The sequence below is a fragment of the Dehalobacter sp. DCA genome, from assembly GCF_000305775.1.
Lineage (GTDB): Bacteria > Bacillota > Desulfitobacteriia > Desulfitobacteriales > Syntrophobotulaceae > Dehalobacter > Dehalobacter alkaniphilus.
In genome coordinates this window covers 690578-921263 of the sequence record NC_018866.1, presented here as the reverse complement: position 1 = coordinate 921263, position 230686 = coordinate 690578, and the positions used below count along the sequence as shown (strand labels likewise).

Genomic DNA, 230686 nt, shown 5'->3' with positions numbered 1-230686 from the left:
GTTGAACGTCTGGGTGCCGCGATTGAAGAAGCCCGCGAGTGCGGCCTGCTCGGAGCGAAACTGTTTGGTTCGGATTTTGAGTTTAACCTGGAAATCCGGATTGGTGCAGGCGCTTTTGTCTGCGGTGAAGAAACATCTTTGATGGCTTCGATCGAAGGCAAACGCGGAGAACCCAAACAAAAACCACCGTTCCCATTCGAACGCGGCTTGTTTGGCAAACCGACCATTATCAACAACGTAGAAACCTTAGCATGCATTCCTCCGATCATTCTGAAGGGTTCGCACTGGTATTCGCAGTTTGGCACTGAAAAGAGCAAAGGCACCAAGGTCTTCGCACTGGCCGGAGATATCGTCAATACCGGTATCGTCGAAGTCCCGATGGGCATGAGCCTTGGCAATATTTTGTTCAATATTGGCGGGGGCATTCCCGGAGGTAAAAACTTCAAGGCTGCCCAGGCCGGAGGCCCTTCCGGCGGCTGTATCACGAAGGAATATCTGAATACGCCGATGGATTATGAAAATATCAGCAAAATCGGTGCCATTATGGGATCCGGCGGACTGGTCGTCATGAATGAGGATACCTGTATGGTCGATACCGCCAGGTACTTCATGGATTTCATCCAGGATGAATCCTGCGGAAAATGCGTTCCTTGCCGTGTGGGAACCAAGAGAATGCTCGAGATCCTGGAACGCATTACCAAGGGAGAAGGCCAGGAAGGCGATATCGAACTTCTCGAAGAGCTCGGCGCTCAGATCAAAGAAACCGCAATGTGCGGTTTGGGTCAGACGGCTCCCAATCCGGTCTTAAGCACCATCCGGTATTTCCGTGACGAATACGAAGAGCATATCAAGAACAAATACTGCCGCGCCGGCGTATGTTCGGATTTATTCCTTTCGCCGTGTGAGAATGCCTGCCCGGCAAGCGTCAATGTACCCGGATATATGGGCTTGATCTCGGCAGGAAGATATATCGATGCTTACAACCTTATCAGACAGGAAAATCCGTTTCCGGCTATTTGCGGAAGAATTTGCACGCATCCGTGCGAAAGCAAATGCCGCAGGGCACAGCTGGACGAAGCGATCTCGATTTCCGATCTGAAACGGTTCGTGGCGGATTATGCGTTCAAGCATGAAGAAGAATCCACGAAAGACATTGTCTTTCCGAAAAACGGCAAGAGCGTCGGCATTATTGGCGCAGGTCCTTCAGGCTTGACTTGCGGCTATTACCTGGCAAGACTTGGCTATGAGGTCGATGTTTATGAAGCAGCGCCTGTGGCCGGAGGCCTACTTGCATTTGGTATTCCGGAATACAGGCTGCCCAAAGACGTGCTTAAGCATGAAATCAAACTGATTGAGCAAGTCGGTGTCAAGATCCATCTGAATACCGAAGTAGGCAATGACGTCAGCTTCGCCGGGCTGCGCAAAAAACATCATTCCATTTATATTGCAACAGGAACCCAGCTGTCCAACAAGATCAATATCCCGGGCGAAGACCTCGAGGGGGTCGTTCACGGCTTGAATTTCCTGCGCAATGTGAACCTCGGACAGGATGTGAAGATCGGTGAAACCGTGGCGATTATCGGTGGCGGCAATACTGCGATTGATGCAGCTAGAACGGCTTTAAGGTTAGGCGCTAAGAAAGTCAATGTTTTGTATAGAAGAACGATTCAAGATATGCCTGCTGATGCCAGAGAAATCTGCGATATGATTGAAGAAGGCATTGAGATTATTCCGCTGGTTGCCCCGACCCGTTTTATTGGCAAAGACAAAATCGAAGCAATTGAATGCGTCAGAATGAAGGTGAGCGGCTTTGATTCTGCCGGCAGAAGAAAACCAAAAATTGAAGAAGGATCCAATTTCACCCTGAAGGTCGATATGGTCATCCCGGCGGTCAGCCAGTCTTCGGATCTGCCGTTTGTCGGAATGGATGATGTTGAACTAACAGAGTGGGGAACTTTTATTACGGATAAAGACACCTTGATGACCACGATGGATGGCGTATTTGCCGGCGGTGACGTTGCCAGAGGTTCCGATGTGGCCATCACGGCAATTGCAGACGGTAAGAAAGCTGCATCTTCCATTGACCTCTACCTGGGTGGCAAAGGCGTGCTGAATAAAGGCGAAAAGATCGAAATTCCTGCGCCGGCAGATCAGGACGAACTCGTTGAGCATGCCAGATTCCCAATGGAAGTTCTTGACCCTGAGAAGAGAAAAGACTGCTTCTGCGAGGTGGCTCAAGGGTACCACAAGCTCAATGCAATTGCAGAATCTATGCGCTGTTTACGCTGTGACAGGAGGTAGGGTAAAGGCATGGTAAATTTAAGAATTAATAACAAAAGTGTTTCCGCTTTGGAGGGCGCGACTATCCTGGAAGCCGCGAAACAGAACAATATTCATATTCCTAACTTGTGCTATTTGGAAGGCGTTCATAAGTTTGGTTCCTGCAGACTGTGCGTTGTTGAAGTCGAAGGCGCCAAGAGCCTTCAGCCTTCCTGCATGGTTACGGTCAGAGAAGGAATGGTTGTCAAAACCAACACCGAAAAAGTCCGTAAGGCCCGGAAAGTCCTTTATGAACTGATTCTGTCCGACCATCCGAAAGACTGCCTAAACTGCGAACGCAATCAAAGCTGCGAGCTGCAGGAAATGGGCAATATGCTCGGCGTCAGTGAAGCCCGTTTCGAAGGAAAACGTTCAGCCGGCTGCATCGACAAATCCCCTTCCATTACCCGGGATATGTCCAAATGCATTCTTTGCCGCAGATGTATCACTGTCTGCAACGAAATTCAGCAGGTTGGTATTCTGAATGCACAAAACCGCGGATTTAAGACGGTTGTCGGTCCGGCTATGGATCTGCCGATTAATTCCGTAAACTGTGCTTACTGCGGACAGTGTACGGTGGTCTGTCCTGTAGGCGCGCTGAAGGAAACCGATGCGATCCAGGATGTCTGGCAGGCGATCAATGATCCCAATAAACGCGTTGTTGTTCAGGTTGCCCCTGCGATTAGGGCTGCAATCGGCGAAGAGTTCGGGCTGGAACCCGGGACACTCGTTACCGGCAAACTCGCTTCTGCTTTGAGAGAACTCGGCTTCGACGATGTGTTCGACACCAACTTTACGGCTGACCTGACCATTATGGAAGAAGGCACCGAATTCTTGACCAGGGTGAAAAATGCGCTGACCGGCGGCCAGGCTACCTTGCCGATGATTACAAGCTGCAGCCCGGGATGGATCAAATATGTTGAACATGCCTATCCGGAAGAACTTGACCATCTCTCGACCTGTAAATCCCCGCATACCATGCTTGGGGCGCTGGCGAAGTCCTATTATGCCGACAAGATTGAAGTGGATCCGAAGGACATGTATGTTGTATCGATCATGCCCTGTACGGCCAAGAAGTTCGAAGTTTCCAGACCGGAAATGCAGAACAATGGCGTACCGAATGTCGATGCCGTACTGACGACCAGAGAACTTGCCAAGATGATTAAGGAAGCCGGCATTGATTTTGTAAACCTCGAAGACAGCAAATTTGACAATCCGCTGGGTCTTTCCTCCGGTGCTGCCGATATCTTCGGCGTTACCGGCGGTGTTATGGAAGCTGCCCTGCGTACAGTTTACGAAGTGGTTACGGGACGGGAACTGCCGTTTGATAAGCTCCATGTTACTCCGATCGTTGGCCTGGAACAGATTAAGACGGCGGATGTGATCATCGAGAATCCTGTTGAAGCTTATAAGTTCCTCGACGGAGTTACGGTAAAAGTTGCTGTAACCAGTGGTCTGGCAGGAGCGAAGATCCTTCTGGACCAAATTGCCAAAGGTGAATCCCCCTATCACTTTATCGAAGTGATGGGATGCCCCGGCGGCTGCATCAGCGGCGGCGGCCAGCCCAGACCGACCACACCGGAGATTCGTCAGAAACGTCTCCAGGCTATTTATAAGGAAGATGAAGGCAAGCAGCTTAGGAAATCTCATGAGAATGAGGATGTCATGAAACTGTATGCCGAGTTTCTGAAAGAACCCAATGGCCATAAATCGCATGAACTGCTGCACACGTATTATACGCAGCGCGGAAAGTTTAACGAATATCTCTGCAAGTAGGGTACAATCAAGAAAGAGCCTAACAGTTAAAGTTGTAGGCTCTTTCTTTTTTTTCGGGAATGCTGTAATATTAATTTTCCAAGGAAACAATGCAGCTTTAATTTAGACTAAGGACAGGTACACCGTTTGATGCAAATTAATCAAGGAAAAACGAAAAAAGGGTTTGACGGGCAGCCGGATACACATAACCGGACAAAGCTCCTGAATATACTCAGAGGGGCGGTTTTCCCATTAGCTGTGATTGTAGTTTGGGAATTAGCGGCACGCAGCAGTCTGGTTAATACCTACATCTTGCCTCCGCCAAGTGAGATCTTGAAAACATTTCTGCATATGCTTGCAACCGGGATTTGGGAAGAACATCTGCTGGCAAGTTTGCGGAGATTGGTGTACGGGTTCTTTTTGACGGTTGTTTTTGCAGTTCCGATGGGTATTCTGGTAGGCAAAGCCAGAGGGTTCAGGCATTGGGTGAATCCTACACTGCATTTTTTGCAGCAGATTCCGCCAATCGCTTGGATCCCGATTTTTATGCTTTTGCTCGGGATTGATGAAGCCTCCAAAGTTGCAGTGATTGTGTATGCCTCATTTTTTCCGGTTTTCCTGAATACGGTGCAGGGCGTTACCAGTGTTGATCCGAAGCTGATCGAAGTTGGTCATGCCTATATGCTTTCTCCATGGGCAATGATTAAAAAGGTGTATATTCCTTCAGCAGCTATGACGATTTTTGTGGGTCTAAGGCTTGGGTTAAGCAATTGCTGGCGGGCGCTGGTCGGAGCGGAAATGCTGGGAGCATCTTCGGGAATAGGCTATCTGATCATTGAAGGCAGACAATTAGCCCAATACGATAAAATTTTTGTTGCGATAGTCACCATCGGAACTGCCGGGATGCTTATCGACCTTTTCCTCAGAAAAATTGAAAATAAGCTAATGCCGTGGAAAAAGATGTATCAAGCAGGTGAGCGCAAATGAATAAGGTTTTAGTCGAAGTCCGTGATGTCGGTAAGGTTTTCCATAGCGACTGGGGAAGTATTGAAGCCCTGAAAGAAGTCAATTTCCGGTGCAACCAATCAGAATTTGTCAGTATTGTCGGAGCCAGCGGGTGCGGCAAAACTACGTTACTCCGGATTATTGCCGGCTTGGAACCCCCGAGCAGCGGAGAAGTGCTGATTGATGGAGAAAACATTGACGGGCCCGGTTATGGGCGTGCCGTCGTATTTCAGGAACCGCGGCTCTTTCCGTGGCTGACCGTTGAAAAAAATACCGCGCTGGGTATCCAAGGAGTACAGAAACAAGACGAAGTTGAGAAAATTGTGGCCAGCTCGCTTCAGTTAGTAGGGTTAACACAGTTCAGCAAAGCGTATCCTTACGAACTGTCCGGAGGAATGGCCCAAAGGGTCTCTTTGGCGCGAGCGCTCACTTTTAAACCGAAAGTATTCTTGATGGATGAGCCGTTTTCGGCCCTTGATGCCCAGACCAGGGCCAGAATGCAGGAAGAAATCATTGATCTTTGGCAGAAAACCGAAAAAACCGTTATCCTTGTCACCCATGATATCGAAGAAGCACTTACCGTCAGTCAAAAAATCATGATTATGTCGCCGTCTCCCGGTACGATCAAAGAGGTACTGGAAGTACCGTTTGCTTATCCAAGAAATCCTGATGGGTTAGAATTTATCAACATGAGGAAAACTATACTTGAGGCCATTCGCTAAGCGAATCAAATGTTTTCGATAAGTATTACGAGGGGGTTTATTGATGAAGAATTACCTTAAAGTTTCTTTCACTGTATTATTGTCATTATTGCTGCTGATTTCGGTGACAGGCTGTCAGCCCAATATAGCCAAACAGCAGGAAAATCCGAAAGTTATTAACATATCGTATTCGACGAAGCCTTTGAACGCTCCGGCAATTGTAGCACTGGAGAAAAAGATGTTTGAAGACGAATTTGCGAAGGATAAAATTCAGGTGAAGTGGTACGAATTGGAAGGTCCGGCAACAACGGAAGCCCTTGCTGCCAAATCGATTGATTTTGCCACATCACTGAATTATGTTTCGGCCATTATCTCGAATGCGAACGGCAACGATATTAAGATTCTTTCGAGCTATTCCAAGTTTCCGAAGGGGATCGGCCTGGTTGCAGCCAAAGGTGGCGAAATTGCATCCGTAGCGGATCTGAAGGGAAAAAAGATCGCCCTGCAGAAGGGAACAATGCTGCATGAAATGCTGATCAAAGCGCTTGCCGAGGCAGGCATGTCTGCGAATGACGTAGAAATAATCAGCATGGCCTCAGCTGACGCGCTAAACGCGCTGCTGCAAAAACAAGTGGATGCTGCGGTCATCCCTGATCCACTGCTGACCAAAGGGATTGCTTCCCAAAAAATCACCCTGATCCGGAATGCTGAAGGCCTTATCCTTGGTCAGGCTGTAATCGCCGCGCGAACAGAGTTTATTCAGAAGTACCCTGAAACAACAAAGCATTTTCTGGAGATCCATCAGCAAATATTGGCCTGGATACAGGAAAATCAGGATGAAGCTTTGCGAATGACGGCTGACACCAATGGAATGGAGTTTAAAGCGGTAACTGCTTTATATCCGAAATTTGATTTTACAATGCCGATTGACAGTCAGGACATTGTAAAACTTAAAGAATCGGCTGAATTTCTGAAAGCGAATGGTTTTATCAAGTCCGATGTTGATCCTGACGAGCTGGTTAACCGTCTGGTCGATACCTCATATCTTCCAAAATAACCATTAGAGAAAAACCCGATGTAAGTTTAATCACATGAAAAAATAAGGATGATATTACAAACAGAAGAGTGGTAAAAACGTGACAAGAGCTGTAAGAATTCGGATCAACGGCATTGTTCAGGGAGTCGGCTTCAGGCCGTTTATTTTTAAACTTGCCCGGGAACTGGACATTAAAGGCTGGGTAAATAATTTCAGCGGCGGAGTCGAGATTCAGGCTGAAGGGGAACGGGTAGAGGATTTTATTCGCAGAATCAGAACAGACCGGCCAACTTTGGCTGTGATTGTATCGCTGGAGATAACCGAGATCCCGGTTCAGCATTACCGGGAGTTCACGATCACAGAAAGCAGGGAGTCCGAAGACAAGGATGTTTTGATCTCTCCGGATGTTGCAGTATGCAGGGACTGCTTGCAGGAAATGCTTCACAGTAAGGACCGGCGCTACCTCTATCCGTTTATCAATTGTACCAATTGCGGTCCGCGCTATACGATCATCAAGGATCAGCCTTATGACCGCAAGAAAACGACCATGGCGGGTTTTCAGATGTGCCCGGAATGTCATCAGGAATATTTGGATCCGCTGGACAGGCGGTTTCATGCCCAGCCGACTGCTTGTGCGGTTTGCGGGCCTGCACTTAAATTACTGGATCGTACAGGCAATGAAATTAGCGGCAACGGGATCGGCATTGACTTGCTGCAGGAAGGCGCGATCCTGGCCGTCAAAGGTCTTGGCGGCTTTCATCTCGTCTGTGATGCCTGCAATCATGAGGCGGTCAGCAGATTGCGCCGGGTCAAAGAGCGCGGAGCAAAACCATTTGCTGTCATGGCCAGGAATATCGAAACCGCCCTCAAAGAGGTGACGATAACGGAGCTCGAAAAATCGACGCTTGCCGGTCCCTCTGCACCGATTGTCCTGCTGCCGCGCAAGAAGAATGAAAATAGCCGGATTTCTCCGAAAACAGCACCCGGCCTTCAATCACTTGGCATCATGCTGCCGTATACACCGGTTCATCATCTGCTCTTTCAGGGGACCTATGATTATCTCGTGATGACCAGCGCAAACCTGAGTGGACAGCCTTTAATATATGACAATCAGGAAGCTTTGGCAGGTTTAAGCGGAATTGCTGATTATTTTCTTCTAAACAACAGAGATATTTATCATCCGTGTGATGACTCAGTCATGCAGATGATTGGGGATCAAATGACCTTTATCCGTAGGGCCAGGGGCTATGTACCGCTGCCGCTATTTTTAAAACAGGAGATCAAAACACCGATTGTCGGTCTGGGCGGAGAAATGAAAAATGCTTTCTGCCTTGCTTCCGGAAAGATGGCTTTCATGAGCCAGTATATTGGAGATATGCATGGATATGAAAATTTGGAACGTTTTGAACAGGAGTTATACTCCTTTCAGAAGGTAACAAACATTGCTCCGCAAAAAACTGCTTATGATATGCATCCGGAATATTCGACGACCCGGATTGCCCGGTCGATGGATCGCCCAAAAATTCGGATTCAGCACCATCATGCCCATCTCGTCAGCGTGATGGCAGAACATGGGATGGATGAGCCGATGCTCGGCCTGATTTGCGACGGAACAGGTTATGGCGAGGACGGCAGAATTTGGGGCTTTGAGTATCTTTTCGGAAATCAGGAAGGCTATGAGCGCAAAGCATACCTTGAATATCTGCCCTTGCCCGGCGGCGATGCCGGAGCTAAATATCCGCTCAGGATTGCCTATGCTTACTTGAAGAAACTTATGACACAAGAAGAATGGCAGCGGACGGAACCGCTTTGGACTAAATTATCTTCTCAGGAAAAGAATATCCTGGATGGCCAGCTTCGAAGCGGATTTCAGCTGTTTGAAACTTCCAGCGCAGGACGCCTCTTTGACGCGGTCAGCGGTATGCTCGGGGTCTGTACAGAAGTGACATACGAGGGACAGGCAGCGATTGAACTGGAGAGTGTGGCCGAGAAATGGCTGGAGGACGGAAACAAGGACATTCAAAAAAACCTGAACGAATTCCAAAAAATAAGACTGCAGGCATCAATGAGGGTCAAGGCGTCGGCTGCTCTCTTGGATCAACACGGAATATCTGGTCAGACAATTGCAGAAAAACGCCTAAAACTTATTGAGCAATATAACGAAATTGCCGGCAAGACAGATGGAAGTTTCTGTCCGGGCTTATATCCTGCTTTATATCCAGCCTGTCTGGAGATTTCAGGTGAACCGCAGCCCGGTGTTCTTCACGTAAAAGTGGGGAGCCTCTTGAAAGAGATCGCCAACGATGTGCTGCTTCAGAAAAATCCTGGGGAAGCTGCGCTTAGATTTCACTATTCTTTAGCGTGTCAGATGCTAGAAACGGCGATGCTTATTGGTCTTGAAAACAAAAAACTGCCGATTGCAGGCGGTGTTTTTCAAAATAAGCTGTTGACCGAGATTTTGATGTTCTTGGCGGAAGGGATCGGGGTAGAGATCCTTTACCCGCAGAAGCTCCCGTCCGGGGACGGCGGTCTTGCCTTCGGTCAGGTGCTGATTGCAAATGCCGTGAATCAAAAATGTTAATAGGTTTGAACAAGTATTCGCAAAAAAAGCCCAATTCTGTTAAGTAATTAACAATACTTGATTAATTTCCTATGTCAGTTTAATATTAATGACATTGCAGGTTAGAATATTCAGAAAATTTAAAAACTTGCAAAAAGTAAAAATTGTTGTTTAAAAAAAGTAAAGGAGGAGAAAAATGGATTTATCAAGACGTAATTTCCTGAAATTATCAGGAGCTTCCTTGGCTTCGCTGGCGCTTGGCCTTGGTTTTGATCCCGACCTCGCTCAGGCTCAGGGATATGCACTTAAGATTGAAGGCACAAAAAAAATTCCGAGCATTTGTCATTTTTGTTCCGGAGGGTGCGGCTTGCTTCTCTATATCAAAGATGAAAAGCTGGTGTATTTAGCCGGGGATCCCGATCATCCAACCAATAACGGGGCACTTTGTTCTAAGGCAGCCAGCTTAAGAGAAGTTGCCTATTCTGAGGCTCGGATCACGAAACCGATGTATCGTGCTCCGGGGGCAAATGAATGGCAGGAAATATCCTGGGACGAGGCTATCGACAGAGTAGCCAATAAAGTCAAAGATGTCAGGGAGAAAACCTGGAAAGCTGATGCCGATGTCATTAATGCAGCTACAGGGAAGACCGAGAAACTTGCTGTCAACAGGGCTGAGGGGATTGCTGTTTTAGGATCCGCTGAAATCGACAATGAAGAATCCTACTTAGTTAAAAAACTATCAATGCTTTTAGGCACGCCCTATAACGAACATCAGGCCCGGATATGACACGCGCCCACGGTGGCAAGTTTGTCACCTTCATTTGGCCGTGGTGCCATGACCAATTCCTGGCCGGATCTGATGAATGCTGAACTATTCTTAATTGCAGGCTCAAATTGTGCCGAAAACCATCCCGTTGCTATGCGGTGGATCAATAAGGCCAAGGAGCGCGGTGCAAAAGTAATTGTGGTTGATCCTCGTTTTACACGGACAGCCTCGCAGGCAGATATATTTGCTCAGATTCGCCCGGGTACAGATATTGCCTATCTGGGGGCAATCATCAATTATATATTGGAAAATGAGCTCTATGATCACGATTATGTCCTTAACTACACAAATGCTCTGTACAAAATAAGCAAGGATTTTCAATTCAAGGATGGACTATTTTCCGGATTTGACCCCGAAAAGAAAAAATACAAAACCGATAGTTGGGGTTATCAATTAGACGAATCTAACAAACCGGTTAAAGCTCTGATCCTTACTGATCCTGACAGCGTCTTCAGCAAATTAAAAGAGCATTATTCCCGTTATGATATGAAAACTGCTGAGAATATTACAGGGATACCTGCATCAAAAATTAAGGAAATTGCCGATGCTTTCTGTAGCGCCAAACCTGCGTCTATCCTTTATGCATTGGGGATGACCCATCACACAACGGCTGTACAAGGCATCCGGTGTTATGGCATTATCCAACTGTTGATGGGCAATATCGGCAAAGCGGGAGGCGGTATCAACGCTTTGCGCGGCGAGCCGAATGTCCAGGGTTCCACAGATATGGCCAATCTCTATAATAATCTGCCAGGTTATCTTCCGGCCCCCTCCCATTCCGACAAGACACTCAAAGATTATTTGGTACGAAACGGCTCCAACCGGGAAAAACATCTCGTATCGTTATTGAAGGCCTGGTTTGGAGAAAAAGCGACCAAGGAAAACGACTATTGTTTTAATTATCTGCCAAAGTACGATTCCAATGTCAATTCAAGTTTGGTTCGAATTTGGGATGCGGTGAATAAAGGCCAATTCCAGATGATGCTGAATATTGGCTCCAATTCACTGGTATCCGTACCGAACCTCGAAGTGGTCCGCCAAGCTTTGCCTAAACTAGAGATGTTGGTTGTCTCCGATTTATTTGAAATCGAGACTGCCCAGTTCTGGCGGGAGCCCGGTGTTGATCCGTCTAAAATTATGACGGAAGTAATCTTTTTTCCGGCTGCCTTTGTCTATGAAAAAGACGGGACGCTGACGAACTCAGGCCGCTGGGTTCAGTGGAAGGATGCAGCACTCAAGCCTCTGGGCGAATGCAAGCCGGATTTGGATATGCTCGATCTGTTGTATAAGCGGGTGAAAAGCTTATATGGAGGCAGTACTGATCCTAAAGACAGACCGATTCTTGATGCACGCTGGGATTACGGCCATGAGCCGAAAGCGCTTAAGGTGTTGCAGGAATTAAACGGCTATGATGAAACAAACGGCGAATTATTGCCAACGTTAGCCGATTATCTCAAAGCACCGGTCGGGTCAGTATCTACCGGATGCTGGATTTATGCCGGTGTTACCGGGAAAGGCAATTTGGCTGCACGCCGAGGAAATGCAGATCCTTCCGGACTCGGATTGTTCCGCGAATGGAGCTTTGCTTGGCCGGGAAATATCCGTATTTTATACAATCGTGCATCCTGTGATGCCCAGGGACAGCCTGTGGATCCCAAACGCAAATTAATTTGGTGGGATGCGGCCAAAAATGTTTGGGCCGGCAATGACGGTGCTGACGTAGTCGACAAGACGAAAGGGCCTGACACTCCGGAAGGAAAGCTGGCTTTCCGTATGAATCCGGAAGGAGTAGGACGTTTGTTTGCAGGCAAATATACAAGCGGGATACCAACAACGCCTTCAGCAGACGGCAAACCGGCCGGCGGTGTGAATGTAGGAGGGATCTGCAACGATGGTCCGCTACCGGAGTTTTACGAGCCGGTGGAAAGCCCTGCGGAAAATATCTTCCATCCAAATGTATCAAGCAATCCCATTGTGGCAATGCCCAAAACATTGCCCGATGTTCAGAAGGTTGGTAACCGTAAAGATTATCCTTATGTGTTGACGACATATGGCGTCAGCGAACACTTCTGTGCCGGCGGTATCACCCGCAACATTCCGATGCTGAACGAACTGATGCCGGAACCTTTTGCAGAAATCAGCAAAAACCTTGCAGCGAAAATTGGCGTACAAGATGGAGACCGCGTTGAAATATCCTCGGCACGCGGCAAGGTTGAGATCCGTTGTCTTGTCACAGACCGCATTCAGTCGTATGAGGTACATGGACAGCCGACCGAAACGATCGGTGTACCTTGGAGTTGGGGTTTTGCATCTTTAAATCCTGGATCGAGCATCAATGAAGTGACCATCGGCGTAATTGACCCGACAGCAGGAACACCCGAATATAAATGTTGTCTGGTCAATATAAGGAGGGTTTAGAGATGGCAAAAAAAATGATTTTAGTGGACGGATCCAAATGTACCGGCTGCAAAGCCTGTTCAGCAGCCTGCAAGGAATGGAATGATCTTCCGACTGAAAAAACCTCTCTCGTCAAAAGTTATCAGAGTATGGCCGATTTTACACCAAACACCTATACGTATGTAACATTTGAGGAAAAATATGAAAATAATAACATGCACTGGCTGATGCGCAAGGCGCAGTGTTTTCACTGTGATGATCCCTCCTGCCTGAAAGCGTGTTCCTCAAGTGCCATATCCAAAACAGATTCAGGGTTTGTGGTCATTGATCAAGATAAATGTATTGGATGCGGATACTGTGCCCAGTTTTGTCCGTTTCATGTGCCTAAGATTGATAAAACCACAGAGAAGGCTAACAAATGCACCGGTTGCGTAGGGAGAGTGGAAAACGGTCTTGAGCCTGCCTGCGTAAAAATCTGCCAGCCAGGAGCGCTGTCATTCGGTGATTACGATACCATGCTGGGGATTGCCCAAGCACGGTTGGCCGAGGTAAAAAAGAAATTCCCCAACGCTAATCTTTATGGTCAGAATGGGCAGTCAGGTACAACCTACCGCTATATTTTGCTCGATACGCCTGCTGCCTATGGTCTGCCTGAAAATCCATCGACTGATTTAACACTTTATCTATGGAAAGATATTATCCGGCCTATCGGCAAAATTGCAATAGGCGGTGCTGCTGCGGCAGTCGTTGTGGGAGTGGCGATTAATGCGCTAAAGGGAAACTACAAAAAAGATTCTGATCAAGATCAGCATCCGATAAAGAGAGAGGAGGAGATGTAATGAATGAAAAAAAATCAGGCTCGAATCAAGTTCCCGGCAAAATACTCCGTTTTACCAAAGGGGAAAGATTGAGCCATTGGGTTCATGCTGTAAGCTTTTTTGTTCTCCTCCTCACAGGGTGGGGCATACTATCCGAATTCAGCCGGCCGGTACTCATGATTTTTGGGGGAGTTGACGTTTCCCGCATCCTTCACAGGATTTTTGCCGTGATTTTTGTTGTGGTCGTTGTAGCGATGTTCTTTATCAAGGATCCAAAATATCACTGGGAATGGCTGCGTTCTGCTTTTCGATTTACGAAAGCGGATATCGCGCATATCATGGCTTTTCCCAAGGAATTTTTTGGAGGACACGGCAACTACCCGGCTCAGGGCAAGTTTAACGGCGGAGAAAAGATCAACTCTTTGATTACGATCCTGGGTTCCGTATTCATCACCTTGAGCGGATTTATCATGTGGTCCCCTCATGTTTTCCCAGATCAGTTGGTCCGGATAGCTTATCCCGTTCACGATATGTCGATGTTTATGATGGTTGCAGCGTTGATGGGACATCTCTATTTATCTTTGCTTCATCCTGAATCAAGGGCTGCTCTGCCGGGCATGTTAAAGGGATACGTCTCGGAAAAATTTGCGAAGGCGCATCACGCTGCCTGGTATAAAGAGGTCAAGGACCAAGAGAAATAGTCGAAAGCCAGAACCGGTACGGTGAAATCATTTTGACACTGTCTTAACCTTTGGGAGGGATGTACTTGTGTACTGAAAAGACCGATGGAGGACAAGCAACAAGTTTGTCTGCTGTCAAAGAGAACTATTCAAAAATGAGAGCAGAGATCACTGCCTGGCAAAGAGAAAACGACCTGAAGGATTTGAAATTACCGTCGAAATCCGGGCAGTATCCATTATTCACCATCAATGATCTGCCGGAAAACGCCATCATTGATTTATGGGACAGGTTGAACATTGTTGCGGAAGAAAAGATAGACCACTCCAAACTTGCCGTTCTCCAAGATGAGTTCAGCGCAGGTCGTATTCAAGGAAACGAACCTCTTTTCAGCCGTCTGAGCTTAGCAATAGCTGGGGTAGCTCAGGCGGTATACCGGCAACTGCCTATCTCAACAAGTATGGATGATCAGCCAATGTGCCCATGTCCGGTTTGTGGTGAAGATAATCTTATGACAACATTGGATGCGTTGAATGGAAAACGCTTTACACATTGTCTTGTCTGCGGCAGCGAGAGGCCAATAAAAATATCGGGCTGCATACACTGCGGCAGTGAAAATTCTTCTCAGCAAACGTATCTCAATTCTGCCGAGTTTCCTGGAGTGGAGGTTGTTGTCTGTTTAGATTGCGGCCAATATTTTAAAGAAATCGATTTGCGCGAACGGAGAGTTGAGGATTTAGATTGGGAGAATATACGTACACTGCCCCTTAATTACGCAGCCGAACAATGGATTTTAAAGAACAGACCGATAATGAGCTTAAACTGAATAATGAGACAGATAAGAGGAAGACAGGGTGTCAGGAAAGACACCCTGTCTTTCCTTTTATCCACCCAGTGCATTCTGAGCTAGGCATAGCTGCAAATGTAAAATAAAAACTTCTGACAGGTTACATAAAAATAGAAATATAAATGTATTTAAAAATGTATTATCTGATACGTAAAAAAAGTCAAAGCAGCTATTATAATCAACCTGGAGACGGCGAACCGTTTTTTTATGAATTTTTAAAGAATTATCAATTAGAAAGGATGAGTGAAACAATTACAATGTCGAGATCTAATGATGAGAGCAAATGGGCAGACCCTAGCGCAATAGGAAACTTGACGAACGGGTTGCTCATATTGGTACAAGCTTTTTTGATGCTAGGACTAGCGGTCCCTTTAACGACAATTTTCTTAATTCCCTGGATTTTTATGGGAACAGTCGTGTTGGTCATCGTTGTTGTCATTCAGTTGAAAATGGGGGATTTAGTGGGGGCAACAGCGAACAGTATATTGGGTATAATCGTTTTGGGACATTTTCTTGTAAGAGGAATGATTGACCTGATGTTTTTCCTTAATGGATCTGTATATTCCGCAGAAATGATCAGTGGAAGTAATCATATTGAAGGAATAGGTTTTATATGCACGGGTATTATACTTTTATTTGTAGGATACCTAGGTGGATTTAAGAGCAGATTAATGGCCTTCTTCATCTGGTTGGCTGCCGCAGGATTCATTCTGAGTTCGATATCCTGTTTTGCCTCTATGCCATATCTTGGGATAATAGGCTCTTGCTTATTATTGCTTGTTGCGTTGTGGCTAATCTATTCAGGCATAGCAATCTTGCTGAATGATATGATGCAGAAACAAGTGCTTCCTCTGGGGAAGCCGTTGTTCACTCCTAATGATTTTTAATTACATTTTCAGGGTTTCAGACTAAACGATTTTGATACAAAACCACTACCTACTATTTTTGCCTCTATTTCTACTTCTACGTCAGCTTGCTGGAAAATATCCCTCCAGTTCGGGGCAATCTCCTGCCAGTAAGAAGGGTTGTAACGGTGTATTTTCTGCATAAGGCCAAAATAATCCGCATCATATTTTTTGGCGCAGGCAATTGATTTTAACGGATATTCACGGATTTTGTCAGAAATGATTTTTTCTAGTGGTTTGATTTGATCTGGAGTGATGTCAAATCCGTCAGTTTCAGCAACTAATCCTACCGTTTGAATTTTGATCTTAAAATAAGGTTTGCCGTCTATTATTTTAAAGTTAATCTTATTTTTTGAGCCTGACAGATAATAGGCTAAAGATTGATTATCTATCGTAAATGGGATAGAAATATGAACATTCCTGAGTTTTTTGGAAATTAGCAGGTACCCCAAGGATTCTTCTTTATCTAGCCAACCCACAAGTTTGGCTTGACGAAAAACACCAAATCCCTGAACAATGACAGAATCAGGAACAGTCTCGCCTTCTACTGGAGAAATCGATTCTATCTCAGGAAGTAACGCGTCCCGATCAGGACTGAGCAGCCATTCTGAGAACTCATTCATTGTAATTCCACACGCTACGCCTTTATCGATTGCTATTTTCTCCGACTGGTTTTTAATTTGTTGGGTGAGGGTGGTAGTTCCTGAAGGTTGCAGCTGCATAATCTGTGAAGCTAATCCTTTGGTAACTAACGCAAAAACAGCCGGACGTGAATCCGGGTTACTCATCGTAGCTTCAATTTGAGGCAGGATTTTTTCCTGAGCACCACGTGCCCCAAAAACATAAATATAAGTATGTCCATAAAAAGGCGTCTTCGGCAACCGCACCATCAAGTTACTTATTATTTCTATCAGTGACGTACTTGAAGCGCTGATCAAGTAGTCGGAAGAAGCGCCCTCTTTTTTTTGGTTATCTTCCATACTGGAGGGGCGCATCATCCTGGCCCAAATTTGATATTGGTCAACTCCATTTATATTGACATAGTCTCCACCAAACATAGTAGCCACCGCAAGCTCCTCAACTTCCTTTTTACATCCCGACATAAGAATAGTCGTTAAGAGGAGGAGCAATAGGGCAACGTGCGTAAATTTACGTTTCATCTTAATTAACTTCCTCTTTTTTTTCTTATTACCGCAACAGTGAGAAGAAACAAAGGTAGTGCTATTTCAAAAAATAGTGCGAAAGGTGGCCAGTACTTTCTAAAAATGTCCTGTAACTGAATCGTGTTGCTACTCATAAAAGTTGCAGCTGTTACTTGTAACGGGGCTAAATAACAGATGACGGGGTAATAGGACTTCAAACCGAAAACTTGTGCGGTTATGAGACAGGTCAAATAGTATAACAAAGTTGTTTTAATCATGATTATGGTTAGCCAAAAAAAGAAAATAATACCTTCAATCCGTTGGACATAGTTCCCGTATTCTATTGATTTAACAAAATTCCAAAAAGGAATGAGCAAATGACCGGAAAGATTTGGACCGACTACCGTAATAATAATTAGGGTACATAGGGTTATAAAACCCATAGACGCCAGAATCGCCCAAAGACTTTTGCTCCAGATCTCCTGAGGTTTGTTGACAATTGGTAGCAGCATAATAAGTACGACGATCTCTCCGAAAAGGGAGGCAGCAACTGCCGAATCCGGTAAAAGGGGCTGGATTCCTTTTTCCAAAAGAGGCAGCACTCTTTCGTAGTCGACTTTGAACAGCGCCAGGCCAAATAAACATACGAAGCTGATAACAAAAAGAGGCAACACAAATTGGTTGGCCCGAACGATGACCTCAATTCCTTTATAGGCTCCAAACCCTGTTACTGCTACAATAACAATGATAAGGAGTAGTATCGAACTTCCGAATGATAGACTGTAACTCAGGAACTCTGAAAATTCCCTAATTGTAAGGGTATTGGTTGTAAAAAAAAACAGGACATAGGCAAGGCAGAAAACCTTACCCATTACTTTCCCAAGAACAATCTCGCTGTACTTAGATAAAATGGTACGTGGAAAACGCTGACTTAATTTTAAAATAATCAGCAGCGAGATTATGCCTGTCAAGCAAGAGAATGTGGTAACAAGCCAAGCCGATTGTCCTGTCCTCTGTACAATGATTCCTGGGACAAAGAGAATAGAGGTAGCAGTAATCAGCGTAAACAGCAGCATACCAGTTTGTGTACCGGATATTTTTTCTTTGTCTATGGGTCATGCACCTCCTTATCCGGTTTAGTAGGACCTTGCTTGGAGGCTTGACGTATGGGCTCTTCAGCACCGGTAAGGCGTGGTCTGGTAGACATAGCCCACCAGGGGGCACGGAAAAAGGTATCTTTTAAATCAGACACGCTTAGGGGAGCAATCGGCGATAAATAAGGCACGCCAAAGGAACGTAGACCACAGAGATGGTATAAAATAACCATCAGACCCGAGACTATTCCGAATATGCCCAGTATACTGGATAAAATGATTAGCACAAAGCGTAGAATTCTAATACTGGTGCCTATGGAATAATCCGGAAAAACAAAAGAAGCAATTGCTGTTATACTGACCACAATAACCGTAATAGGGCTGACAATGCCGGCGGTAACCGCGGCTTGGCCTATGACCAAGCCGCCTACGGTACTTATCGCCTGACCCACGGTCTTTGGTAATCGGACACCAGCCTCACGTAACAATTCAAAAGTGAGTTCCATCAAGATAATTTCAATTGAAATGGGAAAAGGCAAATCACTACGTGCTCCGGCTACTGTGGTGAGAAAGGTCAAGGGAATCAGCTCGGCATTATTGGAAAAGACAGCAATGGTAATGGCAGGAGCTAATAATGCAATATTGATCGCAATAAAACGGCCGATTCTGATTAAAGTGGCGAAAAGGTTGTTATTATAATAATCTTCAGATGCCTGCAAAAGAGAAACAATTGTACATGGAACGATTAATACCGATGGGGTATTATTCACAATAATAGCGATTCTTCCTTCGCACAAAGATGCTGCTGTTCGGTCTGGACGTTCAGTATTTTGGACAAGTGGAAAAAGCGTAAAGGATTCATCGGCGATTAACTCTTCTATATAACCGCTGTCTAAAATACTGTCAATGTCAATTCTGTTAAGGCGTACCTTTACTTCCTCCACGATTTTATCATTCGCAATTCCTTGAATATAACAGATTCCTACTTTGGTATGAGTAAGTTTCCCAAGGGTTATCGATTGATATTTCAGGCGGTTGGAAGAGATTCGTCTTCGCAATAAGCTAACATTTGTGGACAGGTTTTCAACAAAACTGTCTCTTGGACCCCTTATGCTCTGTTCTGTGGAGGGTTCATTGACGGCTCTTTGTTCGTACCCTTGAACTGCTGTAGCAATAGCTGTAGAATAACCGTCGATCACTAAAATAAGATGACCGCTAAGCAAAAAGTTGCTTAATTGTTGAATGTCTGATACGAGTTGTGTTTGGTGATTAGGCAACAGCCTCTGAAGAATGATTTCAGGCAGATTGGCTTTGGTTGTTGATATTTCGAGTGTCTGAAAAAAGTTTTTCTGCATTAATGATTTAAGTATTGATTCGTTAACCATAACCGGATCGCAGAGACTTTCGGCGTAAATGATAAAAGCTCTTGTTGGAGTCGGAAGATCAAGCAAAAATTCCTTGCTTACAATGTCTTCACAAAGATGGAAAAACGCTTGCAATATTTCTAGATTTATATCAATTTCAGAAGTTAATTTTTTGGTTTCTTCAGAATCATTTTGAGGTGTCTTAAATGTTATCTGGGGTGAATTGCTAAGTATCTTAGTTAACAGTTCCTTAATCATTTGTTATTGTATCCTAGCTCTGATTTTTTATTTAGTTTATCCTTGGCAGTGCAATTTATACTTAAAAGGTTTGTCTATGCCTTTGATACGGAGAAAGTGGTCAGTCAATCTTCCCAAGCGGTAGAGATAGCGAAAGAAGGTCAGGATACGGTTGAGAAATCAGTCAGCCAGATGAACAGTATAGATCAATCGGTCATGAGTTTTGCTGCGATTATCAGGCAACTCGGAGAAAGGTCAAAAGAAATTGAACACTTTGTGAATGATATTTCCGGGATTGCCGATCAAACGAATATGTTGGCCTTAAATGCAGCGATTGAAGCGGCACGTGCAGGAGCACAAGGGAAAGGGTTTGCGGTGGTTGCGGAAGAGGTGCGAATATTGGCGGACCAATCCCAAGAAGCTGCAAAACAAATTACATCTATTGTCAATGCGATACAAACAGATTCGCATATTGCTTCTTCGGCGATAGATGTTGTGAATGAAGAAGTAAAGCATGGCACTGAAACAGTCAATAACAGTGGTGAAGCGTTTACCAAAATTGAGGAAATGATTAATCGGGTTTTTATTCAGATTAATGAAGTATCTTCTATCTTGCAGCAGGCCCTCAGCGGCAATCAATTGATCTTTGATTCTGTTGCCAGGATTGAAAATGCAAGCCGGAACACGTCAGAGGAAATCCAAACGGTTTCCGCAGCGACTCAGGAACAGTTGGCATTTATGGAGAATTATCTTCATCGAGTAAAAAACTTTCCAAACTTGCCCAAGATTTGTTTGGATCAATGCAAGTGTAAGATTTATATTTCATTTGGCCACGTATTGTTCAATACATTGGATCCAAATGAAATTATGGCTGTTATAATGACGATTATTGATGAAGCGGCAAAATACAGTCACAGACTTCCCGAAAAACGTAATCTCCTGATGCCCCAGTAAAACGTCAGTGTGAAGCAATCTTCATCTATTTTACTGGGGCATTGCTGGATTTTAACGCAGAACGTATTGATAAGAAAATACATGCGTATTATTACAGTTAGGCAGTCCCTGCTTGATATATAGAACAAATAATCTGACAATAACAATCTTTTTTTGCCTGAGCATCCGCTACATGGTAAAATATATAGGCTATAATGTATCAGGGAGGAATCATTGTGTCAGGTCATTCCAAATGGGCAAATATTAAACATAAGAAAGCCAAAACCGATGCTATCAAAGGCCGGATTTTCACAAAATTAGCCAGAGAGATCATGGTGGCCGCACGTGCGGGCGGTGCAGACCCGAACGGGAACTTTAGGTTAAAAATTGCGATCGATAATGCCAAGGCAGCCAACCTGCCGAATGACAATATTCAGCGGGCGATCCAAAAAGGTGCCGGAGCGGGAGAAGGCGCCAATTATGAAGAACTGCGTTACGAAGGCTATGGTCCCGGCGGAGTTGCGATCATGGTGGAGCTGATGACGGACAACAGGAACCGGACAGCATCAGAGATGCGTCATCTTTTCTCGAAAAACGGCGGCAACCTTGGAGAAACCGGCAGTGTCAGCTGGATGTTCACGGAAAAAGGACAGCTTGATGTACCGAAAGAAGATTTAAAAATGGATGAAGATGAAATCATGCTTCTGGCGCTTGAGGCAGGGGCAGAGGATGTCGCGTCTGAAGATGAGAGCTACGAAATCTTCACCGAGCCGGATAGCATGCAGGAAGTCAGACAAGTGCTGCTGGATAGTAAGATACCGATTGAAAATGCGGCCATCAATCTGATTCCGGTCAACCGCGTCGAGATCGCCGATATCGAACAAGCGAAAAAGATCATTAAGTTGATTGATTCGTTGGAGAGCCATGATGATGTTCAGAAGGTCTATACAAACTTTGATCTTGCCGAGTCACTGGAAGATGCTGATCTCTAAAGCGTATCTTCCGCCTCGATAGATAAGATTTAGAATTGAACATGGTATAAGTTTAGGATGATAAGCTTGACAAGATACTGAAATAATGAAATGCGGATCACAGAAGGAGCAAGAAGATGTTAATTCTTGGCATTGACCCGGGAACCGCCATTATGGGGTACGGATTAATCGAAAAAAATGGCCAAAAGCTTTCCCCGGTCACTTATTCCTGCTGGCGGACTCCGTCTGACTTGCCGATGCCGGATAGGCTCAGAATGCTTTATGAATCTCTGGAGGATTTCTTGGGAGAATATTCACCTGATGTGATGGCTGTCGAAGAATTGTTTTTTAACCGCAACACTACGACGGCGATTACGGTCGGACAGGCCAGGGGAGTCATTCTGCTAAGCGCTGCCCGCCGAAATATTGAAGTATTCGAATATACACCCTTGCAGGTCAAGCAGGCTGTGGTCGGATACGGTAAAGCAGATAAAAAGCAGATACAGTATATGGTCAAGGCCATCCTGTCGCTGCAGGAAACGCCTAAGCCTGATGACACGGCTGATGCGCTGGCCATCGCCATATGCCATGCGCACAGCATGGGACGCCGGATAAATGGAGGAATGTTCAAATGATCGGAATGCTGCGGGGGACTGTGTGGACAGCCGAAGCGGACCGCCTGGTGCTTGATGTCGGCGGCGTAGGCTATTTGCTCCATGTTCCGGTAAGTTCAATGGTAAAGATCAGTCAGGGGGAAGAGACTACCCTGCATACCCATTTAATCATGCGGGAAGATGATGTGTCTTTGTACGGTTTTTTAACCCGGGATGAGAAAAATTTGTTTCTGCAGCTCCTTAGCGTAACCGGGATTGGTCCAAAGGCAGCACTGAGTATTTTGTCGGCTTTTTCTGTCAGTAAGATCAAGACGGCGATCGTCTGTGAGGACGTTTCTTTATTGACCGAAGTCCCCGGAATCGGCGGCAAAACTGCGAAGAGAATCATTCTGGAACTGAAAGAAAAGATCAAGGATGTCGATATTAAAGCCGGAACGGAAGAAGATATGAGGTCCTTCATTCCGGCAGACGATACACTGGAAACCCTGCTGGCTTTAGGCTTTTCCCGCTATGAGGCCCGCGACGCACTGGTCAGGGCGGAAAAGAAAGGCTTATCCTCCATGGAGGATAAGCTCAAAGAAGCCCTGCGTCTGCTCGCAGGACCGTCCGAGCATATGTGATATAAAAACGATTTTGGGCAGGTCTGGGGGCCACAATACCGCTTTTCGGCCGTTGTGCCATCCGTGGCACGTCGCTCCTTGCCATCCATGGCATCGCGACACTAGGCCATCCATGGCCGTTGAAAAGGCTGCGCTCCGCATCGTGCTCCGCTCACAGCGGAACTGTGGCCCCCAGACTAATCTTAGGTTTTCAAGCAGGTTGGCATGTTGGAAAGTCAGAATGAAGCTCATTCCTGTGTAAAATAACATTTGACTACTACAACGATTCAGAAGCATAAATTTTGAAATTAAGCTTTTACCGGCTCCAGACTAAGTCTCTGTAATGGATGGCCAGCGCCAAGCGGAGCATGGATTGCGCAGCGCGGCTGTTAGCGCCATGGAGGGCGCTATCTGCCGAAAGCGGTCATCCATTACAGAGACAAGCCCGAGCAAGTCGATAGTAACTTCATTCACTAAAGGAGGAACCAACTTGGAAAGAGTCATCACTTCCCTGGAGCGTCCTGAAGACCGGGAATTCGAAGCCTTAAGACCGGGCAGGCTGATGGAATATATCGGACAGGCAAGTATCAAAGAAAACTTAAGCGTCTTTATTCAGGCGGCCCAGAACAGGGGAGAGGCTCTCGATCATGTCCTTCTTTATGGTCCGCCCGGACTCGGAAAGACCACACTAGCCAATATTATTGCGGCCGAGATGGGAGTCAATATCCGGACGACTTCCGGACCGGCGATTGAAAGGCCGGGAGATTTGGCGGCACTTTTGACTTCACTCGAACCGCGCGATGTGCTGTTTATAGATGAGATCCACCGTCTGAGCAGGACAGCGGAAGAAGTCCTGTATTCCGCGATGGAAGATAACTGTCTGGATATCGTGATTGGTAAAGGACCGAGCGCTCGTTCCATCAGGCTGTCCCTATCTCCGTTTACGCTGATTGGTGCGACGACCAGAGCCGGGCAGCTGACGTCTCCTTTGAGGGACAGGTTCGGGGTCATCAGCCGGCTGGAATTTTATACGACGGAGGAACTGCTGCAGATCGTCGTCAGGGCTTCCCGGATCCTGAAAGTGGATTTGTCGCCGGACGGAGCGGAGGAGATCGCCAAGCGTTCCAGAGGGACACCGCGGGTCGCCAACAGGTTGCTCAAAAGGGTAAGGGACTATGCGCAGTTCTGGGGAAGCAGGATTGTTGATTCTCAGACGGCAGCTAAAGCAATGGATAAGCTTGAAGTTGATCCGATGGGCCTGGACAGTTTGGACCAGAAAATTCTGCTGGCCATTATCCGGAATTTTGACGGAGGACCGGTCGGTCTGGAAACGCTGGCTGCTACTGTAGGTGAAGAGTCCGAGACCCTGGAAGATGTTGTGGAACCATTTTTGCTGCAGAGAGGTTTTCTGCAGCGGACACCAAGAGGCAGAATGGTAACGAACCAGGTCTACAGCTATTTTGGACTGGATCTTCCGGCGAATGTACAGCCGGGACTGTTTTGTGAATCAGAAAGTAAATAGCTTTCTGATTCATTTAAGGGCAACTAAGGCTTTCACCAGTGCTAAAGGCTTGGCGTAAGCCAAGTTTTCTACAGGAAAATAATTGAATATACTGAACGATAGTTGGGCAATCTGTTGAACAGCCGGATAATGAAGGAGAGCTGATCCGAGGATGGTTTTTCATGGCCGCGGTGTTAATCAGAGCGCTTTTTTATTTAAAGTCTTTTGCCTATGTTTGGTTGCAGCACTGTTTTTGGTTACCCTGACACCGAATGCAGCGCTTGCAAGGGAGGTAACTGTGAAGCTTGTCTGGCAGTTCCCTGAAACCGGCTGGTTGGAAATCGAAGTCAGACAGGGCAGTTATACCCTTGACTATAATGATTTCAGCGTCAGTTTAACAGCCGGGGACCGCTGCCAGATCGGCCAGAGCAGTATGGCAGATTTCCTGGCTGTGGGTGACCGGTTCGTGACTCTGGAAAAAAATAAAGTTAAGCTTACTTCCGAGAATCAGGGCGTTTTTCGGGTCAGAGAACCCGAAAAGGATTGGATCAGCTACCGCGGAAATCTTTCTATTGTGAAAGAAAACGGTTGCTGGAAGCTGTATAATTCACTTGAGCAGGAAGACTACTTGAAAGGAGTCGTTCCGATAGAGATGAGCAATGCCTGGGCAGCAAAGGGTTTTGAAGCCTTGAAAGCGCAGGCAGTCGCCGCAAGGACATATTTGCTGAAAAATATAAACGGTGGTGTTATCACGGATTCACCCGATATCCATCAGGCTTACCTCGGCAGATCAGTGGAAGGGGAAGCCAGCCAGGCGGTGACAGCAACGACGGGAGAGGTCCTGACTGATCAGGATACCGGCAGACCCATTTCAATTTTCTACTCTTCGCATAACGGTGGTTATATGGAGGTCCCCCAGAATGTCTGGCAGAATCAGGACGCTCATTATACGTCCACTCCAGATCCGTTTTCCAACGGCATTGGAGGCTATACCGATCACTGGAGGTTTGTAATTGCCGCGGATGTTCTTGGAGAAGCTTTTGATCTCGCCCCGGTAAGACAGGTGAAGCTGGCGAAATATGTATCGGGCCGCGTATACCGTGTCGTGCTTCAAGACTGGTTAGGCAACGAAAAATTGGTATCTGGCGGGGACTTTGTCCGCAAGTTTTATCCTGAAGGACCTCTTTCAAATGATTCTTTCCTTGGAAGACTATTTCAGGTAGAATATATCATGCCTGTACTTCAGAAAAACACCCCGGAGACTCCGGAGATTTCTTTGACTGGGAATTCTTTGGCAGGGATGTCTGTGGAAGAAGGCACTGGTCCGCTGCTCTCCAGGATCAAGAGCTCCAATGACGGTATAGCAGAAAAACCTGGAGTATACGGTGTATTTGTTTTCAACGGCAGGGGCTGGGGACACGGCGTCGGGATGTCCCAATGGGGTGCCTATGATATGGCAATGCAAGGTTATTCTTATCAGGATATCCTAAACTATTACTACAAAAATATTGATTTGGTGAAAATGGAGTAGCAGAGAATGAGGTTGGAGGATTTTGATTACAACTTGCCGGAAAGGCTGATTGCCCAAACACCGGCAGAACCGCGGGATTCATCAAGGCTGATGCTGGTGGATAAAGCCAAAGGTGAAATATTTCATTACTTATTCCAGGATATTGTACAACTCTTCAATGCGGGAGACGTACTTGTCCTGAACAAGACCAGGGTGATTCCGGCCAGATTAATTGGGCAAAAAGAAGGTACCGGAGCAAAAATTGAGGTGCTCCTGCTGAAGAGAATAGACAGGGAACGCTGGGAAGTCCTGGTTAAGCCCGGCAAAAGGTTAAAACAGGGTCAAACCGTTGTTTTCGGTGGAGGACTTTTGCGCGGGGAACTGATCGGAATTCTTGACGACGGAAACAGGATCATTCATTTTACGTATTCCGGCTTGTTTGAGGAAGTCCTGGACAGTCTCGGCGAGATGCCTCTGCCTCCATATATCACAGCAAAATTAAACGATAAAGAGCGGTATCAGACTGTTTATGCCAAAGAAAACGGTTCGGCCGCGGCGCCTACTGCAGGCCTGCATTTTACGGAAGAGCTGCTGCAGAGGATTAGGGACAACGGAGTCGAGGTTCTTGAAGTCCTGCTGCATGTCGGGCTGGGAACGTTTCGGCCGGTGAAGACGGAAGAAATCACCGAACACCAAATGCACACGGAGTATTTCAGCATAGATTCTGAGACTGCCGCCAGAATCTCTCTGGCCAAAAAAGAAGGCCACAGGGTGATTGCGGTTGGGACAACCGTAGTCCGGACGCTGGAATCCGCAGCGGGACTTTGTCAGGACGCTTCCGGGAATGTGCTGTCCGAGACCGAAGGCTGGACGGATATTTTTATCTACCCCGGATATCAATTCAAAATTGTCGATGCCTTAATCACGAATTTCCATTTTCCGCGCTCGACACTGCTGATGCTGGTCAGTGCTTTTGCAGGCCGGGAATTGATTTTGGAAGCGTATCAGACCGCAGTCCGTGGGGAATATCGTTTCTTCAGTTTTGGGGACGCCATGTTTTTAGTTTAACATGGGAAAAATGCACGTATTCTAGTTCCTGTTAACACATGGGGAAGGCCATGTTTCCAGGTTAATTTCACAAAAAGAGAGGAAGAAATGTTTTGGCGGCCGTTAAACTGGAAATACTAAAGAAAGACACTCGTACCAAGGCCCGTCTGGGAAGACTTCATACGCCTCATGGCATGATAGAGACACCTGTGTTTATGCCGGTGGGAACTCAGGCTACCGTAAAATCTGTCAGCCCCGAAGAACTGAAGGCGCTCGGAGCCAACATGATCTTAAGCAATACCTATCATCTGTTTTTGCGTCCGGGTCATGAACTGATTAAACGCGCAGGCGGCCTGCACAAATTTATGAACTGGGATGGCGCGGTTTTGACCGACAGCGGGGGGTTCCAGGTTTTCAGTCTCGGGGATTTACGGAAAATCACCGAAGAGGGAGTGGAATTCCGATCCCATCTTGATGGCTCCAAACAATTCTTAAGTCCGGAAAAAGCGACGGAAATTCAAATCGCTCTCGGTTCGGATATTGTGATGGCTTTTGATGAGTGCACGCCTTACCCGGCAAACCGGGAGTACACGAAAAAATCCGCTGAACGGACCTTCCGCTGGCTGGAGCGCTGCAAAAATACGCTGACGACTACAGATAAGCAGGCACTTTTCGGCATTGTTCAGGGCGGAATGTATGAGGATCTCCGCAAACAAAGCGCTCAGGAGATTATCGAACTCGATCTGCCAGGGTACGCGCTGGGAGGCTTGAGCGTCGGCGAACCTAAAGAAATGATGTACGAAGTGCTGGATTATACCGTTCCGCTGCTGCCCGAAGCCAAACCAAGATATCTGATGGGTGTGGGTTCACCTGATGATTTAATCGAGGGTGTCATGTGCGGCATTGATATGTTTGATTGTGTGCTGCCGACGCGTATTGCCCGAAATGGGACAGCAATGACGAGGTTTGGCAAGGTTGTGGTCCGTAATGCCACATATGCCGATGATTTTACGCCGATTGATCCTACCTGCAGCTGTTATACCTGTCAGAATTATTCCCGGGCGTATATCCGGCACCTGATCAAAGCGGATGAAATTTTCGGACACCGGCTGATGACGATCCATAACTTGCACTTTCTAACCCATTTAATGAAAGAGGTCCGCCAGGCGATTGCCGAAGACCGGCTTCCGGAATACCGGAAACAATTCTTTGCGGACTATGGTTATGAAAAATAAGACAATAATATGAAATGTATGTATAGATAATAAAGTTCTGAAAACTAGCTTAGAAATTAAGTTAAAATAGAAAAATTTAATAGAAAAATAATCTAAATACATGCTGAATTTGCGGAATAAAGATGATATAATGAAATGAAGTATGCATATTTAGGTAATTTACAATTAAGGGGGATTCTTTACTTATGGATCAAAGCACTACAACGATGATGTATTTTGTACTATTTGTAGTTATGATTATCTTTATGTTTGTTTTGCCGAGCAGAAAGCAGAAAAAAGAGCGGCAGAAACTGATGGAGTCCATTAAGATGAAAGCTAAAGTCATAACGATCGGCGGAATATTGGGCACCATTACCAAAATAAAAGAAGATACGGTTGTCATCAAGATTGCCAATAACGTTGAAATTGAAATACTGAAGTCCGCGATCAAAAGTGCTGAAGGCGGCAAAGATACACCTGTCAAGAGTAATAAGAAGAATAAGCCTGAACCTGAAGAAGAGGTTGAAGAGACCGAAGTAATCGATGAAGACAACGATGCCGAGGTTAAATAATAAACTGCGTTAAACAACAGTTCTGATTACGGAAATTTGTTATTGGCGAAGTTTGAAATCTATTGCATATAATCCAAATATAAGCAAGTGCCGTAACACTTGCTTATTGCTTTGAAATTGACACCTCAAATGCAAAAGGGATATAATAATGCTTGTATGGGCGAGTCCCTTTATTCTATTAGGAGGAAAAAGGATGAAACGGGGAAATACTTTAAAACTTGCAATAGCCGTAATTCTAGTTGCTGTTGTAGTTTTCTTTTCGATTCAGCCGCTGACGAATTCTGAAACCGGGATTCCGTTAGGACTTGATTTACGCGGTGGTGTTCATCTGGTTTTACAGGCGGAAACGGGCAAAGATGGCGCAGCGATTACCAACGACGATATGGATAAAGCAAGGGCTGTCATTGAAGAACGTGTTAACGGGCTCGGAGTATCCGAACCCTATATTCAGACGAACTATGATAAAAAGAGAATTATTATCGAGCTGGCCGGAGTCAATGATCCCGATGAGGCTGTTAAAGTTCTGCAGACAACCGCTAAGCTGACTTTCCGGGATCCGGATGGAAATATCTTGATGGACGGCTCCCTGCTGAAGAATGCCCAGGCAGCGGTCGATACTTCCAGCGGCCGCACGGATTATGTCGTGCAAATATCGTTTACTTCTGAGGGTACCTCAAAGTTTGCGGATATCACAACGAAATATCTCGGTCAAAAGATTGGTATCTATATGGATGAGAGGAAGATCCAAGATCCGGAAGTTTCAGTGCCGATTGTGGACGGGCAAGGTCAGATCCAGGGATATTCATCGCTGGAAGAAGCAGCTCAGTATGCTGTTATGTTCCGTTCCGGTGCATTGCCGGTCAGCATGAGCATTGTTGAAAAAAACCAGGTGGGTGCGCTTCTAGGTGCGGATTCTTTGAATAAGAGTTTAAATGCGTGCGTCATTGCGCTTATTTTTATTTTCTTATTCATGCTGGTGCTCTATCGTTTACCGGGGCTGGTCGCCGACTTTTCGCTTGTCGTTTTTTCGGTGATTGTACTCTGGGTCTTATACGGAATCGGGACGGTTCTTACTTTGCCAGGCATCGCAGGGTTCGTCCTATCTATTGGAATGGCCGTCGATTTGAATATTATTGTCTACGAAAGAATCAAGGAAGAACTAAAGCTTGGCAAATCGCTGCGGGCTGCTGTGGATGCCGGATTCAGCCGGGCTTTTATTACGGTGTTTGACTCCAATATTACAACCATTTTTGCTGCTCTGGCTTTATTCCTGCTCGGGTCTGCTTCGATCCAGGGTTTTGCAATTACGCTGATCGTCGGTATTGTTGCGAGCCTGTTTACGGCCATCACGTTTACCCGCTGGGTTATGCGCTGGATTGTTGGCATTAACCCGCGTATGAGCAAATGGCTGTTTGGCATAAAGGAGGTAAAATAAGTGGCTGACAAATATAAAGATAAAAAAGCACTCAAAAATACGGCCCCAGTCGTTACCCCTGCCGCCAGTGAGGCCAGTTATGATGATGTCAAACATGAACATAGACTGTATTTTAATATTGTAAAAAAACGCTATATCTGGTTTGTCTTATCTTTGATTCTTCTGATTCCTGGTATTATTTCGCTTTTCACGCAGGGGCTGAATCTGAGCATCGACTATAAAGGCGGTTCGATGTTCGATATTCAGTTTAACGAGAAGGTAACACAGGAAGAGATCAACCAGGCGATGGAATCCGTCGGGCTTACTGGAACGGTACAACTGGCTGATGGAGACACATCGGCCATCGTCAGAACGGATGCCTTAGATCAAGCCAAAAGAGATGAGCTTCTAGATGCTATTCAGAAACAGGCTGGTTCGTTCGATATGAAAAATGTAGAAGAACAGCTTGTTCAGCCTGCTATCGGCAATGAACTGAAATCGGGAGCGATGAAGTCGCTGGCTGTTGCGTCTGTTTTGATCCTGATTTATGTATCGTTTCGTTTCCGCTTTGTGTATGCATTGTCCGGTGTTATTGCACTTCTACATGATATTGTTATTACGCTGGGCCTATTCTCGTTATTCCAGTGGGAAATTGATGCAGCGTTTATCGCGGCGATTCTCACCATTTTTGGTTATTCGATTAATGATACCGTTGTCATCTATGACCGTATCAGAGAGAATGAAAGACGCATGAAAAAGAAAGACAGCTTCGAGGATATGGTGGACAAATCTGTCTGGCAGACGATGGGTCGTTCCGTAAAGACTGTCTGCACCGTACTGATCGCACTGCTTGCGATATTCCTCCTGGGCGGAGAATCGACCAGATCATTCTCCCTGGCAATGATTATCGGTGTATTCTTCGGTGCCTATTCATCCATTTGCATTGCCAGCCAGCTTGTCGTTGAGATCAAAAAGAGAACAAGCGGAGACAATAAGAAAGATAATCCGGTCGAAAGCTAAATTTGTACTATTATCAAAGAACCCCGGATTTTTCGGGGTTCTTTTTGACATTCATGGAGAAATCAAAATCGCGTGGCCTGCTTATATTTAACATCTCATATGAAGGGACTACAGCTGGCAAAGGGCAGCGCTACTTACTGATATATATCATACATTGATAACTAACAATTAGTCTCCATAATGTATAGACAGCGTAAGCGGAGCATGGAGTGCGCAGCGCGGCTTTTTGCGCCACGGAGGGCGCAACTTGCCGAAAGCGGCTATACATTATGGAGACCAGCCCAAGTAAGATACCACATACGCTTAGAAAGGACGAGGAAAATGAGGCTAACAGTACTAGGCTGCTGGGGAGCATATCCCGAAGCAGGAGAGGCAACATCAGGGTATCTTTTGCAGACAGGCAGGCATACGGTCCTGTTGGATTGCGGCAGCGGGGTATTGGCAAATTTATGGAAGCATGTTTCCCACGAGCAGATCGACGCGGTTTTTATCTCCCATTTTCACCATGACCATACGGCAGACCTCGGATGCCTTCTGTATGCGAGCAAATTTGCGTTTGCGTTTAAGAAAAGAACGCAGCCGCTTCCTGTTTATGCAAGCAATCATCCGGGACATTTTGAGGAATTGACCTTCGGTGAATACAGCAGCGGTATAGAAATAAAGCCGGATGCGGTTCTCGATCTTGACGGCTTAAAAATATCCTTTGCTCCAACCGTCCATGATGCCTACAACCTGGCAATGAAGTTTGAATATGCCGGCAAAGTCCTGGTCTATACCGGTGATCTTGGGCCTGCATCTGATTTAAGCCGGTTTGAGGGCGGAGCAGATCTGTTGATTACTGAATCAAGCCTGTATGCCCATGAAACCGGCTTATTCCAGGGGCATCTGACCTCTACCGAAGCTGCGGCCCTGGCCAGACGTATCGACGCAAAAGCACTTCTTCTGACCCATTTCCCACATATTGGTGAAACAGCAAAGTTGGCAGATGAAGCTTCCCAGTATTATGCCGGCAAAATTTATCTGGCGAAAACCAATCTTACAGTAGAATTTTAATTGGAAACAGTGTGTGACTTTCAATTAAGTTAATAAATAACAAGAACAATGAATAGACTGAACTGATATAGTTCGTGCATTTATTTGCGTTCTGTACTATAATACATACAAGAGAGAGGAGAGATAGCAGAATGAAAATGACCGGAGCACAAGCAATCATTGAATGTCTTAAAAAGGAAGATGTACAAGTCGTTTTTGGCTATCCCGGCGGATCGGTCTTAACTTTGTATGATGCGCTGTATATGTCCGGATTTCCTCATGTTCTGCCAAGACATGAACAGGGCGCAATCCATGCTGCCGACGGCTATGCCAGGGCAACCGGCAAGGTCGGTGTGTGTATGGCGACTTCCGGCCCCGGGGCCACGAATCTTATCACTGGAATTGCGACAGCTTATATGGATTCTGTCCCGCTGGTGCTGATTACCGGTCAGGTTGCCGTACCTTTTTTAGGGCGGGATTCCTTTCAAGAAGCGGATATCCGCGGGATTACAACCCCGATTACCAAACATAATTATCTGGTTAGGGATGTCAGGGATTTGCCGAAGACCGTGAAAGAAGCTTTTTATATTGCACGTACGGGCCGTCCGGGTCCTGTTTTAATTGATATTCCGAAAAATATCTTTGCGGAAGAAATAGATTTTGAGTATCCCGCAGAGGTTAATCTAAGAGGCTATACCCCGATCTGCGAGGGAGACAGCCAGACGATGAATGCCGTATTTGACGAGCTTAAACTCGCCAAAAAGCCTTTATTTTTTGTCGGGGGCGGTCTGAATCTGTCGGACACTTCTGAAATCATGCAAAAAATAATAGCCTATACCGGGATGCCAACTGTCTCGAGCCTGATGGGGCTGGGCTGCATCTCGAGTGATGATCCTCATTTTTTTGGCATGATTGGGATGCACGGCACGTATGCCGGGAATATGTCCACCACCGAGACCGACCTGCTGATTGGAATTGGCGTGCGTTTTGATGACCGGGTCACAGGACGGCTGGATCAGTTTGCTTCTAACGCTAAAATCGTGCATTTTGATATTGATCCGGCTGAAATCAATAAAAATGTCCGGGCAAATATCCGGGTGATTGGCGATCTGCGTTGGACACTCGAGAAGTTCTATCAAAAACTGCAGGAGAAACCCGCCCAAGAATGGCAGGATCAGTTTAAACCGTGGCTGAAAAAGCTGTCTGGCTGGAAAAAGGAAAAGCCGCTCACGTATAAAAAAGATACGGATGAAATACTGCCGCAGCCTGTGATTGAAAAGATCTGTGAAATCACAGAAGGAAATGCAGTTATTGTTACGGATGTAGGACAAAATCAAATGTGGACCGCCCAGTTCTACGGTTTTAAACACCCAAGGTCGCTGCTGACTTCCGGAGGACTTGGAACGATGGGTTACGGCCTTCCGGCTTCCATGGGAGCCCAGGTCGGGGAACCAAATAAGAAGGTCATTTGCATATGCGGCGATGGAGGCTTTATGATGAATTGCCAGGAGCTGATGACGATTGCCGACTTAAATTTGCCTGTCAAAGTCATGATCTTGAATAACCAATCTTTGGGAATGGTTGCCCAATGGCAGCGGGAATTTTACAACAGCCATTATGCACATTCCTGTATGAGAACGAAAGCAGATTTCGTCGAGATCGCCAAAGCGATGGGCGTTCCTGCCGTCCGTCTTGATAAGAAAGAAGAAATTGAAGCTGTACTAAAAAAAGCAATCTTCTCGGAAGGCCCATTCCTGGTAGATATCCGCATTCCTGAAGAAGAGGATGTTTTGCCGATGGTTCCGACCGGGGCCGGTCTAAACCAAATGATATTGGGGGGCTGAAAATGAAACATACCTTAGTCGTATTGGTGGAAAATAAACCGGGTGTTTTGACCCATGTTTCCGGGTTGATCAGTCGGAGGAATTTTAATATTGAAAGCATTAACGCCGGCTATACCGAGGAAGCCGACATGTCCAGAATCACCATTGTGGTTGATGCCGATGATGAATATGAATTGGAACAGGTTGTCAATCAGCTCTCCAAGCTGATTAATGTGATCAAAATCATTGATCTTACAGGAAAGGACAGGGTACACAGAGACCTGGCCTTAATCAAGGTGAAGGCTTCGCCGGAAAACAGGGCGGAAATTGTAAACCTCGCCGAAATTTTCCGGGCCCATATTGTCGATGTCAATAAAGAGACCATGATCATTGAGCTGACCGGTGAAGATGTCAAAATTGATGCGATTTGCGAACTGCTTGATGACTACGGAATCATCGAAATTGTCAGGACCGGCAAGATAGCGATTTGCCGGGGACCCAAGGCTGCCAAAGATGTCTAACATAATATTTGAAGTGTAACTGCGGATTCCAGATGCTCCACAGTTGCGTATATTTGTAATAAACCAGGACCCAGCGATGAAGAAGGGATAATCGTATGTATGTCGAAAATTTGTTAAGACTAACTCAAAATTGATTTGTTACTTTGGAATAGAATTTTTCGCAAGGAGGTATACGGATGAATGCTTTTACCCGGTCGATTGTTCAGGTTTTTCGTGGGTCAGCGAAGGCCTTTCAAACCTTTCCAGCTGCAATCGCCTGTGCTTTCGGTTTTGCCGTCGTAACGTTGATCAGGATTCAGCTTGACTGGCCGCAACAAGAACCTTATAACTTTCTGTTTAACTGTCTGCATTGGGCCTTTGCAATGGGTGCGGTATTCAGTCTGACCGTAATTACGGCTGCTCAAAGCCGGATCAACCAGAAAAAAGCTTTTCTGGCTGCCAACCTGCTCGGTGTCATGGCCGCAGCTGTAACCTTCCTCGCACTTTACCAGTTTGGAGGAACGACCCCGGAGGGATCCCACTATGCTGTAGTTACAGTCCTGGCTGCTGCCCGGGTGAGTATGGCTATGCTGGTCAGTTTCCTGGTTTTTATCATCCTGGCCGGATATCCCAAAGACCAGTCTGATTTCTCCAGGTCCTTATTCATGACGCAAAAGACCTTCTTTATCGCTATCATTTACGGAGCAGTGATTATGGGCGGGGCTTCCGGCGTGGCAGGTGCTGTCCAGGCCCTATTGTATCACGGCATGAGCAGCAAGGTTTATATGGTTATCGGGACCCTGACCGGTTTTTTGGTCTTTACAATTTTTGTGGGTTATTTTCCGGATTTCCGCAAAGGAGAAGTTGACGAACACCGTGAAGTTGCCCAGAAACAGCCGCGGTTTATTGAAATTCTGTTTGGCAGCATCATGATTCCGATTATCCTGGCGTTGACCGCAGTTCTGCTTCTTTGGGCGGGCAAAACGACTATGAGCGGCATAGGCGCATCGTCTTTCGTCCAGCTTTCCGGCATTGCCTCAGCTTATACCATCGGCGGGATTTGGCTCCATATGATGGTCACGAATTACGAATCCGCACTGGCAAAATTCTATCGCCGCGTTTATCCGATCGCCGCCCTGGTGATTCTCGCCTTCGAAGCCTGGGCAGTCGTGATCCAGCTGGGCAAGTCAGGACTTAAAACGATTGAATATTCCTTCATACTGATCTGGATTGTGGCCTTAGCAGCGGCTGTCCTGCTGATGATACGAAAGGCCAGATCACATGCTGTAATTGCTGTCCTGACTTGTGTGCTTGCGGTATTCTCAGTATTGCCGATTGTCGGTTATCAGGATTTGCCGGTTACTGCTCAGGTGAACCGACTGGAAAAGATACTGGCTAGCCAGGGAATACTACAGGATAACCAGCTGATTCCTTCCGCTGTCCAGCCGGAACGCGCCGTACGCGAATCCATTACCGATGCAGTGGACTATCTGGCCAGTGCCAGTGAGGCAAAGCTGCCGTCCTGGTTTGATCGACGTCTTGCCCAGAGCGATGTCTTCAAAGACAAACTAGGTTTTGATAAAACCTGGCCAGAACCTGAGGATATGCCGGGAAAAGACAATTATATCGCAACATCCCTGATGTTACCGGCCGAACCCGTAGATATCAGCGGTTACCGCTGGGCTATTAATATGCAGATGGAATCTGTAAAGCAGATGGGAAATGTAAATGGGAAGGAATATATCACGATTGACGGCGACAAAGGCACCTATCGCATCTATTGGACGTACCCTGCCAATAACAATATCCCGTCTTTAAAGATTATGAAAGATGACCGTGTGATTCTCGAACAGGATATGAACAGTTATCTCGACCAGATTGCTGCGAAGTTCCCGCCGGGTAAGGCGGAGACCTATCAGGCAGCTTTGGATGATATGTGCCTGAAACTGGAGACACCGGAAATAAGCGTGCTGCTTGTTTTCAGCAATATTGATATCAGCTTGGACCCCCGTGAAGATCGGATCAATTATTGGCTTAACCTTGATGAGTTGTACCTGAAAGAGAAGTAAGACAGGGTATCCCTAAAATATTTTTTAATTTTATCGGGTAAGTCTGTGGGTCACAATACCGCTTTTCGGCTGTTGCGCCATCCTTGGCGAGTCGCTCCTTGCCCTCCATGGCATCGCGACATTAGGCCATCCGTGGCCGTCAAAAAGCCGCGCTCCGCATCGTGCTCCGCTCACAGCGGAACTGTGTCCCCCAGACTAATCACAGGGTTATTGAAGCAGGTCTGCATGTCGGAATGCAGCTCATTATCTAAAGTTTTAAATTGATTTCTAAATTAATGTAGTTCTTGCTCGAATAGTGGCAGGGACTATTTTTTCATCAAGGGTTATAAGATTTGGCCGGAGTGTATAATTATTCCAGTGCGAACGGGGCAATACTATACAGGAACAGTACCATATCAGCCCTAAGGCCTTTATATTCTGCTGAGATATATGATAGGGTTGTGAAGGTACTAGACATTGACAAAAAGCAGGGTGACGGATTGTTGTTTTGGAATCTGCTGGGTTTGGAATCAATCCTGATTTGTGCGGCGGGTATAACGCTTCTTGGTAATTACTCCGGTCTCGTGATTGCGGGCCTAATTGTATCTGCAGTCAATTTTGTGGTGAATGAACCAGGAAGTATTCTGTTCTGGGAAATCATCATTCTTGCCTATATGTGTTTTGGATTAATTACGGCGTATCTGTTGAATAGGAAAACACACAATTTTCGTGTCCTCAAGGTAGCTGGCGGAAGTGTTACTTCGCTGTTCCTGTTTGGTATGCTGCTGCCGTTTATACCGGCGATCCTGATTTGGACTGCTATTATAGGCATCCCGCTCGTTTTCAACTATCGGAGTATTTCCAGAGCGATTGTGCTTCAAGCAATTTTTAAGTTTATTTTTTGCACAGGTTGGCTTATTATAGGAAATATACTATATTAATGATACGAATTAATGATACAAAGGAGGGAAAAGTATGGTCATTTTGTTAGTTTCAATCATTATTGCGCTCATTGTGGTGATTTTTGCGGTTCAAAATGCAGCAGTTGTTCCAATCCATTTCTTATTCTGGACAGCAGATTTGCCGCTGGTTCTCGTTATTTTCTGTTCGGTCTTTGCCGGTGCCTTACTGATGTTCTGCCTTGCACTCCGCCGGGAATTGAAGTGCAGGAAAGAAACCAAAGTCAATAAACGATTTACCAGCAAAAGGGCTCCAGCTTCGGATGCTGATCCGATTGATATACCGCAGAGGGATAGTCAGAATAAAGACAGTCAAACTGTTGCCAAAGAAAATACTGATGGCGCTTCTGAATATCAGAAATAGGAATGATTTATGGAAAACAACTTGTGGGTTTTGTCACAAAAAACGTATTCGGGTGAAGCATTTTTAGAAAAGGCGGGACTCTCCCGCAGTACCTTGAGTATTCTTCATAACCGGGGTTATTCTTCGAGAGACAGTGTTTTGGAATTTCTGAAGCCGTCGCTGCTGGACTTGCACTCTCCGTTCTTGTTTAAAGATATGGAGGTCATCTTGCAAAGGCTTGCCAAGGCTAGGACAGATCAGGAAAAGATTTTGATCTACGGGGATTACGATGCCGATGGTGTAACTGGAACAGCCTTACTGTATAAGGGCCTGATCAGTCTTGGGTATCAGGTCGTTGTCCATATCCCGAGCCGGGAAGAAGGCTATGGCCTGCATTCGGAAGCAATCGAAAAAGCAAGCCAAAACAATGTCTCGCTGATTATCACTGTTGACTGCGGAATCTCAGCTGTCCAGGAAATAACCTTTGCTAAAACTTGCGGCATCGACATCATTGTCACGGACCACCATGAACCGCCGGACGAACTGCCTTGCGCAGTTGGAATATTAAATCCCAAAATAGCAGATTCAGGTTATCCGTTTCCGCATTTGGCCGGTGTCGGGGTAGCCTTTAAACTCCTGCAGGCCTTATACGCCCGTTTAGGTTATTCTGAGGCGGCATTTGGCTCGGAGAACGATTATCTTGATTTGGTCGCACTCGGAACGATTGCGGATATTGTCCCACTCGTCGGGGAAAACAGAATCCTTGTCAAAAACGGGCTGACCGTGATGGAAAATACTAGGCACTCCGGGATCAGGGCGATGCTGGAGGAATGCGGCCTTCTCGGCAAGAAGCTTAAGGCAGGTCAGATCTCGTTTATTGTCGCTCCGAGAATCAATGCCGCCGGGAGGATGGATACGGCGAGGCTGGCACTGAACTTACTGCTTGAAGAGACCTATGGTGATGCGTTGGAGATGGCCAGGGAACTTAGCAAGGAAAACAATCTGAGACAGCTTACCGAAAAGGAGCTCCTTTGTGATGCTGAACGCATACTGGCTGAAGGCCCAATACCCAATGTCATTGTCTTGTCCTCACCGAACTGGCATCACGGAGTGATTGGCATTGTCGCTTCGCGACTCGTGGAGCGCTACAAGCGGCCGGTCTTCCTAATTGCCGAGGAAGGAGATACGGGGAAAGGCTCAGCCAGAGGAATCTCGGACTATCATGTTCTCGACGAATTAAAAAAACAAGCGGACGCTTTAAGCAAATTTGGCGGTCATAAGCAGGCGGCCGGATTTACGGTTCCTGTTGACCAGATCCCGCAGCTCCGGGAAGGGCTTAACAACAGTTTTCTTGAACTTGGGATCATCTTTAAGGAACGTTTTCAGATCGATTCTATTATATCGTGGGATGAATTGAATGTTCAGTTATTGGAAGAGCTGGAACAGATGGCTCCGTTTGGGGCAGGAAATCCAGCACCTGTCTTAAGAACGGACGGCCTTGCCGTCCAAAACGTTTCTATTGTCGGTAAAGGCCGGGAACATTTAAAAATGACGCTCGCAGCCGCAAAGCTTAAACGGGAAGCTATGGCGTTTAAAAAGGGACAAGAATTTGATCTGGTCAAAAACATCGATATGATCGATATCATTTATAATCTTGAGCTGAACAGCTACGGTAATGTCGAAACTATCCAGGCCGTCGTCAAGGATTTCCGTCCTTCCGGTGTCGGAGCCAAGCAGGAAATCGCCTGTACGGCTGAGGGATATTCCGAACCGGAGCTGGCCATTAGCGGGAGCCTGCCGGATTTCGAGACTGCCGCCTTCGAAGAAAAGATTCTGGCACCGCGTCTTTCCAGAAAGATGCTGGCGGATTTCTATCGAAACCTTAAGAGCGTAATGGATGAACGCGGTTTTATTCGATGGGAACGGTCTGCGGAAAAACCTGAAATGCAGCTCAACATCATGAAAATATTTGAGGAACTTGGCATCATCAGCTGGTATGGCGGAACAGGCCCGTATTTATTTAAATTAAACAATATCGAGAAAACCTACTTGCAGACTTCTTTGCGTTTCAGAGTCTGGAGCGAATAGGAACCCAGAGGTGGCGTAATGAATTTTCAACAACTGAAGGAAACATTGATTTCCAATAACGCGCAATACAACCTTGAAAAAATTGAAGAGGCCTATGAATATGCGGAACTTGCCCATCGCGGCCAACTCCGCAATTCCGGAGAAAAGTATATCTATCATCCGCTGGAAGTCGCCTCGATTCTTGCCGAATTGGAGATGGACGATTCGACGATCATTGCTGCGTTGCTTCATGATGTCGCTGAAGATACGAACAGAACGCTTGGAGATATCCGTAAGAATTTTGGCGATGAAGTTGCGGGGCTCGTCGATGGGGTAACCAAACTCGGCAAAATTTCGTACAAGAGCAAGGTTGAAGTTCAGGTTGAAAACTTAAGGAAAATGTTTCTGGCGATGGCCAAGGATATTCGGGTTATTTTAATCAAGCTGGCTGACCGCCTGCACAATATGCGGACCCTGAAATATCAGTCTGAATCTAAACAAAAGGAAATTGCGCAGGAGACGATCGAGATCTATGCGCCCTTAGCCAATAGGCTCGGGATATTCCGGATCAAGTGGGAGCTGGAAGATCTCGCTTTTCGCTATTTGCATTCGCAGGAATACTACGATTTAGTTGAAGGTATTTCTTTGAAGAGAAAAGAAAGACAGGAACAGATCGATGAGGTGATCGAACAGCTTAAAATCAGGCTCGATGAAGTCGGAATTGAAGCCGATATTGCCGGCCGTCCGAAGCATTTCTTTAGTATCTATAAAAAGATGCTCGATCAGAACAAAGATCTGAGTGAAATATTTGATTTGACGGCAGTCCGGGTCATTGTCAAAACCGTCAATGACTGCTACGGAGCACTGGGGGTTATTCACACCCTATGGAAGCCTATTCCCGGAAGGTTTAAAGATTATATTGCGATGCCGAAACCGAATATGTACCAGTCCCTGCATACGACATTAATCGGAAACCACGGGGACCCGTTTGAAATCCAGATCCGGACCTGGGAAATGCACCGGACGGCTGAATACGGGATTGCTGCCCACTGGAAATACAAAGAAGGCAAAAAAATTGAGAGTAATTTCGAACAGAAACTATCCTGGATTCGCCAGCTCCTGGAGGTACAGCATGACTCTAAGGATGATGCCGGCGAATTTATGGAATCGCTGAAAATAGACTTGTTTGCGGATACTGTATTTGTATTTACACCCAAAGGCGATGTCGTTGAATTGCCTGCCGATTCCTGTCCGATTGATTTTGCGTACCGGGTTCATACGGATGTCGGACATAGCTGTATCGGTGCTAAAATCAACGGAAGAATCGTTCCACTTGACACCAAATTGAAAAACGGGGATATTGTTGAGATTCTGACAACCAAGACACCCACCGGACCGAGTAGAGACTGGGTTTGTCTTGTAAAGACCTCTCAGGCCAAAAACAGGATCCGCCAGTGGTTTAAGAAAGAAAAAAGAGAAGAGAATATTATCAGAGGACGTGAAGGCCTCGAGCGTGAAGCCAGGAAACTTGGTCTTGAACCGTCAACAGCCTTAAAATCAGAAAACATGATCAAATTAGCCAAGAGCTTCAGTTTTAACAACATTGATGATCTATATGCAGCAATGGGTGATGGTGCGATTACTTTTAAAAAGGCCCTGGGCCGTTTGAAGGAAGAAATCCTGAAAGAAGAGCTGAAAACACCGCTTCTCCCGATTCAGGCAGAACACAAGCACCTGGTGAAGCATTCCCAGGGAGTATCGGTCAAGGGGGTAAACAATATCCTGATCCGGTTTTCCCGGTGCTGCAATCCGCTTCCCGGAGATTCGATCATCGGCTATATAACGAGAGGCCGCGGCGTATCAATCCACAGGGCGGACTGCTCGGAGCTCGTTGGCCTTACGGCAGAAGAGCAGGAGCGGATCGTTGAGGTTGAATGGGAAGCCGCTGTCGAGTCAATCTATCCTGTAGACATCGAGATTATCGGTCTGGATCGCGTGGGTTTGGTCAGCGACATCATGAACGTGATCACCGAAACACGGACCCATATGCTCGGAATGAGTGCCCGGGTAGGCAAAGACCGCGTCTCCCATATCCGTCTGAGAATCGAAGTGAAAAACCTCGACCATTTAAACTTTGTTCTTAACAAGTTCCGCAAAGTCAAAGATGTTACCGTGGTCGAAAGGATTCAGGGCGGAGGAAATAATTAAAATATTATTTAGAGGTGGCGATATCGCGTGATTGAAAGAATAATTACACCTGTCTTGGGAGTAAACTGCTACGTACTGGCTTGTGACAAGACCAAAAAGGCTGCAATCATCGATCCCGGATCGGGCAGTGCGATGATCAAGGATTTGCTGAGGAGGCATAACCTCGAGGTTGAACGGATTATCTTGACGCACGGACATTATGACCATATCGGGGCAGCTGAAGAATTGAGAAAAACCCTGCATGCTGAAGTCGCTGTTCACAGGGAGGATGCAGGGATGCTGACGGATCCTCAGAAAAACCTTTCCAGAATGTTCAGCAGGGACTACGTGATGTCTCCGGCTGAAATACTGCTGGAAGACGGTCAGGAATTCTTTATTGGTGAAGTTCAAATGAAAGTTATCCACACACCGGGACATACACCGGGCGGCATCTGCCTGTTGACGGACGGTGTGCTGTTCAGCGGGGACACGCTCTTTGACTGTTCCATCGGCAGAGCGGATTTTCCAGGGGGGGATTTTCATAAACTACTCAGCAGCATCCATGATAAGCTGATGGTTTTGGACGACCAAATCCTGGTCTATCCCGGACATGAATCTTTTTCATCCATTGGCCGGGAAAGGGTCAGAAATCCATATATCAGTGGAGACCTGGCCTGATGGAGGAAAGCATTCTTCTTTGTAGTTCCACAATCGATCCGAAAATGCTGGCCAGCTGCTCACAAATTATAGCAGCTTTTTTTCCGGGTAAAAAATTTAGAACATGCAGAAATTTTATGGCAGGAGAGTTATCTTCCGACGTACTACCGGATGACATGCCATCAGCTGCCGTTCGATCCGATGCTGGAATAATGCGGTCTGCCGCTGATAATGAACGGTCTGATGCTGAAGGTTTTTGCATGAACATAGAGTCCGTGAATACTGCCTCGGAAAAGGTTTATGAAATCTGCCTAACCGACAGAACGACCGGAAAAAAATATGCGAAGACAGTGCAGACGGGATCAGCGGATGATTTCTACAGACTGAAGCTTCCTGGCAAAGAACCGCTGTCCCAGATCATTTTAAAAAGAGGATTATGTACATTTTTATCCGAATATACCGGAAAAAAACTTCCGTGGGGAAGTCTGACCGGGATACGGCCTGGTAAAATCATTGGCAAAATGACCGATCTCGGATATGACGAAGAACAAAAGAATAAAGTCCTGCGAGAACTTTACCTCGTTGACCAGGAAAAGGTGAGCCTGCTTCACCAGCTCGAGCAGGTTCAACAGCCTTTCCGCCAAACGATGAAAGAAGCCGAGCATTTTGCCGGCGTTTATCTTGCGATACCGTTCTGTCCGTCCCGCTGTTTCTACTGCTCGTTTCCTTCCAACACCCTGACCGGTAAACAAACCGGACAGCTTTGCCGCTATCTGGAAGCCCTGAAGAAGGAAGTAAAACTAACTGGGGAAATGATGCGGGGACTGGGTATGAAGGCCGACAGCCTTTATATCGGCGGTGGTACACCGACGGTGCTAAGCGCCGCCGACCTGCAGATGCTGCTGGAAACCATCCGTGATGAGATTCCACAGGCTGAGCGGTGTGAATATTCTGTTGAGGCCGGTAGACCGGATACGATTGATCATACAAGACTGACAGTGATGAAGAATTTTGGGGTGAACCGGATAAGCGTTAACCCTCAGACCATGCAGGAGGCAACCCTGCCCGTGATTGGACGTAGGCATACGGCCGCCGATATCCGGGAGTGTTTTCTTCTAGCCAGAGATGTTTCCGACTGGGTGATCAATATGGATTTGATCCTTGGACTGCCAGGTGAAGGATCTGAGGAAGTCCTGGACAGTGTGGAAAAAGTACTGGCTTTGCAACCGGATAACATTACCGTCCATGCCCTGGCGCTGAAACGAGGCTCTGCGGCCTGGGAGAACCATTCGGCTTCAAACCGTGAAGATGCTATAGACTGGCAGGATATTCAGCGCGAAGTCCACCGCAGGATTCAACAGCGCGGATATATTCCGTATTATCTGTACCGACAAAAGTATATTGCCGGTAACCTTGAGAATATCGGCTATGCCCTGCAGGGCAAAGAATGCCGCTATAATATTGCGGTGATCGAAGAACAGCAAAATATCATGGGGCTAGGCGCAGGCAGTGTCAGCAAAATACGGAAGAAGGATTCAGGCCACGAGAATATTTATCATCCGGTTGACCTACAGTGCTATGAGAACCAACTGATGCAGGTTCATCAAAAAATAAAGCAATCTTTAACAGATTTTTTGCCTGTTTTATGAAAAAATATAGGAACCCTGATGAGTCTGAAGGATAATTGTGTTATAATAGATAAGCTTATTTTTTAGATTGGACACGCCGGATGATCCGTTGATCTACCGTTGTGCAGGAGGAAGTATCATGTCGATTCAGCGGCCGAAAGGTACACAGGATATCATTCCGGGTACCGTAGAAAAGTGGCAATTTCTCGAAGAACAAATCCGGAAGATTTGTTCCGAGTATGGATATAAAGAAATCAGAACACCGGTCTTTGAAGCGACCGAACTTTTTCAGCGTGGCGTCGGAGAGACAACGGATATTGTCAATAAAGAGATGTATACCTTTATAGATAAAGGGCAGAGATCCATCACGCTGCGCCCTGAAGGGACGGCTTCCGTCTGCAGGGCGTATACAGAGAACAAGCTTTATGCGCTGCAGCAGCCGGTCAAAATGTATTACCTCGGCCCGATGTTCCGCTATGAGAAGTCCCAGGCCGGACGCTTTCGGCAATTCCACCAGTTCGGAGCAGAGGTGCTCGGTGGAGAAGATCCGCTTGTCGATGCCGAAATCATCTGTCTGATCTGGGATTTTTTTGGTAGAATCGGCCTTAAGGGACTCGTGGTTGAGATCAATTCCGTGGGCTGTCCGACGTGCCGGGCTGAGCATAGGATTAGGCTGCAGGAGTTTCTGCAGGAACGCAAGGATGATCTTTGTCCGGATTGCCAGAACCGCTTTACCAAAAATCCGATGCGGATTTTAGACTGTAAGAACAGTTCCTGTCAAAAGCTGACGGAAAATGCTCCGACGACCCTGGATACGCTCTGCGTAGACTGTGCGGAACATTTCGCGAAGACTCAGGAATATTTAAATATCGCTGGGATTGCCTACCGGATTAATCCCAGAATGGTTCGCGGGCTGGATTATTATCAAAAAACAGCCTTTGAAGTCACAGCTGAAGGTATCGGCGCCCAGAACGCGATTTGTGGTGGCGGGCGTTATGATGGTCTTGTCCAGGAAATTGGCGGGCCGGCCACACCGGGAATTGGTTTTGCCATGGGACTGGAACGTATCCTGAGTGTCATGGAAAAGCAGAGTGTTGAAATGATGCCTGAGGTTGAAGCGCCGGTCGTGATTGCAGCTCTGGGTGAGGCGGCCAGACAGGAAGGATTCAGACTTTTAGGTGATCTGCGGCAGGCCGGGCTGCCGGCAGTCATGGACCTTCTTGGAAAAGGGCTTAAAGGTCAGCTTAAATATGCAGACAGGGAACAAGCCCGCTATGTACTAATATTGGGTGACGATGAGCTTGCCCGGAAAATGGTGATCGTCCGCGATATGCGGTTGGGAGAACAGCAGGAAATCCCGCTGGATCAAATCAAAGCTTTTTTGTTGAATCATACGAAATGTGAAATGTAGGAGGATGTCCATGTTAGCAGAAAGAATCGGAGCGGGTACGCTGAACAGGAAAAACGCAGGCGAAAAAGTAAAGTTGTTGGGTTGGGTTCAGACCAGAAGAGACCATGGAGGCGTTATTTTCGTTGATTTGCGCGACAGGTCCGGCATTGTCCAGATTGTCTTCAATCCGGATATGCCTGCAAACGCTTTTAATCAGGCTGAAAAACTCCGCTCGGAGTATGTGATAAAGGCCGAAGGTCTCGTCCGGGTGAGACCTGAAGGTTCAGAAAATCCGAACATGGTTACCGGAGAAATTGAAGTTGTGATCGAAAACTTGGAAATACTCAATAAAGCGAAAACTCCGCCTTTCTATATCCAGGACAATGTGGATGTCGATGAAAGTGTCAGGCTGAAACACCGCTATCTCGACCTCCGCCGGACCGAAATGCAGAACATATTTAAGATCAGACACCGGGTCACGAAAATCATGCGTGATTTTCTGGACAGTGAGGGATTCCTGGAAATTGAAACGCCAATTCTGGCTAAGTCAACACCGGAAGGGGCCAGAGACTATCTCGTGCCCAGCCGCGTGAATCAGGGAACATTTTATGGATTGCCCCAATCACCGCAGATCTTTAAACAGTTGTTGATGGTCGCTGGCATGGAAAAATATTTTCAGATCGCCCGCTGTTTCCGTGATGAAGACTTGCGCGCGGACCGCCAGCCGGAATTTACCCAGCTCGATTTGGAGATGTCCTTTATTGAGATTGAAGACCTTCTGCCGATGATGGAGAACCTGATTGCCAAGATCTTCAGGGAAGTCAAAGGTATTGAAATTCCGCTTCCAATTCCGCGGCTGACCTATCAGGAGGCAATGGAACGCTATGGTTCGGACAAGCCGGATACCCGCTTTACCATGGAACTGATTGATGTGGCTCCGGTTGTCAAAGATTCCGGATTTAAAGTATTTGCCGACGTTGTCGCGAAGGGCGGCAGGGTTAAAGGAATCTGCGCCAAAGGCTGTGCCGGTATGCCACGGAGGGAAATTGACGCGCTAACCAAATTTGTTAGCATTTACGGTGCAAAAGGGCTTGCCTACATCGTGATGGATTCCGAAGGAATGAAATCACCGATTCTGAAGTTCTTCACCGAACTGGAGATTAACGCACTGTTGGCTGCGATGGGAGCAGAAACCGGAGACATCCTATTTTTCGTTGCCGATAAGGAATCCGTCGTTCATAATGCGCTTGGAAACTTAAGACTAGAGCTGGCTAAACGAATGGAGCTTATTCGGGAAGATATGATTAACTGTCTTTGGGTTACGGAATTCCCGCTCTTTGAATATGATGAAGAAGAAAAACGCTATGTGGCGATTCACCATATGTTTACCAGTCCGATGAATGAAGATATTGCCCTCCTGGATTCCGATCCACTGAAGGTAAGAGCAAAGGCTTATGACATGGTCCTGAACGGAATGGAACTCGGCGGAGGAAGCATCCGGATTCACCAAAGGGATGTTCAGGAAAAAATCTTTGACCTGATTGGTTTGAGCAGTGAAGAGGCCAAAGAAAAATTTGGCTATCTGCTTGAAGCGTTCGAATATGGCACACCACCCCATGGGGGAATTGCGTTTGGGCTGGATAGACTTACGATGATTCTTTCCGGACGGGATAATATCCGCGATGTCATCGCATTTCCGAAGACCCAGAGTGCTTCATGTCTGCTGACCCAGGCGCCTTCACCGGTCGTGGACAGCCAACTCAAAGAGCTTCATATTAAACTGGACCTGAAAGCAAAACAGCCTTCTAATTAATCATTCATCAACAATTCCCCATCAATTCAATTTAATTTAATTCATCTTATCTCATTAATAGAACTTTCGATAAGGGCTTTGCCGGTTTATTATTCATAAAAAACAGGCATAATATATTTCATATCCGGCAAATCCTCTTGACAGAATAACCAGACTGGCCATATAATAATCTTAGAACATACCCCTATGGGGTATATAGGCGAGGGGTAAGATGGAACCAAAGAAAAAAAGTGGGCCGGGAAACGATATCATGATCCGATTGAAACGGATTGAGGGACAGGTCAAAGGGTTGCAGCGTATGCTTGATGAAGAAAAATGCTGTTCTGATATTCTGGTTCAGGTTGCGGCAGTCAAGGCAGCAATCAATAAAGTTGGCATTATGATTTTTGAAGAGCACTCCAGAACCTGTTTGAAAGATGCGCTCGTAACGGAAAATGATAAAGCCCTGGATGATCTGATTGTTCTGTTGAACCGGTTTGTCCATTAATCTTGCGGACAAACAAAAGTCTTTTTCTATGGTGACGTTAAGAAACGGAGGGATTTAAGATGGCAGGTGTTAATGTCAAAACATTTACTGCTGAGAATTGGCAAAGTGACGTACTCAGTTCAAGCCAGCTGGTATTGGTCGATTTTTGGGCTGCCTGGTGCGGACCTTGCAGAATGATAGCTCCTGTAGTGGAAGAACTGGCAGATGAATATGCAGGTAAAGTAACCGTCGGCAAATTAAACGTCGATGAGCAGGGGGAAATCTCCCAGAAATACGGCGTAATGAGTATCCCGACACTGCTGCTGATTAAAAACGGTGAAATCGTTGATAAAATCGTCGGTTTCAGAGGAAAATCGGATCTTGTGAAAGCTATTGAAGCGAAAATGTAAGCAAATTAATCTTAAGATTGTATGATGTAAGACGTCTCAATTGAAGTGCACCCCAAATGTTGGACAAAAAAATCTAGCATTTGGAGGTGCACTTCATCATTATTAAAGCGTCTCATGGAGTTAAACTCAATTTTTAGTATAGCACTGAATGATTTCACCAACATAAACACGGTGATAATCATTCTGCTTATAATTGCTTTCTATCGCAGAATCAAGGAAATGACTTGGGTCTAAATCCTGATAATAGAGCTTTTTACATTCCATAACCAGTCTAGCTTCTTCAAAATACACGGATCCGGACATACTTTCAGCGGGTGTAATCCCGGTAGCGGCAGTTTTATCCACATCTCTGCCGGAATTCGATCCGCAGAAAGATAAAGCCTTTCGATAGTCTTCTTCAAAAAACGAAAGCGTGAAAGTATCATTTTCTTCCATAAACTGATAGGTATAACGCGAAGGCCGGACAAAACAGAAGCATACCTTTTTATTCCACAAGACTCCGAATCCACCCCAACTGGCCGTCATCGTATTATATTTTTCCATATTTCCCGCTGTAATCAGCATCCAGTCCTTTCCGACCAGTTTAAAGGAGTTATCCGTTAACTGCTCAGGTTCCACTAACTTAAATTCATTATTCATCACAATATCTCCTATTGATATTTATTTTTGTCTTATTATCCAAATAAGACGTTGGTAACCTACAATTAAGACATTCAATATTCTACTACATAAATGAACGGAATATTACATAACAAACGTGCTTTAAGCATGAGATCAGTCTGCGTGCCACAGTTCCGCTGCGAGCGAAGCACGGACTTTTTAAGGATTGTGCCATCCATGGCACGCGGGTATTGTGGCATGCAGACTTCCCCCGGACGGATTATTCAATATTTCTTAAAGTATCCAACCGTTTATTCCGGAAATAAAGCCCTGTATCAACTGCAATCAGGCAAAAATTCAGGATATATAGTATAATGACATAATCAAACGAATAAATCATCTTGTGCAGGATGCCGGATAAATAGCCGATAAGCAATACAACCAGAAAAAACAGGCTTTTTCCTTTCGCAGTTCCGGCTTTGTAGGACGAGTAGATCGAAAAAGGCCAGGCCGAACCAAAACATAACAGCATAATCGTTTCAAAAATACTCAACGCAATCATTCCTTTAATTCTATTATAAATAATTTTTGTTATCATTATTACGGCAGATTTTTCTGCGAGGGAGTCTCTAATGATCATAAACAATATCCAGAGTATTGGCAAGATTTCTCCTTTGATAGATTTTACACAATTGAAAACCGGACAGCTTCTTCCGGTGGAAATTATCAGCAGAAATGGGAATCAGGAGGGGATGATCTCCATTGCCGGGCAAAAAATTAAAGCCCAGCTGGAACCGCAGTTTCTGGAAGGTGAAAGATTTCTGGCGGTTGTCAAAGAGGTCAATACGGAAGGCGTTGTTTTGAGCCGGGTTAGCCAGAGCACCGGCCAGTTGAGCAGCTTGTCTGCGGAACAGCTGTCTTCAATGATAACCAAAGGATTTGGCCTTTCAGCCGAGGAAGCGGACTTTCTGGTCAATAGCATGGTCAATCAGAACACGGCAGCAGGCAGCAAGAGTGCTCCGCCTGAAATACTATACCAGGTCGCTGGTAAGCTGTGGACGATTTTGCGGGAAGGAAAGAACCAGGGTAATTTATTGAGCAAGACGGCTTTTGGGACAGCGCCGCAGGAGACAAATGCCGGCGCAGGGCGGGTATCCAGCCAGGCAGCCGGACAAGCTCTTCGGTTGACCTCGGAGCAGATCACAACGATCCTAAACAGGGGAATCAACCTGACTCCTGAGATCTCCGTCATCCTGGCAAAATATCTGAATCAGCAAAATAGCGGTGTTCTTAAAACGATGCTAGCGGATCAGAATGCTGCAAATCAGAACTTAACAAATCAAAGTTCAGCGAGTCAAAGTCCGGTAGACCAGAAATCTCCGCTCAATACGCTTGCAGACCTGCTCTGGAAGATCATCCCGAAGTGGGAGGATACCAGCGGCGAGCAGTTTGAAAACATCCTGCATTATTTCAAAAGCCTCGGTCTTGAGCACGAGAATCAGCTGCTGCTCAAATTAAAGAATAATGCCGGTCAGGAAGCAGAACAAACGGAAAATGTAAAAACAATGCTCTTAAACGCGCTGGCTGAAGATTCTGCCTCTCCGGAAAAAAGCGCGCTGAAGGGTTTTCTGGATGAGATTACCGGACAGCAGATCTGGATCCAGACCGGGAATAAAGAAAATGCCGCATATTTGCTTATGCATATCCCGCTGCAGAATAACAGTGAAATCTATGATTGTTCGCTTGCAGTGGAGAGTTCCCGCAAAGGCCATAAAGTGGATATTGAACACTGCCATCTGGCGCTGCAGGTCGAGACGGAACACCTTGACCAGCTCGGAGCCGACCTTACGCTTTACGACAACAAACTGCATATCTGCCTCTTAAACGATCATCCCGAGGAGTTGAATCCGCTCATTGAAGATCTCTATGATCAAATCAAGCAGAACTTCGCGGATATTGGCTTATCTTTAGAAAAACTATCGCTGAAGACCTACGATGAATTCCCCCAGTTTGCGCATTTCCTGGCCGGAAAAAACTTTTCAGGGGTGGATATCAAAGGATGAAAAGGGAAAGTCCAAATAGTAAAAAACAAAATATGAAAAAAGCTGCTGCCCTGGCCTATGATCATGTTGGTGCTCCAAGGATTGTCGCCAAAGGGGAAGGGCATATGGCCCAAAAAATAATCGAATTGGCCGAAGAGCAGGGCATTCCGGTCCAAAATGACGACACCCTTGTAGAAGCCTTGATGCAGGTAGAGATGTCCAAAGAAATACCGCCTGAGCTCTATCAGGCGGTTGCTGAAGTACTGGCTTTTATTTATCGCTTGGATAAAATGAAGGGGACGAAGAAGGATACGCCTTAAACTGATTTTGGTTTAGTCCTTTTATTCAAATGCCTCTGGGCAAATATTTCAGCCACGCGTTCATTGCTGCCCAGCACAAGTCCATGCAGACGCCATTCCCGGAAAGTATGCCAGAATTTTTCTTCGGAGATACTGACCGTATACTTTTCGGATTCCTCGTCATACGGCCAAAAAACATCGATCCAGAGCTTCCCCTTATTGGTCAAAAATAAAATAAAGTGATGCAGTTCCGTATTCGCTGAGGTGAGATCCCTGATTAGGATGTGAGAGCGGCCGTCGGGGAAATCCGTTCGCAAATAGATTGGCTTCATCCTTTTCCTCCTGAAATTCGTATGATTTGATCGATTTGGCACCAGTCAAGTTTTCTTTATGATCTTCTCTGTATTTAGTTTATTAGGAATGTTATGATTTATTGTTAAGTGCGTATATTTTTTTTGAAGGGAGCTTGGCTGATTGAATCAGGCTTGTGTAGTCCTATCTCTAATACATCCGGGTACTCCCTCAGAACGCGGGTACCTGGCAGCTCTGCGCTTGGGAAAAGGGGTATTCCCAAAATATCTGATATTTTCGTTTCAGGGCGAAGGTGAAGCCCCAAGCAGAATGGAGCAGCATAAAAAAAGCCTTGAAGATTTTACCCATGATGCCCTTATATTTGTTTATGAGCATAAGAAAATCCTGCCGGATTTGAAAAAATATTTTGAAATTAATCTGAACCAGAACGTGATTGAGGTTCAGGAACTTGCCGCAGTTTTTTTCCCAGCAGTCAGCCAGCAAAGCTTAGAGGAAATAACCGATAAACTTAAGATAAAGAAACATCACAGGTTTATATCAACGGCCCAGAAAAGGGTCCGGCTGACCTATGACCTGCTTCTGCAGTGCTGGGAAAAGGGGATGAAGGCTGATTTGGGTTTCTTGAGTAAGTTGGAAGAATATACAAAAGGTCTTTCCTGTCAGCCTGTACTAACCGAATTGAAAAAAGAAATCGTGCGAACGTATCCGGACAGGCCCATCCGTATTGCACCTTACCGGGGAGAGACGGCACAAAATCTTTTTAGCCCCGGTATGGATGATTTGGCTGAGATTCCTGATTCGCCGGCTTGGGCTGTGCAGTGTTTCGGCCAGGACGGCTTACTCGCCAGCAATATTCCAGGGTTTGAAAACAGAGAGATTCAAACCGTCATGGCCGCTGAGATTCTGAAAGGGTTTACCGAAGCGACAGATGTTGTGATTGAAGCCGGTACAGGAACAGGGAAAACGCTTGCCTATCTGATTCCGGCACTCTGGTGGTCCAAAAGGCATCAGCAGAAGGTGATTGTTGCGACCCACACCATCACTTTGCAGGAGCAGCTCTTCAGCAAAGACCTTCCGCTGCTGCAGAAGATCCTGCCTTTCCCATTTGAAACAGCATTGCTTAAGGGTAAGAGCAATTATTTATGTCTGAAATGCCTTTATCAGGAATCGCTGTTTACGGATTATACAACCCATGATGAACAACTCCGGCAGGCCGCATTCTTTTCCTGGGCTTCTGAAACGAAAACCGGGGATTTTGGAGAACTGCCGAATAATCAAAGCTTCGTTCCGACTTATCGAAAATTTGGCGCGGATAATCCGGCCTGTCAACCCGGAGAGTGTTCCTTTACTTCACGTTGTTACCTTTATAATGCCAGGAAGAGAGCCGAGGCTGCTGATGTTCTTGTGATTAATCACTCCTTGCTCCTTGCCGACATCAAAACGAATTATAAGATTCTGCCGGAATACAGCAATCTTATCATTGATGAAGCGCATAATATTTACCAGACTGCGCTCAAGCAACTTGGATTTGAAATTTGCCTCGAACAGATGCTGCGGCTGACGGACAGTATCTATGGTGGGAAAGGCAATCTATTCGCTTATCTGAAAAGAAATCATGCTGTTTGGGCAGAGGTCTTCCCTGCCTTTAACTGGACCTATTTTAAAAGCAATCTTGAAGAGATTCCGGATCGCTGCAGGGCGGCTGCGGATCAGGCCCAGGAACTTTTCAGCATGCTGCAAAGCGTGCTTGGCCGACAGTTCAGTCTTCGCTTAGACCCAGAAAAGGTTGGCGAAGATATCCTGCAGATGATCCTGCTGGCCTCGGAAAATCTGATCATCAGGTTTAAAGGCATTGTGGAGGTGCTGGATAGAATTAATACCTTTCTGGCTCTTGAAAGTGAGCAGTTGGAAGAAACCAGATATGAGATTAGCAGAATAAAAAGTGAACTTACCCAAATCGTTGACGGATTTGGCAAGATCGTTAGTAAAAGTGAGGAAGAACGTGTAACCTATCTCGAAAAAAGCAACACAGTCTATTTAAAAAACACGCTGATCAATGTTGCTCCGTTATTAAATAAAAAAATATTCAGTAAAAATAATTGTACGGTTTTAACTTCTGCCACCTTAAGTGTCGGTGAGGATTTTACGTATTTGACCAGGGATATCGGAGTAGAGGACTATATCAGCCTGAAGCTGGATTCACCGTTTGATTATGAAAAACAAATGGTTTTCTGTGTCGTCAATGATTTATCTGTAAATCTACCGGAGGATAGGCTCGCAGAAAAGACTGCTTCATTTATTGGGAGAATTGCCGAAGAGATGAATGGAGGTACACTGGTATTATTTACTTCCCACCGGTATTTGCAGCGGGTATACCACTTGTTGGGTAATGAAGAATGCTGCCAGTACCTGAATGTGCTGGCCCAGGGGATTGACGGCACCAGGGAAGACCTTCTACAGGAGTTTATGCAGAACAACAGCAGTGTCCTGCTTGGAACGAACAGCTTTTGGGAAGGCATCGATCTTCCCGGGGACATGCTGCGCTGTGTCATCATGGTCAGACTGCCGTTTTGGCCGCCGGATACGCCCATTCTGGAAGCGAAGGCCCGCCTGTTGGAAAGTCAGGGACTTGATCCGTTTTATGCGTTAAATTTGCCTGAAGCAATTATCCGCTTCAAGCAGGGTTTTGGACGTTTGATTCGAACGAGAGAGGATAAAGGCGTCGTGATTGTTCTGGATGACCGGATTATCAAAAAAAGGTATGGCCGATATTTTCTGCAGGCCCTGCCGATTACTTCTTTCTATCAGGGAAGTTCGGAGCGCGTCCTCCAAAAGGTTTCATCGGTTCAGGTACCCGTAATCGGCAATTCAAGAGCGTAAAGACGCAGAATATTCGGGAACTGATTTCACCCCTCATCTAACCTGTGCATATAGTAAGGCACAGGTTATTTTTTGAGGAGGAATGGAAATGGTTCAGCCGGTAGATTGGTCCAATGTTGGCGTCAGGATCGTCCAGGGATTTTATACCACCATTGATGCCGTACGGCAGCTCGATACGCAGGAAGCTGCACTTGTCATGAAACTGTTGGGAAAATCCTGTACGAAGATGATGAAAGACGGTGTCGGACATCAATTTGGAATTGCCATGATTGAAACAAGTGAAAAATTGGCGCTCACAGATAAACTGACCTTTGAAGATGTTTTGAAAATGCTGACGTCAATCGTAGGAAAACTTTATTTCACGGCAAAAACGGCGGAGGAAATCGAACTAGTCAAACAGCTTGAAGATGCTGTTAAAAATTACCACGTTGTATAAAATCAGGCTGCCGCATAAATTATTCTCAAGACAGCAGTGCTGGAAGGAGGAGAAATCCTATGAAAATGTACTATATCAAGCTGCCTCAGTCCGTACTTAATCTTCTGAAAAAAATCTTCAACAAATAATTGCCGGGTGTCATGAATTTCCAATTTCCCTCCTATATTATAGTAAAAGGGCTAGGAGGGAAATTATGTTATTGAACCGTCATTTTTTTATACTTGTCTGCAGTATTTTTTTTATTGGCGTCATTGTCTGGTGGCAGAATCCGAATACTGCAGTTTCAGCAATAGCCAATGGGCAAAGTTATGCAAATCCGAAGGCAGTGATTGAAGATTATTGGGAAAAGCTTGATTACAGGCAATTTGATCTTGCTTCGGCTCTGGCATCAGGACAGGCCGAAGCTACGAATAGCATACTGCAGCAGATGTTTCAGGATAATCCATTTTTAAGTGTTCAAAACGTGGAGATTCAAAACACTTCTGCGCAAAATAGTTATTTGGTTGAAATTACGACGGGATCATCCATTGATCAAAGAAAAGTACTTACATACCAGATTATAGTAGAACAACAAGACAATGGTCTGAAAATCGTAGAGATGAGTCCCGAATAGAAAATTTGCATATCTTTAGTCACCTTGGGAACAATACAATCGACGATTGACAAAAATAATTTGGGGTGAACATCATGATTGCCTATGTAGAAAAAGAAGCCTGTATCGGATGTGGAGCATGTCCTGCAATTTGCCCGGACATTTTTGAAATGGATGATGACGGATTGGCTGTAACGCGTCAGGAACAGGTTCCGGAGACTCTTGAAGAATCAGCGCAGGAAGCAGCCGACGGTTGTCCGACGGAAGCAATTATCATCAGCTGAAACATCATGCAGATACGGTAACTCGTCAGAACAAGACAAAACTTTAATATTTACACTGAAATTCTCTTGAAGTTCGGGATAATATGTAGGACGAAAAATAAATTGGCTTATTTTAACGAAAAAAAATAATTCTCAAATATCGTTTTTTGCAGATGGGACAGGCGTTTGCAATAAATGCCAAAATTAGAAAGTGTTCCTTATTTTTTAAGAATTCGACATCTCCGCTGATTTATAATGATACTACCGGAAAAACGAACCGGGAAAAATATGATAAAGCGGGGAAATGTAGAGATGTCAAAAAAGGTAAAGATTATTGTAGCCGAGGATAATCGAAATCTATGTCAGATCCTTCAGGATTATATTTCAAAGGATGATAGCTTTGAGCTTGCTGGCGTAGCCTACAATGGACTTGAAGCTTGGGATTTGATTCAAAAACATGACCCGGATCTCGTCATTATGGATCTTGTGATGCCGAATCTTGATGGTTTGGAAGTCCTGGAAAGAATCAATGCCAGAACATCAGTCAGGAAACCCAAAGTCATATTATTAACGGCTTTCGGGCATGAAACACTGACGCATCAGGCCATGGTCATGGGGGTTGATTATTTTATCCTGAAACCATTTGACCTGGAAATTCTGGGAAAACGCATCAGGACGCTGACGCAGGATCTGGAAATCACAAATCCACCGCTGCTGCAGACTTGTTCCTCTGTTACGTCGGTCGGAAGAGGGGTCAATATCAACGTAGAAGTAACGACAATGATGCACCAACTTGGTATTCCAGCTCATGTCAAAGGATATCAATACATCAGAGATGCAATACTCATGGTAATCGAAGATGTTTCGTTACTCGGGGCTGTAACCAAAGAGCTGTACCCGGCAATTGCTAAGAAATACAATACGGCTCCCAGCAGGGTGGAAAGAGGCATCAGACATGCCATTGAGCTGGCCTGGGAACGCGGACATATGGAAACGCTGAAGCGGATCTTCGGATATTCGATGAACATAGAACGTCAAAAACCTACCAATTCTGAATTCATTGCACTGCTCGCTGATAAGCTTCGGGTGATGAGTAAGGTTGGATAAATGAACGAACGAACGAACAGTCAGTGTATAAAGATGTCTCAGAGAGGAGGCATCTTTTTATTTGCGCTGAAATAGATTACAATGAATCCTGAAGGAGTTGAAGATCGTGCAGGTGAAAGGAAAGTTCATTGTGCTCGAAGGCATCGATGGATCAGGCAAAGGAACGCAGATTGAGCGTCTGAAGGTATATCTTGAAACAGTACGCGGAGTAAAAACCGTTCTAACCAGGGAACCAAGCCAGGGTCCGCTCGGGACAACGATCCGCCAGGTACTTTCAGGCCGGATCAACGGCGTGAATGACAACTGTCTGGCGTTGCTGTTTGCTGCCGACCGGCTTGATCACAACAACAATCTGGTCATTCCTGCTCTGGAGCAGGGAAACTATGTGATCTGTGACAGATATCTATGGTCTTCGTTTGCGTATCAGGGAATGAAAAATGATGAATCCTGGATTGGAGAAATCAATCAATATGCGGTAAAACCGGACCTTACACTTTTCATAAAGGTAAGCCCGGAAACATCGCTCAAGAGAATAGCAGCAGGCAGATTCCAGACTGAAATATTTGAAAACAGCGAGATGCTGCGGCACGTTGCTGATAATTACCAAAAGCTGTACAAACAGTGGCAAAAAAATGGGGAACCGGTTGTTGAAATCAATGGGGAAAAGGAGCCGGAGCTGGTTCAGCAAGACATCGTTGCGGCTTTCCGATTGTATTTTCCGGAGTAAGTGTTATTAAATTCTGAAAAGGACACAAAATATAAGGAATGCCAGTCTCTTTGAGGCTGGCATATTAAATGTATATGGAATACTAAAAAATGAATTTTACGTTGTTGTTAATGAACGATTTTTGCAATTTTGGGAAGCCAGTTTCTTTGGAGCATCAGCTGCTCCAGCCGGTAAGCCCAATCAAATCCCATGTTCAGCTCCTTGCGGAGACGATTCCCAATTTCCAGGTGATAGCTTTGATTAATGGCTGTCAATAAGGCCATTTGGCTGGAACTGTTCATTTCCAGCAGCAGCAACGCAATTTCCATATCACTGAAGTGCAAATGGTCTGGTATATCCTGGTATTTTTCCAGGGACCGTTCGGGAAACTGTATGGTTGGCAGCTTGACGTCCTCGGATTGTAAAAAATCTTCACTCATTTCGACAGTTCTTTCTACCAGTGCCTCGCGTGCATCTTTAAGCAGTACTCTGAGCTCCGGATCTTCGGCATGATTATACAGGGTGGTAATAATTGAGGCTTGAAAACGACCCATCAAGACAATCTGATACTGCAAACCCGCCTCAATATAATTAGCAGGTTCGTGATCAATTATATTTTGAACAATAGAATTGCTCTTGGCGGTCGCTTTTTCTAGAATATTCATCGTTAAATCCTCCTTTTTATATAGTAGGTTTAACGATTTATCTGTTTTTATGCTTAAAACAATAAAATGCCGTGAAAAATATAGGATACTAAAAAAACACTGCAAGCACTTGCAATGTCTATTTTTTCTAATGGTGCGCCCGGTTGGATTCGAACCAACGACCTGCGGCCTCGGAAACCGTCACTCTATCCCCTGAGCTACGAGCGCAATAAAACTGCTACATTACTTTACTAAATAGAATTCTTTTTGTCAAGAATAATGTTGAAGAGTTGTTGAAGAGAGCTTAGAGCAAATTGTCGGAGAAAGCTTGGATGACCAGATTAATTTGAGGTAGAACATGAACCTAAAAAAAATACCATGGCATTTTCTCAAAAGATTTTTTGGAATCATTATAGGCGCAGTGATTGTAGCTGTCAGCATTAATACATTGATCCTGCCCAACCAGATTGCTGACGGCGGAGTCACAGGAATCGCGATTCTGCTGCATTATCTGTTTCAATGGAATATAAGCATTCTGGTGGCCCTTCTAAATATTCCGTTATTCATTCTCGGCTACAAGTCAGTCGGCAGACAGCTGTTCTATTGGAGTATCCTGGGCGTAGGGACATTATCTGCTGCTCTGAAGTTTACAGATGCTTTGGCTCCGATAACAACAGATACGCTGCTGGCCTCTATTTTCGGGGGCGTTATATCCGGTATCGGAATGGGCATCATCTTTCGCTGTCGCGGCTCATTAGGCGGTACCGATATTCTGGCGATCGTGTTGAATAAAAGAATCCAATTTAGTGTCGGGCAGATCATCTTAATCCTCGATGCGGTTGTCTTTATCGGAGCTGCACTGATCTTTAGCCCGGAAATGGCCATGTATGCAATGATTTATATGTTTATCGCTACCAAAGTGATCGATCTCGTCCAGGTCGGGTTGGATTATTCCAAGAGTGTTATGGTCGTCACAGAAAAGCCGGACGAGATTGCTGAGGATATCATCAATATTGTCGGCAGAGGCGTAACGTATCTTCAGGCCGAAGGAGCTTATTCACGTTTTCAAAAAAGAGTGGTCTACAGTATCGTAAATAGAGCACAACTGACCCAGGTCAAAGAAATTGTCCACAAATATGACCCGGATGCTTTTGTGGCCATTGGCGATGTTTCAGAGGTCGTCGGCGAAGGCTTCCAGAGCTGGAAAGGGCATTAATACAGCGATTTGTAAATCCCGTTATCAACAAAGAAACGTTTGCTTTGTTCGGGTTAGTCTCCCTAATGGACGGCAAGGAGCGGTGTGTCAGGGAGGACACAACGGCCGAAAGCGGTATTGTGGCACGCAGACTAGCCCTAGATAATAGCCTTGTAATATTAATATAAAGAGGGTTATGTCGACAGATTTAGCGAGTAAATTGAAAACATGGTACAAGTGCTCATTACAGGCTCGAACCAGGCGGCCAGCTCTCCTGGGCATTGCTGAGCAGCTTGCCGACTGTCACAATTTCATAGTTCTTCTCTTTGAGCATCTTCAGAACAGTGGGAAGTGCTTTGGGCGTATCCGGCGCGGAATCAGAAGCGTGGAAGAGGATAATGTCGCCGGGGGAGGCTCCTTTATTTTTGGAGCGTCCGTTCATCACATAATTGACGATGGCGTCGGCTCCGGGTCTTTTCCAATCCAGGGAATCAACGCTCCATTGGATGACTTTGTAGCCTCTCTCGTTTGCAACCGAGATGACCTGGTTGTCATAAGCCCCGTTCGGAGCGCGCAGCAGAGTGATTTTTTGGCCGCTTAAACGTTCCAGGACTTCTTTGGAAGTATCGAGCTCTTTCATGAGAATATCAGCTGTCATAGTGTTTAAATCAACATGACGCCGCCCGTGGGAGCCAATTTCGTGGCCGTCCGCGGCAATGCACTTGACTAGCTCCGGTTTTGTTTCGGCCCACGGAGATGAAAGAAAGAAAGTGGCTTTGATATTTTCTTTTTTTAGGATATCCAAAATCGGCTGCACATTTTCTTCGCCCCAGCTGATATCAAAAGTAAGCGCAACCTGCTTTGTTTCGGTCTTGACGGAGTAAATCGGCTTAGAATTTCCGGTAACAACGGATACAACCTGTTCTTTGTTTACGGCCAAAACCGCAATCATCATCAGGATGACAGTCCCCACCGCCAGCCTTTTTCTGTTCACCACAAAGACGCTCATTGTTTATCCCCCCCCTAGAACCATGCTTATTCCGGGGAGCCGTAAATCATGTTAAATATAAAAAGGAGGTGTCGATAAAGACGCCTCCTTTCAGCATTTAAAGATTAAATGTCCGATATTATCCACCGTGTATCGCGGCGGCATTATTTTGGCCAGCGGACCCCAAAAATGATTTCCAGCAGATCGATCTTGAAAATGATTCTGAGGAGCAGGTGTAATACCAATAAAGAAATGGAAATGGCCACGGCAACCTTGATAATCCAAAAGCCGATACTCAGGATGATGCCGAGCAGCGGTTTTAAAACAAGGTAGGCCAGATAAATGCAGAGTATGAAAATCAGGACTTTGGCGATGATCCAGAGAATATTTTTTGAAGATGGGCTTTTTGTGCTCATTACAATCCCTCCTGCAGGATGATTTACTTCATTTTTTCAAGAGCAAAAACATTCATAGCACCGGTTTGCTCCCTTAGATTCAGTATAGCATATTATAGACCAAATGAAGTTGCCCCAACTCATATATTGTAAAGAAAATTCAGGTATTGTGAAGAAAATTCATATATTTTGAAGAAAATTCAGGAGGGATACCATGGAGACCACACTGGAAGTATGGAGGAAGTATCTGGAAAATGGAATCAAATGCTTGGGTGACGGAAACACTGAAGAAGCTGAAAAAAGTCTGCAGATAAGCCTTATCGAGGCTGAAGCGTTGGAAATACCGGTGATTATCGCTTTTTCCCAGCGCTTGCTCGCAGCGGTCCAGATGAAAAATAACAAATTGAATGATGCCGAAGCCGGATTCCGAAGGGCACTGGCCTGCTGCAAACAGCTGCATAACAATAAGGGGATTGCTGAAGCCAGGGCCGGATTGGCCAGCGTTTATTTCAGCCAGGGGAAAAATGCCAAAGCCATTTATTTATATAAGCAGGCTATCAGGGACTATCCGAGAGAAGCATCATCCCTGCGTTTAGCGGCCTTGTACTCCGATCTGGGCCAGGTTTATATAAAAATTAAAGAGTGGCAGGCTGCAGAAGAGACTTTTCTGCATGCCGAGAATCTCTGCCGGAAACATGGTTATCTGAGTGGGGAGGCAGAGATCAGCCTCTGTTTGGGAGAAATATATTACAGTCAGGCGCAGAGAATTGCGGCGCAGAAAAGATTTTATCATGCCGCGAAGATCTATGCCAGGTTAGGCGAACAGGTTTCTCTGGCTAATGCGCTGCAATATATCGTCTTCTTGTACTTTGAAAAAGACAGGCTGCCGGAAGCCCTGCTTTTGCAGCAGAGAGTTGTCGCGATGTATTTGAAAAACGGACGTGATCCTGAAGTCAGTGAAAGTTATTTCATGTTAAGTAATCTTCTTCAATGTTCGAAATTGCTGGATGAAGCAATCAGCAGCCTTGAGTTGTCCATTCAATACCATCAAGGAAGCGAATTCGGCTTTGCTGTGCGTTATTACAGTCTGGCCATCCTGTTGATTATGAAACAGGACTACTCGGAGGCGAAAAAACAGTATCTGGAAGCTCTGAAGTATTTCCAGTTCTTTGGTGACAGCTCCAAGATCGGCGAAATCAGCGAGGAATTAACATATCTTATCCGCTATGAGGATACTTTGTTTCAGGAGAATCTGTACAAACTGCTCGGCAAAAGGTTTTATGACGAGCCGGAACTGCCGAAAGGAGAAGCGATGTTAAAGCTTGCCAATCTTTTGATGAAGAAAGGTAAAAATATGGAAGCGCTGCGCTGCGGCTGGATCGCGCTGGTGTACGCCAGGTCGCTGCAGGATGAAACAAAAGAAATTGAGCTGCTGATTCAGGATTTGTCCCAGACTATCCGATATCAGAAAAAGACCTCCCGACTTTATCGGTAAAATCGTCTTAGAACTTTCAGAATGTAATTATACTTTCTGATATACCGAAAAAGGACTGTGAAAAAAATTGGGAATAGGTTAGAATAGATTATAAGCCAAAATAAGGTGGAGATGTTCACTTGGATCATAATGATCAGGTTCTGCTTGAAAGCTTCGAACGGATTTATTGTCTCTTAGAAAAAGAAACCCAAAATTTAACGGAGATCAAATCGGCTTATGCCGAAAAAATTCGCCAGTGGGAAGATGAAATCAAAGCGTATGCGATGATGATAGAGGAAATCTCCTTGCCGGCCAGGTTTATTCTTGAGCATATCCTGTCCCTGAAATTTAAGTCCGGTCAGATGGCGGTGGAAGCTGAGAATATCACCCAGGGTTTCTCCGGAATAGAGGACATCCGTGTGGAAAGATTTGGCATTATCAGAATCTCCACAGGAAATTTACAGCTTAGCTGGCGCGATGAACTGTATAATTACTTATTTTATCCTGATAAGGTGGAATTGCGGACAAACGACGAAAGGACGACGATTAAACTGTTCTTTTCCCAGCAATTTGACGGGAAGGATATTCAAAGATTTTCTGCGGTTACGGAAAGCCGTCAGTTGTTATATATTCACCCAGCATTGAAAAAGTATTTAGAACCATGTCAACCATAAAATTTTAAATATAAGATTTATGGTTAACATGGCACTGTAGAAGTAAAAATTTTAAACAATTGAAGGGAGCGCTGAGAATTGAATTATACGAAAGAAGATGTCTTGCGAGAGGCGTATGAAAAGGGCGTAAAATTCATGAGACTTCAGTTTACCGATATTTTCGGAGTATTAAAGAATGTCTCTATTCCGGTAGAACAACTTGAGAAAGCCCTGGACGGAGAAATGATGTTTGACGGTTCTTCCATTGAAGGCTTTGTGCGTATTGAGGAGTCGGACATGTACCTGAGACCCGACCCTGACACATTTGTCGTCTTCCCGTGGAGGCCTGCTGAAGGCGGGGTAGCGAGACTCATCTGTGATGTCTATAATCCTGACGGGACGCCATTCAACGGTTGCCCCCGCAATACACTTAAAAAAGTACTGGCAGAAGCCTCAGAAATGGGTTTCAAATGCTACATAGGACCGGAGCTGGAATTTTTCCTGTTCCATGTCGACACTGAGGGCAGACCGACCCTGATTACCCATGATAAAGCCGGTTATTTTGACATGACACCGGTTGATTTAGGGGAGAGCGCCAGAAGAGATATGGTTCTGGCGCTGGAACAGATGAATTTTGAAATTGAAGCCTCCCATCATGAAGTTGCTCCCGGACAGCATGAGATTGACTTTAAATATGCCGATGCCTTGGAAATGGCTGATAAAATGGTCACCTTCAGATTTGTCGTCCGGACGATTGCCCAGCGGCACGGACTGCATGCGACATTTATGCCGAAACCGATCTTTGGGATCAATGGTTCCGGAATGCATGTCAACCAGTCCTTATTCAAAAATGGCAAAAACATTTTCTATGATCAGGAAGGACCGATGAACCTTTCGAGCGAAGCGTATCATTATATTGCCGGCATTATGGAGCATGCCAAGGCTTTCACAGCGATCACCAATCCTACGGTCAATTCGTATAAAAGGCTCGTTCCGGGCTATGAAGCACCCTGTTATATTGCCTGGTCGGGCCGCAACCGGAGTCCGCTGATACGTATTCCGGCCAAGAGGGGTTCTTCAACCCGTATTGAATTAAGAAGCCCGGATCCTTCCTGCAATCCTTATCTGGCTTTAGCGGTCCAGATTAAGGCCGGACTGGATGGGATCAAACGGAAACTTAACCCGCCCGAAGCTGTTGATTTGAATATTTTTGCCATGGATGACAGGCAAAGAAAAGAGATGGGGATTGACTCGCTTCCCGGAGATCTCAAAGAGGCTTTAACGCTATTAAGCAATGATGAAGTCATCAAAGATGCCCTTGGCGAGCACATCTATTCCCGATTTGTTGCAGCAAAGACCGAAGAATATGACAGCTTTCGTATCGCCGTGCATAAATGGGAAATCGACAGATATCTCGAAATATATTAGCCGCAGAGCACGTGTAATGATAGATGGCTAAAATTGTCAACCTAGGCAAGGGTTAGGGATATATTCCTTAACCCTTATTCTTCCCTGGTACCGTGTTGCCGAATTATGTTAGCTATCCTGCTCCGCCCACAGCGGAACTGTGGCCCTCCATGACATTAACATAAAAAATTGGTGAGTAAGTTTTCTCGCAGGGGGTATTCTAAACAGTGTTTATCAGCCAGTTCAACCAATTAGCTTTTCAATACATAGAGAATTATGAAGTACAAAAGGCGCCCCCGGTTACGATAATTGCCGGCCAGGAAGGACTGGGCAAGACCCAGCTACTGAATTGTATCCTGCAAAAGATGAAGCCGCAAAAGGTGAGGATTGTCCTGATCGATGCGGATAAATTCTCAAAGAAATTTGCGTTTGCGGCCCAAAATGGCAGCCTTAACAGCTTTCGCCGCTCTGTGCGTTCCAATGACCTTTTCCTGCTTGATAATATTAATGTGCTGCAAGGAAAGAAGAAAACGCTTGAAGAACTGTTCCATACCGTAGATACCATTCTGGCACAAGGCGGAAAGACGGTCATTACATATCAGGGCAGTACACCCAACTTTGACTTTTTGAACCAGCGGTTTGCATCAAGGCTTAAAAGCGGATTTTTCCTTTATTTGAAGGACCCGGCAGCCGAGGAGCTCGAGCATTTCATCGCGTATCGTCTTACCGGAGATTTGTTTCAGGAGATCCGGCCATGCCAGCCGGCGCTGCTTTCCGGAATTAAAAATATGAAGCAGGCTGTAAAGATCGCTGAACAGCTAAAAAAAGACATTCAGCCGGCAAACTTTGCGGAGGAGAAAATCCATGTACCTCAGTCCGAAAAATTATTTCACCTTCCCGGCATCGGAGAACAGGCCGATCTCGTCGTTTCTATCGTTTGTGAATGCTGCGGTTTGGATAAAGACAAAGTCCTGGGCAGTACAAAAAAAAGGGAGGTTGTGGAAGCAAGGCAGATGGTGTATCTCCTGCTGCATGAGATATTTCAGTACCCCTATCGCGATATTGCGTCCTATTTTCGAAAAAACACCGGAAGTCTGACAAATCAGTCTGAAAAGATACGGGAGAGAAAACAGGTGTTGTTTGAAACTTTATGTAAAAAACTGTATAATGCTGAAAAGGAGAGATCTTATGGGCGCGGATAGCAAGGTTGCAGTTTTAACCAGCGGAGGGGATGCTCCCGGAATGAACACCGCGATACGGGCGATTGTTCGTAAGGGCATTTACCATGATCTCCGGGTATATGGGGTTTTCCATGGTTATGATGGGCTTCTGCGCGGTGAAATAAAAGAAATGGAGCTGGGCTCAGTTGCAGATATTGTGCATCGCGGCGGAACGGTTCTGAAAACTGCCAGATGTGAAGAAATGTTTACGGCTGAAGGCCAACGTCTGGCCGCGGACCAGCTAAAGGCCAAAGGAATCGAAGCGCTCGTGGTCATTGGCGGAGACGGTTCTTACCGCGGAGCAAAAAAACTTGCTGAATTGGGTATCAAAGTCATTGGCGTGCCCGGTACGATTGACAATGACATTGCTGGAACAGATTCAACGATTGGCTTTGACACGGCGGTGAACACCGTTGTCGAGGCTGTAAGCAAATTAAGAGACACCGCTTCGTCCCATGAACGGACTTTTCTTGTCGAAGTCATGGGCAGAAACTGCGGGGATATTGCCCTCCACTCAGGACTCGCGATTGGTGCCGAATCGATCCTGACGCCCGAAATCCCTTTTGATCTTCAGGAAATTAGTGAGAAACTGCTGCGGGGATATCGGAGAGGAAAAAATCACAGTATTATTATTTGTGCTGAAGGAGCAGGGGATATCCGTGAAATTGCTTCAGGCTTAAAGAAATATTCCGGATTGGAAAACCGAGTGACGATTCTCGGCCACATTCAACGCGGAGGAGCACCCTCGGCAGCCGATTCTTTGCTCGGAGCAATGATGGGCGGCAAGGCCATTGAGGCACTGATGGAGGGAAAATCTGAGGTGATGATCTCTCATTTTCAAAATGAGATTGTGGACAGGCCATTGGAACTTGCTTTTAAGGAAAAGAAAATGTTTAACCGTAAACTCTATGAGCTGGCTAACGAGCTGGCTATTTAACGATATATAACTTTGTGAGGTGGGAAGAGAAGTGGAGACTGTTTTTGCCCTTGATATCGGCACCAGAGTCGTTATTGGACTTGTGGCGCAAAAGAGTGAATCGGGATATGAAGTCATAGCCAGTGCGCGGATCGAACATACGCAAAGAGCGATGTATGACGGACAGGTTCACGATGTGAACGAAGTCGCTAAAGCCGTGTCATTTGTAAAGCATGAACTTGAGCATAAACTAAACTGCAAATTGACAAAAGTGGCTGTGGCTGCAGCAGGCAGGGCGCTTTGTACCGAAACAGCGACGGTCACGAGAGAGGAAGTTCTGCCGACACACTGGGAACAGGAAGAAGTCCTGGCCATGGAAATGGAAGCTGTCCAAAAGGCCATGAAGAAAATCTCAGCTGAAGAGACAGATAATATCCTATTCTACTGTGTCGGATACAGTACGGTGAAGCAGCTGCTCGAAGACCAGCAGATTACAACGCTGGTCGGACAGAGGGGGAAAAAAGCAGAAATCACGGTTATTTCTTCGTTTTTACCGAGAACGGTTGTCGATGGCCTTATTGCAGTTTTAGCAAGGGCGGGGCTTGAGATGGCCAGTTTGACGCTGGAACCGATTGCCGCCGGACTGGCCGCAATTCCCGGAGATATGAGAAGACTGAATCTGGCCCTCGTGGATATCGGGGCAGGGACTGCAGATATTGCATTTACCAAGGAAGGCACTTTCTTTGCCTATGGAATGGTGCCCATGGCCGGCGATGAGGTCACAGAAGCAATCTGTTCCAATTATCTGGTCGATTTTCAGGAAGGCGAAAGGATTAAAAAACAGCTGAACGGGAACGATCCAAATCCAAACAGCCTGATTGACATCGTCAATTTCTTCGGAGCCAGGTCCTCTGTCACACGTCAGGAAATTCTGGATGTCATTAAACCGACCGTTCAGGTGATTGCCGAAAGGATCGGCGGAGAAATCCTGCTGCTGAATAACAGCTGTTCACCCCAGGCTGTGATCATGGTCGGGGGAGGTAGCCTTACTCCCTTGATGGGAGATATTTTGTCAAAGGTGATTAATCTTTCCCGGGGTAGAATCGGCATTCAAGTCCGGGAAAGGTTGTCCGCGGTCTCCGGCCAGGAAGAAAATTTATTTGGTTCGGATGTCATTACGCCGATAGGAATTGCAATTTCCGCGCTGGATAATAGAGGTCTCCATTATTATGCAGTCAATGTAAATAACACGAATATTCCGTTGTTTGAACTGCAGCTTGCTACGGTGGCGGAAGGGCTTCTCGCAGCAGGCATCCAGCCGAAAACGTTTTTTGGACGTCCGGGATCGGCGCTGATCTATAAGCTAAACGGTGAGATTCAGGTTATTAAAGGAGAGTTGGGAAGTCCAGCGGTGATTACAGTCAATGGCCAGTCGGCTAAGCTGGATCAGAGGCTTAGTCAGGGTGACGTGGTCACCTTTATGCCGGGGCATTCCGGAGTAGATGCCAAAGCGCAGGTCAAAGATGTCATTTCCCGGCCCGCAGTGAAGAAGATTATCTGGGATGGCAAGGAAGAGGAATTCAATCCGTTCATCTATCTGAACAGTAAACCGGCAGATGAAGAAGACTGGCTTGAGGATGGCTGCAGCCTGCTTGTAAAAATGAATGAAACGCTCTATGATTTACTGGCCATGAAAGGCATTAATATCAATAAAATAAACAAAAAGAAAATCAAAGTCAACAACCAGCCCCGGGAACTGGTATCGGATCTGGAGATTATCGTCAATGGTTACGCTGTAACCATCGATTGTGTTATTAATAACAACGACCGTATCGATATTCTTGAGAAAAAAATATTGATCAGGGATTTGGCGCTGGAAGCCGAACCGATGATTTTTACGGTTAACGGAGAAGCGTTCAATTTACCGCCGCTTGAAGCAAAGATCTACTGCAAAGGAAGGGTCATTCAGGAAGATGAGCCTATCGAAGACGGTATGGAAATCAGAGTGGAAGGTTTTTCGCGCAAACCCATTTTGTCGGAACTATTTCCGTATATAAATCTTGCTGAAAACTCAATTTCGGGCGGAAAACTGGAAATGCAGGTCAATGGCAGTGAAGCTCATTTTACGACCGAGCTGAATCAGGGAGACCGTATTATTGTCAACTGGATCAACAAATTTGCGCTCGCCAGATAAAAAAAAGAAAACCCCCAGCTGGGGGCGATAGGCCAAGGGCCTAGGTGGAAAGGGATAAGGAGTATACACCCAGCAGTATAGTGGGAAACAGCCGTACTTGTCCCGTTTTTTCACCCAACAGCATGTTCTGGAGGGTGAATAGTTCAGGAGAGCGGTTTAACGCACTACATGGACCGCGTCATTTCTTCATCACGGCTCCGACACTCCCACCGATCACACCCGCTATGGGACTAATCAGGACTTTCTTGAGCAGTATTTTCCAAGAAGGATCACCCGCATAGAAAATGTAATAAATCAATAGGGTGACCACAAAAAAACCGATTCCAACAGCCAGTCCGTACAGAAGTCCTCTTGCTCCGGATTGATACGCAATGTAAAAACTGGCGATGAGTACGCCAATTCCGGCAGCGAGCAGCGAGTAAAGGAAAGATTCCTGCACCGAAGTAAAGAAGTAGACCAGACTCAGAACAACGGTCAGCAGAAATGAGATAACAATGGCCAGCGCTATACCTTTGGTAACTAACGACAGCTGAAACGGTTTTGACATACGGCAGCCTCCCTTTTCTCCAATTTCTGTACACCATATGCTTGGCCCATATAACTTATGACTTAAAAGCTCAGACAAAGTTTGAAATAAAAAAGGTTTAGGGAGAAGGCGATCACGATGAAAAAAATGATTCCAGATTTCAAAAAGATGAGCGAACAGGAAAACAAGATCACGATGCTGACAGCCTATGATTTTCCGACGGCACGAATCATTGAAAAAGCCGGTGTCGATGTAATCCTTGTGGGTGATTCGCTTGGGATGGTCGTCTTAGGATATGACTCAACCGTTCCAGTGACAATGGAGGATATGCTGCATCATGCCAAAGCTGTTCGCCGGGGTGCTCCAAGTACTTTCATGATTGTGGATATGCCTTATCTGACCTATGCGAGGCCTGAAGATGCGTTGCGCAATGCCGGAAGGCTGATGCAGGAGGGGGGAGCCGACGCTGTTAAACTCGAGGGCGGGGAGGAATACCGCGAGATTATCAGCTTTCTGACCAAAGCCGGGATTCCTGTTGTTGGCCACATTGGTTTGACGCCTCAAACGGCCGGCCTGCTGGGCGGATATAAGGTCCAGGGAACAGAAATACACAGCGCTTCCAAACTTTTGCGTGATGCCGGAATGCTGGCTCAAGCCGGTGTTTTTATGCTGGTCCTGGAAGCAATACCGGCGCTACTCGCGGCAAAGATCACACAGTCGATATCCGTGCCGACCATTGGCATCGGTGCCGGGAATCATTGCGACGGCCAGGTCCTGGTTATTCATGACATGATTGGCGCTTCAGACAAGACTGTACCGACCTTCGTCAAACAATACGCAATGATTGAACCTCTAATTGTTGATGCTGTGCAAAAATATTGCGCGGAAGTCAAAGACACAGCGTTTCCTTCCGACAAACATTCTTTTTCTATGAAGGAAGAGGTCTTAAACAAGCTGACCTAACAGACAAATAATTTGTTAATTTTTCGAAATAGTTTTAGCAGGCTTAATATTATTCTTAAAAAATTAATATATTTTTACAATTTAAGTGAAATTAATCATTAATTTATGATATAATACAATAAACTATTTGGTTGTTTTATTTTTGCTTGGAAGGATGAATAACATTGAAGCTGAAAGATAAGACGTACAATAAGTTCTTGGAATTTTTTGAGAAGGTGTCCAAGAAACATGAAGAAGATCAGTTTGAGATTGCCTATTCCGAAATACAACGTGAAACAGGAGTAGCAAGTATTACCCTGAAAAAAGCGCTGAAAGTGCTGGAAGACGACAAGGTTATTGAAATTAACCAGGGCAGAAATACCCGATACGGCAAGATCAGGTACTTAAATAAATTGAATTCCAATTCAAGAGATCCCGCTAATAGAACAAGAACGCTTGCTTTAGTGGATGATGGAACGGTGAATCCAGGGACACTGCATCAAATCAAGAATATGTCCAGTCTCGTCGAACAGCTGCGGCAGAGGGTGCGTACCCAGGAGATGACGATCTCTGTGATTTTGGACAGACTTGCTGATTTAGAAGATAGAGTGCATCGCTAAAACATATTGGTTTTCCAGTTGTTTCTAGAGGATTTTTCTTCACCCCGGTGTTATAATAGCTGTGATGCTGCTCTGTTTGTATGGACTATCATGGTTTTGATCCTATTTTTTTCTCGGGAACTGAGTAGTGGCAGGTTGTGTACATCATGCTTTGTAAAAAGAAGATGGAAAGATCTGTCTAGGTACCCACCTGCATGTGCAGGGTCAGAAAACCAGATGTCTAACGGCAAAGCGGGAAAGAGGATGTCCAACGGACATCCTCTTTAAAATTTATGAGGAATTCTATGGAGGAGAAAGTGTCTAATTCTAAATTTCTGGCTATAATTCCGTTAATGGTTTTAATATTGTTTGAGACGGTCTCACGCGGAAGTCTCGCCGATACGCTGGTCTGGTCCGTACACTATCCGAATCAATTTGTTGCCACGTATGCCATGCTGTTTGGACTGATTAATGCTTTTTATCTTTTGCCCCGGCGTTTGTACCTGTCCATTGCAGCAGTCATTTTAACCGGCCTTTCCTTTATTGCGCTGGTCAGTAGGGAAAAACTACTCCTAAGAGGAGAGCCTTTGCTGCCCTGGGATTTAAACCTTGGGAAGGAAGCTGCAAATATTTCCCAGAGCTTTCAGGATCTTCCGATTGCTTTTATGTTGGGACTCGTGATTTTGCTTATCGCTGCACTCATCCTGATCATTTGTTACATACCAAGAGAAAAGTACCTTTCGGCTCAAAAAGTCCCCATTGCGGTACTGTCTTTTCTCTTGCTGTTTAATCTGGTTGCCCATACTTCTATGCAAAAGACCTTTAACTGCCGGCTTGTGAACTGGAGCCAGCAGTCCAATTACGAAGAAAATGGCTTGATTATCGGCTTTATGATGAATTATAAAGCCTATTCGGATGATGCTCCGGCTACTTACCAAAAAGAAGAAATTGAAAAGATCATTGCTCAGACCAAAACTGATTACACGGTTGATCCGGATTTTACCCCAAATGTCATCTTTGTGCAAAGTGAGGCTTTCTGGGACCCGACGCTGATGAAAGAAGTAAGCTTCAGCGAAGATCCAATTCCGTATTTCCATTATCTGCAAAAAAATTATTCAGGCGGCAAGATGGTTGTTCCTGTCTTTGCCGGAGGAACGGTGAATACAGAGTTTGAAGTTTTAACAGGGTATTCCTGCCAATTTCTCCCGGCAGGGATCATTCCCTATGTCCAGTACGCAACCAGGGATATGGATGCTCTGCCCGCGGTTTACAAGAAGCAGGGCTATGAGGCTACGGCAATTCATACTTACCATAACTGGTTTTACCGCCGCAATATTGTTTTCGAAGAGATGGGATTTGGCAAATTTATCAGCAAGGAATTCTTTGCGGATCCGGAGTGCAAAGGTACTTATATCCGCGATACGGAGCTTACGAAGAAGATTCTGCAGCAGCTTGGACAGAATGATAAACCCGATTTCATCTATGCGATTTCAATGCAGGCTCATGGGCCCTATGCGGAGAAACCTAATGCCGGAAATACGATTCAGGTCCAGGGTAACTTTTCGGCTAAAAGTAAAACCTTGCTGGAGAACTACGTTAATACAATTTCCGATGTCGATCAGTCCCTGAAAGCTTTGATTGAAGGTCTGAAGAAGATTGATGAACCAACGATTGTCGTTTTTTACGGAGATCATTTGCCCTTGCTCGGCAATAGTTCGGAAGTATACAAAGAGGCTGACTTTTTTCAGGACCGAAATAATTACAGTGATTATTTAAACAAATATACGGTGCCCTTTATCGTCTGGGATAATTTCTCGAGCCCGAAAGATAAAGAAAATATCCGTATTTCCTCGAGCTTTTTGGGGCCTTACATTCTGGAAAAAAGCAAAAAAGAAGGAAATACCCTGACGGATTTCCTTTATTCCTTATATGAAAAAGGGTCGGACGTTATGACCGCTGCGCTTTATCAGCAGAATGAAAAAATCACCGAAACAGAATCTGCGGACTATGAAATGCTGCAATATGATTCTCTGATTGGCAATGCGTATGCCTATGAGCTGGAACCAAGGGATAAACCAGTCCAGAATGCTTTGTACCTGCTTGGAGAACGTTTTCCCAAGATCGAAAAAGTCCTTCGCCTGAGTGAAGATGTGATTCAGGTTCAAGGAGAAAACTTCCTGCCGGATTATCAGATTTATATTGATGATACCCCGGTTAAAACGAAGTATGTAAGTAATACTGTCTTAACAGCCACTTTGCCCAAATCAATCCAGAATGAGACTGAGCCGGTCAAGCTTCTTTTAAAGATGATCGACAGCCTCAATAATGTTATCTCAGAATCAAACACGTATTCATTCTCGCGTGCGGATGGCGCCTCCGTCGATGCTAAATAAATATAAGTAGAGCGTATTTTAAATAAATAAGTAAATAATAGTCAGACTAAAGTATTTGGGGCCTGTCTGCGTGCCACAATCCACTTTCGGCCGTTGTGTCCTCCCTGACACGCCGCTCCTTGCCGTCCATGGCACCGCGGCATTAGGCCATCCGTGGCCGTCAAAAGGCCGTGCTGCGCCATCCAGGCTTCGCTCATCGCGAAACTGTGGCACGCAGACTAATCATATGCTTGTTAGAACCTGGCTTTGACCCCAGGCTAAATCTCCGTAATGGATCGTCAGCGCCAAGCGGAGCATTGATTGCGCAGCGCGGCTGTTAGCGCCATGGAGGGCGCTATCTGCCGAAAGCGGCCATCCATTACGGAGATTAACCCAAGAAAGCTAATGTATTTGTGATTTAAGGTGTACTGTTAGCCCATTCTTCATCAAACAGCGCTGTAACTTTTTTGGCGGCAGCAGGGGAAGGGATAGTCAAGGAACTCTCGTGATTAATAACAAAAGAAGGATATGTCCAGGCAGAATTGGAAAAAAACAGCGTTGTCTGATCAAAAATACCGAAATTTGCGCCCATCGCTTTTTTGTCAGGATGATTGTAATAGCGCAATTCGATCTGGGCGTCCTTTAATTCCTGAATGGCATCGGGCGAGGTAATCGCACTGGAAAGGCTGACGATCACTTTCACGTTACAGCCTCTTTTTTTTGCCTCCATCAGGGCATCAATTATATCGTCTTTACTTAGTTGTTCGGTTTCTATTAAGATCTCAGATGTAGCAGCGTTGATTAAATTAAGAAGCTGCTGTTTAACATTGACAGTAACGGCAAAGGTAATATTGTCTTCTGGTAATTTGGAACTATCCGGTAAATCAAGCGACAGTGTTGTCGTATAGGTCCAGTCTTTGCCGAAGGATTTGTCCATGACACCGACAGAGTCTCCGGATAGTTTTACAGCCATGCTGTGCGCATCGAAGCCTTTGGCGGTCCAGTCCTTTTCATAAAAAACAGCCGTTTTGTGATCAACAACCATATAGCGTACTGTCTGGTACTGTCCTTTTTCAGCAGGATAGTATTGGACCGATATGTTTTCATTTTTTAGTGCTTTGATGGTTGAGGTATTATCTCTCTGCCATTGATCGAGCAGCAGTCTCACTTCGATGCCCGAATGCGCTTTTGTAATCAGCAAATTAATGATTTCCTGATCATTCAGACTGGACAGCTCGATATAAATGGATTGTTTGGCCTGATTAATTACATTCAAAGTTAGCGGACGGATAGCAGCTCCGTCTATGTAAAGCGCACCAGGTGGCAAGTTTGATACTGGATTGGATTCTTCATCAGCGGAAAACGAGAATATTTTGCTGCATCCGGACATCGTCGGTATTGCTATCATGATGATCATCAGGATGATCAGGAAGGGTACTTTTGCTTTGGACAAAATATCAGCCTCTTTATCAATAAATTGAGCTTTGGCAACTCTTCTCTTATTATACATATTTTTAGAGATAAATAACGAAAAAAATAGTTCCAATTGGAAAAATATCTGATTGAAAGGCTATTTGATGAGCGGTTTTCCAGCCAAACAAAAGGTAAATGATGGAAAGAGGAAGAATAACTATCCAGTACCATGTTAACCTGAATCTTAGATATCCTGGCATCATATTTTTTGTAATACAATAATTTTAAGGTTAACAAGGCACTCGTCTTTAAAGAAGATTTTATATTTAGGGGTGTTGATATGGGAAACCGCTTGCGTCTCAAGACAAAGCTGCAGATTAATTGGCTGCTTTTCACGGGTGAAGAACAGCAGGCTCTAGAAATCCTGTTTGGAATCTTAAACACAGAAAATATCTCCGACGCCCTGTATTTGGCAGAGGTGAAAACACTGATTGATCATAAGGTTTTCAAGGAAGCTCAGGCCTATTTGGAAGCAGCAATTATCTATTGCGAAGAGCCCGGACAGCTGGCTGAAGTGCATTTTTTACTGGCCCGCTGCTGCCATGGACAGGGTTTTGTCAATGATGCTTTGATCCATCTCGAAAATGCGCTTCAGCTGGAAGCGAACAGTACGTACTGGAATCTGCAGACGGATTGTTATCTCGAACTTGGGGAATGGCAGGAAGCTATTAATTGTCTGGACAAGTCTCTGCGTTCCTCACCTGGAGATGCCAATATTCTTTTTCGACTTGGCAGCATCTATCAGTTCCAGGGGCAGTACAGGGAAGCTTTAAACTGTTTCAGCGGCTGCTGTAAAGTGAAGCCGTATCAGCCGGAATACTGGGAAATGAAAGCTGAGATGCAGCTGAAGATGAATCAGACCGAGGATGCGGTCGAATCTTTCTATAAAGCCATCAAATGCGGAGGGAATTTCAGCCTGATGTCCAGGCTGGCCTACTGTTATGCGCAGACTGGCCAGCAGAGCAAAGCCCGGAAGCTGTTCCAGAAAGTATTAAAACATGACCCGGATGATCTTGATGCCCTATGCAATCTGGCCGGCATTTACCACGAGTTCCAGCAGGACGACCAGGCCTACCGATTACTTAGAAAAGCCTATACGCTGAAGAATAACGACACATTGCTGCTGAATAATTTAGGCTTTATCTGTTTTCAGCTCGGAAGAACGCGCAAAGCAATTGATTATTACCAGAATGCCCTGAAAATTGATCCGGAAAATAAAACGGTGCTCTATAATTTAAGTGTCTGCATGACCGAAAAAGGGCTGTGGGACGACGCCAAAATTATCCTGGAACGACTGGTCTCCATGGATAGCAAAAACAGCGCGGCCTGGATACTGCTTGGAAATACGTATGAAGAAATGTCCAACACGAAGGTGGCAGTCGACTGTTACAATAAATCTTTTGGTTTAACGGTTAAAAAAGCCATTTAAGATCAGACTTCCCAAAGAGGTTTCATTATCATTTATTTTCTGGTACAATTATAGAAACGTTTTTGGGGGGCATTGCCATGGCAGACTGGAATCCAGAGGCATATTTAAAATTTGAGAAAGAAAGATCCAAACCGTCACGTGATTTAGTCAGCCGTATTAAGCTTGAACAGCCTGAAAACATTCTGGATGTGGGCTGCGGTCCGGGTAATAGCACCCGCATTTTAGCGGAGAGATGGAAGAATGCGGCTATCACAGCCATTGATAATTCACATGCCATGCTCGAAATTGCCAAAGCAACAAATCCGTCAGTATGTTGGTTATTACGAGATGCCGGACGGGACATTTCCGATCTGGGCCAGTTCGACCTCATATTTTCTAATGCGGTCTTCCAATGGATTCCTGATAATGATCTTCTTATCTCCAGACTGTTTGCCATGCTGAAACCCCGCGGCATATTAGCTGTCCAAGTTCCATTTGTCAATGAAATGCTGATTCATCAGCTGCTTCTAGACCTGGTATCCTCTGCGAAGTGGTCCGGTTATTTTGATCACATTGCGATTCCTTATAAGGTCCATACTCCTGAATATTATTATGATGTCCTCTGTGAATTAACACCGGAAATCGAATTATGGGAAACCAGGTATTATCATTTGATGAACAGTTATGAGGATATCCTGGATCTGTATCGAAGCACCGGGCTGAGACCCTACTTGGATTGTCTTGATGAAGACAAAAAGCAAAAAGAATTTGAGAGTGATCTGATGCTGGAAATTATGAAGTATTATGCCGGCTCGAAAGACGGTAAAATTTTATTTACCTTTGACCGCGTATTTTTTACAGCAACACGGTAATTGATTAGCATTGACGTCAATATGGCAAAATGAAGATTTCACCACATAAAAGAAGTTAGAAGGACGTATCGGAACTAAAGTTTCGTTACGTCTTTTTTTGTGTCGTAATTAGCTGACCAGGCATAGTCTGAATGGGGAATTCTGATTTTATCCGATCCTGTCGTTTCTTTACTTATATCCGTAGATTTGTTAAAGTTAATTTAAAGGAAAAGGGGGCTTTTTAGCATGAAGTTAGTCAAGGAAAAAGACTTGCCGGGGATCGGTAAAAAGTATCAGCTGGACACCCGGTCTGGAGATAAGCTGGTCGTGATCGTTCATGATGACGGGCGCCGGGAAATGTATCACTATTACCTCGAGGATCCGAACGAATCGATCTCAATGGTAACACTTGATGATGAAGAATCGCGTTGTATTGCCTCTATTCTGGGCGGAATGGCCTATCGCCCCAAAGATCTGGATACTGTTGAGGTAGCCATCGGGGATATGGTACTCGAATGGTACAGGATTGAAACAGGGGCTTATGCGATTGGTAAATCAATCGGTGAGATGCAGGTCCGGAAGCGGACCGGCGGGACGATTATTGCGATGGTGAAAAAAGACCAAAATAAAACGATTAATCCCAATCCCGACATCGTTCTTCAGGAAGGTGCAACCATTGTCATTCTGGGAGAAAAAGAACAGGTGAAAGCTGCTAAGGGACTCCTGTTTCACGGGAGTGTTCATTAATGGAGCATTTGATACTGGAAGTTGGTCTCGCTCTGGCCTTGTCGGCCCTGGCAGGGATGATAGCCGGTAAATTGCGGATCTCCATTGTGCCTATTCTGATTATTGCGGGGATGGTTGTTGGACCTCAAGCTCCTCATATCGGAGTATTTGATTTCAGGTTTATTCAGTCAGCCGCACTAATCGACTTTATGGGAAAGATGGGTGTTTTATTTTTACTTTTCTCTCTCGGATTAGAATTTTCGATCAAACAGCTGATGGCATCGGGACCGTCGATTCTCCGCAGCGGCCTCATCTATATGCTCATCAACTTTTCTGTTGCGCTGTTGTACCCGTTGCTTTTAGGCTGGCCCATTAAAGAGATTCTGGTCGTAGCAGGGATGATGACAATTTCGTCAAGCGCTATTGTGGCTAAAGTCATCGTTGAGTTAAAACGAGCTGCGAACGATGAGACAGAAATTATCCTAGGGCTGATGATGTTTCAGGATGTGTTTGTAGCAATCTATTTATCCGTTGTCTCTGGTTTGGTCCTTTCCGGTTCGACTTCGACTGTTACAGTCCTGCTTACAGCAGCTGTTGCACTTGGATTTATCGGGGCATTTCTGTTTTTGGGCCATAAGCTCGTTCCGTGGTTGAACCGCCGGCTGGATATTCCTTCGGACGAGACATTTTTACTGGTGACTTTTGCGGCGGTGACGTTGGTTGCGGGGATTTCTGAAACCCTGAATATTGCCCAGGCCATCGGAGCAATGCTGCTCGGCCTGGTACTGGCGGAGACGGAGCACCGTGAGCGGATTGAACATATTATTGTTCCTTTTCGTGATTTTTTTGGCGCATTATTCTTCTTCAGTTTTGGTCTGAGCATCGATCCTTTTGCGCTGGGGGGCGCTGTTTGGCCGGTTCTTGGCGCAGTACTGCTGACGCTTCTTGGCAATACGATTGCTGGATTTATAGCCGGAAGGAGAGCTCAGCTGTCTCATCGCGCTTCGCTCAGAATTGGCTTAACGATCCTGTCACGTGGTGAATTTTCGATTATACTCACCACACTGGCCCTATCAGGAGGCTTGCTGGGAGTCCTGCAGCCGTTTTCTGCCTTGTATGTGCTTATTCTCGCCATATTAGGCCCCATACTGACCAAGGAATCCAGTCTGGTGTATAAGTTAATTGGGCCGATCCTTAAATGGCCGGAGCTGCCTGAAAAACGCAGATTAAAACTTTAAGTAAAATTATGATGATAAATTGTCGAGAGAATTGCGTATCTGCAGAAAATAGTAAAAAAAATTTGGTCAAATCAAAAATAAATGATACAATTCAAGTTGACCTAATTAATAAAATATTCCGCTAATTTACACCATAACAGGAGGCGATCATGATGGCTATAGATCATGCAAAAATAGAACGAGCTGTAAGGGATATTTTGGAAGCAATTGGAGAGGATCCGGAAAGAGAAGGCCTTAAGGATACTCCCAAAAGAGTTGCCAGATTTTATGAGGAAGCTTTTGCCGGACTTCATGAAGATCCGAGCAAGAACCTGTCTGTATTGTTTTCGGAAAAACACGAGGAAATGGTACTGGTTAGAGATATTCCGATTTATTCCATGTGTGAGCATCACCTGCTTCCTTTTGTTGGACAGGCCCACATTGCGTATATTCCGAGACACGGCAAGGTGACAGGATTGTCAAAGCTGGCCAGAGTTGCCGAAGACTACGCCAGAAGGCCGCAGCTACAGGAAAGATTGACGAGCCAGATTGCGGATACTGTGAATGATATGCTTAATCCGCGCGGTGTTATTGTCGTCATTGAAGCTGAGCATATGTGCATGACCGTACGCGGAATTAAAAAACCCGGCGCGCAGACCGTTACATCAGCAGTCAGAGGAATGTTTGAAACCAGCGCTGCCACCAGGGCAGAGGCGTTCTCATTAATTATGGGCAGACATTAACCCAATAATAAGCGGCAGAATGACGGAGGCTAGTTTTGCATGAAAATCCTGCTGACAAATGATGATGGTTATTTTGCTGCCGGTCTCAGGACCATGTATGATGCTTTGGCAGCGGACCATCAGCATGAGATCTACGTTGTGGCTCCGGAAGGGCAGCGATCAGCTGTTGGACGGTCTATCACCCTGTTTCAGCCAATCTTCGTGACCCATCATTCCTTGCCGGACAATCATATCGGTGTATCTGTCAACGGCACACCGACAGACTGTGTCAAACTGGCAATACAGGGGGATATTCTTCCTGCCAAGCCGGATTTGATCATATCCGGAATTAATCACGGACCGAATCTCGGTTCGGATGTATTCTACTCAGGTACTGTGGCAGCCGCAATGGAGGGTGCCCTGTTAGGGATACGTTCCATTGCGGTATCACTTGCCAATTATGATTACGAAGACTATATGCCAAGCGCTTTGCTCATCAAACGCTTGATTGATACGAACAGCCCCTTGCTTCAGTATCAGAGCGGCCTGCTCAATATCAATGTGCCGCCCTGCGACAGGGAGGAATGGAAGGGAAAAAGAGTCACCAGACTAGGCAGGTCTGTTTACGACAATGCATTCGAAAACAGAAAATCTCCTTATGGCAGAGAGTATTATTGGATCACCGGAACGCTCGTTTTTGAAGAAGAACAGGATACCGACCTCAGGGCAATCCAGGAAGGGTATGTTTCGGTTACGCCTTTACACTGTGACCTGACCGATTATGAACGGTTAAAGACCATGGAAAATTTACTATAGGGAGGAGAAATGTATGGGCTTTTGGATTTTTTTCTTTTATTTTGCTGTGTTTATTATTATTTTCTGGCTGAGTCGAGAAAAAGGTGGAAAGAATAATCTTAAAAAATTATTTATCATTCCGATTGTTCTTGCTGTCATTATTACGCTGCTGTCCGTGGTGAAAATTTATTTTATTTATAAGATCTTGCTTATTGTGATTGTTTTGGTGGTAGCCCTGCTGACGTATTGGCAGTGGGGAAGCAAGATCCGAAATTTTTGGCGGTGAAAGCATAACGCTGGGTATGCTGCAAGTGGGGCACTATTTATTTTTAGGCCAAAACCTAAAAGCCCGCCAGGTCTTCTTTATTTCTTTTATTGAAATGCCTCCCTGAGAAATCAGGATCCCAAAATAAATCACGATTGCGGCAAGAAGGACAGTAAGACTCGGAAGCAGCGTTGTTTGGCCCGGGACCAGCCATAAGATGCTTTTGAGCACAGCTGTCATACCAAGTCCGGCCAGGATCGGCTGCAGGATCATGGATTTTAGATCAGCTTGTAGTCCGATGTACTTGTTTATGGCATAAAGGTTTAAGAAAGCCATCATGGCAAAACCAAATACATAAGTTAAAGCGGTACCCACGAGACCAAATTTCGGAATTCCAGTCAGGTAGAAAAGAAGCGGGATTCGGAATACTGCCGTGATGACCGAATGGGCCAGCGGTAAAAAGGTTTTGCCGAGTCCTTGCAGAATTCCTGTGGTCGTCTGTTGAATATAGGCAAACAGCCCGCCCAAGGCTAAGACCTTCAACACTGCAGATACATGGTCACTTTTGAATAGGTGCGTAAGCGGTTCAGCAAAAAAATAAAGTGCAATGACACACGGCAATCCAAGCATAATGGTATAGCGGACCGCATCTGTGCTTTTATTCCTGGCAGCCCGGACATCATTTCGGACCATTGCTTCGGAAATAGCCGGGACAAGCGATGTCGCCAGCGCAAATGTAAAGACACTTGGAAACGAGAGCAGCGTAAGTGCAGTCCCACTGAACTCTCCAAAGAGAGAGGTGGCGTTCCTGGCCGAATAGCCGGCAAGCTGAAGCTGTTTGGGAATAATGACGGTATCCAAAGAAGACAGCCCTGTAGCCATCAGCCTGCTTCCGGTTACGGGCAAGGACAAACTGATCAGCTCCGGCATGACGGGTTTGGATTGTCCGCCGTTTTGATTTCCATAAGGCAGGTGCTTGCGCTGCATCAGATATTGAATCAGGATCACAAGCAAACCAACGATCTCCCCACAGAGCATTCCTGCTGCAAGACCAGCTGCTGCCCATTCAATGCCTTTCTTTAATAAATATACGGAAAGAGAAAAGCCGATCCCGATCCGGAAGATTTGTTCACAAACCTGGCTGACCGCTGAAGGGACCATATTCTGCAGTCCCTGGAAATATCCCCGGAACGCAGAAGCCACAGATACGATAAAGATCGACGGGATACAGATCTGAAAAACAATTCCGACGCGCTCATCCGCAAAGAAACTGTGAACAATCAGCGATCTGTTCAGGTACAGCGTGACGGTAACCAGCAGACCGGAAATAAATAAAGTCAGGAAAGCTGTCCGGAATACTCTCCGGGCTTCAGCATAGCGGCCAATAGAGACTCTTTCGGCAACCATTTTGGAGACAGCCAGTGGTATTCCCGCTGTGGTTAAGACCAGTGCAGTCATATAGACCGGAAATACCATATAAAACAATCCGTACGCTTCACTGCCGATATAGTGCATAATCAGGTATTGGTAGACAAACCCGAGCAGACGATTGACCAGATTCGCCCCAAAAAGAATGACTGCACCGAAAATGAGGTTATTTCTGGGCATTGCTTCCTCCCTGGCCGATACTCTGTCAGAGTACATATAGTTGATTTCTATTCAACTTATGCACCGGGAAAGAAGGTCATGCTCCAAGTTTTTTTAGGGATACAGTTTTTTTTAGAGGAATTGTGGAAACCACAGAGAATTAAAGAGAATTAAACATGTTATAATTTAATATTAGTGATGTTATTGCTATAGTCTTGTTTAAGTCAAGTTATTAAAAAGAATAGACAAAGGGGAGATTATTCTTGAAAAGCTATGACACCAAGAGTATTCGTAATATCTGTCTTGTAGGGCACGGAGGTTCAGGTAAAACATCGCTGGCTGAGACCATGCTTTTTAATGCTGGAGTAACGAACCGCATCGGGAAAGTAAACGATGGAAACACCGTATCAGATTACCTTCAAGAGGAAGTACAACGTCACATCTCAATTAGCACTTCATTGATTCCGATCGAGCATAAGGATGTTAAAGTTAATGTTCTCGATACACCCGGCTATTCCGATTTTATCGGTGAAGTCATCAGTACTTTGCGCGTCGTGGAAACAAGTGTTTTTGTGATCAGCGGGGTTGATGGTTTAGAAGTTCAGGCTGAGATCATCTGGGATCTGGTCGAAGAAAAACAACTCCCTAAAGTTATTTTTATCAATAAACTGGACAGAGAAAATTCCAATGCAGAAAAGGTACTGGATCGGTTGAAATCAACTTACCCGAATACCCGTTTCGTTCAAATGCAGATTCCGGTTGGCAAAGAGGCAGCATTCGAAGGTGTGGTTGGTCTGTTCCAACCCGACATACCTGATCAATATACAGATGATATTGCCGTATTGAAAGAAGCACTTGCTGAAGCTGCGGCAGAAGCTGATGATGAACTCCTAATGAAATATCTGGATGGAGAGTCCCTGAATGATGAAGAATTAAAAACGATCACAGCCAAAGGGCTCGCTCAGAATATGATCGTTCCGGTTTTATTTGGTTCGGTAGAAAAAAATCTGGGCGTAAAGGAATTCGCACAGTTCTTGGCTGACTATGTGCCTGCCCCTACGCCTATCGACAAAAAGGCTGCGTTGGTCTTTAAAACGCTTGCTGATCCCTATCTCGGCAAAATGACTTTCTTCAAAGTTTATGGCGGAACGTTTACCAGTGAGACCGTTGTCTACAATGCGAACCGGGAAGTCGAGGAGAAACTGGGCCAGCTGTTCTATCTGAGAGGGAAGAACCAGGATAATACGGCCAGCGTCCAGGCCGGTGATATTGCCGTCGTTGCGAAACTGCAGGAGACAAAAACAGGAGATACTTTTACAACGAAAGAGAAAGGTATCCAGCTGGACGGAATCGAATTTCCAAAACCTGCGCTGCCGCTTTCCGTCAAGCCGAAGAGCAAGGGCGATGAAGATAAGCTCGGATCCGCGCTGGCTAGGTTAGTCGATGAAGACCCAACCATCAGCGTCGGTAAAAATACAGAAACCAAACAGACGATTTTAAGCGGGCTCGGTGAAATGCAGCTCGATATTGTTGGTGAAAAACTGTCCAGAAAATTCGGTGTTGCCGTTGAGACCGAAGTACCGAAAGTTCCTTACAGAGAAACCATCAAAAAATTGGTGCAAGTTGAAGGCAAACACAAGAAACAAAGCGGCGGCCATGGCCAATACGGACACGTCTGGATTAAGATGCAGCCAAACCCGGAAAAAGACTTTGAATTTAACGAAGAAGTTTTCGGCGGAGCGGTTCCGAGAAACTATTTCCCCGCTGTTGAAAAAGGTCTGCGCGAAGCAGTTGCTGATGGTTTCCTGGCTGGCTATCCGATGACGAATGTGAAATTCACGTTGTATGATGGTTCCTATCACAGCGTTGACTCGTCAGAAATGGCATTTAAGCTTGCGGCACATCTTGCTTTCAAGAAAGGCGCTGAAATGGCCAACGCGGTATTGATGGAACCAGTCGTAGAGGCCGAGGTCAAGGTTCCTGAAGCATTCATGGGTGATGTCATCGGAGATTTGAACTCCAAACGCGGCAAGGTCCTTGGCATGGAACCCGACGGCAAATGCCAGGTGATTAAAGCCCATGTACCCCAATCCGAAATGATGCGTTATTCCATTGACCTCAAGGCTATGACGCAGGGAAGAGGTACGTTCACGACCAAGTTCATCGGGTACGAGGAAGTTCCGGCAAGATTATCCGACGCGCTGGTCGCCCAGCTCAAGAAAGAGCACCAGCATCACGAGTAACGCTGAATGCACGAATAAAGCTGAATGATTGTAGGTAAGCTAAAGCCGCTGGCGAATGATTTTGTCAGCGGTTTCTTGTCGTTTGCCGCGCCAACATTTCCGCAGAGGATAAGACCTGCAGCAAGTTAACTCATAGTTAACTTTTTTTATAATTGTTAACGACGATTCCGTTGAGTAAAAAAAATAAGCAGACTATAATGAACTTGAAAATCAAAACTTAAGAATTGAAAATGAGGTGGGATCTATGACCAAAATCAACATTGGAAAAATAATTGCAGCCCGAAGAAAAGAAAAAAGGCTCACCCAGGAAGAACTGGCCGAATATCTTGGGGTATCCAAACCGGCGGTCTCCAAGTGGGAGTCAGGGCAAAGCTATCCGGATATTATGCTTTTGCCTGTATTGGCGGCCTTCTTCAACGTAAGCGTTGATGAGCTTCTGGGGTATGAAGCTCAAATGACAAGGGAGGATATAAGAAAACTGTACCGCAGACTGGCAAATGCTTTTGCTGCTGAGCCCTTTGACCAAACCTACGCCGAATGCCTGGCGACTATCAAGAAGTATCATTCGTGCTGGAATCTGGTGAATTCCATCGCGCAGCTGCTGGTTAACCACGCACCGCTTGCCGGCGGACCAGACCGGATGAACGACGTTCTGCGGGAAGCCTCGGGATATTTTGAGTGTGTGGAAAAGAACAGCGGTGACGCGGCACTGGCTAGAGAGGCGCTTTCCTTGAGAGCATACTGTTGCTTGGCCCTGCAGGAGCCTGCCCAAGCTATTGATCTGCTCGAAGGGATCGAGGAAGGACCGGTATCAACGGGAATACTGCTGGCCAAAGCCTATGCGATGAAAGGTGACAGCGACCGCGCCAAGCGTTATCTCCAGCAATCTATTTACACCAATGTAGCCAGTCTTTTCGGAGCTTTTCCCGACCTGATGGCACTTTATGCAGATGCTCCGGAAAAAACAGATGCCTGTCTGCAAAAGGTGCTGAGTCTTGGAGAGGTGTTTCAGCTCAAAGAGATGCAGCCGGCCCATTATTTCACGGTGTATCTCACAGCAGCCGCGCTTTACACAGCGCAAAACCGAAACGAGAAAGCGCTGGATATGTTGGAAGCATACGCGGATATTATTTTTCAAAAGAATACTTTTCCGCTAAAACTAAAAGGGAATTCGTTTTTTGACATGCTGCAGCCGTATTTTGAATCTCTCAATTTGGGAGGTGATGCTCCGCGCAGCGATAAACTCATCCGTAAAGATTTAAAGAGCGTTGTTGTAGATAATCCTGCGTTTCAAAGTCTTAAATCAGAGGAGCGTTATCAGAAACTTTGGCGACGACTTGAATCAATGGAGGAGGAAGTCTAATGGAAGATTTGATGTCCTATTTACCTTTTCTAATTCCGGTCATGGTGATTGAACTTGCCCTGGCAGCAGCTGCGCTCGTTCATATTTTCCGGCACAGGACTTACCGCATCGGCAATCAGGTGTTTTGGGTAATTGTCGTCGTCCTGTTCCAGATTATCGGCCCTATCTTGTATTTTACCTTAGGAAAAGGTGACGACTAATGGAAATTCTGAAGCTGGAACATGTCAAGAAAAACTTCGGGGGTCTTCCGGTCATACAGGATTTGAGCTTCTCGGTCTCCGAAAGCTCCGTTTTTGGCCTGATAGGAAAAAACGGAGCAGGGAAGACAACCACCATGAAAATGCTTTTGGGTTTTTTAAAGTCTGACGCCGGAGAAATCAAAGTGTGCGGAGAAAAAGTCGCTTACGGAGACACAAGAACCAACAGGCATGTGGGTTATCTTCCGGATGTGCCGGAATTCTACAGTTACATGACACCCGTCGAATATTTAAGACTGTGCGGGGAAATCTCCGGGCAGAAGCCTCGCCCAATCCGGAAAAAGACGGAAGAACTGCTGGCCCTTGTAGGGCTGGAGAACAGTAACCGAAAAATAAGCGGTTTTTCCCGAGGAATGAAACAGCGGCTGGGGATTGCGCAGGCTTTGATGAACGAGCCACGGCTCCTGATCTGCGATGAACCGACCTCGGCGCTTGACCCCGTTGGCAGAAAAGAAATATTGGACATTTTGTCCATTGCCGGGAAGCAGACCGCCATTTTAATTTCCACCCATATTTTATCCGATGTGGAACGGCTCTGTGATCATATTGGGATTCTGGACGATGGCAAGCTTGTTTTACAAGGAAAACTCTCCGATATCAAGAATAGCTATCGCCATAGTTCCCTCCGGATAGCGTTGGCGGATCAAGACAGCGTTGCTATTCTTGCCGGGAAGCTTGCAAATCTCCCGTTTGTATCTGCAGTGGAGGCCAAAGAAAATTCCCTGACCGTCCGCCTTGAGGACATGGCTACGGAAGGGCTAAAAATTCTGGAACTGCTGCTCAGGGAACAAGTCTTCGTTCTGAAATATGAAGTGCTTGAACCTTCGCTGGAAGATGTGTTTTTGGAGGTTATTCAATGAACGGTTTGATCGCTTTTACTAAAAAAGAATTTCTGGAGCAAATCCGCAGCTATAAAGCCGTTATCATGGTTTCAGTACTGTTCTTATTCGGCATGATGAGCCCCTTACTGGCCAAGATGATGCCCGATATTTTTGCCCAGCTGACCGTTCAGGGAATATCCATCAGCATGCCGGAGCCGACAGTCCTGGATGCCTATGGCCAATTTTTCAAGAACATGAGCCAAATGGGTTTGATCATCCTGCTGCTTGTCTTCAACGTTATACTCTCCCAGGAAGTGACACGCGGTACGCTGGTCATCCTTCTTGCCAAGGGGTTGTCTCGATCTGCGGTCATCATGTCAAAATATTTGGCATCTTTGACTTTATGGACGGTGAGCTATGTCCTTGCCGCGATCACCGATTACGGATACACTGTTTATCTGTTCGGGAGCTTCTCCTTGCCTCATCTGTTTTTCTCCTTATTTTGCCTATGGCTGTTCGGGGCTTTTCTCCTGGCAGTCCTTCTGCTGGCCAGCACACTTGCATCGGGGAATTACGGGGGACTTCTTCTGACAGCCGCAGTCATGATGCTCCTGCTGATTGCCAATGTATTTCCGGTGTTTCAAAAATGGAATCCCGTCGCGCTTGCCTCGGATAACATCACGCTACTTACAAATGCGGAAAAGATTGGCGACATGTCCGTAACAGCTTGGACGACGCTGCTGATGATTGTGTTATGCCTGATTCTCTCAATCATAGTGTTCAGGAAAAAGAAACTGTAAGGCAAAGTACGATGATGCGTTATTCCATTGACCGCTGACAAAATATTTTGGCAGCGGTTTTCGATGTGCCCATAAGGATGTTATGGAAAAACAAGGAATGTATTGAATAATGTTGAATTATATGTAATAAAGGAATACTTGCCAAAAGAGTAATTTTGTAAAAGCATGCTGAAATCTGTTTTCTATAAACAAATTTTCAAGCACAATTAATTACTATGGTGGATAACCTTTTCTGTATATAAATGAGGGGTGGCTAAAATGATGCTTCTATCACCAGGATTTTGGGTTGCTATGTTGAGTTTTGCACTTGTTATGTGGGTAATTAAAGTGCTTTGGAGAATTGACAAGAATGTAAAATCGATTGAGAGAAAATTAGATGCTACTTCAAATAAGAAAGATGATTCATTGTAGGATAAACACAATCTGATATCGCGCATTTGATGCCATGATTATAAAGTTGTTTTGGGGTTTTCTTTTTTGTGATTTTAGGTGCGGTTATTTATTAGTTTTAATAAATTGAGGAATGGTGCCTGGCTATGAAGAAAGCTATTGTAATTGGAGCTACATCTGGGATAGGAAGAGAATTAGCAAAGATATTAGCTGAAAATAATTATATAGTCGGGCTTACTGGTAGAAGAATGGAGCTCCTACATGAGCTCCAGAAAGAAATTATTACTGAGTCATATATTAAAAACTTTGATGTTTCTTCTACAGAAGCCATGAAATTATTAGAAGACTTAATTCAGGAAATGAACGAAGTAGAAATAATTATCATCAGTGCAGGCTGTGGATTTATAAATCCTGATCTTGATTTTGATAAAGAGAAAAAAACAATCGATGTCAATGTGACCGGTTTCGTAGCGATGGTTAATGTGGCTTTTAAATACTTTGTTAAGCGGGGCGTAGGTCATATTGTAGGTATATCATCAATTGCTTCTCTTAGAGGTAATGGAAGTGCCCCAGCATATAATGCATCAAAATCTTTTGTATCCAACTATCTAGAAGGGTTACGTCAAAAGGCATATAAATTAGGAATACCGATAATTATTACAGACATACAACCTGGTTTTGTTGATACGGCTATGGCTCAGGGTGAGGGACTCTTTTGGGTAGCCTCACCAGAGAAGGCTGCATTGCAAATATATAAGAAGATTGTGGTGAAGAAAAAGCATGCTTATATCAGTAAGCGTTGGCGGAGTATAGCGTGGTTGTTAAAAATCATGCCAAATTGGCTTTATAACAAACTCTAAGTAAGCTAAGACAGGTAATCTGTCAATTACGAAAGCGAATACTCCTGAGGAGCCCGGTGCGGTAGTTCTGCACGCCGGAATCTGTGCGGGGGGTGCCGGGCAACCGGCATCTCTACCATGACTCTGAATGAAATAACATTGAGACATTTTGTTTGAGTATCCACATAGATTATAGCGGTGATTTAAATGAGGAGATTGATTGAGGATGGAAAAAAATAAGAAGGTAATTATCGGATGGATAGGTGTGTTCATAACCGTTATATTGTCAAGTGTATGGGCTTATTGGGGTGCTTTTGAAAATTTCCATGAAGGCTGGTACTCAACTTCCATCTGGGAAAACCTCTTTATGTTTTTGTTCCAATATATGTTATTCGCTATTATCTTTGTATTATTAGCATTAGTTATATTAAGATGGAAAAGAATAGGTTTTCTACTACATCTAATTTTTGGTGGCTTTTGTATTTGTTTTTTTTCCGGTGCTAGTTTTAATGTGCTAGGATTATTGATTATTATACCTTTTGCTGTTCTTGGGCTACTTTATTATTTTGGGGAGCCTGAGCCTAAGAAATGGGCATACAGGTTAATCATAATTGTTCCATTAGTTATTACTTTAGTTATTTCAATCCCTCAAGCTATTAAAGTGTCCCAAAGAATTAATGATAATAATTTTGGGATGAGAATAGTAGAAGGGAATGGTGTAACTCTGGCTTGGGCACCAAGAGGGCCTGGATGGCCGGATAAAGGGACTTCCTGGAAAGAGGCGCAAGATATATGCAAGTATTTATCAGAGGATGGCACAACCCTTATGAAGGAAGAGCAAAATATTTGGCGCTTGCCAACAGTGGATGAAGCAGTTCGTTCTATGATGCTCCACGACGAAAATGCAGGTGGAGTCTGGTATCCGGAAGAAGAGAAGGCCGTCTATGATAGAACGCCAGATAAAGAAACACCTTTATGGGATGTACATTCCAAGGTAATCTATTACTGGACTTCAGATACATCAGTAAAGGATGAACAACAGGCATATGTCATTGTCTATCATGGAGGTATATTTGATAAAAGGAAGATCGGTCAACAAGATTATATGAGTTTTAGAGCTGTCAAAGAGTAGCTCAATAACGCTATAGAAGTGATAATTCTAAGTTGCAGGAATCTATTATTATCAAAGAGCGTCCTTATTATATTTGGAGGTTCATCTTATAGTGCCTGCTTCCCAAAACCTTTGTTTGTACAATAAAAGGAAAATTAGTAATAATTAATTCCAATGCTCCCCCAAAATAATTGACTCGACCCTTAGGGTGGGGTTTATAATGACTGTGAAGGTGGGATAACGGTGAAGAATCGAATAAAAATTGGCGATTTCGTTAAATTAACTGGAAGTACATTGAAAACAATTATCTATTACCATAAGATCGGTTTACTGCAAGAACCCGAGCGCTCACAGGGAGGATACCGCTTATACGGGCCGGAAGAGCTAACTCGTATGCAATTAATCAATCACTTGAAATCCCTCGGGCTGGATCTGAAACGTATTAAAGAAGTATTAGGTGATATACACTACAACAAGACATTGCGGGAAGTCTTACAATCCTTACAAAAAGATCTACTAAACGAGAAGAAAAGCCTTGAGGAACGAATAGTAAAAATCGAATTATTGCTGAGTGAAGACAAAGTACGACTAGATGAGGATATTTATGATTCCCCTTCTTTTCAAATGATCACTGAGATATTAAAACCGGAGCAAATTGAAAACTATGCGCGAACCTGCCCGGAACTCTTCGATCAACAACGAAAATTGTTTGGCATTTTGGATGATTTCCAGTGGGGAGAGGACTACCAGGAAACTTTTCGAGCATTGGCCGGATATTTCCAAGATCACCCTGAGCAATATCAAATTTCTTTGGATTATGGAGTGCGTCTGTCCAACCTTTCCCAACTATCCGAAGATGATCCGGAGATTGAAATTCTAGCTCGGGAATCTGTAGAATTTATTAAAAGTATACCTCAGTTAAGAAAGATGTTATGCAACCAGTCAGGTATAAAGAAACCCCTTGAAAGCTTATACAATGATATGGTAGCCAACGTTATTTCACCGGCTCGGATGAAACATAAGCAACTCTTCCAAAAATATCTTAACTCATAATTTTTTATTACAACATTACTTCTGAAAAGTTTTGTTTCATGGTCATAAAAAGTCATTAGTCATTATTGCTAAGATTGGAGGCGATTTCAGTGGAAGGAAGTAATAAACTGTCAAAGCGAAAAGCCTATCTTTTTCCGATAATAATGATGATTGTGATGGGCGTCATCATATTTCTTCCAGCCGGTTCTTTTAGGTTTTGGCAGGCATGGATATGGTGGTTGGGTTTATCTGTACTGATGATTTTTACAACAGCTTTTTTCTTGAAGAAAAGTCCTGAATTACTAGCAAGAAGAATGAAGTTTAACGAAAAAGAAATAACTCGAACCCCCCCCGCCATCCTAAACTTGTATTTTCTCGGATTCATAATTCCCGGTTTTGATTTTCGTTTTCATTGGTCGTCTGTGCCTTTATGGATTATTATCACATCGAATGTTATTGTTTTCTTAGGTTATATATTTATTATCCTTGTCTTTAAAGAAAACAGTTTTGCTTCAACTGTCATCCAGGTCGAGCAAGAACAGCAGGTTATAACAACAGGCCCCTACGCCATTGTTCGCCATCCGATGTACTTAGGAATGTTATTAATGTCGCTTTTTTCTCCTCTAGCTTTAGGCTCTTACTGGGCAATAATACCTTCACTCATGATAATACCATCATTAATACTAAGGATAAAAAGCGAAGAGGAAGTACTACTAAAAAGCTTACCGGGGTACAACGATTATTGTTTAAAGACACGTTACCGTTTGATTCCGTCAATCTGGTAATTAGTTTGAAATTAAGGCATGATATTTGTCATAAATAATAGATTTAAGGAGAAGGGGCACTGTTCTATCTTTCACCCGGGTTACTTCATGACATATGCTATGTGTTGCAGATTTCATACAAGACTAATCAACTAATTTTAGACCATAAGGCCAAGGGGCGTGTATTATTCCTATTAAATCATTTGAAAGTATTGATCAAAAGGTAGAACCAATTAACCCTTCGAAGATGCAAGTCGACAGACAGGAGGTGCATGATGAATCACATTTTAATTGTCGAGGATGATACGGCCCTGAGCAATGGTATTGTTCTGGCCCTTAAAGAAGATCATTGCACCTTTGTGCAGGCGTATGACATTGCCGCGGCCAAGAAACAGCTAAAAACCAACTTCTTTCATTTGGTGATACTCGATGTCAATTTACCGGATGGAAACGGTCTTGACCTTCTAGCTGAGATCCGTAAGAGATTGGCTTTGCCTGTAATTGTCCTGACTGCCAATGATTTGGAAACTGATATTGTAACCGGGTTTGAGCTTGGGGCGGATGACTATATCACAAAACCTTTCAGTCTGATGGTACTGCGGGCCAGAGTGGGCGTCCAACTGCGGAAGGGCAGGCATCAGGTTCGCGATACCGTAAAGATTGACGGGTTTTCCTTTTCCTTTGCAAGGATGGAGTTCAGGAGAGGCGGCAAACCTATTGAACTCAGCAAAACCGAGCAGAAACTGCTCCGGGTCTTAATAGAAAACAGGGGAAAAACTATTTCCCGTACAGATTTGGTGGACAGGATTTGGACAGATGGGGCCGAGTATGTTGACGAGAATGCCTTGTCGGTTACGATAAAAAGACTGCGTGATAAATTGGAAGAGCTTCCGTCTGCACCGCAATATATCAAAACGGTCTATGGCATTGGCTACACCTGGGCGGTGCAGTGAGATGAATACACTTGATTACACCTGTATCGGGATTGCCATTGCTGCGGTATGCGCGGCCGTGATGGTGATTGTCGTTAACCGTCAAAGAACAAAGAAAACGTTTGAAAAAATTGAAGATGTGTTGGACACAGCCATAAACGGTAGCTTTGCCCAAGGTGTTTTTGATGAATCTGCTTTATCCGCGGTGGAATCTAAGCTTGCACGGTATCTTTCCAAATGTGCGGTATCCTCCAAGAATTTGCTTGCGGAAAAGGATAAAATAAAAGAGCTGATTTCTGATATTTCCCATCAGACCAAAACACCCCTTGCCAATATCCTGCTTTATTCACAGCTGCTCAGTGAACACGAATTGCCGGAAGACTGTAAAGTTTGTGTGCAAGCCTTGTCTACACAGGCGGAAAAGCTGAATTTTCTCATCAATGCTTTGGTGAAAATATCACGGCTGGAAACGGGTATTATTACTGTTTCACCGAAACAGGAAGCCCTCCAAAGGTTGCTGGATGAAGTTTGGATACAGATCAGGCCAAAGGCGGAGGCCAAGGGCATTTCTGTTGCCATGGAAGATATGGAGAGTCGTGCCTATTTTGATCTGAAATGGACGACAGAAGCCGTATATAATATCATGGATAACGCCGTAAAATATACCACAAGCGGCGGGTGTATTACCATAAAAGCCATACCCTATGAGTTGTTCTGCCGTATTGATATAACCGATAATGGGATGGGTATTCCCGAGGATGAACAAAGCAAAATATTCACCCGGTTCTATCGCTCGGGAACCGCTGGGAATCAAGAAGGTGTTGGTCTTGGGCTGTTTTTGACCAGAGAGATCATCTCAGCCGAGGGGGGTTATATCAAGGTGTCATCACAGCCGGGCAGTGGTTCTACCTTTTCAGTATTTTTGCCAATAGAAAAGTAAATCTTTCAAGACTGTTAGATTCTAGAAAGATTGTGGAAAGATTGTTGTGATATAGTCAATATTGCAGGCAACTGCGATACTGACTATTTTCTTTGGGGAGGAAAACAAAATGACGATACTTGAAACAACAAAATTAAAAAAATATTACGGCAGCGAGGATACAACGGTTAAAGCGTTAGACGGCATCGACCTCACCGTGGAGAGTGGGGAGTTTGTAGCCATCGTAGGCACATCCGGCAGCGGCAAGTCTACGCTTCTACATATGCTGGGTGGGCTTGACCGTCCCACAAGCGGCACGGTCACTGTCGATGGAAAGGAGATATTTGCACTGAAAGACGAAGAACTGACGATTTTCCGCCGAAGAAAAATTGGCTTTGTCTTTCAAAATTATAATCTTGTTCCTGTATTGAATGTGTACGAGAATACTGTCCTGCCTATTCAGCTCGACGGGAACGAGCCGGATAAACGCTATGTGGACAGAATTATCGGCACATTGGGGCTTGAAAGCAAACTGAACAATCTGCCCAACAATCTTTCCGGCGGTCAGCAGCAGCGGGTGGCGATTGCCAGAGCTTTAGCCGCTAAGCCTGCTATCGTTCTCGCGGATGAGCCGACAGGAAACCTCGACAGTAAAACCAGCCAAGATGTCCTGGGACTGCTCAAGGTTACAAGCGAAAGGTTCAGTCAGACCATTGTTATGATTACCCACAACGAGGAAATTGCCCAGTTGGCAGACCGCATCATCCGAATTGAAGATGGAAAAATCGTGGGTGGTGGAAGCAAATGATCAAAGTAAAAAACAAAAAAGCGATTCGCAATCTGGCTGACAAGAGCTATCGGGCCAATAAAGTCCGCAACTTGATTGCGATCATCGCCATTGCCTTGACAGCGGTGCTTTTCACCACGCTTTTCACCATGGGGATCGGTACAGTGGAGGGTCTTCAGCAGGCCACGATGAGGCAGGCGGGCGGCGACGGCCATGCTGTGCTTAAATATATCACTGACGAGGAATTCAACAACATCAAAGATCATGTACTTATTAAAGAAATTTCCTATAACCGAATGCTATGCGACGGGGTGGAAAACAAGGAATTTCTCAAACGGCGCGCCGAGTTTTGGTATGATGATGATAGCGGGATGAAGCTTGGATTTTGCGAACCAACAAGCGGACACAAACCTGTAGCTGAAAACGAAGTCATTGCAGATACCAAGACCTTGCAGCTGATGGGCGTTCCCTTTGAGGTTGGCGCGTCGCTTACGCTCACACTTGACATCCGGGGCGAAGAAGTACAGCGGGATTTTGTCCTTGCAGGCTGGTGGGAGAGCGATCCCGTCTTTAACGTGGGCCAGATCTTGGCCTCCCGTGCCTATGTAGATGCCCATCTGGCCGAACTGCAAAACAGCTATAAGGCGGACAATTCTCTCACCGGGGTTATCAACGCGTCTATTATGTTCAAAAACAGCATCGATTTGGAGGGAAAACTGGCAAAGGTCATTACCGACAGCGGCTATTCTCTGGATGAAAAAGCACCGAATTACTTAGAGCATAATGTGAGTTGGGCCTATCTCTCCACGAATTTTGGTATGGACGCAGGTACGCTGATTGTACTGCTTTCCGGCTTGCTATTGATCGTGTTCACCGGCTATCTCATTATCTACAACATTTTTCAGATTTCCGTCATTCGGGATATCCGTTTTTATGGCCTCCTGAAAACCATTGGTACAACCGGGAGACAGATACGCCGGATTATCCGCAGACAGGCACTGATCCTTTCCACCATAGGAATTCCAATCGGATTGATTGCAGGTTTCTTTATTGGCAAATCCCTTGTTCCTCTCCTCATAAACAATTCCACCTATGCCGGAAGTGCGGTGTCTGTATCGCCAAGCCCATGGATTTTTATTGGTTCGGCGCTGTTTGCTTTGGTCACCGTACTCATCAGTACCTTCAAACCGGGCAGGATAGCCGCCGCTGTTTCACCGGTGGAGGCAGTGCGGTATACGGATGGAAATACAAAGCAGAACTGCAAACCGAAAAAATCCACTGATGGCGGGAAAATGCCCTGTATGGCCCTGGCTAATTTAGGGCGGAACAAAAGACGTACCGTTTTAGTAGTCATTAGCTTGTCCCTGAGCCTTGTCTTGCTGAACACGGTGTTTACGCTATCTCAGAGCATTGATATGAACAAGTTCCTTTCTAAATTCGTGGATACCGATTTTCTGATTGCCCATGCCGATTACTTTCAAAATGACTACTCCGGTCCCGAAAACCAGACCAGCGAGAGCTTTATTCAGGCGGTGGAAACACAGCCCGGCTTTGAGGCGGGTGGGCGACTGTATGGCGGCAGAGCGGAAGGATTTGCGGCAGAGGACGAAAAGAACACCACCCAGGAATATAACAGGAATCCCTACGGCGGTTTCATGGCTGCGGTCTATGGTCTTGAGGGTATGCCTCTTCAGCGACTGGAGCTTATAGACGGTGAGCTTGATGATGCAAAGCTGGCTACTGGTAAGTACATTCTGGAGGGAGTCCCGCTGGACGATAACAGTGTACCGGAAATGGAGAACAAGCATTATGAGGTTGGTGATACGGTAACACTTCACAACTATAAAGGAACGTCGGAAACATTTGCTGGTAGGGAGTACACGACGCAGGAGTTTATCATGCTGGGTCATGTGGCCATCAAACATTATTCCAATTCCGACCGTACCGGATGGGACTATAACTTCTATCTCCCAGCGGATGTCTATAAAACAATGGTAGTACAGCCCGCTGTAATGAGCTATGCCTTCAATGTTTCCGAAGATCAAGAGACGGCAATGGAGCGTTTTTTGCAAAGCTACACCGATTCAGTGGAACCAGTCATGAATTACGTTTCTAAGTTTACCTCTCTCAAGGAGTTTTCCGGTATGCAGAGCACCGTTGTGATGATTGGCGGCGCACTCAGCTTTATCATCGGGCTGATTGGCATCCTCAATTTTGTCAATGCCATTCTCACCAGCATTTTGACCCGACGCAAAGAATTTGCCATGCTGCAAAGCATAGGCATGACACGAAGGCAGCTGCGCCGTATATTAATGTTTGAAGGATTCTATTATACGCTTGGTACTTGCACACTGTCGCTCGTATTTAGCACATTATTTTCACTTTTGATTGTCAAATCTTTTTGTGGTCTGCTGTGGTTCTTTAGTTATCATTTTATCCTGTGGCCGCTTTTGATCGTACTTCCTTTCCTGTTTATGCTTGGTATGATGATTCCTTTGGTATCGTATGCCATGACGGACAAGCAAAGTATCGTGGAGCGGCTGCGGGAAGCGGAATAGTATTTGTATGATGAGCATATTTTTTTAGGTTGATTTCATCCCGCTTTTTCAGGTAAAATATAATGAAATGATCAACTTGAGGATGGAGATATAGTATTATGCGTATGATATTTGCAGACCGGATGAACAGACTGGGCAGTGAGACGGCTTTTGAAATGCTGGCGAAGGCCAATGTTTTGGAAGCGCAGGGAAGGGAAATTGTTCACCTTGAGATTGGTGAACCGGATTTTCCGACGTTGCCCAATATCATAGAAAAAGGGATGGAATGCCTGCGGGCCGGCATGACAAAATACACACCTTCTTCAGGCCTGCTGGAGGCAAGACAGGCGGTTGCGGATTATGCGGGCAAAAAAAGAGGCTATGAAATCGACCCTCAGGAAGTGGTCATGACGGCGGGCGGAAAGCCGATCATGTTTTACGCCATTTTGGCTACGGTTAACCCCGGAGATGAGGTCATTTATCCGAATCCGGGTTTCCCAATTTATGAATCCGTCATTAAGTTCGTTGGCGGGGTACCGGTACCGATCCCGCTGCGTGAAGAGAATGAGTTCAGAATGGATATCCAAGAATTCAAATCCCTCGTGACAGACAAAACCAAAATGGTGATTATCAACTCGCCGCAAAACCCAACCGGTGGGATGCTGACGAAAGAAGACTATCAGGAAATCGCTGATTTTCTGGCCGATCGTAATATTGTGATTCTATCGGATGAGATTTATGAAAATGTCGTCTATGAAGAGCCGTCATTTTCGATCTCTTCGCTGCCGCATATGAGAGAAAAAACAATCATACTGAACGGATTCTCGAAGACCTATGCGATGACCGGCTGGCGCGCCGGGTACGGCATCATGCCGAAGGAAGCCGCTCAGCAAATTGGCAAGCTCGTTGTGAACAGTACTTCCTGTCTGGCAGGTTTTACACAGATGGCTTGTATTGAGGCCCTGACAGGACCGCAGGATGAAGTTTTGAGAAGAGCAGAGCAGTTCAGAATCAGAAGGGATCGGATCGTTGACGGACTGAATGCCATCAGTGGGGTTACCTGTCTGAAACCACGCGGTGCCTTTTACGTGTTTCCGAATATCAAAGCTTTTGGAAAAACTAGCAAGGAGATGGCCGAGTACCTGTTAAACGAAGCAGGTGTTGCGACCCTCTGGGGCAGTTCGTTCGGGGAATACGGCGAAGGATATCTGAGGATTTCCTATGCAAATTCCCTGGAGAATCTTGAAAAAGCTGTAAGCCAAATTGATACTGCTCTGAGGAAGTTATAGTTGATACTGCTCTGAGAAAGTTATAATAGATATTTTTGAACCAAATAACGGTGTAGTATGAGGCTGTACTGTTGGTTTGGTTCGCCCTGTATTTCAGGTAACTGAAGAGAAGAGCATGAAATAGCATAGTAAAGCATACGGAAGGATCCAGAAGATAGCAGAGAGATTCCAAGGGATATATCGGAGCACAAAGAGGCAGAAAATTCAGAATAATTTAATATATTCTCAAAAAAGTTTAGAAAATTGTTGCAATATTGTTGAAATTATCGAAGCAAGTCCTTATACTAAATACTAAACTTGGTTTGAAATGAGTATGAAACCATATTTTATATTATTTGGAAAGGGGGACATAATAATTTGCAGAAAGCAGAATAAGAACTGGGCACCTTATTTTGCTATCAAGTTCATGATTGAGGTTAATAAATGATTTAATAATTGAGGGGAAAGAGGACACTATGAACACAGTGCTATTTCTTATTTTGTTTCCAATTGTTGTTGCACTGCTTTTGCTTATCTTGCCGCAGCCGGCTGTCCGGAAAGTCATTGTGGTGCTGTCAACAATCATTCTGACTGTAGCATCAGTATATCTGGTTGTTCAGTATTTTAACACAGGGACAGTATTTTTTAATCTGGATAATCAATATATTGATCTTGGAATATTTGCTATTGAGATCATTCTTGCAGTCATTGTCATTGGGATTTCGCTGAAATACAAACAGTATCTGGCTGGGCTTTTGATGCTAACCAGTGCTGCAATTATGATATGGTTTGAAGGTTCTTATGGGGAAGAGATCCAGACATCGTATAATTTATTTGTTGATAACCTCTCTTTGATCATGACACTGATCATTGGAATCATCAGTAGTTTGATAGCCGTATTTGCTATCGGCTATATGAAGGAGTATCATCATCACAAGGAAGTAAAAGACAGGACCCCATTTTTCTTTTTTGTTGTCTTCGTCTTTTTAGGAGCGATGTATGGGGTTGTTTTTGCCAACAATCTGATGTGGCTCTATTTCTTTTGGGAAATCACCACATTCAGTTCATTCTTCCTGATCGGCTACAGCCGTGAAGAAATTGCGGTTAAGAATGCGTTCAGGGCTTTAAACATGAACCTGCTTGGCGGACTTGGTTTTTCCATCGCCATTGTTTACTTATTTATCAATGCGCATACGATTGAGCTGAACATGCTGCCGGAGCTTGCGTCTACCGTAGTGCTTCTGCCGACAGCGTTACTTGCGTTTGCCGGGATGACGAAATCTGCCCAGATGCCGTTTTCTTCCTGGCTGCTCGGTGCGATGGTTGCGCCGACCCCTGTTTCCGCACTGCTCCATTCCAGTACCATGATTAAAGCCGGCGTGTACTTAATCATCAGACTTTCACCGGTTTTTGCTTTTGTTGACGGTGGTTCAATGGTCGGACTGTTTGTCGCGATGGTTGGGGCGGTGACATTTGTCCTGACAGCATTTATGGCCATCTCCCAGTCGGATGCCAAACGTGTACTCGCGTATTCGACGATTTCCAATCTTGGCCTGATTATTGTTTGCGCGGGCATTGGAACCTATCAATTGATGTGGGCTGCGATCATGCTTATGATCTTCCATGCGATTGCCAAGTCTTTGCTCTTCCTGTCTGTTGGTACAGTCGAGCATAACATCGGTGATCGTATCATCGAGTCCATGGACGGACTGATTACCAAAATGCCGAAGATTGCGATTGGTATGGTCATCGGGATTGCTGGAATGTTTCTTGCTCCATTCGGTATGCTGATCAGTAAGTGGGCAGCGCTCGAAGGGCTGGTTACAGCAAATCCGGTACTCACGGTATTTGTGGCCTTTGGAAGTGCCGCAACTTTATTCTTCTGGACAAAGTGGCTTGGTAAGCTTTTGATGGTGAAAGAAAGACCGCTGGAATTCCAGTCAAAGGTCCCACGGACAGAACGCTTCACGCTGACTACGCTTGCTGTTTTGACAGTTGGAGTTTGTCTGCTGTTCCCGCTCATCTCGAAATATTCTTTGGAGCCGTTTATTGCGTCCATCTATAATCAGACATACCTACTGGATCAGGGAAATGTCATCATTCTGCTGATTATGGTCGGCCTGATGGTCGTTCTGCCTGTGGGTCTGTCGCTCACTCACAAGAATGTTCAGTATAAGCCTCAATACCTGGCGGGACTCAATACTCCCGAAAAAGAGAAGTTTTATGGTTCTCTGGGTCTTACAAGAGAAATAACGATGAGGAGTTTCTATCTGGAAAATATTTTCGGTGAGAGCAAACTGTTTAAACTTGGTGTTGTGATCAGTATTGTTCTAATCATCATAATGTTTGGGGTGGGGATCATATGAGTGGAAATTATGCATGGTTAATGGTCATTCTCTATATCATTCTGGCCCCGTTCATCGGTGGTTTGATTACCGGGGTGGACCGCAGAATATCTGCCAGGATGCAGAGCAGATACGGTCCGCCGATTCTGCAGCCTTTCTATGATATTTTTAAATTGATGAACAAAAGCAGTATTGCGGTAAATCCGCAGCAGAGACTGTACATCATCTGTTTCATCGTTTTTGTAATTATCTCGGGAGCGATATTCTTTGGCGGCGGAGACTTGCTGCTGGCGATTTTCGCTTTGACGCTGGCCAGTATCTTCCTAATCATTGCGGCCTACTCTACTTTTTCGCCGTACGCCTATATCGGTGCAGAAAGAGAAATGCTGCAGATCATGGCCTATGAGCCGATGGTCATTTTAACGACTGTAGGAATGTACATGGTGACGAAAAGTTTTAATGTCTGGGACATCGCAATGTATGACCAACCGCTGCTTTACAGTCTGCCAGGTATTTTTCTTGGATTCCTGTTTATCCTAACCATTAAATTCCGTAAATCACCTTTTGATATATCGATGTCTCATCATGCGCACCAGGAGATTGTCCGCGGGATTATCACGGAATTTTCCGGGACGGATCTAGCGCTGATCGAGATTGCCCACTGGTATGAAAATGTCTTCCTGCTGGGTATTGTCTGTCTGTTCTTCGCGTCGAGCCCGGTCATTGCCTTGATCCTGGCGATCGTCGTTTATTTCCTGGAGATCTGGATCGATAACAACTATTCCCGTCTTAAATGGCAGTCCGTGCTCGGAAGCGCCTGGATCGTTGCACTTGTGCTCGGCGTAGGCAACATCGCCTATCTGGCACTCAGATGAAAAACCTTATACTGATTGGAGTGAAATGATTTGTCATACTTGCCGAAGTCTCCTTGGTTGGTCCATTACGACGCCTCCAGCTGCAATGGCTGTGACATCGAAGTACTGGCTTGTCTGACGCCTTTATATGATGTCGAGCGTTTTGGCGTTCTGAATATTGGCAATCCAAAGCATGCCGATATTTTCGTCGTGACAGGATCTGTCAATGAACAAAATAAAGAGGTCATTAAAAATATTTATAACCAGATGGCGGATCCGAAAGTTGTTGTGGCGATCGGAGCCTGTGCTACTTCCGGAGGAATCTTCCGTGAATGCTACAATGTCCAGGGCGGAATCGATAACGTCATTCCGGTAGACGTGTATGTCCCTGGGTGTGCTGCCAGACCTGAAGCAATCATTGACGGTGTCGTTCAGGCTTTGGGAGTTCTTGAGGAAAAATATCAGAACTTGAGGAAGGTGGCGAAATAGATGACGGAACGTATCATTAATCCGGTTACAGCTGAAGAGCTTGTTGATCGTGCGAAGCAGTATCTGCAGAATGGGTATCGCCTGATCCAAATCTGCTGTACCAAAACGCCATCGGAAATGTATTTGCTTTATTCGTTTGAAAAGCTTGATTTGACTTTGGAAAATCTGAGATTGGATGTCCAGTCTGGCGATACTATTCCGAGTATCAGTGATGTGTATTTTGCCGCGTTTCTTTATGAAAACGAGATTCATGATCTCTATGGTATCAATGTCAGTGGAATGGCGGTTGATTTTCAGGGGACATTTTACGAGACGGCAGTTAAGCAGCCATTCAACATAACTGCCGCAGATATGAAAGAATAGGAGAGGGATGGTAATATGGGTGAGCGAACAATAATTCCATTTGGCCCTCAGCATCCGGTACTGCCTGAACCGCTCCATCTCGATCTTATTATGGAAGATGAGAAAGTAGTTGGCGCAGTTCCTTCGATCGGGTTTGTGCACAGGGGCTTGGAAAAGCTGGTTGAAAAAAGAGATTTTAATGAAATGATTTATGTCATTGAACGTATCTGCGGGATTTGCAGTTTTATTCACGGACAGTCCTATGCCCAGACGCTGGAAGGCATGATGGGTGTGGACATTCCGCCCCGTGCCAAATATCTGCGTACCATCTGGGCGGAACTTTCCAGGGTACACAGCCACTTGCTCTGGCTCGGTCTCATGGCCGATGCTTATGGCTTTGAAAGCCTGTTTATGCATTGCTGGCGGATCCGGGAGAAAGTACTCGATATTTTTGAAGAGACCACCGGCGGCAGGGTTATATTTAGTGTATGTAAAATTGGCGGGGTCTGGAAGGATATTGACAACGACACATTGAATAGAATAAAAGTTATTGTCAAAGACATCGGGGAGGAAGCCAAAGCGGTGACGGATGTATTTGTACGGGACTATTCCGTTCAGAAGAGAACCAGGGGCATAGGCGTCGTGACTTATCAGGAAGCGATCGATCTGGGTGCCGTTGGTCCAACCCTGAGGGGCAGTGGTGTTGTTCAGGATATGCGTACCTTAGGCTATGCCGCTTACGGTGATCTGAATTTTGAGCCAATCGTCGAAAAAGACGGTGACTGCTACGCCCGCACCGTGGTTCGGGTGCGTGAAGTATACCAGTCTCTGGATCTCATTCGCCAGTGTATTGAGAAAATACCTGACGGCGAGGTGGATATGAAGGTAAAAGGCAATCCGAGCGGAGAATATATTTCACGTATGGAGCAGCCCCGCGGTCAGACTTTCTACTACGCTAAAGGCAACGGTACAAAATACTTGGAGAGGTTCAGAGTCAGAACACCAACGTTTGCGAATATCCCGACGCTGTTGAAAATACTGCCAGGCGCAGACCTTGCAGATGTTCCGGTGCTGGCATTGACCATCGATCCTTGTATCAGCTGTACGGAAAGGTAGGGAGAGACGCATGGCTTTTAATGTTATTAATAAGACGATTATGAAAAGTTTATTCAGCAAACCCGCTACAGCGATGTATCCGGTCATCAAAAATGAGTTTTATCCCAATACGCGCGGCAGCATTGAGATGGCTAAGATAGAAAATTGCTCGTTCTGCGGCATTTGTTCTAAAAGATGTCCGGCCACAGCTATTGAGGTCGGCAAATCCGATAAAAAGTGGGAAATCGATCGTACCCGCTGTATTGTTTGCAATTTCTGTGTTCAGGTATGCCCGAAAAACTGCCTGAATACCCAAAGAAGTTATACTGCACCAATGAGAGATAAATCGAGTAAGTTGTCTACTGCATATGGGCCTGTAGTCCAGGAAGTTAATTCCGGGACAGCTGCTCAGGAAAATCATACACAGGTGGGAACAGCAGAAGAAGATGCATGAATATCCGATTACTGAACAAATCATAAAAATTGCTTCTGAAAAAGCCAAGGAGAATAATGCGCGTAGTATTACGCGCATTACCTTGGTTGTCGGGGAACAGTCCGGCTTTATTGGCGAATCCATTCAGATGTATTTTGACATTATTTCGAAAGACACGCTCTGCGAGGGGGCTGTTCTCGAAATGGAGAATATTAAAGCCAAGTGGTACTGCCCGGACTGCAATATTCATTATGCGCGTCAGCCGTTTTCTTTTGCCTGCCCTGACTGCGGCAATGATGGCATGCCAACAAACATTGGAAAAGAATTCTATGTTAAAGATATAGAAATAGAAACAGAATAAAAAGGGGGGCCTTAAGTGGCTGAAAAAGAAATTCAGGTTGTCCAGAACATTTTTGATGAAAATGACAGGATAGCCTTTGCGACGCAGGAAAAACTGGGCGAGATGGGAGTCTTTGTTGTTAATATCATGGGGGCTCCCGGAGCAGGAAAGACTTCGAGCATTATTAATCTAATCCAGCAGCTTTCCGAAAATAAAGTATATGTGATCGAAGGAGATATCGAATCGGATATTGACACGGTCAAGCTTAAAGAGTTAGGTATTGAAGCGATCCAGATCAACACGAATGGAGCATGTCATCTGGATGCACCTACGATCCAGAGTTCCTTGGACGGATTGTCTTTCGACAAGCCCGGCCTGTTGTTCATTGAAAATATTGGTAATTTGGTCTGCCCGGCAGAATTCCAAATTGGTGAGCATATCAAAATGCTGATTTGTTCAGCAGCCGAGGGCAGCGATAAGCCATATAAATATCCTTTGGCTTTTGAAAAAGCTGATGTGATTTTGCTTACGAAATGTGATTTAAAAACGTATGTTGATTTTAACGATGAATTTTTTCTTAAAGGTGTTAGAGCGCTGAATAAAACTGCACCGGTCTTTGAAGTCAACGCCAAAACCGGACAAGGTTTTGAAGATGTTGCGGAATGGCTGCTGCAGAGGAAAGGCTAAGGACATTCTTTGCTTTTTTAGGTGAACCGTAATAGAATAACTACTAGCGGCATTTAAACAGGGTGGTGAACGAAATGTGTGTGGCTGTTCCTGGAAAAGTAGTGGAAGTAAACGATTTTACCGGCAAGGTTGATTTCCAGGGAAATATTATCGATGTCAATATGGCCCTGGTGGATGCCCAAGCAGGTGATTACGTACTGGTTCATGCAGGATGTGCTATTGAAGTAATTCAGAAGGACACTGCTGATGAGATTTTGGAGTTATTTGCAGAATTGGAGTCACTGAAATATGAATCTTGACAAGATACTGAAAGAGCTTGCCGGCGATCATCAGGAGCTTAAAATCATGGAAGTATGCGGAACTCATACTTCCTCAATCTTTAAAAACGGCATACGCAGTCTGCTTTCTCCAGAGATCAGGCTTATATCCGGCCCTGGCTGTCCGGTGTGCGTAACTCCGGCTTCCTATATTGATAAAGCCATTGAATGGGCCTTAACACCGAACTGTGTGCTGCTTACCTTTGGCGATATGATGAAAGTGCCGGGCTCGGAGAAATCTTTAAGTGAAGCCAAAGCAGACGGGGCCAGGGTCGAGATCATGTACTCACCGCAGGAAGCGCTCAAAAAGGCCGCAGCTAACCCGGAACTTACGTATGTGATCGCCTGTGTCGGCTTTGAGACCACGATTCCATCTTATGCGCTAGTTATTGAGCAGACGGAGCGTTCCGGTCTGACGAATATTAAGTTTTTAACTGCGCTGCGCAAGGTTATGCCGGCTCTTGATTTTATCTGCGCCACGGATAATGAAATATCAGCGTTTATTGCGCCGGGGCATGTCAGCACAATTCTTGGTTCGCAGGCCTATGCTGATTTGGCGGAGCAGTACATGAAGCCTTTTGCCGTAGCCGGCTTTGAAGGGGAACATATCCTGATCGCAATATATGATTTGGTCAAACAAGTCGAAAATCATAAACACGAAGTGCATAATCTTTATCCTTCCGTGGTTAAGCCCGAAGGGAACGCGGTTGCTTTAGCCTATATCAGCAATTATTTTGAGTCTGGACCGGCTTTTTGGCGCGGGATCGGCGTTATTGAGGATTCCGGTTTATATCTGAATCAAAAATACCGGAAATACGATGCCGGTTCGGCCGACCTTGCCGGTGATGCTGCTCAAAAAACGACGAACTGCCGCTGCGGCGAGGTTATCCTTGGTAAGATCAACCCTGATGAGTGTCCGATGTTTGGGAAGGCCTGTACACCGGCTAAAGCGCAGGGACCCTGTATGGTATCGTCTGAGGGCACCTGCGGCATTTGGTTTCGGTTTACCAAAAAGTAATCCATTCAAGAATTTAACAAACGTTTAAATGTGAGTATGGCAGAAAATAAGTTGGAAAAATATAATAAGAAGATAGATAAAAAGAAGATAGATAAAGAAATATAGTTTGCCGATGTACTCAGGATAAGCAGCCTGTAATGAAAAATGAGTAGGTGAGTTAGTGAAGATTGTAATGGCGCATGGAAGCGGTGGCAATGCTACCAGGGAGCTTATCAAAGATCTTTTTCATAAATATTTAGCCAACGATTACCTTGATAAAATGGAAGATTCGGCAATCCTGCCTGTTTCCGAATATCCGCTAGCGATGACAACCGATTCTTTTGTGGTCACGCCTCTGGAATTTCCGGGCGGGGATATCGGCAAGCTTGCTGTCTGTGGAACGGTAAACGATCTCTGGATGGCAGGAGCCGAGCCTCAGTATCTGACAGCCGGATTTATTCTCGAAGAAGGCCTCGATATGGATTTGCTTGACCGCGTCGTTGCTTCACTGAGCAGAACGGCTAAGGAAGCAGGCATCAAAATTGTTGCCGGAGATACCAAAGTCGTTCAGGGAAATGGCGGTTTGTATATCAATACAGCCGGTCTTGGTTTCAGAAAAAGCGGCAGGAACATTGGCACAGATGTGATCCGTGAGGGAGATGCACTCATCGTTAGCGGTGATTTGGGCAACCATCATGCCTGCATCATGTCTCAGCGCATGGAAATTATCAATTCAATCCAAAGTGACTGTGCAAATCTTGGACCAATGGTTGAGGATTTGCTTCAGGCTGGTATTGAGGTCCGCGCGATGAGGGATATTACACGGGGGGGCTTGGGCACGGTTCTGAATGAGATTGCCGAAGCTTCGAACCATGCTGTAGAAATAGAGGAAAAAAGAATTCCTGTGGATCCGGAAGTCAAATCCTTCTGTGACATTTTAGGCCTGGATCCGCTCTATATGGCCAATGAAGGAAAGTTTCTCTGTATCACTGCTCAGGAACATGCGGAACGGGCTCTGAATATTCTAAAGCAAAATTCTCTTGGCACCAAGGCGAGACTGATTGGCAGCGTTGCAGAGACCGGAAGACCTCTCGTAACAGTGAAAACAAGACTCGGAGGGAAAAGAGTTATCGATGTCTTATATGGTGAAGGCCTTCCAAGGATTTGTTAGAAGCCCTTTGAGAACCAGGGAATTATCAGCTAAGGGCTTTCTGATCTGGATTGCAGCCACAGCATTCATCCAGGTCATTATTGCTGAAATTATCCAACGGGGAGATTTTAAATCAGCTTTTGTATGGATCTATTCCAATCTCCTGGTATTTTTAATTAACGATTTTTTGGCAATTGTACTTCTGTGTTTTTTTCTTTTTCTTACAGGTAATCTGCGGCTTACGGTCATTTCTTCATCCGTCCTGCTGATTTTACTTTCGTTAACAAATATGGTGAAGAAACAGTTTTTAGGGGATCCTTTGTTTCCCTGGGATTTTGGGAGATTCGATCAGGTTTATAATCTGCTGCCTAAGATTTCTGGAGAAGTGCTGCCGGTCCTTTTTTTTCTTGGCATGATGATTATCGTCCTCATTCTGGCCGGGACATTCTTTATTCCGAAATATCGCCTACGCTTAAGGACCAGGATGGGCGTTCTTGTGGGCGTCGCTATTCTGATTCCATTACTGGTTTTTTACCGGCATACGCCGATCCAGACGTTGTTTAAAATGGCCGAAATCGAACATATCTACTGGGTCCAAACCCAAAACAGCTTACAGAACGGTTTTCTTCTGGGTTTCATGATGAACACGGAATATATCATGGTTTTGAAGCCAGCCGGCTACAGTGAAGAAACCATTAGCAAGATCACGGCTGAGGACAAAGCCGGTTTGTCAGCGGCGGCTGCCAATGTTCAGGACAGCGGAATGAAGCCGGATATTGTTGTCATTCTGGATGAATCTTTCTGGGATCCTACCAGGCTTCCGAAGGTTGCTTTTTCTGAAGATCCGCTGCCGAATTTTCGAGAATTAGGTAACGAAGGCGCTTCTGGCGAGATATTATCCCCGGTGTTTGGAGGAAGTACGGCTAATGTGGAATTTGAGTTTTTGACAGGATTATCGACCAATTTCCTGCCACAGGGAGCGATTGCTTACCAGCAGTATGTCACAAAATCCCTGCCTGCTTTGCCGAACTTACTTCAGCGTTACGGCTACGAGACGACGGCCATTCATCCCTACCACGGCTGGTTCTATGACAGGGACAAGATTTACCCGCTGCTGGGTTTTCAGCACTTTTATAGTCTGGAAGATTTCAACGGGGCCAAAATTGACGGTGAATATATCGCAGATATCGAAGTCAGTAAAAAAATTATTCAAGAGCTTCAAACAGCCGATCAGCCGGAATTCATTTTTGCTGTAACGATGCAAAATCACGGTCCTTATCCGGCGGACCGTTACAGTGATCATACGGTCAGTACATCCGGCAGTCTTACATCCGAAGGAAAAGGGATTTTAGACACCTATGCGGAAGGCGTACGAGATGCAGATGCATCGCTGGCTTATCTGACTGACTATTTGCGGAAATCGGATAGGCCGACAATCGTTGTTTATTTTGGGGACCACCTGCCTTTTTTAGGTAAGGATTATGAAGTCTATAAAGAAACCGGCTATATTACCGAGAATGAAAACGAATGGTCAACGGGGGACACCTTAAAAATGAAATCGGTTCCGCTGATCATCTGGTCAAACGATCAACAGGACACGGTTGAAACAAATGCAGATACAGATGCAGATACAAGTTCTGCGGACGCAGCCAAAACGATACGAAGTACCACAGATTTGGGACTTATCAGCCCGTCATTTCTAGGGGCCTATTTGTTGAAACAGTTGAATTATCCAGGGAATACTATTTTTGAGTATACCAGCCGGATGGCAGATGTACTGCCCGTTTACGGCAAATCGGTCTTCGTTGACCAATATGGGCAGACGTACAACGAGCTTCCTTCATCATTTCAGGAAGCAGAAAAAGATTACTGGCTGCTGGAATATGACCTGTTATTTGGGAAGCAATATTCAAAAAAATAAGGCGAGCGTTTGAGACGGGTAAAGTTTTTATCTAGAGCTGATAGATCCTAGTTTGTGTATTAGAAGCCAATGAATATACAGGAAAGAGGGATAAAAATGCTTGATTTATTATATGATAGAAGAAGTATCCGTAAATACAGTCCGGCCGCAATCGAAAAAGATAAAATCCAAAACCTGGTCAAGGCTGCTTTGTTGGCTCCTTCCGGTAGAGGGATTCAGCCGCAGCGTTTCATCATTGTGGAAGATCATGACCTACTTCAGAAACTTTCCTTGGCCAGAGAGCACGGATCAGCTTTCTTAAGCGGAGCCCCTTTGTCCATTGTGGTCCTGGCGGACAGCAGTCTGACCGATGTCTGGACCGAAGATGCATCCATAGCTGCAATCATTATTCAATTGGCCGCAAAATCGATGGGACTAGGCTCCTGCTGGGTTCAGGTCAGAAACAGAAATCAGTCCGAGGGAAAGACCACGGAAGAATATATCCAGGAAGTGCTGAACATACCTCGGGGCTTAAAAGTGGAATGTATGATTGGGCTTGGATATCCTGCTGAACAAAAATTACGCAGGACGGAGCAAGATTTGCAATATCAAAATATATTTGTCAATCAATACGGAACAGAATTTCTAAACAAATATTAAGCATATAAGCTTATCCTATAAATAAATTCTTGTGGAGGTGTTGTTCATGGATTGTCCGGTGTGTCATGTGAATTTGCAGATGACGGAACGCAAAGGAGTAGAAATTGATTACTGCCCGCAGTGCCGCGGGATCTGGCTCGATCGCGGCGAATTGGACAAAATTATCGAAAAATCTCAATCCGAGAGCAGTACGCAGGAACGCAGACCTGGATATGTGAATGAATACGGAAATTATGAGCATGAAGACAAACAACATGATCGTGAACATGAGCATGAGTATGATCGTGACCATTACGGCAAAAATTCGAAGCACCGCAGGGGATCTTTTTTAAGTGATTTGTTCGACTTTGGCGGTGACTGATCCATCCCTCAACGAAAAAGTGAGGAATTTATTGCCTGGATAAAAAACAGCAAAAATGCGAATTCTAAGATCGTAAAAGGGTACGTAATGGTTGAGCCAAGATTCTGTTATGCTCTTTCGGGGGTGTAACCGGGTCGGCCAAAGATTGGCTGAAGGTCAAAGGCTTTCAGGCAGTCGGAGGGAAGATTTTTAACGGTTGGGAAAAGCTTTAAGGCAGTCGATTAATTTTTATTGTTTTAGGGTTCCAACCTATCGTTAAGGGTCGAGCTAAGATTATGCCGGGTGTCGTATATTCTATGAGTTTGTAAGTTCGTTACAAAGTTATAGAATTAATGGTTGGCTGCAGCCGTGAGGTTGCTGTCAGCTGTTAAGATATCTTGCATGGTCGAACAAACCATGATCATAGGTGGCGACCTGCTTGGTTATGGTCGAAAGATCATGGCTAGGTAATCAACCATCTATGGTGGTGCAAGGTAGATCATTGCGTGCTCTTTTCAGACCAAGATACATAGCAGAAAAAAGAATAATGAAGAATGCAGTCTTATTAACAAAAAAAGCAGAGCAGAGGCCCTGCTTTTTTTGCTGAGGCACGAAGCATTCGAATGATCACGAGCCTTTAAGCTGTTGAGAAGTACACGCTTAAATAATTGTTATACCTTCAGCAAGATGAAGCAGGGTAGACAGTTCAGACGGCACAAGACGGTCTAAAAAAGAAATCAGCCGAACCTGCCATTCTTTTATTTCTTCAGTGGCTGCGTGTCCGGAACGGATAAATAATGACGGATCGGGAGCCGGGAATGATTTGATCAGCAGTGCAAGTTCCAGTGAGGTTAAAGAATGATAAACACTGTCATATTCATCTTCAAAAAGACAGGATGCTTCGAGAATGTCTGCCAGGTCGGCGACACTGCGGATTTCTCTCCGGATGATTGTAAGCTTGTCTTCAATATAACGGCATTGTCGGATTTCTTCGGTAATGTCCCGGAATACGTCATCTGCTAATCTAGGCCCGTCTTCAAAAACGAAGGAAGAACGCTCCGATTGTGACTTTAAAGTAATAAAGACTGCTTCTAACGTCTCATTGCTCAAAGCATTTTTGAGTCTTATAGCAAATGGAATTATACTTTCTTCCAGTAGCTGAACCAAGCTACAGTCATCGAGCCTGAGGTCGTCGCTGACTTGCGTCAAAGCATGCTGCAGCTCAAGATCAAGTTCTTGGTCTGGAAGATTTGCTAATCTCTGCTGAAGGTATTCCCGGTCCTGATGACTGATATTTAATTGACGCGCAGGTTTACCAGCCAGTACCGAACCAAGCGATTGAGCAAATACCAGGTCAAAAACATTCAGCAGCAAGTCCTCGGAATGATTGTGATACCCGCGCAGCAAACAATGGATGTCATCACCGGGGAAATTCAGACAGAAAGTATCCTCGCGGTATAATTGCTGCAAGTAATGATGAATATAGACAATCCCTGTTAAATCCATCTGATCATTGCTTAGCGGGTAATCGATTGAACCGGGAGTTTCGTGCGCAGCGAATTCCGGATCATAAGCTGTAAAAAATGCCGGAATGCCATTCTCGAGCGTATCGCTGTAGGCCTGATTATCAAAGGTCAAACGATCATGAACAATTGCAGACAGAAGTGTCTTAGCTTCGCTGATTCGAAGATCAATAATATTTATGCCTTCCTGAAACAGATTGTTTATTTGGTTTTGCCTGAGACAATTCAGACAGAGATCGGGATCAGACAGGCTTTTCAGATAGATACCGATCGTATACAGGATGGACAGCATGATACTTTGCGCTGTTTCCGACTTTACGGAGCAGCTGTCGCCATGTGTAAACCTTTTCAGTTGTTTCGTCAGGAGCGCAATGATTTGTATTTGAATATTCTGCACTTCAACATCTGTCAATAATCCATACTGATAAGCCTGTTCCAAGAATGACTGTAATACAGTAGTTTCATCAAGATGCGTATTCAATTCTGCGTTCTTTCTCCGGATATTCACCATGCATCTGCCTCCTCATCTTCCTGATCATCTTTGTCTAGATATACGTTCCAATAATCCGTCAGGCCATAGCGGATATTACGGGCAAGCGTTTCCAGTTCGCGGTTTTGCAGCAGCTCAAGCGAGCCCTGACAGTTCCCGTCAAAATAAACCTTCATCAGTCCGATTAACTCGTCGTCGCTTATTTCATCAAGCGTCTCATTCTTAAAATAATAAAATGTCTCAATCAGGTCATTTAAGGCAGAGGCATAATTGTGACAGGAGAGAAAAGGGGAATCACAAAAGCGGAGAATGAGCTTATTAATCATGCCGCCTGCAAATTCAACCCGTCCGAAGCTGCGAAGAGAATGAGCCCGTGTTTCTACAAGCTCCAAGGCTTCTGATGCTGAAAGCTGTAAACCAAAGCGGGCCGTCTGTTCGTTGCATTCCAGGATCTCATGCACGGCCATCTTGTTGATCATGGCAGGAGGGAGCAGCATAAATGGTTCCATTTCCGACACCCTTTCACTGTTGTATTGATTTAATCAGAGGATTATGCCAAGAGGATATTGACAATCAAAAAGATATGTGATATAGTAAAATAGAAATATTGTATGCAAATATAAAAATTATCTATCAAATTCAAATATACCATTGATCTCTTGAGGAGTCAATGGTTTTTATGAGGAACAAAAAGGGCTAGAAAAACGTTTGATGAAAAGCCCAAAAGGGAAAAGATTTTTTCTAAAAGGAATTTGAAAAATCTTTGTTTTTGTTATAAAACGAGAAACTATTAAAGACACAGATCAAGAATCTGTGTCTTTAATATTCCAATTCAAAAACTTTGTTACGCTATACCTTGCTTGAGTCGTCGTTTTTTCCACTGGGGTATAAGTATTCTGTCCACTCCCCAGTAGTAGGCAGCTGCGCCGGCCCAAAGCAGTAAAGCTTCCCAGAATAATAACATCGGATTGGTGCTGACTGCACCAGCCAGTAGGTAACTCATGTTTAGAAAGACTGCCGCAAGTAAAGCGATGGTCGTGAAGCAACCGAGGATTAATCCCAAGCCAACCAGAAGTTCTCCCCAGGCAATCACATAACCAAACACTTTGGCATTTGGAAGAGCAATATTTTGAATAAATGATGCATACCACCAGGATACATCAGGATGCTGGCCGCCAGTTTTGGCGAGGGCTCCTTGTAAAAAACCTGTAACTGCCGCTCCTGCGTTCGGGCCTACCCAGGCTGCAGCACTTGCTCCAAAAGTTTTGCTGATACCGGCACTCAGCCACTCCCAACCAATATATACGCGAATAACAGTCCACACAACCTGCATAAATCGTGATTCTCTCCAGCTCATATTAACCCTCCTTTAATTTTAGTATGGGATTACAAAATCTTTTTATACCGTTTCAATTTTGTAGATGTTCCCAAGTGATCAAAAATACAGAAAAATTGCAAATTAAAAGAAACAGGGAGCATATCAAATTCACCTTGTCCATTCGAATTTCACATAACTGTCACCATTATTTCACATAAAGGACATAATTGATTGTTAATATATTACCTATCTATTAATGAAAGGAGTGATTGAATTGGATACGGATAAAGGAAAAAAAATTGTTAATGTATTGCTCTGTATTGATCTTCTGATCTTGGTGATTACCGCGCTAACAAATGAAATAATCCCCAAAGAAATCTTTGAAAGCGTCCATGTTATTCCCGGTTTCTTATTAGTTGCTTTAGTGCTATTTCATCTTAGACTTAATAGTAAAAGCTTAAAGAAAAGCAATAAATCAAGTGAATCAAGTGATACATATCAAAATGATCTGAAATCAAAAAGATCATAACCTAAAGAAATAGAAATAAAAATAAGGGAGTCGGATAATTCCGATTCCCTTATTTTTTTTCTCCGGTTAAAAAAACTATCCAAAATCTGCCCCAAAGCATAAATACAAAAATAAAAAAAGGCCTCTGAGCCTTAAATTCACTTGGCAGGGGATGAAGGAGTTGAACCCTCACTGACGGTTTTGGAGACCGCTGTTCTACCATTAAACTAATCCCCTGGGTGTTTTCCTACAGTTGACGACGAAAGCTATTATATCGGAATTACTTGATTGTGTCAACGATAACATTTCAGTCTGTTGTTGATCTGCGATAATGTCATAGTATAATTCTTCAAGGAAAATGTCATCCCCTCACAAAACAGATATAATGGGAGGATGAAATTAGAAATGAGCAAGCAAGAAGCAAGAAAAGTAACCATTATCGAAGAATTATTGGCAGGCCATTTATTAAACAAACAAGCAGCAGGGCTTCTAAATCTCAGCGTCAGACAAGTACAGCGGTTGAAAGTGGAGGCCACCGCCAATGGGGTCATGAGCATTCTGCATAAAAACAGAGGACGTAAGCCTGCTAATGCCTTAGATCCAAAGTTAGCCTTGAACATCATTGAGATTTACGAAAAGGAATTGATCAACTATAACTTTTGCCATGCTACCGATGTTCTCGCTGAAGACAAGGGGATATTTGTCTCTGTCAGCACTGTTTCAAGACATCTAAAAGCCAGTGGTATTCGATCCCCAAAGGCCAAACGAAGACCGAAGAAACATCGGTCAAGAAATGCCCGTAAACGTGAAGGAGAACTCGTTCAGATGGATGCTTCCAGTTATGATTGGCTGGGCAATGACTCCTACCTGCACCTTCATGGTGCTGTAGATGATGCCACAGGTCGTATTCTAGCTCTTCATTTCGAAAAGGAAGAAACCTTTGAAGGGTATTGTGAGTTGATGTTTCAGATGAATCAAGACGGCCATTTGCCAAGGGAAATTTACACCGATGGTAGAACAGTCTTTGCTTATGACAGTAAAACAAAAAAGAAACTGACACTAGATGAAGAACTAACTGGTAAAGTCGAGCGTCAACCCCACTTCGCAAGAGCTCTCAGAGAAACCAAAATTCTACTTATCATTGCCAAGTCTGCACAAGCTAAAGGGGGGATTGAAAGGCTCTGGGAAACTTTGCAGGATCGTTTGCCTAAAGATATGAAGCGTAAAGGCATTAATTCAATTGAACAGGCTAATGAATTCCTGAGGCAATATATTCCCTATTACAACCGCAAATTCTCCGTCCAGGCTGCCAGCATGGAAAAGGCCTATTTGCCCAAACAGGATTTGGCTGCATTTCAGTTAACCTTTGCTATACATGAAACAAGAAAGCTTGATTCAGGCCTTTCCTTTTCTTATAGAGGTCAGAAATACCGGTTGCCAATTTCTAAGGATAATAAAGAAATCCCTGCATCCCCTCATGACACGATTACTGTAGCAACCAGTAAACATATCGGAATGCAGGTTCTTTTCAAGGGCCTTGTGATTAAACCAGAACCGCTTAATACTCAGCCTAAGGAAAGTATAATACATATCTCTCAGCCAGACAACTCTACTAATTGCCTACCTTCTGAGACTTTAATTAAACCTAAAAACAAAACTAATTCCCCTTGGTTTGGCTATACCGAAATTTTCTATTCCAAGAAACTTAGGGATGACATTTCTGCTGCACAGTTATCACCCTATCAGGGTGACATTATCGCAGACTATTGACACGATAACATTTCAGTCTTGTTGTTGATCTGCGATAATGTCATAGTATAATTCTTCAAGGAAAATGTCATCCCCTCACAAAACAGATATAATGGGAGGATGAAATTAGAAATGAGCAAGCAAGAAGCAAGAAAAGTAACCATTATCGAAGAATTATTGGCAGGCCATTTATTAAACAAACAAGCACAGGGCTTCTAAATCTCAGCGTCAGACAAGTACAGCGGTTGAAAGTGGAGGCCACCGCCAATGGGGTCATGAGCATTCTGCATAAAAACAGAGGACGTAAGCCTGCTAATGCCTTAGATCCAAAGTTAGCCTTGAACATCATTGAGATTTACGAAAAGGAATTGATCAACTATAACTTTTGCCATGCTACCGATGTTCTCGCTGAAGACAAGGGGATATTTGTCTCTGTCAGCACTGTTTCAAGACATCTAAAAGCCAGTGGTATTCGATCCCCAAAGGCCAAACGAAGACCGAAGAAACATCGGTCAAGAAATGCCCGTAAACGTGAAGGAGAACTCGTTCAGATGGATGCTTCCAGTTATGATTGGCTGGGCAATGACTCCTACCTGCACCTTCATGGTGCTGTAGATGATGCCACAGGTCGTATTCTAGCTCTTCATTTCGAAAAGGAAGAAACCTTTGAAGGGTATTGTGAGTTGATGTTTCAGATGAATCAAGACGGCCATTTGCCAAGGGAAATTTACACCGATGGTAGAACAGTCTTTGCTTATGACAGTAAAACAAAAAAGAAACTGACACTAGATGAAGAACTAACTGGTAAAGTCGAGCGTCAACCCCACTTCGCAAGAGCTCTCAGAGAAACCAAAATTCTACTTATCATTGCCAAGTCTGCACAAGCTAAAGGGGGGATTGAAAGGCTCTGGGAAACTTTGCAGGATCGTTTGCCTAAAGATATGAAGCGTAAAGGCATTAATTCAATTGAACAGGCTAATGAATTCCTGAGGCAATATATTCCCTATTACAACCGCAAATTCTCCGTCCAGGCTGCCAGCATGGAAAAGGCCTATTTGCCCAAACAGGATTTGGCTGCATTTCAGTTAACCTTTGCTATACATGAAACAAGAAAGCTTGATTCAGGCCTTTCCTTTTCTTATAGAGGTCAGAAATACCGGTTGCCAATTTCTAAGGATAATAAAGAAATCCCTGCATCCCCTCATGACACGATTACTGTAGCAACCAGTAAACATATCGGAATGCAGGTTCTTTTCAAGGGCCTTGTGATTAAACCAGAACCGCTTAATACTCAGCCTAAGGAAAGTATAATACATATCTCTCAGCCAGACAACTCTACTAATTGCCTACCTTCTGAGACTTTAATTAAACCTAAAAACAAAACTAATTCCCCTTGGTTTGGCTATACCGAAATTTTCTATTCCAAGAAACTTAGGGATGACATTTCTGCTGCACAGTTATCACCCTATCAGGGTGACATTATCGCAGACTATTGACACGATAACATTTCAGTCTGCATTTAAATTGATGGCAGATCATACATATAACAATCATTCAAATTATTTTGAAGGATTTTTGCCGTAAAAAACGAATAAAATAGTATAAAAGAAAACATTATAGCAAATCTTGGCGAGAGGATCGTTACGATTGAAAACTGACCTTCATATTCACACCAATCAGTCTGACGGAAGTCTCAAGGTTGAAGAGATTATGCAAATTTCTTCTTTAAAAGGGATGGATATTGTCGCCATTACCGATCATGAGACAACATCCGGTGTCACCAAGGCGCAAAACATTGCGCCGGATTACGGAATCCGGATTATACCCGGACTTGAGTTGAATACCTATTACAAGAATCGGGAGATTCACCTGTTGGGCTATTACCGAGACATTAATAATGACTATCTTCAGGAAAAGCTTCAGCAAATCCGTAAAGAGAGAACTGCTGTTACAAAATTGATGCTCGGAAAGTTAAAAGATTTGGGACTGATGCTCGAATGGCAGGAGATTGAAAATACAGCAAGTTTCGAAGGCGTCGTCAGCAAGTCTCATATTATTTACTCGATCTGGAATAAAACTGAACGTGATCAAAATCTCACTATTAATTGGGATAATCTTGCGTCCTGTCTCAGGCCCGGCGGAACAGCCTATATACCCTATGAAGGCAACCCCTTTCCTGATGCGGTTGATCTGATTCTCGAAACAGGCGGGCTTCCTGTCCTGGCTCATCCGGGACTAATCGACCAGTCCCTGACTGAGGATCTTTTGAGTTACAAGCCGATTGGAATTGAAGTCTATTACGGTTACTGGGTTCAACGTGAAGAGAAGATTACCTATTTTGAAGAACTGTCACGAAAATACAGGACTCTCGCAACAGGTGGCAGCGACTATCATGGCTTTTTCAGTCAGGTCGAAATTGGAGAGGTCTCGGTTCCGGAAAAATGCGTGCTTAATCTTATGGAATATCTGCAGATCGACTGAGATCAATGATATCGATAAATGTTAGGAGTGGTAAACCTTGAGGCTGGTTGGAAGAATACTTATAAAAGCACTTTCGCTGCTGTATTTTTTTATGTTTCTGATTGGGATCCTGGGCTATTTCGAGATCCAGGAGTTTTCGACCAATGTTTTTAGTTTCTTTAAAGAACTTCTCGGAAATTACGCACTTGGCCTGCCGGTAATTTGTTTGATTTTTGCGGTTGTTTGTTGGCTTATGTCCGGAACAAAGCGTGAACAGGAATTTGACGATGATGATGATGATGATGATGATGAATATGATAACAGATATGATGAATATAAGCGGAAAAAGAATACAATGAAAGACCGGCCAGTTGACAAGGCCAGATCAACTGAACAAGCTAGATCAGATGAACTGTCGAAAAGGATCAGTACCGCCAGGTCCAGAGAAGTTCAGGCCAATCGGTTGGCGAATAAGGCAGCTTCTGAACCTGAGACAGGCATACCGGTAAGCTTGGCGCGCGAAAATGGCTTTTCATCCTATTTTGCCGAGCGATTGTTTGTGAATGACGAACCGGTCGCAACTAAGGATCACCTGGGACATTTGGGAGCAAATTTCTCTTCGTATTTTGGCGAAGGAAATAAAAGTTTCTATATTTCAGAAAATACGGTCAGTATGAATGGATTTAAAGACTATTTCAAAGAGAGTAAGAAAGATATCAGGAAAAACAATACATTGCCGCTGGAAAGCGCAGATAAAGAGAAAAAACAGGATACACTGTTTCAGAGAAACAACTATTTTCAGGAAAGGCAGCAAGTAGCTTCCGTAACGCAAGTGATGGCAGCGACTCCTGTGACTGAAGAAAAAATTCACGGAAATTTTTATAAGGCGTATGAATCAAAACCATCGGTAAATATATCTGCAGATATCTCTGCGGAATACGACTACGACGACATCAAAACGAAAGCCTGGATACTGCCGAGGATCGAATTACTGCGGCGCAGGGAAAACACCACCGCGGCGGCAGAGCGCACAACCCCGGAGCTTCTGGAGGATGTCTTAAGCACATTCGGAGTGACCGCAAAAGTTACCAATATTACCGTCGGCCCGGTCATCACACGTTATGAGCTCTCACCTGCTCCGGGAACGAAAATCAGTAAAATTGTCAATCTGGCAGATGATATTGCTTTGGCCATGGCTTCGAGAGATATCCGGATTGAAGCACCGATCCCGGGCAAAGCGGCTGTAGGGATTGAAGTGCCGTGTCAAAAGTCCAGGACCGTCTACTTTAGAGAAGTGATTGGATCTGAATCGTTTATGGGTTCTGGCGGTAAGCTGAAAATTGCGCTTGGCAAAGATATTGCGGACCAGCCTGTTATCGGTGAGCTCGCAAAAATGCCGCATTTGCTTGTTGCCGGCGCTACCGGCTCCGGGAAAAGTATTTTTATTAATTGTCTTTTGAATTCGCTGCTGTTTTCCTATACACCTGATCAGGTCAAACTGCTTTTGATCGACCCCAAAATGGTTGAACTTAACCAGTATAACGGCATCCCCCATCTGCTTTCAGCGGTCGTTACCGATCCGAAGAAAGCATCCAAATACCTTAAATTCATTGTCAGGGAAATGGAAGACCGCTATGAACTGTTTGCCTCCAGTGGCGTTCGTGACATTGATCACTACAATAGGAATATGGATAAGCCGTTACCTTACATTGTCGTCGTGATTGACGAGCTGGCCGATCTTATGATGGTAGCTGCCAATGAAATCGAAGAGGCTATTTGCAGACTTGCTCAAATGGCTAGAGCGGCAGGGATTCATCTGGTCATAGCCACGCAGCGTCCGTCGGTGAATGTTATTACAGGACTTATTAAAGCGAATATCCCAAGCCGGATCTCTTTTGCCGTTTCCTCGCAGATTGATTCCAGAACAATCCTTGATGGGGGCGGCGCCGAGAAATTATTGGGCAAAGGGGACATGCTGTATTCCCCGATTGGCCTGAATAAACCCCAAAGAGTTCACGGTTGCTTTATCGACGAGCAAGAAACAAAAAATGTCATTGAACATTGGAAAAAACAGGGCAGATCAGCTTATGAGCTCGATGAAAATCTGCTCGAAGAAACCACAACCTCTGAAAAGCCAGATGAAGATCTTGACGAGCGTTTTGCTGAAGCCGGCGAGCTGGTGATTACATCCGGGATTGCTTCGGTATCTTATCTGCAAAGGCGTCTGAGAGTTGGGTATTCCCGGGCAGCCCGCCTGATGGATATGCTGGAGGACGCCGGCGTCGTTGGCCGTAGCGAGGGCAATAAACCGAGGGAGATACTGATATCCCTCGAAGATTTTCAAGGTTATTTTTCTTAAGATGACTATTTCCGCCTAATACAATACACTCAGTAATTCAAAAGAAAGGGCTGTATCAAAGCTTGGCTCAGTAAGACGCTTCAAATTTGAGGCGTCTTTCCTTTTTGATGACACAATGGTCGAAAGCGGAATTGTGGCAGGCAGACAGGCCCGAGATACTAAAGTCTGAATGTTATGTACCTATTTATTTTAAATACACTGTACTAGAGATGGACGAATACTGCGCTACCACGGATGGCAGGGAGCGGCGATTTGCCCCAGCAGGCTGCAAATTACGAATTATGCCCGCAGAAATGGACATAATGAGTAAAGAAAAAAATATGTTGGGGTTGAAATATGAAGATCTCGGAACTTGCTCAATTCCATAACTGGCTGGGGCTTACCCCTAAAGGTCGGAGCCTGCTGCCGGTTATTAAAAGACAAAGTGCCTATATCCGTGAAGCTTATTCTCCAATCAATGAATATTACTATGAAACGGAAGACGTTATTCCCGCAGCAGAATGGTATCTAGACAATTACTACATTATCAGCGAATTAATCACAGGACTGACCAAGGATATCTCCAAAGAATATGAAAGCAAGCTACAGTATTTAAAAGGAGGGGATAACGCCGGTTACCCCAGAATTTATCTGATTATAGCCGAATTTCTAAAACAGTGCGAACATGAATTGAATTTTGATCAGTTAAAGGCGTTTATCGCCGGGTATCAAGAAGAGGCACCGCTTTCATCTGCTGAGATATGGGCTGTTCCAATGATGCTAAAAGTACTGCTGCTGGAAAAAGTCTACTATCAGGTTGAGCGCATTCTTTATATCCAGACCGAAAGAAGAAAAGCTGATGATTGGCTGAAGATTGTATTTGACGGATGCACGGACACTGAAACGCCTGTAGCTGAAATGGCTCCTGCATCTGGGCATGATACTGAAGACGTGCTCACGGCAATTTTCATGGAAAGAATCGCCAGAAAGCTCAAGGAACATGGCCCAGAAGCTAAAATACTATACAATTGGCTTGATAATGCGGCCAGCAGACAAAATACAACGGTGGAGAAGGCCGTAAATTCTGAACATCATTTTCTGACAGCTCAGGGAGCAGCCATGGGCAAACTTGTCACGGATATCAAACAGATTAACGCTGAGAACTGGTCTGCTTTTTTCGAGGATGTCAGCCTGGTACAGCAAACCCTTCAAAAGGATCCGGCCAAAATATTTGACAAGATGGATTTCGATTCCCGGGACAAATACAGGCATGAGATAGAAGGTCTGGCAGGAAAATATAAAGTTACAGAAATCATTGTGGCCAGAACATTAGAAAAATTAGCTGCCCAAAACCAGTCTGCGCCTTTTAACCACGTTGGCTATTACTTGTTTGGTTCCGGCAAGGTGCGCCTGGAAAAGGAGCTGGCCGACAATTGGGGCAGGGTAAAGAAGTCTTTTCATGGCATATACTGCTATCTAAAATTAAAACCTGCCTTGTCCTACCTCGGGTTAATATTTCTGGCGACACTGATACCTTTTCTTATTTTTCTCGATCTGACGAAAAATGATTCTGGCAGTGTATTGGCAGGAAGTATGCTTCTGGGCCTGATCGGAGCGCTGATCCTGATCAATGGCATGGCTGTCTGTTTCATTAATCGTCTGTTCTGCAGAATGCTGTCTCCGAACTTTCTGCCAAAATTGTACCTGGATAACGGGATACCGGAACAATACAAAACAATTGTTGTGATCCCGGCGATTTTCAATCATCCGTCCAAAGTCCGGCAGCAAATGGAACAACTAGAAGCACACTATTTAAGCAACCGGGATCAAAACCTGTGTTTTGCCGTTCTTGGTGATTTTGCAGATGCCCCTGCGGCCAAACAGCCCGGGGATGATGAAATCATTCAGGCAGGTGTCAAAGCGGCGGCAAGATTGAATGATAAATATGGGGAAGAGCGTTTTTTCTATTTTCACAGAGAAAGAAAATGGAACGAAAAAGATAAGACCTGGATGGGATGGGAAAGAAAAAGGGGAAAGCTGATTGAATTCAACAGGCTGCTTCTGCACGAGGGAGAGACAAGTTACTTTATCCGGACAGGAAAGCCGGAAGACATGCAAGGAATGCGCTATGTCATCACGCTGGATGCCGATACGATACTGCCCAGAGATTCTGCGCGCAAGCTGATTGGTACAATTGCGCATCCGATGAATGAAGCAAGACTGGCTGAAAACGGCAAAAGTATCGCCTATGGCTATGGTATTATCCAGCCGCGGATCGGTCTTACGGCGGCTAGTGCGTTTGCTTCGCCTTTTGCCAGGGTATTCACCGGAACAGCAGGCATTGATCCCTATACATGCGCGATTTCAGATATCTATCAGGATCTCTTTGGCGAAGGGATATTCACAGGAAAAGGCATCTATGATCTGAAAGTATTTCACGCCGTGACCCAAAATGCCTTTCCGGATAATAGGATCCTGAGTCACGACCTGATTGAAGGTCTCTATGCGCGTACAGCCTTAGCGACGGATATTGAATTTTTTGACGGATATCCGACCAAATTTTTGTCGCATACCAAAAGGGCTCATCGTTGGATAAGGGGAGACTGGCAAATTGCGCGTTATATGTTTCAGCAGGACTTTTCCGCTGTATCCCGCTGGAAGATTTTTGACAATCTCAGGCGGAGCCTGGAAACGCCTTTTCAGATAATTATTCTTTTTCTAGCCGTTACCGCGCTGCATCAGTTCTTCAGCCAGCTGGCGATTTTAGTCCTGCTGAGTTTAAGTTTACCGCTGCTTCTGAACATTGGCGGACGCCTTATCGACCGCAGCATAACCTTCAGGATCTTTAAGTTTGAGCTGAAACTAGGAATCAGCCAGATCCTGTTCAGTATCGCGGTGCTGCCGTATCAAGCGTACAATCAACTGGATGCTGTATTTAGGAGTCTTGGGAGACAAACCATCACCAAACGCAATTTACTCGAATGGGAGACGGCGGCAGATTCTGAAACGCATCTTCAGTTAGACGCCTGGAATTTTTATCATAGAATGGCGCGCGGCATCGTGATGAGCCTTTTCTTTCTATCCGGTTATTTTTATGTGAGCCTGCTTACCGGGATAATCCTGACGATCCTGCTGATCAGCTGGTTGACGTCACCATGGCTTGCCTATCGAATGAGTCTGCCTTATGCTGATTCTATCACAGAGATTTCTTCCGAAGACCACCGGGAGCTTCGTATGTTCTCCCGGCAGGTCTGGGCTTATTTTGATCTTTTTGTTAATGCGAAAAACAATTATCTGCCTCCGGATAATATCCAGATGGAACCGCATAAAGGAGAGGCCTGCAGGACATCACCTACCAACATCGGGCTGGCGCTGCTGGCTAACCTTACAGCCGGAGATCTCGGCTATGTAAGCACGGAAAGAATGCTGAGCCGGGTCAGGAATACGCTCCGGACGATCCAAGGAATGCCAAAATGGAATGGGCATATCTATAACTGGTACGATACGCAGACGCTGGAACCACTTCACCCGATCTATATTTCAACGGTTGACAGCGGCAACCTGGCAGGCTATATGATTGCCCTAAAAAACGGCCTGGCCGAAATTTCGGGGAAACCACTAATCGGGCAAAACATGCTGCAGGGGTTCATGGATACTTATCTGCTGAGTCAGGAGAATGCCGGCACGGTGGATCCTGACGTCAGGGGATCTTTTAGCACAGAATTGAAAGCCATCATGGCAAGTGAGCGAGCTGAAAAAGCCGGAGCTTGCGCAGGAATAACAGACCTTCAAACTTGTTATGCATTTGTAGACAAATGGGCAAAACTGACGTGCAATCGTTTCAGAAATTCCGCAGATCAAAACGGAAATACGGCTGAGAAACCCGAAACAGACCTCAGGCTGATCACAAAAGATTTTTGGCCGGAGGCTCTGGCTCGGATGCTTCAAGACCAAAAAAATGCGCTGGAATATTTTTTCCCGTTCCTGACCCTGCCTAACCTGCCTGATTCTTTGCGAAAGCTCGGACAGTACCCAGTCAAATCTCTTATTCGGGAATATCTGGGCTTGCTGAACAATCCGGAAACCGCCGGTAAGGAATTACAGCCTTATCTCTATCGCGGGCTTAAACGAGCCGTTCTGACTTTGCTCCGTGCTGGGAAGCTACAGAAAGATCTTCATCATTTAGTGTACAGAATGAACTTCAAGCCCTTGTTTGACGATCAGATCAAGCTGTTTACGATCGGCTACAATTTAACAGAGCGAAAACGGGATAAATCCTATTATGACTTGCTGGCCTCGGAAGCCAGGCAGACCAGTCTGTTGGCAATTGCCAAAGGGGATGTGCCTCAAAGCCACTGGTTTAAGATGGCCCGGCCGCTGACCAGAATAAACGGCAGGCGCTGTCTGGTATCCTGGAGTGGAACCATGTTTGAGTTTTTAATGCCTTCTATTCTGTTTAATAACTATCGTGGAACGCTCCTTGATGAATCCTATCGCTCTGTGGTAAAGATCCAACAGGCGCACTCAAAGAAGGCCAAGATGCCGTGGGGGATATCCGAATCGGGATTTTTCTGTTTTGATATCCAGAATAATTACCAATATAAAGCTTTTGGCGTTCCGGGCTTAGGCCTGAAAAGAGGATTGTCCAAGGATATGGTTATATCCCCGTATTCGACTTTTATGGCGCTGCCGATTGATTTTAAAGCAAGTATGGAAAACCTCCGTATGATGAAAAATAAAGGTTATAACGGTGTATTCGGACTGTTTGAAGCGATTGACTATACCAAAAGCAGAGTTCCGTATAATGAGGAATCCAGCATCGTCAAGAGCTATATGTCTCACCATCAGGGGATGAGCCTGATTGCCTTAGGGAATGTCCTTGAAGCAAACAGGATGCAGGAGCGCTTCCACCGGGAACCGGTCATTAAATCGATTGAAATGCTGCTGCAGGAGCAGGTTCCGTTGAAAGAATATACGTTTAATCCGATCATCGAAGAAACCGGAGAAAAGGAAGTCCGCGCTATTTCCTGCAAACTCGGAGAGAAACCTGTGGTCTACCTGAGTCCGAATACCCGGGTTCCGCGCTGCAGTTTCATTTCGAACCGGGAATATGCCGTCATGCTTACACTTTCCGGTACAGGCTACAGTCAGTATAATCATCTTTTTCTGACCCGTTGGCGCAAAGATCCCGCCATGGACGGGTACGGAACATTTTTCTATGTCCAAAATCTTAATTCGGGAAATCTTTGGTCGGCTACAGCCAAACCGGTACAGACGCAGCCTGAGGAATACAAGGTAACCTGTTTCCCGAATACGGTCAAGTATATCCGCAAAGACGGAAATATCATCACGCAGACAGATGTATTCGTCGCTCCTGAGGATCCTGTAGAGATCAGGAAAATCACGCTGACCAATCAAAGCAGTTATTCCAGGGATCTCCAGCTGACAAGTTATGTGGAAGTTGCTTTGGATGAACTCTCGGCGGATATGGCTCATCCCGCCTTCAGCAAGCTGTTCATCCAGACAAAGTATGAAAATAATACCCTTGTCGCTTTTCGGCGGCCGCGGCATTTGCACAACGCTGAACATTATATGATGCATACCTTGTTCAGTGAAGGAAATATGTTTGGGGAAACCGAGTATGAGACAGACAGAGTCAAATTTATTGGACGCGGACGAACGTTGGCCGACCCTAGGGTCATGGATATTAACCAGCCTTTGTCCAATTCGGTAGGAGCGGTTCTTGATCCAATCTTAAGTCTGCGGGCCAGGGTGAGAATTGATCCGGGAAGAACGGTATCTGTCTATTTCCTGACCGGATACGGCAATAAGCTGGAATCTGTCCTTCAGCTTGCCCAGAAATATCGCAGTGGCTATGTGATCACGCAAGCCAAGGAATTGGCATGGTCGCAAAATCTGATGGAATTAACGAACCTTCAACTGTCTTTTGGAGAAGCCAATATGATTTCCAGTCTGGCTGGGCAGGTCATCTACGGCTGCCCAATCCAGAAAAGCCCCGCAGCATCTAATCAGCTTGGACAAACCTCTCTCTGGTCTCATGGCATATCAGGAGACCTGCCGGTTGTCATGCTGAAGATTCAGGACAGCAGCCAGCTCAAGCTGGTGGATCAAATCCTGACCATTCATGAATATTGGAAAATCAAAGGCCTCTACATCGACTTGGTTATTTTCAATGAGGACGAATCGGGATACTTCCAGGCGATCCAGGAAGTTATTATGGAAAAAATCAGCATCAGCCATGTTCGGAAACTTGTCAATAAACCCGGAGGCGTATTTCTTCTGAAAAAAGATCAGCTTTCCGCGGAGGATGACGTTTTGCTTCATACCGTTGCAAGTGTCATATTTTCCGGCGAAAACGGGTCTTTAAACCACCAGATCATGAAGTGTCTGCGAGCCGGTGAAAAGATCATAGACGAGCCGGCTGCCAGTGAACATACTTCTGGCGAAAGAATCACGATAGAACAGATCGCAGGCAACCGTATTACCAGCGAGCGGTCAGAAAAGGGCAGCCTGCCTGTACAGGATGTGAATCAAACATGCCGCACTGTCTTGGAGAGTAAAAAGACAGAAGGCTTAAAATTCTTTAATGGCTATGGCGGATTTACGGACAACGGAAAAGAATATGTAATCATCAATGAGGAAAATCAGCCAACCCCGTTGCCCTGGGTCAATGTTATCGCGAATGAAAAATTTGGGACAATTATTTCTGAAGCAGGGGCGAGCTATACCTGGTCCCAAAACAGCAGGGAGTACAAACTTTCCCCGTGGTCAAACGATCCGCTGCTAGATGTCAGCGGGGAGGCTATCTTTATCAAGGATGAAGATTCCCAAGACTACTGGTCACCTCTGCCGCAGCCAGTCAGGGACAGTCAGCCTTATCTTATCAGGCATGGTCAGGGGTACACGGTCTTTGAACACTCCAGCTTAGGAATTAACCAGGAAACGAGGGTCTTTATCCCGCTAGGACAGAATCTGAAAATTACAGCGTTGAGGCTGACCAATAAAAATACGCTGCCGAAACGTCTCTCGCTCTATTATTATTTGGAATGGGTGCTGGGGGTAAACAGGGAACAAAACATGCCTTATTTGCTCACCGAACTGCACGATAAAACCATCTTCTGTCAGAATGTCTACCAGGAAGAGTTTGCCGGAAGAGCAGCCTTTATTACCGGTTCCGGTGCGGATTATCTATCGTCAACATCAGACCGTATTGAATTTCTTGGTGTAGGCGGCAGCCTGGCAAAACCGGAAGGGATATTGTCTTGTCTTTCAGGCAAGATGGGTACGAATATTGATCCTTGTGCAGTCCTGCAGCTTCAAGTAACCTTGGATCCCGGAGAAGAAAAAACGGTCTATTTTCTGCTTGGGGATGAACAAAATAGAGAAACGGCACTTTCATTGGTTCAAGCTTTTCGCAGTCCGGACAGAATCGAAGAGGCATTTCAGGATGTGAGCCACTATTGGGATGATGTTTTGTCACATATTCAGATCTCAACTCCGGAGCCGTCCTTTGATCTGCTGGTAAATCGTTGGCTGCTCTATCAGACCATTGTCTGCAGGATTTGGGCCAGATCAGGATTCTATCAAACAGGCGGGGCTTACGGCTACAGGGATCAGCTTCAGGATGTCATGCCCCTGGCCGTCATCAAACCGGAAATAACGCGCAAGCAGATTATCCTGCACAGCTCCAGACAGTTTCCGGAGGGAGATGTACAGCACTGGTGGCATTTGGAGACCGGCAAAGGGATCAGGACAAAATTCTCAGATGACTTATTGTGGCTGCCTTACGTAACAGCAGACTATCTGGAACATACCGAAGATTTCAGTATTTTAGAAGAGAAAACAAGCTTTCTAAAACTTGAAGCACTTGGGGAAAACGAAGACGAACGTTATGCCGTTCCGGAGACCTCAGAGCAGAGTGGTTCAGTATATGAACACTGTGTACGGGCGATAGACCGCAGCCTGCGATTTGGCGGGCACGGTTTGCCTCTGATCGGGACCGGGGACTGGAATGACGGCTTTAGCACGATTGGCAGGGAAGGAAATGGAGAAAGTGTCTGGCTTGGCTGGTTTATCCTGGCAGTTCTTAAAAGGTTCATCCCGATTTGTGCCAGAAAGGATGATAACGAAAGAGTTGAAAAATATACCGGAATCCTCGATGATCTGCAGGTAAATATGGAGAAACATGGCTGGGACGGCTCCTGGTACAGGCGCGCTTATTATGATGACGGGTCTCCGGTAGGTTCAATCACAAATTCCGAGTGTCAAATTGATGCGATTGCCCAGTCCTGGTCTATACTGTCAGGCAGCGCCTTAAAGAGCAGAGCAGCAGATGCCATGCTGGCGGTAGAAAGATATCTCTGGGATAAGGAGGCAGCCTTGTTAAAACTGTTGACACCGCCATTTGATAAAACAGATAAAAACCCCGGGTATATTAAAGCCTATATTCCTGGAGTCAGAGAGAATGGCGGACAATATACACATGCGGCTGCCTGGGCAATTTTGGCGTTCAGTAAACTTGGTAGCAGGGATAAGGCGATGGAGCTGTTTCAAATGCTGAATCCGGTCAATCATGCCCGTACCGGTATTGAAGTCAGTCAATATAAGGCAGAGCCCTATGTAATTGCTGCCGATGTCTATGCGGTTCAGCCGAATGTCGGAAGAGGCGGGTGGACATGGTACACCGGCGCTGCCGGATGGATGTATCAGGCGGCTTTGGAGGGCATTCTCGGGTTGCAGATTACAGGGGATAAACTGTCGTTAACCCCGTGTGTCCCGTCCAACTGGGAAACCTATTCCCTGACCTACCGGCATAAAAATTCAACGTATCAAATTAAGGTAAACTGCCGGCAGCCGGCAGGTGCTGAAACTGGTGAAAGTATGACGTCTACTAAGATTAAAGTCGATGATAAAGTTCAGGATCATTTTCCAATTGCGTTAAGCGACGACGGGAAAAACCATGTCGTTGAGATTTCCCTGTAAATTATAAAGAATTTCTTGTGAATCGTCGGGATTTTCTTAGGAAAAGAAAAGTAAAAGCAGGATTTTAGCGTTTTGTATGGAAATTGATTGGTAAAATTGAATAAATATGAAGATGAACAAAAGATAGCTAAAAGATAATCAGGAAAGAGAGGAGTTTACATGGGAAAAGCTCACGAAATCGAATATAAGGTCTACGGGGATGACATGCAGTTTGTTGAGGTTGAATTGGACCCGGCTGAAAGTGTGATTGCGGAAGCAGGAGCCTTAATGTTTATGGAACCGGGCATTCAGATGGAAACCATCTTTGGGGACGGATCTGGACAGGGAGAAAACAGGGGACTTACCGGGAAACTATTTGGAGCAGGAAAAAGGCTGCTAACAGGAGAAAGTCTTTTCATGACCCTATTTACCAACAGCGGGGCAGGCAAAGCGCATGCTTCTTTTGCGGCCCCTTATCCCGGGAAAATCATCCCCGTTGATCTAACTGCGTATAACGGTAAAGTAATCTGTCAAAAGGATGCCTTTTTATGTGCCGCAAAAGGGGTAGCGATCGGCATCGAATTCAATAAAAGACTCGGGACCGGATTCTTTGGCGGTGAAGGATTTATCATGCAGAAACTCGAGGGAGATGGCCTGGCTTTCCTGCATGCCGGCGGAACAATTGTCGAGAAGGAACTTCGGCCGGGAGAAACCCTCAGGGTCGATACCGGCTGTCTCGTCGGAATGACCGGCAGCGTTTGCTATGATATTCAATTTGTCGGAGGCATCAAAACTGCTTTCTTTGGCGGGGAAGGACTATTCTTTGCAACTGTTTCTGGTCCCGGCAAAGTTTGGCTGCAGTCTCTGCCGTTCAGCCGTCTCGCGGACAGGATCATTGCTTCCGCGCCGAGGCTTGGCGGGGCCCAGAAGGGCGAGGGGAGTATCCTTGGAGGACTTGGGAACCTTCTGGATGGAGACAGATAAAAGAAAAATTATTTTATGGAATCAAACGGAATTTCAATAGAAAAACAGCTCGTATTCCTTTGAAAGAATGCGGGCTGTTTCATCCTTACACAATGATATTAAGATCCCTAAATATCTAAAATATACAGGGTTAAATATTCATCATAATTATTTGCTCAGGCTGCTGATATCGATAAACGGAACAGCGCCGCTGCCTGTCACGGTCGGGAGTTTGCCGTCCCATTTCTTAATCGCTTCAAGCTGAGCTTCAATTTTACGCAGTTCTACCAGTTCAGGGGTAATGACATCCTTCTGCAGCTTCAGGGCTTCTGCTTCAGCCTTGGCCTGTTCAATCTGCTGCTGGGCTTCGACTTGGATTCTCTGAAGATCAAGATTTGCTTTTAAGGCTTGCTGTTCAGCAATCTGCTTTTCCTCAATAGCCTGATTGAATTGATCGCTGAAGTCAAATTCGGTGATATTGATGTCATCCAGTCCCATATAATAGACTGCAAGCTTCTTACCAAGCGTCTCTTTGACTTTGGCGCTGACTTCCGAACGTTTAGAGATTAGTTCTTCCGCGGTATACTGAGCGGTTACAGCCTTGAGCGATTCACTAACGGCCGGGTCGACAACTTTTTCTTTGTATTCCAGGCCAACATCCTGGAAGAGCTTGTTGACATTTTCCGGATTAAGCCGGTAATTTACAGCGATCGTTGTATTTACGACCTGAAGGTCCTTGGAAGAGGTAGTTTGGTCAGACTGGTCTTTCTGAAGCCGGACTTCAACTGGAATAACATCCTGTATGAATGGTACAATGATGTGGAACCCTTCGTCTAAAACGTACGGCATAACTTTACCAAGCTGGACGATAACGCCCCGGTGGCCAGGTTCAACGATTATGTAGCCTTTGAAGCCGATCATGGCAGCAATAAGCGCAATAATTATTACAATCGGAATAATTTTTATCCAGAATCCTCTTCTGGGTTTGGACGGAGTGATGTTTTCTTCCATAGAATTCTCCTCTTTCTGGTTTTGCCTGGAAACTAATTTTATCTTATCATATCATAAGAGGGGAGTGAAGGCCAGAATATGCAGGGTATTATTTCTTCACATGTTTTAAAGTTAGAGATCATTGTATTACCCGAATTATGAATACATAATACATTTCTGCTGGGCATTTACTATTATGTTTTTTTTGTATTAAATAATTGGTATATCATTTCATCAGAAGGGCTGTGAGATTTTGCCTAAGAAGAAAAAACTGCCGCCTGTTTTGGCTTTAATCAGGGATAATATTGTTGAATATCAGAACCCGCTGGCTTTGAAGCCAAAGGAGATAGCTTCCTGGGTGAAAGATTTAAAGCTGCCTAAAAAAGGTGAGATCCTGTTTTATACAGGCAGTGAATATCAGCTTTTGCCGTATATTGATTCACTTGTCAAGACTCTGATTTATGTTGATTCGTCCAGCAACCTTTTCTCCTGGCTGATGGGAGCAAGAAAGCTTGTGAATAAGACCGGTATTAATGCGGAGAAGATCTATGCTTCTGTCTTGGCCAAAGACAAAGAAAGATTCTATTCTGTAAATTATAAAGCAGCAATCATTTTGCAAAAACTTGGTTATGATCTTTGCTATGACCCTCAGGCAGATATGTATACCGGTGCTTTGCTGGATGAACTTGGTTTTTGGCAAGAATTAAAGTCCTATGCTGTGATCTTAGCTGAACGCATTAGAGAGACCGAAGCAAAAGTTATCGTCTGCACTTCGCCGCATGCAGCGGAAATGTTCAAGCTTATTTATCCCAAACTGGTTGACTTTCCGGATGTTCAGGTGAAGACTTTTATCGAATTAGTCTGGGAAAAAAGGCGTTTGCTTCCTGCTGTTGAGGAAAAGGATCCGGTGGTTATCCATGATTCCTGCCGGATGGCCAGGGAACTTGGCATATCCCAGGAGATCAGAGATGTTTTGGATGCAGTCGGTGTAAAATATATTGAGCCGCTGCGCTGCAGGGAGTGGACAACCTGTTGCGGAGGCCCAAGTAAAATGCTGTTTCCTGAGATATCCAAAACAATTTCCAAACGTAGAGTAGTTGAATTGGCGGATACCGGAGCAAAGCGGGCTTTGATTTCCTGCCCGTACTGCTTATCTTCACTGGAAAGCGGTGTTGATAAGAATCATCCGATGATCATGGATGATATGGTTGAATTCTTATTTAGGGGGTTTAAAGAATAATGTCTGACTTAAATAAAGAAATAGGCGCCTACACCAAGAATTTGAATAAAGCGAGTAAAGACCCTAATATTAACCGGGCGATAACCAGAGCCGTAAAATCTTACCGAGAGACGGTATCTTCAACGATGGAACGCTATCCGCACACGGAAAGGCTTGCCGAGGAAGTTCGAGAAATTAAAGCATATTCGATGCAGCATAACAAAGAGCTTATGGAGCAGGCGATGGAAGCAATTGAAAGAAATCATGGCAAGGCTTTCTTTGCCAAAGACAAGGATGAAGTTTTCCGTATTCTCGATGAGATTGTCGGTACGGGCAAAGTGATTGTAAAAGGCAAGAGCATGCTAGGCGAAGAGCTTAAACTTAGACATGGCCTGGAGAAAGCCGGGAACGAGGTTTGGGAAACCGATCTTGGGGAATTCATTCTTCAGCTGAAAGATGACCGCCCGATGCATATTCTGTCTCCGGCAATCCACGTACCCAGAGAACAGGTTGCAGAGATCTTTTCCGATTTCTTCAAAAAAGAAGTGCCTCCCGATATTGCTCAGGAAGTTGGGGTAGTACGGGAATTTTTAAGAGAGAAATATTTCACTGCTGATATTGGAATCAGCGGTGCCAATGTTGTTGCTGCCGATACCGGTCAAGTTGTTATTATTGAAAATGAAGGAAATGTCCGGCTTTGTACGGGTGCACCGCCTGTACATATTGTCATTGTGGGCATCGAAAAACTTGTACCGTCTTTCCTCGAGGCCATGATAACAGCTGAGGTAACGTGGAGATACGCCCAGTACGGAGCACCGAGTTATGTCAATATTATCAGCGGCCCGAGCAAAACCGGGGATATCGAGAAGGTTACGACTTATGGCGCTCATGGACCGAAAGAATTTTATGTGATTTTTGTCGATAATGGCCGGAGTAAGATGATGGCGGAGGAACATTTCAGCCAGGCTGCGCACTGTCTGCGCTGCGGCGGCTGCATGTATGAGTGCCCGGTATTCCAGGTCACAGCAGGGCATTATGGCAAGACATACTTAAGCGGCATAGGATCTATCTGGACGGCCTTCGTTGAAGGCGGAGCAGATGCTGCAGCTCCGATGCTGTATACCTGTTTGCGCTGCGGACGTTGTGTGGAGCGCTGCCCGATGCAGATTAACGTGCCGAGCATGGTCGGAGAACTGCGAAGCAGGGTTGTATCATCGGAAGAATAAGGGACAGATTGTTTTAAAAAGTAAATCCGATTACGAGAGTATTGTAAAAATTAGAATATGGAATAGATAAGAGTAAGGTTTACATAAACCTTACTCTTTTATAGTGGGTCATACGAATCATATTGGTTTTACACAATGAGCAGTCGGATAAAGTCATATTTTGTTGATAATTGTAACTTTTGATTGATATAACTCTATAAAAATCATATATTGTTGAAACATTTGGACCTGTTAGGACTTGTAATACATAGGAATAATATAGAAAATATAGAAGTTAGATACAAAATAGAGAGGATAGAAAATATGCGAAAGAAATTATTTGTCGTTATTCCAATTATTATCTGCTTATTGTTATCATCCTATGGAACTGTTTTTGCAACTGAAACTCCAGCAACGACTAGACTTGCCGGCAATGATCGTTATGAAACAGCCGCACAAATTGCGAAAGCTGGATGGCAGCAGGCGGATTGTGCCGTTCTTGCTTATGGCGGAAACTATCCGGATGCGTTAGCTGCTGTGCCGCTAGCCTATAAGCTAAATGCGCCGATATTATTAACCAATAAAGATACCCTAAATGCCAATACTAGTAACGTTCTACAGGCACTGAAAATCAAGACGGTTTATCTGATAGGAGGAACTGGCGTAATTTCTGCCAACCAGGAGACGCAATTAAAAAATGCCCGTTATACCGTGAAACGAATAGCGGGCCAGGATCGTTACGATACAGCCATAAAAATAGCGGCAGAATTAGGAGCAGTTCATGAAATCGCGGTAACGACCGGCAGCGATTATGCTGATGCATTATCGATAGGCCCGATCGCAGCCTTAAAGCAAATGCCGATAATCCTTGTTTCAAAAGATCAAATCACGAACGGAGTTCAAAGTTATTTGAGCTCCCAAAGTATAACAACTACCTATATTATTGGAGATCAGAGCATCATCAGTGATACTGTAGCCAATAAGTTCAGTAACCCGGAAAGAATCACCGGTAAGGAAAAGTATGAACGAAATGTTGCAATATTGGATGAGTTTTGGTCCACATTTGACCAAAGTAAAGTATGTTTCGCCACGGGTGAGAACTTTGCTGATGCGCTGGCTGGCGGTGTGTATGCGGCCAAAAAGGGCGGGACTGTCATGTTAATAAAAAATGATCTCCCAGTTAACACTTGTGATTATCTGAATCATATGACATCTTTAAATTCGTATACGGTGTTTGGTGGAGAGGGGGCAATTCCTTCATCCCTGCTTTTGTATATCAGTAGCCATACCAGGACTCCAAGTACAACATTGGACTTTGGCACGCTTTCCGGACAAAATTATACGAATAATTATTTTAATCTGAGTATAACGATTCCTGATGGATGGCAGACTGAAGATAACATCGCGCTCACCCAGGAAGGTACGGACAGTACTTCTACGGATGCCTCGACCTATGATCTTGCATATCTTTTGTCGGCTTCAAAAGGTGATTCAACTGGATTTATCGCACAATCCAGCGATATCGGAACTTTGGTAAGCAGTAAAAATTTCCTTGAGTTATATAAAGTAGCTTTAACGGAGTTTGTTTTCCCAAGGGAAGTTTATACACAAAATCTCAATGGAACTAATTTTAATGTCCTTGAGTTCCAAGCAACTGATAATTCAGGCATAGCATATGGTAAAATATACGCAGCTGTTGTAAAAGGACAGATATGCCTTTTTACCATTGCTTATTCGGATAGCGCAGGATTGGCGGAAGTAAACCAAATTTTTTCCTCGATTAATTTTGGACAATAGAGATTAATCTACTTCCTAAACTTACCAGAAAGCTTACCTCGAAGAATCAGGGTAAGCTTTTTTTAGCGGCCACGAATGGCATGGGAACGACGATTCCATTCTATAAATAATTGCATGCAGAGCTACGGAAGACGTATTTTGGAAAATAATATGCTATAATACAAAAAAATTATTCTTTTTAATTTATAGGTATTTAATCATAACTGGAGAATAAAAAATGGTAAAAGAATCACATAGAGACAAGACAGAAAAAGTGAAGACTGGGGATAATAATAAAAATCTTTCGCTCAAAGATAGATTATTTACGATCGTATTCGAGAACGATACCCACGCAGGGAGGTCTTTTGATATTGCGCTGCTCTGGCTGATCCTGCTGAGTATTCTCGTTGTCTGCTTGGAGTCGCTGCCGAATCTGAATCAGGATTACCGTACAATTCTCTCTGGTACGGAATGGGTGATCACGTTTCTCTTTACAATTGAATATATCATCAGAATTTGGGTCGTAAGAAATAAACTAAGATATCTGAAAAGTTTCTTTGGCGTAACCGACTTACTGGCAATCTTGCCAACGTATCTGAGTATCTTTATTGCCGGTAGCCAGTTTGCTTTAATTTTTAGGGTCTTTCGTCTGCTGAGGATCTTTCGGATCTTAAAGCTCGGCCGGTACGTCGGTGAATCATATTCGCTGATCAATGCACTAAAGGCCAGCCGCTATAAAATTATTGTCTTTCTGCAGGCGGTCCTCGTTGTGGTTGTAATCGTTGGGACAATGATGTATTTAATCGAAGGGGAAACCAGCGGATTTGACAGTATTCCGGCCTCAATCTACTGGGCGATTGTGACCCTTACGACCGTCGGATTTGGCGATATTACACCGGTCACGCCTTTAGGAAGGATTGTTGCCTCCATGCTGATGCTTCTTGGTTATGGCGTAATTGCCGTACCTACTGGCATCGTCTCAGCAGAGCTAGCGAGAACCAGAAATATAAAAGCGCATACCCGGACTTGTCCGAATTGCCGCCTGATTATCCAGGACGAAGGGGATAATTACTGTAAAAACTGCGGTCTTCAACTAGAAAAAAAAGAAAACAATAAAGTATAAATGTATATGGATACTTTATTGTTCAAGTTTTTAAACAATCTACCCTTAAAAATAGAGCGGATGAAGCAAAATCTGTGAAAGTTTACCGCCTCAGACGATTTTGGTCGTCCAGTTCTCACAGTTCCAGACTTCGGTAACGACATCCTGGTAAAAGTCAGGCTCATGGCAAATGAGGAGCAAGCTGCCTTTATAGGCCTGGAGCGCTCGTTTCAGCTCCTGTTTGGCTTCGACATCGAGATGGTTGGTCGGCTCGTCGAGCAGCAGAAAATTCGTTTCCTTATTAATCAGCTTGCAGAGCCGTACTTTGGCCTGCTCACCGCCGCTCAAGACCAGGACTTTGCTTTCGATATGCTTCGTCGTTAAACCGCATTTGGCCAGCGCTGCCCGGACTTCATACTGGGTATAGCCTGGGAAGTCCGTCCAGAATTCTTCAATACAAGTCTTATAATTGGCGTTCTTGATTTCCTGCTCAAAGTAGCCGGGGAAGAGATAGTCTCCAAGTTCAGCCTGGCCTGAAAGGGACGGAATTTCACCGATAATGCTCTTCAGCAGCGTTGTTTTGCCGATCCCGTTAGCGCCGGTCAATGCAACCTTCTGGCCGCGTTCCAGGGAAATATTGATCGGGCGGGAGAGCGGTTCGTTATAGCCGATCACCAGATCAGAGGTTTGAAACACGAGCTTGCCGGAAGTCCTGGCTTCTTTAAAGTTGAATACCGGTTTGGGTTTGTCCTTGGCCAGTTCGATCCGGTCCATTTTATCGAGCTTTTTCTGGCGGGACATCGCCATATTCCGGGTCGAGACTCTCGCTTTGTTGCGCGCGACAAAATCCTCCAAGTCGGAGATTTCCTGCTGCTGTTTTTTATAGGCCGCTTCGAGCTGTAGTCTTTTCGTTTCGTAGGAATTCTGGAAATTCTGATAGTCTCCGATATAACGGTTCAGTTGCAGGTTGTCCATATGATAAATCAGATTGATGACGCTGTTTAAAAATTCCATGTCGTGTGAGATCAGGATAAATGCATTCTCATAGGCTAGCAGGTAGCGCTTCAGCCATTCAATGTGCTGTTCGTCGAGATAGTTTGTCGGCTCATCCAAAAGCAGAATATCAGGCTTTTCCAGCAGAAGTTTGGCCAAAAGTACTTTGGTTCGCTGGCCGCCGCTTAAGTCATCTACGTCCTTATCGAGACCGATATCCTGCAGACCTAAGCCGCGGGCGGTCTCCTCGACCTTAGCATCGACAATATAGAAATCATTGTTGTTCAAGGTTTCCTGAATTAATCCCATATCTTCAAGCAGGACTTCCAGCTCCTCGGATGAAGCGTCGCCCATTTTATCACAAATCGCGAGCATCTCAGCTTCTAGTGCAAAAAGATACTGAAAAGCATCCTTAAGAACATCTCGGATTGTTGCTCCTTTGGCCAGAACCGTATGCTGGTCAAGATAACCAGCTCTGACCCGTTTCGACCATTCGATCTGGCCTTCATCAGGCTCGAGTTGGCGCGTAATGATGTTCATAAATGTTGATTTTCCTTCACCGTTCGCCCCGATCAAGCCGATATGCTCCCCCTTCAGCAGGCGGAAAGATACATTTTGAAAAATGGCTCGGTCGCCAAAGCCGTGACTCAAGTTTTTAACAGTCAGAATACTCATGTTTTCTTATCTTCCTTTTTACATAAATTAGTAAATATTACGATTATTTAGAGTTAACAAGGTGATAGCGGTCAATATCTTTATTAGATTATCAAATCTGCCTAAGGAGAGCAAGTCAGAAATATGGCAGCGCAGAAACTAATGGGTATCATGCTTTATTTACAAGAAGGGCAGCCAGCATGATGATATTTGCTTGGGACTGAGTTGATGGTAATATTAGATGTAAGATGCAGTTTCGGTCAGTTTGAGCTGATCATAAATATAAAGGTGGAAGCGATGGGTATTGATTATTTTGATCAAATTTGGCGAACCAAAGATTTAAAAAGCAGTTATAAAGAAGGAAGCGCGGATTCCTGGGACAACAGGGTCGAAGAATTTACCGGCATCGAACCGGATGATAGAATTATGAAAATTATAGAGCTGCTTACCGTAGAAAGAATGCTCCGAGAAGACAGTACTGTTCTGGATATCGGCTGCGGACCCGGCCGTTTTGCAGCGGAATTTGCCCGAAAAGCGAAAAGCGTAACCGGTGTGGACATTTCGACGAAAATGCTGCGAACTGCCAGAGACTATGTGGCGGCCCAGGAACTTCAAAATGTTGATTTCATTGAGATGGACTGGCTGCAAGACGACTTGTCCGCAAGACTGTGGAAACAAAAATTCAGCCTGGTAACGGCGATTATGTCTCCCGGCATTGGGAGCAGGGAAAGCCTCGAAAAGATGATTGCGGCAAGCAGCAGGTACTGCTTTTTAAGTCATTTTATCGAACGGCACGACCCTATCAGTGACGAACTGAAACGTAGGTTTCTTCCACCCCATAAGGAAGATGTATACGGCAACAAAGGATTGTACTGCTGTTTCAATATTCTCTGGCTCAAAAAACTTTATCCTGAAATTACCTATATTGAGACAGCAAGGGAAAGTGTCCGCACATTGGATGAAGCGAACCGTCATTACATCACCAGACTTGGCATGAAGACAGATTTGACTGATGAGCAAAAAGCGGACATCAGGAATTATATCCAAAGCAAAGAAAAGAACGGGCTGATCAGAGAAACGGTCACAGGGAAGATTGCCTGTATTTATTGGAGAGTTGCAACCGTCTAGATCCCCAAAATCCAAAAAGAGTTCGTTTATTGAATAAGCTTCTTTTTTACCATGACCAGCGGGAAAGGCAACGTCAGCAGCGTAACGGCTAAGAGCCAGATGATATGGCCGATGATTGACGAAGTAACCTGTCCCAGAACCAGTGGACGCACCGTTTCAACTGCATGGTACAGCGGCGTCAGCCACGGAAGAAAACGAATGGCGGCGGGCAGGCTTTCAATCGGAAAAAAGATCCCGGCAAACAGGAACATTGGAGAAATCAGCAGCGTAAAGAAATAGCCGAAAGAGTCATAATTGGGAGCGAGACTCGTCCAAATTAAAGAGAGATTGGAAAAGATGACGGACATGAGGATCAGTGGGACAAAGATGAGCAGGGCATACGGGGAGCGGACGATGCCGAACAAAGCGACGACAATAGAGAAAACCGCACCGTAAAGAACGCCTTTGAACGTGCCGTACAGGATTTCGCCGAGGACGATGTCGTCCATGCTTACCGGCGTAACAACCATGCTGTGAAATATTTTTTCCTTGGACATCCGTGTATAGCTGTTGTAGGTCATTTCATAAGTCACAGCAAACATCGCTGAAGATGCGATCAGCCCCGGAGCCAGAAAATCAAGGTAGGAAAGCCCGTTGATCTGCGTAATATAAACGCCCAGACCAAAGCCCATGGCCCAGAGATAAAGCAGCGGCTCCAGAAAATTAAACATCAAATTGGCTTTCCAGGTTTTGCCGAAAACCTTCAGATTCCGCAGAAATACCTTGAAGGTCAGTACGGGATTAAGATCAGGTTTAACTATTTTCATCCTCTTATCCTCCATATCATCAGCGGTCTTCATATGATTTCTCAAACCCGCCACGGACACCATGAAGCGTTTCGCCGGTCAGTTTCAGAAAAACATCTTCGAGATTCGTCGGTCTCAGGCGCTGATAGCTGACAGGAAGGTGTTCACCGGCAATTCTTTGATTCAGGTTGTCAGCCATGGCTGGTCCGTTATCAGAATAGAGGACCAGATCATCACCAATTTGTTGAAAAGATTTCAGCCACTCAGAGCTCCAGTGCAGGAGCTTATTTTGCATATCCGGACTTACCCCGAGTTCCAGCGCATATTGCCCGACATGCTTATCAATAAGATCTTCCGGTACACCTTGCTCGAGAATTTTTCCCTGATTGATGATGATCAGTCGGTCGCAGAGATGACTGGCTTCTTCAAGATAGTGTGTTGTCAGCAGCATGGTCGTACCGCTTTCTTTTAATTGCCGCAGACGCTGCCAGACCATATGACGGGCGTATGGATCAAGCCCGGTGGTTGGCTCATCGAGAATCAATAGCTCCGGACGGTTGATCAACGCTCGTCCAATTGTCAGACGACGTTTCATGCCGCCGGACAGCTCGTCGACGACCGCATTGGCTTTACTTCGAAGATCCATAAAGTCCAGGATTTCAAAAGCCCGTTCCCTGGCTATACTACGCGGCAGACGATAATAGGAGGCATAGACCAGCAGGTTTTCCAGAACCGTCAGTTCCGGGTCAAGGTTGTCTTCCTGGGCAACAACACCGAGACGTGCTTTAATTTCCCGGGAATGCTCCGAAATATCCTGACCGAAAACCGTCAGATGGCCCTCTGTTCTCGGGGACAAGCCAAAAGCCATTCTGGCTAGGGACGTTTTGCCGGCGCCGTTTGGACCAAGAAGTCCAAAACACTCTCCTTGCCGGACAGTAAAAGAGATCGTGTCAACTGCAGTGAAATCTCCGAACCGTTTCGTCAGGTTTTGGGCTGAAATGATTTCGGTTGGAAGAGAATAAGACATGAGAGGGTACCTCCGTGGATTGCTGTTCTTTTTTCCTAGCGTATCAAAAGGAGGGAGGAAGAGCAAGGCCGTGTCTGTGAAAATATCAAATATCATGTAGGGAGAAGGCAAGGAGAAGGCTATATACTGTTCCGCAGATTGCGGGTGGACACGTTGTGCGTCTTCTGATATAATGTAATCGCTTAGGTTGCATCATTTTGCAATAATAGGGAAACAGGTGAAATACCTGTACGGTCCCGCCGCCGTAAGGTGGAGCAAATTCAAAGTTGCCACTGTTTACAATGGGAAGGCTGAATTTGCTTTGAAACCGAGTCGGAAGACCTGCCTGAGCCATTTTGCACTGTTTTCACGGAGGATGAAAGGTGTAGCATACGAATCGTGCAGAAGTGTTTTAGACTGTTTGCAGATTGTGTAAGTAAAACCTCTTCCAACCGCCGGTTAGAGAGGTTTTTTGATGTCCATGGATGGACGAATGCCGCGATGCCATGGACGGCAAGGAGCGGCGATGTCTACGGACCATCTCAGCTTTGATAGCTTCGATAGAAACGGAGAACAAGTCATGAAAGCAGTTATTCCACGTATTATGTTTGCTGCTGCAGGCAGCAGCAGCGGCAAGACCACAATTACTTGTGCGGTGTTACAAGCCCTTCTGGAGCAAGGAGTTAATCCTGCTGCGTTTAAATGTGGGCCGGACTATATTGATCCGATGTTTCATACCGAAGTCATTGGGACAAAATCACGGAATCTGGATTTGTTTATGCTATCGGAAGAGGTATGCCGGTATTTGCTGGTCAAGAATTCCGAACAGTCGCAAATCGCTGTTTTAGAAGGAGTAATGGGTTATTATGACGGGCTAGGCATTGGCAGTACCGTGGCAAGTTCTTACCATTTGGCTGCAGTAACGCAAACGCCTGTTATCCTTATTGTCAATTGTGCCGGTTCAGCAATCTCAATTGCAGCCTTGATCCAAGGCTTCTGCCATTTTAGACCGGACAACGGGATCAAGGGCGTTATTCTGAATAATCTTACACCTTCCCTATACCCGCAGTATAAGGAAATGATCGAAAAAGAGACGGATATCCAGGCGGTCGGTTACTTTCCGAAACTCAAAGAATGCGCGCTGGAAAGCAGGCATCTTGGATTAATTACAGCATCGGAAGTGGAAGACTTGCAGCAAAAAATGAAATTACTGGCCATACAGGCCAGAGAATCCATTGATCTGAAACAGCTGCTGCGTATTGCAGGCAGGGCCGCAGAAATAGACTATCATGAGGCCGGGATCGAGAGAATCTCTGCTGTTAAAGTCGCCGTAGCCAGAGATAAAGCCTTTTGTTTTTATTACCAGGACAGCCTCGACCTTTTGGAAACATTGGGAGCGGAACTGCAGTATTTTAGTCCGCTTGATGATCAAGCTGTACCGGAATGTGACGGACTGATTCTCGGCGGCGGTTATCCGGAATTATATACCGGACAGTTGGCCAGGAATACATCGATGCTGGCAAGCATCAGGCATGTTCTCTCCAATAATACTCCCTGTATAGCTGAGTGCGGCGGGTTCATGTATTTATTGGAACGTATTGCTGACAAGGACGGCAAACCTTATCCAATGGCAGGGTATTTAGAAGGGGATGCTGTACTGACGGATAAACTGAACCGTTTCGGTTATATTACACTGACGGCGCAAAAGGACAACTTGCTGTGCGACAAAGGCGGCAAGATCAATGCGCATGAATTTCATTACTCTGATTCGACGGCCAACGGCAGCAGTTTTACGGCAGTAAATTCATCCGGCAGCAAAACGTGGGACTGCATCCATGCCGATGAGAACCTCGTTGCCGGCTATCCCCACCTTCATCTCTGGGGGAATCCGGAGTTTGCCCGTTCGTTTATCCGGAAATGCCGCAGCTTTCGAACCGCTAGGATGGGTTAGTCAGGCGTGTATAAGCTGGAAAAGTTTGAATCGCTTGATGATCGATAGATGATAGATAATAAAAGATAAAGGGATATTTTTGTGAAAGGAAAGAGGCGGTGAGTAAATGTTGGCTTTGGTCAGCGGAGGCGTTGCCAGCGGAAAGTCTGAAATAGCAGAAAACTTAGCTGTCAGTTTGAATAAAGGAAAAATGGCCTATATTGCAACAATGGCTGCCTCAGATGAAGAGTGCTGCAACCGGGTGGTCAAGCACCGTCGAATGCGGGACGGCAAAGGGTTCGATACCTTTGAGTTTTCTTACGGACTTTTCGATAAGATCCCTGTTCTCAGCGGCTGCCATACCGCTTTACTCGAGTGCATGGGCAACCTGATTGCCAACGAAATGTATCTGCAGGAGCGCAGCCCACAGGATACCATTGACTGCATCATCAATGATATCCGGTTGCTATCGGTGACCGTACCGAACACCGTTATCGTAACCAGTACGATATTTGAGGATTTCAAAGCCTATGATGATTTTACAGCCGGCTATATCCGTGTACTGGCTGAAATAAATTCGGCAATTGCCGCTGCTGCAGATGTAGTGATTGAATCAGTCTGCGCGATCCCGCTTATCCATAAAGGAATGAAGGAGCTTTCCGGTTATGAAGATCTTGTTTGAATCGTTTGTTGCAGCCTTTTCGATGTTTTCTAAAATTCCGATGCCTCAAATCGACTGGAGCGAGAAGAATATGCGTTATTCTTTTATCTTCTTTCCTGTGGTCGGGGCTGTCATTGCCTTTGTTCTCTATTTCTTGTTTCTATTATTGGAATATTTCGGGTTCAGTCCCGTCTTTTTTGCTGCTGCAGCTGTGTTTATAAACGTCATGATCACTGGCGGGGTTCACCTCGACGGTTATTGTGACACGACAGATGCCCTGAATTCCCATAAGGACCAAGAGGAAAAGCTTCGAATCCTTAAGGATCCTAATGTTGGAGCGTTCGCGCTCATCTATACGTCAGTTATCCTGCTGCTGCAATTTGCGGCGTGGTATGAGACCTATCTGACACCGGACTTTTTCTTTCTCGTTCTTGTTTCGTTTGTCCTGTCACGGTCGATGGCCGCTTTGGCAGTCGTCTGCTTTCCGTGTGTCAGAAAAACAGGACTTGCTTCAATCTTTGCAGGTTATGCCTCGAAGAAAACGGTAAGAACCATCATTTGCTTGATTGCTTTATTATGTGTTGCAGCAATGTTGTACGTGAGTATGATTGTCGGAAGCATTGCAGTTCTATTTATTGTGCTGTCCTTTTACTTATTTTACCTGATGGCCCAAAAGTATTTTGGGGGTATAACCGGTGATCTGGCAGGCTTTTATATTGTGGTAAGTGAAACAGGAATACTCCTAATTTCAGCAATAGCAGGAGGCGTTATGCTATGATTTTGGTGATCGGAGGCGGCAGTCAGGGGAAATTGGAATTTGTCAGGAGCAGATGGGATATCGCTTCGGCAAACATTACGGACGGAGGGACTTGCACCTTCGAAGAGGCTTTTCAGCATCCGGTGCTTGACCATCTGCATCTGCTGATCAGACGTTTGCAGGAAGCCGGCCTTGATGCCCGGAAATTTATCGCTGACGGAATCGAGCAGCATCCCGACATGATTCTGATTTGTGATGAATTAAGCTCAGCCGTGGTGCCGGTTTTGAAAGATGACCGGGAAATGCAGGAAACGACCGGGAGGATCCTTTGTGCAGCCGCCCAGAAAGCGGCTAAGGTCTATCGCGTCTTCTGCTCCATTCCTGTTCTGATTAAAGGTGAAGAGCATGAATAAGTTCCTTTACCTGATCCGACATGCCAAGACTGAGGGTAATTTGAGAAGCAGGTATATCGGAATTACGGATGAGCCTTTATCTGAACAGGGGATCTTCGAACTCCGCGAGCATATTGCTTCCGGTCGCTATACGGCAGTTGAACATGTTTTTGTCAGTCCGATGCTCCGCTGCCTTCAGACCAAGGAGCTGATTTATCCGAATGTCCCTTACAGTATAATTCCTGAACTTGCGGAATGCAGCTTCGGTATATTTGAGAACAAATCGTATGAACAGCTGAAGGACCTTGCCGAGTACCAAAGCTGGATTGACAGCGGCGGAAAACAGCAAATCCCGGGGGGAGATCAGCCGGAAATGTTCAAGTCCCGCTGCCTGGAGGGTTTTAGCCGCGTTATTCAGAAAGTAGATGAAGCCGGAATAGAACAGGCCGGACTGATTATTCACGGCGGTACGATCATGATGCTGCTTGAGGCATTTTCTCCGGAAATATTTGATTTTTACCATTGGCAGATAAAGAACGGCGAAGGCTATCAACTGACCATTGATCAGGATCTATGGGCCGAAAACAGAAAGCTGGCGGCGATAGCGAAGATTTAGAGGATAAGGATATAAAGGTCCGAATTTGATCACCCGCTTGTTTTTTGGTGAATGACGAAATGATAAAGAAGTTGGTATTGAATGATTACACTTTATGCTTTAATTACAGGTTATATTTTGGATTTAATTTTTGGTGATCCTTCCTGGCTGCCTCATCCGGTTCGCTGGATCGGTTCGCTGATTGCCGCAGGAGACAAATATCTGCACCGGATCAGTTGCAAGACGAATCGAAGCCAGTATTGGTGCGGGGTACTGCTGACTGCTTTCATTGTCACGATAACATTTCTCGTGCCGTTAGGCCTGCTGTATTTGCTCAAAAGCATCAGCCCGTTGCTAGGGTTTATTGCCGAGGCCTTAATGTGTTATCAGATTCTGGCTACGAAGTCGCTGAAAGCTGAGAGCATGAAGGTATATGATGCGCTGCAGAAGAACGATATTATGGAAGCGCGTTATCAATTATCGTGGATTGTCGGACGGGACACGGAGAACCTGAACAGCTCCCAGGTAGCGAAAGGCGCTGTGGAAACCGTGGCTGAAAATCTTTCCGACGGCATCATCGCCCCGATGATTTTCATTCTGGTTGGCGGAGCCCCTTTGGGCTTTTTGTATAAAGCGGTCAATACCCTGGACTCGATGATTGGCTATAAAAATGACAAATATCTTTATTTTGGCCGGTTTGCTGCCAAACTGGATGATGTCGTAAATTATCTGCCGGCGAGAATTTCTGCCTATTTGATGCTCCTGGCAGTTTTTCTGACCCGTTATGATTTTAAAAACGCTTTTAGAATCTACCGGCGTGACCGTCACAATCATACCAGTCCGAATTCCGCCCACACTGAAGCCGTCTGTGCCGGAGCCCTGAATATTCAGCTTGCTGGAAGCAATCATTATTTTGGCAAGCTGGTGGTTAAGCCAACGATCGGTGACCCGATCCGGGAGATCGAGGCTGAAGATATCCGCCGCGCCAACAAGCTGATGATCGCGACGTCGCTTGTAGGCCTGATTCTTGGGTCCGCTGTTAGAGCCGTTATTGTGCAGTTTGGTTGCTAGTATTTCTGTTTAGCAGGGGCATAAGAATACGACTAGCTGTTACGCCAATCTGTAAGAGGTGAAATGTTCTTTGAGGCAGGTCTGTGAGTCACAATACCGCTTTTCGGCTATTGTGCCCTCCGTGGCACAAAAAGCCGCGCTCCGCCTCGTGCTCCGCTTAGCGCGGAACTGTGACTCACAGACTGATCTTCAGGATGGGAGACTTTAGCGGTTCAAGAAGCACTATCAAGTTTAATAAGCACGTTTCCGTTGCCTTCCGTTGCCTTCCGTAACTAGCTTCTTTATGACTTGCTCCTTGTATCAGTACCTTCTAAGCATTGTTACTTCTGAGCGCAACACTCTACATCGTGCTTCACATGGCGGCAAATAGGACTTTAGACTTGTGCTTGCCAACAAAGCGAGGAATACCAGCTGAGACAGTATAATGGGACTTAAGGTATTCGGGTCGGTGCTTTCCTGAACTTTCTACAAAGCTTTCTACAGATTAGCGTATCTTCGTAACCGACCTGACAAGCGGAACATGGATGTGGAGCGCGGCTATTTGCGCCATGGATGGCGCAATAGCCGAAAAGGCGGTTACGAAGATACGCGAGCCACAGAATAAAGAATAAAAGATTATAATAATGCTAAAATGCAAGAATAATGCTTCAGAGAAACAGTTCCACTTAAGACAAACTTAGGCTACAAATACGACAGAGACAGGTGAGAGCAGATGTACCAATATATCCACGGCGGAGACATTTATTCGGTAAAAAAACTGACGGGCAGGCAGGAAATTCTTGATTTTTCTTCCAACGTCAATCCACTTGGGCTGCCGCAGTCTGTGAAAGAAGCCGTGATCCGGTCGCTTGATGAATGTACGAACTATCCTGACCCGTTTTGCCGGGATCTTGTTGCGGCTCTGGCTAACTATGAGTATACGGATCCTGAATATATTCTTGCCGCCAATGGGGCTGCAGAGATTATTTTCAGACTTGCGCTGGCTCTGAAACCGAAAAAGGCGCTGATCTTTGCTCCGACGTTTGCAGACTATGAAAAAGCGCTGCATACGGTGGATTGCTCGGTAGAATATTATCTTTTACGGCCAGAGCACGATTTTTCAGCCCATGAGGACCTGCTGGATCAAATAAGCCCAGGCCTGGACCTCATGATCATCTGTAACCCCAATAATCCTACCGGTCAATTGTGTTCACGTGCATTTTTGCAAAAGGTGCTTGCCAAGAGCCAGGAGATCGGTGCAATCGTGATGATTGATGAATGCTTTATGGATTTTGTCGAAGATAAAGAACAATTTTCTGTGCAAAACTGCATTGAACAGTATGAAAATCTTGTCATTCTGAAAGCTTTTACCAAGATATTTGCGATGCCGGGTTTTAGGCTTGGCTACGCTTTGACAGCCAACAAAACATTGCTCGAACAAATGAGGTCCGCCGGTCAGGACTGGAGTGTTTCAACGCCGGCCCAAATGGCTGGCATCGCTGCTTTGAAAGAAACAGTCTATCTGCAGCAAACGAAGCAGCTGATTCAAACAGAAAGAAGATTTCTGATTGATTCGTTATTGGGCCTTGGTCTCCAGGTCATCGGCTCCAGAGCAAACTACATATTTTTCCGGACTCAGCGTACAGACCTAACTGAAAAGCTGATCAAGAGAGGGATTATGGTACGTCCATGCTCCAACTATGTCAATTTGAATGATGAATACTTCAGGGTTGCTGTAAAAAGCCGCGAAGATAATTTAAAACTCAGCGCCGCACTCAGGGATGTGATATGTGATGAAAGCAGTCATGGTCATTGTTGACGGACTTGCAGATGAAAAAATTGAAGAATTAGGCTGGCAAACCACGTTTGAGGCTGCCCGTCATCCTGAACTTGACCAAATTGCCGCCGAAGGTTATACCGGCTGGTTTAGTTCCTGCCCGCAGGGTTACCTGCCGGAAAGCATGCCGTGTATCCTGAATCTTTTGGGAGTTGAGCCTGCCTATTTTCCGCAAAGCAGGGCATCACTCGAACTGCTTGCTAACGGCTACTGCCTGGAGCAGGATGAAGTCGTTCTGCGCTGCAACCTTGCCGCCCTTGACAGTCACGGAAGATTAGCTTCCTTCAACGGCGGGAACTTAACCGGAGCTGAAATGCAAAAAGCAGCGAAGATAGCGGCTGATATCGATCCGAATATCAAGATGCTGCATTTATCCGGGTATAGGAACCTGATCATTGCCAAAGCGCATTATTTTCAAATGCTGGATTGCAAGACGTATCCGCCGCATGAATTTTTGGGCGGTGATTCGGATGATTTATTAGCGGAAATTTGCACTTCGGCCCCCATACTTCAAAGATTTGTTTTGGAGGGGAAAAATAGGTTAAAATACCTAAGCAGCCAAGAACAGCAAATGATGTTTTATCCGTGGGGAATATCCGGGAAAAGCCGTTTACCTGCATTTGCAGAATTGTATGGCAAAAAAGCAGCGGCAGTCTGCGGTACGGAGATTGCCAAAGGGATTGCTTTGGCCTTGAAGATGGATGTTCCTGATTTAGTAGAAGCTACCGGAGATACGGATACGGATCTGGCCCTTAAGGCTCAAACAGCCTGCCGTCTGTTGTCCGGCCATGATTTTGTGCTTGTGCATATTAATGGAACAGATGAAGCCGCTCACCGGCATGATTATCGGGAAAAAATTGGATTTATCGAAAGAATCGACCGGGAGTTTTTTGCCTTTCTGCGTCAGAACCTAACAGATGATACCGGGATTCTGATCTGCGCCGATCATGCGACCAGCCCTGTCAGCGGGAAGCATTCGGCCTTGGACGTTCCGTATATCCTCCGAAAAGCCGGGGAAACCTTTCCGCCGGAGGATTTAGAAGCGAATAAGATCTTAAAGTATTTGATTTCAGAGTAAATAATAAGATAACAAACAGGAAAGCGGGTGTCACACGATGGCCAAACCAATTATGGTTCAGGGAACAATGTCCAATGCCGGAAAAAGCTTGTTCACAGCAGGTCTGTGCCGCGTTTTTAAACAGGCAGGTTATAAGGTAGCGCCCTTCAAATCCCAGAATATGGCGTTGAACTCTTACATAACCAAAGAAGGGCTGGAGATGGGTAGAGCGCAGGTCGTCCAGGCAGAAGCTGCCGGGCAGGAGCCCAGTGTCCTGATGAATCCGATCCTTTTGAAACCGACAAATGATCAGGGTTCGCAGGTCATTGTCAACGGTGAAGTGTTGGGTAATATGAATGCAGCAGACTATTTTAAATATAAAACGAAGCTTATTCCAAACATTATGGCGTCCTACCAGACACTTGACCAGAACAATGACGTTATTGTCATCGAAGGAGCAGGCAGTCCCGCAGAGATTAACTTGCAGGAGGATGATATCGTCAATATGGGGATGGCCAAAATGGCTAAAGCTCCTGTCCTGCTTGTTGCTGACATTGACAGGGGTGGCGTTTTTGCATCTATTTACGGCACGGTGATGCTCTTAAGTGAAGATGAAAGGGAAATGATCAAAGGAATTGTGATCAATAAATTTCGCGGAGATGTAGAAATTCTGAAGCCCGGGCTGCGGATGATCGAAGAAAAAGTCAATATTCCGGTCATCGGTGTAGTTCCATATCTGAATATCGACATTGAAGATGAAGACAGTTTATCCGAAAGAATTGCTGTGGACAAAACAGTACAAGCAGTAGATATTGCAGTGATCCGGCTGCCAAGGATGTCCAATTTTACTGATTTTAACGTTTTTGAACTGATTCCCGGAGTTTCCCTGCGCTATGTAAAATCCATGGCTGAGCTGAAGAATCCGGATATGATCATCCTGCCAGGGACGAAAAATACGATGGCTGACTTGTTGTGGCTGCGTCAGAGCGGTCTGGAAGCAAAGATTAAAAAGCAGGCTGCTGACGGGGAAACAATCGTATTTGGCGTATGCGGAGGCTACCAAATGCTTGGAGAAACGTTGGAAGATCCTTTTAGTGTAGAAGAGGGCGGAAGTCTCACGGGAATGGGTCTGCTGGATATGAAAACAATATTCTCCAAACAGAAGACCAGGACGCAGGTGGAAGGCCGGTTCAGTCAGCTTGATGGTGTTCTTCCCGGATTATCCTCGATCCGTTTTCACGGTTATGAAATTCATATGGGCGTGACAGAAACAGGGGATACCGAGCCTCTGACGCATATCGACATAGAGTCAGGCCTTCAGGTGCAAAAGACGGAAGGCGCCCGAAAGCGGAATGTTATGGGTAGCTATGTTCATGGAATATTTGATGAAGAAGGGGTCGCTGTAGCGATTGCCGAATGTCTGTTGAATAAAAAGGGGTTGGATTCAACCAGTCTTAAACAGTTAAGCTATAAACAATATAAAGAGCAGCAGTATGACCGATTAGCTGATGAGATCCGGAAAAACGTCGACATGGCTGCAATCATGAATATTTTGGAGGCAGGTGTATAATTGATGAAAAAGGGTCTTATCCATATTTACTGCGGGGACGGCAAAGGAAAGACGACCGCTTCTCTCGGTCTGGCAGTCAGGTGTGCAGGCAGAGGGCGCAGGGTATTAATTGTTCAGTTCTTAAAAAGCCAGGACACAGGAGAACTGCACACCCTGGAGAAAATTCCGGGGATAATGTTTTTGCGCGGTGAAGAGTCATTCGGTTTCTATAAGCAGGAAACAAATGAGCAGAAGGAGCAACGCAGGATCATTTATAATAAGATCCTGCAGCAGGCGATTTCAGCGTGCCGTGAAGGTCAGGTCGATTTGCTGATTCTTGATGAAGCAGTAGCCTCCTATAATTATGACCTCATTGACCGTTCGCTTCTGCTTGAATTTTTGCGTACGAAACCTGAAGGGCTTGAGGTTGTGATGACCGGACGGGGGCCTGCGGAAGAACTGCTTGATCTTGCGGACTATGTCTCTGAGGTCAAGAAAGTTAAACATCCTTATGATAAAGGGATCAAAGCGCGCCTTGGCATTGAGCGGTAATATTTTACAGCCTTGATTTCATCTTGACAAAAAGCAGGTCTTCGCATTATACTGAAGTCAGAAAATTTAATAAATAATGGTTAAAAACATACAGTGTTACCTTTTGCTGACAGGTCAGGTTGGAATTCGAGGCACAGGTCAGAGGGATGTATGGGATGTTGCCGGACGGATTCAAAGCCACCTTCAGGGTTGGCTTTATTTATTCAGATCAGTTTCCCGCAAAATTTCTCAGTTTTCCGTTAAGATTCGTGTTTGAGGTCCATCGATTTCCAGTTAACGTTCAGGTTCACAAGTATGTTGTTTCAGTAGATCAGTTTGTTACCTTGACCTTAGGTTTTCACCAGGCTCCATTTCTAGACTCCGTTATCCGGGTGATTCTCAAGAAAGGCGTAGAGAAAGTAGTGTAAGTTCCATTTGTGATTCCATGTATTTGGGTTAAAGTAGGTGACTCGAGTAAAATTATCTGTTTGTGTCCATGAGGAATTTTGCGGGTTATACACTTAAGGCCTCTTCGCAATAATGCGAAGAGGCCGTTTATTTGTGTGCCAGTATTATGGCAGTTTTAATTAAATCGTTAATTAAATAGCCATTCTGTAAGTACTGTAATTGTTCTGTAAAATAAATATAAATCAAAATATCCCTGTTGGTGGTATTAATGGAAGGAAATGGCAAATAAACGGAGAATTGTATAAATAAATTTTCCGTGAGAGGAGAGAAACGGCGTGAAAGTAAAACGCAGACTTCTTTACCCAGTACTGCTGCTTCTGATCATGATCCTATCCATTCCAGGGATTGCTTATGCTGAATTTGATGAATACGGTTATAACGCTCAGGCCAGAATGTTTATCGGAACACTGGAAAACTGGGAAGCACTTCTTCAGGGATTACCTCCAGAGCCATTTAATCCGAAGGAAACAGACATTGTTTTTGTCGAAAGAAAATGGAATAAGCTTTTTGATCCAATGATTCATTTTAACCCGCCGTTAGGTGCGGGAGCCTGGCAGAAAGCCCGATTATGGAAATACCTTTCAGGAGACCAATTGGGATGGACCTGGCATCAGGATATTGAAGTCGTTTATTCCCCAGATCACCCGATACCAGGTGCGTTTGAGATTCCTCAGGAAGCAATGGGGTTGGCAGGATTTTATTGCACGGTACAGAAGGAATACCTGCAGGGACCTAACAGGCAAAAAATTGTCATTCAGGATTTCTGCGTAAAAAAATCTGTGGTTATTAAAGCCATAAATGGTCTTGAGTAATTTGCAATTCAATGAGTATATACATTAGAGATGTAATTATTATTTGCTAAGGGGGTATCGCCCAACGAAAAAGTAATTGGGCGATACCCCCTAGTTTATGCTGATTGTTCATAAAATTGTCATCTTTCTGCCATAGAACGAACACAGAATGCGCCTAGAATACATATTGAATAAAATTTACAGTATCAGAAATTGATACGAATACATAATGGTTAGGTGGTTTTATGAGCAGTAAATTAGTGACAAAGATTATATTAGATATCGCCATGAGCATATTTTTTGTGTTCCTGCTGGATGCTTTTGGAACCGGGTTAGCTTTTCATGAGATTGCAGGGCTATTTATTTTCGCTCTTTTCGGTATCCATATTCTGTTGAACTGGTCCTGGGTGAAAAACACAACGCTTAATCTGCTGCAAAACAAGCTTAATAATAGGACCGCAGTTTCCGTAAAGATGAAATATGCTTTGAACCTCGCAATCTTCATTAGTATTTCGATCATAGTGACTACGGGAGTACTGATATCGAAAGTTTTGTTTCCTTCAGATACGATTCATGGCGAATGGATCTATCTGGTCCATAAATGGACGTCGTACGTCTGTCTGGGCTTCCTGATCACCCATCTTGCAATTCATGCCAGCTATTTCGTAAAATCAGTCGGCAGGATCATCATAAACCTGAAAGAGCGCAATGTCAGAAAAACACTGGTTCGCCTGGGGGCAGCGTGCCTGCTGGTCATCATGTTGTATACCCGGGTTCTTTCAACAGTTTCGACAAGCGATGAGAGTCAGTTGAGCAAAATTGCGGAGACACAGATCACGACATCGCAAAGTACATCCAAAAATAGAACTGAACCCGCAGCAGAGAATTATTATAATGAAAACATAACCTATTCGGAAGGTTCAAGTTCTGACAATGATGATTCAGAAGACGCTGATGCTATTGTTTCGGCAAATGATTCCGCTACGGATGCAACTGTTGGTGATACCACCGGTCCGGAAGAAAAAATCAGTCTTGATGAGTACTTGTCCCAGCTGCATTGTGGTGGTTGCCATAAAAACTGCTCTCTTTTGTATCCGCAATGCGACAAGGCCCAACGTGAGATAAGGGTGGCAGAACAGGACTATCAGGAACTCTATGGGGATATAAGCGATTAATAACACTGCCAATTATGAAAGAATAATCAATCATAGATGAAGCAGGTGTAAAAAAAGAAGTATTTTTTTGCACCTGCTTTTTTAGTGTAGCGGAAAGTAAAGATCCTTTACCACCAGATGCATATGCGGAATACGGACACATAGAATAAGAGTATCGCAGTATAAATGAACTCATGTTTAATATTGACAACTGGATTTCGGCCGCGATATACTGAAAATAAGAATAATGAATGGGTGTTTATTTATGCAAGTGCCAAAAGAAGAGATTAAAAAAAGAATTATTGAGGCTGCGGAAGAGGAGTTTCTAGTCTCAGGCTACCGTCATTCCTCAATGCGGAGTATTGCGCAGCAAGCCGGGATTACTGTAGGGAATATTTACTCCTATTTTTCCGGTAAGGATGACCTGCTCGATAATATCCTTCAGTCAACTATAGAGCAGCTACGAAAGCTGGTATTCATTGACATATGCGATAAAAGCAGCCTGTCGATGCAAAGCATCACCTATATCACAGAAGTGATAACCAAGGTGTTTCTGGATAACAGAACGCAGTTTTTAATCTTAATGAAAAGTGTCGAGGGCTCCAAATACGAAAATATAAAGGTGGAACTGATTGAGCTTGTCAAGCAGCGTCTGGAGAACGATTTGTTCCTAAGCAGTTCCAAGCCTGGAAGTGATATGCTGCTTGCCGACTCCTTGGCCTTGGCGCTTATTGAAGGAATCATTAATATTTTTAATAAGTATGGCGGAGATGAAGTGCGTCTTGCCAATCTATTGAACAAATTTCTTTTATTGATTATCGGGGATATCCAAAAGAGACTTTAAAATGAAACGGTAAAGGATGATAAAGATATGCAGCTGTTTATAGAAAAGTTTGTGAAAGGCCTTATTATCCATAAACGGGTCGTTTTACTAATCTATTTGGCAGTCATTATTGCCAGTATTGCGCTTATACCCAGTATTACAGTTAACTATGATTTAGCGGAATATCTGCCGGAACACTCCTTGACCAAGCAGGCGATTACGCTTGTGGATCAGGAGTTTGGTTATCCGGGAACTGCTCAGGTCATGGTGGAAGGCATTTCTATACGGGAAGCCCTTGAAGCCAAGGAAAAAATCAAAGAGGTTCCGGGTGTAAAAAATGTGATTTGGCTGGATGATGTCACAGATGTTACGGTTCCGGAGGCCTTTATTTCCCAAAACGTTCTGGATAGTTACTATAAAGATGGAGCTGCCTTGTTTCAAGTTGAATTTGCTCAGGGGGATTATTCCACTGGAACAGGGGATGCCCTGAAGGCGATCCGGGCTTCGTTAGGCGAAAATGTCAGTATCACGGGAGAAGCTGAAGATTCGAGCCATATGCGGGAAGTGCTTGGCTCGGAAATGTCCAAGATTATGATCATCGTTATTCCGCTCTGTGTCCTCATCCTGATGTTGGCATGTTACTCCTGGATAGAACCGCTGCTGTATTTAAGCGTCATAGGGGTTTCTGTGATTATCAATGCCGGAACGAATGCCTTTTTCCATAACATATCTTTCATCACCAATTCAATTGCTGCGGTGCTGCAATTCGCCATTTCGATGGATTTTTCGTTGTTTCTTTGCCACCGCTATCTTGAGGAAAAGGATGCCGGGGCCGAGGTTTTTTCTGCAATTGCCAAAGCAGTAAAAAATACACTTTCATCTATTTCGGCGAGCGCGCTGACGATTATAGCTGGGTTTTTAGCCCTGCTGTTTATGCAGTACGGGATCGGCAAGGATCTCGGACTGGTATTGGTTAAGGGAATCTGTCTGAGCTATATCAGTGTGATCATTTTGCTGCCGATTATGATTGCGATCTTCCACAAAACGATTGACAAAACCCGGCACAGGCCCCTCGTTCCGCCTTTTATGAAGATAGGCCGGGGCACAATCAAAGTAAGATATCTGTTGTTTGCCCTGGTTGTGATGATTGTTATTCCGTCTTTCCTGGCACAAAAGAATACTGACTTTTTATATGGGAATACTTCCGGAAGTTCCAGTGAGGGAACCATTGTCGAGGAAAGAAATAACATTGAAAGCTGCTTCGGTGTCTATAATCCTGTTGTGATTTTAGTTCCAAATGACGATATTGCTGCTGAAATACAGCTGGCCCAGGAACTGGAGGAACAGAAATATATCCGCGATGTTCAGACTCTGGTCACGCTGGCAGATCCTGCAATCCCACGTTCTTTACTGCCGCAAAGCGTCAGGGATATGTTCCTGTCGGAACATTATACCCGTATGATCGTTCTTATGAACATTGCCGGTGAAACGCCCGAGACTTTTGAAGCCGTTGCAGAACTCGAACAGTCGGTGCAAAAGTATTACCCTGATGAATGGTATGCCGCGGGGAATGCCACCAGTATCGCCGATATCAAAAATACTGTTGAACAGGACACGCGTACAGTTAACCTGTTTTCAATTCTGTCTGTGGGTCTGATTATTCTGCTGACGTTCCGTTCCATATCTGTTCCGGTGCTGCTGATCGCAGTCATTGAGTCTTCTATCTGGATCAATATGGGGATACCCTATTTTCAGGGATCAAGTCTGGTGTTTATCGGTTATTTGGTTGTGAGTTCCATCCAGCTTGGCGCAACGATTGATTATGGGATTCTGATGTCCAACCGTTATCTCGAATTCAGGAAGACACAAAAACCCAGAGACGCAGTACTGTCTGCGTTGAATACTGCCGGGAACACCGTGATGATCTCAGCATTGATTCTTGCCGTGGCGGGTTTTGCGGAAGGAATGCTTTCCCAAATTAAAGCTATCAGTGATATTGGTATTTTGCTGGGCAGGGGTGCGGCACTGTCAGGACTGATGGTCCTTGTTTTACTGCCGGTGCTGCTGATGACGTTTGATAAAGTAATGATGAAAACCACTTTGTTTGCGAAAGAAAGTGGGAGGGAGGAGACAATCTGATGAAAAAACTAATCGCATGTTTCCTGACAGTAACGCTGCTGATTTCAATATTCTCCTTATCCGCATCTGCTTCAAATACGGAGAGCACAGAAAGCAGCCAGAATATTACCGTTGTTAAAGATGAGACCGTTTATGCGGACCTGAAAACGGATGGGAGTATATCCGGTATCACGGTCGTAAACAGGATTGATACGCCTGAGTCCGGCATTTACCTGGACTACGGTGTCTACGATTCGATTACCAATCTTTCCGGCAATGAAACCCCAGTGCTTACGGACGGCAAGATTTCCTGGCAGCTGCCGGCACGGGATGCGGGTTTCTATTATCAGGGTAAACTGGCTGATGGAGAACTGCCGTTTGCGTTTGCTGTTACTTATCGGCTGAACGGCCAGGAGGTTAAGCCCGAAGACATTGTTGGCAAAGAAGGAAGGATTGAAATTACGCTCAAAATTCAGCCAAATACTGAAGCCAAAGCGTATTATAGAGAAAACTATCTTTGTCAGGCCCAGCTGCCGCTGGATCTGGATGAAAATACGGTTCTTTCTTCATCAGGCGCTTCCGCCATGATTTCCGGCAAGATCTTGACGCTGGCCTACATGGTGCTTCCGCAGAAAAATGCGCAGTATACGGTGGTTTATGATACTGAAAAATTTCAGATGGCGTCCATGACGATGACCTGCACCTGTTTTGACAGTTCCAGTTTCCTGAATCTTGACATTGATGCCGGCAGTATAACAAAAATGTCAAGCGGTGCCGGAGAAATTGTTTCTGGTACAGAGAAGCTGAAGGCCGGCTTAATCGAATTAAATAAAGGATTGCAGCGTATTGCCTCGGGCTCTGCCCAACTTCAGCAGGGAGCCGGCACGATGCGTCAGGGGATAGAACAGTATTCAGCTGGAGCATCAAACCTTGCGGCGCAGTTTAAACAGATCAGCGGCGGCACATCTCAGCTTTCCCAGCAGGGACAGGAACTTTCAGCCCAGTATACCAGCCTTTCCTCCGGCGTAACAGCAATGATGAATCAATTAACGCCGCTGCTAGATTCTCTGCCAGCTGAACAAAGACAGGCTTATCTTCAGCAGATTGGAACCCTGAAGGGTCAGTTATCCCAATATGGCAGCGGTCTGTCCAGCTATACAACAGGCGTAGCCCAGTCTGCCCAGGGAATCACAGAATTTTCAACAGGTTTGGATCAATTTGCACAGCAGGGGACGGAATTAAAATCAGGTTCAGTCTCACTGGCCAACAGTTTAACAGCGCTGACCAGCGGCTTAAACCAGCTGGCATCCAGTTCATCCGTTCTGCCTGCTCAAGTTCAAAAACTGATTGACGGGCAAAGACAATTTAAAAACGGTATAGATGAGGCTTCCGGATTGCTGGAGACACTCTCATTTAGCAGTGGGGAAGAGACAAAGCCGGTATCTTTTGTGTCCTCGAAGATTTCCCCGGAAAGTGTTCAGTTTGTTATCCGGACCCCGGATTTGAAAGCTACAGCAGTTGAAAAGGCCACAGTCACGGAGCCAGGAAGGCTATCGTTCTGGGAGCGTTTTATCAATCTATTCCGTTGATTTTTTTCAGAAGAATATTGAACTTTCGTGCTAATTATGATCTAATAGTGACGGTGTTAAAAAAGCTTTTTCTAAGGCTGATGACAGATTTCTTCAGCCTTTTGTTTGTCCTTGATGATCAATTTCAACAGATAAGGAGATTGAAATGAACGATTATTTGATTAAGGCTTTGGGTTATGACGGCAAGGTACGCGCTTACGCAGCTTTGACGACGGAAACCGTCGGTGAAGCTCAGCGCAGGCATCAGACCTGGCCGACAGCATCGGCGGCACTCGGCCGCACACTGACCGCCGGTCTAATGCTCGGGGCAATGCTCAAAGGTGATGAACAACTGACTGTCAAGATTGAAGGCAACGGCCCGTTGGGTATTATCCTGGTTGACGCCAATGCACACGGGGAAGTCAGGGGCTATGTCACCAATCCTCAAACGCATTTGGATCTAAATCGGATCGGGAAATTAGACGTCAGCGGAGCTGTAGGTTCTGAAGGCACATTGTCTGTTGTTAAGGACCTGGGTATGCGGGATTACTTTACAGGGCAGGTTACGTTATATTCCGGAGAGATCGGGGAAGACTTTACCTATTATCTCGTCAAATCCGAACAGATTCCTTCTTCGGTCGGACTCGGTGTCTTGGTTGCACCGGATAATACAATTCAAGCTTCCGGCGGTTTTATTATCCAGCTATTGCCCGGAACTGCTGAAGAGACCATTTCTGAAATTGAAGAACATCTTAAAACGATTACGCCGGTCTCAACGATGATTCAGCATGGATTTACGCCAGAGGAGATGCTGGAAGAAATTTTAGGCAAAAACAATGTTCAGGTACTCGAGAAAATGCCGGTGAAATTTCAATGCCAGTGTTCCAAGGAACGGATCGGCAACGCGATGATCAGCTTAGGCAAAGAGGAAATTAAAGAGATCATTCAAACAGACGGTCAGGCGGAAGTCCAGTGTCATTTTTGCAATGAGATGTATCTGTTTTCGAAAGAGGAACTTGAGAAGCTGAGGAATGCCGCAAAGTGAACTATAGCGCTTAGAAAGGAAAACATCAAGAATATGAAAGCCTTAATTACAGGGGCCAGTTCAGGTATTGGTCGGGATATTGCCAGAGTGCTCAGCGCGAAAGGATATGATTTAATCCTGGTTGCTCGGCGCCTTGACAGGCTGGAAGATTTAAAGAATGAGCTTTCCTGCGATGTCCAGACAATCAGCCTTGATCTTGCACAGGAAGAATCCTGTTTCCGTCTTTACAACCTGGTCAAGGACCAGGAAATTGATATACTGATCAATAATGCCGGGTTTGCTGTGTACGGTGATTTTGATCAGACTGATCTTGGAAAAGAATTAGAACTGATTAATACCAATATCAAAGCAGTTCACATTCTAACGAAATTGTTTCTGCAAGACTTCAAGCAGCGTGACCGGGGATATATTTTAAATGTAGCTTCTTCGGCTGCCTTTTTACCCGGACCATTAATGGCTGCTTACTATGCGTCGAAAGCCTATGTACTCAGACTGACAGAAGCCGTACATGAGGAACTTCGAAAAACAAACAGCAAGGTTTACGTAGGTGCGCTTTGCCCGGGGCCGGTACACACCGAGTTCGCAAAAGTTGCCAATATTAAGTTTGGCGTAAAGGCATTGAACAGTCCTCATGTAGCTAGGTATACGGTTGATCAGATGCTTAAGCATAAGCATCTGATTATTCCTGGAGTAGTCATGAAAGCTGCCTTTATATTTATGAAAATTATGCCGCATAAAATACTATTAAGTTTTCTCTATAAAATTCAAAAAGAAAAATTTGTCTAGAAATTCCTTGATCAGGCATATTTACTGATGCATAACCGTTGAAATTTAATTTCAACGGTATTTTTGTATTTTGGGTTATTCTCCAGTTTTTTGTCAACGTCTTTTGTAACAAAGATTTGTGTATAGATATTTCTGTTGACAAACATCCAAAAATCAAATAGGATAGTTGCCAGGACAACAGTTGTCTAGGTCAACTATTTTAGAAGGAGTAATTGTAATGTTGATGAAAGACCTATCGGTTATTTTTCGGTTTAGCCGCATCTATTCCATGAGAAGGTTAACAAAATATAATTTGGGTCATTCCGAACAAGAGATTCTAATGTTTTTGTCTAAAAACGATCCAGTAAATCAGGATATGATTGCCGCTTTTTTTGTCATTGACAAGGGAGCGGTTGCCAAAAGTTTAAGCAAACTTGAAGAAAAAGGGTATGTGAATCGAATGATCAACCCTGAGGACCACCGCGAGAAAATGATCTCCTTGACACCAAAGGGAGTGGAAATAATGGACAACATGCAGGAAATCCTGACTGACTGGCATACAGCCATCTATGAAGGACTTAACCAGGAAGATATTGCGCAGCTCGAAAGGATTACGTCGGTCATTGCTGCCAACAGCATGAAAGCCATCAGCAAATACGAAAAGATTTAGACCAATCAAAATCTAAAGATTGGAGTTAAGCAAGTTGAATAAATCAAATACGAAAAAGAGCTTTGTTCTCGTTATGATTCTATATCTGCTCGGTATTTTTATGGGTGCGATTGACACGGGAATTGTCACACCAGCCAGAACAGTTATTCAAAATAATTTGCTGGTCGATGAAAAAACCGGGATCTGGATGATTACGATTTATACACTGGCTTATGCGGCCAGTATTCCGATCATGGGTAAACTTGCTGATATGTTCGGACGCAAGTACATTTATCTTGCCAGTATCTTTCTCTTTGGTCTGGGTTCTTTATTTTGTGGTTTAGCCCAGGAGTTTAACAGCTTTACGGTCCTGCTCGCAGCCAGGATCGTCCAGGCGCTTGGCGGAGGCGGAATCCTTCCGGTTGCGACTGCTGAATTTGGTACGACTTTTCCTCCGGAAAAACGGGGGATGGCCCTGGGACTGGTTGGGGGAGTATACGGGATTGCCAATATTTTCGGTGCTTCGGCAGGCAGTGCAATTCTGGATATTTTCGGCAAGAGCAACTGGCAGTTTATTTTTTATGTGAATCTGCCGATCACGCTGTTTATCCTGATCGCCGGCTTCCTCTGTCTGCCAAACAACAGAAATGACAATGTCAAAAAGATTGATATCGGTGGAATCCTGATTCTGACCGTGATGATTCTCGCTTTAATGTATGGACTCAAGAATATTGACTTCTTTGATTTAAAGTCAACTTTAATCAGTACGAGTGTTTATCCTTTCCTGACCCTGTTTGGGATTCTTATTCCTTTCTTTATCCTGGCTGAGAAAAAAGCAGAGGATCCGGTGATGAACTTATCGTATTTTACAAACTCACGGGTCATGATCACCTTTATCATTGCCTTTATTACCGGAATTGTGTTAATGGGGATGATTTTTGTGCCGCAGTTTGCCGAAAACTCACTGAAAATTGCTTCCGGAAGTGGCGGCTATTTTGTTATCATTCTCGGTTTGTTTGCAGGGGTTGGCGCTCCTTTATCCGGAAAGCTGATCGATAAATACGGACCTAAAATGATTCTAGGTCTAGGTTTTCTGATATCTTTGCTTGGTTCGCTGTTTCTGATCTTTGTCGCAGCTGACCAGCCCAGTATGCTGACGGTAAACATCAGTCTGGTTCTCATGGGTCTTGGTATGGGCTTTACGATGGGCACACCATTAAATTATATGATGCTGGAAAATACCAAAGATGAAGAGTCCAATTCGGCACTCGCCGCCTTGTCTCTTGTTCGATCGATCGGAACGGCGATTGCGCCGGCAGTCATGGTTGGTTTTCTGGCGCATGCCGGAGTGGCGGTTCAGAATAATGTAATGAACCTGCTGCCCAAAGAAGTCTCCATACCGAAGCTGCCGTATGCGCAGGAACTTACAACAGAAATCAATGAGATGAAAAGCAATCCAATGATGAAAAATGTTCTGGCAACCGTCGATATGCCCAACTTTTCCTATCTGGAAAAGATTGAAATCAATATGAACGGCAGCAGTGACTATCAGATTCCTGACGAGCTGATGGACAAAATAAAATCTTCTGACGTCACGACCATCACGGAGAACAGCAAATTGATTACAGGGAGCTTCTTTGCTGGCATGGCTCCGGATATGATTTCGAATATTCAAACCGGGATTCAAAACGGAATTGATGAGCTTACGGTTGTGGAATCGATGCCCCAGTCAAGCGTATCCTTCCGGGATACGATAGAAAAAATGACAGTCTTAAAAGATGCCGTCCCGGGAGCTTTTGACACAGCCAAACAAAATTATCTTGCGGAGATTGATCAGAGAAGCACGGTCATTGAATCAGAATTCCAAAAAACCTTAAACAGCGGATTTAAGCAGGTGTATCTGACAGTTACGATTTCTTCTCTGATTGGCTTGATCTTCCTGTGCTTCTATCGAAGAAAACCGGTCAATAAGCAAGGATAGAGCTAAACACAAGCCACAAGTATAGAGAATTGATATTTTGAGTCGCTTCTTTTTATATTCTTGGGTAATTGTAGCCTTCAAAACAGCAAATAAGCGACAAGAGATCTTTATATAATGGCTTAATGGACCCAAAATATAACGTCATGTAGTCTATCTGCGGCCAAGCGGAGCACGATGCGGAGCACGGCTATTTGCGCCATGGATGGCGCAATAGCCGAAGAGCAGTTAGGCTACATGACGTAAACCTTTACTATTAAACAATAAAAACGCTGCCGGCAAAATTGTCGGCAGCGTTGTAGCAGCGCTCTTGATTGGGCTTTTTATTGCACATTTTTGAATTTGGAAGAGGGTGCACCGCAAACGGGGCATTTTTCCGGTGCTTCGTTTTTATGGATATAGCCGCAGATCTGGCAGTAATAATAGTCGTTGTCTGCGGTTAAATCTTTAAGTGCGTCTTTGTATAAGGCGGCATGTGATTTCTCAGCCTCGTTGGCTAAGTGAAAAACTCTTTGTGCTTCAGAATTACCTTCGTCTTTTGCATTCTCCAGAAAACGCGGATACATTTTCGTAAACTCAAAGGTTTCACCATCAATCCCAGCTTTGAGATTTTCTTCTGTTGATTTCAGCATACCCAGCACTTTCATCTGGCTTAACGCATGCAGGGCTTCAGCTTCAGCTGCTGCCCGAAATAGCTTGGCAGCGCCGTTATATCCTTCTTCTTCAGCTTTCTGAGCGAAAGCGGTATATTTTCGGTTAGCTTGAGATTCGCCTGCAAAAGATTCTTTCATATTGTCTTGCGATGTCATATAAATCCCTCCTTATTATTCTTCGCTTTCATAATATTACCATAAATAGCTTATAATTGTAATATTATATCCTATTTTGTCCCAAAGCATCGAAAATATTGGTGAATTGGAAACCTGACTTCCAGTTTGCATTTGTAAATTCTAGTTCAGCACACCTGTTGCAAGAGTAAATTCTAGTCATCTAAAAATCCGCGATTTTCCGGAATTTACGATTCCAAACCGGAAGTTACTAAACCAAATAGATTGCATAACCGGCACCAGCCGTGATAGCATTACATTAATCGAACACTCAGCTCAAAATTGACGCACACCAAGCGGAGGTCGAATTTAACTCGCTTTTTTCGCAAAATTAAATTCCACCCCCGATCGGGTATTATTCTACAAAGCCCGGATGGTGTTCTGTCTGTTGTTATTTCTTCAGCAGCAATGGTGTTAGATTAATTTCATTAGCAGGGATGTCTTGTATGACAAGCATAGGCAAGATATCTCCCCCATTGAAAAGGCTGAACAACTGGTTGGCGGACTGGTTGCCCAGCTTTTTTCTTTTGTATGAATTGATATGGCTCATCATTAGAGAGACATCTGCTTGATCTAGGCTGTCAAAGGAAGTGCCTTTCGGCAGGACTCTTCTGATGAATTCATGGGTAACCTCGATGCCTCCTTTCTGATCAGAGCGCTGTGGATCGCAGTAAAACACATGTGTACGGCGAACCTTGTCTTCCGTGAATTCAATGGATAACGGATCCGTAAACTCACTTCCACGGTCTGTAAGTATTACTGGGAACAGCTTAACAAATGCATCGTGTCCCAAAGTCTCATACAAATAGTTAATCTTGTCAGTGACGGTTCTAGCCGTATTGGCATCGCGAATGAACGTCAGCATCAGGCTACAGTTTCTGAAATACAGCGTCATGAATACTTTGCCACCCTTACGGCCTTCAACCGAGTCCATCTCAACAACAGCTATATCTCGGTTGGCTTCCATGTATTCAAGAAAATCATCATAGGTTCTGCCCTTATGACACTGCTTATCGACCTTCACAGGTTTTTTCTTCTTTCGTACTCTGTACCTTACCTTCCTTGGAAGGTCAATATTTCCGACAGAAAGGAGTCCTGCATCAATGTAGTTATAGATTGTCTTTTCATCGAGCATGATCGCGTCACCATTATTGACACAGATCTGATGAACAGACTGTCCCTGCTTGACCAGCGGAGAGACAATCCTATCTATTCTGGCAAGCTCATCCGAAGTGATTGCAAAGCCTTGTCTGCTTTCGCTGCGGACAGATTCATACTCAGCCTGAGCATACTTAGCATCATAGAGATGTCGGCGAAGCTTGCAGCTGTGGCGTTCATTACAGCCATTGCAGACATATGGAGGCTTTCTCAGTTTAAGACAGATAAGTTCTTTAAAGTCAGGGCAGATAGTGTGACATTTTTCATAATCACATTTGCGGCAATCTTTGCTCCAACGTTGTCTGCATGCCCGACATAAGTCTGAATGATGCTTACAAGCCTTACGATGCATACAGGGATTAAATGAAGCCTTCTCCGCTACCTTGTAGTGATTGCGGATTTCCTTTGATATAGTAGACGGATCTTTTCCTAATTCCGCTCCAATAGCAGTGAATTTTGCTCCGGCTGATACTAAGGACTGGATAGAGATCCTTTCATCCAATGTTAAATGAGTATTCTTTGCCATGATGATAATCCTCCCTGGTAAAGAACACCATCCGGAATGCTGCTGAATCTCAAGTATAACCCAAGGGGCTCTGCCCCTTGACCCCGAGGTTTATCGCTTTTGTTTCCGGAAAGGCAGCAAAAAAAGACAGCACGATATGGGCTGCCTTCCCGCAAACCTTCCGCGCCGCTCGGGTCACTCCTCAGTGTTGCCCTATCCTACGCGGAAGTAAAGTAACTATATTTTAAGATAACCATTGGTTGGTTTCAACCGGTTGACGAGGTATTTGGAAGAGTAATTTCCAGCACTATCTTTGCAATGGTAAGTTCCAGTTAGGGTTTGGCTGGACTGGAATTTAATTTTCCAATTCACGCATCGAAAATATTTTTCTTGACATTGACGCAGCGTCAAGGTGTATCCTGATTTTGAGGTGAGCGATGTGGAATATTCTGTACAGAAACTTAGCCGGTTGGCAGGCATCAGTCCCAGAACAATAAGGTATTATGATCAGATGGGGCTTCTAAAGCCGGCCAGGATTAATTCTTCAGGCTATCGCCTATACGGACAGGCGGAAGTAAACAGGCTGCAGCAGATCTTGCTTTATCGTGAACTGGGTATGGGGCTGGAAACAATTAAGGAAGTGGTCAATTCACCGTCTTTTAATGAACTAAAAGCTTTCCGGAAGCACCGTTCACAGCTGCTGGAAAAAAAAGCGCAGCTTGAAAGCCTGATCGTGAATATTGAGAAAACGATTGCGTCTTATGAAGGGAGTATTACCATGTCTGACCAAGAAAAATTTGAAGGACTCAAGAAAAAAATGATTCAGAAAAATGAAGCAGCTTATGGCGAGGAAATTCGCCAAAAATATGGAGACGATGTTGTCGATCAGTCCAATCAAAAATTTCAGGGCATGAAACCTGAGGAGTATGAAGAAATGACTAGGCTTTCTGCCATGATTACGGAAAAGCTTGAAGCAGCTTTCCAAACAGGTGATCCTGCCTCCGGACTTGCTCAGGAAACCGCAGAGCTGCACCGTAACTGGCTGAGCTGTTTTTGGAAGGAATACAGCAAAGAAGCACATGCCGGTCTGGGACAGATGTATGCTGATGACCCGAGGTTTACAGCCTACTACGATAAGAAGCAGCCTGGGACAGCAGCCTTTTTACGGGATGCGATTCTTATTTATACCGGGATGAAGGAATAGAAAAAGGTTCACTTCCGTTTTGCCATTTCCATATATTATCTTGAAGGTTTTTATAAGATCAAGATGGACATGGCAAAGGAGGAACCTTCTATTGAAAAGAGATATTCATTATTATGCGCTTTTGGCATTTTGCAGGTCATGCGGGTTCAACAAGGAAAGCTCCAGAAAAATTGCCTATGCTTCGCAGTATGTCGATGATGCCAGAATTAATCTGATGACGATTCAAAATCCGGCACCGGAAGTCAGTGTTGACCGCTCTGATAACCGTGCCGTTTTTTTAAATATGGCAACCTGTCATTCCTATTTTAAAATAAAAACGTTTAATTACGAGGCAATGATCAACAATACCTGTGCCTTTCATTTTGTTCCTGGCTGCAAAGGAGAAAACTTTACTAAGAAACTCCGCTGTAAAGAGGAGTCGCCGGTGGCCCTGGTGCTTTTAAATGAGGCCCTGGACGACAATAATCTGATTAAATTTGGGATTGTTCTGCATGCTTATGCCGATACTTTTTCGCATCAGGGTTTCAGCGGCATGCTCAGCAAAGTGAATGATATTAATCATTGCGGAGCACGCAATGAAGTCTACTTAGGAATACCTGATCTGATTTTGTATTTGTTTAAACAGTTATGCGGAGAAAAATATGACGAAATGTTTGACCGTGTTGTGCCCGCTTATGGACACGGGCAGGCGTTGACCTTTCCTGATCTGCCTTACCTTGTTTGGGCCTATCGGTATGACAGCAGCGATACCTTCGAGGGCAGATACACCGTTGTGGAGATTGACAATAAAGAAAGGTATCAGCGGGCTTTGACCAAGATAAAAGGGTACCTTGAGATTTATTTAAAAAAACATCCTGAATTCCGGGATGCAAATTATCAATTCGATGATACCCCTAAACTTATGAGCCAGCTGATTAATAAAGATTCGGATAGAAACAGGGAAGAAAGCTGGATTGCCTTCATGCTTGAATACGGGATGTTTCAGAAAAATGAATGGTCTGGCATTGTCTATCAGGAGAGTGAATGGCTGAGAAAAGCGTTTCAAAATTTTAATCCCCAGACCTTTAACAACAGGAGAGTAGACAATGTGATTCTTGCTGATCATTTTGCAGAATCCGACTGGTACCATTTTTATCAGGCGGTCAGGTGGTATAAAAAAAGATTCTTTGAATGCTGTCATCAAAACAAACTGTTTATTCCTAAATAACGAAGAGATAAAGAGGTAGGTTTGAGAGGGGATCGTTAAAAATAGGCAAAAAAAAGGGACCTTTTGTCCCGATAACTGCTGCTATTCACTGATTCTTTGATGTTCGAAAAGTTCTCTGCTTCTTCTGTAACCAAAAAGACCAACTAAGCCCAGGATCAGAACCTTCATCCACAATTCATAAAATTCCTTGCTCTTTCCGAGTCTTAAGACGGTTTGATATAACTGCGGGGCTAGGCTCTCAATCGCTTTCATTTTATCCTGCATTGTGCTGTAAGGACCCGTGATTTCCTGATATTTGTCACATAACAATTTGTTTTTAGCCTGAATGAGCCGGTCTGTACTGGGTTTCCGCGTTCTTGGCTGTACGGTATGAGGCCTAGCAAAAGTGAAAGATACGTTATTTCCGGAAAAATAAAATTCCTGGTCATTGTATCCGGCATCTCTTAAACCGTTTAGAAAAGCGTCCCGCATTGCTGTATTCGGAAAAGCAAGATCAATATCCATCGTCAATTCCGAAGGATCAGAAAATTCGCCTAATCTAAAACCTGTCAGCCACCAGTGTTTCTCTGATCGGGTAAAGAGTACGCTCCCATTCTTCCTTAACACGAAGGACATCGGCAGCAATTCATCGTTGTCTGCAGATTTATAAAACATTCCGCTGAAAATTCCCGGAAGCGTAAAATGAAATGCCCCGGTATAAATCCCGATTTCTCCGCCGGTTACCAGATCGTACTGACCTTTCCAGAAGCCAATCATCCATTTCTTGCCGTCATATTCAAAATAAACCGGTTCACAATCAATAATCATACCCGTCGGGGCTGATACCTCATCATAAATTCGGCAATACCCGGCATTTCTTTGCCATGGATTTAAAGTCGAGTAAAAAATATCCTGTTCTGGATCATACCGATAACCGGCATTTTCAATCACCTGATCCAAATCGGGGTCACCGGTACCTTGAGCGGGAACCGCAAGACGTTTCATAATTTCAGGATTGGAGATTCCGGTTTGAATAGGATAGCGAATGAAAGCGTTGGATTTGTGAAATAACATCGGATTCGCCCCTTAACAGATTTAATTTTTAGAATATTTGACAATAATATTTTATGTAAAAAGGACAAACTCTGGAACAGGTTTGTCCGTGACAAATAAAATTTTTAGAATGAATAGAATTTTAGGATTCAATGCTTAAACGTTGTAATCTGACTGTATTGGCTCTTAAAAAGAGGATAATAATCAGAGCTGTCATCAATACTTCCATCCAGGCTTCCAGGGAAGGGGTGCGTTTGCCAATTTTTTTCACTTTCTTGTACATTCCGGGATCTTGTTTTTCCAACAATTTGAGCCTTTCCTGGACGGTACCCTCAGAGCCGGTTACTTCCTGATATTTTTCACATAAGAATTTATTTTTGCGCTGGATCAACTGATCAGTCAATCGTGTGCGGGTCCAGGGCTGGGCCGTCTTGGGGATATCGAACGTGAAGCTTACGCTGTTATCCCGTACGGCTAATTCGTGCTCATTGTAGCCAACTTTACGCATTCCTGCGAGAAAAGCATTCCTCATATTAACGTCTTTCAACGTGAGGCAGATATCCATCGTCAGCTCATTCGGCTCAGCAAATTCTCCGAGTTTGAAACCGGTCAGCCACCAATGTTTTGCTTTTCTGGAGAAAAGTTTTTTTCCATCCTTCTTGATGGTATACGACATGTCCAGAAGCTCCTTATCGTTGACGGACTGGTAAACAAGACCGTTTGACTTATACAGGCCGATTTCACCGCCGCTGACCAAATCATACTGACCTTTCCAAAGGCCAACCATCCACTTTTCGTTGAGGTAATCAAAGGTTATGGGTTCACAGTCGATAATCATGCCAAGCGGTGCGGCAGCCTCATCAAAAAGCCGGCAGTAACCGATATACCTTTGCCAGGGCTTCATATTCGAGATAAAAATATCCTGTCGCGCATCATAGGAATAACCGGCAATTTCAATGATTTCATCAAGGTCTTCGTTACCGGTGCCAACAGAGACAGACCCGGTATGAGATTTATTTTCTTCTGTTGCAAGTGCTGAATCAGGTTCAGTCTCAGTCTCAGTTATTGACTCATCCCAGGTTGATTGCTGCATACTTTGATGATAAGAGTATGAGGCATTTCTGTTAAATAATAACATCTTCCTTCCTCCTTAATAGAATACCAATATATGGATATAATATGTAAAAATACCCAGTATGCAAATACTGGGTATTGATAAATTGAGATTAATGACTCGGTATGCTCTGTCCCTGCATACTCTGACCCTGAATGCTTTGCCCATACTGAGGAGGCTGCTGGCTTTGGCTTTGCTGGCCCTGCTGGCTGACCATATTTTGACTCTGCTGGCTCATCTGAAATAACTGGCCTTGAGTCTGATCAATAAGTTGACCCATCTGTTCCAGTACTTGGTGAGCCTGGATCTGCTGATTAGCCTGTGTCAAAGCGGTCATCGCCGTTTGGATAGCTTGTCGCAGCTGTTGATCTGCCTGCTGTTTCTGCTGCTGGGTCTGGTTACGGAAGCCCTGAATTTGCTGCTGCAGCTGATTGGCTGCCTGCTGGCTTTGCTGAATGATTTCGTTCTGATTTACTGTACTACCCTGAGAAGAAAAGTTACTGAATGATACTTGTTTCAACTGATTCATGGTGTTTTCCATTGCGGATAACTGGCTTCTTAGATCGCCGATTTCCTCACTAACTTCCATGTCTTTTTTGGCAGAAGCTAAGATGGTCTTGTTTTTTTCATCCATTTTATCTTTACCTCCATAAGCAATTATGACCTAACTTATTTTTGTCAAATAACAAAAATATTATTAAGTTAAATTTTTCTGTAAAAATTTTTCGGCAAAATAATACCGATCATTAGTGCTTATGGACAATAATTACTTTGAATACGTTTACGTTGATCTGCTTTACTTCGGCTGACGTTCTTGTGTATCGATTCCCTCAAACTGCATGTTGTAATACCGGGCATAGATCCCGTCAAGATTAATCAACTGGCGGTGAGTGCCTCTTTCTTGAATGCCCTCATCTGTAATGACAATAATTTCGTCAGCATTTTTAATGGTACTCAGACGATGGGCAATAATAATCGTCGTCCGGTTATGCGATAGCTTGGACAGAGACTCCTGAATATAGCGTTCACTTTCGTTATCCAGTGCCGAAGTCGCTTCATCCAGGATTAATATCGGCGGGTTCTTCAAAAATACCCTTGCTATCGACAGTCGTTGTTTTTGTCCTCCCGAAAGCCGGACGCCCCGTTCACCGACGAACGTGTCATAACCGAGTCCCAAAGACATGATGAATTCATGAATGTTGGCACTGCGGGCAGCCTCGATGATTTCCTGGTCGGAGGCATTCGCTTTGCCGTAGGCAATGTTCTCCTTAATCGTACCGCTGAACATATAGACATCCTGCTGCACAATCCCAATTGTATTTCTTAAGGATTCCAGCGTGATATCCCGGATATCGTTACCGTCAATCGTAATGGTTCCTTCGGTAACGTCATAAAAACGGGGGAGCAGGGAGCACAGTGTTGTTTTTCCGCCGCCAGAGGGACCGACCAGAGCAACTTTCCTTCCGGTAGGAATTCGGATGCTGACATTCTGGAGGACATCATCATCGAGGTTGTATCGGAAAGAAACATTGGAAAATTCTATTTCACCTTTGACATTTTCCAGAGGCAGGGCGTTTGGTTTTTCAATAATATCAGGTTTTGTCTCCATAATTTCCTCAAAGCGTTTAAACCCGGCAAAACCCTTTTGAAACTGTTCGGTAAAATTAACCAGTACTTCCAGGGGCTGAACAAAGATATTGATGTAAAGCAGGTAAATGACAAGTTCCGTAAGTGTTAGTGATCCACCGGCAATGGACAAGCCGCCGGAGACAATGACAACTATATAAAGCAGCCCAGAAAAGAAGGAATTCCAGGCAAAATAACCTCCCATCATTTTATAGCTGCCGGCTTTGGATGCCAGAAAGTCCTGATTGCTTTTCCGGAATTTCATTTTTTCTGCTTCTTCGTTGGCAAAGGACTTGACCACCCGGATTCCGGCCAGACTATCTTGAAGGCTTGCGTTGACTTTGGCAATTTTGACCCGATTATCGAGGAAGACCGCTTTCATCTTGAGATTACGCTGAATACTGAAAATCACCATGATCGCCGTGACAGCGAGCAGGATAAGAGTCATCGGCACATTCAGCAGCATCAGCAAAACAAATGACCCAATAATTTTCAGGAAGGAAATAAAGATATTCTCCGGTCCGTGATGAGCCAGTTCGGAAATGTCAAAAAGGTCATTGACGAGTCTGGACATCAGCTCACCGGTATTGTTCTGGTCGTAGTAAGAGAAAGACAGACGCTGATAGTGCGTGAATAAATCTCTGCGCATGTCGGCTTCCATCCGGGCTCCCATGATATGGCCCCAGCAAGTGATAAAATACTGGCAAAAGTAGCGGATTATGTAGAGTGTCAGCAATGCTGCGCCGAAAAAGCCGATGCTGTGCAGGATCACTTCTCTGCCTTGAGTAAAAACGTTTTTGCTTAAGTGATTTAGGATTTGAGGGAAGGACAGATCGACGACGGAGACAATCACTGCACAAAGCATATCCGTATAAAACAACAGGCGGTAAGGCTTATAATAACGAACAAAACGATTCAGGATATTCATGCTGCAGAGCCACGCTTTCTAAAAATAAAGCCTGCAAACACTTGCAGGAATCTTAACTCTTTTCTCGGAACAGTATAGCATATTTCATTAAAAAGAAAAAATCAGGCGGATAAATTCCATTCTGCGGAAACAATGAAATTAATATTTCTGTCAGAAAATCAAAGGGGAAATGTGCTTTCTATAGAATATTTATGCAAAGTCATTAATAGATGCGCACGAAAAAATAGACAATCATAATGATTTCGGCACCGATCTTGACAGCAGTACCGCCAAGGACACCGAGCAGTGTACCTAAACCAATTTGGATTGTCTTCTTTAATTCCGTACCACGGATCAGTTCGGCTGCAATCGCCCCCAAAAACGGACCGAGAATAATACCAAGCGGTCCAAGAACGATCAAACCCAGAATGGTGCCGATCACTGCGCCCCAGGCTGCCTGCTTGCTTCCGCCGAAGCGTTTCGTTCCGATAGCCGAGGCAAAATAATCCACAAAGAACAGCAGGATTACGACCAGGGCCTGCAGGATGAAAAAGTAGGCATTTAATGTTGCGAAGCCTGTCATGAAGCCATAGGCCAGCATGCCTGCATAGATCAAAATGACGCCGGGCAAAACGGGAAGAACAGTTCCAACAATACCCGCAATAAAGAGAACAACCGCAATGATTAAAGCAATCATATCCATTCTTTCTTCCCTCCATTTTCAGATAGGATCATTCATATGTTCTATGATAATAACCAATGATAATAACCAATGAATTTGCTGCTTACCCGTATAAATATACTGGATTGGAAAGAAAAATTCAATTTTTCAGAACAAACAGCTCGGAGGTTATCATGCAAAAAACCAGACTTGTACGGACGAATCTAATGGTAGGAAGAATTCTATCCGGAGCACCAAAAGGACCTGTAAGCCGATGGGGACGTTTGATCAATTGGACCTATACGCTGGCTAAAGCCTTAAGTAGAAGGAAGATCAATCAAATCTCGATGGGTGAGGCCTTGCAGAGCGCAAGAGATTAGGAAGAAATTTGCAATAAAAATGATGCTAAAAGTTAACTATTAGCATCATCCCATTCGTTTTGATAACTCTTGCCAGTTGTTAATATCTGCGGGCACCAAGATAACTGGACGAATGCGCGCTTAGATTGGATATGACAACGCCGGTTGAATAATTAAAGGCGTGCACATATTGTCCTCCGCCAATATAAATACCGACGTGTGAGGCGCCCCGGGCATAGGTCGAGAAAAAGACAAGGTCTCCCGGCTGCAGCTCATCCCTGCCAACCGGGGAACCGGAAGCATACTGCGCGAAAGAGGAATGGGGAAGGGAGACACCGGCCGCAGCGTATACATAGCGGGTAAATCCGGAACAGTCAAACCCGCCGGGGCTTATTCCGCCATAAACATACGGGCATCCGACATAGCCCAGTGCATAATCGACGACATTCGAACAGCTGTTGGATCTGGAAGCAACCAGGATTGGTTTGGCAGTCGGGCCTTCGGCAATCACTTCAGTCACAGCGTCCTGGAGAATCGTTTCCTTGACAACTTGCTTTTCCGAATACTTGCCGTTACTCTGGACATAAGAATAGGTTACGGACTTCGATCCGTCACTGCCTGCCGTAATCACTTCTTTTTTGCCAAAGCCGAGCTTATAATCCTTCTTCGTGATGATATCATATTGGATTTTCTGGGTTTCCGTATATTTTCCCTGACAGATGACCGTAAGGGAGTTATGGTTAATCAGAGATTTCAAAACTTGTTCAGGTGACTGAATTTGAGAAAGCCCGGCGGTTGTTTTGGAGGATGTGACGTCTTCGGCGATCTTAACGGAAGTCACGACATTATCTTTCGTGGGTTTCACGTAATAAGCCTGAAATTCTTTTAAGACCTGATCAATATCTTCCGCATCCGGCAAAACGGCAATCACAGTACCATTGATGGCAAACTGATAGGCATCGTAGGGTTGATTAATCTTTTCTTCAACATTGTTTGGCCGCAGCGCAGAACGAAGATAATTGGCATTGCTGATGGTGATATTGGTATAGGCCATCTCGTAAGGTTTTTCTTTGGCTGCAGACGCCATAAGTGTATCTGCGGTATTTTGGTTAAAGACGAGTCCAAGTTGTTTTCCGTTGACAGAGACAGCGATGGCATTCATTGGGGCGGCAAGGTAACAGGCAAACGACCCGATTAATATCATAGTAATAAATAAACCACCGAGAAGGCGCGGTGATTTCCATGATATTTTTTTAAGGCAGGTCAAGGTAACGCGAATGATCTGCTTAAAATGCATCAAATTTTCACCTTTCTTAGCTTACGAGGTTAGTTGACGGATTCGGACCAAAGGTATAGGCCCTACGCAAAATGCGATTCACCCCAGAAAAAGAAGTTCCCCCGCTCCAGGCTGTCCTGGATTCAGCTCTTCATTTAGTTTATATTATAATACACAATTTTATTGTAATTCGACACATAATTAAAATATCCTGCCTTGGAACGAAAATTTATAACGCGGTGCAAAGCTACAACACCCAAGATATATAAAGGAAGGACGCCTCAATTTGTATTTGAGACGCCCTTCATAGGCTGTGTTTAGATACATTCCCTTATCACGAAGTCTGTTAGGAATGCTGATTCTACAGATCCACTTTTGGCAGCGTTGCAAAGCCTTTTTCCAGATCAGCATCGGTCGGAATATAGTCTGTCATTGTGCCGGCATTATAGCTCATATAAGCAGCCATATCAAAATATCCGGTGCCAGTCAGGCCAAACAGGATGGTCTTCTTTTGACCGGTTTCTTTACACTTGAGCGCTTCATCCATTGCAACCCGCAAAGCATGTGCGGATTCTGGAGCAGGCAGGATGCCTTCACAGCGCGCAAAGGCTGTAGCTGCTTCAAATACCTTGGACTGTTCAACTGCCCGGGCTGTCATATAGCCGTCATTGTACAGTTTGGAAACGATTCCGCTCATACCGTGATACCTGAGGCCTCCGGCGTGATTCGGAGAGGGAATGAACCCTGATCCGAGCGTATACATTTTGATCAGGGGTGTCGTTTTTCCTGTATCCCCAAAATCAAACGCATATTTGCCGCGGGTCAGAGAAGGGCAGGAGGCAGGTTCAACACCAATAAACTCGATATTGTTTTTGCCGCGGATCTTGTCACCCATGAAAGGTGCAACCAGACCGCCAAAGTTCGACCCGCCGCCGATACAGCCAATAATCATTTCAGGCTCAATGCCGTATTTGTCACAGGCAAGCTTGGTTTCTTCGCCGATCACGGACTGGTGCAGCAGGACATGGTCGAGTACGCTGCCAAGTACATAACGACAGTTTTCGGTTTTGACAGATGTTTCAATCGCTTCCGAAATCGCACAGCCAAGAGAACCGCCTGTGCCGGGGTTTTCAGCCAAAATCTTCCGGCCAATTTCCGTCGTGTCGGAAGGAGATGGAATGACTTTTCCGCCATAGGTTTCAATGACAGCTTTCCGGTAAGGCTTCTGTTCTGCAGATACCTTCACCATATAGACCGTTAATGGAATATTATAAAACGCACAGGCCATCGATAAGGCCGTACCCCATTGTCCGGCACCGGTTTCCGTTGTCAGTGAAGAAAGCCCCTGTTTTTTGGCGTAATAAACCTGGGCAGCTGCAGAGTTTAATTTGTGGGAACCTGAAGTATTCGTGCCTTCAAATTTAAAATAGATCTCTGCAGGTGTATCCAGCAGCTTTTCAAGATTATAGGCTCTCACGAGCGGGGAAGGACGGTACATCCTGTAGTATTCGCGAACTTCCTCAGGAATTTCAATATATTCGTCCGTGTTGTTCAGTTCCTGTTCAATCAGTTCATCACAGAAGATCGGCCGCAGATCATCTGCGGTGCAAGGCTTCATGGTGCCCGGATGGATAAAGGGCGGCGGGAGCTCTTTCATAACAGCTTTTACATTATACCAGTACTTGGGCATCTCTTCTTCAGGTAAATAGATTTTGTAAGGTATGCTTGTCATGGTCTTCATTCCTTTCCAAATTATTAATAACTATCTTTTAATTAATCTTCGATGAATAAACGAAAATCTATTAAAAAAAAGCCTTTATCCAAACTATCGGACAAAGACTTTGATCTCTGCGGTACCACCCAACTTGCGTTTACACGCCGCTTAAAACGTATGACGGACATACGCTCCATTCATAACGGGCGGAGTTCCCGGCCTGCATACGCTTACATCAATCATTCTTTGTAATCTCTGCACGGCCCTCATGAGTCCATTCACATCAGTGCTGTTACCGCTTTTCCACCGACTGCGGCTCTCTTGAAACAGCAAACATCATGTTACTACTCTCATTCTGCGGTTTAACAGTATCAAATATTGTTTAAATCTTAGCTTGAAATTAGTTTTTTGTCAAGAGAATGTAAGAACCCCAAAGTCAGGGAATTGTACCATTTTGAAAAAACGCAAAGTATGGTAAACTCTAGAGAAGTACGCGATACATTCTCTAACGGAGGAACTGTCAATGACACTTATGATAAACGAACTTGACCGGAGACGGAATCACTTGTGCGGCCTCATGGATCAGACCTTTCCTGAATGGGATGCTATCCTTATACTTGGTAAAGTGAATCAGTATTATTTTACAGGAACAATGCAGGACGGCATGCTTGTAATTCAAAAAGACCGGACCCGGCACTATTTTGTGCGCCGAAGTTATGAGCGCGCCAAAGCTGAATCGCCCCTGACAACGATCTATCCGATGGAAAGTTACCGTGATGCGGCCGGGATTATCGGATCTGAGCTAGGCAATACATATCTCGAGACAGAAATGGTGCCGATTGCCATGCTGCAGCGGCTGAAGAAATACTTCACGATGACAGACATCCATTCAGTGGACAAGCTGGTGCTGTCGGTCAGATCGGTCAAATCGCCCTATGAGCTCGAATGGATGGAACAAGCAGGGAAAAACCATTGCCGACTGCTGTATGAACTTGTTCCACAAATGCTCAGGGAGGGTATGAGCGAGGCTGATTTTGTAGCGGAACTTTTTACCGCCATGATCAAGATTGGACATCATGGGGTCAGCCGTTTTTCAATGTTTCAGACGGAAATGGTTGCCGGACAGATCGGTTTTGGCGAAAGTTCTCTTTATCCGACCAGTTTTGACGGTCCCGGTGGGGCATATGGCATGTGTCCTGCCGTTCCTTTGTTAGGCAGCCGGGAAAGAAAGCTGAAGAAGGGGGATTTGGTTTTTGTCGATATCGGTTTTGGCTGCAATGGCTATCATTCTGATAAAACCCAGGTCTATATTTTTGGAACCAAGCCTGATGCCGATGTCGTGAAGGCTCATCGTTCCTGTCTGGAAGTTGAACAACGTCTGGCCGCGAAGCTGATTCCAGGGGCGATACCCTCAGAAATCTATCAATCTGTCATGGGCACACTCAGTGAAGACTTCAGGAGGAATTTTATGGGATATGGAGAACGACAAGTCAAGTTTCTTGGTCACGGCATTGGACTTCATGTCGATGAGCTGCCTGTTATTACGAATGGTTATAATGCGGAGCTCACAGCGAATATGGTCGTCGCGCTCGAACCGAAAAAGGGTCTGCCCAACATTGGCATGGTAGGCGTGGAAGACACCTATGTGGTGAGCGCTGCCGGCGGCAGATGTCTTACGGGCGGAGGAACGGATATTATCGAGGTATAAGACTATCAAAGCATAGGATAGTATTTAAGAAGCTAGCTATAGTATTAGGTATTTTTCAACGGCGCAAATATCGTTATGGACGGCAAAATGGCCGGAAAGATGACTTATGTGTAAAAGGCTTATCTATAAATAAGAAGCAAGGATGTAAAATATGGAGAAATTACTTCAGGGCCTTATTCAATTTAAAGAAACGGATTTCCAGCAGCACAGGCAGCTTTTTGAGGAACTAGGGAATTCCCAAAGCCCGCACACTTTATTCATCGGCTGCTCGGATTCAAGACTGGTCCCCAATTTAATCACTGGGACATTGCCCGGAGAGTTGTTTGTCATCCGGAATATTGCCAATATCGTACCGCCTTACCGCAATACAGAGGAATACCTGGCCACTACTTCTGCAATTGAATATGCCATCAATATCCTTGGCGTTCAGCATATCGTCGTCTGCGGCCATTCCAATTGCGGAGGGTGTAAATCACTGTATGCCTCGGAGAAAGAAATGGAATCCATTCCGCATACCCGGAAATGGCTGGAGTTGGCTGGACCGGTTAAGGATAAAATAACAGCAATGGATATCCCGGAACAAGATATGGCAAAAAGGGAATGGATGACTGAACAAATCAACATTGTTGAGCAGCTCAAACATTTGTTAACTTATCCGTTTATCAGGGAAAAAGTCCTGAATCAGACGCTGACCATGGAAGGCTGGTACTACATCATTGAAACTGGTGAGGTCTTTCGTTATAATCGGCAAAACAGCGAATTTGAACTTGTGAATTAACTGCAAATCAAGTATTAGATGACGGTTTGATCCAGGAGTCAACGCTCGTATGATTTCCTGGATTTTTGGTATAAAAATGACCGATGGTAGTACAATCTTTTAAATAAAGATATAATAGGAAATACTAAGATCTGATATATGAAATAAAGAGGGAATTTAGATGATTGAATATGGCAAAATGCAGGAATTAAAAGTCGTGAAAACATCTCAAAATTGGCATATCCTGAATGCAAAGAACGATACGCAAAATAGTATATTATTACCGATAAGTCTGGCTCCAAAGGATATCAAAATAGGTGATAAAATCGAAGTGTTTGTGTATAAAGATACGAAAGAAAGGATCATGGCCACCATAAAAAAGCCAAAGTTGGTACTCGGTGAAACGGCAGCTTTAACTGTCGTCGATACCACAGAATTTGGCGCTTTCTTAGACTGGGGTCTGGAGAAAGACTTATTGCTGCCACTTAAAGAGCAAGTTGGTGAGGTCAAAAAAGGTGGTACCTACCTAGTGGGATTAGCGCTCAATAACAGCTATCAATTATATGCCACAATGAAAATATATGATTCGCTCAAAATAAACTCTCCTTATAAAGAGAATGACAATGCCCATGGCACTATCTATAACTTTAATCCTGAGTTTGGTGCGTTTGTCGCCGTGGATAATCAATATCACGGTATGATTCCAAATAAAGAATTGTATGGCAGCATCGCAATCGGTGATAAGGTCGACATCCGAATCAAGAAGGTAAGACAGGATGGCAAGCTGGAATTAAGTTTAAGACAAGAGATTGCCCAGCAAATAGAGACGGATGCCCGGGTTATTTTAGAGAAGTTAAAAGCAAACGGCGGTGTGCTTAAGCTCAATGACAGCAGTCCCCCCGAAAAAATCAAGTCGGAACTGAAAATGAGCAAATCTGCCTTCAAGCGGGCGTTAGGCAGGCTGCTCAAAGAAGGTGCAATCCAAATCACGGACGATGCGATCCGGCTAATGTGGTAGATGAGGCAGGCAGATTTTCTATTTGCCAGTCAATTGGCTTCTTGCCAATCGAGACCAAAAATTGATTGGCGCTAGAAAACGGTCTGCTGCCGAAGAAACCGGCATGGGCGGATAACGGACTGGGATGGACGGATTTAATGATACAATGCCTGGACTGATGGATAATGCTCAGCTTGGACTGGGCATTTTTTCCCCAGAGGATAAAAACAACAGGGTCTTCCCGCTCATTTAAGAGCTCGATGATTTTATCGGTAAACTGGGCCCAGCCGATGCTACTGTGGGAATTGGCCTGGCCTGACCGGACGGTCAGCGAAGCATTCAGCAGCAGGACACCATGGTCGGCCCATTTCTTTAAATATCCGTTGTTTGGAATATAACATCCCAAATCATCGTGCAGTTCTTTAAAAATATTCATCAGGGACGGCGGGGCCTGAACACCAGGCTGGACAGAAAAGCTTAAGCCATGGGCCTGATGAGGACCATGATAGGGATCCTGGCCCAGAATAACCACTTTTACATCTCTATACGCCGTATAATGCAAGGCATTATAGATGTCGAATTTATCCGGGAAGACGGTTCGGGAGCGGTACTCAACGATTAGAAACTTCCGAAGCTTCTGATAGTATTCTTTATCAAATTCGGCATGAAGCAAATCATGCCAGTCATTTTTAAGAATCTGCATTCCTATCACCTCGCTACTTATTATAACATTTTTCTCTCGCAAAATTAACTTACAAGAGCTGGAGGCTAATCCGGGCAAACCAAGGTATCGTCATTGTTAGGGGATTTACGAATCGATCTACTAGATTAGGACTTTAATCTTCCTATCAAATGTGGGATACTAATAAATATGTGAATTTGTGCGAAAAGGCAGGAAAAAGAGAGAGTCATGGAATACAACTATGCAAAAAGAATCAACCATTTAAAAGCTTCAGAAATCAGGGAGATACTAAAAGTCACCGAAAATCCGGAAATAATCTCCTTTGCAGGCGGACTCCCGGCACCGGAGCTGTTTCCGGTAGACGAAATTAAAGAAGTCAGCAGGATTGTGCTGGAAGAAGCAGGGACAGAAGCTTTGCAGTATACGACCACCGAAGGCTATCTTCCTTTACGGAAATGGATTGCAGCACGCATGAATAACCGGCTAGGCACCCAATTTGAGCCGGATAATATCCTTTTGACCCACGGTTCACAACAGGCCCTGGATCTTTCCGGAAAGGTCTTTCTTGATGAAGGAGATGTCGTGCTGTGCGAAAGTCCAACGTATCTTGCTGCCATCAGTGCGTTTAAAGCTTATGGCTGCGAATTCAAAGAAGTGCCGACAGATGAGGAGGGTATGATCCCTGCGGAATTGGACAGGATTCTGGATAGTACGCCAAACGTTAAACTCATTTATGTGATTCCTGACTTTCAGAACCCGACGGGCAGAACATGGACACTGCCCCGCAGGGAACACCTGGTTAAGGCAGCTATGAAACACCAGGTCATGATCATTGAAGATAATCCTTATGGTGAATTGCGTTTTGAGGATGAACCACTTCCGTCCCTGCAGGCTTTTGACCATAAGGGCTGCGTTTTAAGCCTCGGAACGTTCTCCAAAATATTTTGCCCGGGTTACCGGATCGGCTGGGTTGCCGGTGATCAGAAGGTTGTTGAAAAATATGTCCTTGTCAAACAGGGAACGGATTTGCAGTGCAACACCCTGGCCCAGAGAGAAATCGCCAAATACCTTGAAATGTATAATATCGACGAACATATTGAAAAAATTCGCAAAGTTTATAAAAGACGCCGCAATCTGACGGTAAAATTAATGGAGGATTATTTTCCCGAAGGAGTCACCTTTACCAGACCCAAAGGGGGGCTCTTTGCCTGGATTGAGCTTCCGGCGAATGTCAATGCCAGAGATGTGCTGATCAAAAGCCTGGAACAGAACGTCGCGTTTGTACCCGGCGGTTCATTCTTCCCGAACGGCGGCAGGGAAAATACTTTCCGAATCAATTTTTCCAATATGCCTGATGACAAAATTGAAGCAGGACTGCAAAGCCTTGCCGGTGTCCTGCGCGAATTTGTCTGATGTGGATTTCATTCATTCGGAGGATTCACTTCTAATTCTTCTTTCAGTCTGCCGGTGCTAATGATCTTTGCTTTTACATTAATTTCAACATTAGCGTTCACAAAAGCTTCCCGCCATTCCGATCCCAAAGCATGAAATGTTTTGGGATCTTTGTGATGCAGCTTTTCGGAGAAACCCAAAAAATCAGCCTTGTAGGTTTTGGCCTGGTTAACTGTTGCAGTGGCTATTTTTTTTAGTTTTTCACTAATGACAGGTTCTAATTGCTCAATATCCTCTTTGGTCAGTCTTAAACCGTTATTTTCATCGATTTCTCCTTTTGTCTGAATTGTAACCTGGTAAGATATCTCTCCGTTGGTGACGACTGGTTTTACTTTATACGCTGAACTGCTTAGAAAATAGTTAAACATGGTTCCGTCCTTCTGAACGGGGATGGAAATCGGGCCTTTGTTGATTTTTTGCGTCAACAGCAGAAAACCGATGGTTTGTTCCTCATCAAGCCAGCCCACCAAATGGCCAGACTGAAAAACACCCAGGCCTTCGATAATGCTTCCTTCAGTTTTGGGATTAGCTCCGGATTCTTTGTTATCCGATTCCAAGGGTATAATCTTAATTTGTGGTAAAACGGCATCGCGGTCAGTACTTGTCAGCCAGGATACAAACTTATAGAAATACATACTGTAGGATTTGCCGGTGTTTGTAGCTTTTAAATCGATAAACTGGGATACCTCCGTAGAAAACAACTGGTCCATCGTGCCTCCCGTCATAAGTATTTCCTTGACTTCACCTTTGGCTACCAAAAGGATATCGCGTGGCCGAGTCTGCGGGAAGCGGGCACGATGTTCGATCATCTCAGGTGCCTTTCTTTTGGCGGCCTCTTCCCCAATAATCGTGCCTGTAGCGTAACCATAAAAAGGGACGGTTGACAATTTTGCGGAATAATTTCTAATTGCATCCTGCATTGTTGGTCCCTGACCGGTGACAAGCTGTTCTGCATTGCCGCTCAAACTGGACTTCTTTCCTTCATCTTGTCCCTGACTGCCTTGCGGCTTCAGGATCAGCGTGGCCGCAGTCCAAACATCCTGACCGTTGATTTGGGTATAATCATAGCTGCTTAGCGTGACAAAAGCTAGCGTTTCGACTTCCTTATTGCTCCAGCATCCTGAACAGAATAATAAAAGTGAGAGCAATATACTGAAGGTCCCTATGTATCTAAAACGGAGTTTTTTTAGTAGTTTCTTCAATGGTAACGCCCCACTTTTTTCTTTTTGATGACAGTCAGCAGCAACAGCAGACCAGGGATCAGCAGCTCAAACGTTAAAGCGATCGATGGCCATATATTCTTAAGAAAATGACCGACATCAACAGGACTCTCAAATAATAAGTTTGGCAGAATAATATTTGGTAGAGCAAACCCCAGGAGAACATACTTCTTGCTTTGGAGAGAAAACATCCGGACTAAGGTCATTGTCTCTAAGTAATACATGACAGCTACTTTGACGACGATACCGGATACCCAGATAAAAATAACAAGGAATTCAAGCCTTTGAATCGTAATAAATTTGATATATTTAGCTAAATAAAGAAAAGCAAAATACATATCACCCGTGTATTCCGGCCCAAAAACAGTAAGGGTGGCAACAGTAATGAAAGTCAGCAGGATACCGGCAGCAATAATTCCGAAGATGCCATTCCTTAAAATATCCTCCGCCTGGTTTACTTTTGGGAATAAAAATACGAGTACAACAATCTGGCCAAACCAGGCTACAGGAACAAGGGAAGCATCCAGAACGGACAGGACACCCTTATCCAGAAAAGGCTGCAGATTGTTTAGATCCATATCTCTGACGGCTAACGCCAGCAAGACCGCCAGAGACAGTATAAACAAAGGCAGAATAAACTGGTTGACCCGCACAATCACTTCGATTCCTTTAACAACCGCATAGGCAGCCACAATCATCAAACCTGTTTGAAAAACATAAGGCGGAGTTTCGGGCATAAGGTTCATATTTAAAAAATCAGTAAACTCTCTTAATACCGTGATACTTATGATCAAAAAGAATAATACATAGCCGAAAGTCAGGACTTTTCCGAGGGTTTTGCCGAGCAGGATTTCAGCATATTCGGGCAGCGTCAGCTTTGGAAACCGCCGTCCCAGATAATAAATCAGCATAAGGTTAACGATCCCGACAGCAAGTGCAATCAGGACGGAAAGCCAGGCTGATTCTGCGGCCTTTTCCGCTGTTATGCCGGGGATTAACAGGATCGCAGTGGACATGACAATCATAAACATCAAAGAAGCAAGTTGTACACCGGATATCTTTTCTGAATTTATGACCTTTTCCTCCTATACTTTGGTTTCGACGGCCCCTGGTTGTCTTTCTGCCGGACAGGATTCACCGAACGGAACGACTTTGGCCGTTTGGACATTGCCCACCATGGAGCCCGGACCAGGATATCTTTGATTTCGCCAAGGCTTAAAGGAGCAAACGGAATCAAATAAGGGACACCGAAAGAACGCAGGCTGCAGAGATGGATCAGAATGATCATCAGGCCGAACATGATACCGACTCCTCCCAGAAAGCTGGCCAGTAAAATCAACATAAACCGCAGTATCCTGAGCGCATAGCCGGCATCGTAATTTGGGATCGAAAAAGACGCGATTGCCGTGGTCGCTACGACAATAACGGAGATTGGGGAGACCAGGCCTGCATTGACCGCTGCCTGGCCAATAACCAAACCGCCGACCGTGCTGATGGCCTGGCCGATGGTTTTCGGCAGCCGGACACCTGCTTCCCGCAAAAGTTCAAATGTAAACTCGATGACAAGGATCTCCAAAGCAATTGGCAACGGTAAACCCTGCCTTGTTCCTGCCACTGAACTGACGAGATGCGTCGGCAACAATTCCTGGTGAAAGGAGAAGACGGCAACGGTGACTGACGGCAGCAACAAGGCCAAATTCAAGGCAATCAAGCGCAAAAGCCTTGTAAATGTCGCAAATACTGAACCGTGATAATAATCCTCGGCTGCCTGCAGCATGGTTACAAATGTCGCCGGAATGAGCAGCGGCATCGGAGAATTATCCACCAGAATCGCGATTCTGCCTTCCAACAGCGAGGCAGTGACCTTATCGGGCCTTTCCGTGTATTGTACCAGCGGAAACAGGGAATATTGCTCATCCATAATCAGTTCTTCGATGTAACTGCCTTCCAGGATACTGTCCGTTTTGATTCTGCCAATCCGCTGCTTCAATTCCTGCAGCAGTTGTTCATTCACGATCCCCTGAATATAGCAGATCGCAATTTTCGTATGGGTCAGCTCACCAACTTCTAAAGTTTCCAGCTTAAGTCTGCTGGTTTTTAAACGTCTTCTGATAAGACTCATGTTTGTATCGATGGACTCGATGAACCCATCCTTTGGCCCGCGCACACCTGGTTCGGTATCAGACTCAACAATGGACCTATTTTCGCCGCCTCGTACCCCGGCAGCCAGGGCTGAAGACGAACCGTCAATGATCAGAACCGCATTGCCTGCAAACACTTTTCGTTCGACTTCATCCAGATTAGAAACCGTGCTGGTTTCGGTAAGATTCAGCAGGCTGTCCTGAATGATCTGCAGCAGGTTTGCGTTGCCGCCCTTCGTCAATTGCTGCAGTTTGCGCGTCTCTTCCAACAGGGTTTTCAGTATAGAATCACTGATCACTTGATTGTCCGTGATGGTTGTGGCATAGACAATGAAAGCCCTTACCGGTTCTTCCAAATTAATTTGAAATGGATGGAACTGGACATCCGCACAATTGGCAAAAAGCTGTTGCAGTTTTTTTATGTTATCCTCATAATTTCTGGACAACGGCTGTTTTTTGGGAGGCTCCGGAGCAGAGGTGGGTTCAGGTGCTTTATTTGTCCAGCTTTTTAAGGTTTTTGTCAGTCGATTGATAAACATCTTTTGTTGGCCTCATCCTATCTAACGATATAGCGTATTATTTACCAGTTAAGGAAAATTTATGAACACCTCTAAAAGGAATTTTATTCATTCGGAGGATTCACTTCTAATTTTTCTTTCAATCTGCCGGTGCTAATGATCTTTGCTTTCACATTAATTTCAACACTAGCCTTTACAAAAGCTTCCCGCCATTCCGATCCCAAAGCATGAAATGTTTTGGGATCTTTGTGATGCAGCTTTTCGGAGAAACCCAAAAAATCAGCCTTGTAGGTTTTGGCCTGGTTAACTGTTGCAGTGGCTATTTTTTTTAGTTTTTCACTAATGACAGGTTCTAATTGCTCAATATCCTCTTTGGTCAGTCTTAAACCGTTATTTTCATCAATTTCTCCTTTTGTCTGAATTGTAACCTGGTAAGATATCTCTCCGTTGGTGACGACTGGTTTTACTTTATACGTTGAACTGCTTAGAAAATAGTTAAACATGGTTCCGTCCTTCTGAACGGGGATGGAAATCGGGCCTTTGCTGATTTTTTGCGTCAGCAGCAGAAAACCAAGGGTTTGTTCCTCATCAAGCCAGCCCACCAAATGGCCAGCCTGAAAAACACCCAGGCCTTCGATAATGCTTGCCTCAGTTTTGGGATTAGCTTCGGATTCTTTGTTATCCGATTCCAAGGGCATAATCTTAATTTGTGGTAAAACGGCATCGCGGTCAGTGCTTGTCAGCCAGGATACAAATTTATAGAAATACATACCATAAGATTTGCCGGTGTTTGTGGCTTTTAAATCGATAAACTGGGACGTTTCCTCAGAAAACAACTGGTTCATCGTGCCTCCCGTCTTAAGTATTTCCTTGGCTTCACCTTTGGCCACCAAAATGATATCGCGTGGCCGGGTCTGCGGGAAGCGGGCATAATGTTCAATAATCTCAGGTGCCTTTTCTTTGGCAGCCTCCTCCCCAAGAATAAAGCCTGTAGCGTAACCATAAAAAGGGACAGTTGATAATTTTGCGGAATAATTTCTAATTGCATCTTGCATTGTTGATCCCTGACCGGTAAAAAGCTGTTCCGTATTGACTTTCGGACTTGACTCTTTTCCTTGATTCTGTCCCTGACTGCCTTGTGTTCCCAGGACTAGCGTAGCCGCAGTCCAAACATCCTGACCGTTGATTTGGGTATAGTCAAAGCTGCTTAGCGTGACAAAAGCTAGCGTTTCGACTTCCTTATTGCTCCAGCATCCTGAACAGAATAATAAAAGTGAGAGCAAAACGCTGAAGGTCCCTATGTATTTAAAACGGAGTTTTTTCAGTAGTTTATTCAATGGTAGCGCCTCACTTTTTTCTTCTTGATGAACGTTATAAGTCTATTATTTTCCGGTGCAAGATACTTTATGAACTTTTCTAAAGAGCTTGACAAGTTATTGGGTCAATCCTATAATTTATTAAGGCTACCTAACGTTAGGTAGGCATTTTGTTTTTTGGAGGAACACTGCTGTGGAAACGAAGCAAAAGCTGATGGACTCGGCTTTCAGATTGTTTGCAGACAAAGGGACAGAGTTTTCCCTAACCGAAGTTGCCAGTGAAGTTGGCATCCAAAAAGCATCGATCTATGCCCACTTTTCCAGTAAAGAAGATTTATTGTATGCGGTCATCAATCGGGAAATTAACCAGTACTTCTTGGAAATCAACGCGCATTGTGATGATCTGAAAAGCATGTTCGTTATGATCCTCGATTACTATGACAAGTCGCTGACCAAACTGTATTTCTGGAAGAGGCTGTTGCTTTTTCCACCCAAAGCTTTCGCTGAAACGCTGATCGCAAAAATCCACTGCTTATCAGAAGAGCGGTTTCAAATGGTTAAAGGTATTATTCAAGCCAATATGGATAAAGGGATTATCCGGTGCCAGGATCCCGAATCCGTGGCAATATCCTATACGGCCATGACTCACGGGCTGCTGTCAAGCATCCTCATTTATCAGCCTGAAGATGTGACTGTCCATTTTGAGGAGATTTGGGAGAATTTCTGGCGGGGGATCTGTTCAAATGGTTAAATGTTGATTTCACATATGGAGGACGAATGTCTCATGGAGCTTTTACTGCATCATTTATATCTAGTCTCGATATTTGGCTATCTGCTCGGAGCTGTCATTTCCCTCGGATATCTCTTTGTTCAAAAACAAAATACCGGCAATATGATTGTCAATGCGATCTGTGTTGTGGCATCTGTGGCCGCAGCGGCAGCTTCAATCGGGAAAATCTTCACAGAAGTCGAGACACTGAGCATTTTTTCACTGCAATCCGCGATTCCGTTCATTACCCTGGAGATCAGTATTGACAATCTTTCTGCTTTCTTTGTGCTGGCACTGTCGATCCTGGTCTTTTGTGTTTCGATCTACTCGATTGGCTATATATCCCATTACAACGGGAAAAGGAACATCGGCCTGTTTAACTTTCTATATGTAATGTTTATCATTTCGATGTTTTTTGTACTAACCTCGGCCAATGCCGTATTTTTCTATATCTCCTGGGAAGCAATGTCTTTGCTGTCTTATTTCCTGGTAGTATTTGAATCGGAAAAAGAAGAAAATCAGCAAGCCGGAACGTTATATATTGTAATGACCCATCTGGCAACTGCTTGTCTTTTAATTGGATTCATGATCATTTATCACTATACACATTCCTTCGATCTGACGATAGCTCAAAATGGCGCAGCAATCCCCGAAATGGCCAGAAACATTGCCTTCATCTTATTTTTGGTTGGCTTTGGCACAAAAGCAGGCGTTATCCCGCTGCATATCTGGCTGCCTTACGCTCACCCGGCTGCCCCGAGCAATGTCTCGGCGCTGATGTCGGGAATCATGATCAAGACGGCCATCTACGGACTGATCCGTTTTGTGCTTTGCTATTTAGGCGTGCAGAATACCTGGTGGGGAATTGTCATTCTTGTTCTGGGCATGCTGTCAGCTGTACTTGGGGTTGCCTATGCTTTGATGGAACATAATATTAAAAGACTGCTGGCCTTTCATAGCGTAGAAAATATCGGGATTATCCTGATTGGCTTAGGGGTCTCGTATATCGCCTTTGCCCAGAACCATTTGCTCATCGGCGGCCTGGCCTTATCAGCAGCGCTGCTGCATACGTTCAACCATACTCTGTTTAAAGGGGGTCTGTTTCTCGGAGCCGGAGCAATTCAATATGCCGTACATACTAAAGACATCGAAAAACTTGGCGGGCTTCTGAAAAAGATGCCCGTTACCGGTTTCATGATCCTGTGCTTTTCTTTGGCCATATCGGCAATTGTACCGTTTAATGGCTTTATCAGTGAATGGCTGACATATCAGTCCTTATTTGCCAATATACTGCCCGGACAGTTCGGCCTAAACTTCTTTTCGGCTGTCGCCGTGGCAGCATTGGCTTTGACCGGAGCGTTGGCTGCAGCCTGTTTTGTGAAGCTGTTCGGGATATCCTTTCTAGGCCTTCCGCGAAGCGAACAAGCCGCGAATGCGCAGGAAGTTCCCAAAACCATGAATATCGGTATGGGCATTCTTGCGTTGATCTGTCTCGGGATCGGACTTTTTCCGTTAACGATCTTAAAGCTCTTGGATCCGGTCGTTGGCAGTCTCGGCGGCGGCTCAGTCTTCAGTCAGCTTCAGGGAGGCTTTATGCTGGTTTATTATCCGCTGACGGTTTCCCCGGGCATTATATCTCCGGTGGCCCTGGTCCTGGCTTTGGCCGGAATCATCCTGTTTACGCTTCTGGTCATCCGGATCGTTGGCGGTAAATATATCGAACAAAAATACGGAACGTGGGACTGCGGCTTTGAAGCGCTGAATGCACGCATGCAGTACAGCGCGACAGGTTTTTCCAAACCGATCAAGATTGTTTTCAGGATCCTGTTCAGACCAACCAGGAAAATTACGACAGAGGGAGACTCCTTCTATTATCCGGAGTCGATCGAATATGCGACGACGGTCGCCTCGATATTTGAAGATTACCTCTATCATCCTGTCATCAAAAGACTTCAGAAATTTTCCCAAAGAACAAAGTATAAAATTCAAACCGGCAGCATCCATAGTTATTTGATCTATATATTTGCGGCGGTTCTCTTACTGATGCTCTATAACCGTTTGGCTTAAACAATTTGACTGAGGGATTGGCATTCGAGGCAGAAGTTTAATGAAAGACTGTACACCGGGAAGGATAGGAAATGAAGCAATGAACAGCATCGCCTATATAATCATTCAACTGATTGTGATTCTTTTGGCTGCACCGCTTGTGGGCGGCCTGATCAAAAAGGTCAAGGCTTTGACCCAAAAGCGCAAAGGTGCGCCTGTCTTGCAGATGTATTTTGATCTTTATAAACTGCTGCAAAAGACCTCTGTCGTTTCAGAGGTATCTTCGTGGATTTACAAGGCAGCTCCGTATATCGTTTTTGCGACAGCTCTGACTGCCGCGCTACTGGTTCCTGTGTCAACCAAGATTGTACCGGTTCTGATTCCGGGTGATTTTATTATGCTCGTTTCCATCCTGGCACTCGGCAGGTTTTTTATGATGGCTGCAGCCCTGGATACGGGGAGTACCTTCGGCGGGATGGGAAGCAGCAGGGAGGCCATGATTTCTTCACTGATTGAACCATCCATCCTTGTAACCCTGTTTACGGTAGGCCTCCTTTCCGGGTCCACTTCACTGCCTCGCATTATGCAGACCGTACAGGTTACAGGGTTTCCTTTGGCTCATCCGGTTTATATGATGGTGGGGTTGGCGCTGCTGATCATTATCATTGCAGAGACATCCAGGATCCCGGTCGATGATCCGTCCACCCATCTGGAATTAACGATGGTGCATGAAGCGATGATCCTGGAGTATTCAGGCCGGCACCTAGCTTTGTTGGAATACGGCGCAGCAGTGAAACAGTTGGTTTTTATAACACTTTTTGTGAATTTATTCATTCCGCATGACCAGCTGATTCCGTTTATGGGCTTCGGCGCTGTTATTTTGTCACTTCTGCTTTATTTGCTCAAAGTGGTCCTTATGGCGGTGGTCATCGCATTGATTGAAGTCAATACCGTTAAGTTTAAGCTTTTCAGCATCCCGAATCTGGCTGCCTTATCTTTTATTCTCGCTTTTCTGGGAATTTTGCAATTCTTTATCCTGGGAGGTTATCATGTCTGAAAATCTTTTGGAAACCTTGTCTGTGCTGATTTTACTTTCTTCTTTTGTGCTTATGGCCAATAAACGAATCAGCTCCTATATCAAGTCTTTCCGGATTCAGTCCATGCTGATTGCTCTGGCTGCCGGGGTCATGGGAGTCAGAAGCCTGTTGGACGAAGGACGCTGGGATATTTTGATTATCTGTATCCTGATTGTTGTTCTGAAAGTCATCTACATTCCGGGTCTTCTGAACAGGACATATGCCTCTGTAAGGTACAAAGTTGAAAAAGACTTTATCCTGAATATTCCGATCCTGGTTTTGGTCTGCTGCGGACTGGTTATTTTTTCTTATTTCACGCTGGTAACGATTGACGGCAGCAGCCAGGGGATGTCCAATATGCAGCTCGTCAACTCGGTTTCCGTGATCTGGATCGGCCTTTTCTTTATGATCAGCCGTAAAAAAGCGCTTGGACAAATCATTGGCTTTCTGGTCATCGAAAACGGTCTGTATATCACGGCCATGCTCGCAACGCAGGGAATGCCTTTCATTGTGGACCTTGGGATATTCATTGACCTGGTGACCTTCGTTCTGATCATGGGTATGCTGACGTTTCGAATTAATGACCAATTTGACTCCATTGATACGGATCAACTCAATAATCTGAAAGGATAAGATACAACGATATGGGCTTTTTACTTCTGGTCATTCCAATCATTGCCTTACTGCTGCTCTTTATACTTAAACCTAAGCGGCTGCAGCACCTCGTCAATGTCTCATCAGCCGTGCTGCTGCTGATCATTGCAGCCATTCTGACCCATAGAGTCATACGATATGGAGCGATTGCCTATTCTTCGCTGGGCGGATTTTTTTATCTCGATGCTCTGAGCATGATGATTCTGGATATTGTCCTGACGATAGGTTTGATGGCGGCCATCTTTTCGATCGGTTATCTTGAGGAAGAAGTCAGACAGGGTAAGCTGCCGGTCAAAAAAATTCGGCTGTACTATATGCTGATGGTGACTTTTATTTTTACGATGGTACTGGCGCTGACAGTCAAAAACATGGGTCTGATGTGGATTGCGATCGAAGCGACAACGCTGGCCTCAGCCTTTTTGGTCGGCTTTTATAACAATCGCTATGCGCTTGAAGCGGCGTGGAAGTATGTAATTATCTGTTCTGTCGGCATTGCGGTTGCCCTGCTGGGTATCATTTTGCTGCACCTTTCTTCGGCCGGAATTTTGGAAAGTGGCTCATTTTTGGACTGGACGGCGCTGTATACCAACGCGGCATCCTTAAAAAGTTCCGTCCTGCGCCTGGCGTTTATCTTTATTTTGGTCGGATTCGGGACGAAAGCCGGTCTTGCTCCGATGCATACCTGGCTGCCTGATGCGCACAGTCAGGCTCCATCACCGATCAGTGCTATGCTGTCCGGTGTTCTTCTGAACAGTGCGATGTATGGAATTATCCGGACGACGGCCATTGTGAATCACAATCAGGGCAGCAGCAGCTTTACCGGGCGGCTCCTCATCGGTATCGGGATTTTATCGATTGCCACCGCAGCGGTATTCATTCTGACGCAGAAGGATTATAAGCGGCTTCTGGCTTATTCCAGTATTGAACATATGGGAATTATCGCTGTTGCGATCGGGATCTTTACACCGTTGTCCGTTTTTGGCGGGTTGCTGCATATGATCAATCACTCACTGACCAAATCCATGCTGTTTTTATCTGCCGGCAATATCATGCAGAAATATGACACCAAACAGATTTTCAAGATCAAAGGGATTCTGAAGACGTTGCCTGTTTCGGGAACGGTCTTTCTGCTCGGTTTGTTTGCAATTGCCGGAACACCGCCCTTCAGTGTATTTGCGAGTGAGTTCAGCATTATCGCCGCAATCTTCAACCAGTCCAGTCTTTGGGTCGGAATTGTGTTCATTCTGCTACTGGCGATTGTTTTTGCCGGCATAGCTGTGACGCTTTTTAAAATGTTTTATGGTAAGCCGGATAGTATAGAGGCTGCTGATCCCAGGACAGGAGAAATCAACATCCCCGGGACCATCTGCCTGGCTGTTCTGTTGGTGGCCGTTACAGCCGGTGGGATCTATCTGCCGGAAAGTGTCCGGGAGCTGATTATTCAGGCTCAGGGCATTATCCTAGGTACAATCCAATAAAGGGATTCGTAAATCCTGTTAAAACAAAATGGTTTAAAGACAGCAACATATTTACGAATCGATCTGTTAGTACAAGTTCCTGTAATAAATACTCAAATATATGATTATGATTGCGTTAAACTCCCGGGTTGACCTGTGCACCACAATTCCGCTTTCGGCTGTTGCGCCATCCGTGGCGCAAAAAGCCGCGCTCCGCCTCCATGCTCCGCTTAACGCTGAAATTGTGATCCCCAGACCTCATTTAGGGTAATCAAGCTTGGATGAATTATTTGAGCAGGGAATTTGAGAACGTTGTACTAGTCAATGAAATATTGCTGAAAATAGAGGTAGAGATGATGAAGGCATCCGAATTAAAACAAATAATCGCAGAAAAGTTCTTCGTTGCAGAGTTGGCCGATATTGGCGGGAGAAACAGGAATAGCCAGGATCATGAGCTTTATCTGAAAACAGCTTCGGAAAGTGTTCCCGGAATATGCGCCTACTTGAATAAAGAACTGGATTATCCGCTTGTCTTGATGTTTGCCAATGATGAACAAAGTCAGAATTCCTGCTTTGGCGTTTATTACGTTTTTGCGGACAGACAGGAGGCACTGCTTGTGGTGGTGAAAACGTCGGTCAGTCCCGACAAAATGGAAATGCCATCCATCAGCAATATTATCCAAGCTGCGGCAGCGTACGAGCGGGAAATCAAGGATTTATTCGGAATCATCCCGTTAGGCCACCCGGATGCCAAAAGACTGGTTTTTCATAGCAACTGGCCGAACGGGGTTTATCCGCTGCATAAAGCTTTTCCAGCCGGATACAGACCGCAGCGGGCGGCAGAAGAGATTAATTTCCGTAAGGTTGAAGGTGAAGGGGTCTATGAGATTCCGGTCGGACCTGTCCATGCCGGAATCATCGAACCGGGCCATTTCCGTTTCAGTGTGGCCGGAGAACCGATCATTAATCTTGAAGCACAATTGTACTTTGTCCATAAAGGAATAGAGAAACTGGCCGAACAGCAAAGCATTGAGAAATGCCTGTATATTTCGGAACGGATTTCAGGAGATGAGACCTTTGCCAATTCCCTGGCGTACTGTCAGGCCATCGAAAAGATTGTCGGAATCGAAGCTCCGGTCAGGGCAGCCTACACCCGGGTCATTTTTGCCGAGTTGGAGAGACTCACCAGTCATCTGGGCGATCTCGGCGGTGTTTGTCTTGACGCTGCTTACGGGTTTGCGACGTTCCAGTTCCGGATGATCAGAGGCTGGGCTTATGCTTTAGCCGATGAGCTATGCGGCATGCGCTTTCTGCGAAGTGTCAATAAGCCGGGCGGGATTAGAAAAGACTTTGTGGCAGGAAAGGAAACCAGTCTGATTGCCCAGCTGAATAAAATTTGCCACGAGCTTGAGGACACTGTCGAGATTATTAAAGCCAACAGTTTATTTATTGACAGGATAGAAAATACCGGTATTCTAGATCAGAAAATTGCCGCCGATCTGAATACGGTCGGCCCCGGCGGCAGGGCTTCAGGACTGCGCTATGATGTTCGGAAATCTTTCCCGTACGAAGCTTATCCGCAGCTCAATTTTAATATCCCGGAACATTACAACGGCGATATCAACTGCCGGCTGAATACCAAAATAGAGGAGTGCTTCGAATCCATTAACCTGATGATCCAGGCGATCAATCAAATGCCTTCAGGGAAAGTACTGAAACTTGTTGAGGCTGTTGAACCGTATCGCTTTGCTTTCGGCTTGACCGAAGCCCCGCGCGGCGAAAACATCCACTGGCTGATGACAGGCGAGAACAATACTGTGTACCGCTATAAAATACGGACGCCGTCTTTCTGCAACTGGCCAGCCCTCTGTCATGCCGTCAAAGGCAATATTGTGCCGGATTTTCCGCTGATCAATAAAAGCTTTAACCTTTCCTACGCAGGGAACGATCTCTAAAGAGCGGTTTACCGCGATCTGGGGCAAGTCTGGGGGCCACAATACCACTTTCCGGCCTTTGTGCCATCCGTGGCACAAAAGGCCGCGCTGCGCAATCCTGCTCCGCTCACAGTGGAACTGTGGCCCCCAGACTGATCTTATGCATATTCAAGTAGGCTTGCATATTTTTTAGGTGTAATCGTACAACTTACTTTAATCAATTAACCATATCAATGTCTTGCATGCAAGACATACTTAACCAGCTTTTAATTAGTCTGCGTGCCACGGTTCCAGCGTCAAGCGGAGCATGGAGTGCGTAGCGCGGCCTTTTGTGTCAAGGATGACACAATGGCCGAAAGCGGAATTGTGGCATGCAGACAGGCCCAAGATACTAACCAAGATACTAATCCAAGATACTAATTCACCTATTGATCAAAATACACTGTACGAGTAAGGAAGACTAAGAAATGTTTAAGACGCTAAAAAAAATCATCCAATACCCAAGGCTTACCCAGGAATATCCCAAAATACCCGCCAGCGGCGGTCAGTTTCTGGGGCAGACCGAAATCAATCCTGAAAAGTGCAGTTTTTGCGGGGAATGTGTCCTGCGCTGTCCCTCTCAGGCAATCGTGATGGCTAAGGAAGCAGGCATCATTGGGATTAACTATGACGCGTGCATCTTCTGTGTGCTGTGTGAAGAAGTCTGTCCTACAGGCGCAGTAACAACCACCAATCAATTTGAGCTGGCTGAAAAGGATAAAGCAATGCTCCACGTGGATAAAACAGTGGCTGTCAAAAATCAAACGCTGATTATTGATGAAAATAACCTGCCTGACACCTCCTATAAAGCGGTTTGCAGGGACCTGGAAGCAAAGATTAAAAAAATGTTCGGCCGGAGCCTGCAGATCAGAGAAGTGGATTCCGGCTCCTGCAACGGCTGTGATTATGAGATCAATGCGCTGAACAATCCTGTCAACGATATTGAAAGGCTCGGGATCAGTTTTGTGGCGTCGCCAAGACATGCCGATATGCTTTTGGTGACAGGCACCGCAACCAGAAATATGCAGCAAGCGCTGGTGAAGACGTATCATGCAGCACCTGATCCAAAACTGGTCGTGGCAGTGGGCGCCTGCGCTTGCAGCGGCGGCATTTTTAAGGACTCCTATGCCACCAACAACGGCATCGATACCATTGTACCGGTCGATGTGTATATCCCTGGCTGCCCACCACGGCCTCAGGCCATTATTTACGGCATCTTGAAAGCGCTGGACCGGATGAAGTAAATATTACTTCGACGGCCATGGAGAACTAGTATCACGTTACTATGAATGGCATGGAGCAGTACGAATCGGTCTACTAGTTGACTTTTTCCGGACGTGTATGATAATGGATAGTAAGCAGATAAGAATCCTAAATAGAAGTATTTTAGGATTTTTTTCGTGCTATATTATTAGCTTGGATAAAATTGAGAATGTATAAATAAAAAACTTGTAAAGGATGGATCATCTTGTCTATTGTTCGAACTGCGGCGCTTCAGTTAAAAGTCTCTCCAGACAAATCGGAGAACCTCGACCGTCTCCAACAACATTTGGACAGCCTGGCTAAAGAGAATGTTGATCTGGTCATTCTGCCGGAAATGTTTAACTGCCCGTATCAGACGTCTTTATTTCCTGATTATGCGGAGGAAGAGGGCGGGGCATTCTGGCAGAAGCTCTCATCTCTGGCCGTACAGTATAAGATATATCTCGTTGCAGGTTCGATGCCGGAAAAAGACCAGGAGAACAAGATTTATAACACTTCGTATGTGTTTGACCGCCAAGGTAGGCAAATAGGCAAACACCGCAAAGTTCATCTTTTTGATATTGATATTGAGGGCGGACAGCAATTTCGGGAATCGGATACCTTAAGCCCTGGAAACAAGGCCACTGTATTTGATACGGAATTCGGAACGATGGGAATCTGTATTTGCTATGACTTGCGCTTTCCGGAACTGGCAAGACTTATGGTCGATCAGGGCGCTAAAATGATTATTGTGCCGGGAGCCTTTAATATGACGACCGGGCCGGCCCACTGGGAGATCCTGTTCCGAACACGGGCAGTGGATAATCAGGTTTTTACGGTGGGCGCTGCTCCGGCCCGTGATCAGGAAGCCGGATATACGTCCTGGGGGCACACGATGATGGTGGGACCGTGGGGAAACGTCCTGCAGCAAATGGATGAACGCGAAGGTTGTATCATTCAGGATATTGACCTGGCTGAAGTGGCTAAAGTCCGCCGTGAATTACCGCTGCTTACCCAGAGAAGATCAGACCTGTACCAATTGACTTCAAAATGATCATCACTAACGCGGAGAATATGACAAAATAAGGCAGGAGGGGGTTCGATGCAGAAACAAAAATTTGCAGTATTCCAGGCACTCCTAGCAGCTGCACTTTTCGGTATAAGCACGCCATTGTCCAAATTGCTATTGTCCCATTTATCTCCGATCATGATTGCTGCACTTCTTTATCTGGGTGCTGGCACCGGCATGTTCGCGCTGCGATTGATCATTAAAGTAAATAGGCCATTATCTAAAGAAGCAGGTATTGCCAGGAAGGATCTGCCCTTTACAATTGGAATGGTGATTTTGGATATTAGTGCGCCTATTCTGCTTCTGGTCGGATTGAGTACGACTGCGGCTGCTAATGTAGCTCTACTGAGCAATTTTGAAATTGCGGCGACGGCACTTCTTGCCTTGTGGCTCTTTAAGGAGACAATCGGGCAAAGACTTTGGACAGCAATCATTCTCATTACGGCTTCCAGCATGCTCTTATCTTTAAAAGATATTCAAGGACTTTCTTTTTCGGCGGGTTCCATATTTGTCCTGCTGGCCTGTCTCTGCTGGGGATTAGAGAATAATTTTACGAAAATGCTTTCGCTGAAAGATCCTATGCAGATCGTTGTTATCAAAGGATTGGGATCTGGAACAGGTTCCTTGCTCATTGCCTTTGTCACCAAGCAAATGACAGCCGATTACAGCTATATTCTTTTTACGCTTATACTGGGATTCTTCGCTTATGGTCTCAGTATCTTTTTCTATGTCAGAGCCCAGAGAGACCTCGGGGCGGCCAGAACAAGCGCCTATTATGCTGTTGCACCGTTTATTGGCGTCGGCTTATCTTTTATTGTCGCCAAAGAACCCATAACAAATAATTTTATCATTGCAGCCATTCTAATGATATTCGGGGCCTATTATGCGGCTAGGGAGAAACATGACCATCAACATAGTCACGAAGTGTTGTGTCATGAGCATCGCCATCATCATGGTGACGGCCATCATACCCATGTTCACGGTGATTTTACATCAGGGGAACACAGTCATCCGCACGAACATGAAACCATAGAACATGCGCATCATCATGCACCGGATATGCATCACAAGCATTAAACATTTAACCTTATTTGATATTAAAACTTTTTATAAATGGGATAGCACTTTACAAATACAGTAACATATGTTATTAATAACATATGTTACTGTATTATTTTGAATGGAAGTGAAGAAAAAATGATGTCCATGATGATGTCCATTAATTATGCGATTCTGGGAATTCTCAGTACGCAGTCTCTGACGGGGTATGATCTGAAAAAAATTATTCAGGATTCATCTTTTATGTATTGGTCCGGCAATAACAATCAGATCTATAAAGCCTTGGTTGAACTGCTGAACCTGGGTTTTGTGACCAATGAAATCCAGATGCAGGAAAGTTCACCTGCCAAAAAAATATATACGATCACGGCAGAAGGGATCGTAGAATTGAAAAAATGGGTGCTTTCAACACCGGAAATCGCGGAAATCAAAAAAACGTTTCTGATACAGCTTGCCTGGTCGGATCTCCTGAATGATGAGGAATTGAAAAGCCTGCTGTCGGCATATGAAGAGCAAATTAAAATGCAGATCATACTGGAAAAAGAGAAAAGCCGCAGAGGCAGGTTTTCACCAGCCAGAAGCAGAAGGGAACTTACTATGTGGGAGATGATTCAAGAGAATATCATTTCATCCTATGAAAGTGAACTGAGTTGGCTGGAAACGGTCCGGAATAAGCTCGGCAGCGATTTCCAGCAATGAATAAACGACAAGAAGAAAATGGCAGATGAATATCGAATGGAGGGAAAGCTATGAAAAACGGGATGGCCTTCCGCACTCCGGAAGGGAAAAAAGAAGTTCTCAGAATGTATGATGCTTTATTGGAACAATGGTCAGTGCAATATGAGACGATCCATCTGACTACTCGGTATGGCAAAACGTTTGTTTTAGCAGGAGGAGATCCGAACGCGCCGCCGCTGATTCTTCTCCATGGCAGCGGGATGAATTCCGTGATGTGGCTGGGTGATATGCCGACCTATACGAAGCATTTTCGCGTCTATGCAGTCGATATTCCAGGGGAACCAGGAAAAAGCGCCGAAGAACAGTTGCCTTTCGACAGTTCTGCTTATGCGGAGTGGCTTGATGATGTCTTCAAAGCGTTATCGATCAACAAAGCAAGTCTGATCGGGATTTCTTTAGGTGCATGGCTTGCAATCAAGTATGCTGTTTTCCGGCCGGAAAAAGTAGAAAAGCTTGTCTTGCTTTGCCCATCCGGAGTCGGACCGCAAAAGGGTTCTTTCCTTTTTACAGCGATGTTCTATATGTGTTTTGGAGATCGCGGGCTAAAAAAGCTCTTCTATAAAGTGAATGGCAATCAGCCTATTCCCGACATTGTGCTGGACTATCAATTACTGATTGGCAAGAGTTTCAACTTTCGCCGTGAAATGATACCCATTTTTTCCGATCAGGAACTGAAATACTTGACGATGCCGGTAGTTTTATTTGTCGGCGGCAAAGATATCATGCTTCATTCGGCGAAGACTGCTCGGCGGATGGAAACATTAGTTCCGCAGGCCAAGATTAATATTCTACCCGAGGCAGGCCATACACTTACCAATCTAACCACGGAAATCTATGATTTTTTAATTCAGGAATAATGTTATTAGAAATTTTAGGCGTGATATGATATCTTTAACATTGGCTGCCTTTGGAAGGAGTTATTTTACCGCGTGGGAATGCGAAACTATTTTTAGCCAGTGTGAGGTGCTTTCATTTGATTCTATTATCGGCAGAAAAGATTACGAAAAGTTATAGTGAGAAAAAACTCTTAAAAGATATGTCTCTATTTATTAATGAGGGAGACAAAATCGGTGTGATTGGGATTAATGGTACCGGTAAATCGACCTTTTTAAAGATTATTGCCGGTATAGAGACCCCTGATGCCGGAGCCGTTACGTCGGCTTCCGGAGTCAGAATCAGTTATCTTCCGCAAAATCCCGTTTTTGGTGAGCATCTGACGGTTTTGGAACAGGTATTTCTGGGAGCCTCATCCGAAGTCCGGGATTTAATGGAATATGAAGCCAAGTCCATTCTAACCAGACTGGGTATTACGGATTTCTCGATGGACGTTAGTTTCCTGTCAGGCGGAGAAAAGAAACGCGTTGCGATCGCGCGTACACTGGTCAAACCCAGTGAGATCCTGATTCTGGATGAACCGACCAACCATTTGGACAATGAGATGGTCCTTTGGCTGGAAAATTATCTGCGAAAATACAGCGGAGCGATTATCATGATCACGCACGACCGCTATTTCCTCGACAGGGTAACCAACCGTATGATTGAGATCAGTCAGGGAAATCTGTACAGCTATCCGGCGAATTATACCAAGTATTTGGAGCTGAAAGCCCAGCGCGAAGAAATGGAAATCAGCACGGAAAGAAAAAACAGCAGTCTCTTCCGGAGAGAACTGGAGTGGATTAGCCGCGGTGCCAGAGCTAGAGGGACGAAAAGCAAAGAACGGATTGAGCGTTTCAGACAATTAAGCGAGAGAGATAAACCGGCAGCCGGGGAGAAGCTGAACCTCAGTTCGGTAGCATCCCGCCTTGGCAAAAAGACCATTGAAATGAACCATATCGCAAAATCCTACGCCGAAAAAATGCTGATCCGGGATTTTGACCATATCATCCTGCGTGACGCCAGAATAGGCATTGTTGGCAAAAACGGCTGCGGCAAATCGACCCTGTTAAAAATGATCATGGGCTTGGTTGAACCGGACAGCGGGACGATCGTTACAGGGGAAACCGTCAGGAACGGTTATTTTTCACAGGAAAGCGAAGAGATGGACCCCTCTCAGCGCGTCATCGCCTATATTCGGGGTATTGCCGAAAACATTGAGACGGTGGACGGAACAGTGACTGCCACGCAAATGCTGGAACGCTTCCTGTTTCCAGCTGATTTACAGTGGAATGCGATTGCCAAGCTTTCCGGCGGCGAACGCAGACGGCTTTATCTGCTCAGCGTGTTGATGAAAGCCCCGAACATTCTGCTGCTGGACGAGCCGTCCAATGATCTGGATATTGAGACGCTGAGCATTCTGGAAGATTACCTGGAGAACTTCAACGGTGCTGTGGTCGTCGTCTCCCATGACCGTTATTTCCTGGATAAAGTCGTAGACCGGATCTTTGAATTCCAGGAAGATGGGACACTGCGGCAATATGTCGGCGGCTATTCGGATTATCTGGAACAAATTACGGATAAGGGCAGAGAAGAAAAAGATAGTTCTAAGAGAAACAGCCCTTCAAGTACTTCAAGTACTTCAAGTACTTCAAGTACTTCAAATACTTTAATCACTTCAAGCAACATGGGCATTTCAGACCAATTTAATTGTACTGATCCCCAGGGTGAAGCCGCCGAACCCAGGAAAAAATTGAAGTTTACCTACAAGGAAGAACAGGAATACGGAAAGATCGAAGAAGAGATTGCACAGCTCGAAGCAAACTTGCGTACACTGGATGAAACCATTTCGCGGGAGACCAGTAACTATGCCAAATTGCAGGAATTGCTTTCCGAGAAAGAAGAGCTGGAATGTGCCATTGCCTGCAAGATGGAACGCTGGATTTATCTGAACGATCTTGCTGAAAAAATTGCTGCTGCGAAATTATAATCCTTCGACAAACGCTGATTACTTATGTTATAATGACTACTTGATTGTATTATAATGGCGACTTGGTTGCACGAATAAGGATGGTAATAAAATGATCAGTACGACTGGAATATCTCTTCGTTACGGCGGACGTGCGTTATTTGAAAACGTCAATATTAAATTTATCCCCGGGAACTGTTATGGACTCATCGGCGCGAACGGCTCCGGTAAATCGACCTTTTTAAAAATTCTCTCCTGTGAGATTGAAGCCAATAAAGGAGATGTATCGACTGACCCCGGCGAAAGAATCGCTGTCTTAAAGCAGAACCACTTTGAATTTGACGAAGTTGAGGTCTTAAAAACCGTCATGATGGGCCACAAAAGGCTCTGTGAGGTTATGGATGAAAAAGAAGTTCTCTATGCCAAACCCGATTTTTCCGAAGAAGACGGCATGAAGATCGCCGAACTGGAAGCGGAATTTGCGGAAATGAACGGCTGGGAAGCAGAATCCGAAGCGGCAACCCTCTTAAACGGACTCGGTATCGGCGAAGAGTACCACGCGAAAAAAATGAAGGAACTCGACGGCAATGAGAAGATCCGGGTTCTTTTGGCCCAGGCTCTTTTTGGAAGTCCCGATATCCTGCTGCTGGACGAACCCACAAACCACCTCGACATTGCCTCCATTACCTGGCTCGAAAACTTTCTGTATAACTTTGAGAACACCGTGATCGTCGTTTCTCACGACAGACACTTTTTAAATAAAGTTTGCACGCATATTGCCGATATTGACTTCGGCAAAATCCAGCTTTATGTCGGTAACTATGACTTCTGGTACGAATCAAGCCAGCTGGCGTTGAAGCAGATGAGAGATGCCAATGAAAAGACGGAAGCCAAGAAAAAAGAATTGCAGGAGTTTATCCAGCGGTTCAGTGCCAATGCTTCCAAGTCCAAACAGGCTACATCCCGCAAAAAACTTCTGGAAAAACTGACGCTAGAGGACATCCGACCGTCATCCCGCAAATATCCGTTTGTTGATTTTAAACCGGACAGGGAAGCAGGGAATGACCTGTTGGCCGTGAACGGAATCAGCAAAGAAGTAGAAGGGGAGAAGATCCTGAACAATGTCTCATTTATCGTTAGTAAAGGTGATAAGATCGCGTTCGTAGGTCCTAACGGTCTGCCTAAGACATCCCTGTTTAAAATATTAATCGGGGAAACAACTGCCGATAGCGGGGACTTCAAATGGGGCGTCACCACATCTCAGTCCTATTTCCCGAAAGATAACGCGGCCTATTTTGACGATGTTCATCTGAGCCTTGTCGACTGGCTCAGACAATATTCCGGTGACCAGACCGAAACCTTCGTCCGGGGCTGGCTGGGCAGAATGCTTTTCTCCGGCGAAGAAGCGCTGAAGGAAGCAGCAGTACTTTCCGGAGGCGAAAAAGTCCGCTGCATGCTGGCAAAGATGATGCTTTCCGGCGCCAATGTGCTGTTGTTTGACGAACCGACCAATCACCTCGACCTGGAATCCATCACGGCCTTAAATGATGGGCTGATCAATTATAAGGGAACGATTCTGTTTGTCTCACATGACCACCAGTTTGTCCAGACCGTGGCCAACCGAATCATTGAAATCACGCCGAACGGAATTATTGACAAGCAGATCACGTATGACGAATATCTGGAAAGTGAAGATATTCAGGAGCTGCGCAAGAAGATGTACGAGATGTAGGCTGATTTTATTTCCTAATATAAAATGTAAAGTGGCAGAAAAAATTGATGCTGTTCATCGTTTATTCAGACGATTGGCAGCATTTTTATTTTGAGCAATTTGACTTTTTGGGTCATATTTGCTTGTGAGAAAATTCCTATTTAAAATGATGATGTGGTACAATTTGGAAAACCCGAGTTAACCATGTGAAGCAGGGTGATACCCCCTGCAAGCCGCAGATCGGCTTCGGCAGCGACCGAGGCCTGTTCATGTACCAGAACAGATTGTCTTTGATGAATCGCAGGGGTGGACGGCGTAGTCGAGCGCCGCGTTCAGCATGCCCATGATGTTCACGAGCATGCTCTTGAAATACTCGTGCAGGTATATGTCGTTGGTGAACTCTTGGAGCATCGCAGGGTTGAGCGCCTTCAGGCGGTAGTGCCAGAGCTTAGGCTTGACATGGTTTTTTATTTAACCTCGTACCCCGTGTAGGTGTTACAGTGAACCTCTCAGCTTGAATATTTAACATCAGAGAAAACAAAGTGATATAAGTTTTTCTGCGAAAAGTGTTGCAAAAGTTGCCTTAGATTGTCTATTAGAATAGGTGAATAGAAAACAATTCTAATATTTTTTGTTTTTATTTATTTACTGTTCCTTAGGGGGAATAGATAGTGAAACGTCCTAAAATCAAGGTTTTGATTGAATGATTCCGATCCATTTTTGGTTCATAAAGCTTCTTTAAATGTGAAGGATTCGCAAAAAGTTTTGACAGAGAGGGAATCTGAAATCCTCGTTCGAATTGCAAAAGGTTTAAGAAATAAGGAAATTGCCGCAAGTTTGGGAATTTCGAAACGTACGGTGGAGTATCATGTCAGCAACATTTTGGAAAAACTTGGAGTTAAATCCCGTTTGGAAGCAGCATTAAATTATCAGGAAATAAAGAGTGGATTAAAATAGAAAGTATCAAGTGATCTTAAATGGGTTTTATAAGGGTATTCTCTAGAGAATATTAGGAGCCAACTGTAGTGAATACCGGAAAAATAAATTTTCAAGACCTGTAGTTTATACGGTTGCTAGTAAATGGAAAATAATACAAAATGGAAATTGTAAAGCGGTAATGCAGCAATAACATTCGTTGTTTTATATTTGCAGTAAATGAGAATAGATATGATTCGACGCAAAAATAGCAGATGAGTCTTATTCAAAAGATTTTTTTCCTGGAAATAGGAAGCGAGGTGATTTTGGTATAGAAGCTTCGAACAATCTTTACTCAGCAGTAAGTAAAAATAAAGATAAGAGAGAGGAGTCAAAAAATGAAAAATTTTAATAAAATATTAGTAATAGTTTTAACGATGTCCTTCATACTTATTGCCAATATATCTCCGGCATATGCTTCGGTAGATGGTTCAGGGAAACTCTACGCAACTATTGAATCCACGCCATTGAAGAGTTCGGCTTCATCAAGTTCAAGCACCGTTATGACGACGGGAACCGGAGAAGCACTTGCATTAATGTCAACAACTGTAACAAACGGTTATAGATATCTTATGGGCAGATACGCAGGAGGCGGAGCTGTCTATGGTTACGCATTGAGTTCGAAAGTAACTCCTGCAACCGGGGCATATGTTATTACAGATCTTAATTTATATTCTAGCGAAAGCGAAAGCTCAGTAGTTTGTGAAATATCTTATAATAGTACTTTGAATTCCAATCAGGTATATAAGACTTACAGCCAGATGCACTTACTACGAGTGACAGATTACGCGGATTTTACAGGGTATTGGCATGCATACTCTGGTTACGTCCACACAAATTTTGATACAGGTAATGTCTATGCTTATTATATAGACTTACTCTACTAATTTAAGTCATTACAAAGAAAGGAAGGATAGATAATGAAAAAGTACCGAAAATCATTGCTGGAATTTGTGCTACCGTCCTTTTACTAGGGGGCATCATTATAGCAGATCTTAATAAAACCGCTTCTGCAGAAACAAGCTCGCCCGTTAAAGTTGAAAATAACAAAATGCTCAGGAATGAACTAAGCTTCGAAATAACGAAAGTTAACTTTAATATCAGTACGAGCACAAATACAAAATTCGCCGAAGTTTATATGACGATAGAAAATACAAATGGAAGAGATAAAGTAATGCTGCCAAAAGGAGCAATCGTTGCAATGGTGGGATCAAGCGGCAAAGTTTATAATATTGTAACTAAGGATGAAGAAGCTGGAATAGATTATTCGTTGGATGTTGGGTATAAACAGACAGAATCTTTCCGGAAATCTCTCGCAGAAAAGAAAAATAAAACGTATGAACCTGGAGTCTTCTTAGTAGTGCCGGGGGTTAGTGTAGATATGTCTGAAGAAAACATTGCTGCAGTCGTATACGAGGATATCAATGGGAACAGGACAAATATTCCGATTGTGGGGATTGAACCAACGTCAACTGAATTGTCGGGCGGAAAATAATAATCAGCCAATCATCAGATGATTTCTGAGTTATTCAGAAGTCATCTTTTTAAGTGCGCCCGGCATGGGCAACAACTCGGCGGTGAGAGTCCGCTGCACGCTTGGTAGTAGGAAGTGCTAGCCGAACGGCAAGGGTGTCCATCGTGAGGTGGAATCTAAAGGAAGCCGTAAGCAAAGTCCTGAACCGACGAACAGAAACCGCATATAAGGCTGAATCAGGGTGGACGAGTTTGCTTAATAAAACAAAGTCCAATACTACCCGAACCCTGTACAGTAAATGCGGCGGTTACATGGGATGAAGGTTGTTGTTCTTACCCGGGGAGATCTCATACCACGCTCCCGACAAGAGGGACGCATTCGACGACCACAGGAGCAAACCGCGCAGTGATGTGTAGCTGAGGCATGAGAAGTCAGCAGAAGCTATAGTACCGCGGAAACGCGGGAAGGGCTGAACAGTAGTAGTCTTTTGAAGAAGGAAGAAGGTGGACGATGTGAAGAAGGCAGAATACGAGGGAAACCTTGGCTGCCGCCCGGAAGATAGGGTGGAACCCGAAGACAACGGCGGAGCGCGGAGCATCGTTGAACGAGAAACCAAGGAAAAAGACGGTGCAGTCGACCTAATGAAAAGACTTCTGGACAGAGAAAACCTGAACAGGGCTTTCAAAAGGGTTAAGTCAAACGGTGGAGCAGCAGGAGTCGACGGAATGACCGTGGATGAAATGCTGCCCTGGCTCAGGAAACACAGAGAGGAGTTGCTACAGAGTTTAGGAAACGGGATGTACAGGCCTCAACCGGTTAGGAGAGTAGAGATACCCAAACCGGATGGAGGAGTACGAAAACTTGGTGTGCCAACGGTCATTGATCGGATGGTGCAACAGGCATTGGTGCAGATATTGCAACCAATCTTTGAACCGCTGTTTTCGGAGGCAAGCTACGGCTATCGACCGGGGCGCAGCGCACAGCAAGCCATGAAGGAAGCGAAAGAGTACTACGAACAGGGATATACCCGCGCAGCGGATATCGATCTGTCAAAATACTTCGATACGATGAATCATGAACTGCTGATGAATATAATACGCAAAGAAGTAAAAGATAAGCGGATTATAGACCTCATCAAGAAGTTTCTGAAAAGCGGAGTCATGGAGAATGGAGTGAAAAGCAAGACGGAGGAAGGCAGCCCACAGGGAGGCCCGTTATCTCCGTTACTTTCGAATATCTACCTCAATGAATTCGACAAGGAAATGGAAAGACGGGGGCACAAGCATTTGCGATACGCGGATGACATTGCTGTCTACACCAAGAGCCGCAGAGCAGCAGAACGTGTATTAGAAAGCTGTAAGCAGTACCTTGAGAAGAAACTAAAGCTGAAAGTGAACTCGGAAAAGAGTAAAGCGGGATCACCGCTGAAGCTTAAGTTCCTTGGCTTTGCCTTGTACAGGACGGGCAAAGGTACGGGAATACGGGTGCATGAAAAGTCAATGAAGAAATTCAAGGAAAAGCTCAAAGGCATCACAAAACGGAATCGCGGAAGGGCCATTCAACAGATTCTGAAGGAACTGAAGCTATATACAACGGGGTGGCTTAATTATTACGCTATTGCCGGTATGAAGAGCAGAATTCAGGAACTGAACAGGTGGCTGAAACGACGGATACGGATGTATATCTGGAAGCAGTGGAAGAAACCAAAAACCCGAATCGGGAACTTGATAGCACTCGGCATGTCGGTTTACTGGGCACACAAGAATGGGTACACTGGCAAAGGCTACTGGAGAGTAGCCGGGAGCGGGATACTTAATCATACGTTGACTGACAAATACCTCGAATCCCTCGGCTATGATGACATAGCCAAGAAATACGAGGTACTGCACTTAAACTATTGAACCGCCGTACGCGGAACCGCACATACGGTGGTGTGAGAGGCCGGGGGCGAGACGCCCCCTCCTACTCGATTAATCTAAGGCATACACGTCAGTAATTGATTATGGAATCTTTTGCTTGAATTATAGGTAGTAATTATTTATAATTGGTAAAAAAAGTAAGGATAATCAAATAAAAAATAAAACAGCATTCTTTGTAGTTATTCATAGTTTATTTAAGTAAAACACGTGAATAAATGAAAGAAAGGAAAAACGGCAAATGAACAAACAATCGCGATCTTTGTGCCATTTACTAGTGATTTTAGTAATTCTGATTCCAATTCTTACAGGGTGTACCTCAACGGCCAATTCAAATTCAGGCACAACGTCAGCGCCGGACTCATCCATAACATCTGAATCATCTGAAGATACTGGCTCCAATGCACCAGCAGAGACAGAAGAACCAACTACTGAAAAATTCTCAGGAGTGTGGCAGTGTAATTACGGCGACAGGAATATGGCGCAAATTCAAGTCTATAACGAAACGGAAAACGGTTTTGATTTTCATCTTTTTGTTGCGGAATACGATCAGGAAGGAAAGATTACCCAAGGAGGATTCAGCACATACGCCCGGAAGGAACCGGACGGCAAGGCCTCCTATTCCGCAGACGAGAAAGAATCAGGATATAAGCTTAAGCATGTAGAGGGTACTCTTACCATTAATAATGGATACCTGCAGATTACCTATAACAACCTCCAATTACGTCCCTATGACCAACGGAAGCAAGCGCAGCTACCGACCTCTTTTGAAAAGGTGCCTGCAGAACAAACAAAACAAGCAATGTACAAGGTGCCATTCTTTACGAGAGAAATCATCGGCTTTCCTTTAGATTTAACGATTGAGCAGGCAGATAAACTTTTCGGCCATTTATTGGATGCGGAAACATTGCCTGAACATGGAGATAGTATTGAAGTCATTATGACACGAAAATACGCGGATACAAAGGTGTCATTTTATTATCCCGAAGGTGAAGGCAAGAATTATTTCTTTTTGAGTATAGAAACAGCTCATCCCGGTCTTAGTTTTGTAAGGGGTATTCAAGTGGGTGATTCGTTGGAGTCGGTTATATCTAAATTACCAAATGAGAAAAACGAAAGTAAGATTGGGGATAATGATAAAATCCAGACCTTGTATGGGAAAGTACAACATCTTGATATTTATGGGTATATCTGGTTTGGCAAAAACGGTCTTAAAAACATCTGGTACAGTGACGGAGAAAAAATATTTAAATTGGAATTTGATGCTACCGATCATGTATCCAAAATAATTCTTTCAAACGCGAGCGACTGAGCTGTCTTATTCATTTTAAAATGTCTAGGGCTTCTATTATTATAGATGAATGCCCAAAGCAAAAACTGGCGAGTTACCCCGCCAGTTTTTAATTCATTCTCAAGGATGAAAAGCTTCAATGATCTGACCGTTAGTACTAACGATCCCAAATGGATCATAAAAACAACATCCGCCGCAACGGGGGAACTTACTTGTATCCCCACCATAGTAATAGTTATTATAATAGTTTCCAGCAGCTTGTTCAAATGTTAGAAGGTGCAATTGCTTTACTTGATCGAGGGCGCCGCAATATCCCATCGGGTCAGTGTCGTAACTGCTCTTAGTGTAAGTGCACAGGTGTACGTGAGGGCCAAAAGTTCCATCACTGCCATTTGCTGACCCACCCATGGTACCTATTATAGTGCTGGTTGTTACAGGATCTCCTTCACTCACACTCGTAGTGTTTAAATGTGAATAAGAGGAATAGAATTTTCGGACACCTGTTAAGTTATGCTCGATGACAACAATTCGCCCGTTCCAGGTCGAATTATCAGACCGAACAAATACCACTGTTCCACCGAATATGGGCTTTACGTTAGGGCCAACGTCAGTTCCTAGGTTAATATCGTAACCCAGATGCCCATGATTATTTGTTTCTTTGTCGTTAAATCCCTGACCTACCGCCCAGCCGGCAAATGGACTGCCGCTTGGTAACGTAGCACCCACTTTATAGGTTTTATATCCTACAGGGACGCCTCCATTATCCGATACGGTTACCGCCGTTGTTGCTGTGAATCCTCCATCGTTAGTAGTCACGGTAATAGTAGCTGTCCCGGCTAATTGTGCCGTTACCAGTCCGGTACTGCTGACAGAGGCATTTTGATTGCTGCACGACCAAGTAACCGCCTTGTTCGTCGCGTTGGCTGGAACGACGGCAGCTGTCAATTGTTGGGTATCCCCCGCATCTAAACTGACGGATGTTGGGTTTACGCTTACTCCGGTAACCGGAATAGATGCTGAGGCAACGGTCACTGCTGAGTTTGCCGTAAAACTGCCGTCTACAGTCCGAACAGTGATCGTTGCGGTTCCTGAAGCTGCGCCTGCGGTTATAAGGCCAGTACTGCTCACTGTTGCCACATTTGTATTGTTGCTTGACCATATTACTGCCTTATTCGCTGCGTCGGACGGGGACACGGTCGCTGTAAGCTGCTGGGTCTGATTGTAAGCAAGCGTTACTTGGCTGGGAGATACCGTGACGCCCGTAACTGCCACACTTGAAGCGATAGCGTTCAGCATATTGCACGTAGCTGAAACGAATTTCCCGGCAAAATCCCTGTCAAGGATATCTTGTGGTGAGCTGGGGAAAGGAAGCTCAATCAACGCCGCGCGCATGCCATTATTTTGTCCCCAAAGACTTACATACCCTTTGGCGGAACTAGATAATGTGCTAAGACTAAAAGTTGAGCCGAACTGATTCTGAAAACATTGCCCAATCGCTGTATCCCCAAGAGATTCATTGAGCCAGCCGTGAACATCTAATAAAACCATGGTTTGCGCTTCACTTTTCCATTGCAGCAAGACCTGACTAAGGGCAAGCACTTCAGCTGAACCCAGTGCTGAGGAACCGTTAAAGTTCCTGGTGTTAGTATAAGGATAAAAGTCGTTATTATTGGTATACGGGAAGGAACGGTTAATATCCTTGCCTGCGCTGACTGTTGCCCGACCAGGACCGTTATTTGTCCAACCGTCCAGGATTCCATCCGGATTGGCGCAGGGAATAACGTAGATCGTCCATGCGGAGAGGTTTTCCGCAGCAAGTTCTTCAATCGTCGTTTTGGCGATTTTGACCAGTTCCTCGCCGTCAGCCGCCCAGGCATCTTCAAATCCGTGAACTGCGAATACTGCAGCCAGTACATTGTTGCCACTGCCGATTTTATAATATTTTAGGGAGCGGTTATTGCCGCTGGTACCGTAAGTTCCTTCCACAACATTAGCAATGGAAATAGTTGGCAGGGTCACTGAAGTCGACTGAAGGACTCCTGTCGATACATAGCCGCGCTTGCTTGCCGAACCACCTGTGTTGTACTCGATGTAAGCATAGGCTGATTCTACCGAGGCGCTGCTTAGTATGCTTACTCTTTCGTTATCGAAAATTGTGCCGATTGTTGTAAAATTGGTATTTGGTCCGGTATATACGGTTTGGTTCCCGACAGCTTTTGCTAAACCGATACCTGTTCGCAATGCCGGAACAGAACTCAGAGAGCCTGTAGCAGTCAGGCAGTTTTGATTGACATAGCCTCTTTTTCGTCCGGAGGCTGTATTGTATTCGATGTGATACCATTGCGTCGGATAAATAGAAGAAATGTCTCTTTCCAGAATGACGACGAACTCTTCCAGGGAGACCCCGCCGCTTAGGAAATAGGTTTCATCCGGGCCGCAATAGACAGTGGACGGAGTGGAAGTGACTTCAGCCAGAACGCCTCTGTTCCTGTCTGCTAATTGCGTTGTATCGACATAACCTCTTTTCGTTCCGGAGGGGGAGCTAAATTCAATATAGGTGAAGCCGTTTTGACTTTCATTAAAGCGGGTGACCCCTTCACCAGAATAGACAGTTCCAGAAGCGGTGTAATTGTTCGACGGTCCGGTATAGACCGTCAGATCCTGGTTGGTTGCATCGGCACAACCCGTAAACGTCCTCTCCGAGACACCTGCGGCAACGGTAGAGGGATCATTCAAATAGTCGTATGGAACATAGCCTCTTTTCTTATTGCTTGATGTGGGGTAATGAATATAGAACCACGATTTTTCCTTGCCGAGAACCAGGACCGGATCATTCTGGCTGACACTTCCTACAGACGCGTAGTTTATGTCACTTGGTCCAAGATAAACAGTGTCTGCATTTGCAATCGTAGCGACAGCTCCAGTGAGAGTCTGAAGACCGCTGGCCGACACATAGCCCCGTTTTTGACCGGAGGAGGTTGTGTACTCGATAAAAGAATAGGCAGACTCTGCAGTAACACCCTCAATCCTAAAGACAGTCTCATCAGCGGATAAGGAGCCAATAGAGGCAAAACCTAAATTTGGTCCAGCATAAACATATACATTCTGTTGGATGGAAGCTGCATTTTGAAATGTTTTCAGTGATCCAAGTCCGCTGGTCGAAGAATATGGCGTAATTAAGTTTTGATCGACGTAACCGCGTTTTCTGCCGGAAGTTGAGTTAAATTCAATATAGTACCAGGAAGAAGCGTCTTTTTCCAGGATAACTACGTATTCTCCGGAGTAAACACCTCCCCCGGTTACGTAATTGCTGCGGGGACCGGTATAAATGGTAGCAGATGATGAAACGTTCGCAAGCACCCCCCTGTTCCTGCTTGCAAGTTGACTGGTCAAGGCGTATCCACGTTTGGTGCCAGACGATGTACTGTATTCAATATACGTGTAGCTCCCGCTGGTTTCATTAAAACGTGTGAAACCTTCCGTGGCATAGACATTCCCGGGTAATGGATAAGTGGTTGAGGTTCCCGGACCTGTGCATACCGTAATGTTCAGGGTTGAAACATCGGCATAGCCGGTTAAAGACCGGGTCGGGACGCTGGCCGCTACAGTAGCCGGATTCGTGATTGTGTTGTACGGGACATAGCCTCTTTTCCTGGTAGTGGCTCCGGTGTAGTACTCGATATAGAACCAGTTTTTTTCCACGGCGAAGACCTCGACTTGCTCTATGCCAACACTGCCCACAGAGGCATAAATGCTGGAACTTGGTCCATGATATACAGTTGAAGCGCTTGCGGTATTTACTTTTACTGACATAATATCTCTCCTTTGTTTTTGAAAATTTTTGAACCAGCTGATTAATTAGCAAAGAGAAGAAATATGGATATTCGTAAACCTGCTTGGTAACTTTTTTCTAGGGTCCTAAAATCAAGAAAATAGTTTAGCCGTTCTGTAATATTTCTCCCTTCAGCTTGATTATATTTCCTCAGCAACTTGTTAAACGGCAAAAACTCGGCAAAAACTCGGAAATTTGAAGACAGAAGAAAAGTCTGTAACGGAAGAGAGATCAATCATAGATTGTCTGCTAATTATAATGAAGCGCCATTTGCGTTACATTGGGTTGATGATCAACTTGCACTTTTGGAAATGTTGCAACACTATGTCGCTTGTTATGGTTAAATAAAAGAGGAAGACGACCCGAAGGTCGCCTTTTTCACTTTTGGACTTAAAAATTCTCAAAAACCAATTGCTTGAATTGTTGCCTAAAGGGTTGAATAAGTTAAAAATAGATAAACCTGTCCAAATATGCAGCATTCATTTAATAGCAGTACTTGAGAAATACCAAACAGGGACTATATCTGAAAAGACTGTTCTCGATTGGGTTAATACAGTATGGTTTTCTGGGTTATATGAATACTGTGATGAACAGTGTGATTCTATTGCCAGTGTGACGAATGAACTCGAAGAAATTGATGAAGACGGGAAGCAACTTACAACGGAAAAAGCAGATAAATATATCCATGCATTGAGAAATAATATTGAAATCTGAACGCCTTTTATAACAGAAAATATTTTGCAAGGAGATGGAATTCCCGTCTCCTTTTCCTTATGCAAAAAAAAACGAAAGGCAAAAGTGGAACCGGTCCAGCTAGCCGATTCCATTTAGGTTTATTAATAGCTTAGGGTAAATTGTTTTTACCGTCTAAATATTGGCGAATTAAGGAAAGAAGCAGATTATTACAGATTTTTCATATCACCAGGTAAGACGGAAAAGATAATCACCAAAAAATCAGAAATAAGACTAACATTTACAGTGTTATTCCTATGAAAGCTATAGACAGTTTGTCCCAAAATCGACACTGGTGTCGATTTTGGGACAAGCCTATTTAGAGGATAACTAAAAAGCTTAACTTAATCTTGATTTTAGCAGATTGAAACAATTATAATGGCAATAATCATCATTAACATAGTTTTTTATACCGAAGGAACATAACCATGATCACAAAAACCGAAACCGTCAAAAAATATGCCCAGGATGAAGAGAGCAAATTGCTGCTTGCGCGGGCGCTGGACAAACTTGATGAATCAGAAAAGAAAAATATTCCGGTTTGCACGCGGTTCTGTAATGAACAGCAGCGGGTGCTGCTTGGAAATGCGCTGAAAGCGAGCGGAAACCCCCGGCACTTTTTCTGGGGAGGCTATGAAGGGGCTGAGCGTACCGTATTGGTCTTTCTGCCGGACTACTTGGAGCCTGAACAAGTCATTCAGGATGATGAATATTGCCCATTAGCTTTTATCCGGGCGGAATATCCTGCAGACAGCGGCCTGTCGCATCGGGATTTCCTAGGTAGTTTGATGGGGGCAGGAATCAAACGGGAAACGGTCGGTGACATTCTGGTCGGGGAAAACAGCACGGATCTGATTGTCCTGAAAGAAATCCTGCCGTTCCTGATAAACAATCTGGAATCAGTCGGTCGCGTCAAAATAAAAACAGCAATCATCCCTGCGGGATTGCTGCAAATACCGGAAGAAAAAGTTCTTCTGCTGAAAGACACCGTAGCCTCATTACGGCTGGACAGTGTGGTCGCGGCAGGTTTTAACTTAAGCCGTACCAAAGCGGGGGAATATGTTGAATCCGGAAAGGTCATGCTGAATTCGCTGGAATGTGACAAAACAGATAAGACGGTTGCGGAAGGGGATACGCTATCTTTGCGCGGCTTCGGAAAAATTAAGCTTCAGGAAATAGGTGGACTTTCTAAAAAAGGCCGCCAGTCCATCGTGATTAAAAAGTATGTCTAGTACAACGCTCTTGAAATAAATACCCAAATTTATGCCATCCGTGGCACAAACAGCCGCGCTCCGCCTCCATGCTCCGCTTAACGCTGGAACTGTGCCCCCCAGACCTCATTGGGGTAATCAAGCTTTCATGAATTATTTGAGTAGAGAATTTGAGAACGTTGCACGAGTACAAGGTATATAAAATAGTTGTACCACATTTATTTCCGTGCCAGCCGTTCTGCTTCAATCTTCGCTGCCCGAAAGCAGTCCCTGATTTCTTCCGCAGTAAACACAGATCCTTTCGCCAGCTTCCTGAAATATTGCATCAATACTTTGCCGACTGCATAGCAGCTAATAAACACAAGCGAGGCTGTTCCCGGCGTGCTGCCAGAGTCTGCGTCCAAGCCAACCCTGGTCAATCCTTCCAGACCATATTTGGCAGTAAGCGCAAGGCCGGCCTGCCCGGAAAGCTCGCGGAAAAGACGCTGGGCGTCCTCGGGAGCCAGCGTTTGACCGGATTCCTCCGCCAGACGAAGGGTCAGGTAGACTTCAGTAATCTGGAGCAGGACCATATCTTTGTGTTCAGCGGCTGAGGCAGCCGTGCCGGCAGTCAAGACGATCAGCCGGTTCATTCTGTCTGTGGTTTTATTCAGAGGGAGCTTATTGACGGCTTCCTCTATTTTATTGAGATATTCTTCCGGCGTTATGGCTTCCACGCCACTGCAGACAGGACAGGACCCAGCGTCATGGACATGCACAGCATGGCCGGTCTGGGAATGGTCATGGCCACAGCTGCAAGATTGTTGGTGTAGGTGATCGTGTTTATGTTTCATTTTTCTCATCCTTTCCAGTACCCCAATGCATGCTTTCGTGGATAATATACAATAAAGCTAATCTTTAGTAAAGATGAACGGCTGAAGGACGGCTGAACAGAATGAATTTTGAAGCTGTATTTTTAACAAAAATAATGAAATATATGGTAAAATAATAAAAAATAGGGTCTAATTTGGATTGAAATCGTGTTATTTGCTGAAGACAGTCGGAAAAGGAGTTTTCAGAGTGAAAAGCTGGACGGTTAAGAATACTATGCTTTTATTGCTTCTGATGATGATGCTGTTCTCGGGATGCGTGCCAAACGATTATCTGAAAGGCATGGCTGAGGACATGAATAAAGAACCGCTGGTTATGAGAATTACCTGGAAGACGTATTCAGGCCGAGGAGAAGCGATTCAAAAAATAGTAGAAACATACAATGCCATGGGCGAAAACCATTTAAAAGTCCAATTGGCTGACGGGGACGAAGATCTCGCTGTCATTGAGACGTTACTGAACAAAAATTCAAACGTGGACATTTTTGTTCTTCCTTACCGTTATATCAAGTATTTTGGAAATCATGGCCAGCTGTTGGACCTGACTAGTGAATTTCAGGCTGAAAAGGACTATTTTTACCCTAATTTATGGGGGCTGGGCGTCATCAATCAAAAAACCTACGGCATTCCCTGGCTGGGGCATTCGATTTGTTTGCTTTACAACAAGACCCTGCTGCAAAAAGCCGGTGTAGATCCAGAAACGATTAAGAGCGTTAACGATTTAGCGACTGCCTGTGCCAAAGTTGAAGAGGGCACAGAAGCCAAAGGCATTGGCCTGGTCGGGGCTAATCATAACGATATCTCCTGGATGGTCAACCAGTTTATTTATGGGTTTGGTTCCAGCCTTGTAGATAGTAACGGGACAACTGTGACGATTAATAATGGGAAATCCATCGCTGCAATCGATTTTTATAAAAATACCCTCGGGAAATACGCTCAGGATACGTGGAAAGAGGACTCAGGTGTGGAAGTCATGGATTATTTCCGGGAGCAGCAAGTCGCGTTTGAATTCCAAGGGGTATGGGGTGTCACGGATATCTGGAAGAATGGGAATCCGTTTAAAGTTGGAGTTATTCGCCTTGATGACATTGGCTTGTTACCGGAAGTCGGACCAATGATGCTGGCGCTTCCTTCCAATCTTAGCCCGGATCGGAAAGAAGAAGCGATCTGTTTTATCCGCTATCTCATTTCAAAAGAGGCCCAGGAAAACATTCTCAAGGGAGAGTACAGCCCGGAACATGAGGCTTATTATCCATTCCGTATCCCGGTAAGGAATGATTTGCAGGACAGTGATTTTTTTCAGCTCTATCCGGAATTTCTTTCGTTTAGTGAAGGTTTTAAAAGTCCCAGTATTGATGTGCCGGTGCCGCAGTGGCAGAAGATTAAAGATCAGTATTATGCGCCAGGTCTTCATCGGGTCATGAAAGGGGAACTAGCGACGGAGGAACTACTTCAAACCATGGAAATTGAGGGCAATAAGATTTTGAGCGAGCAGGAGAATAGGAGGTAAAGGATGAACGTTAAAATTCTCGTAGTGGAGGATTCAAAAACGGATATGATGCTGATCAAAAATATGCTCTACGACTATCATTTGCTTTTTGCTTACGATGGGATCGAAGCGATGCAAGTTGTAGAGCGCTGCCCGGAGATTGATATTATGATTTTGGATTTGAATATGCCCAGGATGGGCGGTTTTGAAGTCCTGCAGGCCTTGAAACAAAATGAAACCTATCAAAATATGACAACGTTGATTTTAACAAACTATGACGAAACAGAAAATGAAATTAGAGGGTTGGAACTTGGCGCTGTTGATTACATAAGAAAACCACTGAACATGGGGTCGCTAAGGAAACGAATTGAAGTTCATCTAAGCCTGAGGCGAGCGCATCAAAGTATCGCGATGCAAAATGCTGTTCTTGAAGAAAGGGTTTTACTGAGAACCCGTGAACTGGAAATTACCCGTGATGTCACAATCCATGCGTTAGTCGGTTTATTGGAAGCAAGAAATATTGAATCCAGCAATCATGTGAAACGAACGCAATGGATGATCAAAATTCTTTGTGAATACCTGAAGACCAAAAATGCCTATGCTGAAATTTTGAATCATGACTATATTACCGAGATCTTTCAAACGGCTCCCCTCCATGATATTGGTAAGGTTGGGATCCCGGATAAAATTCTTCTTAAACCGGGGATGCTTGATTTGGAAGAATTTGAAATTATGAAGAAACATACGTTGTACGGCGTTGAAGCGCTGACGCACGAACTTGACCCGGATCATACTGCCAGCTTTTTAAAAACGGCAATTGATATCGTCGGCACGCATCATGAAAGGTATGACGGAACCGGTTACCCCTATGGTCTAATAGCTGAAGAGATTCCTTTATGCGGCCGATTAATGTCGATTATTGATGTCTATGATGCCTTGACCAGTGAAAGAGTGTACAAAACCGCAGTGGATCATGAACAAGCCCTGAAAATTATTCAAAATGAACGGGGCCGCCAATTTGATCCGAATATAACCGATGCCTTTATGGAAGTTGAAAACGAAATCCGTAAGATCAAATACAAATTTATTCAGACTGTTCGTTAGCGGGGGAGGGATACGTGTGAAAAGAACACGTGTGATCTTGCTCAGTCTGACCCTGATTTTTATATTTAATCAGACTTGCGCTGCACAAATCAACGAAATAGAGTTTACACCGGAAGAGAAGAATTTTATTCAACAACATCCGGTTATTTGCGTCGGTGTTGATCCCCAATTTACGCCGTATGAATTTTTGGATACGGATGGTGTATATAAAGGAATCGCTGCCGATTATCTTCAATTAATCAGTGAAAGAACCGGAATAAAATTTGAAATTTCTCAGGATATTACTTGGTCGGAAGCTTATGAAAAAGCGGTCGAAAAAAAGCTGGATATACTGCCATGCGTGACCTTGACCAAGGAACGGGAAGAATACTTTTTGTATTCCAATTATTATTACGCTTTTCAAAGAGTCATTGTTGTTAAAGAAAATAATGAGACTGTGACAGACCTGAGTGACCTATTGAACAAAACTGTCGCAGTCAAGAAAGATGGCTCACATAACAGCTTCCTAAAAGAATTTCCTTCCATAAACTTAAGTCTATATCTGACTGAAGAATCAGCGCTTGAAGCTGTAGCGGCAGGGAAGGAATCCTATTATGTCGGGAATCTTGCAACGGCAAGTTATATTATCAAAACCAACGGTCTGACCAATCTGAAATATATTGAAGTGAATTCAGATCCGAAGCAATATCTCTATATTGCCGTACGTAACGACTGGCCGGAGCTCGTCGGAATTATCAATAAGGGTTTGGCCGGAATTACGTCAGAGGAAAAGCTTGGGATCACCAACAAATGGATTGGTTTTGAAAATAAGATTGATTATCACAAAATCATCATTTATGCTGCAATGGTCGGGGCCATTATTCTCGGTGTGCTTTTGGTCTCCTGGTTCTGGATTCTTAGATTGAAAAGAGAAGTTGCTGCACGAATCAAAGCGGAAACCGACTTAAAAGCAGCAAAAGATGAAGCGGAAGCCGCCAATCATATCAAATCAGCTTTTTTAGCACGGATGTCCCATGAAATCAGAACTCCATTGAATGCTATCATGGGCCTGGCTTATCTGCTGAATCGAACCCCCCTCGATACATCTCAAAGCAACTACCTCAGCAAAATTATTCTTTCTGCAAAGGATATGCTGGCGATCATTACCGATATACTCGATTTCTCCAAAATTGAATCCGGCAAAATAGAAGTTGAACGAATCTCGTTTAATCTTGACAAAATTCTTCAACAAATCATCAATATTTCATCATTAAAAATTGAGGAACAGCATATTACCTTTCTTTTTAAAAAAGATCCGAATCTTCCCGTCTTTTTTTGGGGCGACCCAACCAAGATTCAACAGATTCTATTGAATGTCATTAATAATGCCATAAAATTTACAGCGAATGGAGAAGTCTCTGTTGATGTCCGCTTAGTGGACATCAAAAACAAGATTCACCAGATTGAATTCATCATTCGTGACAATGGCCTTGGGATGACGGATGAACAGCGTACGCGATTGTTTGTTCCTTTTGATCAGGGTGATTCAAGCATTTTGAGGCGTTTTGGCGGTACCGGTCTTGGTATGTCGATCGTCAAAGGTTTTGTAGATCTGTTGGGCGGTGAGATTCAGGTACAGAGTATAGTCGGCAAGGGCTCAACTTTTACCATTAATTTGCCCTTGGAAGTTGATTCCATTCAGGAGGAGGAATATGAAAGGCAAGCAGTACGGCTGCCAATGCGCAGAATCAAGGCCCTTGTCCTGGAAAAGAACCCGACAGACCGTTGTCTCTTAAAAGAATACCTGCGTTCATTTAAGATGACAGCAGCATTCACAGAATCTGGAGCAGAAGCTGAAATCATGCTCAGGAGCGCTTCCGTCTCCGGCAGACCCTTTAATTTATTGATTGTTGGCAATAACGATACTTCAGATTCCTCAGGGATAGATTTTGTCCAGCGCTTGAAAACAGTTTTGGGAATAGCATCCAGACCCAAAATTATTTTACTGGTTCCGCTCCTGCGCGAGAACCTATTTAAACTGACGGACGAAGCCGGAATTGAGCTTATTATCGCTAAGCCGGTGATTGCCTCTGTTCTGTACAATGCCATTATCGAAATATTTTTTAAGGATAAAATACCAGAAAAGGACATAGATGGCACCCAGAGAGAGAGGGAGGCGGTATTAATTCCGGACGAGCCGCATCATGTTCTGATTGTCGAAGACAATAAAACGAACCAAATGATCGCAGAGACAATTCTTTCGCAAGCTGGATTCAAAGTATTCCTCGCCGATAACGGCAAAGAAGGTTATGACATTTTTACCAAACAGCAGCAGGAGATTGATCTGGTCCTGATGGACCTGCATATGCCGACACTAAATGGTTATGAAGCAACATGTCTGATCCGAGGCTTAGACGCTAACATCCCGATTGTGGCTATGACCGCAGATGCTGTGACAGGCGTGGAAGAACAGTGCCGAAACCTTGGAATCAATGATTATATCAGTAAACCTTTTGAACCGGAACAATTGATCAGTACGATTTGGAGATTGATTAATAAAGACTGCAAAAAATCGAATACTCAAAGTACTCCTCAAAAGGCGGATACTGCTCTTAAATCAGTTCGCCAAGAACCTGTTTTGGACGAAGCAGAAGGAGTTAAGCGTCTGGGAAACAGGAAAGAAATTTATGATGCAGTCTTAAAAGAATTTTACCAGGAAAATCAGAACAACGCAGTTTTTATCGCGGCAAAGATCAAAGACAAGCGTTACAGGGAAGCGGCCCCAATTATTCATAAAATCAAAGGAAGTGCAGGGAACATCAGCGCCAAGAGATTGCACTCCATTGCCTCAGAACTGCAAAAGGCTTTGACTGAGGAAGATGAGATTGCTGTCATTCCGCTCCACCAAGAACTTCAGGATTCTTTGCACGAGCTGCTGAAACGCATCGAACGCTCCCTAAAAGATTAGATTTTATAATGAGTAGATAATAAACAGGTGAATGATTTCACCTGTTTATTATCTATGCTTCGTTACGTTTTATCGTTTGTATTTATTTTCAGATCACCCGTTTTGCCCCGATATAGACAGATTTCCAATAGGTTCCGAAACTATATACAGCAACACCCTTGGAGCTTGAAGCATTGATAAACTGGTTATTGCCGATGTAAATCCCGTCATGATCAACGACACCGTTTCGGGCCATTGAAAAGAAAACGATATCTCCGGGTTGTAAATTAACGAAACTAACCGCTTTGCCAACCAGGTACTGATCCCTGGAAATACGCGGCAGGGTAATGCCGTTTTGCGCAAAAACATATTGAACAAATCCGGAACAATCAAACCCAGTCGATGGGGAAGTGCCTCCCCATTTGTAGGGGACACCAATATATTTCTGGGCCGTCGCAACAATCGTGCTGGCTTTGACGCCCTGCGCTTTATTCGTATAGGCGGTGTTTATGGCTGAAGCCGTGATCGGCCCAACAATTCCGTCAGCCGATAAATTCTTGGCTTTCTGAAAAGCGATGACACCGGCTTGTGTTTTGAGTCCGAAAATTCCATCCACTGTGCCGACACTGTAACCCAGATAGTTGAGTTTGGTTTGTAGTTCGACGACATCCGTCCCCGTCGAGCCTGTCTTCAGAAGTGTATCGCCGAGGGCAGCAGACGTTACTTGAGCTAAGCCGAGAATCAGGATAGCAGAAAGAAGCAGCGTCACAACGATTTTTTTCGTCATTGAAATCCTCCACTCCGTCAAATTTTTTCATCTAGATTCTGTACCGGTCTCGTTCGCTTCTTACCAGTATTTTAACAATTCATTGGAAAAAAGGCATGTCCAAAATTCTGGAAATATTTATAACGTGGGAAAAGGATGATAATTTGTCTTCAAGATGATATATTAGGTGTGATCAGTTTTCATTAAACGAGTGTTTTCATTAAACGAATGTACATACCTCTAATTTGCCGTTAAGGGGAATAGAATGAGAGAAAAGCAGAATTCCTGGAATATCTATCCTTCGGATCAACTATTTACAGCCAAATGGGAGCCGGATACACTCCCTGCCAAAGCAATCATCTTGATTATCCACGGGATATCGGAGCATTCCGGCAGATATGCACTGTTTGCAAGGGAGCTGACGGAGGCAGGGTACATTGTTTATGCCTACGACCAAAGAGGCCATGGCAAAACAGCTGAAAAACAAGGCCTGGAAGGTTTTGCAGGTCAAGACGGCTGGAACCATATGGTACATGATGTCTACGATTCTGTTGCCCTGATCAAAAAAGAAAATCCCGGACTGCCGTTGTTCATTTTTGGTCATAGTATGGGAAGCTTTATTCTTCAGCATTATATGCATCTCTATGGAGATGAGCAGGGAGTACAGGGGGTTATTTTATCCGGACCGGGCGGAGACACGACGTTTATGCTGTATTTTGGCCGCTTTTTATGTCGGATGATGGCTCTGGTCAAAGGAAAGCTTTACAAAAGCAAATTCATTCATGAGCTGACTTTTAAAAACTTCAATGCCCGATGCGCAGAAACCAGGACGGAATTTGACTGGCTTACCACCAATCCGCTTGTTGTCGATGAATATATTCAGGATATTCACTGCGGGGGAACCTGTACTTTGAATTTTTATCATGATTTTTTTGCCGGAATTTTGCAAGTGCAAAAGAAGTCTAACATCAGGAAGATCCCGAAAGACATCCCGATTCTGATCCTCTCCGGTCAAATGGATCCTGTCGGACACTACGGAGAAATTATCACAGCTCTGCGTCTGCGTTACCAACAAGCTGGAATACGTGATGTTACCGTAAAACAATATGAAAACTGCAGACATGAACTGCACAATGAAACGGATCGTTCTCAAGTTCTTCAGGATATAATTCAGTGGCTAAGTTCCAAGATTGGCAAGAATAACATAGCGCATAGATAGATAGATAGGTAGACCGATAGCATAGACATAGAAATTTAGGAGGGAAAGATGATGAAAAGAATCCAATTTGCTTTGGTTGCTTTCCTGATTGGCACAATGTTTGTTTTGCCTATGAATTCTCCTATTGCCTCGGCCGAAACTCAGAAGAGTATGACGATTTTGTTTACACATGACATGCATGATCATCTCCTGCCGGTCAAGGATGAACAAAACGGTGTGATAAACCAGTCAGGCGGATTTGCCAGACTCCAGAGCGCCATTGCTGCAGAGAAAGAGAATGACCCGGATGCATTGCTCCTCGATGCCGGAGATTATTCCATGGGAACGCCATTTCAGACGATTTTTCGGACAGACTCCCCGGAGCTAAGCGTTATGGGGCAGATGGGGTATGATGTTGTAACCCTGGGCAATCACGAATATGACTACAGGGCTTCCGGACTGGCCGACAGCCTTCAGGCAGCTGTTGCTGCGCGGAAAAACGGGGAGATTTTGCCCCGGATCGTTCAGGCTAATATTGCCTTTCCGGCCAAGGAGGACGGCAGCTTAACGCCTTCGCTGGCAGCTCTGCAACAGGCTTATCAGGATTATGGGATCACCGAATACACCATCGTTGAAAAGAATGGGGTAAAGATCGGTATTTTTGGCCTGATTGGAAACGATGCGGCATCCAACGCACCGAAAGCCGAAGTGGAATTCACGGATCAAGTCGCGAACGCCGAACGGATCGTTTCGATCCTGAAAGACCAGGAAAAAGTTGATTTAATTGTCTGCTTATCTCATTCCGGGACCTGGGAAAAGGCATCCGAATCTGAAGACCGGATCCTGGCAAAAAAAGTTCCGGATATTGACGTGATTATCAGTGGACATACCCACACTAAACTTGAAGAACCGATCATTGAAGGCAAGACGCTCATTTGTTCCGCCGGAGACAGCTGCAAGTACCTCGGTGTTCTGCAAATTTCTCAAAAATCCGATTCTTCAGAATGGGGACTTGTCGCTTACCGTCTGCCGGCAATCGATGAAAGACTGCCTGAGGATCCGCGGATTGCCGGTATTGTAAGTCAGTTCAAACAACAGGTTCAGGACAAATTCTTTGCTCCGTTTCAGTTAAATTATGATCAAGTATTGGCAGAATCCCCCTATAACTTCCGGAAGGTCAACGACATATTGAATACGCATCAGGAAGATCCATTGGCCAACCTGATTTCTGATGCCTACGTTTATGCTGTGAAAAAGGCGGAAGGTTCCGGCTATGTTCCGGTGGATGTCGCAGTTGTACCTGCCGGGACGATCAGAGGTACCTTTTTTAAAGGGACGATCACAACAGCCGACGCCTTTAGCGTAAGCTCCCTCGGGATCGGTCCGGATAATATTCCGGGGTATCCGCTGGTTTCTGTCTATTTAACCGGCCAAGAATTAAAGACTTTGTGCGAAGTAGATGCCTCGATCTCGCCGATGATGGCTGAAGCCCAATTGTTCATGTCAGGCATTGATTTCACGTATAATCCGAACCGGATGATATTCAATAAGGTCACTGACGCCGTGTTGCAGAAGCCGGACGGCTCTATTGAAAAGATTGACGATACCAAATTATACAGGGTGGTTGCCGGTTTGTATTCTGCTCAGATGCTTTCGATCGTCGGCGATAAATCTTACGGTCTATTATCGATTGTGCCAAAAACAGAAGATGGTATGCCGGTTACAGATTTTGAAGCCCAGATCGTCAAAGACACAGCCGGAAATAATGCCGAAGTCAAAGAATGGCAGGCCCTCGCCTTATATCTTCAGTCCTTTGCTAAAGTCGGCGGAGTTCCAACGATCTCTGATGATTACGGCATGGTACTTGGAAGAAAAGTGGTAGATAACAGCCATCATCCAATATCCCTGCTCGCCAATCCGAACAAAATAACCCTGACGGTCTATTCTGTTGTTCTTGTTGTTATAGCGCTGATTATTTTTGCGATTTACAGGATTGTCACCCGCCGCAGACGCTTGGCCCGAATCAATCAGAGATCTGTCTAAATGCAGTTTTTCTGGTTGAAAACATGCAGGATCTTAGCCAGAAAGATTTCTGGCTTTTTATTTTTTATAGAGCGAAAAAGTAAGTTGCAATCGTAAGCAGGAATTTGCCGGGGTCCCCAAGAACTAACATAACAGCATACTTGGGAAATAGTATTGGCAGCAAACATTCTGCTTGCTGTGATGTTTACATGGCTGGTAAGCGACGATCGATTGATGTTTTGGTGTCATCAGGGTGAGGTGTAAAAAATGGCGAGTACCATCCGTTTTGTGCATTGTGCCGGATTTCAATTTGACAGCCGTTCTTGGGAAGGACCGGCTTGCTGGACAGCAATGCGTAATCAGGACTTATGGCATACCTTCGAAGCCGTCTTGACGCTTTGTCAAAAAGAAAAAGTGGATTTTCTGTATGTGACAGGGGATTTATTCGACCAAGAGAATGCGCGTAAAGAAACGGTCGAACGTGTCTACAGATCGTTCTCCGGCTTGAAGGACACCCGTGTCTTTATCACTCCTGGGGATCAGGATCCTTTGGTCATCTCTTCGGCCTACCGTTTTGCTGAATGGCCCGGTAATGTTCATATCTTTGCGGGGGGCGTCAGCCATATTGAAATTCCGGCCAAAGGGACTGTCATCTATGGCTCGGGATGGACGAATTACCGTCAGGAGCTGATTGATCTGGGGATGATTCAGCCTGCCTTACACAACGCACCTATTCAGATGATGCTGCTCCATGCAGAGATAGCGTCCCCACAAAATACGGATAGGTTTATTCCTCTGGAGCCAGAGGCGATTACAGCAAGTGGTTTAACCTATCTGGCGTTAGGGCATCAGCAGAAATTCAGTGGGCTGCATCAGATCGGTGATACTTTCTGGGCAGATTGCGGATCCCCTGAAGCCAGGAGTTTTCAGGACAGCGGGCCGCATGGCGTGCTTTTTGGAGAAACAGACGGGAAATTGACACAGGTTGATTTTGTGGAACTTGGCAGACGGAACTACATTGAAAAGTTCTGGCCGCAGGCGGCTGAACCCAAAGAGATTGCTAGCGGGCTTTTGGCGGATACAACGAAAGAAGAACGGCAAAGAGATTTGTTCCGGATTGTTCTGTCTGGGCCATATCCGGATCCGGAAAGTACAGTCCAGACTTTGCATCAGCTTCTCTCCGAAGACTTCAGCTACTTTGAGGTTTGCCATACATCCCAGTCTGGTCCGGCTCTTTGCGCCGATGGCAATGTTATAAGACGCCAAACCAACGGCTTCCCGGATTTAAGCGAAGTATTCAGGAGAGATATCCAAAAACGCCTTTCTTCAGAAAACCGGCCTGAAGAACAGCGGCGTTGGGAATTGGTTCAGAAAATTGGATTGGCTGCAATCAGTCAGGGACGGGAAGATTATGAGGATTGATAAGATCGGGCTGCAGGGGCATCCACTGCTCGGGGATACAGAGTGGTCCTTGCCCGGGGATTTTACGGTGCTGTATCTGGAGGAACCCGAGCTGGCAAAAGCTTTGTATCAATTACTGCAGGAATACTATGACGACCGGGTATCGGCAGTACCGTCAGACAAGCGGAAAAGACAAGGATTGGCAGAAATCCTGCTTTCCGGTGAACAGACAGGTTTGAATATGACTTTTGAGGCAATCCGGCAGGGCGGCTTTATTGGCTGGCCGGATACCAATAAGCATGGTTTGTACCGAAGGGTCTCCAATCTCCAGCAGGTCGGAAATGAAGAGCTTTCCCTGGTACGGGTGCATGACGCCCTGGCCAGAGCAAAGGAACGCATCGAAGAACAGGCGGATGGAATGGCTCAGGTTAAAGCCGAGTATGATGCGTTAAGAAGAGATTGGGAAGAGGCAAGCCACCGGAAGGAGGAACAGCGCTTTCTGCAAATCGAAATTAAGAACCTGCAGGCTGAACAGCATCTTATGACGGAGAAAATTGCTGAGATGGAAAAAATTCAGCAGCGGCTTGTTATCCTGAGAGAGAACCTTGATTACCGTGAATTGCGCCGTCTGCAGGGTGAACTTGCCAGCCTCGAAGAACTGCGCAGGGATACCGGGATTCGATTGGCGGCCGTTGTTCAGGATAAACAGGTTGACTGGAACATGATTGAAGGTTTGCGGGAAGAGTGTTATGCCTGGGCCTTGATTCAAAAAGAGGCGGAACAGGGCGAAGCTTTGATCACCCAGCAGACTCAGGCCATCAACGAGCTTCAGGATTCACTAAGATCATCCGGCTATCGGCAACTGCCGGAAAATGAGGAGGAGTACTTACGCAACACTGAAGAAGAGCTTCGTGCCGCGCAGAAGGAACTTGAAAGCTTTGCCGGTTTGGCTGATACCGTGAAGGAACTGGAAGGGTCCCTTTATGAAGAAAAAGCCAAACTCAAAAAATATGCGCTGATTGCCGGTGTGACTGACAAAGACCAACGTTCACTTGCCCGATCATACACACGCTTGAAAAAATGGCAGGACTCTGTACTCGGACGCATGATTGACCGGAGGGTTATCCGGCGGTCCGGCGCAGTCAGCATCGAAGACAGATTGGCTTCGCGTCTGACAAAGCTTCTGCAAAAATATCAAGCTGCAGACTATCAAGAATTCATACGGCAGATCGAAGCGTACCAGAATCAGAGACAGGCCACAGACCGGATCCAGACGGATTATAACCTGATCAGGAAACGGGTTAAAAGGGAAAAGGAACTGCACAGAATCATCCTGTCCCGCAGTCAACGGCTGCAAAAAGCTTTTGAGATAGTCAAGGCTTCCGATTTTCCATCCTGGAAAAGCGGTTGGGACGAGTACCGGCAGAAAAACAGCCATAGTGCGGAAATGCTTCAGACGCGGCAGGCACAGACAGGACAACAGCAGGAAACAGAACAGAAACTGCAGGAATATGCATCACAGCTGCGCGAAAAATTACAGAACCGAATCTCGTCTGATGCCGATATTGACGAGGTCCTTGAGGCTGTGCTGCTGATTGCGCGTGAACTGCGGATCAAAGAAGAAACTGAAAAAGAATATGATTTGCTGAAGAAACAGTATGATATCGCCTTAAATAAGCGGAATCTGGATCAATTGTCCAGAACTTTGGAACCGCTTGCCGAACTGGAACGTGAAGCATGTCTGCCGGAAAAAGAAAGGTTGGCCGCCCTCGCGGCTTCCCGCCAGGCGCTTTCAGAGAAAAACAGCCGGCTTCAGAAGATCCGTAAAGACCTTCAGGACAGTCAGGCTGTGAAAATTGACCATGACTTGGAGAAAAAACTCGGGAGCGTAAAACAGCAATGGCAGACCTATCAAGAATTACAGCATACCCTTGATGATACGGCGGAACTGCTTGAAGCCTCGCTGCAAAAATGGCAGGCCGAGAACGGCACTGTTCTAAAGATTAAAGCACAGCGGTTTTTGAGACGGGTATTTGCGTTGAACCTGTCGGATAAAAAAGAACTGATGATGGCCGAAGCCTATTCGTATTATTTTGCTTATCGTCTGGCCCTTGCCGAAGCCGCCCTTGAGGACAGCAGCACTGAGATTCCTCTGTTCTTTCTGGCCGGATCAATGAACGGAACCGAGAGATTTTGGAAGAAAGCACTGGCTTACCTGCAGGAACTATCACACTTGCGTCAGGTTATTTTCTGCACGGCGGATGCCAGATTGCGAAAAATGGCCGATGAGCTCTGCTGAAAGCTGCAATATCCAACAGAAAGGGGAAGTAATTCTGTCTAGATCAACAGAGAAAGTTGTTAAATCAAAGGATGTCTTCGCTAAATCGACAGAAATTACGGATTCACTATTAGCCTGGTATGACCAAAATAAAAGGGATCTTCCCTGGAGAAGAACGAACGACCCCTATGCGGTCTGGCTGTCGGAAATCATGCTTCAGCAAACACGGGTCGATACGGTTATAGATTATTACCTGAGGTTCCTGGAACGGTTCCCGGATATTTGCAGTCTGGCTGACGCAGATGAAGAAGACGTTTTAACCTTATGGAAAGGTCTCGGCTACTACCGTCGGGCCAGGAACCTTCATCAAGCTGCCGTCGTGGTCCGCGACAGGTACAGTGGGAATTTTCCGCGCACTTATCCGGAAATCCGCGCTTTGCCAGGAATCGGTGACTATACGGCTGGGGCTATTGCAAGCATCGCCTACAATCTGCCTTATCCGGCTGTCGATGGGAATGTTCTGCGGGTCATAACCCGTCTGCTTGGACTTGAAGCTGACATCAGTCAGCAAAAAACTCAAAAGCAAATTGCTGAAATGATTAGAGAAATGATTCCCAAAGATAGGGCGGGCGAATTTACCCAGGCACTGATGGAACTTGGCGCAATGTGCTGTACACCCAATACTCCCGGTTGCCGGGACTGTCCCTGGTGTACCGTCTGTACTGCCCATCGTACGCACAGGGAGACTGTCCTGCCGGTTAAGAAGAAAGCAAAAAAAGCGGCCCGCTTCGATTACTGGACGGCGCTTGTCTATAACGACGGGGATATTCTAATGGAGTACCGCAGCAATACACAGCTGCTCGGCAACATGTGGGGACTGCCGCTCGTAAACAAGGAATCCGGTCCTTCTGCGGAAGAACTGTACCGTAGGGAATGGGAGTTAGATCTCCGATTTATTAAACACTTGGGCAGCGTTCGGCATGTTTTCACACATCAGGTCTGGCAAATGGATGTCATTTTGTTTTCGCTTAAGCCGGACTCAGAAGTAAAATCAGGGC

193 protein-coding genes, 2 tRNA genes, 1 other RNA gene and 2 riboswitches (2 of these 198 cut by a window edge) are annotated in these 230686 nt (G+C 44.9%); of the genes, 158 read left to right on the top strand and 38 right to left on the bottom strand.

What is annotated here, in order from left to right; genetic code table 11:
* The 11 genes from nuoF to DHBDCA_RS04245 all read left to right on the top strand — a co-directional run.
* Nucleotides 1-2301: the 3' portion of an NADH-quinone oxidoreductase subunit NuoF gene (gene nuoF / locus DHBDCA_RS04300; protein ID WP_015042942.1), read on the top strand. Its footprint begins 786 nt before the window's first position; the window shows 2301 of its 3087 coding nt (coding positions 787-3087); its start codon lies beyond the left edge, outside the window; it ends in the stop codon at nt 2299-2301.
* Nucleotides 2302-2310: 9 nt separating this feature from the next.
* Complete coding sequence (locus DHBDCA_RS04295; protein ID WP_015042941.1) at nt 2311-4095, top strand: NADH-dependent [FeFe] hydrogenase, group A6; 1785 nt, start codon at nt 2311-2313, stop codon at nt 4093-4095.
* Nucleotides 4096-4224: 129 nt separating this feature from the next.
* Complete coding sequence (locus DHBDCA_RS04290; protein WP_015042940.1) at nt 4225-5061, top strand: ABC transporter permease; 837 nt, start codon at nt 4225-4227, stop codon at nt 5059-5061.
* A complete protein-coding gene (locus DHBDCA_RS04285) occupies nt 5058-5801 on the top strand; it encodes an ABC transporter ATP-binding protein (RefSeq protein WP_015042939.1) in 744 nt (247 codons plus the stop codon). Before DHBDCA_RS04290 ends, DHBDCA_RS04285 begins: the two co-directional genes overlap by 4 nt.
* A gap of 43 nt (nt 5802-5844) precedes the next feature.
* Nucleotides 5845-6837 (top strand): aliphatic sulfonate ABC transporter substrate-binding protein, encoded by a 993-nt coding sequence (locus DHBDCA_RS04280; protein ID WP_015042938.1) that lies wholly within the window; start codon nt 5845-5847, stop codon nt 6835-6837.
* A 79-nt stretch (nt 6838-6916) separates the two neighbouring features.
* The gene (gene hypF, locus DHBDCA_RS04275) at nt 6917-9397 is read left to right on the top strand and encodes a carbamoyltransferase HypF (protein ID WP_015042937.1); all 2481 of its coding nucleotides are present in this window, start codon (nt 6917-6919) and stop codon (nt 9395-9397) included.
* A gap of 175 nt (nt 9398-9572) precedes the next feature.
* Nucleotides 9573-12620, top strand: coding sequence for a formate dehydrogenase-N subunit alpha (gene fdnG, locus DHBDCA_RS04265; protein WP_015042936.1), 3048 nt, complete (start codon nt 9573-9575; stop codon nt 12618-12620).
* 2 nt (nt 12621-12622) lie between these two features.
* Nucleotides 12623-13438, top strand: coding sequence for a 4Fe-4S dicluster domain-containing protein (locus DHBDCA_RS04260; protein ID WP_015042935.1), 816 nt, complete (start codon nt 12623-12625; stop codon nt 13436-13438).
* A complete protein-coding gene (locus tag DHBDCA_RS04255) occupies nt 13438-14118 on the top strand; it encodes a formate dehydrogenase subunit gamma (RefSeq protein ID WP_015042934.1) in 681 nt (226 codons plus the stop codon). The genes DHBDCA_RS04260 and DHBDCA_RS04255 overlap by 1 nt, the downstream gene beginning before the upstream one ends.
* A gap of 59 nt (nt 14119-14177) precedes the next feature.
* Nucleotides 14178-14921, top strand: a complete 744-nt coding sequence (gene fdhE, locus DHBDCA_RS04250; RefSeq protein WP_242824965.1) for a formate dehydrogenase accessory protein FdhE domain-containing protein — start codon at nt 14178-14180, stop codon at nt 14919-14921.
* Between the two features lie 143 nt (nt 14922-15064).
* Nucleotides 15065-15829: a hypothetical protein gene (locus DHBDCA_RS04245; RefSeq protein WP_015042932.1), complete on the top strand. Its 765-nt coding sequence runs from the start codon at nt 15065-15067 to the stop codon at nt 15827-15829.
* Nucleotides 15830-15837: 8 nt separating this feature from the next.
* Here DHBDCA_RS04245 and DHBDCA_RS04240 read toward each other — a convergent pair whose 3' ends face one another.
* The 3 genes from DHBDCA_RS04240 to DHBDCA_RS04230 are packed head-to-tail and all read right to left on the bottom strand — an operon-like array spanning nt 15838 to nt 19705.
* On the bottom strand, nt 15838-17007 hold the full coding sequence (locus DHBDCA_RS04240) for a Ger(x)C family spore germination protein (RefSeq protein WP_015042931.1): 1170 nt from the start codon (nt 17005-17007) through the stop codon (nt 15838-15840).
* A gap of 5 nt (nt 17008-17012) precedes the next feature.
* Nucleotides 17013-18086, bottom strand: coding sequence for a GerAB/ArcD/ProY family transporter (locus DHBDCA_RS04235; RefSeq protein WP_256364962.1), 1074 nt, complete (start codon nt 18084-18086; stop codon nt 17013-17015).
* 11 nt (nt 18087-18097) lie between these two features.
* Nucleotides 18098-19705 carry a spore germination protein gene (locus DHBDCA_RS04230; protein WP_015042929.1) on the bottom strand — a complete coding sequence of 536 codons (1608 nt, stop codon included), beginning with the start codon at nt 19703-19705 and terminating at the stop codon, nt 18098-18100.
* 96 nt (nt 19706-19801) lie between these two features.
* On the opposite strand from DHBDCA_RS04230, the gene DHBDCA_RS04225 reads away from it, so the two are divergent.
* From DHBDCA_RS04225 to trxA, 25 genes are all read left to right on the top strand, one after another.
* Nucleotides 19802-20638, top strand: a complete 837-nt coding sequence (locus tag DHBDCA_RS04225) for a methyl-accepting chemotaxis protein (protein ID WP_015042928.1) — start codon at nt 19802-19804, stop codon at nt 20636-20638.
* 215 nt (nt 20639-20853) lie between these two features.
* Complete coding sequence (locus tag DHBDCA_RS04220; protein WP_015042926.1) at nt 20854-21609, top strand: YebC/PmpR family DNA-binding transcriptional regulator; 756 nt, start codon at nt 20854-20856, stop codon at nt 21607-21609.
* Between the two features lie 116 nt (nt 21610-21725).
* A complete protein-coding gene (gene ruvC, locus DHBDCA_RS04215; protein WP_015042925.1) occupies nt 21726-22223 on the top strand; it encodes a crossover junction endodeoxyribonuclease RuvC in 498 nt (165 codons plus the stop codon).
* On the top strand, nt 22220-22822 hold the full coding sequence (gene ruvA, locus DHBDCA_RS04210; protein ID WP_015042924.1) for a Holliday junction branch migration protein RuvA: 603 nt from the start codon (nt 22220-22222) through the stop codon (nt 22820-22822). The genes ruvC and ruvA overlap by 4 nt, the downstream gene beginning before the upstream one ends.
* Nucleotides 22823-23291: 469 nt before the next feature.
* Nucleotides 23292-24323 carry a Holliday junction branch migration DNA helicase RuvB gene (gene ruvB / locus DHBDCA_RS04205; protein ID WP_015042923.1) on the top strand — a complete coding sequence of 344 codons (1032 nt, stop codon included), beginning with the start codon at nt 23292-23294 and terminating at the stop codon, nt 24321-24323.
* A gap of 151 nt (nt 24324-24474) precedes the next feature.
* Complete coding sequence (locus tag DHBDCA_RS04200) at nt 24475-25833, top strand: SpoIID/LytB domain-containing protein (RefSeq protein WP_015042922.1); 1359 nt, start codon at nt 24475-24477, stop codon at nt 25831-25833.
* A 6-nt stretch (nt 25834-25839) separates the two neighbouring features.
* A complete protein-coding gene (queA, locus tag DHBDCA_RS04195) occupies nt 25840-26880 on the top strand; it encodes a tRNA preQ1(34) S-adenosylmethionine ribosyltransferase-isomerase QueA (protein ID WP_015042921.1) in 1041 nt (346 codons plus the stop codon).
* Nucleotides 26881-26972: 92 nt separating this feature from the next.
* Nucleotides 26973-28094 carry a tRNA guanosine(34) transglycosylase Tgt gene (gene tgt / locus DHBDCA_RS04190; RefSeq protein ID WP_015042920.1) on the top strand — a complete coding sequence of 374 codons (1122 nt, stop codon included), beginning with the start codon at nt 26973-26975 and terminating at the stop codon, nt 28092-28094.
* Nucleotides 28095-28279: 185 nt separating this feature from the next.
* Nucleotides 28280-28645: a preprotein translocase subunit YajC gene (gene yajC / locus DHBDCA_RS04185; protein WP_015042919.1), complete on the top strand. Its 366-nt coding sequence runs from the start codon at nt 28280-28282 to the stop codon at nt 28643-28645.
* Nucleotides 28646-28838: 193 nt separating this feature from the next.
* Nucleotides 28839-30080: a protein translocase subunit SecD gene (secD, locus tag DHBDCA_RS04180; RefSeq protein ID WP_015042918.1), complete on the top strand. Its 1242-nt coding sequence runs from the start codon at nt 28839-28841 to the stop codon at nt 30078-30080.
* Nucleotides 30081-31079 (top strand): protein translocase subunit SecF, encoded by a 999-nt coding sequence (gene secF, locus DHBDCA_RS04175; protein ID WP_015042917.1) that lies wholly within the window; start codon nt 30081-30083, stop codon nt 31077-31079.
* Nucleotides 31080-31400: 321 nt separating this feature from the next.
* On the top strand, nt 31401-32132 hold the full coding sequence (locus DHBDCA_RS04170) for an MBL fold metallo-hydrolase (RefSeq protein ID WP_015042916.1): 732 nt from the start codon (nt 31401-31403) through the stop codon (nt 32130-32132).
* 131 nt (nt 32133-32263) lie between these two features.
* A complete protein-coding gene (ilvB, locus tag DHBDCA_RS04165) occupies nt 32264-33955 on the top strand; it encodes a biosynthetic-type acetolactate synthase large subunit (RefSeq protein ID WP_015042915.1) in 1692 nt (563 codons plus the stop codon).
* Nucleotides 33956-33957: 2 nt separating this feature from the next.
* Nucleotides 33958-34455 (top strand): acetolactate synthase small subunit, encoded by a 498-nt coding sequence (gene ilvN, locus DHBDCA_RS04160; RefSeq protein WP_015042914.1) that lies wholly within the window; start codon nt 33958-33960, stop codon nt 34453-34455.
* A 176-nt stretch (nt 34456-34631) separates the two neighbouring features.
* Nucleotides 34632-36503, top strand: coding sequence for a DUF4153 domain-containing protein (locus DHBDCA_RS04155; protein ID WP_015042913.1), 1872 nt, complete (start codon nt 34632-34634; stop codon nt 36501-36503).
* A 482-nt stretch (nt 36504-36985) separates the two neighbouring features.
* Nucleotides 36986-37423 (top strand): hypothetical protein, encoded by a 438-nt coding sequence (locus DHBDCA_RS04150; protein WP_242824964.1) that lies wholly within the window; start codon nt 36986-36988, stop codon nt 37421-37423.
* A gap of 34 nt (nt 37424-37457) precedes the next feature.
* The gene (locus DHBDCA_RS04145) at nt 37458-37805 is read left to right on the top strand and encodes a LapA family protein (protein WP_015042911.1); all 348 of its coding nucleotides are present in this window, start codon (nt 37458-37460) and stop codon (nt 37803-37805) included.
* Between the two features lie 9 nt (nt 37806-37814).
* Nucleotides 37815-39872, top strand: coding sequence for a single-stranded-DNA-specific exonuclease RecJ (gene recJ / locus DHBDCA_RS04140; RefSeq protein WP_015042910.1), 2058 nt, complete (start codon nt 37815-37817; stop codon nt 39870-39872).
* Between the two features lie 18 nt (nt 39873-39890).
* Nucleotides 39891-42059 carry a RelA/SpoT family protein gene (locus DHBDCA_RS04135; protein ID WP_015042909.1) on the top strand — a complete coding sequence of 723 codons (2169 nt, stop codon included), beginning with the start codon at nt 39891-39893 and terminating at the stop codon, nt 42057-42059.
* 27 nt (nt 42060-42086) lie between these two features.
* Nucleotides 42087-42716 (top strand): MBL fold metallo-hydrolase, encoded by a 630-nt coding sequence (locus DHBDCA_RS04130; RefSeq protein WP_015042908.1) that lies wholly within the window; start codon nt 42087-42089, stop codon nt 42714-42716.
* Entirely contained in the window at nt 42716-44344 is a 1629-nt protein-coding gene (hemZ, locus tag DHBDCA_RS04125; protein ID WP_015042907.1) for a coproporphyrinogen dehydrogenase HemZ, read from the top strand. The genes DHBDCA_RS04130 and hemZ overlap by 1 nt, the downstream gene beginning before the upstream one ends.
* A 118-nt stretch (nt 44345-44462) precedes the next feature.
* Nucleotides 44463-45734, top strand: coding sequence for a histidine--tRNA ligase (gene hisS, locus DHBDCA_RS04120; protein ID WP_015042906.1), 1272 nt, complete (start codon nt 44463-44465; stop codon nt 45732-45734).
* Between the two features lie 4 nt (nt 45735-45738).
* Nucleotides 45739-47526: an aspartate--tRNA ligase gene (gene aspS / locus DHBDCA_RS04115; RefSeq protein WP_193352137.1), complete on the top strand. Its 1788-nt coding sequence runs from the start codon at nt 45739-45741 to the stop codon at nt 47524-47526.
* Nucleotides 47527-47737: 211 nt separating this feature from the next.
* On the top strand, nt 47738-48013 hold the full coding sequence (locus tag DHBDCA_RS04110) for a metal-sensitive transcriptional regulator (protein WP_015042904.1): 276 nt from the start codon (nt 47738-47740) through the stop codon (nt 48011-48013).
* Nucleotides 48014-48072: 59 nt separating this feature from the next.
* A complete protein-coding gene (gene trxA, locus DHBDCA_RS04105; RefSeq protein WP_015042903.1) occupies nt 48073-48402 on the top strand; it encodes a thioredoxin in 330 nt (109 codons plus the stop codon).
* Nucleotides 48403-48528: 126 nt separating this feature from the next.
* Here trxA and DHBDCA_RS04100 read toward each other — a convergent pair whose 3' ends face one another.
* Together DHBDCA_RS04100 and DHBDCA_RS04095 are read right to left on the bottom strand one after the other, a co-directional pair.
* Nucleotides 48529-49041 carry a flavin reductase family protein gene (locus DHBDCA_RS04100; RefSeq protein WP_015042902.1) on the bottom strand — a complete coding sequence of 171 codons (513 nt, stop codon included), beginning with the start codon at nt 49039-49041 and terminating at the stop codon, nt 48529-48531.
* A gap of 241 nt (nt 49042-49282) precedes the next feature.
* Nucleotides 49283-49600 (bottom strand): hypothetical protein, encoded by a 318-nt coding sequence (locus DHBDCA_RS04095; protein WP_015042901.1) that lies wholly within the window; start codon nt 49598-49600, stop codon nt 49283-49285.
* 34 nt (nt 49601-49634) lie between these two features.
* Here DHBDCA_RS04095 and DHBDCA_RS04090 point away from each other — a divergent pair, with 34 nt between their 5' ends.
* The gene (locus DHBDCA_RS04090) at nt 49635-51065 is read left to right on the top strand and encodes a hypothetical protein (RefSeq protein WP_015042900.1); all 1431 of its coding nucleotides are present in this window, start codon (nt 49635-49637) and stop codon (nt 51063-51065) included.
* The gene (locus tag DHBDCA_RS04085) at nt 51062-51364 is read left to right on the top strand and encodes an EscU/YscU/HrcU family type III secretion system export apparatus switch protein (RefSeq protein ID WP_015042899.1); all 303 of its coding nucleotides are present in this window, start codon (nt 51062-51064) and stop codon (nt 51362-51364) included. The genes DHBDCA_RS04090 and DHBDCA_RS04085 overlap by 4 nt, the downstream gene beginning before the upstream one ends.
* Here DHBDCA_RS04085 and DHBDCA_RS04080 read toward each other — a convergent pair.
* Nucleotides 51361-51675, bottom strand: coding sequence for a hypothetical protein (locus tag DHBDCA_RS04080; protein ID WP_015042898.1), 315 nt, complete (start codon nt 51673-51675; stop codon nt 51361-51363). The genes DHBDCA_RS04085 and DHBDCA_RS04080 overlap by 4 nt on opposite strands.
* Before the next feature lie 142 nt (nt 51676-51817).
* Here DHBDCA_RS04080 and DHBDCA_RS04075 point away from each other — a divergent pair, with 142 nt between their 5' ends.
* From DHBDCA_RS04075 to tmk, 6 genes are all read left to right on the top strand, one after another.
* Entirely contained in the window at nt 51818-54535 is a 2718-nt protein-coding gene (locus tag DHBDCA_RS04075; protein WP_242824963.1) for an ATP-dependent DNA helicase, read from the top strand.
* A gap of 82 nt (nt 54536-54617) precedes the next feature.
* Nucleotides 54618-54971 carry a hypothetical protein gene (locus DHBDCA_RS04070; protein WP_034378847.1) on the top strand — a complete coding sequence of 118 codons (354 nt, stop codon included), beginning with the start codon at nt 54618-54620 and terminating at the stop codon, nt 54969-54971.
* 193 nt (nt 54972-55164) lie between these two features.
* The gene (locus DHBDCA_RS04065) at nt 55165-55584 is read left to right on the top strand and encodes a hypothetical protein (protein WP_015042894.1); all 420 of its coding nucleotides are present in this window, start codon (nt 55165-55167) and stop codon (nt 55582-55584) included.
* A gap of 74 nt (nt 55585-55658) precedes the next feature.
* On the top strand, nt 55659-55847 hold the full coding sequence (locus DHBDCA_RS04060) for a ferredoxin (RefSeq protein ID WP_015042893.1): 189 nt from the start codon (nt 55659-55661) through the stop codon (nt 55845-55847).
* A 291-nt stretch (nt 55848-56138) separates the two neighbouring features.
* Nucleotides 56139-56933: a sporulation transcription factor Spo0A gene (gene spo0A, locus DHBDCA_RS04055; protein ID WP_025205791.1), complete on the top strand. Its 795-nt coding sequence runs from the start codon at nt 56139-56141 to the stop codon at nt 56931-56933.
* 106 nt (nt 56934-57039) lie between these two features.
* On the top strand, nt 57040-57660 hold the full coding sequence (tmk, locus tag DHBDCA_RS04050) for a dTMP kinase (protein ID WP_015042891.1): 621 nt from the start codon (nt 57040-57042) through the stop codon (nt 57658-57660).
* 107 nt (nt 57661-57767) lie between these two features.
* Here the strand turns inward: tmk and DHBDCA_RS04045 are convergent, their stop codons facing one another.
* Nucleotides 57768-58304: a spore coat protein gene (locus DHBDCA_RS04045; protein WP_015042890.1), complete on the bottom strand. Its 537-nt coding sequence runs from the start codon at nt 58302-58304 to the stop codon at nt 57768-57770.
* 131 nt (nt 58305-58435) lie between these two features.
* Nucleotides 58436-58511 (bottom strand) — tRNA-Arg (locus DHBDCA_RS04040).
* A 130-nt stretch (nt 58512-58641) separates the two neighbouring features.
* On the opposite strand from DHBDCA_RS04040, the gene DHBDCA_RS04035 reads away from it, so the two are divergent.
* Nucleotides 58642-59499, top strand: coding sequence for a YitT family protein (locus DHBDCA_RS04035; RefSeq protein ID WP_015042889.1), 858 nt, complete (start codon nt 58642-58644; stop codon nt 59497-59499).
* 223 nt (nt 59500-59722) lie between these two features.
* Here DHBDCA_RS04035 and pdaB read toward each other — a convergent pair whose 3' ends face one another.
* Complete coding sequence (gene pdaB / locus DHBDCA_RS04030; protein WP_015042888.1) at nt 59723-60487, bottom strand: polysaccharide deacetylase family sporulation protein PdaB; 765 nt, start codon at nt 60485-60487, stop codon at nt 59723-59725.
* Nucleotides 60488-60630: 143 nt separating this feature from the next.
* Entirely contained in the window at nt 60631-60882 is a 252-nt protein-coding gene (locus tag DHBDCA_RS04025; protein WP_015042887.1) for a hypothetical protein, read from the bottom strand.
* Nucleotides 60883-61075: 193 nt separating this feature from the next.
* Between DHBDCA_RS04025 and DHBDCA_RS04020 the strand changes: the two genes are divergently transcribed.
* The 6 genes from DHBDCA_RS04020 to DHBDCA_RS03995 all read left to right on the top strand — a co-directional run bounded on the left by DHBDCA_RS04020 (nt 61076) and on the right by DHBDCA_RS03995 (nt 68725).
* Nucleotides 61076-62356 (top strand): tetratricopeptide repeat protein, encoded by a 1281-nt coding sequence (locus tag DHBDCA_RS04020; RefSeq protein ID WP_015042886.1) that lies wholly within the window; start codon nt 61076-61078, stop codon nt 62354-62356.
* A gap of 119 nt (nt 62357-62475) precedes the next feature.
* Entirely contained in the window at nt 62476-63009 is a 534-nt protein-coding gene (locus DHBDCA_RS04015; RefSeq protein WP_015042885.1) for a hypothetical protein, read from the top strand.
* A 78-nt stretch (nt 63010-63087) separates the two neighbouring features.
* Nucleotides 63088-64416: a type I glutamate--ammonia ligase gene (gene glnA, locus DHBDCA_RS04010; protein WP_015042884.1), complete on the top strand. Its 1329-nt coding sequence runs from the start codon at nt 63088-63090 to the stop codon at nt 64414-64416.
* 206 nt (nt 64417-64622) lie between these two features.
* Nucleotides 64623-65597 (top strand): DnaA ATPase domain-containing protein, encoded by a 975-nt coding sequence (locus DHBDCA_RS04005; RefSeq protein ID WP_015042883.1) that lies wholly within the window; start codon nt 64623-64625, stop codon nt 65595-65597.
* Complete coding sequence (gene pfkA, locus DHBDCA_RS04000; RefSeq protein ID WP_015042882.1) at nt 65584-66552, top strand: 6-phosphofructokinase; 969 nt, start codon at nt 65584-65586, stop codon at nt 66550-66552. Before DHBDCA_RS04005 ends, pfkA begins: the two co-directional genes overlap by 14 nt.
* Before the next feature lie 31 nt (nt 66553-66583).
* On the top strand, nt 66584-68725 hold the full coding sequence (locus DHBDCA_RS03995; RefSeq protein ID WP_015042881.1) for a cell division protein FtsA: 2142 nt from the start codon (nt 66584-66586) through the stop codon (nt 68723-68725).
* A gap of 178 nt (nt 68726-68903) precedes the next feature.
* Here DHBDCA_RS03995 and DHBDCA_RS03990 read toward each other — a convergent pair whose 3' ends face one another.
* Entirely contained in the window at nt 68904-69272 is a 369-nt protein-coding gene (locus DHBDCA_RS03990) for a TIGR04086 family membrane protein (RefSeq protein WP_015042880.1), read from the bottom strand.
* Between the two features lie 117 nt (nt 69273-69389).
* Between DHBDCA_RS03990 and panB the strand changes: the two genes are divergently transcribed.
* From panB to DHBDCA_RS03975, 4 genes are all read left to right on the top strand, one after another.
* A complete protein-coding gene (gene panB, locus DHBDCA_RS03985; protein WP_015042879.1) occupies nt 69390-70214 on the top strand; it encodes a 3-methyl-2-oxobutanoate hydroxymethyltransferase in 825 nt (274 codons plus the stop codon).
* A gap of 164 nt (nt 70215-70378) precedes the next feature.
* Complete coding sequence (locus DHBDCA_RS03980; RefSeq protein ID WP_015042878.1) at nt 70379-70813, top strand: hypothetical protein; 435 nt, start codon at nt 70379-70381, stop codon at nt 70811-70813.
* Between the two features lie 61 nt (nt 70814-70874).
* Nucleotides 70875-71055: non-coding RNA, 6S RNA (ssrS, locus tag DHBDCA_RS14820), on the top strand.
* A 54-nt stretch (nt 71056-71109) separates the two neighbouring features.
* Complete coding sequence (locus tag DHBDCA_RS03975) at nt 71110-73185, top strand: LTA synthase family protein (RefSeq protein ID WP_242824962.1); 2076 nt, start codon at nt 71110-71112, stop codon at nt 73183-73185.
* Nucleotides 73186-73582: 397 nt separating this feature from the next.
* Here DHBDCA_RS03975 and DHBDCA_RS03970 read toward each other — a convergent pair whose 3' ends face one another.
* Nucleotides 73583-74617, bottom strand: a complete 1035-nt coding sequence (locus DHBDCA_RS03970) for a phospholipase D-like domain-containing protein (RefSeq protein ID WP_242824961.1) — start codon at nt 74615-74617, stop codon at nt 73583-73585.
* A gap of 300 nt (nt 74618-74917) precedes the next feature.
* Here DHBDCA_RS03970 and DHBDCA_RS03965 point away from each other — a divergent pair, with 300 nt between their 5' ends.
* The 7 genes from DHBDCA_RS03965 to DHBDCA_RS03935 all read left to right on the top strand — a co-directional run bounded on the left by DHBDCA_RS03965 (nt 74918) and on the right by DHBDCA_RS03935 (nt 80642).
* Entirely contained in the window at nt 74918-76066 is a 1149-nt protein-coding gene (locus tag DHBDCA_RS03965) for a tetratricopeptide repeat protein (protein WP_015042875.1), read from the top strand.
* A 77-nt stretch (nt 76067-76143) separates the two neighbouring features.
* Nucleotides 76144-76917 (top strand): methyltransferase domain-containing protein, encoded by a 774-nt coding sequence (locus tag DHBDCA_RS03960; protein ID WP_015042874.1) that lies wholly within the window; start codon nt 76144-76146, stop codon nt 76915-76917.
* 225 nt (nt 76918-77142) lie between these two features.
* The gene (locus DHBDCA_RS03955; RefSeq protein ID WP_015042873.1) at nt 77143-77643 is read left to right on the top strand and encodes a cation:proton antiporter regulatory subunit; all 501 of its coding nucleotides are present in this window, start codon (nt 77143-77145) and stop codon (nt 77641-77643) included.
* Nucleotides 77643-78860, top strand: coding sequence for a cation:proton antiporter (locus DHBDCA_RS03950; protein ID WP_015042872.1), 1218 nt, complete (start codon nt 77643-77645; stop codon nt 78858-78860). Before DHBDCA_RS03955 ends, DHBDCA_RS03950 begins: the two co-directional genes overlap by 1 nt.
* A 149-nt stretch (nt 78861-79009) precedes the next feature.
* Entirely contained in the window at nt 79010-79582 is a 573-nt protein-coding gene (folE, locus tag DHBDCA_RS03945) for a GTP cyclohydrolase I FolE (RefSeq protein WP_015042871.1), read from the top strand.
* A gap of 39 nt (nt 79583-79621) precedes the next feature.
* Nucleotides 79622-80377 carry a 5'/3'-nucleotidase SurE gene (gene surE, locus DHBDCA_RS03940; RefSeq protein ID WP_015042870.1) on the top strand — a complete coding sequence of 252 codons (756 nt, stop codon included), beginning with the start codon at nt 79622-79624 and terminating at the stop codon, nt 80375-80377.
* Nucleotides 80378-80390: 13 nt separating this feature from the next.
* On the top strand, nt 80391-80642 hold the full coding sequence (locus DHBDCA_RS03935; protein WP_015042869.1) for a hypothetical protein: 252 nt from the start codon (nt 80391-80393) through the stop codon (nt 80640-80642).
* 33 nt (nt 80643-80675) lie between these two features.
* Here DHBDCA_RS03935 and spoVB read toward each other — a convergent pair whose 3' ends face one another.
* The gene (gene spoVB, locus DHBDCA_RS03930) at nt 80676-82229 is read right to left on the bottom strand and encodes a stage V sporulation protein B (RefSeq protein WP_015042868.1); all 1554 of its coding nucleotides are present in this window, start codon (nt 82227-82229) and stop codon (nt 80676-80678) included.
* A 242-nt stretch (nt 82230-82471) separates the two neighbouring features.
* On the opposite strand from spoVB, the gene DHBDCA_RS03925 reads away from it, so the two are divergent.
* The 29 genes from DHBDCA_RS03925 (at nt 82472) to DHBDCA_RS03790 (ending at nt 110241) form a co-directional block, all read left to right on the top strand.
* Nucleotides 82472-84451: an elongation factor G gene (locus DHBDCA_RS03925; protein WP_015042867.1), complete on the top strand. Its 1980-nt coding sequence runs from the start codon at nt 82472-82474 to the stop codon at nt 84449-84451.
* A 244-nt stretch (nt 84452-84695) separates the two neighbouring features.
* The gene (locus DHBDCA_RS03920; protein WP_015042866.1) at nt 84696-85814 is read left to right on the top strand and encodes a helix-turn-helix domain-containing protein; all 1119 of its coding nucleotides are present in this window, start codon (nt 84696-84698) and stop codon (nt 85812-85814) included.
* A complete protein-coding gene (locus DHBDCA_RS03915) occupies nt 85814-86014 on the top strand; it encodes a PLDc N-terminal domain-containing protein (RefSeq protein WP_015042865.1) in 201 nt (66 codons plus the stop codon). The genes DHBDCA_RS03920 and DHBDCA_RS03915 overlap by 1 nt, the downstream gene beginning before the upstream one ends.
* Nucleotides 86014-86931 carry an ABC transporter ATP-binding protein gene (locus DHBDCA_RS03910; RefSeq protein ID WP_015042864.1) on the top strand — a complete coding sequence of 306 codons (918 nt, stop codon included), beginning with the start codon at nt 86014-86016 and terminating at the stop codon, nt 86929-86931. The genes DHBDCA_RS03915 and DHBDCA_RS03910 overlap by 1 nt, the downstream gene beginning before the upstream one ends.
* Entirely contained in the window at nt 86928-87692 is a 765-nt protein-coding gene (locus tag DHBDCA_RS03905; protein ID WP_015042863.1) for an ABC transporter permease subunit, read from the top strand. The genes DHBDCA_RS03910 and DHBDCA_RS03905 overlap by 4 nt, the downstream gene beginning before the upstream one ends.
* 258 nt (nt 87693-87950) lie before the next feature.
* Nucleotides 87951-88103, top strand: coding sequence for a hypothetical protein (locus tag DHBDCA_RS15390; protein WP_167967854.1), 153 nt, complete (start codon nt 87951-87953; stop codon nt 88101-88103).
* 125 nt (nt 88104-88228) lie between these two features.
* Nucleotides 88229-88942, top strand: coding sequence for an SDR family NAD(P)-dependent oxidoreductase (locus tag DHBDCA_RS03900; RefSeq protein ID WP_015042862.1), 714 nt, complete (start codon nt 88229-88231; stop codon nt 88940-88942).
* Between the two features lie 205 nt (nt 88943-89147).
* Complete coding sequence (locus DHBDCA_RS03895; RefSeq protein ID WP_015042861.1) at nt 89148-90053, top strand: Lcl domain-containing protein; 906 nt, start codon at nt 89148-89150, stop codon at nt 90051-90053.
* 222 nt (nt 90054-90275) lie between these two features.
* A complete protein-coding gene (locus DHBDCA_RS03890; RefSeq protein WP_015042860.1) occupies nt 90276-91085 on the top strand; it encodes a MerR family transcriptional regulator in 810 nt (269 codons plus the stop codon).
* An 89-nt stretch (nt 91086-91174) separates the two neighbouring features.
* Nucleotides 91175-91849, top strand: a complete 675-nt coding sequence (locus tag DHBDCA_RS03885; RefSeq protein WP_015042859.1) for a methyltransferase family protein — start codon at nt 91175-91177, stop codon at nt 91847-91849.
* A 254-nt stretch (nt 91850-92103) separates the two neighbouring features.
* Entirely contained in the window at nt 92104-92781 is a 678-nt protein-coding gene (locus DHBDCA_RS03880; protein ID WP_015042858.1) for a response regulator transcription factor, read from the top strand.
* A 1-nt stretch (nt 92782) separates the two neighbouring features.
* Nucleotides 92783-93700 (top strand): sensor histidine kinase, encoded by a 918-nt coding sequence (locus DHBDCA_RS03875; RefSeq protein ID WP_015042857.1) that lies wholly within the window; start codon nt 92783-92785, stop codon nt 93698-93700.
* Nucleotides 93701-93809: 109 nt separating this feature from the next.
* Complete coding sequence (locus DHBDCA_RS03870; protein WP_015042856.1) at nt 93810-94487, top strand: ABC transporter ATP-binding protein; 678 nt, start codon at nt 93810-93812, stop codon at nt 94485-94487.
* Nucleotides 94484-97024, top strand: a complete 2541-nt coding sequence (locus tag DHBDCA_RS03865; protein WP_015042855.1) for an ABC transporter permease — start codon at nt 94484-94486, stop codon at nt 97022-97024. Before DHBDCA_RS03870 ends, DHBDCA_RS03865 begins: the two co-directional genes overlap by 4 nt.
* A 98-nt stretch (nt 97025-97122) precedes the next feature.
* Nucleotides 97123-98292, top strand: coding sequence for a pyridoxal phosphate-dependent aminotransferase (locus DHBDCA_RS03860; RefSeq protein ID WP_015042854.1), 1170 nt, complete (start codon nt 97123-97125; stop codon nt 98290-98292).
* 455 nt (nt 98293-98747) lie between these two features.
* Nucleotides 98748-100637 (top strand): NADH-quinone oxidoreductase subunit 5 family protein, encoded by a 1890-nt coding sequence (locus DHBDCA_RS03855; RefSeq protein WP_015042853.1) that lies wholly within the window; start codon nt 98748-98750, stop codon nt 100635-100637.
* Complete coding sequence (locus DHBDCA_RS03850; RefSeq protein ID WP_015042852.1) at nt 100634-101491, top strand: respiratory chain complex I subunit 1 family protein; 858 nt, start codon at nt 100634-100636, stop codon at nt 101489-101491. The genes DHBDCA_RS03855 and DHBDCA_RS03850 overlap by 4 nt, the downstream gene beginning before the upstream one ends.
* A gap of 30 nt (nt 101492-101521) precedes the next feature.
* Nucleotides 101522-101959, top strand: a complete 438-nt coding sequence (locus tag DHBDCA_RS03845; protein WP_019226285.1) for an NADH-quinone oxidoreductase subunit B family protein — start codon at nt 101522-101524, stop codon at nt 101957-101959.
* Complete coding sequence (locus tag DHBDCA_RS03840; protein ID WP_015042850.1) at nt 101960-102322, top strand: NADH-quinone oxidoreductase subunit C; 363 nt, start codon at nt 101960-101962, stop codon at nt 102320-102322. It abuts the gene before it with no gap.
* 15 nt (nt 102323-102337) lie between these two features.
* Nucleotides 102338-103417: a hydrogenase large subunit gene (locus DHBDCA_RS03835; protein ID WP_015042849.1), complete on the top strand. Its 1080-nt coding sequence runs from the start codon at nt 102338-102340 to the stop codon at nt 103415-103417.
* Between the two features lie 10 nt (nt 103418-103427).
* Nucleotides 103428-103850: a 4Fe-4S binding protein gene (locus DHBDCA_RS03830; RefSeq protein ID WP_015042848.1), complete on the top strand. Its 423-nt coding sequence runs from the start codon at nt 103428-103430 to the stop codon at nt 103848-103850.
* Nucleotides 103843-104190: a hydrogenase maturation nickel metallochaperone HypA gene (hypA, locus tag DHBDCA_RS03825; RefSeq protein ID WP_015042847.1), complete on the top strand. Its 348-nt coding sequence runs from the start codon at nt 103843-103845 to the stop codon at nt 104188-104190. Before DHBDCA_RS03830 ends, hypA begins: the two co-directional genes overlap by 8 nt.
* 15 nt (nt 104191-104205) lie before the next feature.
* A complete protein-coding gene (gene hypB / locus DHBDCA_RS03820; protein ID WP_015042846.1) occupies nt 104206-104856 on the top strand; it encodes a hydrogenase nickel incorporation protein HypB in 651 nt (216 codons plus the stop codon).
* A 74-nt stretch (nt 104857-104930) separates the two neighbouring features.
* Nucleotides 104931-105155, top strand: a complete 225-nt coding sequence (locus DHBDCA_RS03815) for a HypC/HybG/HupF family hydrogenase formation chaperone (RefSeq protein ID WP_015042845.1) — start codon at nt 104931-104933, stop codon at nt 105153-105155.
* Nucleotides 105145-106191, top strand: coding sequence for a hydrogenase formation protein HypD (hypD, locus tag DHBDCA_RS03810; RefSeq protein WP_015042844.1), 1047 nt, complete (start codon nt 105145-105147; stop codon nt 106189-106191). Before DHBDCA_RS03815 ends, hypD begins: the two co-directional genes overlap by 11 nt.
* Before the next feature lie 160 nt (nt 106192-106351).
* Nucleotides 106352-107341, top strand: a complete 990-nt coding sequence (gene hypE / locus DHBDCA_RS03805; RefSeq protein WP_015042843.1) for a hydrogenase expression/formation protein HypE — start codon at nt 106352-106354, stop codon at nt 107339-107341.
* Complete coding sequence (locus tag DHBDCA_RS03800) at nt 107304-109241, top strand: LTA synthase family protein (RefSeq protein WP_193352136.1); 1938 nt, start codon at nt 107304-107306, stop codon at nt 109239-109241. Before hypE ends, DHBDCA_RS03800 begins: the two co-directional genes overlap by 38 nt.
* Before the next feature lie 69 nt (nt 109242-109310).
* On the top strand, nt 109311-109880 hold the full coding sequence (locus DHBDCA_RS03795; protein WP_015045129.1) for a nitroreductase family protein: 570 nt from the start codon (nt 109311-109313) through the stop codon (nt 109878-109880).
* Nucleotides 109881-109926: 46 nt separating this feature from the next.
* Nucleotides 109927-110241: a TFIIB-type zinc ribbon-containing protein gene (locus DHBDCA_RS03790; RefSeq protein WP_015042840.1), complete on the top strand. Its 315-nt coding sequence runs from the start codon at nt 109927-109929 to the stop codon at nt 110239-110241.
* 639 nt (nt 110242-110880) lie between these two features.
* Here the strand turns inward: DHBDCA_RS03790 and DHBDCA_RS03785 are convergent.
* From DHBDCA_RS03785 to DHBDCA_RS03775, 3 genes are all read right to left on the bottom strand, one after another.
* A complete protein-coding gene (locus DHBDCA_RS03785) occupies nt 110881-112254 on the bottom strand; it encodes a DUF6179 domain-containing protein (protein ID WP_015042839.1) in 1374 nt (457 codons plus the stop codon).
* The gene (locus DHBDCA_RS03780; RefSeq protein WP_015042838.1) at nt 112248-112742 is read right to left on the bottom strand and encodes a DUF6323 family protein; all 495 of its coding nucleotides are present in this window, start codon (nt 112740-112742) and stop codon (nt 112248-112250) included. The genes DHBDCA_RS03785 and DHBDCA_RS03780 overlap by 7 nt, the downstream gene beginning before the upstream one ends.
* 335 nt (nt 112743-113077) lie before the next feature.
* The gene (locus DHBDCA_RS03775; RefSeq protein ID WP_015042837.1) at nt 113078-113590 is read right to left on the bottom strand and encodes a DoxX family membrane protein; all 513 of its coding nucleotides are present in this window, start codon (nt 113588-113590) and stop codon (nt 113078-113080) included.
* Nucleotides 113591-113825: 235 nt separating this feature from the next.
* On the opposite strand from DHBDCA_RS03775, the gene DHBDCA_RS03770 reads away from it, so the two are divergent.
* Nucleotides 113826-114080: a hypothetical protein gene (locus tag DHBDCA_RS03770; RefSeq protein ID WP_015042836.1), complete on the top strand. Its 255-nt coding sequence runs from the start codon at nt 113826-113828 to the stop codon at nt 114078-114080.
* A gap of 142 nt (nt 114081-114222) precedes the next feature.
* Here the strand turns inward: DHBDCA_RS03770 and DHBDCA_RS03765 are convergent.
* Nucleotides 114223-114296 (bottom strand) — tRNA-Trp (locus DHBDCA_RS03765).
* A 156-nt stretch (nt 114297-114452) separates the two neighbouring features.
* On the opposite strand from DHBDCA_RS03765, the gene DHBDCA_RS03760 reads away from it, so the two are divergent.
* The 6 genes from DHBDCA_RS03760 to DHBDCA_RS03730 all read left to right on the top strand — a co-directional run bounded on the left by DHBDCA_RS03760 (nt 114453) and on the right by DHBDCA_RS03730 (nt 130572).
* Nucleotides 114453-115829 (top strand): ISNCY family transposase, encoded by a 1377-nt coding sequence (locus tag DHBDCA_RS03760; protein WP_242824890.1) that lies wholly within the window; start codon nt 114453-114455, stop codon nt 115827-115829.
* Nucleotides 115830-116059: 230 nt separating this feature from the next.
* The gene (locus DHBDCA_RS03755) at nt 116060-117304 is read left to right on the top strand and encodes an ISNCY family transposase (protein ID WP_242824960.1); all 1245 of its coding nucleotides are present in this window, start codon (nt 116060-116062) and stop codon (nt 117302-117304) included.
* 151 nt (nt 117305-117455) lie between these two features.
* Complete coding sequence (locus DHBDCA_RS03750) at nt 117456-118289, top strand: PHP domain-containing protein (RefSeq protein ID WP_015042833.1); 834 nt, start codon at nt 117456-117458, stop codon at nt 118287-118289.
* A gap of 37 nt (nt 118290-118326) precedes the next feature.
* Nucleotides 118327-120627: a DNA translocase FtsK gene (locus DHBDCA_RS03745; protein ID WP_015042832.1), complete on the top strand. Its 2301-nt coding sequence runs from the start codon at nt 118327-118329 to the stop codon at nt 120625-120627.
* A 336-nt stretch (nt 120628-120963) separates the two neighbouring features.
* The gene (locus tag DHBDCA_RS03735) at nt 120964-129609 is read left to right on the top strand and encodes a GH36-type glycosyl hydrolase domain-containing protein (RefSeq protein ID WP_015042831.1); all 8646 of its coding nucleotides are present in this window, start codon (nt 120964-120966) and stop codon (nt 129607-129609) included.
* 159 nt (nt 129610-129768) lie between these two features.
* Nucleotides 129769-130572 carry a TIGR00266 family protein gene (locus DHBDCA_RS03730; protein ID WP_015042830.1) on the top strand — a complete coding sequence of 268 codons (804 nt, stop codon included), beginning with the start codon at nt 129769-129771 and terminating at the stop codon, nt 130570-130572.
* A 147-nt stretch (nt 130573-130719) separates the two neighbouring features.
* Here DHBDCA_RS03730 and DHBDCA_RS03725 read toward each other — a convergent pair whose 3' ends face one another.
* Complete coding sequence (locus DHBDCA_RS03725; protein WP_015042829.1) at nt 130720-131562, bottom strand: prohibitin family protein; 843 nt, start codon at nt 131560-131562, stop codon at nt 130720-130722.
* A 232-nt stretch (nt 131563-131794) separates the two neighbouring features.
* On the opposite strand from DHBDCA_RS03725, the gene DHBDCA_RS03720 reads away from it, so the two are divergent.
* The 4 genes from DHBDCA_RS03720 to DHBDCA_RS03705 all read left to right on the top strand — a co-directional run bounded on the left by DHBDCA_RS03720 (nt 131795) and on the right by DHBDCA_RS03705 (nt 136864).
* Nucleotides 131795-132781 (top strand): (Fe-S)-binding protein, encoded by a 987-nt coding sequence (locus DHBDCA_RS03720; RefSeq protein WP_015042828.1) that lies wholly within the window; start codon nt 131795-131797, stop codon nt 132779-132781.
* Nucleotides 132781-133986 carry an LUD domain-containing protein gene (locus DHBDCA_RS03715; RefSeq protein WP_015042827.1) on the top strand — a complete coding sequence of 402 codons (1206 nt, stop codon included), beginning with the start codon at nt 132781-132783 and terminating at the stop codon, nt 133984-133986. Before DHBDCA_RS03720 ends, DHBDCA_RS03715 begins: the two co-directional genes overlap by 1 nt.
* A gap of 303 nt (nt 133987-134289) precedes the next feature.
* Nucleotides 134290-135762 carry a cell wall-binding repeat-containing protein gene (locus DHBDCA_RS03710; protein WP_015042826.1) on the top strand — a complete coding sequence of 491 codons (1473 nt, stop codon included), beginning with the start codon at nt 134290-134292 and terminating at the stop codon, nt 135760-135762.
* A gap of 217 nt (nt 135763-135979) precedes the next feature.
* Nucleotides 135980-136864, top strand: coding sequence for an ion transporter (locus tag DHBDCA_RS03705; RefSeq protein WP_015042825.1), 885 nt, complete (start codon nt 135980-135982; stop codon nt 136862-136864).
* A gap of 90 nt (nt 136865-136954) precedes the next feature.
* Here DHBDCA_RS03705 and DHBDCA_RS03700 read toward each other — a convergent pair whose 3' ends face one another.
* A complete protein-coding gene (locus DHBDCA_RS03700) occupies nt 136955-138511 on the bottom strand; it encodes an ABC-F family ATP-binding cassette domain-containing protein (protein ID WP_015042824.1) in 1557 nt (518 codons plus the stop codon).
* A 276-nt stretch (nt 138512-138787) separates the two neighbouring features.
* Here DHBDCA_RS03700 and DHBDCA_RS03695 point away from each other — a divergent pair, with 276 nt between their 5' ends.
* On the top strand, nt 138788-139618 hold the full coding sequence (locus DHBDCA_RS03695) for a class I SAM-dependent methyltransferase (RefSeq protein WP_015042823.1): 831 nt from the start codon (nt 138788-138790) through the stop codon (nt 139616-139618).
* Between the two features lie 26 nt (nt 139619-139644).
* On the opposite strand, the gene DHBDCA_RS03690 is transcribed toward DHBDCA_RS03695, so the two are convergent.
* Both DHBDCA_RS03690 and DHBDCA_RS03685 read right to left on the bottom strand, forming a co-directional pair.
* On the bottom strand, nt 139645-140424 hold the full coding sequence (locus DHBDCA_RS03690; RefSeq protein ID WP_015042822.1) for an ABC transporter permease: 780 nt from the start codon (nt 140422-140424) through the stop codon (nt 139645-139647).
* 19 nt (nt 140425-140443) lie between these two features.
* Nucleotides 140444-141430, bottom strand: a complete 987-nt coding sequence (locus DHBDCA_RS03685) for an ABC transporter ATP-binding protein (RefSeq protein ID WP_015042821.1) — start codon at nt 141428-141430, stop codon at nt 140444-140446.
* Between the two features lie 167 nt (nt 141431-141597).
* A riboswitch (cobalamin riboswitch) is annotated at nt 141598-141774 on the top strand.
* A gap of 215 nt (nt 141775-141989) precedes the next feature.
* Between DHBDCA_RS03685 and DHBDCA_RS03680 the strand changes: the two genes are divergently transcribed.
* The 19 genes from DHBDCA_RS03680 (at nt 141990) to DHBDCA_RS03585 (ending at nt 163130) form a co-directional block, all read left to right on the top strand.
* Nucleotides 141990-143360, top strand: a complete 1371-nt coding sequence (locus DHBDCA_RS03680) for a cobyrinate a,c-diamide synthase (RefSeq protein WP_193352146.1) — start codon at nt 141990-141992, stop codon at nt 143358-143360.
* Nucleotides 143361-143466: 106 nt separating this feature from the next.
* Entirely contained in the window at nt 143467-144021 is a 555-nt protein-coding gene (locus DHBDCA_RS03675; RefSeq protein ID WP_015042819.1) for a bifunctional adenosylcobinamide kinase/adenosylcobinamide-phosphate guanylyltransferase, read from the top strand.
* Nucleotides 144005-144778 carry an adenosylcobinamide-GDP ribazoletransferase gene (locus DHBDCA_RS03670; protein WP_015042818.1) on the top strand — a complete coding sequence of 258 codons (774 nt, stop codon included), beginning with the start codon at nt 144005-144007 and terminating at the stop codon, nt 144776-144778. Before DHBDCA_RS03675 ends, DHBDCA_RS03670 begins: the two co-directional genes overlap by 17 nt.
* Nucleotides 144775-145170, top strand: a complete 396-nt coding sequence (locus DHBDCA_RS03665) for a hypothetical protein (protein ID WP_015042817.1) — start codon at nt 144775-144777, stop codon at nt 145168-145170. The genes DHBDCA_RS03670 and DHBDCA_RS03665 overlap by 4 nt, the downstream gene beginning before the upstream one ends.
* Nucleotides 145163-145765: a histidine phosphatase family protein gene (locus tag DHBDCA_RS03660; protein ID WP_015042816.1), complete on the top strand. Its 603-nt coding sequence runs from the start codon at nt 145163-145165 to the stop codon at nt 145763-145765. Before DHBDCA_RS03665 ends, DHBDCA_RS03660 begins: the two co-directional genes overlap by 8 nt.
* 81 nt (nt 145766-145846) lie before the next feature.
* Nucleotides 145847-146815: an adenosylcobinamide-phosphate synthase CbiB gene (cbiB, locus tag DHBDCA_RS03655; protein WP_015042815.1), complete on the top strand. Its 969-nt coding sequence runs from the start codon at nt 145847-145849 to the stop codon at nt 146813-146815.
* Nucleotides 146816-147527: 712 nt separating this feature from the next.
* Nucleotides 147528-148613: a threonine-phosphate decarboxylase CobD gene (gene cobD / locus DHBDCA_RS03650; RefSeq protein WP_015042814.1), complete on the top strand. Its 1086-nt coding sequence runs from the start codon at nt 147528-147530 to the stop codon at nt 148611-148613.
* Entirely contained in the window at nt 148588-149709 is a 1122-nt protein-coding gene (locus DHBDCA_RS03645; RefSeq protein ID WP_015042813.1) for an alkaline phosphatase family protein, read from the top strand. The genes cobD and DHBDCA_RS03645 overlap by 26 nt, the downstream gene beginning before the upstream one ends.
* Nucleotides 149710-149746: 37 nt before the next feature.
* Nucleotides 149747-151258: a cobyric acid synthase gene (locus tag DHBDCA_RS03640; protein ID WP_015042812.1), complete on the top strand. Its 1512-nt coding sequence runs from the start codon at nt 149747-149749 to the stop codon at nt 151256-151258.
* Nucleotides 151259-151789 (top strand): cob(I)yrinic acid a,c-diamide adenosyltransferase, encoded by a 531-nt coding sequence (locus DHBDCA_RS03635; RefSeq protein ID WP_015042811.1) that lies wholly within the window; start codon nt 151259-151261, stop codon nt 151787-151789.
* 722 nt (nt 151790-152511) lie between these two features.
* A complete protein-coding gene (locus tag DHBDCA_RS03625; RefSeq protein ID WP_015042809.1) occupies nt 152512-153048 on the top strand; it encodes a hypothetical protein in 537 nt (178 codons plus the stop codon).
* A 224-nt stretch (nt 153049-153272) separates the two neighbouring features.
* Complete coding sequence (locus tag DHBDCA_RS03620; RefSeq protein WP_015042808.1) at nt 153273-154202, top strand: cytochrome b/b6 domain-containing protein; 930 nt, start codon at nt 153273-153275, stop codon at nt 154200-154202.
* Between the two features lie 244 nt (nt 154203-154446).
* On the top strand, nt 154447-155025 hold the full coding sequence (locus tag DHBDCA_RS03615; protein ID WP_015042807.1) for a TetR/AcrR family transcriptional regulator: 579 nt from the start codon (nt 154447-154449) through the stop codon (nt 155023-155025).
* 27 nt (nt 155026-155052) lie between these two features.
* Nucleotides 155053-157143 (top strand): efflux RND transporter permease subunit, encoded by a 2091-nt coding sequence (locus DHBDCA_RS03610; protein WP_015042806.1) that lies wholly within the window; start codon nt 155053-155055, stop codon nt 157141-157143.
* The gene (locus DHBDCA_RS03605) at nt 157143-158711 is read left to right on the top strand and encodes a hypothetical protein (RefSeq protein ID WP_015042805.1); all 1569 of its coding nucleotides are present in this window, start codon (nt 157143-157145) and stop codon (nt 158709-158711) included. The genes DHBDCA_RS03610 and DHBDCA_RS03605 overlap by 1 nt, the downstream gene beginning before the upstream one ends.
* Before the next feature lie 145 nt (nt 158712-158856).
* Nucleotides 158857-159735 (top strand): Hsp33 family molecular chaperone HslO, encoded by an 879-nt coding sequence (hslO, locus tag DHBDCA_RS03600; protein ID WP_015042804.1) that lies wholly within the window; start codon nt 158857-158859, stop codon nt 159733-159735.
* A gap of 33 nt (nt 159736-159768) precedes the next feature.
* Nucleotides 159769-160521 carry an SDR family NAD(P)-dependent oxidoreductase gene (locus DHBDCA_RS03595; protein WP_015042803.1) on the top strand — a complete coding sequence of 251 codons (753 nt, stop codon included), beginning with the start codon at nt 159769-159771 and terminating at the stop codon, nt 160519-160521.
* Nucleotides 160522-160738: 217 nt separating this feature from the next.
* A complete protein-coding gene (locus DHBDCA_RS03590) occupies nt 160739-161170 on the top strand; it encodes a MarR family winged helix-turn-helix transcriptional regulator (RefSeq protein WP_015045127.1) in 432 nt (143 codons plus the stop codon).
* A gap of 34 nt (nt 161171-161204) precedes the next feature.
* The gene (locus tag DHBDCA_RS03585) at nt 161205-163130 is read left to right on the top strand and encodes an MFS transporter (RefSeq protein WP_015042800.1); all 1926 of its coding nucleotides are present in this window, start codon (nt 161205-161207) and stop codon (nt 163128-163130) included.
* A gap of 320 nt (nt 163131-163450) precedes the next feature.
* Here DHBDCA_RS03585 and DHBDCA_RS03580 read toward each other — a convergent pair whose 3' ends face one another.
* Both DHBDCA_RS03580 and DHBDCA_RS03575 read right to left on the bottom strand, forming a co-directional pair.
* Complete coding sequence (locus DHBDCA_RS03580; RefSeq protein WP_015042799.1) at nt 163451-163936, bottom strand: rubrerythrin family protein; 486 nt, start codon at nt 163934-163936, stop codon at nt 163451-163453.
* Between the two features lie 409 nt (nt 163937-164345).
* Nucleotides 164346-165638, bottom strand: coding sequence for an IS30 family transposase (locus tag DHBDCA_RS03575; protein ID WP_015042798.1), 1293 nt, complete (start codon nt 165636-165638; stop codon nt 164346-164348).
* 418 nt (nt 165639-166056) lie between these two features.
* Here DHBDCA_RS03575 and DHBDCA_RS03570 point away from each other — a divergent pair, with 418 nt between their 5' ends.
* A complete protein-coding gene (locus DHBDCA_RS03570) occupies nt 166057-166821 on the top strand; it encodes a MerR family transcriptional regulator (RefSeq protein ID WP_021315964.1) in 765 nt (254 codons plus the stop codon).
* A 91-nt stretch (nt 166822-166912) separates the two neighbouring features.
* Nucleotides 166913-168028 (top strand): DUF6765 family protein, encoded by a 1116-nt coding sequence (locus tag DHBDCA_RS03565; protein WP_015042795.1) that lies wholly within the window; start codon nt 166913-166915, stop codon nt 168026-168028.
* Between the two features lie 81 nt (nt 168029-168109).
* On the opposite strand, the gene DHBDCA_RS03560 is transcribed toward DHBDCA_RS03565, so the two are convergent.
* The 5 genes from DHBDCA_RS03560 to DHBDCA_RS03540 all read right to left on the bottom strand — a co-directional run bounded on the left by DHBDCA_RS03560 (nt 168110) and on the right by DHBDCA_RS03540 (nt 173410).
* The gene (locus DHBDCA_RS03560) at nt 168110-169081 is read right to left on the bottom strand and encodes a DUF4474 domain-containing protein (protein WP_015042794.1); all 972 of its coding nucleotides are present in this window, start codon (nt 169079-169081) and stop codon (nt 168110-168112) included.
* Nucleotides 169082-169202: 121 nt separating this feature from the next.
* Complete coding sequence (locus DHBDCA_RS03555) at nt 169203-170198, bottom strand: DUF4474 domain-containing protein (protein ID WP_015042793.1); 996 nt, start codon at nt 170196-170198, stop codon at nt 169203-169205.
* Between the two features lie 88 nt (nt 170199-170286).
* Nucleotides 170287-170808, bottom strand: coding sequence for a hypothetical protein (locus DHBDCA_RS03550; RefSeq protein WP_015042792.1), 522 nt, complete (start codon nt 170806-170808; stop codon nt 170287-170289).
* Nucleotides 170809-170970: 162 nt separating this feature from the next.
* A complete protein-coding gene (locus tag DHBDCA_RS03545; RefSeq protein ID WP_015042791.1) occupies nt 170971-172728 on the bottom strand; it encodes an ABC transporter ATP-binding protein in 1758 nt (585 codons plus the stop codon).
* Between the two features lie 202 nt (nt 172729-172930).
* Nucleotides 172931-173410 (bottom strand): DUF456 domain-containing protein, encoded by a 480-nt coding sequence (locus tag DHBDCA_RS03540; RefSeq protein ID WP_015042790.1) that lies wholly within the window; start codon nt 173408-173410, stop codon nt 172931-172933.
* 152 nt (nt 173411-173562) lie between these two features.
* On the opposite strand from DHBDCA_RS03540, the gene DHBDCA_RS03535 reads away from it, so the two are divergent.
* On the top strand, nt 173563-173748 hold the full coding sequence (locus DHBDCA_RS03535; protein WP_015042789.1) for a hypothetical protein: 186 nt from the start codon (nt 173563-173565) through the stop codon (nt 173746-173748).
* Between the two features lie 79 nt (nt 173749-173827).
* On the opposite strand, the gene DHBDCA_RS03530 is transcribed toward DHBDCA_RS03535, so the two are convergent.
* Together DHBDCA_RS03530 and DHBDCA_RS03525 are read right to left on the bottom strand one after the other, a co-directional pair.
* Entirely contained in the window at nt 173828-174931 is a 1104-nt protein-coding gene (locus DHBDCA_RS03530; protein WP_242824959.1) for a C40 family peptidase, read from the bottom strand.
* 96 nt (nt 174932-175027) lie between these two features.
* Nucleotides 175028-175162: riboswitch (cyclic di-AMP (ydaO/yuaA leader) on the bottom strand.
* Nucleotides 175163-175364: 202 nt separating this feature from the next.
* Complete coding sequence (locus tag DHBDCA_RS03525) at nt 175365-176735, bottom strand: TrpB-like pyridoxal phosphate-dependent enzyme (protein ID WP_034379337.1); 1371 nt, start codon at nt 176733-176735, stop codon at nt 175365-175367.
* 505 nt (nt 176736-177240) lie between these two features.
* On the opposite strand from DHBDCA_RS03525, the gene DHBDCA_RS03520 reads away from it, so the two are divergent.
* From DHBDCA_RS03520 to DHBDCA_RS03510, 3 genes are all read left to right on the top strand, one after another.
* Complete coding sequence (locus DHBDCA_RS03520) at nt 177241-178425, top strand: M24 family metallopeptidase (RefSeq protein ID WP_015042786.1); 1185 nt, start codon at nt 177241-177243, stop codon at nt 178423-178425.
* 151 nt (nt 178426-178576) lie between these two features.
* Nucleotides 178577-179203, top strand: a complete 627-nt coding sequence (locus DHBDCA_RS03515; RefSeq protein ID WP_015042785.1) for a carbonic anhydrase — start codon at nt 178577-178579, stop codon at nt 179201-179203.
* 160 nt (nt 179204-179363) lie between these two features.
* Nucleotides 179364-180200: a CvfB family protein gene (locus DHBDCA_RS03510; RefSeq protein ID WP_015042784.1), complete on the top strand. Its 837-nt coding sequence runs from the start codon at nt 179364-179366 to the stop codon at nt 180198-180200.
* Here the strand turns inward: DHBDCA_RS03510 and DHBDCA_RS03505 are convergent.
* The gene (locus tag DHBDCA_RS03505; protein ID WP_015042783.1) at nt 180169-180882 is read right to left on the bottom strand and encodes a uracil-DNA glycosylase; all 714 of its coding nucleotides are present in this window, start codon (nt 180880-180882) and stop codon (nt 180169-180171) included. The two genes, DHBDCA_RS03510 and DHBDCA_RS03505, sit on opposite strands and share 32 nt — an antisense overlap.
* Nucleotides 180883-181089: 207 nt before the next feature.
* On the opposite strand from DHBDCA_RS03505, the gene DHBDCA_RS03500 reads away from it, so the two are divergent.
* On the top strand, nt 181090-182274 hold the full coding sequence (locus tag DHBDCA_RS03500; RefSeq protein WP_015042782.1) for an aminotransferase-like domain-containing protein: 1185 nt from the start codon (nt 181090-181092) through the stop codon (nt 182272-182274).
* Nucleotides 182275-182282: 8 nt separating this feature from the next.
* On the opposite strand, the gene DHBDCA_RS03495 is transcribed toward DHBDCA_RS03500, so the two are convergent.
* From DHBDCA_RS03495 to DHBDCA_RS03480, 4 genes are all read right to left on the bottom strand, one after another.
* Nucleotides 182283-183515, bottom strand: coding sequence for a Ger(x)C family spore germination protein (locus tag DHBDCA_RS03495; protein ID WP_041225762.1), 1233 nt, complete (start codon nt 183513-183515; stop codon nt 182283-182285).
* Nucleotides 183512-184591 carry a GerAB/ArcD/ProY family transporter gene (locus tag DHBDCA_RS03490; protein ID WP_256364961.1) on the bottom strand — a complete coding sequence of 360 codons (1080 nt, stop codon included), beginning with the start codon at nt 184589-184591 and terminating at the stop codon, nt 183512-183514. Before DHBDCA_RS03490 ends, DHBDCA_RS03495 begins: the two co-directional genes overlap by 4 nt.
* An 11-nt stretch (nt 184592-184602) precedes the next feature.
* Complete coding sequence (locus tag DHBDCA_RS03485) at nt 184603-186213, bottom strand: spore germination protein (protein WP_015042779.1); 1611 nt, start codon at nt 186211-186213, stop codon at nt 184603-184605.
* A gap of 83 nt (nt 186214-186296) precedes the next feature.
* Nucleotides 186297-187529, bottom strand: coding sequence for a Ger(x)C family spore germination protein (locus DHBDCA_RS03480; protein WP_015042778.1), 1233 nt, complete (start codon nt 187527-187529; stop codon nt 186297-186299).
* Nucleotides 187530-187701: 172 nt separating this feature from the next.
* On the opposite strand from DHBDCA_RS03480, the gene DHBDCA_RS03475 reads away from it, so the two are divergent.
* The 19 genes from DHBDCA_RS03475 to DHBDCA_RS03390 all read left to right on the top strand — a co-directional run bounded on the left by DHBDCA_RS03475 (nt 187702) and on the right by DHBDCA_RS03390 (nt 209821).
* The gene (locus DHBDCA_RS03475; RefSeq protein WP_015042777.1) at nt 187702-188259 is read left to right on the top strand and encodes a TetR/AcrR family transcriptional regulator; all 558 of its coding nucleotides are present in this window, start codon (nt 187702-187704) and stop codon (nt 188257-188259) included.
* 33 nt (nt 188260-188292) lie between these two features.
* Entirely contained in the window at nt 188293-190344 is a 2052-nt protein-coding gene (locus DHBDCA_RS03470; RefSeq protein ID WP_015042776.1) for a proton-conducting transporter transmembrane domain-containing protein, read from the top strand.
* Nucleotides 190345-190384: 40 nt separating this feature from the next.
* Nucleotides 190385-191380: a respiratory chain complex I subunit 1 family protein gene (locus tag DHBDCA_RS03465; RefSeq protein ID WP_015042775.1), complete on the top strand. Its 996-nt coding sequence runs from the start codon at nt 190385-190387 to the stop codon at nt 191378-191380.
* Entirely contained in the window at nt 191373-192032 is a 660-nt protein-coding gene (locus DHBDCA_RS03460; RefSeq protein ID WP_015042774.1) for an NADH-quinone oxidoreductase subunit K, read from the top strand. Before DHBDCA_RS03465 ends, DHBDCA_RS03460 begins: the two co-directional genes overlap by 8 nt.
* 11 nt (nt 192033-192043) lie before the next feature.
* Nucleotides 192044-193531, top strand: coding sequence for a hydrogenase 4 subunit F (locus DHBDCA_RS03455; protein ID WP_015042773.1), 1488 nt, complete (start codon nt 192044-192046; stop codon nt 193529-193531).
* A 260-nt stretch (nt 193532-193791) separates the two neighbouring features.
* Nucleotides 193792-195465 (top strand): hydrogenase large subunit, encoded by a 1674-nt coding sequence (locus tag DHBDCA_RS03450; protein ID WP_015042771.1) that lies wholly within the window; start codon nt 193792-193794, stop codon nt 195463-195465.
* 446 nt (nt 195466-195911) lie between these two features.
* On the top strand, nt 195912-196727 hold the full coding sequence (gene nuoB / locus DHBDCA_RS03445; protein WP_015042770.1) for an NADH-quinone oxidoreductase subunit NuoB: 816 nt from the start codon (nt 195912-195914) through the stop codon (nt 196725-196727).
* A gap of 224 nt (nt 196728-196951) precedes the next feature.
* Nucleotides 196952-197779, top strand: coding sequence for a carbon-nitrogen hydrolase family protein (locus DHBDCA_RS03440; RefSeq protein ID WP_015042769.1), 828 nt, complete (start codon nt 196952-196954; stop codon nt 197777-197779).
* A gap of 48 nt (nt 197780-197827) precedes the next feature.
* Nucleotides 197828-198871 carry a DMT family transporter gene (locus DHBDCA_RS03435; protein ID WP_015042768.1) on the top strand — a complete coding sequence of 348 codons (1044 nt, stop codon included), beginning with the start codon at nt 197828-197830 and terminating at the stop codon, nt 198869-198871.
* A gap of 120 nt (nt 198872-198991) precedes the next feature.
* Nucleotides 198992-199552: a PadR family transcriptional regulator gene (locus tag DHBDCA_RS03430; protein ID WP_015042767.1), complete on the top strand. Its 561-nt coding sequence runs from the start codon at nt 198992-198994 to the stop codon at nt 199550-199552.
* Between the two features lie 50 nt (nt 199553-199602).
* Nucleotides 199603-200448, top strand: a complete 846-nt coding sequence (locus tag DHBDCA_RS03425; protein ID WP_015042766.1) for an alpha/beta fold hydrolase — start codon at nt 199603-199605, stop codon at nt 200446-200448.
* 116 nt (nt 200449-200564) lie between these two features.
* On the top strand, nt 200565-202454 hold the full coding sequence (locus tag DHBDCA_RS03420) for an ABC-F family ATP-binding cassette domain-containing protein (protein WP_015042765.1): 1890 nt from the start codon (nt 200565-200567) through the stop codon (nt 202452-202454).
* Between the two features lie 91 nt (nt 202455-202545).
* Nucleotides 202546-204165 carry an ABC-F family ATP-binding cassette domain-containing protein gene (locus DHBDCA_RS03415; RefSeq protein WP_015042764.1) on the top strand — a complete coding sequence of 540 codons (1620 nt, stop codon included), beginning with the start codon at nt 202546-202548 and terminating at the stop codon, nt 204163-204165.
* Nucleotides 204166-204843: 678 nt separating this feature from the next.
* Nucleotides 204844-205101, top strand: coding sequence for a response regulator transcription factor (locus tag DHBDCA_RS03410; RefSeq protein WP_021315530.1), 258 nt, complete (start codon nt 204844-204846; stop codon nt 205099-205101).
* A 356-nt stretch (nt 205102-205457) separates the two neighbouring features.
* Nucleotides 205458-206006, top strand: a complete 549-nt coding sequence (locus tag DHBDCA_RS03405) for a hypothetical protein (protein ID WP_034378489.1) — start codon at nt 205458-205460, stop codon at nt 206004-206006.
* Between the two features lie 251 nt (nt 206007-206257).
* A complete protein-coding gene (locus tag DHBDCA_RS03400) occupies nt 206258-206614 on the top strand; it encodes a hypothetical protein (protein WP_242824958.1) in 357 nt (118 codons plus the stop codon).
* 143 nt (nt 206615-206757) lie between these two features.
* Nucleotides 206758-206913 (top strand): hypothetical protein, encoded by a 156-nt coding sequence (locus DHBDCA_RS15385; protein WP_021315529.1) that lies wholly within the window; start codon nt 206758-206760, stop codon nt 206911-206913.
* Between the two features lie 183 nt (nt 206914-207096).
* Nucleotides 207097-208494 carry a group II intron reverse transcriptase/maturase gene (gene ltrA, locus DHBDCA_RS03395; RefSeq protein WP_015042619.1) on the top strand — a complete coding sequence of 466 codons (1398 nt, stop codon included), beginning with the start codon at nt 207097-207099 and terminating at the stop codon, nt 208492-208494.
* A 256-nt stretch (nt 208495-208750) separates the two neighbouring features.
* Entirely contained in the window at nt 208751-209821 is a 1071-nt protein-coding gene (locus DHBDCA_RS03390; RefSeq protein ID WP_015042761.1) for a hypothetical protein, read from the top strand.
* Between the two features lie 99 nt (nt 209822-209920).
* Here the strand turns inward: DHBDCA_RS03390 and DHBDCA_RS03385 are convergent, their stop codons facing one another.
* Nucleotides 209921-213613, bottom strand: coding sequence for an Ig-like domain-containing protein (locus DHBDCA_RS03385; RefSeq protein ID WP_015042760.1), 3693 nt, complete (start codon nt 213611-213613; stop codon nt 209921-209923).
* A gap of 403 nt (nt 213614-214016) precedes the next feature.
* Between DHBDCA_RS03385 and DHBDCA_RS03380 the strand changes: the two genes are divergently transcribed.
* Both DHBDCA_RS03380 and DHBDCA_RS03375 read left to right on the top strand, forming a co-directional pair.
* Nucleotides 214017-214346, top strand: a complete 330-nt coding sequence (locus tag DHBDCA_RS03380) for a hypothetical protein (protein ID WP_015042759.1) — start codon at nt 214017-214019, stop codon at nt 214344-214346.
* 446 nt (nt 214347-214792) lie between these two features.
* Nucleotides 214793-215596 (top strand): YlmH family RNA-binding protein, encoded by an 804-nt coding sequence (locus tag DHBDCA_RS03375; RefSeq protein WP_015042758.1) that lies wholly within the window; start codon nt 214793-214795, stop codon nt 215594-215596.
* A 197-nt stretch (nt 215597-215793) separates the two neighbouring features.
* Here the strand turns inward: DHBDCA_RS03375 and DHBDCA_RS03370 are convergent, their stop codons facing one another.
* Nucleotides 215794-216408 carry a hypothetical protein gene (locus DHBDCA_RS03370; protein WP_242824957.1) on the bottom strand — a complete coding sequence of 205 codons (615 nt, stop codon included), beginning with the start codon at nt 216406-216408 and terminating at the stop codon, nt 215794-215796.
* A gap of 226 nt (nt 216409-216634) precedes the next feature.
* Between DHBDCA_RS03370 and DHBDCA_RS03365 the strand changes: the two genes are divergently transcribed.
* Genes DHBDCA_RS03365 through DHBDCA_RS03355 form a run of 3 tightly spaced genes read left to right on the top strand, consistent with a single transcriptional unit; the run spans nt 216635 to nt 221984 of the window.
* Nucleotides 216635-217954, top strand: coding sequence for an extracellular solute-binding protein (locus DHBDCA_RS03365; RefSeq protein WP_015042756.1), 1320 nt, complete (start codon nt 216635-216637; stop codon nt 217952-217954).
* Nucleotides 217955-217957: 3 nt separating this feature from the next.
* Nucleotides 217958-219037, top strand: coding sequence for an HD-GYP domain-containing protein (locus DHBDCA_RS03360; RefSeq protein WP_015042755.1), 1080 nt, complete (start codon nt 217958-217960; stop codon nt 219035-219037).
* Nucleotides 219038-219053: 16 nt separating this feature from the next.
* Nucleotides 219054-221984 carry a response regulator gene (locus DHBDCA_RS03355; RefSeq protein ID WP_015042754.1) on the top strand — a complete coding sequence of 977 codons (2931 nt, stop codon included), beginning with the start codon at nt 219054-219056 and terminating at the stop codon, nt 221982-221984.
* Nucleotides 221985-222072: 88 nt separating this feature from the next.
* On the opposite strand, the gene DHBDCA_RS03350 is transcribed toward DHBDCA_RS03355, so the two are convergent.
* Nucleotides 222073-222750 (bottom strand): C40 family peptidase, encoded by a 678-nt coding sequence (locus DHBDCA_RS03350; RefSeq protein ID WP_015042753.1) that lies wholly within the window; start codon nt 222748-222750, stop codon nt 222073-222075.
* 244 nt (nt 222751-222994) lie between these two features.
* Here DHBDCA_RS03350 and DHBDCA_RS03345 point away from each other — a divergent pair, with 244 nt between their 5' ends.
* The 5 genes from DHBDCA_RS03345 to mutY form a co-directional block, all read left to right on the top strand.
* Complete coding sequence (locus tag DHBDCA_RS03345; RefSeq protein WP_015042752.1) at nt 222995-223948, top strand: alpha/beta hydrolase; 954 nt, start codon at nt 222995-222997, stop codon at nt 223946-223948.
* Between the two features lie 48 nt (nt 223949-223996).
* Nucleotides 223997-225970 (top strand): bifunctional metallophosphatase/5'-nucleotidase, encoded by a 1974-nt coding sequence (locus DHBDCA_RS03340; RefSeq protein WP_015042751.1) that lies wholly within the window; start codon nt 223997-223999, stop codon nt 225968-225970.
* Nucleotides 225971-226216: 246 nt separating this feature from the next.
* A complete protein-coding gene (locus DHBDCA_RS03335; protein WP_015042750.1) occupies nt 226217-227371 on the top strand; it encodes a metallophosphoesterase family protein in 1155 nt (384 codons plus the stop codon).
* The gene (locus DHBDCA_RS03330) at nt 227361-229649 is read left to right on the top strand and encodes a hypothetical protein (RefSeq protein ID WP_015042749.1); all 2289 of its coding nucleotides are present in this window, start codon (nt 227361-227363) and stop codon (nt 229647-229649) included. Before DHBDCA_RS03335 ends, DHBDCA_RS03330 begins: the two co-directional genes overlap by 11 nt.
* Nucleotides 229636-230686, top strand: the 5' portion of a protein-coding gene (gene mutY, locus DHBDCA_RS03325) for an A/G-specific adenine glycosylase (RefSeq protein ID WP_015042748.1). Its footprint extends 80 nt past the window's final position; the window shows 1051 of its 1131 coding nt (coding positions 1-1051); it begins with the start codon at nt 229636-229638; the stop codon falls past the right edge of the window. The genes DHBDCA_RS03330 and mutY overlap by 14 nt, the downstream gene beginning before the upstream one ends.

Excerpts from the sequence above, each read along its gene's own strand:
- DHBDCA_RS03405 (WP_034378489.1), top strand. The coding sequence starts at position 205,458 with ATGAAAAATTTTAATAAAATATTAGTAATAGTTTTAACGATGTCCTTC.
- DHBDCA_RS03700 (WP_015042824.1), bottom strand. The coding sequence starts at position 138,511 with ATGAGTATTCTGACTGTTAAAAACTTGAGTCACGGCTTTGGCGACCGA.
- pdaB (WP_015042888.1), bottom strand. The coding sequence starts at position 60,487 with ATGAGCGTCTTTGTGGTGAACAGAAAAAGGCTGGCGGTGGGGACTGTC.
- DHBDCA_RS03460 (WP_015042774.1), top strand. The coding sequence starts at position 191,373 with ATGTCTGAAAATCTTTTGGAAACCTTGTCTGTGCTGATTTTACTTTCT.
- DHBDCA_RS03530 (WP_242824959.1), bottom strand. The coding sequence starts at position 174,931 with ATGATATTAATCGGGTCGTTTGCCTGTTACCTTGCCGCCCCAATGAAT.
- DHBDCA_RS03660 (WP_015042816.1), top strand. The coding sequence starts at position 145,163 with ATGAATAAGTTCCTTTACCTGATCCGACATGCCAAGACTGAGGGTAAT.
- DHBDCA_RS03610 (WP_015042806.1), top strand. The coding sequence starts at position 155,053 with ATGCAGCTGTTTATAGAAAAGTTTGTGAAAGGCCTTATTATCCATAAA.
- DHBDCA_RS03415 (WP_015042764.1), top strand. The coding sequence starts at position 202,546 with ATGATCAGTACGACTGGAATATCTCTTCGTTACGGCGGACGTGCGTTA.
- surE (WP_015042870.1), top strand. The coding sequence starts at position 79,622 with ATGAAAATCCTGCTGACAAATGATGATGGTTATTTTGCTGCCGGTCTC.
- DHBDCA_RS03905 (WP_015042863.1), top strand. The coding sequence starts at position 86,928 with ATGAACGGTTTGATCGCTTTTACTAAAAAAGAATTTCTGGAGCAAATC.
- DHBDCA_RS03645 (WP_015042813.1), top strand. The coding sequence starts at position 148,588 with ATGAAAGCAGTCATGGTCATTGTTGACGGACTTGCAGATGAAAAAATT.
- DHBDCA_RS03840 (WP_015042850.1), top strand. The coding sequence starts at position 101,960 with ATGACGGAACGTATCATTAATCCGGTTACAGCTGAAGAGCTTGTTGAT.
- DHBDCA_RS04020 (WP_015042886.1), top strand. The coding sequence starts at position 61,076 with ATGGAGACCACACTGGAAGTATGGAGGAAGTATCTGGAAAATGGAATC.
- DHBDCA_RS03835 (WP_015042849.1), top strand. The coding sequence starts at position 102,338 with ATGGGTGAGCGAACAATAATTCCATTTGGCCCTCAGCATCCGGTACTG.
- DHBDCA_RS03830 (WP_015042848.1), top strand. The coding sequence starts at position 103,428 with ATGGCTTTTAATGTTATTAATAAGACGATTATGAAAAGTTTATTCAGC.
- DHBDCA_RS03555 (WP_015042793.1), bottom strand. The coding sequence starts at position 170,198 with ATGTTATTATTTAACAGAAATGCCTCATACTCTTATCATCAAAGTATG.
- DHBDCA_RS03500 (WP_015042782.1), top strand. The coding sequence starts at position 181,090 with ATGGAATACAACTATGCAAAAAGAATCAACCATTTAAAAGCTTCAGAA.
- DHBDCA_RS03760 (WP_242824890.1), top strand. The coding sequence starts at position 114,453 with ATGAAATTAGAAATGAGCAAGCAAGAAGCAAGAAAAGTAACCATTATC.
- DHBDCA_RS03735 (WP_015042831.1), top strand. The coding sequence starts at position 120,964 with ATGAAGATCTCGGAACTTGCTCAATTCCATAACTGGCTGGGGCTTACC.
- DHBDCA_RS03525 (WP_034379337.1), bottom strand. The coding sequence starts at position 176,735 with ATGACAAGCATACCTTACAAAATCTATTTACCTGAAGAAGAGATGCCC.
- DHBDCA_RS04290 (WP_015042940.1), top strand. The coding sequence starts at position 4,225 with ATGCAAATTAATCAAGGAAAAACGAAAAAAGGGTTTGACGGGCAGCCG.
- DHBDCA_RS03850 (WP_015042852.1), top strand. The coding sequence starts at position 100,634 with ATGAGTGGAAATTATGCATGGTTAATGGTCATTCTCTATATCATTCTG.
- hisS (WP_015042906.1), top strand. The coding sequence starts at position 44,463 with ATGTCGATTCAGCGGCCGAAAGGTACACAGGATATCATTCCGGGTACC.
- DHBDCA_RS03345 (WP_015042752.1), top strand. The coding sequence starts at position 222,995 with ATGAGAGAAAAGCAGAATTCCTGGAATATCTATCCTTCGGATCAACTA.
- DHBDCA_RS04085 (WP_015042899.1), top strand. The coding sequence starts at position 51,062 with ATGAAAAGGGAAAGTCCAAATAGTAAAAAACAAAATATGAAAAAAGCT.
- DHBDCA_RS03705 (WP_015042825.1), top strand. The coding sequence starts at position 135,980 with ATGGTAAAAGAATCACATAGAGACAAGACAGAAAAAGTGAAGACTGGG.
- DHBDCA_RS03485 (WP_015042779.1), bottom strand. The coding sequence starts at position 186,213 with ATGTTTATCAATCGACTGACAAAAACCTTAAAAAGCTGGACAAATAAA.
- DHBDCA_RS03350 (WP_015042753.1), bottom strand. The coding sequence starts at position 222,750 with ATGACGAAAAAAATCGTTGTGACGCTGCTTCTTTCTGCTATCCTGATT.
- DHBDCA_RS03965 (WP_015042875.1), top strand. The coding sequence starts at position 74,918 with ATGGGAAACCGCTTGCGTCTCAAGACAAAGCTGCAGATTAATTGGCTG.
- DHBDCA_RS04080 (WP_015042898.1), bottom strand. The coding sequence starts at position 51,675 with ATGAAGCCAATCTATTTGCGAACGGATTTCCCCGACGGCCGCTCTCAC.
- DHBDCA_RS03640 (WP_015042812.1), top strand. The coding sequence starts at position 149,747 with ATGGCCAAACCAATTATGGTTCAGGGAACAATGTCCAATGCCGGAAAA.
- DHBDCA_RS03950 (WP_015042872.1), top strand. The coding sequence starts at position 77,643 with ATGGAGCATTTGATACTGGAAGTTGGTCTCGCTCTGGCCTTGTCGGCC.
- DHBDCA_RS03685 (WP_015042821.1), bottom strand. The coding sequence starts at position 141,430 with ATGTCTTATTCTCTTCCAACCGAAATCATTTCAGCCCAAAACCTGACG.
- DHBDCA_RS03780 (WP_015042838.1), bottom strand. The coding sequence starts at position 112,742 with ATGGAACCATTTATGCTGCTCCCTCCTGCCATGATCAACAAGATGGCC.
- DHBDCA_RS03385 (WP_015042760.1), bottom strand. The coding sequence starts at position 213,613 with ATGTCAGTAAAAGTAAATACCGCAAGCGCTTCAACTGTATATCATGGA.
- DHBDCA_RS03710 (WP_015042826.1), top strand. The coding sequence starts at position 134,290 with ATGCGAAAGAAATTATTTGTCGTTATTCCAATTATTATCTGCTTATTG.
- DHBDCA_RS04200 (WP_015042922.1), top strand. The coding sequence starts at position 24,475 with ATGGTTTTTCATGGCCGCGGTGTTAATCAGAGCGCTTTTTTATTTAAA.
- DHBDCA_RS03800 (WP_193352136.1), top strand. The coding sequence starts at position 107,304 with ATGTCTTATATGGTGAAGGCCTTCCAAGGATTTGTTAGAAGCCCTTTG.
- pfkA (WP_015042882.1), top strand. The coding sequence starts at position 65,584 with ATGGGCGCGGATAGCAAGGTTGCAGTTTTAACCAGCGGAGGGGATGCT.
- DHBDCA_RS04260 (WP_015042935.1), top strand. The coding sequence starts at position 12,623 with ATGGCAAAAAAAATGATTTTAGTGGACGGATCCAAATGTACCGGCTGC.
- DHBDCA_RS03725 (WP_015042829.1), bottom strand. The coding sequence starts at position 131,562 with ATGGAAGAAAACATCACTCCGTCCAAACCCAGAAGAGGATTCTGGATA.
- DHBDCA_RS04135 (WP_015042909.1), top strand. The coding sequence starts at position 39,891 with ATGAATTTTCAACAACTGAAGGAAACATTGATTTCCAATAACGCGCAA.
- DHBDCA_RS04255 (WP_015042934.1), top strand. The coding sequence starts at position 13,438 with ATGAATGAAAAAAAATCAGGCTCGAATCAAGTTCCCGGCAAAATACTC.
- DHBDCA_RS03615 (WP_015042807.1), top strand. The coding sequence starts at position 154,447 with ATGCAAGTGCCAAAAGAAGAGATTAAAAAAAGAATTATTGAGGCTGCG.
- cbiB (WP_015042815.1), top strand. The coding sequence starts at position 145,847 with ATGATTACACTTTATGCTTTAATTACAGGTTATATTTTGGATTTAATT.
- DHBDCA_RS04155 (WP_015042913.1), top strand. The coding sequence starts at position 34,632 with ATGAATGCTTTTACCCGGTCGATTGTTCAGGTTTTTCGTGGGTCAGCG.
- DHBDCA_RS03575 (WP_015042798.1), bottom strand. The coding sequence starts at position 165,638 with ATGGCAAAGAATACTCATTTAACATTGGATGAAAGGATCTCTATCCAG.
- ruvA (WP_015042924.1), top strand. The coding sequence starts at position 22,220 with ATGATCGGAATGCTGCGGGGGACTGTGTGGACAGCCGAAGCGGACCGC.
- DHBDCA_RS03865 (WP_015042855.1), top strand. The coding sequence starts at position 94,484 with ATGATCAAAGTAAAAAACAAAAAAGCGATTCGCAATCTGGCTGACAAG.
- DHBDCA_RS03465 (WP_015042775.1), top strand. The coding sequence starts at position 190,385 with ATGAAAGACTGTACACCGGGAAGGATAGGAAATGAAGCAATGAACAGC.
- DHBDCA_RS03400 (WP_242824958.1), top strand. The coding sequence starts at position 206,258 with ATGACGATAGAAAATACAAATGGAAGAGATAAAGTAATGCTGCCAAAA.
- DHBDCA_RS03340 (WP_015042751.1), top strand. The coding sequence starts at position 223,997 with ATGATGAAAAGAATCCAATTTGCTTTGGTTGCTTTCCTGATTGGCACA.
- DHBDCA_RS03690 (WP_015042822.1), bottom strand. The coding sequence starts at position 140,424 with ATGAAAATAGTTAAACCTGATCTTAATCCCGTACTGACCTTCAAGGTA.
- hslO (WP_015042804.1), top strand. The coding sequence starts at position 158,857 with ATGAACGATTATTTGATTAAGGCTTTGGGTTATGACGGCAAGGTACGC.
- DHBDCA_RS03455 (WP_015042773.1), top strand. The coding sequence starts at position 192,044 with ATGGGCTTTTTACTTCTGGTCATTCCAATCATTGCCTTACTGCTGCTC.
- DHBDCA_RS03425 (WP_015042766.1), top strand. The coding sequence starts at position 199,603 with ATGAAAAACGGGATGGCCTTCCGCACTCCGGAAGGGAAAAAAGAAGTT.
- DHBDCA_RS03785 (WP_015042839.1), bottom strand. The coding sequence starts at position 112,254 with ATGGTGAATATCCGGAGAAAGAACGCAGAATTGAATACGCATCTTGAT.
- DHBDCA_RS03815 (WP_015042845.1), top strand. The coding sequence starts at position 104,931 with ATGTGTGTGGCTGTTCCTGGAAAAGTAGTGGAAGTAAACGATTTTACC.
- panB (WP_015042879.1), top strand. The coding sequence starts at position 69,390 with ATGAAAAAAATGATTCCAGATTTCAAAAAGATGAGCGAACAGGAAAAC.
- DHBDCA_RS03450 (WP_015042771.1), top strand. The coding sequence starts at position 193,792 with ATGAATTATTTGAGCAGGGAATTTGAGAACGTTGTACTAGTCAATGAA.
- DHBDCA_RS04060 (WP_015042893.1), top strand. The coding sequence starts at position 55,659 with ATGATTGCCTATGTAGAAAAAGAAGCCTGTATCGGATGTGGAGCATGT.
- spoVB (WP_015042868.1), bottom strand. The coding sequence starts at position 82,229 with ATGCCCAGAAATAACCTCATTTTCGGTGCAGTCATTCTTTTTGGGGCG.
- DHBDCA_RS03935 (WP_015042869.1), top strand. The coding sequence starts at position 80,391 with ATGGGCTTTTGGATTTTTTTCTTTTATTTTGCTGTGTTTATTATTATT.
- DHBDCA_RS03430 (WP_015042767.1), top strand. The coding sequence starts at position 198,992 with ATGATGTCCATGATGATGTCCATTAATTATGCGATTCTGGGAATTCTC.
- DHBDCA_RS04095 (WP_015042901.1), bottom strand. The coding sequence starts at position 49,600 with ATGATAACAAAAATTATTTATAATAGAATTAAAGGAATGATTGCGTTG.
- DHBDCA_RS03535 (WP_015042789.1), top strand. The coding sequence starts at position 173,563 with ATGCAAAAAACCAGACTTGTACGGACGAATCTAATGGTAGGAAGAATT.
- DHBDCA_RS04285 (WP_015042939.1), top strand. The coding sequence starts at position 5,058 with ATGAATAAGGTTTTAGTCGAAGTCCGTGATGTCGGTAAGGTTTTCCAT.
- DHBDCA_RS03730 (WP_015042830.1), top strand. The coding sequence starts at position 129,769 with ATGGGAAAAGCTCACGAAATCGAATATAAGGTCTACGGGGATGACATG.
- secD (WP_015042918.1), top strand. The coding sequence starts at position 28,839 with ATGAAACGGGGAAATACTTTAAAACTTGCAATAGCCGTAATTCTAGTT.
- DHBDCA_RS03590 (WP_015045127.1), top strand. The coding sequence starts at position 160,739 with ATGTTGATGAAAGACCTATCGGTTATTTTTCGGTTTAGCCGCATCTAT.
- DHBDCA_RS03595 (WP_015042803.1), top strand. The coding sequence starts at position 159,769 with ATGAAAGCCTTAATTACAGGGGCCAGTTCAGGTATTGGTCGGGATATT.
- DHBDCA_RS03470 (WP_015042776.1), top strand. The coding sequence starts at position 188,293 with ATGGAGCTTTTACTGCATCATTTATATCTAGTCTCGATATTTGGCTAT.
- DHBDCA_RS03870 (WP_015042856.1), top strand. The coding sequence starts at position 93,810 with ATGACGATACTTGAAACAACAAAATTAAAAAAATATTACGGCAGCGAG.
- DHBDCA_RS15390 (WP_167967854.1), top strand. The coding sequence starts at position 87,951 with ATGATGCTTCTATCACCAGGATTTTGGGTTGCTATGTTGAGTTTTGCA.
- DHBDCA_RS03880 (WP_015042858.1), top strand. The coding sequence starts at position 92,104 with ATGAATCACATTTTAATTGTCGAGGATGATACGGCCCTGAGCAATGGT.
- DHBDCA_RS03390 (WP_015042761.1), top strand. The coding sequence starts at position 208,751 with ATGAACAAACAATCGCGATCTTTGTGCCATTTACTAGTGATTTTAGTA.
- DHBDCA_RS03505 (WP_015042783.1), bottom strand. The coding sequence starts at position 180,882 with ATGCAGATTCTTAAAAATGACTGGCATGATTTGCTTCATGCCGAATTT.
- fdhE (WP_242824965.1), top strand. The coding sequence starts at position 14,178 with ATGTACTTGTGTACTGAAAAGACCGATGGAGGACAAGCAACAAGTTTG.
- DHBDCA_RS03665 (WP_015042817.1), top strand. The coding sequence starts at position 144,775 with ATGATTTTGGTGATCGGAGGCGGCAGTCAGGGGAAATTGGAATTTGTC.
- DHBDCA_RS04145 (WP_015042911.1), top strand. The coding sequence starts at position 37,458 with ATGGTCATTTTGTTAGTTTCAATCATTATTGCGCTCATTGTGGTGATT.
- DHBDCA_RS03435 (WP_015042768.1), top strand. The coding sequence starts at position 197,828 with ATGCAGAAACAAAAATTTGCAGTATTCCAGGCACTCCTAGCAGCTGCA.
- nuoB (WP_015042770.1), top strand. The coding sequence starts at position 195,912 with ATGTTTAAGACGCTAAAAAAAATCATCCAATACCCAAGGCTTACCCAG.
- DHBDCA_RS04045 (WP_015042890.1), bottom strand. The coding sequence starts at position 58,304 with ATGAATATTCTAGAAAAAGCGACCGCCAAGAGCAATTCTATTGTTCAA.
- ilvN (WP_015042914.1), top strand. The coding sequence starts at position 33,958 with ATGAAACATACCTTAGTCGTATTGGTGGAAAATAAACCGGGTGTTTTG.
- DHBDCA_RS04170 (WP_015042916.1), top strand. The coding sequence starts at position 31,401 with ATGAGGCTAACAGTACTAGGCTGCTGGGGAGCATATCCCGAAGCAGGA.
- aspS (WP_193352137.1), top strand. The coding sequence starts at position 45,739 with ATGTCCATGTTAGCAGAAAGAATCGGAGCGGGTACGCTGAACAGGAAA.
- DHBDCA_RS03620 (WP_015042808.1), top strand. The coding sequence starts at position 153,273 with ATGAGCAGTAAATTAGTGACAAAGATTATATTAGATATCGCCATGAGC.
- DHBDCA_RS03580 (WP_015042799.1), bottom strand. The coding sequence starts at position 163,936 with ATGACATCGCAAGACAATATGAAAGAATCTTTTGCAGGCGAATCTCAA.
- DHBDCA_RS03895 (WP_015042861.1), top strand. The coding sequence starts at position 89,148 with ATGGAAAAAAATAAGAAGGTAATTATCGGATGGATAGGTGTGTTCATA.
- recJ (WP_015042910.1), top strand. The coding sequence starts at position 37,815 with ATGGAAAACAACTTGTGGGTTTTGTCACAAAAAACGTATTCGGGTGAA.
- DHBDCA_RS04245 (WP_015042932.1), top strand. The coding sequence starts at position 15,065 with ATGTATTTAAAAATGTATTATCTGATACGTAAAAAAAGTCAAAGCAGC.
- DHBDCA_RS03605 (WP_015042805.1), top strand. The coding sequence starts at position 157,143 with ATGAAAAAACTAATCGCATGTTTCCTGACAGTAACGCTGCTGATTTCA.
- DHBDCA_RS03520 (WP_015042786.1), top strand. The coding sequence starts at position 177,241 with ATGACACTTATGATAAACGAACTTGACCGGAGACGGAATCACTTGTGC.
- DHBDCA_RS04065 (WP_015042894.1), top strand. The coding sequence starts at position 55,165 with ATGTTATTGAACCGTCATTTTTTTATACTTGTCTGCAGTATTTTTTTT.
- DHBDCA_RS03715 (WP_015042827.1), top strand. The coding sequence starts at position 132,781 with ATGTCTGACTTAAATAAAGAAATAGGCGCCTACACCAAGAATTTGAAT.
- DHBDCA_RS03960 (WP_015042874.1), top strand. The coding sequence starts at position 76,144 with ATGGCAGACTGGAATCCAGAGGCATATTTAAAATTTGAGAAAGAAAGA.
- DHBDCA_RS03900 (WP_015042862.1), top strand. The coding sequence starts at position 88,229 with ATGAAGAAAGCTATTGTAATTGGAGCTACATCTGGGATAGGAAGAGAA.
- DHBDCA_RS04070 (WP_034378847.1), top strand. The coding sequence starts at position 54,618 with ATGGAAATGGTTCAGCCGGTAGATTGGTCCAATGTTGGCGTCAGGATC.
- DHBDCA_RS03955 (WP_015042873.1), top strand. The coding sequence starts at position 77,143 with ATGAAGTTAGTCAAGGAAAAAGACTTGCCGGGGATCGGTAAAAAGTAT.
- DHBDCA_RS03330 (WP_015042749.1), top strand. The coding sequence starts at position 227,361 with ATGAGGATTGATAAGATCGGGCTGCAGGGGCATCCACTGCTCGGGGAT.
- DHBDCA_RS03790 (WP_015042840.1), top strand. The coding sequence starts at position 109,927 with ATGGATTGTCCGGTGTGTCATGTGAATTTGCAGATGACGGAACGCAAA.
- ruvC (WP_015042925.1), top strand. The coding sequence starts at position 21,726 with ATGTTAATTCTTGGCATTGACCCGGGAACCGCCATTATGGGGTACGGA.
- DHBDCA_RS03540 (WP_015042790.1), bottom strand. The coding sequence starts at position 173,410 with ATGGATATGATTGCTTTAATCATTGCGGTTGTTCTCTTTATTGCGGGT.
- DHBDCA_RS04025 (WP_015042887.1), bottom strand. The coding sequence starts at position 60,882 with ATGAGCACAAAAAGCCCATCTTCAAAAAATATTCTCTGGATCATCGCC.
- DHBDCA_RS03695 (WP_015042823.1), top strand. The coding sequence starts at position 138,788 with ATGGGTATTGATTATTTTGATCAAATTTGGCGAACCAAAGATTTAAAA.
- DHBDCA_RS04090 (WP_015042900.1), top strand. The coding sequence starts at position 49,635 with ATGATCATAAACAATATCCAGAGTATTGGCAAGATTTCTCCTTTGATA.
- DHBDCA_RS03560 (WP_015042794.1), bottom strand. The coding sequence starts at position 169,081 with ATGTTATTTCACAAATCCAACGCTTTCATTCGCTATCCTATTCAAACC.
- DHBDCA_RS04110 (WP_015042904.1), top strand. The coding sequence starts at position 47,738 with ATGGAACCAAAGAAAAAAAGTGGGCCGGGAAACGATATCATGATCCGA.
- DHBDCA_RS03375 (WP_015042758.1), top strand. The coding sequence starts at position 214,793 with ATGATCACAAAAACCGAAACCGTCAAAAAATATGCCCAGGATGAAGAG.
- DHBDCA_RS03775 (WP_015042837.1), bottom strand. The coding sequence starts at position 113,590 with ATGAGCTGGAGAGAATCACGATTTATGCAGGTTGTGTGGACTGTTATT.
- DHBDCA_RS04280 (WP_015042938.1), top strand. The coding sequence starts at position 5,845 with ATGAAGAATTACCTTAAAGTTTCTTTCACTGTATTATTGTCATTATTG.
- DHBDCA_RS03545 (WP_015042791.1), bottom strand. The coding sequence starts at position 172,728 with ATGAATATCCTGAATCGTTTTGTTCGTTATTATAAGCCTTACCGCCTG.
- DHBDCA_RS04035 (WP_015042889.1), top strand. The coding sequence starts at position 58,642 with ATGAACCTAAAAAAAATACCATGGCATTTTCTCAAAAGATTTTTTGGA.
- DHBDCA_RS03855 (WP_015042853.1), top strand. The coding sequence starts at position 98,748 with ATGAACACAGTGCTATTTCTTATTTTGTTTCCAATTGTTGTTGCACTG.
- hypD (WP_015042844.1), top strand. The coding sequence starts at position 105,145 with ATGAATCTTGACAAGATACTGAAAGAGCTTGCCGGCGATCATCAGGAG.
- DHBDCA_RS04295 (WP_015042941.1), top strand. The coding sequence starts at position 2,311 with ATGGTAAATTTAAGAATTAATAACAAAAGTGTTTCCGCTTTGGAGGGC.
- DHBDCA_RS03370 (WP_242824957.1), bottom strand. The coding sequence starts at position 216,408 with ATGAAACATAAACACGATCACCTACACCAACAATCTTGCAGCTGTGGC.
- trxA (WP_015042903.1), top strand. The coding sequence starts at position 48,073 with ATGGCAGGTGTTAATGTCAAAACATTTACTGCTGAGAATTGGCAAAGT.
- DHBDCA_RS03515 (WP_015042785.1), top strand. The coding sequence starts at position 178,577 with ATGGAGAAATTACTTCAGGGCCTTATTCAATTTAAAGAAACGGATTTC.
- cobD (WP_015042814.1), top strand. The coding sequence starts at position 147,528 with ATGTACCAATATATCCACGGCGGAGACATTTATTCGGTAAAAAAACTG.
- DHBDCA_RS03680 (WP_193352146.1), top strand. The coding sequence starts at position 141,990 with ATGAAAGCAGTTATTCCACGTATTATGTTTGCTGCTGCAGGCAGCAGC.
- DHBDCA_RS04240 (WP_015042931.1), bottom strand. The coding sequence starts at position 17,007 with ATGAAACGTAAATTTACGCACGTTGCCCTATTGCTCCTCCTCTTAACG.
- DHBDCA_RS04100 (WP_015042902.1), bottom strand. The coding sequence starts at position 49,041 with ATGAATAATGAATTTAAGTTAGTGGAACCTGAGCAGTTAACGGATAAC.
- DHBDCA_RS03920 (WP_015042866.1), top strand. The coding sequence starts at position 84,696 with ATGACCAAAATCAACATTGGAAAAATAATTGCAGCCCGAAGAAAAGAA.
- ilvB (WP_015042915.1), top strand. The coding sequence starts at position 32,264 with ATGAAAATGACCGGAGCACAAGCAATCATTGAATGTCTTAAAAAGGAA.
- queA (WP_015042921.1), top strand. The coding sequence starts at position 25,840 with ATGAGGTTGGAGGATTTTGATTACAACTTGCCGGAAAGGCTGATTGCC.
- DHBDCA_RS04230 (WP_015042929.1), bottom strand. The coding sequence starts at position 19,705 with ATGATTAAGGAACTGTTAACTAAGATACTTAGCAATTCACCCCAGATA.
- DHBDCA_RS03910 (WP_015042864.1), top strand. The coding sequence starts at position 86,014 with ATGGAAATTCTGAAGCTGGAACATGTCAAGAAAAACTTCGGGGGTCTT.
- hypA (WP_015042847.1), top strand. The coding sequence starts at position 103,843 with ATGCATGAATATCCGATTACTGAACAAATCATAAAAATTGCTTCTGAA.
- DHBDCA_RS03670 (WP_015042818.1), top strand. The coding sequence starts at position 144,005 with ATGAAGATCTTGTTTGAATCGTTTGTTGCAGCCTTTTCGATGTTTTCT.
- DHBDCA_RS03875 (WP_015042857.1), top strand. The coding sequence starts at position 92,783 with ATGAATACACTTGATTACACCTGTATCGGGATTGCCATTGCTGCGGTA.
- DHBDCA_RS03510 (WP_015042784.1), top strand. The coding sequence starts at position 179,364 with ATGATTGAATATGGCAAAATGCAGGAATTAAAAGTCGTGAAAACATCT.
- yajC (WP_015042919.1), top strand. The coding sequence starts at position 28,280 with ATGGATCAAAGCACTACAACGATGATGTATTTTGTACTATTTGTAGTT.
- DHBDCA_RS03915 (WP_015042865.1), top strand. The coding sequence starts at position 85,814 with ATGGAAGATTTGATGTCCTATTTACCTTTTCTAATTCCGGTCATGGTG.
- DHBDCA_RS03360 (WP_015042755.1), top strand. The coding sequence starts at position 217,958 with ATGAACGTTAAAATTCTCGTAGTGGAGGATTCAAAAACGGATATGATG.
- DHBDCA_RS03860 (WP_015042854.1), top strand. The coding sequence starts at position 97,123 with ATGCGTATGATATTTGCAGACCGGATGAACAGACTGGGCAGTGAGACG.
- DHBDCA_RS03795 (WP_015045129.1), top strand. The coding sequence starts at position 109,311 with ATGAATATACAGGAAAGAGGGATAAAAATGCTTGATTTATTATATGAT.
- hemZ (WP_015042907.1), top strand. The coding sequence starts at position 42,716 with ATGGAGGAAAGCATTCTTCTTTGTAGTTCCACAATCGATCCGAAAATG.
- DHBDCA_RS03550 (WP_015042792.1), bottom strand. The coding sequence starts at position 170,808 with ATGGATGAAAAAAACAAGACCATCTTAGCTTCTGCCAAAAAAGACATG.
- folE (WP_015042871.1), top strand. The coding sequence starts at position 79,010 with ATGATGGCTATAGATCATGCAAAAATAGAACGAGCTGTAAGGGATATT.
- DHBDCA_RS03990 (WP_015042880.1), bottom strand. The coding sequence starts at position 69,272 with ATGTCAAAACCGTTTCAGCTGTCGTTAGTTACCAAAGGTATAGCGCTG.
- spo0A (WP_025205791.1), top strand. The coding sequence starts at position 56,139 with ATGTCAAAAAAGGTAAAGATTATTGTAGCCGAGGATAATCGAAATCTA.
- DHBDCA_RS03675 (WP_015042819.1), top strand. The coding sequence starts at position 143,467 with ATGTTGGCTTTGGTCAGCGGAGGCGTTGCCAGCGGAAAGTCTGAAATA.
- DHBDCA_RS03335 (WP_015042750.1), top strand. The coding sequence starts at position 226,217 with ATGGCGAGTACCATCCGTTTTGTGCATTGTGCCGGATTTCAATTTGAC.